The sequence below is a fragment of the Psychrobacillus sp. FSL H8-0483 genome (assembly GCF_038637725.1).
In the GTDB taxonomy this organism is placed as follows: domain Bacteria; phylum Bacillota; class Bacilli; order Bacillales_A; family Planococcaceae; genus Psychrobacillus.
The window spans coordinates 3070076-3300761 of sequence record NZ_CP152052.1 but is presented as its reverse complement, the minus strand read 5'-3'; the positions used below and the strand labels follow the sequence as shown (position 1 = coordinate 3300761).

Here is a 230686-nt window from a genome sequence, read left to right as displayed (position 1 = left end):
CAAGTTAAACAACACTCTTCAACTAACCTGCTGCGTTAGTTCAATAAGAAAAAAGAGCTACCTAAGCAACCCCATGTTCTTTAACTAAAGCACTCGTTAGTTGAATAAGAAAACTTACAATACTTAACTCCAATGAAGAAAGAATTGTCCACTTTAAAAAATAATATATTTATTTATATTTCGGATCTAAAGGTTTTACCTAACTGGTTACCAAGACCAAAATAATGACGAAAATTATATATAAGTGGGCTCCATTTATTTGGGTCAATATGATTTTCTTCAATAATGATTTCCTTATGAGCATGTACATGTACAGCTTGTGTCTCAACAATTGCAAAACCAGGAGAATGATCAGGAATTCGAATGTTTTTCACCCTTGCCTCAATTTGAATTGGACACTCCATAATTCGAGTAGGTTTTACCGATTTAGACTCAGTAGGTGTTAATCTACTAATATCATATTTTTCTTTTTCATATGTAAATCCAATCTTTTTCTTATAATCTGGAACGGGATTTTTCCCTGTATAAGGGGCTAATTGTTCAACATTCTCCCATAATGAGGGACTCGGAACATTGATTACACATTCAGGATGTCGTTCTAAGTTTTCAATCGCTTTCCCGCCAAGTCCAATTCCCAATATAATACAATCTCCTAATGCCCATGACGATGACATTGGGCTGATATTAACGGTTCCATCCTCATTTAGCGAATTTAGTAAGATCACAGGAGTTCCGTAGTATAGAATTTTTGGTTTAATAATTTCAGTGTTTGAAACCTGTTTCATTTTTTTCCTCCTACTAATATGTTCTTCCTTATTTATTGTATAATATAAATATTTCGATTATCATCGAAATATGGATTACATTAGGGAGGAATTTTAATGAATGCAAATCCAAATGTAGCAATGATTGCTACTCTTGTGAGTGAAACTTCTCGTGCAGCAATATTAACAGTCTTATTAGATGGTAGATTCCATCCTGCAAGTGAATTAGCATATATGGCAGGAATCAAACCACAAACGGCTAGTTTCCATTTGACAAAAATGATCGATGCGAATGTAGTTACAGTTGAAAAACAAGGAAGACATCGATATTATGGAATTCGAAACCAAGAAGTTGCTCAAGTTATGGAGTCATTTTTATCAATAGCTCCACCAATTGAAATTAAATCATTAAAACAGGCTTCGGAAGATAAAGCGATGCGTTTTGCAAGAACATGTTATGATCATCTTGCAGGGAATTTAGGAGTACAATTAACAGATTCTTTAATTAAAATGGGTGTTATTTATGAAGAAAAGGACGGGTTTACTGTTACTGAAAAAGGAGAATCATTCTTTACAACTTTTCTAATTGATCTTGAAATGGTTAAGAAAAAGCGTCGTTCATTCACACACAAATGTTTAGATTGGAGTGAAAGACGTCACCATCTTGCGGGAGCATTAGGAAATGCCCTTCTAGAAAGATTATTAGAATTAAATTGGGTTCAACGTTTACCTAAAACAAGAGCAATAAAAATCACTTCTGACGGGAAAAAGGGACTAAAAGAAACATTTTCTTTTGATATTACAAACAACTAAGTTTTGAATATAAAACAGCCGATTTAGCCTTAAAGGGGTTGAAGTCGGCTGTTTTGTGTTGAAATTTTGCTTAACGTGGGGTTTTTCCGAAATGTGGTTGTACGGCTTATAGAAATATTAGAAGAATAGTTTATTCTTATTTGTAGTATTATAATAAATTTTGATCAAAAATATTGTATGAGCCTAAATTTTACGGCAAATCAAAATGGATTCTTTCTTTATCATTTCATATGTGGTTTTTATAAAAATTTGATCATTTTTGTGCTTTGTTATTAAGAGGGATGCAAATAAGTGAGTTAAGCCCTCGTAAAACTAGTAAAAGTGTCCGTTCAGAGGAAGTATTAATAAAGACCTTAAAAAACCGTATAAAGGCGCTAGAAGAAGAGAACAAACAAATTAAAAGGTCAAGTTCAAAAATTACATGGCAAGTTGTTTTAGCTTTTTCGGTTTTCTTACTTTTAAATAGAAATTCAATGAATAGGTAATGTTTTTAGTATTATTTAAAAATAAATTTATTTCCATATAGAGGTGGATTCTATGGCTAAAATTGACAATGTACTAGCGATTCTATGGATGCTTAGTTCAGGTGAAAAAATTACTGCGAAACAAATTTCAGAAAAGTTAGAGATGAATATAAGGACTGTGTATCGTTATATTGATACACTTTCAATAAGCGGTGTACCTATAATTTCAGACGCAGGACATAACGGTGGATACACTTTATTGAACAATTTTATTGAAGCTCCTCTTTTTTTTGATTTTGAGGAGCAAACCTCGCTATTTCACGCTGCTATTTTTGCAGAAGAAGCCGGGTATTATGGAGGTGAAGCACTAAATAGGGCTATTTCAAAGCTAAGAAAATATTCGAATCAAGAGCAGGAAACAAAGATAAATCAACATTTAACTAGTCTTGAAGTAATAAGTCGATTAAGTTCCCTCGCTATGGAACCTTTTTTGAAGAAGTTGGAGCAGGCCGTAGCTGACGGATACTCTGTAAAAGCTCTATACCATAAAAGTGCTGAAGGGCAATCAAAGTATAGATTGGTGGATCCGTACAGAATTATTTATTGGAATAATAAGTGGTATGTGATTGGATTTTGTCATCTTAGGAATGATATCCGTAGTTTTAGAGTAGATCGAATGGAAAGTCTAATGTTAACCGAAAATAAGTTTAACCGACCAGAAAATTTTTCAGCGCGTGACTTTTTTATGAAAAACCTTGTTCCAACTATAGAAGATAAGGAAGGGATTATTTCTTTGGTTATTAATGGAGATAAAAGGGCATTGAGTGATATTTGCCAACATTGGTTTTTAGGAAATTATTTACAAGAGTGGACTTCAAATCAAGCAGTATTTCTTCTTGAGAAAGATATAATACATACATATGTACCTTATTTACTTTTACCGTACGGTAAATCTATTCGAGTTATTGAGCCAATCAGTCTTAAGAAAAGAATGATTGAAGTTTTGTCGGAATTAATAAAATTTCATCAAATTTGATAACTTCCCTGACGCTAGGTGTCAGGGAAGTTATGTTATCTTTGTCTATATTAAATGTGATTGGAGTGTTATTGAATGCAAACAAAAAAAGTTTTTCTTTATGTATTTAATACAATGTCGGACTGGGAATATGGATATTTAATTGCGGAACTAAACTCAGGAAGATATTTCAAAAAAGATTTAGCACCTTTAAAAGTAATTACAGTAGGAGCTAATAAAGAAATTATTACTACAATGGGAGGACTGAGCATAAAACCAGATATTTCCCTTGATGAGTGTACTCTTGAGAGTACGGATCTTATAATTTTACCTGGAGGGAATACTTGGGGAGAAGATATTCATCAACCTATTTTGAAAAAAATTGGCGAGGCTTTAAAGCTTGGCACTATTGTTGCTGCAATTTGTGGTGCAACTGAGGGACTAGCGAATGTTGGATACCTAGATTCTAGAAAGCATACAAGCAATGACTTAGAGTATATTAAAATGGTCTGTCCTAATTATAAAGGAGAAAAATTTTATGAGATGGAACCTGTAGTATCTGGCGAGAATTTGGTTACTGCATCAGGAGTAGCTCCTCTGGAATTTGCGATGGAAGTAATGAAAAAATTAGATGTATTTGCACCAGATACATTGCATTCATGGTATAACCTAAATAAGACTCATAAACCCGAATATTTTTTCCAGTTAATGGACTCAATAAGTAGATGAGCTAAAAAAATCAACTTAGCAGTTTAATATTAGTTCAAATAATTACCATGCTTTAGACGATGTCTAAAGCATGGTTTTTGTATATAACTTAAAATAAAGACCTTAAAAAGCAGTATAAATGCAACTTGATCTTTCATTCTTTTTACCTGTTTTTCATAAAATAAGTAATTTAATTATGCCGACTTTGAAGACACGTAGTCAAAGCAAAGAGGTTGCTGTCATAATGTTTTTTTCACTTTACTCTTGATATATGAACTGCTTCACCACAGAATATGCAAGAAAATTACGTTCTTCCATGGTAGTTTAATAAGAAAAGAGACGCTTATTAAACAGTCGCGCCCGTTTATTGAACAAGCAGGTTACAAATCGCAACTGTCATCCGTATTATTCCTCTTCTTTTTATCACCAAAATACTTCCAAAGATGGTATGTCGACCAGAATAAAGCTGTACCTATAAGTATTGAAAATGGTAAAACGTAAGTTTTTTCAAGAATATAATCAGGGGTAAAAACAGCGTACAAGACCAAAATAATTATAGCTGGAATCAAAAGAATCCAATAACGTTTGTCTTTAAAAGTGTTAAAACTCCACATACAATCCCACCCCCTGTACCAACATGTGATTTTCAAACTAAAGATATCCATTTATTAAACAAAATGGCCCGATTGTTGAACACAAGTTAAACAACACTCTTCAACTAACCTGCGGCTTTAGTTGAACAAAAAAAAGAGCTGTATTATCCAACTCTATATTTCACTAAAGCACCCGTTAGCCATCCATGCAGCACAAAATCAGTGCTGCACCACAGAGAATGAAAATGTTTAGGAAGTGTCAATACTGATACTGACCTTAATCCAGTCTACCGTAATCCATAGACTTATTTATGCTCTCCTCTTTTTTTTACGATTAAGTAGGGGTCTTCTTAAGTATTGTCATTTTTCTTTTCTTGAAGAAACTAATTTTCATGGTAGTTTAAGAAGAAAAGTGAAGCATAATCAACAAACGAGTGCAATTGTTGAATAAGCTTCACTTTTCTTCTGTTAAATGTCTTGAAAAAAATAACCATTTTTTTATTCTTCATTTTAAAAATTGGCTGCTAAAAAGCATATATTATTTTTGTTAGTATAATGAAAAAACACTATTAGTTAATGATTCTCAACCTCTTTTTATTCATTACAAGCATTAGATGGTTCGTCACCAAGTACTTTGGCAATTGTGTTCGAAATTCCCTGTGCCCCTAAACACATTTTATATGCTTCTTCATCAGATAATTCAATTTTAAGGTATATAGCTATTATAATTACGACTGATACTACTGCTAATAATATTTTCTTCATTTTCTTCACATAGATATCTCCTTCATATAAGAAATTATTTCCATAAAAAGCATAACAAAGATTTATTAAGCCGTAAATACAGTGATAGTCTTATAAAATATAAGACCTTAGCCGTAGCTCCCACGAAATTATTAGATATGTTCCATCTTCTAATTCCACACTATACTATTTTTTAGTAACCTGTCTTGTTAGTTTAAGTGTAACATTTCACAATTGATTGCCGAAATCTACTTGATGTTTTGGACGTAATAATAGACCATCGAAATGAACTGCCCCGTAAATGTTAGACACCAACTAACATTTACGGGGTGTTTTTATGTCTAAATATACAGTAGAAGTTAAATTACAAGCGGTGGAACGCTATTTAACTGGAAACGAAAGCTATCAAACTATTGCAGAAAGCATTGGCGTAGCTAAATCTCAAGTCATTACTTGGGTGAAATTATTTGAAGCACATGGTGAAAAAGGGTTTAAGAAAGGCTATACAAGCTACTCATCTGGGTTTAAACTAGACGTACTTAATTTTATGAACGAAACAGGTGCGTCTTTTCTAGAAACGGCAAGCAAATTTAATATTTCTTCTCCGAGTACTATTTATCAGTGGGAGGAGTTGCTTAAGACAAAAGGATTGGACGCGCTAAAAACAAAGAAAAAGAGGCGTCCATCCATGAAAAAGGAAACCAAATCGAATGACAAAAAAACAACTCCAGATGAAGGATCTATGGAAGCTCTACGAGCTGAAAATGAACGTTTGCGTATGGAGAATGCCTACTTAAAAAAGTTGAAAGCTTTAGTTCACGAACAAGAAAAATTACAAACAAAATCAAAGCGCAAGTAATTTTTGAACTAAAGAAACATTATGAAGTCGTGGATTTAGTTCAAGTCGCTGACATTCCACGCAGTACTTATTACTACTGGGAAAAACGATTGAATCAAGTAGATAAATATGAAACAGTAAAAGAAGCGATCAAGAACATTTATCACGAACATAAGGGTCGTTATGGCTACCGCCGCATCACGAAAGAACTGAAGAAATACGGATTTAGGTATGACCCGAAGACCATCAATCGCTTAATGAATGAAATCGGTTTAAAATGTGAGGTCCGTATAAAGAAGTATCGCTCTTATAAAGGAAACGTTGGGAAAATCGCTCCTAATGTATTACAACGTGATTTTAAGGCGGAGAAAATGAATCAAAAATGGGTAACAGACGTGACCGAATTCCATCTCTTTGGAGAAAAACGTTATCTGTCACCTGTTCTAGATTTATGTAACGGTGAAATTATCGCATATAAAGTCATGAATCGACCGGTCTATCAACTTGTAGGAGATATGTTAGACGAAGCTGTTCAGCGCCTCCAGCCAGGAGACGAAGTCATCCTTCATTCTGATCAAGGCTGGCATTATCAAATGAAAAAATATCAACAGACATTACAAGCACATCAAATTACGCAGAGTATGTCTCGTAAAGGGAACTGTTTAGATAACGCAGTCGTTGAAAATTTCTTTGGCCTATTAAAGTCTGAACTGCTTTATTTACAAGAGTTTGAGAGCATGGAGCATTTTGAAAAGGAATTAGAAGAATATATGGAGTATTATAATCACAAGCGAATGAAGGCAAAATTAAAAGACTTGAGCCCGGTAGAATACCGAACTCAGTTCTTAGAAGCAGCCTAAATTATTTGTCTAACTTTATTGGGTCAGTTCAAAATGATGGTCTTGTTTAACTAAAGCACCCGTTAGCCATCCATGCAGCACAAAATCAGTGCTGCACCACAGAGAATGAAAATGTTTAGGAAGTGTCATACTGATACTGACCTTAATCCAGTCTACCGTAATCCATAGACTTATTTATGCTCTCCTCTTTTTTTTTTTTTACGATTAAGTAGGGGTCTTCTTAAGTATTGTCATTTTTTGAAGAAACTAATTTTCATGGTAGTTGAATAAGAACCTAATTACCAATCTGGTCCATCATCAATATCAATCAGTTTAAGATTAAATGCATTAGAATCTAAATTATTCTTTTTAACTTTCTCATAGAAAATTGATTTTACCTCTTCTTGTCTGTTCAGTGGCATCTACTTTCTTCCTTTAAGAATCTAAGTTTTATTCCATAATAGTGCCCAATAGTTGAACAAGGAAATCATTTTAAAAGATATTATTCTAATAAATGTGCTTCAATTAAATCTATTCTCGTACCGCCAATTAATCTCTATTATTTATTCTTTATTTCTTTTCTGTAGTAAAAATAATGCTAGACCGATTAAGATGAGTACGATACCCATACCTTGTTGTAAAGAAATGACTTCATCCAAAATGAAATACGCGAGTATACAAGTTCCAATTGTCTCTCCTAATATACTCATTGAAATAATGGAAGTACTTAGCCATTTCAACAACCAATTGAAAATTGTTTGCCCTAAAACTGTTGCAATAAACGCTAATCCAATAAAGGACCACCATGTTTGTACAGAATAATTAAAGAAGGGTGTTTGCTGACAGAAAGCAAAAATACCTAAAAGTAATGTACTGCTCCCGTAACTAATAACTGAATATGGGATAAGAGATAGCCTTTTACGAACATGCTGACCAATGAAGAAGTAAGCTGTTATGATGCCTGCCGCAATAAGAGCAAGTATATCGCCAAATAATGCTAGTCCACTAATTTGAAAATCTTGCCATCCAATGACAATACTTCCGGCAATCGCTACGAGAAAACCCATTATAGCCCCTTTACTGAAACGCTCTTTGAATAAAAAATAGCCGCCAATCATCGAAAATAGTGGTTGTAATGTGACGATAACCGTCGAACTTGCAACAGATGTGTAATTTAATGATTCAAACCACAATACATAGTGTGCTGCTAGAAATACGCCTGATAATAATCCGAGTCCCCATTGTTTTTTGGATAACGAATGTAATTCTTGTCGGTTCTTTTTATTAACTAATAAAAATGGAAAAAGTATTACAGTTGCAAAAAGCATCCGATAAAATGCTGTAATTGTAGCAGGTGCATCAGCTAATTTCACAAAGATAGCTGAAGTTGATAATGCAAATACGCCAAAAAATAAGAGTGCGTAAGAAATATGAGGGGATTTCAATTCTGGTCCTCCTAGATAATTATTTACAATAATAAAATAAATTTATTATAATGTACAAAAGTAAGTATAAAATATTTATGTAATTGAAAAAAGTATTATTTCGCTATGTTTAATATGTCAGCACAAAATGAGTTAAACATACATTATTGTAGAAAGGGGTTTTACTATGAACGATCATCGTCTCGGGCAAACCGTATTAAATTATCGTAAAAAGAGTGGTATGACAATTCGTGAGTTCGCTGATTATGCTGGGATTAGCACTTCACTTATTAGCCAAATAGAAAGAGGACAAGCAAATCCATCGTTAAGTGTACTAAAGCTGATTGCACAGGCATTAAATGTACCACTCTTTACCCTCTTCATTAATGAAATTGATACGGATTCGCTCATTTCGAGAAAACATGAACGAAAGAAAGTATATCGTGAGAATAGTGACCATATTGTCTTTGATGTGTTAACACCAGACTTCATGAAAGCACATATTGAACTCTTATTAATGGATTTAAATGCACACGCAAGCACTACGGAAAGTCACTATTCACACGATAACCAAGAAGAAATTGCTGTCGTCATGAAAGGACAAGCGTATGTCGAACTGGAAGGCACCGAATACTTTTTAAATGAAGGAGATGTCGTACGCATTCCACCAAATGTTAAACACCGATTTTTGAACAAAAGTGATGAATCGAATCATATTTTATTCGTACTAACTCCATCATTAGTTTAAATAGCCCCTCCCCATGTAAATATTAAAGAAAGAGTGACTTCAACCACTAAAAAGGGGACCGCCCAAAAATCGATCAAATATCGACTTTTGGAACAGCCCCGTAAAACGGTTCGATTTTATTTCAAACCTATGTTCACAACCTCTTCTAAACTTTAACATAGATATTCAATTTTCTTTAAAGGCGTTATTCAACAATCTGGCCCGATTGTTGAATAACATGACCGGCGATATCACAACTAGTATCCGAATTTTACAGCATTTCTTCTTCAACTAAACTGCTCCGTTAGTTTAAGTACATTTCTTCACAATCTTTAAAGCGATGTTAACATAAATATTCAATAAAAATCATCTCACCTCTATAAGTTTCTTTTAGAGGTGAGATGATTTTAATCAAATTTTATTATAATTAATCAGACTTTTTCACAAAGCTCATTAGGTGAAATCAACTATTGGAACTGGCATGAAAAATAATAAAAGGTACATAACCAACTAATGGTTAATGCACCTTTCCTATTTACACGTGGAATAATACTAGTTTACCGGAGCTATTTACTAAACGATGTGTTGTTTCTGCTAAGCCTTTTTCTTCGACAGCAGCTTCCCCTTTTTTCTTCGCTTCGTCGTCATTTTCGAAACTCCAAGTCTCTTCCACAATCAATTTTCCAGTTGGTTCAAATGCAGTAAATTTATACATTTTCAAGAATGAACACCCCTTTATTATTCTTAAATATATATTATACACGAAAAATTTTGAAAATAATATGTGGAGTAAGCTTGACATAGTAGGTGAGTGTAAAGTACACTTTACGTAAAGTTACCTTTACAAAGATGGGGTGATTAGGTATGAAGAATTTCGTTCGAGACAGAAGAATGGCATTGGGAATGACACAGGATGAACTATCAGAGAAGCTGGATGTATCAAGGCAGACGATTATTTCATTGGAAAAAGGAAAGTACAATCCATCCATAAATTTGGCCTTTAAAATTTCTAGACTGTTCCAATGTACGATTGAACAATTGTTTATTTATGAGGAGGATGAAAAGAATGTATGAAAAATTTGATTTGCTTACATTTTTAAGCGGTTTGCCTTTAGCGATTGTCTTAATGTCTATTGTTTTCTTAATTATGTGGAAAATTGGAAAGAAAAAGAGATGGTTTGACGAGCGTTATAAAAAAGTTCATGAAAAAGCACGATCCTTTTCCTGGAAAGCGACGACTGTTGCCATCCTAATTGTGTGGATGATTGTCATAGTAATGGAAGGGCCTGGACTGACCTTTTTCTTACTAACAGGGATATGGCTAGTTCATATGGTTTCCTATTCAATAGGAGCTTTTATTGCTAATCAAGATAACTAAATAAGGAGTGTTATAAAGTGAAAAATAATACTAAATGGGCACTAATTGTTTCATTGTTTGTATTAATTGGATTTCCAATATTTTTTCTTTTACTCTCTTTGATAACGGATCAATGGAAGTACCTTCTATTTAGTATTCCTCCTTCTCTGTCCGCGGGATTAACTGGAATAATGCTAACGCTTCGGGAATTAAAAATAGAACGTAAAAGCGCATAATTATAAAGCGGGGGGCTGTACACATTTAGTTGTATACAGTCTTTTTAATATGATAAAATAAGAACAAATATTCGATTTTAATGAGGTGCATTGGATGAAAGAAATTCGTTTTCTTCATATTGCAGATTTACATTTGGATAGTCCATTTAAAGGGATATCTGCTATTCCACAAAATAGATGGAAGGATATACGAGAAAGTACCTTTCATGCTTTTACGAACATCATAGAGTACGCAATTGCTAGTAAGCCCGATTTTTTATTAATTGCCGGTGATATTTATGATGGAGAGAATAGAAGCCTACGTGCCCAGCATTTATTTCAAAAAGGCATGGAAGCTTTAGGTAAAGAAAATATTCCTGTTTTTATTTGCTATGGTAATCATGATCATTTAAGTGGGAGCTGGGTACGCTTTCAGCTACCAGAGAATGTCCATGTATTTGGAGAAGAAGTAGAAACGAAGTCTATTATGATTAAAGGAGTTACAGTGCAAATTTCAGGGTTTAGTTATAAGGACCGACATATTCGTGAAGCAATGCATGCTTTTTATCCAATCGCGAACAGTGGGGACGTTCATATAGGAATGCTGCATGGCAGTATGGATGGGAACAAGGAGCATGATGTATATGCTCCGTTTCGAAAGAGTGATCTAATTGGGAAGGGCTATCATTATTGGGCTCTGGGGCATATTCATAAGCGTCAAATTGTCCACGATGATCCTCCTATAGTATACCCAGGAAATATACAAAGCAGGCACCGAAATGAGAAAGGCGTTAAGGGGTTTTATGAAGTCACCTTAACGAAAGATAAGGCGGATCTACAATTTATTCCTTCATCTGCTTTTATTTATGATGAGATGAGTGTATCGTGTAAAGGCATCATGCATGCAAATGAATTAATCCAACATATGGAGCAAGCGCTAAATAGCTATATCGCCTTAAATGGAAATGCTATAGTGGAGCTTACACTGACGGACATTTCGGAAGAAACGGCTGAACTGCTACAAGCATCATCTAAGGAAGAATGGCTATCTTTAATTCAAGAAAGTGTTGACATGAAAAATGCCTTTGTAATTGTGAAAGAGCTAAATATCAAGCTTCCAAAAGAAGAATGGAAGGAATCTACTATGCTGATGGAAATATTAAATAACTGGGAAATTTCCGATTGGAAAAATGTCTTAAAAGATATGTATCAGCACCCAAAAGGAAGTAGATATTTACCTGCAATTGATCAGAATTTTATTGATAACACGATGAGGGAAGCAGAGCATGCGCTTTCTAAAGCTGTAACGAGGGGGGAGTAACAGGTGAAAATAGAAAAGCTCCATATTTATGGTTTTGGAAAGCATGAAAATGTTGAAATTGATTTACAAGACGGAGTAAATGTCTTTTATGGTGAGAATGAAGCAGGTAAATCTACTATTCAACAATTCATTTTGCATATTCTTTTTGGATTTCCTCAAAAGAATGCTCAACTATTACGCTATGAGCCAAAAAGTGGTGCCATGTACGGTGGAAGAATCCATGTAATAGATGAACAGGAAAACCGAGTAATAATTGAGCGTGTAAAAGGAAAGGCAAGTGGAGATGTCACGCTCTATTTTACAGATGGAACTCGTGGTGGAGAGCAGGAACTTGTAAGCTTACTTCATTCCTATAATCGTTCAGATTTTGAGGCGATTTTTTCATTCTCCTTACTTCAATTACAAGGCTTTGAAAAAATGACAGAGGAGGAATTGACAAGAACGCTTCTGTCCTCTGGAACTACTGGAATGGACACTTTATCAAATGTAGAAACACAATTTATGAAGGAAATGGGTGAGCTTTTTAAGCCAACCGGTAGGAAGCCCTTAATTAATCAAAAGATAGAAGAGTTACGTGAATTAGAAGCAACCTGGAAACAACAAATGGAGGAAGTGGAAAAATACGAACCTTCCATAAAACGAATAAAGCAGCTAGAAGTACTTATAAGTGAAACGATAGAAAAAGAGAAAAGGATTTCTACTCAATTACAACAGTATTTGCATTGGAAACAACTAAAGCCGATGAAGGAAAGGGAATTAGAATTAGTACAGGCCCTTGAAAAAATAAAGGATCAAAGCTTTCCAGCAGATGGCATTCGTCGGTATGAATTAATAAAAGATAAAGAAACAAATATAAAAGTCGCCTCGGAGCAAATAAAGGAAGAGCTGCAATCATTAAAAAGTAGCAATGATGTCCTTCCCAAAGAACAATTAGATTCGCTCCATTCATTTTTGAGTAGTGAAACCGAATGGCATCAGTTACGAGCAAAGCGAATACAAATAGAAGAAGAGCAAAGTAAAACGCTTCAAAATCAAATGCAGCAGCTCGCACTAGTTGGAGTAGATTGGGAGAAGAGCTTAGCGTATATTGTCGAAGCAGATGTATCTATTCAACAAGAAGACCAACTCGTTTCTTTACTTCATACAAAAGAAAGCTTAGAAAGAGAGTTGCAGCAAGAAAATCGTCTATTGCAGATGAAAAAACAGGATTTAGATCAGCACCAAGCACGTATTCTGGAGTCTAAACGAGCGAACAGTTCTTCTAATGAGAAAAACCATGGCAATGGAATTGCTTTTGTACTTATTGGGGCTATTCTATTAGTAGGTTTTATTTTAAGTTATCTTCAGTCTAATTGGATGATTGCCATGACTACAGTAATAATTAGTGCACTTGTATATGCAGGCTTCACATTTATGCTCAAAGGCATGCAGCAATCGAATGATGTTCAAAAGTACGAAAGCTTACTAGTGAAGGAACAACAATCCTTAAAGGAGCAAGTAACTCAATTAGAGCATACAATTACTTCATTAGAACGCGAAAAAATAGACATCACTCATCGTGTAAAGACATTTCTAAACCGTTATTCTATAAGTGATCAGCTTTCCCCTAGTTTATTGCCCGAGTTATTTAATCGACTACGCATTATTCAAGAACAGCAGATTGAGCTGGATACAATGGAAACCAAATTATATGAAGTAAGAGGCAGGTTAAAGGAAATCTTGAAACAGGCAAAAGAGATTACACACATCTCTTTCCAAGACGACATGCTTTTCCATCAGCTTCGTGAATATTATTTAGTAGAAAAGAAAAATACGGAAGAACAGCAATCTGTCACGAAAAGAATAGACCAATTGGTAGTAAAGCTAAAGGAACATCTATTACTTCTTGGGTCATATGCTGAAAACAAAGCATCTCTCTTCCAGGAAGCGAAAGTGGAATCGGAAGGAGATTACTATGCTGCATATACAGTGTACGAACAAAGAATAACGTTAGAAAAAGAATTGAAGCATATACGATTGCAGCTCGGCGGTAAAGATATAGGAATACAAGACTTTGAAGAAACCTTTGAAAAAGAAAGTAATTTAAAATTGCAAGCCTTGCAAGAACAACGTAACGATTTTGTGGAAGAAAAAGCATCTTTGCTATATAAAACAAATAAGTTAGTAGAAGACGATGAACAAAGTGAAAACTTGCAACAAATAGAACTGAAAAAAGCAGAGCTACAGGAACTAGTGAAAAAATGGGCTGCTTATAAAATTGTTGTAGAAGCGATTAAACAAACGATGGTACAGCTAAAGGAAGAACGTCTTCCAGAAGTGCTTGAAAACGCTCAGTGTTACTTTAAAATGCTTACAAGTAATTCCTATGAGTATTTAACGCTAACACCAGAAGGAAGCTTTGAAGTAGTTAAAGCAAATGCACAGCGTTTTAAAATAGCAGAACTGAGTCAGGCGACAAAAGAACAAGCTTATATTTCGCTTCGCATCGCGCTTGCAGTATCATTAATAAACAAAGCACCTTTTCCAATCATCATGGATGATCCATTTGTGCATTTCGATCGTTTCCGATTACAACAAGTGGTACAATTAATGACAGAGCTACAAAAAGAACATCAACTACTGTACTTTACATGTCATGAAAATATGCGATATGTCTGGAAAGACGCACATGTCCTACAAGTAGCGACATTATTAGCCGGAAGTGGAGGGATTGTGAAATGAAGGGTATTACACAACTACGAGTAGGGGATCCAGTAGATCATTTCTTACTAATAAAACAATCAACAAAAGGTGTTACAACTGTTGGAAAACCATTTATGTCGCTTGTATTACAAGATAAAAGCGGTGATATCGAAGCGAAACTTTGGGATACAAACGAGGATCATGAAAAGCAGTATGCTGCAAGTCAAATCGTACGAGTAGGCGGGGAGATTCAAGATTATCGTGGGAAATTTCAGCTTCGTGTAAAGAGCATTCGACCAGTAAAATCAGATGAAACCATAACAATTAATGATCTTGTTCCATCGGCAGAGAAGCCAAAAGAAGAGTTGATGGAAGAATTACTACAATTTTTCTTTGAAATGAAAAATCCTTTAATCCAACGAATTACACGACACTTACTCAAAAAGCATCAAACAGCATTCATGACATTTCCAGCGGCAACGAAAAATCATCATGATTACGCCTCTGGTTTGATTGATCATGTAGTGTCCATGCTGAAGCTTGGAAAAGCAATAAGTGAGCTATATCCAAAGTTAAATAAAGACCTATTATACGCAGGAATCATTTTGCATGACATTGGGAAGGTATTAGAGCTTTCAGGTCCTGTAGCAACAACTTATACAATTGAGGGTAATTTGCTAGGGCATATTACAATTATGGTAAATGAAATTTCAAAAGCTGCAGAGGAGCTTCAAATTGAAGGAGAAGAGGTAATGCTTCTTCAGCATATGGTGCTCTCCCATCATGGAAAGGAAGAGTGGGGAAGTCCAAAACGTCCTATGGTTCGCGAAGCCGAAATCTTGCATTATATCGATAATATAGATGCGAAGATGAATATGCTAAATAGGGCATTGGATAAAACAAATCCAGGTGAATTTACAGAGCGTTTATTCCCACTCGAAAATCGTTCATTCTACAAACCAACTTTTGAATAAAACAAATAAAAAAGCGTAAAGGCTCGTTGCCTTTACGCTTTTTTATCTCTTACTTCTCGCTATCTTCTTTAGAAGTTTTTTCTTCAGTTGTTTTATCTGCTTCAGCAGGAGGTTCAGCCGCAGCTAAAAATTGATCAAGTGCAGTTTTTAAGTCTTCATCTTGAATTTTGATATCTGCGTCTTTCATCATTTTCGCTACTTTTGTTAATAAGATAGAAGGATCAGCTTTTTCAAGCTTTAATTGTTTTTCAAGCTCAGCTTTTTTATCTTCATATGATTCTTTAATCGTACGTTTATCCGTTACTTCAATCACATGAAAACCATGTTGTGTTTTTACTGGTTCACTAATCACATTTTTTTCTAATGCAAATGCTGCTTCTTCAAATTCTGGAACCATTTTCCCTTTACCAAACCATCCTAGTTCTCCACCAGTCTGTTGAGCTGCTGGTTCTGTAGAATATTCTTTTGCAACTTCTGCAAAGTCTTTGCCAGATTCTAGCTCAGTCTTCACTTTTTTTGCTGTTGCTTCATCTGCAACTAAAACGTGACGAGCATTAATCTCATTTTTAATATTTTCATATGCTGCTTTCACGTCTTCTTCTTTCACTTCTACATCTTCTATTAGAGCTTTTTCTTGTAATAAATTAAGCTCTATATATTTTTTGTAGGATTCTTCTGTATAGCCTTGTTGAGCGATCATTGCTTCGAAGCTTTCACCATATTGCTCTTTATCTGCTTTTAATTGAGCGTCCACTTCTTCTTTTGACACATCATACTTAGAATCAAGAACTTTTTCAATCATTAGAAGTTGAAATGCTTGATCCCCAATAGATGCTTTCATTTCTTCATACAAATCTTTTTGAGTGATGTCTCCAACCTTTGATGTAGCAATCACTTCACTGCTGTCCGCAGAATCATTGCTACATGCTCCTAAAGCTAAAACCGATGCTGCTAGTGTTAATGACAATACTGTTTTTTTCATGAAAATCTCTCCTCACTTCTACTTGCTGCAGATGTAACTATAACATAAACGAAATAAAAACAAAAATGGTTCCCTTTCATGTGCCTACCGTAAGTTCAAAATAGTGCATACGATAAATGGAAAAGGGAGGTGTTCTAAATGGGTGGACATCACAATAACGGCTCTGGCTTTGCATTGCTTGTAGTTCTGTTTATTCTATTGATCATTGTTGGCGCAGCATTTATCTACTAATCGTGCCCAGGACTAAGGCCAGATAATTTCTGGTCTTGGTCCCTCTCCTCATGTATGTGCTAAAAAAAAAGAAATGACCCTAAATCATTTAGTTGATTTGGGTCAATTTTTTTCTCTTAAACTGTATAAACTAGTTCAACGTAGAAGGTCACAAGAAGAATCGTAATTAGTATATTAATTGTACGAAAAATCTTCGGATGTTTTTCTTCTGGAATTTCTTTTGACATTACTAAAGCGTATGTCATACGGTTTATTTGTAGCAAATAAAATGCTGAGAATAGAACTAACGTAAATATAATCATGTCTAAACTCCCTTCATATACTAGTAAGCATATCAAAGAAGGACAGAAACTTACAAGTGTTACATATTGCTAAGGATGTGTCGAAGCTATTAAAATTTCGTATCCAGCGTCCGTTTCCTCAATTAATGCCTTCTTTGGCGATCTACTTAAGTTTTTTACATATATTAAATCAATGAAACAAATTCCGCAGTGATAAGCAAATAACATCGTAAAATAATGAGCAAAATTAGGTATAACTAATGCTCCAATAATGAGTGTAGGATTAATAAAAATAAATGGCGATAATAAAGAAAATAAAAATCTGTTTTTATTAATCGGTTCAAAAACTCTTAAGGAAAAAATAGGGAAAAATTTAAATTGCTTTTTAATTTCGAATTTTATTTTCTCTCGATAGCGAAAAAGGGGAATGAAATGAAATAATTTATGAATTGGATACACGCTCAAAAAAGCGAGAATAAAAATCAAAAAATACTCATCGGATTTATGGGAATCGTTTATAATTCCTAGCAAAGCGTATGCGAAAGAAAAAACAGTTATAACTAAAATGGATGATAAGAGAAATAGCCTTTCTAAGCCATATTGTTTTTTCACATTAATTGTTTTCCAGCAATGCAAAGTATATGCATCTCCATCCTATATAAAATGATGAATTTGTTTCAGATACATACAATACGACTTTTACTACTAAAATGCAATACAAAAATTATTAAGATTAATAGAACGCTTTCATTGACCTAAATTCAATCATTAGGGGTAAAGGATTCATCGATATTTTTAATAGAGCGTTCAAAAATTTCCATAAAATCGTCGCCATATATATTACGAATGACTGACATTACGTCCAAAAATTCTGGGAATTTTCCATACAAATTTTTCATGGGAAGAGAACCTTCAATGACAAAATGGGGTGTTTCATGATAGTTTTCATACATTTCTTCCAGTAATACTTTACCTTTGTCAGTTACGTCAACATAAGTGTTACGTTTGTCTGTCTCTCTTTTGGAAAAGGAGAGTAGTCCTCGTTCCTCTAATTTCTTAGAAAAATTGAATGCAGTAGAAACATGCATTACACCAAACTTTGCAACATCAGATATTGTAGCTCCCTTTGAATGATAAGAAATCCATAAAATATGGTGTTCATTAATATTTAAATCATAAGGTTTTATCCAAGTTTGCCAATCTTTTTCTACTGCTTTCCAAAGAGCCTTAGAAATTTGTGCAATTCGCTGACTATAGAGCATTGCTTCCTTCATTGTATAAAACTGATCATTCATAAAGATACCCCTCTTTCTGCATTGTAATCTTTCAAATATTATAGCAACAAAGTATATAAGTTGAAATAAAATATTCGAAAATATTATTTAAATAATAATGTTCTCAAAAAAAAGTATGCCTTAATCGGAAAGATTAAAGGCATACTTTTTTAATTGACTTCACCTGTTGTAATTTTCTTTGGAAGAGTTCGTTCTAGTTCCTCAATTGCTGTTTGTAGAGATGAAATTTCTGATTGTAGCTGTTGCTGAAGAGGATCAGTTTTACTTTTCCAAAGCTGTACACTTGCTTTAATATCTTCAACAGTACTAGGAATTACTTCTTTCGATTCTTTCGCTAAGTTACTAATCGACGCCTTGAGGTCTTGTAGGTGAATTTTAACATCTGAAAGTTTGTCCCGATATTCGGATGAGGTGGACTTTAAGGATGTCCGCAAATCATTACCAGATTTCGGTGTAGTCAGAAGTACAGCTGTAGCCCCAGAAAGTGCACCTATCGCGATTCCATATAATAATTGTGATACTTTCAAATAACTCACTCCTTTACTTAAATGTATTATTCCTTTTCTTCCACCTATTAAAACATATTATTCTATACAAAAAAAGCTTTCCTTCGAAAAGGAAAGCAAGTAATTTTTAATTTGTAAGTGCTGTTTCAAATTTCGATCTTTTAATGAGCTGTCCAATGATTGGATAGATGATAAAGAATGCTACAGCATTAATCACAATTGCTGGTAGAACTACTAAAGTAAATAATTCTCCGAATGCTGCACCTGCTCCAAATACAAAAATCGCAGTTGATAAAAATACTGTTCCAGATACAAGTGTTCCTACACATGTAAGTGCTACGGCAACCGGAATTTTGTTAGCAAATCTATTCAGTAGCAGTACTAATCCAAAGAAAACGAATGCTGTGACTGATTTATCAATGATATTTGGAACAAATCCACCTGGGAATGTAGAAAACAATCCAGAAATGACACCTGTAGATATTCCAAGTAAAAATACACTTTTTACATTAGGGAATAATAATATTCCGATAAACATCATTGTTAACATAAAATCTGGTTTCATCCCACCATTAATTCCTGGGATAATAATATAAAGTACTGCTCCTACCCCTATTAATAGGGACATTAATACTAAATTTTTTGTATTCAATTCTCATCTCTCCTCAGCTTTTCTAAGCTCTAATGTTTGGGATTCCTCTAACGTATCCTCTTGATCGTTAGCAAGAAACTTATAATGATTGTAAGTCTTTAAAGCTATAAAAGCAATAGTTATTGATTTATCTTTTCTGATAGAACTTTCGCTAAGTCTTGGATCATAGCAGGTGTAAATGATTTTTCTTTTGTATTCCATGTTGCACGGAAGCCATCCGTTTGATCATAGCGAGGGATAAAGTGTAAATGGAAATGAAAAACACTTTGCCCAGCAGGAGCCCCATTATTATTTAATAGATTCATGCCTACAGGACCGAACGTTTCTTTTAATGCAGTGGCAATTTTGGGAACAACTTTAAATAAATTGCTCGCTTCTTCTTCTGATAAGTCGTACACATTTTCTTTATGATTTTTTGGAATAACCAGCGCGTGACCTTTTGTTAGGGGCATAATGTCCATAAAGGCGTATACATGCTCATCCTCATAAATCTTTGCACTTGGAATGGAACCGTCAATTATTTTGCAAAAAATACATTCACTCATATAAATACCTCCTATTCATTGTTAGGAAGAGTTTATCATATAATGGGACAGGTTTGTTTAACTTTGTAGTGTTTACAATGCAAGCTGTTAAAGTGAAAGCCTACGGCCGATGTTACAGATTTTGAAAGGAGTAAATTGCCTTCACAATTCAAAATCTGGATGCAAATATGCCAAGTAGAATTTGTTTGATAGAAGATTTTTCGTACAGGATTTGGTAAACTTATTGATAAGAAGTGAGGTGCAGGAATGACAGTATTAGAAGTAAAAGATGTAACAGGTGGATATACAAGAAAGCCGGTGTTACACGATCTTAATTTTTCCATCGGTAAAGGTGAGCTCGTTGGATTAATTGGTTTGAACGGAGCAGGGAAAAGTACAACTATTAAACATGTGATTGGAACAATGAATGCTGTAAAAGGGAAAATTCTGCTCAACGGGAAAACATTGAAAGATGACCCAGCACTTTATCGCTCTTCTTTTTCCTATATTCCAGAAACACCTGTTTTGTATGATGAGTTAACGTTAAAAGAGCATTTACAGCTTACTGCAATGGCATATAATTTAGAGGAATCGGTTTTTGAAGCTAGAAAAGAAGCTCTTTTAAAGGAGTTTCGTATGGAAAAAAGGTTGAATTGGTTCCCTGCACATTTCTCTAAGGGAATGCGTCAAAAAGTAATGATTATGTGTGCATTTTTAGTGAGTCCTTCCTTATATATAATTGATGAGCCCTTTGTTGGGTTAGATCCACTAGGAATACAATCACTACTCGATCAGATGAAAGCGAGGAAGGACGAAGGGGCATCTGTCCTAATGTCCACACATATTTTATCAACCGCGGAAAGATATTGCGATCGCATCCTTCTTTTGCATAACGGGAAAATTCGTGCACAAGGGACAATGGATGATCTTCGAGTAGCCTTTAAAATGCCACATGCAACGCTAGATGACCTATATATTGAGATGACGAAGGAACAACAAGATGAACAATTTGCGTGAAGTATGGAGTAAACGTTTTGTTTATTATATAAATGAACTGCAGAAGTACTTAAAATATATTGTGTCTGGGCATATAGCATTCGTCCTTGTTTTTGTGATTGGTGCAGCAGGATATACGTATAGTGAATGGCTGAATACAGCTCCAAAGGATTTTCCCGCTTTTATTGTGGTTGCTTTCATTTTAAGTTTACTGCTAGCAATGAGCACACCAGTCACCTTGCTCAAAAATGCAGATAGTGTTTATTTTCTGCCATTAGAAACAAAGCTAGGTGAGTATTTAAAGCTTGCTCTCAGATGGACATATTTTTCTTCTATTTTTGTTTCACTTGCAGCTTTCATCGTTTCCATTCCATTGTTAACGAAAATTGCGGGAGCTACGAAGAATGAAATAATATATTTCTTTTTGATTGTTTTAGTGTTGAAGTATTGGAGTATTCAAACTGAGTTTAATTATCGATGGGCATCAAGTGGTAGAGGGATATGGGCAGATCGTTTTGTCCGATTTCTATTACTAGTAGCGGCCTTATACTTCTTATTAAGTGCTAGCTATTTATTTTTAATAATCATTGGTATTTTACAAGGAATTTATTTGAGTGTGTGGGCAAAGAGAAAGAAGGAAGTACCATTTCCGTTCGATCATTTTATAGAGGTTGAACAGTCTCGTATGATGCGATTCTATCGATTCGCAAACTATTTTACGGATGTTCCCCATATTCGAGGGATGACGAAAAGAAGAAAATGGTTAGATGCTTTCTATAAGCTAGCCCCATATGAACAAAAGAACACACAACTGTATTTAGTAATGCGGACATTCATTCGTACAAACGATTATTTTTACTTATGGGTGAGACTGAGCTTTTTATCTGTTGTAGGGGCTATATTTATACCTTTTCCATTCGTTGCGATTATTTTCACAGGTGCACTTGCGTTTGCGACAGTTATACAGATAAAACATGCTCTACTATCTGGGCATGAATTCCGTATGGATTTATTATTTCCGATTGATCCAGAAGCTAGAAAGAGTGCAGTAAACAAGCTACTTCGCATCATTCAATTTGTACAAGCGTTATTTGTTTTACTGGGAATACTGATTAAAGGGGAATATACTTTACTCATGATACTTGTACCAGTAATCGTATTTGTAATATCCGAACTAACACTACGAATGAGTAAAAAATAGAGAAAGGGGCTGTCCCTAAAGTCATACATTGACTGGGAGATGGTCCCTTTTCCAATGTATGATTCCGTTCCATACGGACGCTTTCCGCGGGCATGTCTTCAGTCTCCTCGTCGCTTTCGCTCCTGCGGGGCCTTCAGCTCATGCTATTCCCGCTGGAGTCGCCGTCTTTCACTACAATCAATTGCCTACAAAAAATAGTAGTTTTAATAAAAAGTATACAAAAAACTGGTGTAGAAAAAGACTCGTTTTTCTACACCAGCTTCAATTTATGGGCTTATTGGACAGCCCCGTTTTTTTTCGTATAATTTTTCTAATTTGTTTGGTAGTTAATAGCGGCGTAGCCTAATGTCTTCGCAGCAATGAGCATAGCCCTTTCATCGAAGTCGAACATTGGACTATGATGAGGGAAAACTTCTCCTTCTGGCATTGCTCCAGTAAAGAAAAATGTTCCTGGAATGTTCTCTAAATAATATCCAAAATCTTCTCCAATCATATGAAGAATGGATTCTTGTACGTTTTCTACACCAGGAATTTCTTTAGCAACTGTCTCTAAAAATTCCGTTTCCGATTGATGGTTAAGGACAGGTGGATATCCTCTATCGTAAGTAAGTGAGTACGTGCAGTCCGCTGTCATACAAGTTCCTTCAAGCACTCTCTTTAGTTCACGCTCCATTAAATCACGAACCTCTGCGTTAAAAGTTCGAACAGTTCCGGCAAGTTTCACCGAATCTGCAATTATATTAAAAGCATTTTCTGCTACAAATGAACCCACAGATAAAACAGCAGCTTCTGTTGGGTTGACTCTTCTAGAAACCAGTTGTTGTAAGTTTACAACTAATTGAGATGCGATGACGATTGCATCCTTTGCTTGATGAGGATTAGCTCCGTGGCCACCTCTACCTTGAATGGTTATTTCAAATCGGTCGGCGGCTGCCATGATTGGGCCAGATTTATATTCGATTGTTCCAAGGGGAGTTAGTGACCATAAATGAGTACCGAAAATTACGTCTACCCCTTCTAAACAGCCTGCTTCAATCATTGGCTTAGCCCCACCAGGCGCATATTCCTCAGCATGCTGATGAATAAATACATATTCACCCGACAACTGTTCTTTCATTTCATTTAATGTGCGAGCTAAAATAAGTAGTGCTGCAGTATGTCCATCATGTCCACAAGCATGCATAACCCCAGCAACTGTAGACTTGTAAGAGACATCCTTTTCGTCTTGAATCGGTAGTGCATCAAAGTCTGCACGAAGAGCTACTGTTTTGCCTGGTAAATCACCTTTAACTCTTGCGACAACTCCATTTCCGCCTACATTTGCTTGAAAAGTAATTCCTAAATCTGTATAGAAGTCTTGTATATATTTTGCAGTCTTTGTTTCTTGAAAAGAAACCTCCGGATGCATATGTAAATAACGACGAATTGCTACCATGTCTTCAAAAGAACTCTCTAGTTTTTCTAATAACTCTCCAGTCATAAGTTAACCCCCATTATTTAATTTTTCACTCAATTATAACAGAAAAAAGAAGCCAGTATCTTTAGGCTTCCTCTTCTGATTGTGCATGATAGGTAGAAACGTATGGTGCGCTTGTAAAGAGCTTTTGTTTATCTGCAACGTTGGTGAAGTCCAGAGAGACTGTTTTTGCCCAGACATCGTAGCTGCTTGGTCCAGACCACTCCGTTAAAATAATATATGTGTCTGATTTAATCTGTTTTAAGACGCGCAGTGCGATAAATCCTGGTTCGTTTTCTATTGTTGGAGATAGGTTTGTATACTTAAATTCGAAAATGGGTTTCCCTTCTTCGGAGACCGGGATATGGTGCAAAACGAAATAACCTTTTTCAGAAATTTGCCCTAGTGATTCTAGTATTTCATACTTTCGTGGTACTTGGAAAACAGTTTTGTTATCTGTTTCATGAATCAGTAGGGAGTTTCCTGTTCCATGTAAGACAAATATACGATCATGGGGATGCTTCTTTTTTATGGATTGCATAAATTCAGGTGTTCCAGATGTCATATATAAATTCATACGATTACCTCCAGTTATGTTTTATGATAATACTTTTCCCATAAATGCAAATTAAAAAACCCATTGTCTAACTAAGATGTAGAAAACAGAACAAATTTATGACAATTACAGTATATAACTATACAATAAGAAAAAGAACGACTATAGTTGAAACGTATATTTGAAAACAGTACGGTTAAATAGAAGAAAGGCAGGAATTTTGAATGACTACTTTTAATGATACACTTCTTCGTGCAGCGCGTGGAGAACAAGTGGAGCATACTCCAGTATGGTACATGAGGCAAGCGGGAAGATCCCAACCTGAGTACAGAAAAATAAAAGAAAAATATTCTTTAGAGCAAATTACACATGAGCCAGAACTATGTGCGTATGTAACACGCTTACCTGTTGAAAATTATAATGTAGATGCGGCAATACTATACAAAGACATTGTTACTCCATTACCAGGTATTGGGGTTGATGTGAAAATTAAATCGGGTGTTGGTCCAGTGATTGATAATCCAATCCGTACCGTACAAGATGTAGCCAACTTAGGAGACTTATCTCCAGAGGACGATGTTCCATTTGTATTAGAAACAATAAAATTACTTACAACGGAACAATTAAATGTTCCTTTAATCGGATTTGCAGGGGCTCCATTTACACTTGCAAGTTATATGATTGAAGGCGGTCCTTCAAAGAGCTATAACAAAACGAAAGCATTTATGGTTTCTGAACCACAAGCTTGGTTAGCATTAATGGACAAGCTTGCAGATATGATTATTGTTTATATCAAAGCACAAGTAAAAGCAGGGGCGAAAGCAATTCAAATCTTCGACTCTTGGGTTGGTGCTTTAAACGTAGCAGATTATCGTATTTTCATTAAACCAGTAATGACACGTATTTTCACAGAGCTTCGTGAAACTGGGGTACCACTAATTACGTTTGGTGTTGGTGCTAGTCATTTAGCAATGGAATGGCATGACCTACCTGTTGATGTAGTCGGAATTGACTGGCGTTTATCTATCGAGGAAGCTCGAGCTAAAGGATTGACAAAACCACTTATGGGTAACTTAGACCCATCTTATTTAATTGGAGATTGGGCAGAAATTGAAAAACGTGCAAAACTAATTTTGGAGCAAGGGGTAGCGCAACCAGGTCATATCTTTAACCTTGGACATGGTGTATTCCCAGAAGTGAATCCAGATACATTAAAACGTTTAACAACTTTTGTGCATGAATATAGTAAAGAACTTATCGCAGCAAAATCTAACTAAAATTTTTTTGAGGTGAATACGATGAAAAAAACAATGGGTCTATTAGTAATGGCATATGGAACACCTTATGAAGAAGACGATATTGAACGCTATTACACGCATATACGACATGGTCGTAAGCCAAGCGATGAACAGTTAGCAGATTTGACGGGTCGTTATCAAAAAATCGGTGGTATTTCTCCACTTGCGAAAATTACGAAAAACCAAGCACAAGGTCTTTGTGATCGTTTGAATGAAGTGCAAGATGAAATTGATTTTAAGCTGTATATTGGGTTAAAACATATCGAGCCTTTCTTAGAAGACGCTGTTGCTGAAATGCATAAAGATGGCATTACAGAAGCTGTTTCTATGGTATTAGCGCCACACTTCTCAACATTCTCCATTAAATCGTATAACGGACGTATTCAAGAAGAAGCCGAAAAACTTGGTAATTTGAAAATTACTTCTGTAGAGAGTTGGTACGATGAACCAAAATTCATCCAATATTGGAGCGAAAAAGTAAGCGCTGCATTTGCGGAAATGACAGAAGAACAGCGTGAAAAAGCTTGTTTAATAGTATCCGCTCACTCTCTTCCAGAAAAGATTAAAGAGTTTGGAGATCCATATCCAGATCAGTTAGAAGAAACTGCTGATTTAATCGCAAAAGCGGCGGGTGTGAAAAATTATGCTGTGGGCTGGCAAAGTGCTGGACAAACTCCAGAACCTTGGATTGGACCAGATGTACAGGATTTAACACATGAATTACACAAAGAAAAAGGCTACACGACATTCGTTTATACTCCAGTTGGCTTCGTAGCAGAGCATTTAGAAGTTCTTTACGATAACGACTATGAGTGTAAAGTAGTTTGTGACGAAATTGGTGCTACATACTTACGCCCAGCAATGCCGAACGATCAACCCCAATTTATAGATGCGATGGCAGATGTAGTATTAAAACATTTGCGTGCTTAATCGAATTCTAGCTAGGAAGTTCCAACTTGTCAGGCTTGCCAGATTGTATTGATCAGGGCATTGCAGCAATGCAGGCTGTATTAAAAGATTTGAAATTATGATGATAAATAGTTGCTCTAAAAGTTCATTCACTTTGGCTTTTGGAGCAATTTTTTTGATAGAAAGTATTCTTTTCTGATAACATTTTCACCATGCCAGAAGATTTCAGTTTTATTATGTCTTCAAACTTTTTTCACATTTTTTCAGTAAAATGGAGCTCTAGGAGGTGGATTGTTGGGAAAGCTAAATTTGATGTTACTCCTATTTTTACTTGGAGGATGTGCGCCAACTTCTTTTGATTCAATTGATCCATCCATTCCTATTGTTGCAAGTTTGAACACAGTGGACAGAACGATTGATTTTATCTCGACAGAGCAAAAAATTATACAGACTTGGGAACTGGATGCAGCTTATACAGGGTTTACTTTAGTGACAAATGATCTTTTACTTGTTTACGGATATACGCTAGAGGAAGCAAATCTTATTCAGCTATCCACCGGAAAGCGTATTGCTACACTAAAGGTAGAAGAAGGAACCACGTATGCGTATGCTTATAATGAAAATATTTATATAGCAAATGGAAAAGAAAATACGGTAACTCTTTTTAATAAAAAAGGAAAAAAACTCGTAGAATCACCTGCAGGTAAGTATCCAATGTCGATGATCTCTGATGGGGAAAAGTTGTATGTAGTTAATTTTAAAGATGAGATTCTTTCTGTCTTTTCGTTAGATTTAACAGAGGTAGCAGAATGGGAAATTCCAAGGTCCTCTCATGGACTTCTAATAAATGATAGTGAATTGTGGCTAGGAGGTCACGGAGCCGGAAGCAGTCCTAATCGAGTAATTAGTCGATTTAACCTTGAAACCGGAGAACAAATAGGAGAAGTGGAAGCCCCAATAATGCCCATTAATATGGTGAAAGCTTTGAATGGAAATATTTTCACAGTCAGTCATGGGAACAGTTCGGTTTATGAAATTTCTAAAGAAGGAGAAATACTTTCTTCTATAAAAGTAGGAGCAAATCCATTTTCCATAGTAGCATTTGAAAATAGCGTTGTTGTAGCAGGTTACGATGATCAGGTAATTTACTTTATTGAATCTGGAAAAGTAACGAATAAAGTACAAGTGGGCAAAGGTCCATTTCAGTTAATTGTAAGGGAGGCAAGCAATTGAAAACAATTTTAGTAGTAGATGATGAACGAGATATGCGACAACTAGTTGAGTTACATTTGCTTAAATCTGGTTTTGAAGTCATGCAGGCTGAAAATGGAGAGATTGCTCTTGAGATTGTCCGAACTACGAATGTGGACTTAGTACTTCTAGATGTTATGATGCCTGGGAAAAATGGATTTGAAGTCTGCGAAGAAATGAGGAAATTCTCTTCCGTTCCAATTATATTTTTAACAGCTTTAGACGCAAAAACAGATTTAGTGAAAGGTTTAATGCTTGGTGGAGATGACTATGTTAGTAAGCCTTTTACGGCAATAGAGTTAACTGCTAGGATGGATGCTATCTTTAGAAGAATAGGTGTTATGACGAAGAATGAGACTCTTACAAAAGGAATTATAGTAAATGATCCAACTGCCAGACAAATTACAGTAGGTGGAAAGAAGCTTTCCCTAACTTTAAAGGAGTATGAACTTATTCATTTGTTTATGAGTTATGAAGGCAAGGTTTTTTCAAGGGAACAACTGCTTGAACGACTATGGGGGTTAGATTACGAAGGTGGAACTCGCACAGTAGATACACATATTAAGACGCTTCGATTAAAGCTTGGGCCAATAGCTGGGAAATATATTGAAACTGTTTGGGGCATTGGCTATCGTTTTGAGGCGAGGAAATGAAGAAGCTTTCCGTAAAAATTTGGACGTTGCTTCTAGTATTTATTACGGCGACAATTGTTTTCATAGTGATCTTTACAGATTTTTTGTATGAAGAACTTTATGTACAAGATACGGAAGCTTCCATGATGGAAATTGCAGAAAATCTTCAGCGTACATATAATGGTGGGGTTGTCACGAATGATTTTATTAAACAAACAGAGGATTATAATCGCTTTTCAGATGTGGAAGTATTTACCGTTCGAAATCCGAGAGAACTAAGTGCTTGTTTACCTTTTGATATAGACTATGAATCGTTAATTGGTGCAGATGAACGAGCGCAATTAATTGATGGAAACGCGGTAACGAAGCGGGGATATGAAAAAAGGTTTGACCGAGAAGTAGTGTCGGTTATTTATCCGCTTGTTGATGAGAATCGTTTAGAAGGAATTATTTATTTGTATGTACCCTTAACTAAAATGACGGAAATGGCTTCTCGAGATGCATTGTTTTTAATACTAATCGTGTCCTTCTTTTTGATTGTAATGGCTTTTATTAGCTTAAAAAGCTTAGAAAGAGTGTTGACTCCGTTAGCAAAATTAAAAGAAGCAGCCATCTCTATGGCTGCAGGGAAGTATGATACGCGTGTAAACGTGGAGTCTTCAGACGAAATCGGAGAGCTTGCAAAGACCTTTAACCAAATGGCAAAGTCCATTCAACAAGAGGATGAAAAAAAACGAGACTTCTTATCTATTGTTTCGCATGAGCTTCGAACACCCATCAGTTATATAAAAGGATACGGGGAGGCATTTGAGCAGCAACTAGTAACGGAAGACAAAAAAGCAGATATCTATTCGCTCATTGTTCGAGAAGCAAATCGAATGCAAAAACTAACGGATGACTTGCTCCTGGTTGCAAGATCAGAGAATACCGAAGACGTAGAAATAGCACCACTCGTGTTATCAGAAACTATCCGTGAAGTGTTACAGCTGGTTAAGCCACTTGCAGATGAAAAAGGGATAGCTTTTACTGTTAAAGTAGATGAAGAAACGATTCTATCTGCTGACGAACTTAGTTCAAAGCAGATATTTATAAATATATTAGAAAATGCAATCCGGTATTCTCCAGAGGCGTCTAACATATTAATTGCAAATAAAACAACACAAACAGAAACTACCATTCATATTACGGACGAAGGATGCGGGATTGAAGAAGAATATTTGCCGCATATTACAGAACGTTTTTACCGAGTGAATAAAGCAAGGAGTCGTTCGGACGGTGGAACTGGGCTTGGTCTCTCTATTGCATCTCAGCTGATAGATGTACAGAAGGGGAGACTCGCCTTTACAAGTGAAGTGGGAAAAGGAACAACAGTCCATATTACATTACCAATTTGGGAGGATACATTAGAATGAAAAAGACAATAGCAGCACTTGCATTAGCAACAATGACACTTGTAGGATGTCAAGAGGAAGAAGCAGCCCATACAAATCACAATGAAGGGACGCTGGAGGAAGTTGTTGTAGAAATTCAAACTCCAGAAGAGTTACCGGTTGGTGAAGTTACATTATCCGCAAAAGTAACACAAGGAGACCAGGCTGTCGATGATGCAGATTCAGTAGAATTCGAAGTGTGGGAATCAGGTAAGCGTGATGAAGGAACGAAGGTAGATGCTAATTTAACCGAAGATGGAGTATATGAAGCAAACTATGCTTTCGATCACGATGGAGTATATTATATGTTTGCTCATACTACTGCTAGAGGACTTCATGTGATGCCAAAACAAGAGTTAAAAGTTGGAAGTCCTGATATGAGTAAGGTCATCCTAGATGAGAGTGATAATTCGATGAGTGAAGGTCATCACTAAAAGCTTGCAAAATAAATAGTATAGGTGTATTATAATGACTAGTTGACCGTAATGGTTTTCTGGTCACTTTTTTTTAAGGAGGGAAACAAATGGATCGTAGGCAAGAAATACTGTTAGCTGCAACAAGGTCTTTCTCGCTTTTTGGATATAAAGCAACAACGATGGAGCAAATAGCTAAAATTGCGAATGTAGGAAAAGGAACAATCTATACATTTTTTGAAAACAAAGAAGTACTCTTTCAAGAAATTGTTCTTCGAATGATCGCGGAAATGAAACAAGAAGCACTAAATGCTATCCAAGAGGATGCTTCTTTTCAAGACAATGCACATGCTGCATTGATGAAGATGTTAGAATTCCGAGAAACCCATCAGTTATTTGCGAAAATTATTGATGAAGAACAAGAATGGAAAACCCAAGCTGTAAAACAAGTGATTGTCCAAGTAGAACAAGCGATTGTATCCTTTGTTAAAGAAAAGATTGATAAATATATAGATAAAGGTGAAATTCGACAAGTAAATAGTGAGCTCGTAGCATACTTATTACTAAAAGCATATTTCGGTTTCGTAAATGACTGGAACGTAACGCATGACCAATCATTATCTGAAGAAGAAATAGCTAACTTTTTTCAAGACACCATTTTCCGTAGTCTCTTAAATTGAGACTCATTTTTTTGAAATAAAATGACTGATTGAACAAGTTGGTCAAAAAGTATTAGGAGGGCATAAATTGATAAAATCAGAGTGGAAAAGTATTTTAACAAACCGAAAAATGTTGATTGCAATTATTGCAGTGTTATTTGTTCCGGTTATGTATGCTGGAATGTTTTTGTGGGCATTTTGGGATCCTTATGCAAATATGGAGGATCTTCCTGTTGCAGTTGTCAATTCTGATGAAGGCGTAGAAATCAATGGAACTGAGCTCATGCTTGGGAAAGAGTTATCGGACAATTTAAAGGATAGTGGAGAGTTTAAATTTGTATCTGTTTCAAAGGAAGAAGCAGATCAAGGGTTATTAGATCAAGATTATTATTTGTTGATTGAAATTCCAGAGAACTTTTCACAGCATGCAACTACTTTGTTAGATGATGAACCACAAAAAATGATTATTACTTACAAAGCAAATGAAGGGTACAACTTCCTTTCCTCACAAATTGGGGAGACTGTAATGGATCGTATTCGTGCTCAAGTAAACGAGCAAGTTACAGCTACTTATGCGGAACAATTATTTGATTCTATTACTAAATTAGGTGATGGTTTTGCAGAGGCTTCGGATGGTGCTGGCCAATTAAAGGACGGAGTATCTGAGATTAATAATGGGGCTAGTGATTTAAAAGGCTATTTAGAGCAACTAGCAAGTAGTACTATTGAATTGAGAGACGGTACAAACGCAGTTGCGGATGGAATCCAATCAGCAGCAAGTGGCTCTTCTGATTTAAATGATGGACTCTCTCAGCTAGCAAACGGCTCAACTCAGTTAACAGACGGAGTAAGCCAAACAGCTACAGGAGCGCAGGCGTTAAATAAAGGTCTAACAGAATATACAGCTGGTGTAGCCAAATTGAATGAAAGCTACCAATTACTTGGCGAAAAAGACAAAGCGTTAGTTGATGCTCTAGCTAAGTTACAAAACAACACAGCGAAATTAAATGATAGTGCTAGTCAGTTATCGCAAGGATCTGCAAGTGTAACAGCTGGTATTCAGGCTCTCTCTAAGCAACTAGAACAACTAAGTACTACTTTACCGGCAGAACAAGCCGAAGCAATAAAAACAACATTAAAACAATTAGAAACAGGTAGTTCAACGGTATCTGCTGGGTTAGAAAAACTTTCTGGTGGTACAGCAGCGTTATCTACTGGTACAGCTCAAGTAACTAGTGGAGCAGAACAACTAAGTGCGGGGTATGCCCAAGCACAACAAGGCGTTGATAAATTAAATGGATCATCAACAGCATTAATAGATGGTTCAAATGCTTTATCCACTGGTACAAATACATTAGCTTCTAAAATGAATGAATTTAACACAGGTATTCAGCAAGCTTACACAGGCTCAACAAGTCTAGTTAGTGGATTAAATCAATTAGCATCTGGTTCTTCGCAGTTAAAAGATGGAACTGGAACATTAGCAGAAAAATCTGGAGAGCTTGTGGACGGGTCTTCACAGCTAGCGGATGGAACGAAGCAGTTATTAGATGGCTCAGATACTTTACAAACAAGTTTACAAGATGCAAGTAGCCAAGCAGAAGTATCAGCAAATGATAAAACTTACAATATGGTTGCTGCACCAGTAGATGTGAAAACAGAAGAAGTGAATAAGGTCCCTAACTATGGTACAGGATTTACTCCTTATTTCTTATCACTTGGCTTATTTGTAGGAGCTTTAATGATTTCAATTGTCTTCCCATTTGTACAACCAGTGATTAAACCAACAAGTGGAGTTTCATGGTTTACAAGTAAAGTAACTGTTCTTGCTGTAGCAGGGTCTATACAGTCACTTTTAGTTGTAATCATTGCATTGTTTGCATTGAAAGTTGAAACGCAAAGTGTAGGGTTATTTATCCTATCTACGTTTATTACAAGCTTTACATTCTTAGCATTAGTACAATTTTTCGTTTCAGTCTTAGGAGATGCAGGACGATTCGTGGCAATCGTTACACTAATTCTTCAATTAACAACAAGTGCTGGAACATTCCCGTTAGAAATGATTCCAGAGCCATTGCAATTCTTTAACAAAATATTGCCGATGACATACTCCGTTCAAAGCTTTAAAGCGTCTATTTCAACTGGAGATATGGGGCAATTCTTGCATAGCAATGGAATATTGATTGGCTTTATGATGACGTTCCTTTTATTAACATTAGGATACTTCCTGTTAGTATTTAAAAAGCGTCACTCCAAACAAACAACAGAAGCATAAAAATCAAACCCATCTCTAAAAGGAGATGGGTTTTTCTTTGGAAACAGAATAAAACCGATTAAACAAGATTAAAGATGAAAATACTATTACAAAATAAACTCGAAACGCCTATCTCACAAACGGAGAAAGGCATTTTTTTTATAAATTGGCTCTGTTAAATTTAGCTGTTGTTTTTTACTAGGATATATTATTATGACGATGAGCCGCGAGACTCCTACGGAAAAACGGACTGCCAAGACCCGAGAATGAGCTAATAGGAACAAATCCTAAGTTCTCCATTTATAATCGCTAGATTAAAATGGTGTATCACTAGTACTGCGTTCACTAAGTAGCAAATAAAACAAAAAGAAGGCCAACTAGAAGGAGAAGGATCTAGTTGGCCATTTTATATTTTTTTATAGGGTGTTGCATTTGTCACATTGGTTTCCATAGCACTCATGTTGCTCTTCAATTGTTTCACCACATGTAGCACATTTCTTTTTAGGCAGGTTACGGAAAAATTCAATTACGTTTTCTAACATAGTTGTTCCACCTCCATCTGTTATATAACTGTTTAATTTTTATTAATTGTAATATAACACAATTCAATTTGTCAACATGTACTTAAATTTTTTGTTAAAATAGGTTTAAAGGAGAGATGACGATGTATTTTATTGATAATAAAGGAATAACAGATCCAAGAATTAACCTAGCAATTGAAGAGTATGCGTTAAATACAATGGACGTTGAAAAAGACTCTTTTCTTTTGTTTTACATAAATCAGCCTTCCATTATTATTGGAAGAAACCAAAATACTGTAGAAGAAATTAATACAGATTTTGTAGAGAAAAACGGTATTATTCCAGTTCGCAGACTTTCTGGTGGTGGAGCTGTCTATCATGACTTAGGAAACCTAAATTTCAGCTTTTTAACAAAAGATGATGGGGATAGCTTCCGTAATTTTAAAAAGTTCACACAACCAGTTGTAGATGCACTTGGGAAAATGGGCGTGAACGCTGAGCTTTCTGGAAGAAATGACATTTTAGCAGAAGGTAAAAAAATCTCTGGAAATGCACAATTCTCTACTCGTGGTAGAATGTTTAGTCACGGGACATTGATGTTTAATACAGAAATCGATGCAGTCGTATCTGCTTTAAAAGTGAGTAAAGAAAAAATTGAATCAAAAGGAATCAAATCGATCCGTAGTCGTGTGGCAAATGTTGCAGAACTATTGAAAGAGCCAATGACGATTGAACAATTCCGGTCAGAAATTCTTTCATCTATATTTGGTGGGGCAGAAAATATTCAATATTGGGAGCTGACAGAAGAGGATTGGGAAAATATCCACAAGCTTTCAGAACAACGCTACCAGCAATGGGATTGGAACTATGGAAAATCACCTAAATTTAACATGAAGCATACACACCGTTTCCCTTCAGGAGGCGTAGATGTTCGATTAGAAGTAAATAAAGGTATCATGGAAGAAGTAAAGATCTTTGGAGATTTCTTTGGTGTCGGTGAAATGGAAGAAGTAGAGAGACTTCTTACTGGCAAGCCATATAGCAAACAAGCAATTGAAGAAGCTCTGGAATCCGTAGATGTACCTAAGTACTTCGGTGGTATTACAAAAGAAGAATTAGTGCAACTTATTTATTAAGATGGGTGAAGAGACTGACATATGTCGGTCTCTTTTTATTATTACCTGAATCAATTTCATCATTCCAATTTACATAAAAAAACACAAATAATACTAAAGGAAACTAATGGCTTATCTGAATCACTCATCCGGCTGGGGTCGTCGCCTGCCGCTCAACGAAGTGATAAATGTTCGTATTTTAATGACAAAGTACTTTTTTGAAATTAACTCACCTTTTAATAGTATATTGTGATAGGTATTTTTGTGGCACAGCTGGAAATAAGAGATTTGGTTTTGTTAGATTTAAGTAGTCTATTTGTATAGTAACTATATTTTAGGTGAAAACTACATCAAATATTTAGACATTTGTAAAACTAATTAAGAATCATCAGATGTACTACCAAAAGAAAAACTAGTTCAACTTATTTATTAAGATGGACAAGGAGTCTGACGTATGTCGGTCTTTTTTTTGTTATGATAAGGAGAGAGAAATTTTAGGAGGAGGATTTTAGTGACGACACATCGTGTGTTAGTAGTAGAAGATGATCGGAAAATTGCATCTCTGCTTGCAGATACTTTAAGAAAATACCACTATGAAGTGCATACTATAGAAGACTTTGATCAGATAACCGAGGAGTTTACAGCGTTTGACCCTCATATTGTTTTACTAGATGTAAATTTGCCATCCTATGATGGATATTATTGGTGTCGTCAGCTTCGCCAGTTGACAACTTGTCCCATTATTTTTGTTTCGGCAAGATCAGGAGAGATGGATCAAGTGTTTGCACTAGAAAATGGTGGAGATGATTTTATAACGAAGCCTTTTCACTACGAAATCGTCCTAGCAAAAATAAGAAGCCATTTAAGAAGGACTTACGGTGAATATGCAGCGAAGCAGGAAGAACGTGTCGTAAAAGTAGGTAAGTTCCAGCTCTTTTTGGAGCGAATGGAGTTACATGTTGCGAAAGTAGAAATTCCTCTTCAAAAGAAAGAATGTACCATTTTAGAATTACTTTTAAGAAATTATCCAAAGTTAGTGACTAGAGAGCAATTATTAGAAGAGCTTTGGGACGATCAGTCATTTGTTGATGAAAATACATTGAATGTCAATATGACAAGAGTTAGAAAAAAACTAGCTGATTATGATGTTGTATCTACGATTGAAACCGTTCGAGGAGCAGGTTATCGATTAATCCTAAGCTCGGAGGAAGCTTGATATGTTTCGATTATTTATACGAGAGCATTTGATCTTTTTAGTTTTTCAATTTTTATTGGTGGCATTCGTCATGCTTATATATTGGTTAGATGGACTTCGAAATCTAGATACAGCGATTTATTCCGTAGTTATTAGTAGCATATTAACATTCACCTTTTTAGGAGCATTGTTTGTGAAAAAATATGCTTTCTATAAAAAGATTCTTTCTGTACCGACTAAAATAGAAGTTGTTCTACAACGGGGAGCGCGGTCACCAGAAATTAAACAAGTAGATTCATACTTGCAGCATATATATCGTTTATATCAAAAGGAAGTACAGCTTTTATATGCAAGACAAAATAGGCATTTGCAATTTATGAATAGTTGGGTTCATCAGATGAAAACACCTATTTCAGTAATTGAACTAATGACACAAGCCAGTGACCAAGTGGATTCTGATAGTGTGGCAGAAGAAATGGATCGACTCAAGAGAGGGTTAGAGGCCGTTCTAATGAATGCAAGACTAGACACTTTCGAAGAAGATATGCAAATAGAACAAATTGACTTAAAACAACTTGTTTCACAAGTTGTAACAGAAAATAAACGCTTATTTATAGGCCATCATGTGTTTCCAGTTATTTCAATGGTGGAAGACTGTATTATTACCTCAGACACGAAATGGCTACGATTTGTTATTGCTCAGTTTTTAACAAACGCGGTTAAGTATACGTTTGAGGAAAATAAAAAAGTGTATTTTGAATCGTCTATAGAGGAGAATCAGGTAATTTTTTCAGTAAGAGATGAGGGAATTGGGATTCCTGCTTCGGATATTAAAAGAGTAACAAAAGCATTTTTTACAGGAGAAAATGGTAGGAAAAATGGTGAGTCTACTGGAATGGGATTGTATTTAGCACAAGAGATTTGTAAACGTCTAGGACATGAACTGAGAATTAGATCGTCATTGGGACAAGGGACAATCGTCTCTATCCTATTTAAAAAAGAAGAAATGATAGAACGAGGTGAGTTAGATGCCAATACTAGCACTTGAAGATGTCACAAAAGTTTATGAAGGAAAAGTAGCGCACCTTGCAATTAACCAACTCAGTTTTGAAGTCGAAAAGGGAGAATTTCTCGCAATAATGGGACCTTCAGGTAGTGGTAAAACAACGTTACTTAATATTATTTCAACGATTGACCGACCAACTTCCGGATGTATAATGTTAAATAGCTTCAATCCATTAGAACTAGCAAATAATGATTTGTCTTTATTTAGAAGAAGACAGCTCGGATTTGTTTTTCAAGACTTTAATTTGCTTCCCGCACTAACTGTAGAAGAAAATATGGTATTGCCATTGACCTTAGACGGGCAGTCTGTAGATGTGATGAAGCAAAAGGTGAGAGAAATCGCAGAGAGACTCGACTTACTTCCCATATTAGAAAAAAGACCTTCCGAAATTTCAGGGGGACAAGCCCAACGTACTGCAATTGGCCGTGCATTGATTCATAAGCCTTCCATTATACTTGCAGATGAGCCAACAGGAAATTTAGATTCAAAAGCAGCAAGAGATGTATTAGAAATCCTTTCCCAGGTGAATAAGGAAAGTCAAACAACGATCATTATGGTGACCCATGATCCCATTGCAGCTAGCTATTGTGACCGTGTTCTTTTTATAAAGGACGGGGAATATTTTAATGAAATTTATAAAGATGATAGAAGACAAACATTTTTTCAACGGATATTAAATGTACTGTCTTTACTAGGTGGAAACGTAAATGACCTTTCGACAATTCGCTTATCATAATGTAATTCGAAATAGTCGCGTATATGCAGCGTTTTTTATGGCGAGTATTTTTTCGGTAATGGTGTTTTTCGTTTATTCCATGTTAATGTTTCATCCAAATATTGAAGACCAGTTTTTACGAGATATTGCGTTTGGTGGAATGCTAATAGCTGAAATAATACTCATCATTTTTACATTGTTCTTTTTGTTTTATTCGATGAGTGCTTTTTTACAGGCTAGATCGCAGGAATTTGGAATACTTCTAAATTTAGGGATGGAAAAGCAACAGCTTAATCGCTTAATTTTTCTAGAAACAATGATACTAGGCTTTATTTCGATTACAGTAGGAATTTTCTTTGGCTATTCTTTTTCTAAATTTTTCTTTATGGTTATCCGAGAATTGTTTTTATTGGATAGTCTCCCTCTGTACGTATCTTGGAAGCCATTTGCTTTAACTATTCTTGTTTTTTTGTCGCTATTCATCATTATTTCCATAAGTAGCGTGGTTTTCATACGCAAAAAAGAGATTATTCATCTATTAAAGGGATTTGGTAAACATAATGAACAATCCTTTAAAAAGTGGAAGGCTTTGTTAGGATTTTTCCTACTTTTTGCTGCATATAGTTTAGTTATTTTCTCTGTTTTTCACATGAATGTATTTCTTAGTTTTCTAATTGTTATATTAGCTTTTGTTGGAACTTATTTCTTTTATACGGATAGTATTTTGTATTTACTGCACATTGTTCGAAAAAGAAAAAGTCTGTATTGGCACTCCTATAGATTAATCGCATTTGCGGAAGGCTCGATAAAAATTAAAGAAAATGCACGGATGTTTTTCGTTGTTACTATTGTATCGACGATTGCGTTTTTGTCAGTTGGAATAGTAACCTCTTTCACTTCATTTACAGCACAATACCGAGAACTAAATCCAGTAAGTATTTTTTATTCTAGCAATTGGGATAATCCATTTGAAGACGAACATATTATGAAACTATCTCAGGAACTTCAAAATGAAGGCTTGTCTTATGAGTTAGTCAAATTTAATGTGAAAAAACAAACTTCCTCTAATTCACATGAACAAGTCAACTTAATAAAAGAGTCGGAAGTAAATAGTCTAGCTGTCGCATTAAAAATTCCGTTAATAGATTTGCGACAGGGAGAAGCTCTATTAGTTCCAAACACACAAGAGGATTTTGGAAGTATTCGTCAAGAGGAGGAACAAACTGTTCTAGAGGAAAGCAGTGTACCAATTCGAATCCAAGGGGTATACAATCATTTAATCTTCCCATCCCTTGCAATAGAAAAAAGAGCAATTATTATTAACGATGACGATTTTAACTTAATAACCGAGCCATTATTTGGGTTTGGAATAAAAGAGTCTAGTACGACGTTTTATGCATTTCATGTTCCAGAATGGCTGCGAACAAAAGATGTGGGGACAGATTTAGATAGAATTATGAACGAGACTTTAGGGGCTTCGGGGATAAATCCAAATTCGTTTTACTTTGTTAATCCGGGATTAAACTTTTCGATTATACGGGCTACATTTTCTTTGTTATTATTTACTGGCTTGCTTGTAGCAGCAGTACTTTTACTTGCGGCGGGAAGCTTCGTTTATTTTAAGTTGTACACAGATTTAGAACGGGATAAAAAACAGTACGATGTTTTGCGGCGAATGGGTGTTACTGAACAAGAACTTGTAAAAATCGTGAATGGGCAGTTAATACCACAATTCTTTTTACCTTGGGGACTTGCAATGGTGCATAGTACATTTTCATTTCTATTCCTGCAGGCATTTTGGGTAGATCTAGCGGCTGTTTCTATTGCAATGGAAATGTTACTTGTATTACTTGCATTTACCGTTATTCAAGTGTCCTATTTTTACTTAATTCGTTGGAGATATATTGCGCATATTCAAGATTGATTCACTAATCATGTATGAAAAGAAGGTTCGGTATTGAAGTACAAAACTCAAATTCGCAACCCATTTAACATTAGATTAGCAACAGAAAAAGCAATGGAATTGCTCTCCATTGCTTTTTCTGTTTTCATCGAAATTTCACCAAACGTTTCCCTCGAACTTGTTATTTTTTTGGAACCTTCTTTTATATTGAATAATCAAAATTTTTCATATATAATAAATACGGGGATTATGAATGACCATTCATTCAAAAAAGAGATGGGAGATGGGAATATGAGTTTAGTCACACATGTTCAGCAAAGGGCGTTGCAAAATCCAGATAAGATCGCCTATCATTTTATGGGGAAAAATACGACGTATGCAGAATTTGATCAATCTGTAGAACGTTTTGCAACGGCACTGCAATCATTGGGAATCGTAAAAGGGGATCATGTAGGGTTTTTACTTGGAAATTCTCCTCATTTTCTTATTTCTCTTTATGCAACGATGCGTATAGGGGCAACTGCCGTTCCAATTAATCCAATTTACACACCAGAGGAAATTAGCTATATCATAAAAAATAGTGATGCAAAAGCAATTATTGCACTGGATGCTTTTCTTCCTTTAGTAGAAAAAGCAGCAGGTGTTTTTTCATCGGTTGAAAATTATGTCATTTGTGAGACCGACCAAGCGACTACGGAAAAATTAGCCGCACTTCCAAATGCTTTAAAAGCAAAAGTGAAATCGTTTACGTTTTTAGTCTCTACCACCGAGCCGAATACTTCGCCAGTAGAGGTGTCACCAGATGATAATGCTGTCATTTTGTATACATCTGGTACGACTGGTCATCCAAAAGGTGCAATGCTGACATTTAATAATATTTACTCGAACGCTCGGGACATTGCAGAATATTTAACGATTAATACAGATGATCGGGTTATCGCAACGCTTCCAGTATTCCATGTGTTTGCACTGACGGTTGTTGTCAATGCGCCTTTATTAATGGGGGCAACAATTTTATTAGTTCCAAAATTTAGTCCACAAGACGTTTTTAAGATTGCGAAAGAACACAAAGCAACTATATTTGCTGGTGTACCTACCATGTACAATTTCTTATATCAATTCCCTGAAGGAAATGTGGAGGACTTCTCAACGCTTCGTTTAGCAATTTCTGGAGGTTCTTCCTTACCGGTAGCATTACTTCATAATTTTGAGGAAAAATTCCATGTACGTATCTCAGAAGGATATGGTTTATCTGAGGCATCTCCGGTAACATGCTTCAATCCAATCGATCGTGATCGTAAACCTGGTTCTATTGGAACAAACATTGTGAATGTAGAAAATAAAGTAGTGAACGAACTTGGGGAAGAAGTTCCCGTAGGGGAAGTTGGAGAGCTAATCGTTCGAGGACCTAATGTAATGAAGGGCTATTACAAAATGCCAGAAGAAACCGAAAATGCCATTCGTGATGGTTGGTTATACACAGGAGACCTTGCAAGACAAGACGAAGAAGGCTATTTCTTCATTGTTGATCGCAAGAAAGATACAATTATAGTTGGAGGATACAATGTATACCCTCGTGAAGTGGAAGAAGTTTTATTTGGACATCCAGGTGTTATAGAAGCAGCAGTTATTGGTGTTCCGGATCCTAATTTCGGAGAAGAAGTATTAGCATTCGTGGTGAAGAAGGATGCTTCCTTAACAGAGGAACAAATACAAGCCTTCTGTTCAGAAAAACTTGCAAAATTTAAGATCCCGAAACGTATAGAGTTCTTAGAGGAATTACCTAAAAATACAACAGGTAAAATATTGCGTCGTTCATTAAAAGTCCAAACAGTTTAGTAATAGTTAAAGAGGATGTCTCAATAGGTCATAGAAATTGACTCTTGATTCATCCTCTTTTTTTGCATTTTGTCGTGTTCACTTATTGTTATGTCCTGTATATCTATTTTTTGGAATTTATTTTTCTGTTATATTTTAAGAGTGAGCAGGGAAATGATTTCGAGTGTCGAAATAAATGATAGAGTGATATGGAAAGAGAGGAATTTATTTATGCCAAAGAGGAAATTAGAAACGACAGATTTATTTAAACTACATTCTATTACAAACCCGGTAATTGCACCGAACGGAAAAGAAGCTGTGTTTATTCGTACCGAAATGAATGAGAAAGATAATAAATACTATGCGTATTTACATCATGTATATTTAGAAACTGAATTAGTGACACAATGGACTTATAATAAAGATCGCGTATCTTCTCCACAGTGGTCCGCGGACGGGAAACACGTCGCATTTTTGTCGAATCGTGATAAGAAAAATCAAATCTATATTCTCCCTACAAGTGGCGGAGAAGCTAAAAAACTGACGAATGTGGAAAAAGGTATTACTAGTTTTATTTGGTCACCATGTGGCAAAAAAGTCTGGTTCGATGCTTCATTAAAAGAAGGGAAAAGTTGGACGGATAAAGTGGAAAAAGACGAAAAGAAATTACCAGAAGCGTATGTAGTTGAGAAGATGAAATACCATGCTGATGGTGCTGGTCTATTACCAAAAGATACATACAAACAAATTGGGTGGATTGATATTTCTTCGGAAGAGATCACACAATTTACAAAAGGAAATTTCGATCATAGTTTGCAAGCGATTTCTCATGATGGGGAGAAACTTGTCATTGGTGTTAATCGTGATGAAAATCAAGATTTTTCATTCCACCAACCAATGTTATTAGTAGATGTGGAAACAAAAAAAGAAAAAGTTATTATCGATGAAGATGGTTATTTTGGTGGAGCGACATTTTCAAAGGATGATCAATATATAGCATTTGGTGGAATGCCTCGAACCTTCCAAAATGCAACGCATGCAGAAGTGTATGTATATGAGGTGAATACTGGATTTACTCAAGTATTAACAGAAGGAATTGATGCACCTGTTGGAGATTACTCTGTTGGAGATGTTCAGCAAGGGGCAAGTGCGCCTGATATGGTATGGACAGAGGGCAATCATTTGTATTTCCAATTATCTTCGATGGGCGATGTTCGACTATATTTTGCATCGTTAGAAGGAGAATTGTACCCGGCAACACCAGATAATGAGCATGTGTACGGATACGATATCGATGAGTCTGGAACATTCGCTCTTGCGACAATAAGTAATGCAATATTTCCCGGGGAATTATTTAAGCTAAATTTGGCGACTGGTGAAAGAATTGCACTAACACATTTTAATGATGTGTTATTAGAAGAAGTAGAACTTGTCGAACCAACTCCGATTGTATATAAAGGTGCGGAAGACTGGGACGTTCACGGTTGGCTAATGAAGCCAGCAGGGTTTAAAGAAGGTAAGAAGTACCCGTTAATTGTGGAGGTTCATGGTGGACCACATACTATGTACGCAAATACCTTTTTCCACGAGTTGCAGTTATTAGCGGCAAAAGGATACGGCATATTATATGTAAATCCACGTGGAAGTCATTCGTATAGTCAACAATTTGTCGATGCGGTACGTGGCGATTACGGTGGAGGAGACTATGAAGACATTATGGCAGGTCTCGATTATGCGTTGGCAGAAAACGAGTGGATTGATCAAGATCGTCTTGGAGTTACGGGAGGAAGCTACGGTGGATTTATGACGAACTGGATTGTCGGTCATACCAATCGTTTTAAAGCAGCAGTAACACAGCGTTCTATTTCTAACTGGATTAGTTTTTACGGCGTTTCTGACATTGGGTATTACTTCACACCTTGGCAAATTGGAGCGGATATGACGGATATTAATAAGTTGTGGGATGCATCCCCATTAAAATATGCTTCTAATGTTGAAACACCATTGTTAATTTTGCATAGTGAAAATGACTACCGTTGTCCAATTGAACAAGGGCAACAGTTTTACATTACGCTAAAAGCAATGGGAAAAGAAACAAGCTTTGTCCGTTTCCCGCAATCTGATCATAATTTGTCTAGAGTGGGATTACCAAATTTACGTCAAACACGATTAGAACAAATCACAGGGTGGTTTGAGAAATATATGTAAAAAAACGGAAAAGCTCTTCATTTCTCAAGTGAAATGAAGAGCTTTTTTGGTGAATCGGATAATAAATAGTAATAATCGGATAATAACCTGGGTTAATCGGATAATAACTCGAGATGATCGGATAATTTCTTCGAACAATCGATTAATTACTCGAGAAAATCGGATAATTACCTCTGACAATCGATCAATCACTCCGAGTAATCGCGCTATTTTTGTCGATATTTATCTTTTATGATATCCCTTTTTATAGTATACAAACACTAAACCAATAATCCATATTGGGCCAACGATTAACGCGATTCGAGTATCAGGGAAGTACGCCATGAGCCCTAAAACTAATACTAAAAAGGCAAGTGCTATATACGATCCAAATGGATAGAATATTGCTTTATATGATAACCTTGAAATTTCTCCTTTGGACAGAGTTTTACGGAATTTTAATTGTGATAATAAAATAATTCCCCACGTCCAAACTGCACCAAATGTAGAAATACTCGTTACCCATATAAATACTTTTTCGGGAACTAGGTAATTTAATACGACGCCTATTAATAATAAAAATGCGGAGAAGACGATGGCTTTAGAAGGCACGCCTGTTCCACTTATTTTCTTAAAGGAAGCTGGGGCTTGCTTTTGTTCTGCTAAATTAAATAACATACGCCCAGTGCTAAAAATTCCACTATTACAACTAGATAGCGCTGCAGTCAATACAACGAAATTAATAATGCCAGCAGCTGGCCCAATACCAATTTTTTCAAACATTAAGACGAAAGGGCTTCCGGCATTACCGACTTCGTTCCATGGATAGATAGACATGATGACAAATAAAGCGCCAACATAAAAAAGTAAGATACGCCAAAAAACAGTATTAATCGCTCGAGGAATAACCGTTTTTGGATTTTTTGCTTCCCCTGCAGTTACCCCAATCATTTCTACACCTAAATAAGCAAACATGACCATTTGCAATGACATGAAAATTCCTGTAATCCCATTTGGTGCAAAACCACCATTTGACCAGAGATTGCTTATACCGACAGCTATTCCTCCATTACCTATTCCAAAAAGAATGACACCAAGACCCACGAAAATCATTGCCAAGATTGCGACAATTTTAATGAGAGCGAACCAAAACTCAAATTCACCATATGCTTTCACAGCGATTAAGTTTACTAATGTCATCACAACAAGTGCTGCAAATGCCCATATCCAAGGAGGTGTATCTGGATACCACATTTGCATATAAACGCCTACTGCTGTAATTTCTGCCATACAAGTAACAACCCATAAAAACCAATAATTCCATCCGGTTATATAACCGGCAAGAGGTCCTAGGTAATCTTTTGCGTATCTACTAAATGAACCAGAGACAGGATTATGTACGGCCATTTCTCCAAGCGCACGCATAATAATAAAAATAGCTAAACCGCCAACAATATATGAAATTAATATTGCAGGTCCTGCTAATTGGATGGCTGTTGCGGACCCTAAAAATAATCCAACTCCAATTGCTGCACCTAAAGACATTAAGGTGATATGCCGTTGCTCTAAACCACGTTGTAATTGCTGATTTCCACCCATTTGTGTAGCACTCCTTTTTCCGAAAATGTTTTTGTTGTATAACAACTTACCACATTATTATGTATTTAGGAACGGTAAATAGAATCAATACTGTGATAAAATTATATTATGCAAGTAGGACGGGGGTCATGAAAATGGGACAAGTAACCATAAAACCGGTAATAGAACAAGAATTAATTCGACTTTGGGAGTTAAGTGCAAAAGAAGAAGCACCTGAATGGAAAAAGTGGGATGCTCCATATTTTCCATATGAGCCAAAGACATTAGAGCAATTTTTAGAGAGAAAAGATCAATATATAAATCAAGAGGATCTCTGGGGCATCTTTGTCGAGGATAAATTGGTTGGTTCTCTTTGCTACTACTGGGAACACGAGGAATCGCTCTGGCTAGAGATGGGGATTGTCATTTATGATCCAGCCTATTGGAATGGTGGCATTGGAACGGAAGCAATTCGAATGTGGATTTCGCATTTATTCACTGAATTACCGCTTGTACGTGTAGGTTACACCACTTGGTCCGGAAATGAACGAATGATCAAGGTTGGTGAAAAATTAGGGATGACGATGGAGGCTAGGCTCCGCAAATGTCGTTTCTACAATGGTGTTTACTACGATTCTATTCGTATGGGTTTATTAAGAGAAGAATGGGAAGAAAGTATATGACTTTATTTGAATTAAAGTATGTGACAAAAAATTATTGGGATAGCCTATCTCCAATTGTGTAAGATATGGTGCTTAACTAGCAATGTTCAAGTGGAGATTCGCAACTATTACTCACATACTCCCAACATTACCATTACTGTATAGAAGCGTAACAAAAAGGGGCTGTCCCTAAAGTCATACATTGACTGAGAGATGGTCCCTTTTCTAATGTATTGATTTCCGTTCCAGACGGACGCTTTCCGCGGGCATGGCTTCAGTCTCCTCGTCACTTTCGCTCCTGCGGGGCCTTCAGCTCATGTTATTCCCGCTGGAGTCGCCGTCTTCCACTACAATCAATTGCCTATAAAAATAGTAGTTTAATAAAAAGTATACAAAAAAAAGGTGTAGAAAAAGACTCGTTTTTCTACACCTGTTTCAATTTATGAGCTTATTAGACAGACCCTTTTCAACAGCCACCGAACAGCTTCCAATAGATTTTCTGCAATATAATCAGGTTCGACGTTTTTCCAAGCATCTCGACATTGCTGTAAGGAACTTTTACCCCAACCAGTTAACACTAATATTTTCATCGCTCCAACTGCATGAGCTGCTAGCATATCAGTCGATCCAACATCTCCAATTACCACACACTTTTTTAAATCTAAGTTATGAATACGAGCAGCATCTAATAACATGCCAGGTCTAGGTTTATGACATCCACATACATCATTTTCACTATGTGGACAAATAAATGCGTCATCAAATCCATAAGATCTAAACTCCTCTAAAAACTCCTGAATGGAAGCTTCTTTTCGGCTTATTCGATGTTGATTCGTGAATGCGAAGGTTTTAATTCCATGGTCCTGCAGTAATTGAAAGGCATCTTTACTAAAGTCATAAGGTTTGAAATCCTTTGGGTGAATAAAATGCCCAGTACCACCAATTGTCCCATCTCGATCTATGAAAACTGCTTGTATGTCCTTAATATTTATCATCTTATCCATTGCTCCATAATGATTACTTCTTTGTTCGTTGCATCCAGTTTTACATTTCGTCCAATAGGCATTGTCAACATTGGGTGCGTATGGCAACAATCGAAGTCCGCAAGAATCGGAATAGCTGTTTCGCCAATAGTTTCCACTAAAATATCAGACGGCTTTCTGCCAGTTCCTTGATCATCAAATAGTTCATGTTTTCCTAAGATAATGCCAGACACACGATCGAATACACCATTTACTTTTAGTAGGTTAAAATTCTTTTCAACAACCGATGCTGTTTTCATCGTATCTTCTATAAAAAGAATGTCCCCACCCTGTATAGCAGGCATATACGGACTTCCCCAAAAACCATACATTGCATTTAGATTGCCACCAATTAATCTTCCTTGTGCAGAACCTTCATTTACACAGATCCAATCATTTGGTCTCTTTTGCTTGTCCGCTGTTTTGACTTCCCAATTGAGAGGCTCATCCGTCCAGTAAGGAGGTACGGGAACAGTAAGAGGGATCTGTTGTTCAACTATTAACATGTCACGGAAATAATCGTATGTATAATGAAGAAACGGTTCAAATTCTCCAAAAGAAGGGACTAATGCCGGTCCATAAAACGTCGGTATTCCTGTTTGTGCATAGATTGCTAATAATATCGCTGTAGCATCCGAATAGCCAATCATGATTTTTGGATCCTTTTTAAAAGCGTCATAATCAATATACGGCAGAAGTGCATTAGAATTAGTTCCCCCAATTGTAGACATAACACAACGAATATCAGGATTTCTTATAAGCTCGTTTAATTCGTTTGCGCGCTCCTGGATCGTTCCAGCACGATATAGGTCATGCTTGCCCGTTAGATTTCCTTCTACAATTTCAAAGCCTTTAGATTCTAAAAAGGACTTAGCCCTTCCGTATCGTTTCGGTGAAGAATAAGTAATAGGTGACGAAGGGGAATATATTCCGATTTTATCTCCTGGCTTTAATCGATTTAATAGTGTCATAATTAGATCCTCCTGTAACTATTCTATTTTACTTATTATTCATCGAGATAGACTGTATGATAAGGATATTATTTACAATTATAGGCTATATAAGCTACTATTAAAATAGAATTTTCAGAAATCTGTAGTAACTAAGTAATTAATTAGTTGATTTCCGCTATAGGCGGACGCTTTCCGCGGGGTGAGCGATAAGCCATCACCGCCACTACGCATCATTTGTGATGGCATATCAGTCTCACTCATCCCGATGGAGTCGCCACCTGCCGCTTCAATCAACGAAGTGACAAATGTTCGCGTTTTAATGACAAAGTTCTATTTATGAAATTAAGTCAACAGAATAAAAATTACACAGCCACTGGGGGACAAGGGAAATGTTAGGGAAAGAACAAGCTGAATTCTTTAGTAAAGATGGATTTTTCATTTGTACCGATAAAAGTTTGTTGGATGTGGAAGTCATTTATAAGTTTCTTAGTGAGGAATCTTATTGGCTTAAGGGTATTTCAAGGGAATTAGTTATAGCATCAATCGAAAATTCTATTCTTTGTTATGGTATTTTTGATGGTGATCCAACTAAAGGGACAACGAAACAAATTGGTTTTGCACGTGTTGTGTCTGACCTTGTTAGATACTCTTGGTTAGGTGATGTTTTTGTACTTCCAGATTACAGAGGACGTGGCCTTAGCAAATGGTTAATGGGTATTATAACTGAACATCCAAGATTGAAAGGAACAAATTTTCACTTAGGTACAAGAGATGCACATTCCCTTTATGCACAATACGGGTTTAAGCCTCTAGAGCGAGTTGAAAACAGTATGGCTAGACCCCTAGATTGGGATGCAATAAATGCTGTATATAAGGTTGAAAAATAGTGAAAATTTGGATATTAAATTATCTATCAATTAGCCGCTAAGAGCGCTAATCCATATACGTTTTTTTATCGCCATCGCAGTTTCTTCTAGTATGGCTTTTGCAACTCCAGTTGCATCATCGACAAATGCATTAGTAATGACAGCGGGTGGATATAAGTTTTTTGACTTTGTGAAAGCCGGTATTCCATTGCAGATTGTCATCCCTCTATTCTTTCCAATATCATGAATCATAAAGAGTTTCTCCAAAATGAGGAGAAACTCTTTTATTTATTTTCTGCCAAGACTCCTGGTGTCTTGGGTTTTTTTATTTGACAATTTTCCTCCATATGATATAACTATTAGTATTAAGCCTAAAACAAAGTAATCAACTAGGAATAATATGTTTATAAAAGGGGTTAGATGATGGGTAGAGAATTTGTCGACATTTTTGATGAATGGGCACACACTTACGATGCATCTGTTTCTGGAAAAGATCCTGAGTATCGTGATGTATTTGAAAGTTATGAAACAATTTTAAATGAAGTAGCAGAACGTGTTTCTGGTACCGTTATAGAATTTGGTACAGGTACTGGAAATTTAACAGCAAAGCTAATTGAAGCAGGTTTTTCGGTTATCGGTATCGAACCAAACACGAAGATGCGTCAGCATACTTCAAACCGATTTCCTTCTATAAAAATAATAGATGGGGATTTACTCGAATATAGTGTAGTTAGTGAAAATATAGATGCAATTGTTAGCTCATATGTTTTTCATCATCTAACGGATGAAGAAAAAGGAGAAGCGTTGAAGGCTTATGCAAAGCTGCTTCCGTCAAACGGAAAAGTTGTATTTGCGGATACGGCTTTTATTACAGAAGAAGCAAAGCAAGCACAAATTGAAAAAGAAAGAAAACGCGGTTTCCATAACGTGGCGGATGACTTAGAACGAGAGTATTATACGACAATCCCAATACTGACGAGGTTGTTTGATAATGCAGGATTTAAAGTAAAGTTTACAAAGATGAATGATTTTGTTTGGTTAATGGATGCGACTAAAAAATAAGGAGCGATACAAATGAAAAAAATGAATGTAGAAAGCTTTAACTTAGATCATACGAAAGTGGCAGCACCTTTTATTCGTTTAGCAGGAACAAAACAAGGCGTTCGTGGTGATGAAATTTACAAATATGATATTCGTTTTAAACAGCCGAACAAAGAACATATGGAAATGCCTGGACTACATTCATTAGAACATTTAATGGCAGAAAATATTCGCAATCATACAGAGCAAGTAGTAGATATTAGTCCAATGGGATGTCAAACTGGTTTCTATTTATCGGTTATCAATCATGAAAACTATGAAGAAATTTTAGAGATTGTTGAAAAGACATTACAAGATGTGTTAGAAGCAACAGAGGTTCCAGCATGTAATGAAGTGCAATGTGGGTGGGCAGCAAGCCATAGCTTAGAAGGAGCAAAGGAGATTGCTGCTGAAATGCTTGCGAAAAAAGATGAATGGCGACAAATTTATAAAGAGGAATTATAAATGAACATATTTAGTAATATACAAGAATTAATAGGGAATACACCTGTTGTGGAAATTACTCATATAAAGGTTCCTAATGATTGTCGAATTTTTGCGAAGCTTGAGTATTTAAATCCAGGTGGTAGTGTGAAGGATCGTCTAGGCTTATCATTAATCGAAGATGCTGAGGAGTCTGGAAAACTTGTACCTGGTGGAACCATTATTGAGCCAACTGCAGGAAATACAGGAATTGGGATCGCACTTGCTGCAATAGGCCGAGGATATAAAGTGATTTTTGTTGTTCCTAAAAAGTTTAGTAAAGAGAAACAAACCTTGATGCGAGCACTAGGAGCAGAAGTCGTGAATACACATACTGCACTTGGCATGCAAGGTGCCATTGAGAAAGCAAGACAACTAGTTGTTGAAATTCCAAATGCTTTTTCACCATCTCAATTTTCAAATCCAGCAAATCCTGCTACGTATACAAAAACACTTGGTCCTGAATTATGGCGTGATTTAGATGGACAAATTGATGTGTTTGTTGCTGGTGCTGGTTCGGGTGGAACATTTATGGGGACAGCTTCTTTCCTAAAAGAACAAAATGAAGATATTAAAACCGTGATAGTAGAACCAGTGGGATCCATTTTGAATGGAGGTGCTGCAGGTACACATGTGACGGAAGGGATTGGAATGGAATTCATACCAACCTTTATGGACCAATCGTATTTTGATGAAATCCATACAATAAGTGATGAAGAAGCTTTTGCTCAATTACGTGCGTTAGCAAAAGAAGAAGGTTTGCTAGTAGGAAGCTCATCAGGTGCAGCCTTTTCCGCCGCACTGAAGGAAGCGGAAACTGCGAAAAAAGGAAGTCATATTGTGACGATTTTTCCTGATTCGAGCGAACGCTATTTAAGTCAGAACCTATATGAATTATTCAACTAAATTTAGTTAAAGCCTCTGGACGCAACTACGCCAAGGCGAATTTGAAGGAGGAGAAATAAAAAATGCGTGCAAAAACGAAGCTAATTCATGCGGGAATTGTTGGTGACGAAACAACAGGTGCTGTGACGACACCCATTTACCAAGTGAGTACGTATAAACAAGAAGCGGTCGGTAAATTCAAAGGATATGAATATTCACGTACTGGAAATCCTACTCGTTATGCGTTAGAAGTATTGATTAGTGAATTAGAAGGTGGCGTGGCAGGATTTGCTTTTGCTTCCGGAATGGCAGCTACAAGCTCTATTATGATGCTATTTAGTAAAGGCGATCACGTCATTTTAACGGATGATGTATACGGTGGTACATACCGTGTCATTACAAAGGTATTAAATCGTTTCGGCATTGAAGCAACATTTGTAGATACGAGCGATGTATCTAAAGTCGAAGCTGCTATTTTAGAAAATACGATAGCAATTTTTCTAGAAACACCGACGAATCCTTTATTAAAAATTACAGATATAAAAGCTATTGCTAAGCTTGCAAAAGAAAAAGGGTTACTCTCAATTGTAGATAATACATTTATGACACCTTATTTCCAACAGCCAATTGAACTTGGTGCTGATATTGTTGTGCATAGTGCGACAAAATATATTGGAGGACATAGTGATGTGGTAGCTGGGTTAGTTGTAGTGAACTCTGAGCAACTTGCAACTGATTTACATTTTGTGCAAAACTCAGTAGGAGCAGTGCTAGGACCTCAAGATTCTTGGCTATTAATGCGTGGAATAAAAACACTTGGCCTTCGTATGGAAGAGCATCACTTAAATGCTAAACGTATTGCAGAGTTTTTAAATAATCATGCAGCTGTTGAAAAAGTATATTACCCAGGTTTAGTTGATCATCCAGGTCATGAACTGATGAAAAAACAAACGACTGGTTTTGGTGGGATGATTTCTTTTGATGTAGGCAGTGGAGAAAAAGCAGATGAACTTCTAGCGAAGCTTCGTTATTTTACTTTAGCAGAAAGTTTAGGAGCAGTGGAGAGTTTAATCTCGGTTCCAGCAAGGATGACACATGCATCCATTCCAAGAGAGCGGCGTTTGGAATTAGGCATTACAGATGGCCTTGTACGAATTTCAGTTGGTATTGAAGACGTGGAAGATTTATTAGAAGATTTAACGCAAGCATTAGCATAAATAATTTTGGCACATCACTTATATTTAGTGGTGTGTGGATGGATGTAGACAGTCTAATTGTAGCGGCGAAAGAAGTGAAAAACTACCTTGGGCATGATGGGGGTAGTTATATGCTTCAGGCAGGACCTTGTTCAGCCTGAAGTCCTAAGATAAAAGCTCAGGAAAAAGTGGAAATATAAAAAAGCCGAACTGGACTATTTTTCCGGTTCGGCTTCCCATTAGTGTGGCTCATATATATCCCAGGCAAGTTTTAATGATTCAACAATATGATCGGCTACTTCTTCGGGTGATTGATAGTTCACTGATAATGTTGAATTGTTAAGTGAATATGCTCTTTGTCGCTCGTGAAACAGTTCTTCAATCTCATCAATATTCCTACTTTGCAAAATAGGACGGCTGTCAATCAAAATATCAAGCCGCTCTTTCCACTCTTCCCATGACACATCTAGGTATAAGACGGTACAGTTTGTCAGACAAGCTTCACGTACTTCTGACTGCATATATGCGCCACCACCAATAGAAATGATTTTCAACTTCTGTTTGGTAAATGTTTGAATCAGCTCTTTTTCATAATTACGAAATACTTCTTCACCATGTATTTTAAAAATATCAGTTGTAGACATCATAAATTCTTTTTCAATTTCTTTATCAATATCGATAAAGTCACGGTATAATTTTTGGGCAACGAGTTCACCAATTGTTGTTTTTCCAACGCCCATAAAACCAATTAACACAATACTTTGTTGTCTTACACTTACTTCTCCGTAACCCAAATTAAACACACTCTCTAATGGCTATATTAATCTAAATTATATTACAATGTCAGAATCTTGTAAACTCTATTTAATTGTCTTAAAAAATTGATTCATTGACAAGACTAGTTGTTAGGGAACTGTTAATGAAAAAATTCATTTGTAAACTTGCACCAAATTTTTGCGACAGGATAATATTCCTCTACCATTAGTAACATACTTAATTGGCAAAACATTTACTACTGAGATGGAGAAATATAAGGAGATAGAAAGAGGATAAGGCATGAAAGAAAAGAAAAAGAGAGAGAAAGAAGGATTTCTCGCTGAGGTTCGTGATTCAATTATTGGAGAATTGCTTTGGAACATGTTAATTTTTGTACCAAGAATGATAATTCGATTCTTAAAATATCTATTCTAAGTGAATCATATTAGTTATAAACCTTTTGCTAGGGGGAAAGATGCTATGGATTATGTCTAGCAAATGGTTCCAAATAAAATGATGAATGACAAGTTGATATCTTTAAATAGTTTGAAAGAGATAGATGAAGAACTTTATCAAGCGTATGCAAAGAAGTATCGAACACATCCTGATCGCGAAAAACTTCTGGTGCGCAGAATTCCCAAACTAGATTGCTTGTGGAATGATGTAATCTTTTTTTTGCCACTTCATCCTCATCATGTATTTCGAGCACTGAAAACGGTTGGTGTAAATATTAAGACGAATATATTATTTTACAAAATACCAACTAAAAATCTAATGAATAATAAAAACGCAGTTTATTTATATCTAAAAGAAAATGACAAAGGTCCATCTGCAGAAATAGATAGTAACGATATTAAATTCATTGATGTAGAAAGTTTCAATGAATTAACTCATATCCCGAATGATACTGTAACATATTTTGAAGAAGAACATAAAAAGGGGAACAATTTTGGAATGTTTGTATATATACCTCATATTTTGAGTCTAGGAGAAGTCAGTATTTTGGACTCAAAAGTCATCAATTGGAGCGAGGAAAGCGGCTAATTAATTCTTAATAATAAAAAGGGAACTGAGTATCTTTGATAACCCATTCCCTTTTCAATTTATAAGTTAATGGGAAGTTCATTTTTATGGGTGTAAGGTATTTGTTCTGACATCGTGAAATTATTTTGAATGGAATATTATTTGTATTACCAAAAAAATGCTGAAGCAAGGGCGATTCCGGTAATGGCACCAAGTGCGATGCCAAATCCAAATGCAAATCCTCTAAATCCGAAGAATCCTAAACCATAACCACCAAGATTATCATCTGGTCTAATCCAGACCATATTTCTATTAATTTTAGTAATTTCCCCCACATGAACACTACCATCTCGACAAGTAATTCTCACTCGCTGCCCATGATATCTACAACATTGATTATATAATGCAGCTTGATTCATGTTCTTCCTCCTTTCAAGACTATTTACATACATGTATGTTCTATTAACATATGCGGTTGATAGTATTGCATAATAGACAATTGTCTAGAGAATAAAAGTATGGTGATAATTTCAGGTTTCAACAAACAAAGAGGAATCCAAAACATATGATAAAAGAAAATAATGAAAAAGGATGAGAAATTTGCCGGTAATTCAAACGCAGAATTGGCTTTATCAATTTGTTGAACTATGTGAGAAACAGTCGGGAAAAGGGGCATCACTCATACAACGTGAGGTAATTAGTGATCCAATCATGAAATTATTTCCTCATATAAACTCTCAAGCATGTCAATATGAACTCCTAAGACACGGATTATTTGATCCAAATGAATGGTTGACCTTAAAAGATAAAGTAAAAGAAATGGAAACACAAAATGTTTGGCAAGTTGTGAAAGAAGAATATAAAATGCTCAGAAGATTATGGGATGGCCCAAAGGTTCCCATTTATATTTTTCCTATAAAAAAAGTAAGTTCCAAATTTGGAGAGCAAATACCTAATAAAAATGGGGTAGCTTATAGAAAGGCACTATTTTTATTTTTATCAACTGAACTAGCAAGAGAAGAAATAAAGGCTTTATTAGCACATGAATATAACCATGTTTGCAGACTAAGCTATTTGGATTTATCTCCTGAAAAAATCTCTCTGAAGGATTCACTAATTATTGAGGGTCTTGGGGAATATGCGGTCAAGGACTTATATGGTGAAAAATGGTTAGGTCCATGGTCAAATCTCTATTCATTGAGAGATGCTATTGAATTATGGAAAGAACACTTTATCCCTTCGTTAGATGTAAAAGGTGTTAAAAATCATCATCATTTTTTATTCGGCAAAGACAGAAGTCCATTACCTAAATGGATTGGTTATTATATAGGTTATCAGATTGTTAATACCTTCCAGAAGAATCGAGGTCCTTTTCGTCACAACGAGCTATATTCCAAATCATCTAAAGAAATAATAGCAGGGTCTGACTTTCCAATTAATAAATAAACGGTGCGAATTATTTTACATGGCATCTAAATGCACGAAATCCAATAACATGACGATTATGAAGTATAAAACGATTATGTTCCTCCCATAAATCGAAGAGATTCCTATCAATTTTTTCTGATTGATTCATGTCATCTATTTCACTTTGAACAAGTTCAGATGGAGTATTTATTAAGTCAATCTGAGCGAATCCCGCCTGTTGTAACCGTTCTATCCACTCTTCTTCAGTTAAAATTTCATGGATGCCATATAGGCTAGATATTTTTCCTTTTAAGTCTTCTGTCAAATGTTGTTCAGCGGTCATTTCGATCATAAACAATTTCCCATCCCTTTTTAAAACTCTGGAAAGTTCATGTAATGTCTTTGAAATATCAGTAAAAACGATAACGGACTCGGCTATAATATAATCGAAGGAATGATCTACAAAATGCAAACTTTGTACGTCTCCTTCGATCGCTTTAACAGTGCTTTCATTGCTTTTAAATCTTTCCCTCGCTTTTTCTACCATTATTGGATGATTATCTATTGCAGTCACTAGACAATTAAATCTTTCAGCTAAGAATGCTGCTGTCTGTCCCGTTCCACAACCTATTTCTAGCACTGATTCAGTTGGGTGTATGTTTATATCTTTCCATATAGATTGGGTAAGATTGAATCCTCCAGGATGTGCACCTCCAATTCCAAAATTAGCTAATAAATCTAAATAAGCATTAGACATTGGATTTCCCTCCTATTTTTCATACTGCTATAGTATGCTTTCCATTCATAAAGTAGCTGGACAGGGCAGTCGATTTTACGTACTTATTAGGAGAATCAAAGTTTAGAAGTATGTAAGGTTTGGAAAAAATTTGAGTATACTTCCTTGTTGTAAGTCCAAAATATGTTTAGAACTTATTTCGACACAAGAGTGTAATTTATTTCTGAAACTTCATACAATTTAAACTTTAAAATTCATGAAATTTCCTATTGAATATTTATACATATAGGCTTATATTAAATCAATGTTATTAAATTTTTCGTAGATAGTAGATGATTTAAGCATTTACTAACTTCCATAAATAGTGTGTGTAGTCATTGTAATAACTTGTAGAAAAGTGAGTGTGAACAGCATGAGTAACTGGTTGGAATTATATGAAAATATGGGAGATTATTTAGCTCCAAGTATGGCAAAAGATCATCCAAATATTCCGATTGTGAAGGAAGAAGGCTGCTACTACTATGGAGTAGACGGTAAGACGTATTTGGATTTTACATCTGGGATTGCGGTAGCCAATACAGGACACCGTCACCCAAAGATCGTGCAAAGCATTAAGGATGCAGCAGATCAACTTGTTCATGGCCCATCAGGTGTCATTATGTACGAATCGATTTTAAAGCTAGCAAAAAATCTTGGCGAGGTTTTACCAGGGAATTTAGATTGCTTCTTCTTCGCAAATAGTGGAACGGAGGCAGTGGAAGGTGCATTGAAACTCGCGAAATTCGTGACACAACGCCCATATGTTGTGTCATTTACCGGTTGTTTTCACGGTCGTTCACTGGGTGCATTAGGTGTGACGACATCGAAAAGTAAATATCGTAAGTTTTTACAGCCCTCGCATTTGTCTTACCAAATTCCTTATGCTGACGAAAAAGGCAGTCCTGAGGGAGTGGATCCTGAAGTTTACTGTGTAGAACAGCTAGAGAAGGATTTCAAACGACTTTTCAAACACCAAGTTACTCCTGAGGAAGTGGCATGTATTATTTTAGAGCCAGTCCTAGGTGAAGGAGGGTACATTATTCCTCCAAAGGCATGGGTAAAGAAAATTCGAGAAATTTGTGATGAGCATGGTATTTTGTTAATTTTTGACGAAGTGCAAACGGGCTTTGGACGTACAGGCGAATGGTTTGCTGCACAATACTTCGACGTAACGCCAGACATTATGGCGATTGCAAAAGGTATAGCATCAGGCTTACCACTAAGTGCGACAGTTGCTTCTAAGGAATTAATGAAAAAATGGCCATTAGGAATGCATGGTACGACATTCGGGGGAAATCCTATTGCGTGTTCAGTTGCGTTAACAACTTTAGAAATACTTCAAGAGGAAAAACTTGTGGAGAACTCAAAAGTTATTGGAGCTTATGCAGCCGAGCGTTTAAAAGAGCTTCAAGCGAACTATCCTATTATTAGCGACATCCGCTCGGTTGGTTTAATGATTGGAATTGAAATTTCAAATCCTCAAACAGGTGAGTTTGATGGACAAGCCGTAATGAAAATTCTTGACTATGCATTAGAAGAAGGCGTGCTCTTTTATCTATGTGGCAATGAAGGCGAAGTCATTCGCATGATTCCACCGTTAACTATAACTAAGGAACAAATCGACGATGGTTTGGGGATGCTTGAAAAGGCAATCATTCGTTATATGAAAGAAATATAAATTACAAAGGAGTAAGATCATGAAAAATAAATTATTTATGTTGATGTTAGTGCTAGTAATTGTTGTTTTAGCAGCATGTGGTACAAAGGACAAAGAAGAAAAAACAGGTAGTGAAGGTACAAACACAGAAGATAAAAAAGTATTAGTTATGGGTACATCTGCAGACTACCCACCATTCGAATATGTTGACACTGCAGTTAGTGAAGACATTATCGGGTTTGACGTAGACCTTGCAAAATTAATCGGTGAAAAATTAGGATATGAAATTAAAATTGAAAATATCGACTTTAACAGCTTAATCCCGTCTATACAAGCCGGAAAAGTAGACTTCGTACTAGCTGGAATGAGCCCAACACCGGAGCGGGATAAAGTAGTAGACTTTTCTATTGCTTATAACGAAACAGTTCAAATGGTTGTAACTAAAAAAGATAGTGGTATTCAAACAGTTGAAGATTTAGCAGGTAAAACAGTTGGTGTACAAGTATCTTCCATCCAAGAAGATCTTGCTAATGAAGTGGCAAAAACTGTAGATATGACAATTGAAAGCCGTAACTTAATTCCAGAAGTTTTCCAAGACTTAATGACGAAACGATTTGATGCTGCAATCATTGAAGATATCGTAGCTGAAAACTATGTTAAACGTAATGACGATTTAGCTTTCTTCCCAGTTGCAATAGATGATGCTGACTATAAAGCAGCTGTATTCCCAGAGGGAAGCGAATTAAAAGCACAATTTGACGAAGCAATTCAAGAATTAATCGATAACGGCAAGATTGAAGAATTAAGACAGAAATGGTTTGTTGTAGAAGCAGAATAACATTAACTTCATACAGCAAATGTTTTTTTGCGACGAGCTTGCGCAGGAGCAGAAGTCTCTCACCTCTAAAGGTGGAGAAATGAATACAAGATTTAGGCTTTTTCATTGGGTGTCCAAACACCCGCTAAAAGAAGTGAAAGCCTCGGGACGGATATCACAGATTTTGAAAGAATTTAATCGTGGAAGCACGATTCAAAATCTGGACGTAATTATTCCGAGTCGTAATTGATTCAGCAGACGTATAAACGACGTGGCGAATTTGAACATAATAGCTTGAAAAGAAAGGAGGGCAACGATGTGTTAGATTTCACAGCAGTCGTTCCCTCTATTCCTTATATTTTAAAAGGAATAGGTGTCACGCTTCAAATAGTTATTGGAGCTACTATCATGGGTCTTGTGCTCGGTATTTTACTAGCACTTTGTAAAATTGGGAAAATAACTGTATTACGTTTACTAGCAGATTTTTATACATCTATTTTTAGAGGAACACCGCTTGTATTACAATTAATGCTTATTTTCTATGCGATTCCTCAATTATTTGATATTCAAATTGATCCAATGCCAGCTGCTATTATTGCATTTGGTTTAAACTCAGGTGCTTATATTTCTGAGGTTATTCGAGGTGGTATTAATGCGGTTGATAAAGGCCAGCAGGAGGCATCACTTGCATTAGGTATTCCATACGCAAAAATGATGAAGGATATTATTTTACCACAGGCCATGAAGAACATTATGCCTGCATTAATGAATGAATTTATTACATTAAATAAGGAATCTGCGATTGTAACGGTAATCGGGGCGCTAGATATTATGCGCCGTGCAACCGTTGTTGGTGGTTCTAATTACCATTATTTAGAGGCCTTAATAGTTGCTGGTGTGATTTATTATATTATGACGCTCATTTTAACCTTCCTTGGTAAAATGCTAGAAAAGAGGATGAGAAGAAGTGATTAAAGTAGAAGACTTGCATAAATCATTCGGACAAAATGAAGTGTTAAAAGGGATTTCAACTGAAATAAAAGAAAAAGAAGTAATCGCTATTATTGGTCCATCGGGTTCGGGAAAGTCAACGTTTTTACGTTGTATAAACTTATTAGAGGAACCAACGAAAGGCGTTATTACGATAGGAAACGATGTTGTAACAGATAAGAGCACAAATATTATGAAGGTACGTGAAAATGTCGGAATGGTGTTCCAGCATTTCTACTTGTTCCCGCATAAAACTGTGCTTGAGAACATTACGTATGCACCAAGAAATGTGCAGGGGATTTCGAAAACAGAAGCAATTGCAAAAGCAGATGAGCTTCTACGTCAGGTTGGTCTTTATGAGAAACGGGATGCATATCCAAACCGCCTATCAGGTGGACAAAAGCAACGTGTAGCGATTGCGCGTGCATTAGCGATGAATCCATCTGTTATGCTATTTGATGAACCAACGTCAGCACTTGATCCAGAGATGGTAAAGGAAGTACTTGAGGTAATGAAGTCACTTGCTGAATCAGGTATGACGATGGTCATTGTAACGCATGAAATGAACTTCGCTCGTGAAGTAGCGGATCGTATTCTATTCCTAGATGGTGGTCAGCTTGTGGAAGATACGCCACCAGCACAGTTTTTCACAGAGCCAAAATCCGTTCGTGCGAAAGAGTTTTTAGAGAAGGTTTTATAATCATAGACGAGCAAGCCCTGTTTATATGGGGTTTGCTCGTTTTTTATGGAAGATATTCCAGGTTTGATAAAAATAATTCATAAATTAAAAATAAGGCTCTGTAAACGATCAATTGCTTTAACAAAGTCCTTAATATATGAGCAAAATTTATCTTGTAAAGTATATACCGAAAAGAATGGTGTAGAATAAGTCAATTTTGACTCATTCTACACCTTTTTTTGTAATTGAAAATTAGATTGTCTATATTTAAATTAATATTATTTAGTATTTAGCTTAAATAAATTTAATTATTTAATTTTAATGTTGATTTTGTTATTTTGATGATATATGATGAATACAAATAAGAGGAGGGACTTAAAAGATATTATGGCCCATCAAGTAATTAGTCATTGTCCTGTCTGTAGTGAAACATTAAAAATCACGAAGTTACATTGCACTCACTGTCACACAACAATTGAAAATGAATTCGAATTATCCAAATTGGCTTCCCTATCAAATGAACAACTTCGATTTGTCGAAGTATTTCTAACATGTCGTGGAAATATTAAGGAAGTTGAAAAAGAACTTGGAATTTCCTATCCAACAGTTCGAGGCAAACTGAATGAGGTTGTTAGCTCCCTAGGCTTCGAAACAAAGAAGAAAAACGAAGTGGATGAGAAAAAGGTAATTGCAATGTTAGAAAACGGAGAAATAACTTCGGAAGAAGCGATTAGACTTTTAAAAGATGAATAGGGGGAATTAGAGATGAATGCAGAAATTGAAAAAGTATTAACAATGGTACAGGAAGGGAAAGTGGATGCAGCGAAGGCTTCCGAGCTTATTCAAGTATTAAAAGCACGAGAATCTGGAAGCGCATCTTCACCAAAATCACCTGTATATGCAGACAAAACATTAAAAGTACGAGTCGTATCAGCTGAAAATGATAACGTCACTGTCAATTTGCCAATTAAGCTTGTAAAAGTTGTATTGTTGGCCGGACACAATATTGCTTCAAGTATTCCCCAATCAGAAAAGTACGTAAAAGACATCGATATCAGCTTAATTCTGGATGCAATCGAAAATGAATTAGACGGACAAATTGTTGATATCAAGTCTGCAAATGGTGATACAATTTCCGTTACGATAGAATAGAGTGCTCATATGCTAAACGTAAAAGTAAAATCAAAAGCTATACGACTCTCGATTCCCGTTCCTTATATGATACTAAACATAGGCATTACTATACTTTCTTCACAATTATTGAATAAAATGATAAACAAGTGGACGGTGGAGAATAAGAAGGAAAAAGAAATGCCATTTACGATTCCGCAACTAGATAAAAAGGAACTCAAAGAAATTGTGAAAGAACTGAAAAGACATAGAGGGCTCGAAATCGTTGATGTCAAAGCAAAAGATGGTACAGAAGTTTTTATAAGGTTATAGATGTCAATTAAAGATAATAATGAAAAGACCAATTGACTGATGGTCTTTTTATTATGTATTTTTGTATGAAGCAAAGGAGGAATTGATTCATATCGCGAAGATTATATAATATCGTCCTAACACTGGATTGGAACGAAGAAAGTGAAAGTTTTATTTTAATGTAGCTTTGTAAAAAAGATTGATTATTTATAATAAAGTTTGATTAAAATCATCTCTCCTCTATAGATTTCTTAGAGGTGAGATGATTTTTTTTGTTGGATATTTATGTAAATGCCATTATAAAGATTGTGAAGAAATGTACTTAAACTACCATGGAAGAACGTAATATTCTTGCATATTCTGTGGTGAAGAAAAGCTTCATGGATGGCTAACGGGGCAGGTTAGTTGAATAAGAGATGTACTTAAAAAAGTATAAGCGAGAAAATTTTCATGAAGGTTTGGATGATGTGGCGTTTTAAGAAAATAAAGCATACGATACTTGATGTAATTTAAAAAGAACGGAAAAGTTGAAATAAGAACTTCAATCATGACCGCTATGTCACAAATTCTTATTGTCTAGCATTCAATTACGTGAATCAAGTGGACCCACATTCAACGGTTATCACTCAGGATTTCATGAGAGAGCAGATTGATGAAGAAGCTCAGGCGCAAACGATTATTTCTCGTCTCACATTGGCTCAAAAAAATCCTGCCGCCAATTTTTATTGGTTAATCAGGAATTGGGCAAAAGACAGCCTGCAGCGGCACCAGCTGGAGGTTAAGGAACGTTGTGATTTAAGGAATACCTGAGTCTAAGTACATTCCTTTAACACGTTGCATAGGATAATTTAATAAACGGTGAAGGGATTGAGAAAAATGTATTATGTTCCTTATATGTATCAATGTCAATACCCTTATTATACTAATGTGCCAATGAATAACTATGGAAGACAATCGGTTTACTGGACATATCCTAATGAGTTAGAACATGCAAACAGATTTAGTTCTTACTGCTCATCCAATGGTGATGGTAGAATATTGTTAACAGATTATGGACCGGAACCATTTGTCGTTAATATCAATGAAGCAACTAAGCAAAACAATACTTATCGTACCGCTTTATGGACAGGGACACATTTACAAGTTACTTTAATGAGTCTCCATGTTGGAGAAGATATCGGCTTGGAAATGCATCCTGACGTTGATCAATTCTTACGTATTGAACAAGGCCAGGGGATTGTTCAAATGGGCAAAAGTAAAGATAATTTAAACTTTATAAGAAATGTCTACGATGATTCTGCAATAGTGATACCTGCTGGAACATGGCATAATCTAACAAATACAGGTAATATTCCACTAAAACTTTATTCGATATATGCTCCTCCCAACCATCCGTTTGGTACTGTTCATCCTACCAAATCAGATGCAGAGGCTGCTGAAGAGGGTGATAGTCATCACAACTGAAATACCGTTATTTACTGCAAGTCTCCAGATGAATGGATACAGCACGCGTTTTTGGTAAAATAAGGATTATACGATATTAAAAAAGGAATAAATTCTACATTCTTCAAGAAGTTATTCTAATGGGAGTTCTTCTAGGTAAAGAGTATTTTCCAAAAAGAGCATATAAGACAGTGGAAGAATGGGAACATACAGAAGCATCCAAACTTCTTCATGATTCTGGGACCATCCATTAAGGGATTGGATTATTTTAATGTGTAGAAGAAATTATGAAATTTCTTCTTAAATTATAGAGGCGGTGATCCAGGACGGATTAACGCTTTTTTTTTTGAATTCTAACCCAGCAGTTTAGTGTAAGAAGGAACTTCGAACATTCATGGAGAAGTAACAACCAAAGGTGGTGGAATTATTGAAAAATGGTATGGGGGGCTGTATTAAACAGAGGCACTTTTCACTTACAAAAGATCAACGAGCTGCATAGATGGCTCTTTTTCTTGTTCAATTAAATAGCCAGTTTAGTTGAATAAGGTATTTATAGATTACATCACGCTAATGCTTTTGAATTAACAAAAGATGAATGGAACGATACATATAAACTTTTGCAAAATGCTAAGAAATATCTCGATGATAAATATGCACCAGATGGTTACACACTTGGTTGGAACGTAGGAAAAGTTTCAAATCAATCTATTTTTCATTCCACGTTATTCCAAGGTATAATGATGAACCTTTAGCTGGTAAAGGAGTTCGTTATTGGTTAAAATAACCTGAAAATCAAAGAGAAAGGCTGAAGATTATGTAATTTTTATTAAAGTAACGGGTGCGTTAGTCAAAGATCAATGAGCTACTTAGACGGCTCTTTTTTCTTATTGTGCTAACGCAGCAGGTGTGCGGCCGAGCCTAGGTCGTATCATATAGCGGGTGGGATTCCCGTCGAGTAAGAATTAGCCATTCGCTCGTAGCGAGTCTTGGAGGGCTAACGGTAACGTTAGTCTATAAGCGTAGACAGTTAGGTGGCGGGCCGAAAGCCAAATGGTTGAAGGGATTGAGCTCCATAATGTTAGTAAATCGATAGGGCTGATGCTTTACCTGCAGCAGAAAGCTACATTTTATCCTTCGTTAAAGGCAAGAAGGATAAAACCTCTCTGGAGTCAGAGACCTTGGCACGTTACACATGGTTCTGCTATCCTTAGTAGTTTTGTTTCCCATTTATACCTACCTCTGCGTGTAGTAAATGTGTCCCTAGTAAGGATGATAACTGGTAGCTAGCCTTTCCTCCATCGGCATTACCCAACTTCATTGGTACTACGCTGCTATCCGACTCCCTACAAAGGCATTTGGTTTCCTTGCTTATTATCGCTTGTACACCATACTCTTCTAAAAGGAAGATTAGCAAAAGGAAATCCTTTACTTGGGATAAATTCAATCTCTTTCTTCATAAACATCCGTTACCTTCACCAAGAGTTAAGGTGAATATATACGACTTAAGAAAAGAGATTAGCTACATTTTGTGAATGATGACTAGGAGGAGCCGTGTGCGTGAATAGCGCAAGCACGGTTCTGTGAGGGGGAGGAACACAATCTACCGTAAGTTAGAGAGGTTCCCTTCTACTCGACTAGTTGAAGAAGAGTTTTATTCCCATCTAGAATTAGTAACATTTTTAGGATAATTTAAATATACTAGTTAATCATTTAACATAAATATGGCAGTATTGGAGGATAACATGACATTTGACAAGCTACTGAATGGTGGTTATATTATCTATTTCAGACATGCTGAAGCAACAGTCGGAAATGATGACCAAACTGTAAAATTTGAAGATTGTAGGACCCAAAGGAATTTAAGTGAGACTGGTAAACAACAAGCAATGATTATTGGAAAAGTCATTAGGCAGACAGGAATACCAATCGAACCAGTTGTAATTTCAAGTCCCTTTTGTAGAGCAATTGACACTGCAAAATTAGCTTTTCCTAATAAGATTATACGTATTGTACAATCATTGGCAGAAATTGTTACTTTAAGTGAAGTGCCAACAATTACTGATGCTAAGAGAAAAATCATCATTCATGAGAATAGAAGATTATTCGAACTTCCACCCTCTACAGGACAAAACAGGATAATCATAGGCCATAGTTTTCCTAAAGAAATAGAGTTAGGGAATTTACCGTATATGACTGGAATTGTAATTCAACCAAAAGGCTGGAGAAAAGGATATGAAGTAATTGGCAAGTTGGATTTTAATGAAATAAATTAACAGCGTTGATTTTAAAAAATTGACGCTTTTTTGTATTTTACTTTTAACTTTGGTTAGTTGAATGAAATAAATAGGTGAATCTTTTTTTTTGAAAAGCACTACTAAACCTGATATATACAAGTTGATTTTTTCAGATGCAAATCTTCAGAATGTACAAAGAGTATGGGAAAAAATTATTCACTAACGAGTGCTATAGCGGAAGAACATTGAGTTGCAATGTAGCTCTTTTTTCTTGTTCAACTAAAGCAGCAGGTTAGTTTTTAACAAGGGATCTAGTTATGATAGGGTTATGTCAAACTTGTTAGAGAATTATTAGGAAGAAAAGGTTACACCAAACGGGGGAATCAAAATGAAATTATCTAGCTTTAATACGTTTACAGAGAAAGCTTTTAAAGGAAATCCTGCCGCTGTATGTTTGTTAAGTGATGAAAAAGCTAGTAGTTGGATGCAGGATGTTGCAAAAGAGGTGAATTTACCGGTTACTGCTTTTATTAATCGCAACAAAAATGAATACCATTTACGCTGGTTTACTCCTTCTACAGAAATACCTATTTGTGGACACGGAACACTGGCAAGTTCCTTTTTTTTATGGAAAAACGGGTACGTGGAAAAAGAAAAAACCATTATCTTTTATACAAAAAGTGGTATTCTCAAATCACGATTCGTAGATGAATGGGTTCAATTAGAGTTTCCTTCGATTCTTGAAGAGAAGTCAATTACTCCTGATTTATTGATTGAGGCTTTAGGTGTTGAGCCTACATACGTTGGAAAAAACCAATTAGATTATTTAGTGGAAGTAAAAACAGAAGCTATTGTAAGGGATTTAAAACCAAGGATAGACCTGATTGCCCAATTACCAGCCCGTGGAGTTATTGTTACAAGTCATTCGAGTTCAAATGAATATGACTTTGTTTCACGTTTCTTTTCCCCAGCTCAAGGCCTTAATGAGGATCATGTGACTGGTTCAGCACATTGTTGTTTAGGTCCATATTGGAAGAGGAAATTACAAAAAAGTGAGTTTATTGCTTACCAAGCTTCCGATAGAGGTGGTATTTTAAAAGTTAAAGTTTTAGATGATAAAGTTTTACTATCAGGGAAAGTAGTGACAATCTTTGAAGGTGATTTGACTATTTAATATTAATAATCCCTTCTTCTACTACCAGTGAAAGTAAGTTTTTTCAAGGAAAGAAAAATGACAACACTTAATAAGACTCTGCTCAATCGTTAAAAAAAGAGAAGAGCGTACATTAATAAGTCTATGGATAAGGGGGGAAATTATTGGATATTAAACCAAACACCATATTTAGTATTGTGGGAATAATACTGTGTTTTATCTTATTTGTCGTAGGTATGTTGTATGCTGAACAAATTCCTTTACTTATTATAGTAGGTATTTTAGGGCTGGGTGGTATGTGTTATTTAGTGTACCGTATTGTAATGAGGGCTATGAAAACTCAGAATTAATAACTATAACTTATTTAAGTTACGAGTGCTTTAATTGAACAAGACCATTTTGAACTGACCCAATAAAGTTAGACAAATATTTTAGGCAACTTCTAAGATCTGAGTTCGGTATTCTACCGGACTCAGGTCTTTTAATTTTGCCTTCATTCGCTTGTGATTGTAATATTCAAGATATTCTTCTAATTCCTTTTCAAAATGCGCCATGCTCTCAAACTCTTGTAAATAAAGCAGTTCTGATTTTAATAAGCCAAAGAAATTTTCGATGACTGCATTATCTAAGCAGTTTCCCTTACGGGACATACTTTGCGTTATCTGGTGCTCTTGTAGTGTTTTTTGATATTTTTTCATCTGATATTGCCAGCCTTGATCGGAATGAAGAATGACTTCATCTCCTGGCTGTAGGCGCAGAATAGCTTCGTCTAACATATCACCTACAAGTTGATAGACCGGTCGATTCATGACTTTATATGCGATAATTTCACCATTACACAAATCAAGAACAGGTGACAGATAACGTTTTTCTCCAAAGAGATGGAATTCGGTCACGTCTGTTACCCATTTCTGATTCATTTTCTCCGCCTTGAAATCACGTTGTAATACATTAGGAGCGATTTTTCCGACGTTTCCTTTATAAGAGCGATACTTCTTCATACGGACCTCACATTTTAAACCGATTTCATTCATCAAGCGGTTAATGGTCTTCGGGTTATACGTAAAACCGTATTTCTGCAGTTCTTTCGTGATGCGACGGTAACCATAACGCCCCTTATGTTCGTGATAAATGATATTGATTACTTCTTTAACAGGCTCATATTTATCGACTTGATTCAGTCGCTTTTCCTAGTAGTAATAAGTGCTGCGTGGAATGTCAGCGATTTGAACTAAATCCACGACCTCATATTGTTCCTTTAGTTCAAAAATTACTTGCGCTTTGATTTTGTTTGTTATTTTTTCTGCGCCTGAACTAAAGCTTTCAACTTTTTTAAATAAGCATTCTCCATTTCTAAATGCTTGATTTTTGCTTGTAGGGCTTCTATTGAGTCTTCGGCTGGGATTGATTTTTGTGCTTCAACTTTTTTCGTTTCTTTTTTCATGGATGGACGCTCCTTTTTCTTTGGTTCTAGCGCGTCCAATCCTTTTGTCTTAAGCAACTGATCCCACCGATAAATGATACTCGGAGAAGAAATATTAAATGTGCTTGCCGTTTCTAGAAAAGACGTACCTGTTTCGTTCATAAAATTAAGTACGTCTAGTTTAAACCCAGATGAGTAACTTGTATAGCCTTTCTTAAACCCTTTTTCACCCTGTGCTTCAAATAATTTCACCCAAGTAATGACTTGAGATTTAGCTGCGCCAATGCTTTCTGCAATAGTTTGATAGCTTTCGTTTCCAGTTAAATAGCGTACCACCGCTTGTAATTTAACTTCTACTGTATATTTAGACATAAAAACACCCCGTAAATGTTAGTTGGTGTCTAACATTTACGGGGCAGTTCATTTCGATGGTCTATTTTTGTCCAAAATATCAAGTAGATTTCGGCGATTCTGTGTGAAATGTTACACTTAAACTAACACAGCAGGTTAGTGAAAGAAGCATAGGAATAATACGAAAGGAGGCAAGAATACAAGAAGAGCAACCCCTTTTGGCGTTGCTTTTTATTGTCCTCATAAATCCTAATTAAAAATACTTTCGATACAGTTCGTGTTTTAAATTGCCACTTGACTGTGCATATATCCTAGTCGTCTCTTTTCAATATAGGTGCTTTTGTTGAATAGAACATTTATCAAACTGTCATAAAAATAGCCATTCCGGAAGGACGATTTAAATTTCCGGCATTGAGTTGCCCTACAGGTACAGGATCGGTTGGATTGGAAATATCATAAATTTGTACCGTGTTAGCAAGAGAGGTTGCTACATACAACGTAGAATCTGTAATTTCCAATCCAAAAACATCATTCGCATTAAACTCGCCTACACGTACTGGAGCGGTTAAATTGGTAATATCATAAATTTCTACCGTGTCATTCCCTGTATTTGATACATACAAAGTAGTACCTCTTATAGCCAATGCAAAAGGACCATCTAAATTTCCGGAATTGAATTGGCCTTCACGGACAGGAACGGTTGGATTGGAAATATTATATATTTCCACTGTGTCATCGCCTGAATTTGAAACATATAACGTTGTACCTGTAATCACCAATCCGCCAGGAACAAATATATCTCCTTCACCAAACTCGCCAACACGGACAGGAGCGTTTGGATCGGAAATATTATAAATTTCAACCGTATTATTATCTTGACTTGTTACATACAAAGTGGTACCTGTGATAGCCAATCCGGAAGGAAGCATTAGATCTGCAGCACCAAACTCGCCAACACGGACAGGAGCGGTTGGATTGGAAATATCATAAATTTCCACCGTGTTGTTATCAGCAAAATTTGTTACATACAAAGTAGTACCTGTAATTGCTGCATCGATAGGATCACTTAAATCTGCTGCACCAAACTCTCCAATACGGACAGGGGATGTTGGATTAGTGATATTATAAATTTCTACCGTGTTATCACCAAAATTTGTTACATAAAGAAGTCTTCGTCTTAATCCCAAAATATTACCTCCTTTTTTTTTGAACTGAACTATCATATGCATCGAAATGGAGGGATATGGGATAAACATCTATTTATAGAGTGCTTTTTTTTGTTAACGCCTCGAAAAAACCAACAATTAGAAAGGTCGAGTTATTTTCGGTTAGTTCAATAAGAGGAATATGACGAGGTATTATCGAAATAAGTAAGCGGTACAGGAAAATCTTTAAATAAAAAGTTATTGGAGGTACTTGTATGTTTTATCGGAGAAAATTTTACACTGTAAAAAATGATTTTGTAGAGAAATTTAATGAACATTTCAATAAAACTAATTTACCTAATCAACTAAAGCACGGAGCACGTTTGGTAGGACGTTGGATGAATGATAATAAAGATAATACTACGGAAATTTTCGCTATTTGGGAATATGACAGTTATGACGATTATATAGAAATAGAGAATAATATAAAAGCTGACGGTACTCACGTTAAACGAATTAAAGAGTGGTACGAGAAAAATGGCGGTAGGGAACATGTTTTTACTGAATATATATTGGAAGTGAAAAACGAAGCGTTAGTGTCCACTCTAAATAAAGATAACTAATAATGTTAACTACTTGTTGAACTAACGTGGTGCTGTACTTGAAAATCATTGAGCTGTTTAGACAGCTCATTTTTTTATTCAACTAAAGAAGAAGGTTAGTTCAAGAAGGACTCCCCATTAAAATGCTTTTTATACAAAAGATCAAGGAGGAAATAATGAATTACATTCAAACAATTCGCAAATTAATTGGAAATGAAATGCTCATGACTGTAGGTTGTGGAATTATTCTTGAACAAGAAAATAAGATTTTACTACAACATCGAACGGATCGCGATGTTTGGGGTATTCCAGGGGGGGTTATGGAGCCTGGAGAAACGTTCCTTGAAACAGCTGTGAGAGAAACATTCGAGGAAACAGGATTAAAAGTTGAACAATTACAGTTGTTTGGTCTTTATTCAGGTGAAGAAGGTTTTGCAGAATATCAGAATGGAGATAAAGTTTTCAGCGTTCAGGTTATTTTCCATTCAAGTTGTTTTTCAGGAGAATTACTTCATCGCACTGAAGAAAGTTACGAACACCGATTCTTTTCCCGTAATAACCTACCTCATTTGAACTCGCATCAAGAGCGATTCATTCAGGATTGGGTGAACCAGGTGCCTTTGCCAGTAATAAAATAATTTAACAGAATTTGATTACCAAAAAGGGCAGAAACAATGCCCTATTTCTTATAGAGCTAACGCAGCATGTTGGTGAAAAGAAGGAATTGAATGCTATTTTATAGAAGTTACAAGTATAAGGGGGAGAAAAAACAATGATTAAATTAGTTTTAATGAATTCCGATGAGTATCAAAAATATATTACTTCAGCGATTAAATCATATGCGGAAGAAAAAGTTTTATCTGGGAATTGGAATCAGGAAGAATCAATTAGTAAAGCGGAAGAGGAATATACAAAGCTTTTGCCAAATGGTGAGAAGACTGAGAGTAATTTCTTATACACTATTCTAAATGATGACAAGGCAATTGGAGTTATATGGCTTGCACAAAAATCTGAAAAAGAAGGATTTATTTATGATATTAATATATTAGAAAAATACCAAGGATTTGGGTATGCCAAGGAAGCAATGAAGCAAATAGAGAATGTTGGGCAAAAACTTGGAATGATTAAAATAGGTCTTCATGTTTTTGGTCATAACATGGTCGCAAGAGGATTATATGAAAAATTAGGTTATCAGACTACAAATGTTTTGATGGAAAAAGAAATTTAATGTTGCTTATATTGAATTAGTTGGGGTGTTACTTAAGAGGGGTAACGCTCTTTTCTTTTTGAACTAAAGGCGCAGTTTAGCTGAATAAGTATTATCCATTTATTTTGTATTATTAGAAGAAAGTTTCTGATTTAATAGGGGGTATAATTTGATAAACATACAAAGTAACTCAAACAAATTAATTATAGTAGTACATGAAATTTATGGAGTTAACCAGCATATGAAGAAAGTTTGCCATTCATTATCAGAAAGAGGCTTTGATGTTATTTGCCCCAACTTATTAGAAATAGAAGGACCTTTTGAATATTCATTTGAAGAAGTTGCTTATCGAAATTTTATGGAGAATATCGGGTTTATTAATGCGACAAATAAAATTAAACGTGTATTGCAAGATAATAAAGATTCATATGAAAAAGTCTTTATTGTTGGATTTAGTGTTGGGGCAACCATTGCATGGTTGTGCAGTGAAGAAAACGATATTGATGGAATTGTTGGTTACTATGGTTCGCGAATTAGAAACTATCTAGAGATTGAACCTTTATGTTCAACAATGCTTTTCTTTCCTGAAAGTGAGAAATCATTTAATGTCAACGAATTAATATCATACTTAGAAAAAAAGAATATCGAGATACATAAAATTCACGGAGAACATGGATTTAGTGACCCCAACAATTCAAAATATAATGTAAAATCTGCACAAGAATCTTTTGACATATTGGTTGATTTTTTATCGAAACATTAATTCATTAAATGAAAGTTGCTCAGATGTTGCTGATATAGCACTTAAGACAATATTTATTTGCAGTGAAGAGTTTGTGAATAAATATACTTTAACTGACAGGGGCTTTACTTAAAGATCATTGAGATGCTGACGGCTCTTTTTTTCTTATTCAACTAAAGAAGCAGGTTAGTTGAATAAGAAAATTAATCCTATAATATAGCAATTGACATTGACTTAATCATTTCTTTAGGCTAAGGTCTGGTACTTTGAACTAAAGGAAAATGCAGTGGATTGCATACAAGGTAAGGTAGAGGGATGGACCTTTTAGCTAGCAAGAATCTTTAAGAAGAGCATTTCTGCTAATTTTCTTCAACTGGTAAAGAGTATATGATCAAAAAATAGTTAGCATCTATTGTATAGAGGAGCACTAGAGCACCCAAAATTGCATTCTCTGAAGCTTTATGAGTTGGAAAGCAACTTTTCACTCATTATCCAAAAAGATCTTAACCTTATTCGTACTGTTGAAGGAGGGCGACGGACAGACAAATGCCATAAGATCACCGAGAAAAGAGAGGCTGGTCGTGACGTCAGTCACGACCAGCTTCTCTTAAAAATCAATCGATAATGATATAGTAATAAGTCTGTCCAAAGACCTCCGAAAACGGTACAAAACAGGTTTTGTACTTAAAGGGCACTATGCGCTTTTTTAATTGGTACTAAGAGATAATGGCTCTGCCGCTTCATTCTTTGTCTGTTCAATTATTTCGATAAATTTTTCGATTGTAGATGTTAGATAGGTATTGGAACGTCTAATAAAAATTGTTTTGATCTTACTATATTTTTCAGGTAGTGTATGGCACTGAATTAACCCTCTTTTTTCTAAATGGGCAACAGCAGATTTTGGTACGAATGTGATGCCTAGTCCTACAGCAACACTGCTTAGAATTGTTTCTAATGTCCCGAATTCCATCACTTTTTGAGGAATTATATTTTGATCTTTGTACCAAGATTCAAGTCTTGCACGGTACCCACAGCCATTGCTGAAACAAAGGAATGGCTCATGTATTAATTGTTCTATGGAAGTTGCTTTCATATCTGATATGAGAACAAGCTCTTCTTGAAAAACATCATGAGATATGAGGTCAGGATGTACATCTGTTTCCGTTACAAAGGCTCCATCTAAACGATGATTCAATACATCTTGTTGCAATTGGTTGGTAACACCTGTTAGTAGTGAGAGGTCCACATTTTTATACTTCTTCGTATAAACAGATAATATATTTGGTAATTTAATAACTGTTTCTACAGATCCTATCTCTAACTTACCGGATGGATTATCCCCGCTTTGTACGACTTTTTTCATTTCATCCGTTAATGATAATATTTTCTCGCAATAGACTAATAATTTTTTTCCTTCAGGTGTTAAACTGATACCGCGATTATGTCGATTAAACAGCGGTGTATTTAGCTCTGTTTCCAGCTTATGAATTCTTGAAGTAATATTCGATTGTACATAACTTAACGCTTTTGCAGCTTCTGTGATTGTTCCTTTTTGCGCAACTAGTTGAAAAATCTCTAAGTCTTTAAACTCCATATTCTCTTCTCCTATTAAAACCTTGTATCTATCATTTATGATATCACTAATAATGATAACAAACATCATTATTATTCATTTTACATGATGCCTAAGTGTGTCGTTTAATAGATAAGGCGAACATTTGAAGGAGATTGATGTGTTATGAAAGGTAATGTATTATTAGGTGCTATTTTATGTCTTGTAGCAAGTGTGTCGTGGGGAGCCATGTTTCCTGTTGCGCATAATGCTTTTCAATATATAGATCCGTTTTATTTTACTATTTTCCGTTATGGTACAGTGACAGTTATTTTAGTAATACTTCTATTATGGAGAGAAGGAAAACAGGCATTTCAATTTGAAGGAAAAGGATTATCATTATGGTTTTTCGGCACGATGGCTTTCACGGTTTATAATTTACTTATTTTCTGGGGAGAAGATTTATTGGGAGAGCCGGGTGTGATGGTTGCATCGATTATGGAATCTTTAATGCCAATGATATCTATTGTAATTGTATGGATGTTGTACAGACGTAAGCCTTATACATTCACATTAGTATGTGTTTTAATAGCATTTATTGGTGCTGCGCTCGTTATAACGAAAGGGGATTTCGGAGCGTTTTTATCTGCTACCGATAATCTTGTTCCTTCCGTACTTATTTTGATAGCGGTTATTGGATGGGTTATTTACACAATGGGTGGCAGTCAGTTTAGAGGTTGGTCTGCTTTACGGTATTCTACATTAAGTTGTCTTCTTGGAACGATTTCAGCAGCTGTTATCGTTTTGATTCTTACACTTTCTGGTTATGTGAATGTACCCACAATGGAAACAATGACGATTGTAAGTCCTCATTTATTATTTATGATTATTTTTCCTGGTGTAATTGCACTCATCGGCTGGAATGTCGGTGTTAGTATTCTTACCCCATTAAATGGTCTGTTATTTATTAACTTTGTTCCTGTTACAACACTTGTGATTTCACTTATTCAAGGAAATCAAGTAAATTATTATGAATTAATTGGAATTACGTTTATTATATTTTCATTGATTTCGAATAATATTTTTCTGCGTAGACAGCAGAAAAGTGAGCCAGTTCCGATAAATAAAATAAAAGCGTCTTCTTCTATGAAAGAAATTTTGTAGAAGCTAGCGGCTTTTTCCTTGTGTCTAACACAGGAGATGAATTCATCGGCTACAACCAATAGTTAAGAGTGTTTTCTTCTACAAATGAATATTTGTAAGAAGAAGACACTTTTTTTGTTGGAAATTATTTTTCAACGTACATGAAATTATTTTACTGATAAACTCGTTATGATAGGTGAGTGATAAAAACGAGACATGCGCATGATCGTTTTAGCAAGGAGGTCAATATGGAAGAAGAACTACAGTGGATACATGAGGTGCTATCAGGTAACAAGCAAGCATACGAACATATTATTAATAAATATAAAAATCAGCTATATGCGACGATTTTACGAATGACGAAAAATCCGCAGAATGCACAAGACTTAGTACAAGAAGCATTTATCAAAGTGTATCATCATCTAGATAAATATGATGAAAAAGGATCGTTTGCTGGTTGGATTTATCGTGTGGCGATCAATCACTGTATGGATGAGTTTCGTAAAAACAGTTACAAGATGAAGCAAGTGGAAATTAACGAAGAAAAAGTTGTAAACACTAATTATCCTGAAATCATCTTTTTGAAAAAGGAGAAAAGCAGACAACTAGAACGACTAATAGCAACCCTACCTGAAGATGAAAGAATGATTATTCTTTTGCGGTATGTAAATGAGTTAAGCTATAACGAAATAAGTGAACTGGTCGAAGTCCCTCTATCAGATGTTCGCAATAAACTGCACCGAGCAAAGAAAAAAATGAGAGATACGATAAAACGAGAAGGAGGCTATTTTTATGAACTGTCCGAAGGTAGATAAACTTTCTCAGTACGTTGATAACTTACTTACAGTACGGGAGCATGATCAAATATACGCTCATGTTAAAAGCTGTGATGATTGTATACGAGTCGTTGAGGCTTTCCAAGAGGAACAACGATTTCTAAAAGAAACATTACAAACACCAACATTACCAGATGATTTTGCTTCCATTGTCTTGGATAAGATTGAACCTTATGAACAGAAGATAGTCCGGAGAAAAAGTAAACCTTGGAAACGCATTTTACTTTCTGCAGCGGGAATTGTGCTAGCTTTGGGTTTAACTGCTGCACTGAACCCTAGTTTTGCTCAGTTGATAGGTGGCATGTTTGGAACGGAACAAGTGGATGAAGGATTAAGAATGGCTACTGAATCCGGTTTAGGAGAGAGGGTTAATCTAGAAGTAACGGATCGTGGAATTACTTTTAAAGTGGAAGATGTCGTTGCCGATTCCTCTCGAGTTGCATTATCCTTTCAAGTTTTAAATCAAAACGGAAAACCACTTGATACACATCTTAATCTTGCTGACTCTGAAAATAAGATTATTGTATTAGATCAGAATGGAAAAGAAAATAATAGACTTGGAACAGGTTGGAGTGAAGGCAGTGACTATGGGTTTATAGAATTTTCATTGCGGGAACAAGAAGCAACAGATAAGTTAACGATAAAGTTCGATTTAGTTGAGTTAAATGGAGTTAAAGGCAATTGGAAACTAGAAGTCCCAGTAGATTTAATAGAAAATAAAAAATTAACAAAGACAATCCCATTAAATGATGCTAAAAAAAGCGCTAATGGAGTAGTCGTAAATATGAAGGAAGTTCAATTTGCCCCTTCTTCCAATGACTTATCCTACGAAACGTCTTTTACGAATGAAGAACAAGCGCTTGTAAAAGAAAAGATTCAAAAGCTTGAAGAGAAGTTTGGAGAAGAAAAAGTAAACACCTCTACTAGCTATGGGACTGCAATTCAGTATCATATTGAGAATGAGGAAAAGAAGTCTATTTATTATCGTAATAATAGTTTGTTGGAAGAAAAAGGGGAACATGATAGCTTAAGAATGCTTTCAGGTGCTGGAGAAGATATGGAACAACTTGGACAAGTTGCATGGAATGAATCTTATATTCCACAAAAAGTTAACAACAAACTAACTTTTGTGTTAGATGGAGTCTTTAAAACTGTACCATCTGATTTCTCCATTACAATTAAACCGAAAGAATTGAAAAAACATCCTGTTTCATTTGAATATGAAGGGAATTTTATAACGATTAATAAAGCGACAATACAGAGTGAGTTTTCTTTACGTAAGTCACTAATACCAGTAGAAAAAGAAACAATCTTTCAAATTGAGATGAAAGGCGGCAAAGAAGCACTTTCTTCAGAACTTGGTACTTGGATTTTAGTAGATGATAAAGGAAACACATATCCTACTAATCAAAGCGGATCCATACTTAATGAAAAAGATAAAAACGCTCGCTATAAATTAAATCTAAACCTCAAAACATATGACTTAGAAGATATTCCGGAAGAATTAACGTTACACTTACTTTCAGTAACTCGTTATTATGAAGTAAAAGATAAATGGCAAGTTCCATTATATTAACTCTAAAGCATGTTCATCTACAGAAAAATTGTAGATGAACACGCTTTTTTATTTGCAGAGTTCTATTTCCAACTATTTAATACTAGATACTAGTACTAAGTGTTATAATGATGGAAAGTAGATAAAGGAGATGAAATAATGTTTGATACTCAGAAAATAAAAGATATTATTAGACATCGCTATCCATTTCTTTTAGTGGATAAGATTTTAGAACTAGAAGAAGGAAAGAGAGCAGTTGGTATCAAAAATGTGACAGCAAATGAAGAATTTTTCAAAGGACACTTCCCTAATTATCCAGTTATGCCAGGTGTATTAATTGTTGAGGCATTAGCTCAAGTAAGTGCAGTTGTAATGCTCACTAAAGAAGGAAACCAAGGTCGATTGGGGCTTTTAGCTGGTGTAGATAATTGTCGCTTTAAACAGCAAGTAAAACCAGGTGATCAACTTCGTCTCGAAATAGAAATTACCCGTTTAAAAGGGCCAATCGGAAAAGGGAAGGGAATAGCTTCTGTAGATGGGAAAATAGTTTGCGAGACAGAACTGATATTTGCATTTGGCGATTAATACAAATTGAATATCAAAATAGTTCGTCTTGTAATGACATATGATACATTTGATGTTAATAGGCAAGAGTGGATTTTGAAAATAATTAAAGAGTTAAAAATCAAGTAAGTATATTGTTTTCCCTTCCTGTTACATATACGTTCGTAGTCATAACCATTTCTACATAACTCTGGACTTGGAATCGTAGAGGTCAAAAGAAATACTAGTACAGAGGAAGATAAATATGATGAAAAGCGTTTTTCTTCTACAGATAAAATTTTGTAGTGAGAAGACTCTTTTTTGTGGAATGGATACGTTATACTAATAATATTGATTTTTCTTACTGTATGAAGTGCAATTTCGAGGTAATTAGTAAAGGTTGGTGGATTTATATGCAAAAATATATTGGTGAAATATTGCTTGTAGTAACAGCAATTATATGGGGAAGTGGTTTTGTTGCAAGTGCCGTATCACTTGAATATTATACGCCCTATCAAATTTTGGCTGGAAGATTTTTAATTGGGGCTATTATTTTAAGTGTTTTATTTCATAAAAAGCTTAGAATGGCCAAGAAGAGTACAGTGATTAAAGGTGCAGTTTTAGGAATTTTTCTATATGTAGCTTTCGCTCTTCAAACAGTGGGCTTGCAGTTTACAACGCCTTCTAAAAATGCGTTCTTAACAGCAGTAAATGTGGTCATTGTTCCTTTTTTAGGATTTCTACTATATAAGAGAAAAATGGATATGTATGAGCTGGGTGGAGCAGTTTTAGCTGTTATTGGTGTAGCTGTACTTTCATTAAAGTTATCTTCCGAGATCAATATAGGTGATTTACTGACACTATTATGTGCAGTTGGATTTGCGTTTCATATATTCTACACATCACGATTTGTTAAAGAAGAGGATCCGGTTGTCCTTACCATTGTTCAGATGGTAGTGGCGGCAGTTATTGGGTGGATTGTTGTACTGTTTAGAGGAGAAACTTCCTTTTCTATGGAAACAGAAGGGGTGTTGAACCTTCTTTATCTTGGTATTTTTTCCACAACGATTGCTTATTTAATGCAAACCGTAGCGCAGAAATACATAACAGAAACAAAAGCAGCAATCATTCTCTCGACAGAATCTTTTTGGGGAATGGCGTTCTCGGTAATTATTTTAAGTGAAGTGATGACGTTTAAAATGATTCTCGGTGCAGTACTTATACTTCTTGCGATTATCCTATCTGAAACAAAGTTTGGATTTTTGAAAAAGGATAAAATGAAATCTCTTGTATAAACCTTCGATGTAAAGCGTTTCTACGATTCGTGTAGAGACGCTTTTTATCGACGTACTCGGAAAGCGCAGCGTAGCATCCGTTATTCGCAACATTGGTTGCTTACTAGCAACATTACGGTGTATACAGGCAATATATATATAAACAGTTTAGTAAAGGAAACAGTGAAACGTTATTTAATTGCTACCCAAATTTCATTATACGTATTCGGATTAGTAGCATCAGTATCCAAATACACTTCAAAAGGTTTTATGGAAGATGGTACATATCCGCTAGATGGGAACCATTCGGAATAAATTCGTTCCCACATAGTTGCTATAGCGGAAGGGAAAGGTCCTTTTATTTCAAAAATAACCCACTTGGCAGCCGGAAAGTCGATTTTTTTTAATCCATGTGGCACGTTCCCGTTATATTCTGCAGCAACATAGTAGTCCATTCTATTTTCCTCTTTATTCACCTCTGCCCAGATGCCTAATAGTCCCTTTGTTTCTCCTTCTTTTAAATCATTTAATTGATCTACGGTTCCATTTTCATGTATTTCAGTCCAAAAATTTTGATATGCTTGAAGACCTCCATTTTCTACATCATAAGGAAATTCTCGATTAATCCCAATTACTTGAAAAGCATTTCTTTCAACAATACGATATTGCATTCGTTTTACTCCTCTCCTTCTATCATCTTTCCTCCACCATATTTAATTTAAATTAAATTATATTCTAACTTTACGATATGTTTCAATTTTTAACACATGAAAAGGAGATATCCAAAATAATGAAGAATTAGATAACAGTGAGTTAATTGCTCAACAATATAATTAAAGACTTGGTAGTAAATATAGAAAGCCTAAAATGAGAGGTGGATGTGCATGATACATATTGTGAATGGGGATGTAGTTGGAAATAAGATCCAAGGAATAGATGGAGAAATTATTGTATGGAGAGAAATGTATGACTTTGGTCCGCTGAGCTTAGAGTGGTCAAAGGCTGAGCAAATACAAAGACGTGCTGTTTTTTTTGAAGAAAGACTTGGAATACCGTCAGCTTTTTTTATCTCTAATTGTGAAAAACAAAATAACTTACTGAATAATATATCAAAGAAGGAAGAGGTTGTTCTTTGGTTTGAGCATGATAAATTTGACCAAACAATGCTCATGTATTTATTAACAGAATTATCGTCAAAAGGCTTTGGAAAGCTATCGATGATAAGTATTAATCAATATCCTGGTATTTATCCTTTCCATGGATTAGGACAGTTATCTTCCGAACAATTATTGGCTCTAATAGATCATAAAAAAGAGATTACTATGGAACAAATTCGTGAAGCGGTTTCAGGATGGAATGCATATAACTCGAAAGATGCAGAGGAAATTGAAAAATGGATTCAAACAGAACGTCATTTCCTTCCTTTTTTACTTCGAGTATTAAAGGAGCATAGAAGCTATTTTCCTTCTCCTAAAAACGGGCTAAATGAAGTGGAATACTTAACGCTTCAGCTAATCGACCAAGGTGTAGGTCATTTTAATACATTGTTCAATCGAGTATCTAAAGAAAGAGTTAATGATGGGTTAAGTGATCTACTGTTTGCAGCAATTTTAAATGAATTAATGAAAGGGAAAAATCCATTGCTGATAAGTGATCTTCCTTTACCTAGTTATAAACTCTCTCCATCAAATGCTACGTTACAATTAACGACTCATGGCTTAGACGTATTGAACGGGAAGAAAAACCGGGTGGATTTAGTGGAAATAAATTGGTGGGTTGGAGGAGTTCATTTACAAAATAAATCCTCATGTTAAGCCTAATAAAAGAAAAGTCGAATCCTTATATAGGATATCGACTTTTTTATTTATTATCCACGATATTTAAATAATTGATATTTCCTCTTAATTTGAGCATTTTTTAACTTTATTCATTTTTCAATTAAGCACAAATTGCATTGGATTGTATAAACCGAAGTTTATTGCAAAAGATAAGAACGAATCTTAGCAATTATTGAGAGGAATGTTTTTATGGAGAACGTACGAAAACTACTGGTGTTGTATTGTGTAACATAGAAACATTTCACCGTTAATTACGAGTTCGATTATTGGCTTTGGTTTATGGCCATCGATTTAATTGAACATCGTCGCTAAGAATCGAATGGGAAGGATATCTTCCTAGAGCGTTTAAAAAATAAGGAGGTGTTCATCCGTGGGAACTTTACATCGGATTGCTTTATTCCTAGTTATTATTGGTGCAATCAACTGGGGTCTAATTGGTTTCTTTAGGTATGATTTAATTTCTTCCATATTTGGTGGTGAGACTACGGCAATATCTAGAGTGATTTTTGGACTTGTAGGGTTAAGTGGATTGGTATGCATACCGCTTCTGTTTAGACCAGTAGAAGACGTCGACGTCGAAGTAGACAGAACCCGTCAGGGAAATCTCAACTATGGGACGGAATTTGGTGAGGAACCAGACTTTACAGATATAAAGGATGCTTCTAAGGGAAATTCGAAAAAAGAGAAGTAAGCTTTGTTATGGAAGTCCTTCGTCATTTGGTACGATATACTTCAATCGATCACAATATGCTTAATCGAAAAAACTGATGGCCTTTAACTAGGTTCGTCAGTTTTTTTATTATAAGTCGATGGTGCTTCCAACCATTCTAGTTAAGTGCAACCTATTGTTTTTGATTGGACAACTTGAATAGAAATTTGCATCGAAGAAGAGTGGAGATAAAAAGGAAATATCGAAACATATCACGAAGATTACTTTATGGAGTTTTTGGAAAGGAGAATATGGATGTTTATAGTAAATGTCGAAGGTGCTGTATATAAAGAGGATAAGTGGCTCTTAATCAGAAGGAGCAAAATGGAAGAACACGCAGGAGGAGAATTGTCCTTAGTTGGTGGAACAGTAGACCATGAAGGTGATTCTAACGATATTTTGGAAAGGACGTTACAACGAGAGTTGTTTGAAGAAGTGGGAGTAGAAGTGAAGAACACCATACAATATGTTCGGAGTACTTCATTTATATCAGCTAATGGAAAAGAGGTTGTGGACATTGTATTTCTTTGTGAATTTGATAAGGGAGATCCGTATGCAAAAAGCCTGGATGAAGTTGAATCTATTCATTGGCTGACAACTGCTGAAATTGTTAATCACGAGGAGATTCCATTTTATTTGCGAGACAGTATTTTAGCAGCAGAGGCTATGCGAAAAAGGATAGTTCTTAAAAAAATAGAAGAAATTTTAAATGGAAGTAAAAAATAAAGAATTTTTTAGAGAAGAATTAACTATTCAAGAAATATTCAAGAAATACCAATAGCTATGAAAGACGGAGAACAAAAGAGTTAGTGAGGTACTACCTTTACAAAAACGCAAAGTATGATCAAGATGATCCAAGAATTTACTCTATTCTTGGGATGGAGGTATAGGGGAATGAATGTTAAGACGCTAAAAACAAATAAACATAGTTGGAACGAAGCGGCAGAACGTTTTTATGGTAGAAATCCGCTTCCTGAATATGGACCAATGGCACCACTTGAAGATAATCTTAATCTATTTGGAGATATTACGAATTTAAAAGTGTTAGATATAGGTTGTGGTAGTGGCCATTCTCTACAGTATATGAATGAACGGAATGCAGCGGAGCTATGGGGATTAGACCTATCTGAAAACCAATTAAATGCAGCAAGGTCATTATTAGAGAATTGTACTACACCAGTTAAACTATTTGAATCGCCAATGGAAGAGAATCCTGGATTGCCACGTGACTATTTTGACATTGTTTATTCCATCTATGCCCTTGGATGGACAACCAATCTAGATAAAACTTTAACAAATATTAATAAATACCTGAAACAAGGGGGCGTATTTATTTTTAGTTGGGAGCATCCATTGCATAGCAGAGTAAGTAATGAAAGTGGCGTTTTAACTTTCGATAAATCCTATCATGAGGAAGGTCCTTACGATCATGAGGGATGGGGCAATCCAGCTATTATGCAACAATTTAAAGTTAGCACATATATTAATAGCTTAATAAATTGTGGATTTAAGATTGAGCAAGTGATAGAGGATGTGTATTGCTCGGAAGAAGACATTCAAAGGCATGAAAATAGATGGTACTCTTTCGAAAAAGCAAAATCTATACCCACTACAATAATTATCAAAAGTCGAAAGTTGTAATTGGAGTAAATCAGTAAAATTCTTCTTCACGGTGGACCATTAGGAGAGTAATTTAGAAATGATTTATATAGACCAAAGAGGGTGTTAGTCCTCTTTACATGACGCGAAAGACTATTCTTTGGAAAGACTAATTAATAATGAAATGGAAGAAGTACGAGAGCATCTTCAATTAATAAACTTTTACATAATGGGGAGGTGTAAAACATGTTTTTTCTTCAAATGTCGGGTTTTCCAGGGGCAGGGAAGTCCACTTTGGCGCGTTTGATAGCTAAAAATACAAATGCAGTAATTGTCGATCATGATATTGCGAAATCAGCGTTGTTAAAATCCACACAAGAACTCAATATTGAATTGGAAATGTCTGGTCCGATTTCTTATAGTATTGATTGGTCACTAATTGAATTTCATCTATCACAAGGACATGATGTCATATATGATTCTCCATGTTTATATTCAGAGATGATAGATAAAGGTACTTATTTAGCGAAAAAATATAATGCTACATACAAATATGTGGAGTGTTATCTGAAAGACATACAAGAGATTAATAATAGATTGAAAAAACGTGAACGAATGATAAGTCAGATACAAGAAGTGAGTTCTGAGGAAAGTTTTCATCATGCGGTAGATGGTAGTAAAAGACCTTCTGATGTTCCTTATTTAGTCGTTGATTCTGGGCAACCTTTAGAAAGCTACTTTAATGACGTTATTAATTATGTAACTGAATCACATGGAATAACAGGAGGACTTAACCTTGAAAATCATTGATACAGTTCCTTCCTTTCTAAACAATTATGAACCATCCGTTAGCTTTTTGCGAAGTTACTATGCGGAATATCCAGATATCTTTGAAGAGTATTTTGCTTTTCATTGTAAAGATACAGAAGAAAGGCATTGTGAATCGATTAAAAAATACCCCCAGCATTTTGCTGCGATCAAGCAAGTGCATAAAAATATTTTACCCATTATAGAAGAAATTGCAGCAGAATATGAGAAGCTGTATCAGATTTCTTTCCCTGTGGATATTAACTTGATTGTTGGTGGATATGGCTCAAATGCTTATACGTATCGGCAAATCATTCCGAACATCACGTTTGCATTAGAAAAGTTATCTCCAGACCCCGATCATTTGAGCGTAATTGTTGCGCATGAATTTGGTCATTTGGCACAAAACATTTTATCAGATCAAGCAGGAATGGATTGGGAAAAAATTCACTGGAACAGCCCGCTTTTTTGGCTTAATCAAGAAGGAGCAGCAACACATTTATCACGTAAGACAGTAATAAACGTGCATCCTTCTATCTATTTTTCCTATAACAGTGATGGCTACGAATGGCTAACTTTTGCACAAGCAAATACAAAAGAAATAATAAAAGCTTTTGCAGATGACTATTTATCTTTAACACCAGATGAACTATATCGTGAGTGGTTTTCTATTAATGGAGGAACCAAATTTGGTCACAGTCGATTAGCCTATTTTATTGGAGATATGTTTTTTCAGAATCAGATAGAGAACTATGGAGAAATGGCAGCTATTGTAGCATGGAAAAACGAGGAATTTGAAGAACAAGTGAAACATTGGTTGTATCAATATAAATAAAATTACACACTTTTCTTTTAATAAAGGAGACTAGAAAATGAATGTATTAATAAAAAAATTACCTGAATATGAAGTAGCGTTTGTTCGTCGTATAGGAAGCTATTTTGAACCTCAAGCTCATTGGGGGAAACTAATTCAATGGTCCGTAAATAATGATCTTTTTCCACCCCACCAGCATTTTATCGGCATATCTTTAGATAATCCAAGTTTAGTAGAAGGAGATAACTGTCGTCACGATGCTTGTGTCACTATTCCTAAAGATTTTGAAAAAGAAAATCATTCTGATATGCAATTTAAAAGGCTAGATGGTGGACTGTATGCTTTTTATCCATTTTATGATGCACCAGAAAAATTAAATCTATCATATGAATACATGTATAAAAACTGGTTGCCTAATACCGATTATGAGGCAGATTACGATAGATACAACTTAGAATTTAATATGAATAATCCTGCAGCTGATCCGGAAGGGAAATGCAAGATTGATTTATATGTGCCGGTAAAAGAAAGAGGATTATGATGATATGAATAGTTCGAAGGATTAAGTGAAGAAGGAGAACCTCATGACAAATAAAATGTTCACAGACAATCTAGAGGAATATGATAATCCTGTTGTATATGATATTGAAAATAATGCATACGTTGGAGAACTTCCTTTACTCTTGGAGTGGGCTTCCAAGAAAGATGGTCCAATAATTGATTTAGCTTGTGGCACAGGAAGAATTACGATTCCTTTAGCTAATAAAGGCTATAATTTAATTGGAGTAGATCTTCACGCTGGCATGCTCGAGCTTGCAAAGAAAAAAATGGAAGAGTCTAATCTACAAATTGAATGGATAACGCAAGATTGTGCTCAACTCGATTTAAATTATAAAAGTCCGTTGATCTATATGGTCGGAAACTCTATTCAACATTTCCATACGAATGAATCACAAAATCAGCTGTTAACTTCTATTCATAGACACTTAATGGAAGATGGGATTTTTATATTTGGTACAAGGTTCCCAAGTGCAGAAGAGTTACTGCAACCAAGTACTGAAGAATATTGGAAAACGTATAAAGACATAACTTGTCATAAAGAGGTAGACGTTTACACAATTAGTAACTACGATGCTTTAAGTCAAATCCAACACTACACTACTATAAGGAAGTTTAAAAATGAAGATAGCAATGTAGTGGATGAAAAAAGAACAAAAATAAGTTTACGATACACATATCCAAAGGAAATGGAAAGAACATTATTTCAAAATGGGTTTGATATTTTACATGTATACAAGGATTGGAACGGGACGCCTATTAGTAATGATAGCTATGAAATAATTTATGTTTGTGGAAAAGCAAAGTAGTGAATAAAGAGTCTTGATTGTCGGTAAAAAATACTCGTAAATATTCGCATTTTTTTATTTACAAGATACAAAAATAAGAGTAATATTAACGCCAGTTTCATATTTCTATATCGCTTAATCCAATCGGAACGGGGGACCCATTTTATGTGGCTTTGAGGAGTCATATGGGGTGAATCCTACGTATGTAGGTAGGGCTACTCTTTTAGCCCAAACCCGACAGCTAACCTCGTAAGCGTAATGAGAGAGGAGATGGAGCTGGTGAGACGAATGAAATAGAGTCCACTAGGCTATTTACTTATGCCTTGTGGGCTTTTTTGTTGTTTCTTATGGTTTAAAATAATCATTTAGGGATGGCATTATGTTGGGGAAAGCAACAATTTAAAGGAAGAAGTGGAATTATGTTATCAGTAGTAAAAAGATTTTTAATAGGTCGCCCATTGAAGTCATCTGAATTAGGTGATCAAAAACTAAATAAAACGAAAGCTTTGGCTATCCTATCTTCGGATGCTTTATCATCTGTTGCTTATGGTCCAGAACAGATATTACTTGTATTAATGACGATTGGGACAGTAGCTTTCTGGTATTCCATCCCAATTGCAGTAGGTGTACTTGTCCTATTACTGGCACTAATCTTGTCCTATAGACAAATTATTTTTGCTTATCCACGTGGTGGAGGTGCATATGTTGTCTCAAAAGAAAACTTGGGTGAAAATGCTGGTTTAATTGCAGGTGGATCTTTGTTAGTGGATTACATCTTGACTGTTGCGGTAAGTGTCTCTGCTGGAACGGACGCTATTACTTCCGCTATTCCAAGCTTACATGATCATAATGTGTTAATTGCAAGTGTACTTGTTATTTTAATCACCATTTTAAATTTACGGGGAATTACTGAGTCCGCATCAATTCTCGCGTATCCTGTATATTTATTTGTGCTTGCGTTGTTTATTTTAATTGGAGTTGGACTCTTTAATATAATAACTGGGAATGTCTCACCTGATTTACATGCACCAATTGGCACTCCAGTTGCAGGGATTACATTATTCTTGTTACTTAGAGCATTTGCTTCTGGTAGTTCTGCGTTAACAGGTGTGGAAGCAATTTCTAATGCGATACCTAACTTTAAGTATCCTAGTGCTAAAAATGCGGCTAAAACACTAGCAATAATGGGCTCTTTACTTGCTGTTTTATTGGTAGGAATAGTAGTGCTTGCCTTTTATTATGGTATTTCACCGAAAGTGGAGGAAACTGTTATTTCACAAATAGCATCTGAAACGTTTGGAAGAAATTATATGTATTATTTTATCCAAGGAACAACAGCTTTGATACTTGTTCTCGCTGCAAATACGGGGTACTCAGCCTTTCCTTTACTGGCTTTTAATCTGTCGAAGGATAAATATATTCCAAGTATGTATAAAATGAGAGGTGACCGGTTAGGTTATTCTAACGGAATTATCACACTTGGAATTACATCGATTCTGCTCATTGTTATCTTTAAAGGCGAAACGGAACAACTCATCCCACTTTATGCTGTAGGGGTATTTATTCCATTTACACTATCCCAGACAGGGATGCTAGTGAAGTGGTTCCGTGAAAAACCTAAGGGCTGGGTTGGTAAACTAACCATTAACTTTGTTGGAGCATTAATTAGTTTCACAGTTATGATGATTTTCTTTATTACTAAATTTGGTCAGGTTTGGGCAGTATTAATCTTTTTGCCCCTTCTCGTTTTAGGTTTTCACAAAGTAAAAAGACATTATGTAGCTGTTGGAGAACAGCTAAGTATATCTTCTTGTGAACCTGTTATGCCAATTGAAGGGAATATTATTCTTGTCCCTGTTGCGGGAATAACCCATGTAGTGGAGAACTCTTTGAACTATGCGAAATCACTAAATCCAGCACACATTATAGCCGTATATGTAGCTTTCGATAAAGAAGATGAAAAATCGTTCGAAGAAAAGTGGAAGAAATGGCAACCAGATATTCGGTTAGTGACCCTTTACTCACACTATAGAAGCATTATTCAACCATTATCCAAATTTATTAGCAAAGTAGAGAATAAAGCAGAAGAATCTAACTACCGAGTAACGGTATTGATACCGCAGTTTATTCCGAAAAAAGGCTGGCATAATATTCTTCATAACCAGTCTAGTTTACTTATTAAAGCAATTTTGCTTTATCGAAAAGATGTAGTAGTCACAACGGTACCTTATCATTTTAAGAAGTAACATTAGAAAAGCCCAACTATTGGTTGGGCTTTTCAGCTTGACGACAAAAGTATTTTTTTAAACGGTTATGAATAATAATAAATATTACTAAAGAGGTTGCTTTATATAATAAAAATAAAGATAGTGGATATCTCTAAGGAATTGTTTATAAGGCAAGGACCACCACGAAGACTCCTCTGGGAACAGCTTGAGCAGAAGACCCCGCAGGAACGCAGTGACGAGGAGGCTGAAGCCAAGCTCACGGAAAGCGAAGTGGTGGTCCTTGCCGAATTTACTATACAACACTGTACACCCAAAATTGAGTTTGTCTACAGTCTGAAAAGCCCAACTATTGGTTGGGTTTTTCTTTTTATTTGACGTCTATTTCCTTTTTAACCGTCAATTACATATTTAATGGTTAAAAAGGGAAATGAAAAAATTCGCATTTGATGCTTAGCTCGAAGTTTTCCTTCTTTTATTTCTTCTAGAAGAAATTGTTCTTGTAAAGGTAGTTTGAAAACATTTTTACTAAATGCTAAATAAATTCCTGCATCGGAATCGCTAGTTCCTTTACTTGTTAGGACAAGCTTTTCTTCTTGTTGATGTAGTTCTAGTATCCCAATCATCGACGACCAAGGGAGTGGCAAGGCGATATTCATATAGGGTTTATTGTTATTTTGATGGGTAGAGTAGAGAGCAACAAAAATAACTTCTTTCTCTATTTTTCGTATCCACGCTCTTGTTTTTGAGCGACCATCTTCTACTGCGATGATGTCACCAGTCATCTCCATTTGTTTATTGGAATATGGAAGGTTTAGTTGTTGTACTTTGCTACTAATTAGCCTATAAACTGACGCAAATGGTTTAAACCAAGTGTGCCAATGTACTTCAGAAAAAAGCTTGTACTGACTTGTATTTTCATAAAAATCGATGATAGTAGGGGATAGTGTTTCTCTTTCTACATACATTTCCATATGATCAACAAGGCCACTGTAACTATTGGTACCGATGTTCTCCGATAAAATCTTCTCCCCAATGAAGAACCTTCCTTTCATGTTGCTGATTGGAAAGTTCCATCCTAACTCTTTAGTAGGAGGTGTGAAAATAGACCATCCAATCATCCCGCATAAAGCGAATAATATACAATTGAAGAACCCATGAAATTTCAACATAAAGTTAATGCTTACATGAAAAACCCCAAAAACATTTCCGACAGCATACAGCAAAGAGAAAAGAATCGTGATACCTAACGCTCCAAATGATATGAGTACCAAACTTTTTTGCAAAGCACTTGGAAATGGTGCTTGAAAAGCTAAAACAATGAATCCATAGATCCCAGTAATATAGAGAACTACTGAAATAAGTTCAAGCCAAGGAGCGAATGTAATCCCTAGTGCAACAACAATAGGGGATATTAATATTATCGTACAGATTATGTTGTAGGCAGTGCTTTTCTGTAAACGACCGAGAAACCCTAAGAAAATAGGTAATAAAAATGAAGAATAATGAAAGTGTATAGCTGTTAGCCAAGTAAGAATCGGTGAAAACCCTGTATCTATTTCTGTGACAGAGGCAAAAAACCAAACACCACCGATGAACAAATACATCATCCCAGCATCAATCATAAACTCCTCTATGTGGGCAAAGCCTCGTTGGATAAAACGTCTGAGTCCATATATAGCTACAAGGAATGTGAATAGTAGATAAATAGTTGCAAATAATAGATCTAAGTTAGTATTTGTCGTCGTTTGTAAAATGAAAACTGACACGAATGCGGGTATGGCAAAATAATAATAGAGTCGATTTTCTTTTTTCAAGATTAATTGCAAAGTAAGTGGAACAAATAAAAGCTGAGCCACAGTTAACATTAAAAAGTACCAAGGGGTTACATTAAAAATGACGACAATTAGAAATAAAATAGTATGTAGTAAGACAATTTGCTTAAAAGTCATCCGCTCGAAACTCCCCTTCATATTCAAATAATATGCCGATTAATGGATTTTGGATTTGGACATGTATAGAAAAAGCATCCCTTTCTTCTATATAATGCTCTGTTACTTGAACGATTCCTTGCAAGATTTTTGGCAATGGAATTTCAATCTTGCCCATAACTAATCGTTGCTTTCTTGATTCAATTTGCATATGGCCTACTTCTGTAACAAAGAAAATCAGTTCCGAGTAAAATAAACGTGGTTCTCCTAAATAGTCCTTTACGACACCCTTCTCCATATCCATACTCATAAGCGCATTAAAATATCTTTTCTTCTTTGGAAAGTAAAACGTTCTCTTCCAGTGGACTTGTTTTTCGCCGTTTTGTCCGATTTGACTCGTATTCATGATCGTGAAAGGGATGTCCTCTCCATGTTCGGGAAATAAAAACTTCCAATGTGTTCCTAATAAAAATAGAGGGAACATCCATTTAGGGCCTCTACGTATCTTTTTCATTACTCCGCTTGCTTGAAAAGATTTTCCACTAGGCAGTGCATATCTCTTTTGGAGCATTGGCTGAAGGCTATAAAACTGATCGCCCAGTATTTGTTTATAAATAGACATGTTCATGCTCCTTATCTTGTTCGTTTGCAGCTCCTGGCAGAAGGCACTTCCTTACTGATAAAAAATCCAAAAATGGAAAGGACAAATAAAGCTATGTTAAAAGTCAAAGGGTTGAACGGATGGCTTATAGCAGCTGGTTCAGCTATAATGGCCGAAAAAGTGAGCAAAGGAAAAAGGATTAACTGTAAACCTAGTAGTCTTCTTTTATTTTTATAAAGTAACCAGATCAAACTAAAGACAATTTCCGCTATTCCAATCGTAGCGACAATAGTAGTTGCCTGGCTCGTAGTCAAAGAAAGGAGGTCTTTTGTCATGGAAATTTCTTGTGGGTGCATGGTTATTAATTTGGGCACTAAGCCTTGATACAACCATACAAAGAAGAACAAAAAGGTAATCATCCAATGCCCGAAAAATCGTCCATATTGAGAGGAAGGAGATTCTCCTTTCTCAAGCCATCTCTTTAATACATCAAAACTCAGAGCAGTCGCCCATCCCATTAGCGGTCTAAAAATTAGAAAATCAAAGAACCTACCGATAGCTCTGAAATTAGTTTGATAGTCGTATTGTGTAAGAAATTTAATGGAATCATGCTCGGGCTTATACTTCCAATAGCCTTTCCCTTCAGAAATGATGGAAATAGCTTGATCCGTTCCGAAGTGCAGGGAAGATGTTCGGGAATTATCTTCTGCTTGAAAAGTACCAACACTTTTTCCAAATCCAGCTATGCTTAAACCAAAACCAATTTTAGTTTTATATAAAAAATGCTGCGGCTGATTTTCTTGCTTTGGTAAATAAGTGATGGAAGAAAAACGGAGATCCCACTGCTCATGTAGCTTAGGATTTTGCGTTGCTTCCCATAACTTTTCCATTTCTGAATTAATCGTTATTTCAACATAAATTGGTTTACTCTTCATAAAACACACCTCCAATATATAAATGTAATATGGAAACCCTTATTAGAGGACTGAATTAATAGATATCTAAGGGTAAGCTTATCACAAGATAAAGGAGATTTCTCTTGTGTTGAAGAATAGACTAATAGGTGAAACGGAAGACAACAAACGGATTATGAAGGTTGATGGGAGAGTTTGGATATTAATTAAAAGCTTTTCAGTCATTGTAGAATGAGAAGTTTATCATGGCTAATAGATGTATGGCTATAAGAAACGGATGAATAAAATATTTTTGAATAGAGGTTATAGGATGTTTATTAATAAAAATTTAAACGATAAGTTCAACCCAGTTATATCTCATGTTCATAATACATACAGTACGGTCGACGGTTCAGGTGCAGCCATTGTTATTATAGAGAACGACCAAGTAGTTACAGAGAATTACTGGGGGAGCGGTTCAAAATCTCCGAACGCAAGAACTATTCAAGAAGATACACAATTTCATGTTGCTTCTGTGCGAAAGAGTTATATTGGATTTGCAGTTGCGTATGCTGTGCATCACGGATATATAGCGTCCATTGATGATCTAGTAACAAAATATCTACCTGAACTTGATTCTAACCTCTTAAATGGGTCGACTCTTAGGAATTTATTAACACATACGCATGGATTAAAGGAAAATGATGGAGATATTTCTCGCGAATTTGCTCCTGGACAAAGCTGGGCTTATCGTGGGATTAATATACATCTACTAACGCAAATTGTTAAAAATACAACAGGGAAAACGGTAAGTCAAATTTTATCTGAACAAGTATTTCAACCGTTAAACTTTACTGAGAGCGGCTGGTACGCGGAATCCAATGATAAACTCGCAGAGGTGATTCGAGAACCTGGTGAGCCAAATTGGCACCCTTTTAAAAGTACTGACGGTGATCAGATGAATATGTATGTGTCTGCAAGGGAATTGGCGTACTGGGGTTACATTCATTTAAAAGAGGGCTTTATAAATGAGCAGCAAATCGTGGATAAAGAAGTTTTAAAGTTGGCGACTACACTTCAAAGTCCTAAATTAATAGATGTTGATCTTCCACAAAATGGATTTCTATGGTTTGTAAAAGAGTTGCCTGCTAAAAAATCAGAAATAGGTGAACTAGTTCCGAAAGGATCCTATCAGATTCTAGGCTATACAGGAGTCGCGGTATTAGTTATACCTAAGCATAATGTAGTGGCAGTTCGAATGTTTAATAGTTTTGGTTCTCCTGGTGGATTTGATTATTTACCAGACATTAGATCCTTCGGGGATACTGTGATGAGATGTCTGTAAAACTTTTGAATGATTTCAAAGGGGAAGAATTGTAAGGAGGAGTGTAAGCCAAGGAAATAGAGAGGGGTCATATCATGATTATGATGGAAACGGAAAGGTTATTTTTGAGACAGTTCAAAGAAGATGATATTTTCACCTTGCATCCTATTTTTTCAGATGCTGAAACGATGAAATATTACCCAGCACCATTTAGCCTGGAACAAACGCAAAATTGGATTAAAATAAACCATCAAAGATACGATGAAGATGGTTTTGGATTATAGGGGATATGTCTGAAGGAAACGAAAGAATTAATAGGTGATTGCGGTCTTATTAAGCAAAAAGTAGATGATCGAGTGGAAGTTGAAATTGGCTACCATGTTAATAAAGAGTATTGGTCAAGGGGATTCGCATCTGAAGCTGCTAAAGGATGTAGGGATTATGGCTTTGATCAATTAGGTTTATTAAAATTAATAAGTATTATTGATCCCAACAATATGCCGTCAATTCGCGTGGCGGAGAAAATTGGTTTCAGAAAAGAAAAAGAATCATTCATTTTTAACAAAAATCATTCTATCTATTCAGGGTCTAAAGAATAAAAGCAAGTGGGGTGCTGGAATGGAGAACCAAAGAAAAATAATCTTATACATTGCAACAAGTTTAGACGGATACATAGCGACGGAGGATGACTCTTTAGAATGGCTATTTAAAACAGACGGTGAAGGAGACGCTGGATATTCTGAATTCTACGAAACTGTCGATACTATTCTGATGGGAAGAAGAACCTACGAATGGATAATAAATATGGAAGGTGAAAATTTTCCTTATAAAAATAAAGATTGTTATGTCTTCTCTAAAACGGTTAGTGGAGAGAATGAAAATGCTAAATTTGTACATGAAGATATAGTCAGTTTCGTAAATAAATTGAAAGAAGCTGAAGGGAAACATATTTGGATTGTTGGTGGAGGAGAGTTATTACACTTCTTTCTGAAAGAAAGATTAGTAGATGAATTTATCATTACGATAGCGCCGACTGCTATTGGCAAGGGCATCCCTTTGTTTAAAGAAGCAGAGTTTGAGTTTGAGTTGACACTAAAAGATATGAAGCGATTCAACCAGTTTGCCCAACTTCATTACGAGAGGATATAGGTGGGAAAGCATAAGTTCAACAATAGGTGAGGAAATGAATCAAGGGATTTTTAATGAATAGGACAATAAAACTCTTCCAACAGTTTGAACTTTGGAAGAGTTTCTTCATTTACTTCACTATTTCCAGCTTCATTATATAAAATCCGCTCCATGCAAAAACAATTGAAGCTAGATAAAAGATACTTCCAATGGTTAGAAAATCAATTAAATATCCCGTAGCAATAACTGCGATAGCTGCAGCAACCGATGTCCATACATGGTAACGGCCAATTTCTCTGCCCGCCGTTTCTTTTTGCACAGTGCGGGCTAGAACTGTTTTTTCCGAGTTTTTTTGAACTGCCCCTAATAAACCCATTCCAATTTGAAGGATATAAACATGCCAAATCTCAAAGGCAAGAGGAAAAATGAGTAAAATGAGTGCCATGCCCCACGAATAGATAACCAACAGAATTTTATCTCCTACTCTGTCGGCAAATTTGCCAATCAATGAATAGCTAAGGGCTGCTGTAAGAGCGAACAAACCATATGCCCACCCAAATTGCGAATAACTACTACCGACATTTTTTAACAGCAACACATAAAATGGGAAAATCATACTTGCTGCCATTCCTATAATACCTTGATAGATCATAAATCTTCTGTAATTCATTTGTGATACTCCTCATAGAAAAGATTTAAAAACCGTTTATCAGGATCATATTTTTCCTTCATTTGAAAGAATTCTTGTGCTCTAGGATATGCTACTTCTAATTGCTCTTCCGTAGGATAGTTATAGTAGGGGAGATAATAGCTTCCACCATGCGCTAAGGTTACATCAATCATTTTCCGAATGACTTCACCCGTTTCTTCAATACTTTTTTCACTAGTTCCTTGATTTATTAACATAACGAGCCCAAACATATCTTCTTTGGCATAAGACAGGACGGCTTCATCGTTTTTCTTCACATATCGAATAGTTATATTGAGCAGGCTAAAATCTTTTTCATCTTGGAGCGTTTCTCTTAAGCTATCGATATAGGGAGTGAACTGATCTACTGGCACAAAGTATTCCTGTAATACTTCTGTTTTGCTTGCACTGTCGAATTCCATAAAGGTCGATTCCGAACGCATCACGTTATTATTTCTTGAAATAAAAGTGCCATCAATTCTTTGATTGTATGCTTCTTGCGTTTTCCAAAACATATTTTTTCCCCAGTCATTTATTCGAGACAGACCGAGAAAAAGCTTTGGAATTGCAATGATTGATTCACGTTTGAGCGTAGTATAATTAGTTAAATGTGACTGATCGTCAGTCTTGTAATAATCGGTTACATACATTTCTGTTAGATAATTATCTGGGGCAACTGAAATTCTTGCTAGGTGCATTTTTACAGCATTATTTTGGAGGACATCTGTTGTAAAATAAGAACTGTATTTATCGTAAGCTAGAGATTTTGTTTGAATTTGATAGAGTTCGTCGTCCGTCAATTGCAAAGTTACATCAAGAATTACACCGAACAAACCGTAGCCACCAATGACCAGATGGAATAGTTCAGGATTTTCTTCTCGACTGACATGAATGATGTTCCCTTCTGCATCAAGCAATCTAAAAGATTCCACCGACTCTATTAATGAAGTATATTGAATGTCACGACCGTGTACATTTACACTTAATGAACCGCCAACTGTGAAAATGTTTTGAGATTGACTTACCTTTAACGCAAGTCCGTAGGGGTTAATATAAGATTGAATATCGGCCCAAGTGACACCGCTTTGTACAGTAATCAATTTTTTCTCTTCATCTAGTTTTAGTATTTTATTATAGCTTTTCATATCAAGTAAAATACCGTTTGGATAAAGTGTCTGTCCACCTTGACTATGCTGCATTCCTGCAATAGAAATGGAATCATCTCTTCTTGCTGCATCTAATATAATCTCTTTCATTTCCTCTTCATCATCGGTAGATTTTACAGTTTTCATTTTGACCGGTAATAGCCGTCCATGATCTTCTACAATTGTGTTAGATTGCTGAAACTGGAATAGCATGATAGAACCGAACAATAAGGTTATGTATACAATAATAGCAATGTAGCGAACCTGAAAGATTTCTCTCCCCTCCTTTAACATTTTGCTCTGTTAAATAGGCTGTTGTTTTTTAGAAGAATATATTTTTTGACGAAAATCCGCGAGACTCCTGCGGAAAAACGGGTTGCCAAGACCCCGGAGTGAGCTTTTAGGAACAAATCCTAAGTTCGCCACATCCATGTGACAACGGATTCGTGACCCACTTCCTGTTGCCCCGAGGAGGCTTGGCAGTTCGTCCGCGGAAAGCGAGCGGATTTTCGTCAATAACAACATGATCGTTTAATTGCGCCTAAATTTTGGATATATATAATATTTACATAACAGGTGAGTCGTGGAAAGTTAAGCCAGCCACTTCCTTCAACTTATTACTAACCTGGCTAGTAGTGTGGTAGAAATTCAGTCCAAAGCAGCAAAAGTGCTTTTCTTATTATTTCCCCTTAAATATCGGTTTTCTTTTTTCGCTGAATGCGTTTAAAGCTTCTACTCGATCCTCTGTGGGAATCGTCATTTCATAGGCTTTACGTTCGATAGCTAAACCTGTTTGTAAGTCCACATTCATACCATGCTTTACCGCAAATTTTGCTTGTTGAAGTGCTATCGGTCCATTGGCAAGCATGAGTGCAGCAAAGCTTTCTGTTTCAACTTTTAATCTATCACGAGTAGTTATTTTTGTTACTAAACCATAAGCTAATGCTTCGTCTGCTTTTAATCTTCTTGCAGTTAAGATGAGTTCAAGTGCTTTTGCTTCTCCAATAAGTCGAGGTAATCGCTGTGTACCTCCAGCTCCTGGAATTATGGCTAAACTAGTTTCTGTTAATCCCAGTTGAATATCATCTGCTGCAATACGGAAGTCACATGCAAGCGCAAGTTCTGTGCCACCTCCAAAAGCGTAGCCGTTTAACATTGCAATTGTTGGTTGTGGTAGGTTTTCAATGGTTGAAAATACTTCACCAATCTTATATATATTACGTTTTACTCGTTGTTCCGTTAATGTTTTTCTTTCTTTTAGGTCTGCACCAACGCTAAATGATTTATCCCCAGCTCCTGTAAAAATGACTACGCGAATATCTGGATTGATACGGATGGACTCTGCAATTTCTCCTAGTTCACGAAGCATATCATAGTTAAATGCATTTAATGCTTTTGGTCGGTTTAAAGTGACGTATGCAATATTCCCCTGTTGTTCGTAATGAATTGATTCCATTTATTACTCCCCCTTCAAATACAATCCTGTATACATACAAAACATATCATTTTATAAGTATTCTGTCATCTATGCGTCAAGCGGTAAAATATGTCGATTTTATTTTTTCAGTTTGGTATAATTATATTATTAGAAATTTAAGGATTCGAGGAATACAAGTGGACATTTTTGTTGCAAGACAACCGATTTTTACAAAAAATGAACATATTTTTGGATATGAATTATTATATAGAAATGGTCATGATAACACTTTTCCAACTGTAGATGGAGATGTCGCTACTTTAGATGTGCTGACCCATTCTTTTCTCACAATTGGTATTAATGAATTAGCTGGAGAAAAATTATGTTTTATTAATTTCACTGAAAATTTACTCGAAAAGGGAGTATTAAATAAATTATCCTCGGATCGAATTGTAGTAGAGATTCTGGAGAATATTACCATTACTCCGGTCATTCTTCAAAAGATTAGAGAAATAAAGTCTCTTGGTTATTTAATTGCTCTAGATGATTTTGTCCTTCAAAAGAATGTTTCTTTCTACAATGAATTGTTTAGTCTAGTGAAATTTATTAAAGTCGACTTTCTATTAAGCACATTAGCAGAACGACAAGCAATTGAACGAATCGTGAAAAAAAATTATCCACATATCGTGTTACTCGCAGAAAAAGTGGAGACGCGTGCACAGTTTTACGAAGCGAAAGCAGCTGGTTATGAGCTTTTTCAAGGTTATTTTTTTGCCAAGCCTGAAATTATTAAAGGAACGGAAATACCAACGAATATGGCGCAATATTTTCGGATTATTAGTTTACTGCGAGATAAAAAAGCCTCGATTGAGGAAATCTCGGATGAGATAGAGCGAGACGTTTCTCTTTCCTTTAAGGTGTTAAAGATGATTAACTCCCCTGCAGTTCGGACAAATTCAAAGGTTCGATCGATAAAGCAAGGAGTACTAATGCTGGGGTTAGAGGATTTGAACCATTGGCTGTATGTATTATTGCTACGTGAATCGAAAGCAAGTCAATCTGGTGATGGGATGGCCCTTATTGAAGCATCTCTATTTCGAGCGAAATTTTGTGAGCTGCTCGCAAGAAGGAAGTTTTTACCCAATGCTTCTGAATATTTCTTAATTGGAATGTTCTCTTTAATTGATACATTATTGCATCGATCAATGAGTCAATTAGTAGTAGAATTACCACTTACAGATGAAGTAGCAGAGACGCTTTTGGGTAATACTACGGAAATGACACTTTTTCTAGAGCTGGCCATTGCATGTGATGAGGTTCGTTGGGATGACATGATTGAGGGAGCAAATGCTATTGGAATTGACCATGCCAGTTTAAATGACTTCTACATTAAAGCTCGTCGTTGGGCAACGGAGATTATAAATTAAGTAGTAACTGCCATCCTAAAATAGATGGTAGTTTTTTTGTTAAAAGATAAGAAAGTGAATCGATTTCATAATTCCGAATTACATGAGGAAATACGAACAATACTAAAGGAAACGAAAGAAATTTATTTTACACAGAATAAAGTATAATTGATTTCCGCTATAGGCGGACGCTTTCCACGGGGTGAGCGATAAGCCATCACCACAGCTCACGCGTCGTTTGTGATGTCTTATCTGTCTCACTCATCCCGCTGGAGTCGCCGCCTGCCGCTTCAATCAACGAAGTGTGATAAATGTTCGCATTTTAAAGAAAAAGTACTATTTATGAAATTAACTCAAGTATTTGAAATTAGACTTCCACGAACCCAGTATTCATGGTGTTTTAAATGAAATAAGAACTCCAATACATTACCTGCAAAGCAGAGTTAATAATTTGGTAGCAAGAACTATCTTGATAAAGTGGTTGCTCCATCCAATAAATAGTAAAAGTAGTGGATATCTCTAAGGAATTGTTTATAAGGCAAGGACCACCACGAAGACTCCTGTGGGAACAGCTTGAGCAGAAGACCCCGCAGGAACGCAGTGACGAGGAGGCTGAAGCCGAGCCCACGGAAAGCGAAGTGGTGGTCCTTGCCGAATTTAGTATACAACCCTGTACACCCAAAAGTGAGTTTGTCTACAGTCGGAGAGGAGGATCGTGTCTAGCGTCACGATCCTCCTCTCCTTAAAATCTCTCGGTAATGGTGTAGCTAAAGTTCATTCCAAAGCAATGCGGAAACGTCTGCAAACAGGTATTGCACTTAAAGGGCACTTGCGCCTTTCATATTTTCCATATTGAATGTAGCAGGGTTATATGTTTCTACAATTGCTACCAAAAGATGTTATATCTAAATTGTTGCATTTTCCTCTAAAAGTTGTACAATAAAACGAGAACAAATGTTCTTTTTAGGAGGATGAAAAATGCCACTAATACCAGATGAGGCTATCCCATATTTTGAAAACATGATTTATCTCCCAATGGTATTTACTATTTTAGAGAAGGATCGGAAGATTTTTGAGCAAGGACCTTTTAAATTGAAACGCCCATATATAGCAATGGTGGAAGAAGCCGCAAAGCAAGTACAAAAAGAATTAAAAGAGACGCATATCTATATGAAGCGATATAGCATGAAAGTTCTTCGCGGAGAAGGAGATGACATGTTCACAGAATATGTGTTTTTCCATGGAGGCTATGAAGAACATCGTCGTTACTTAAATGTCCGACTCCGCAACCGTGTGGAAGAACTACTTACAATGTATTTAGCAATTGTAGAGAAATTACATTAATGCAGTAAATTTTTATTTTTTTGGGGAAGTGAGTTTCTTGTTGTAATAAATCCAGTATTCAACAGATGGCTCATACGTTTAAGGAAATGCATATTTAAAATATTTGCAAATGCAACTTGGCGGCTAATTGTATTGGAAGAAGAAGTAACTTGGATCTTTTGTCCATTTGTTAATACAATGGAACAACCATCATCAGAAGGAACAAATGATTCAATAGCTCTAAAGGAAAACCATACGTTTAGGTCCGATTTTGGGGAAAGAATAGGAATAAGAATACATGGGTTTCCATAGTCATGAGCAATAACAATAGGAAGTTTAAGATAGTTTCCAATTACCTCTCTCGATAGCCTAACAGACTGTGGAAATGAAGAACCGTAAAACGAACAAGAGTGACGAACAATATCGTATGGCTTTCTGCCTATCACTAGTGATTCACCAGAAAAATTTACAACCTTTGTGAAAACTTTGTTATTGATGACAATCGGTTGAAGTACAGCAGTTTCAAAAGAAACAAGGAAGGGTTGATCTTCTGTTTTTTTAGACATAATACTCACTCCTCAATAGTAAAATATACATTAATTATAGTTAAATATGGTAAAAATACAAGTCTAAATAACGAATATTCGGAATTCCGACCATTAACTATAAAATCAAAATTTTCTCAAAATGATTGCAAGTTACCTGGAGCTTTTATATAATGAAAAAAAGGCATCGGGGTGATGGAGATGGACAAACAATATTCATATGCAGATTTTATGAAAGCAATGGGTAAACCTAGAAAAGAAAGCTCTGCCGAAAAATTGTTGAACGAAATATATTTAGATATGTTTTTGAACATTGTCCACCGGGAACAAAGTAGTTATCGATTATTGGAGTTAATAGATGAAGCACTTGATCGAAAAGATAAAGATGCATTTGAGCAGTATACGAATGCATTGCACCAATTAAATAATTGAAAAGCCGCTTATGCAGAGCGGCTTTTTTTTTGTGGATTTAGAATTTATCATGTAAAAATGGTGCTTTACTATTTGTTTATTTCTACTCTTAAAAAACGTATGTTCGTTTTATTCGTTTTCAAAAAGAGAGTATGTTAAACTAAAAATATTCAAATAATGGGAGGCAAACATATGGAACAAATTTTTGATTTGCAAGCTCCGTATGAGCCAGCAGGGGATCAAATAGAAGCAATTAAGGAATTAGTAAAAGGGGTGAAAGAAGGAAAAAAACATCAAACATTACTTGGTGCGACTGGTACAGGTAAAACATTTACAATTTCAAATGTCATCCAACAAATAAATAAACCGACTCTTGTAATGGCACATAATAAAACACTTGCAGGACAATTGTATAGTGAGTTTAAGGAGTTCTTTCCTAATAATGCCGTAGAGTATTTCGTTAGTTATTATGATTATTTTCAACCAGAGGCGTATGTGCCACAAACAGATACGTATATAGAAAAAGATTCAAGTGTCAATGAAGAAATAGATAAGCTACGACATTCCGCAACATCTTCATTATTTGAAAGAAAAGATGTCATCATTATCGCATCCGTATCATGTATATATGGCCTTGGAAATCCAGAAGAATATCGAGATATGGTCGTGTCACTTCGAACTGGAATGGAAATTGAACGAAATCAGTTATTGCGTAAACTTGTCGACATTCAGTACGAACGCAATGATATTAATTTCACACGAGGCGCCTTTCGCGTTCGAGGGGATGTTGTGGAAATTTTCCCTGCATCGCGGGATGAGAAATGTCTTCGAGTAGAATTTTTTGGAGATGAAATTGATCGCATTCGAGAAGTAGATGCGCTCACAGGAGAAATATTAGCGGAACGTGAACATGTAGCAATATTCCCTGCATCTCACTTCGTAACACGCGAAGAAAAAATGAAAATCGCCATTGAGAACATAGAAAAAGAACTAGAGGAACAACTAAAAATTATGCGCAGTGAAGATAAATTACTAGAAGCGCAAAGACTAGAACAACGTACTCGTTATGATTTAGAAATGATGCAAGAGATGGGCTTTTGTTCAGGAATCGAAAACTATTCTCGTCATATGACACTCCGTGAAGCAGGGGCAACTCCCTATACTTTGCTTGACTATTTTCCGAAGGACTTTTTATTAGTAGTTGATGAAAGTCACGTTTCATTACCTCAGGTAAGAGGAATGTTTAATGGTGACCAAGCTAGAAAATCCGTTCTGGTGAATCATGGCTTCCGGTTACCATCAGCATTAGATAACAGACCACTTACATTCAGTGAATTTGAAGAGCATGTTCATCAAGCTGTGTTTGTCTCGGCAACTCCAGGACCATATGAGCTAGAACATACGCCAGTAATGGTGGAACAAATTATTCGTCCAACAGGACTACTGGATCCAGTCATTACATTGAAGCCGATTGAAGGACAAATTGATGATTTAATCAATGAAATACACGAACGGGCAGCTAAAGATGAGCGTGTACTTATTACGACATTGACGAAGAAAATGTCGGAAGATTTGACGGATTATTTAAAAGAAATCGGGATTAAAGTGCAGTATTTACATTCTGAAATAAAAACGTTAGAACGGATTGAGATCTTAAGAGAGCTTCGATTAGGGACATATGATGTTCTCATTGGGATTAATTTGTTGAGAGAAGGACTAGATTTGCCGGAAGTCTCTCTTGTAGCCATTTTAGATGCAGATAAAGAAGGATTCTTACGTTCAGAGCGTTCACTAATTCAAACAATTGGTCGTGCAGCTAGAAACTCGAACGGCGAAGTAATTATGTATGCAAATAAAATAACTGATTCTATGCGTAAAGCAATCGATGAAACGAAGCGTCGTCGTTCAATTCAAATGGAATACAACGAAAAGCATGGAATTACACCGAAAACAATTGAAAAGAAAATTCGAGAGGTTATTCGTGCATCACAAGTGGCGGAAGAAGAAGCGAGTTATGCACAGCAGTTAACGAGTGGAAAAACCTTAACAAAAGAAGAAAAAGGTGCACTATTAGTAAATCTTGAAAAAGAGATGAAAGATGCTGCAAAAGCACTTAATTTTGAACGTGCTGCGGAATTACGTGATGCGATTTTGGAATTGAAGCTGGAAGGATGAGAATTGTTGAAAAACCAAGAGATTATTATTCAAGGTGCTCGTGCACATAATTTAAAAGATATAAGTTTAAAAATACCAAGAGATAAGCTTGTTGTAATGACGGGCTTATCTGGTTCCGGAAAGTCTTCCTTAGCATTCGATACTATATATGCCGAGGGCCAACGCAGATACGTAGAATCATTGTCGGCATATGCAAGACAATTTTTAGGTCAAATGGATAAACCAGATGTGGATGTTATAGAGGGTCTTTCTCCAGCTATTTCAATTGATCAAAAAACGACAAGTAAAAATCCTCGTTCTACTGTAGCGACGGTAACTGAAATTTATGATTATTTACGCTTACTCTATGCGCGTGTGGGGAAACCAATTTGTCCTAAGCATGGGACGGAAATATCGTCTCAAACCATTGAGCAAATGGTAGACCTTTTGAGCGAATATCCTGAAAGAACCAAAATGCAAGTTCTTGCTCCAGTTGTATCGGGACGAAAAGGAACACATGTGAAGTTGCTCGAAGATATGAAAAAACAAGGCTTTGTACGCGTTCGAGTAGACGGAGAGTTAATTGATTTAGATGATGATATTAATGTAGATAAAAATAAAAAACACAATATTGAAGTGGTCATAGACCGAATTGTGATGAAAGAAGGAATTGCTGCAAGGTTGAGTGATTCCATTGAATCTGCATTACGCCTTGCAGACGGACGCGTTTTAATTGATGTGATGGAGCATGAAGAAATTCTATTTAGTGAACATCATGCCTGTCCGATATGCGGATTTTCTATTGGAGAGTTAGAGCCTAGAATGTTTTCTTTTAACAGTCCATTTGGTGCATGTACCGATTGTGATGGACTTGGAACAAAGCTAGAAGTAGATCCAGAACTAGTTGTGCCGGATAAAAGCTTAACCCTTGCGGAGGGAGCAATTGTTGCTTGGCAGCCGACAAGCTCACAATATTACCCGAAATTATTAGAAGCTGTCTGCAAGCATTACAAAATAAAAATGAATGTTCCAGTAGAAAAATTGCCAATAGATCAGTGGAACAAAATTATGTATGGATCAGGTAAGGAAAATATCCGTTTTCGTTATGAAAATGAGTTTGGACAAGTTCGAGATAATTTAATTCAATTTGAAGGCGTATTTTCCAATATTGAGCGTCGTTACAAAGATACTTCTTCTGACTACATTCGTGAGCAGATGGAAAAATATATGGCTCAGCATGATTGCCCAAGTTGTAAAGGCTATCGTTTAAAGGAAGAAACATTGGCGGTAAAAGTAGATTCCTTGCATATAGGTCAAGTAACGCAGTTTTCCATTGAAGAGGCAAATAGATTTTTCGACCAGCTATCGCTATCTGAAAAAGATATGCAAATTGCTCGATTAGTACTAAGAGAAATAAACGAGCGACTTGGTTTCCTAGAAAATGTTGGTCTTAATTACTTAACATTAAACCGTGCATCAGGTACGCTATCAGGCGGAGAAGCACAGCGAATCCGATTAGCAACACAAATAGGGTCAAGACTTTCAGGTGTGTTATATATTTTAGATGAGCCTTCCATTGGATTGCATCAGCGAGATAATGATCTCTTAATCGAAACACTTAAAAATATGCGCGATATTGGTAACTCACTAATTGTAGTCGAGCATGATGAAGATACAATGATGGCTGCTGATTACTTAATCGATGTAGGACCTGGAGCTGGAATTCATGGTGGAGAAATTGTTGCAGCAGGTACACCTGAACAAGTAATGAAAAACAAAAAATCCCTCACTGGTCAGTACTTAAGTGGGGAAAAATTTATCCCTCTTCCAATGGAAAGAAGAAAGTCAGATGGTCGTTATATTAAAATTAAAGGTGCATCTGAAAATAACTTAAAAAATGTAAGTGTGGACATTCCATTAGGAGTATTTACGGCAGTAACTGGAGTATCTGGTTCTGGAAAGAGTACATTGGTGAATGAAATTCTATATAAATCACTTGCCCAAAAATTGAATCGCGCAAAGGTGAAACCGGGAGCTAATAAAGGGATTGAAGGAATCGAAGTACTAGAGAAAGTAATTGATATTGACCAGGCTCCAATCGGACGTACGCCTAGATCGAATCCTGCTACGTATACAGGACTGTTTGATGATATTCGAGATCTTTTTGCGACGACAAATGAAGCAAAAGTAAGAGGATATAAAAAAGGTAGATTTAGTTTTAATGTAAAAGGTGGTCGCTGCGAAGCTTGTCGTGGGGATGGCATCATTAAAATAGAAATGCACTTCTTACCAGATGTGTATGTACCTTGTGAAGTATGCCATGGCAAACGATACAATCGTGAAACATTGGAAGTACATTACAAAGGCAAAAACATTGCGGATGTATTAAAAATGACAATAGAAGACGGACTTGTATTTTTTGAGAATCATCCGAAAATTAGTAGAAAGATACAAACGCTTTTCGATGTAGGCTTAGGCTATATGGAACTAGGACAACCAGCCACGACTCTTTCAGGAGGAGAGGCTCAGCGTGTAAAGCTAGCCTCCGAACTGCATAAACGCTCCAACGGAAAATCATTTTATATTTTAGATGAGCCAACGACGGGGTTACATGTCGATGATATCGCCCGTTTACTTGTAGTACTGCAGCGTTTAGTGGAAAGCGGAGATACTGTACTTGTGATTGAACATAATCTAGATGTCATTAAGACAGCGGATTACTTAATTGACCTAGGACCAGAAGGTGGAGATAAGGGTGGAACCATTTTGGTAGTTGGAACACCCGAAGATATAGCAGCAAGTAAAGATTCGTATACAGGTAGATATTTAAAGAAGATACTAGAGCGCGATCGAAAAAGAATGGCTGAAGTCATTACCAAAGCATCTAATAAGAAAAAGAACACCGTTACAACGTAAATGAAACTTTTTGGAAATTTTATCGTATAAGTTAGCGTAAGCAAATTGCATCATACTTTAAACTTATGAGGAGGATTTTCACTATGCAAGAAGAACGTAAACGTATTTTAGATATGGTTGAAAATGGCACGATTACTGCACAAGAAGGATTAGCACTTTTAGAAGCACTTGGCAAACAATCAATACCAGTCACTCCACAAGTAAATGAAGAACTAAAACAGGAACAAACAACAAATGGACAATCAAAATCACAGAACAAACAACAAAATGCCGATTTTATAGAAGATTTAAAACGTGATTTTACTGTAATGGGTGAGCGTTTTATGCACTTTATGCAAGGAACTGTAGATAAGATGAAAGATTTTGATTTTGAAATGCCATTTGGAGAGCCTGTTATATTTGAAGAAAAGCTTGTAAAAGAGAATATAGACTTTGATGACATTTCGATTAATATTGCGAATGGGAAAATCGAGATCCACTCTTCCGATGAACCGTATACACATGCAACAGTAAAAGTAAAATCGTTCAAAAATTCTTCAGAAGAAGAAGCAAAAGCTCGTTTTGCAAATGAATTTATCTTTACTACTGAAGGAAATAAATTGCGTGTGTACAGTGATATGAAAACAGTTTCTGTGCAAGTTGCATTATATGTTCCGAAGAAAGCCTACAACCATATTTCTGCTCGTTTGTTTAATGGAGAGTTTCTTGCAAAAAACTTGGAAGTAAACTCATTTAAAGTAAAAACGACAAACGGTAAAGTAGAGTTGGATGAATTAACATTTCATAGAGCGGATATTGAGACTGTAAATGGATCGGTTCAGGTTCAACGTGTTAATGGAGATTCTATCGAAGTAGACACGGTGAATGGTCGAATCTATGTTGATGGAAAATTGAAAGAAGTGGAAGGTTCATCTGTTAGTGGACATGTCATTTTAACGACAAAAGACAAGGATGCACGTAAAATAGAAGGAACTGCAGTTGCGGGAACCGTCGAATTATATGTACCGAAAGACGTGTCTTTAAAAGGGAAAGCGACTACACAATTTGGAAGAATAGATGTGCAGCTTTCTGATGTAACACATTTGAATCAAACAGAGCAGTTATTAAATAAAAAAGTAGGATTTACTAAAATAGTTGATTCCGAGGCAGAGCCGTTAAGGGTTTATGGAGAAGCTAAAACCGGAGCAGTTCTTGTACGATACACAGTAGAAGGCGAATAAAGTTAGAGAAGCTGATGGAAGCGCTAAACGATTCCATCAGCTTTTATTTTTCCAGCAAAGAATAGCAAAGGTAATTGCTTTAGCACAGAGGAGTCGGTATTGTTCGGTTTGCAACAATGCTGCTTCTTCTTTATTTGTCATGAAACCACATTCTACTAGTACTGAAGGCATTTTCGTATCTCGGACGACGGCAAAATCTGCTTGCTTAATTCCTCTATCCTTACGATTTAATAGGGAGCATAAGGATTCTTGAATAAGTTTAGCAAGTATTTTAGATTGGTCCAAAGCCTTTGTATACGTAAAAGTCTCAATGCCACTTACTTCATTCCAAGTTGTACCATAAGCATTTGCATGGATGGAGACAAATACTTGTACCCCCAGTTTATTTGCAAGTGCAGTCCTCTCGCTTAGGGGGATGTCAGACTCTCCTTGATGGCTTAAAATTACTACCACCCCACATCCCTCTAGTTCCTTCTTTATTAATCGTGTTACAGCTTGATTAAATTCAAACTCTTTCATCCTCCCATCCATTGTTTGCTTGCCGGGTGTTTCTGGTCCATGTCCTGCATCAAGCATGATTTTCAATAGGCTTGGCCCCCTTTCTATTAATAAATAGAAGTAGAAAAGTTAAAAGGATACTAATAATTTAAATAATCATGCTAAAATAGTAACTATGTGTAGCTAGAGCATGAAAGGAGTTTGGAAATATGCCTCATGTGACAACAAAGGATATAAAAGAGAAGTTCAATCTTTCATTAGTGAGTGGCAAAGAAGGAATTGGACGCCATATTGCAATTAGCGATATTTCTAGACCAGGGATTGAAATAGCAGGTTATTTCATGCATTACCCTTCCAACCGAATACAACTTTTGGGTAAAACAGAGATTTCCTTTTTTGATTTATTAAAGCCAAAAGAAAAAAGTGAACGAATGACAAAGCTTTGTGCACAAGATACTCCCGTTATTATCGTTGCACATGGAATGGAAGTACCAGAAGAACTAATTATTGCTTCGAATGAAAAATCCGTTCCTGTATTAACGACCAGTATGCCAACTACTAGATTTTCCAGTATGCTGACAAACTTCTTAGAAAGTAAACTTGCTCCCACGACCGCCGTTCATGGTGTGCTGGTAGATATATATGGAGTAGGGATACTGATCACTGGTAAAAGTGGGGTAGGGAAAAGTGAAACTGCACTAGAATTAGTAAAAAGAGGTCATCGTTTAGTAGCGGATGACTGTGTAGAGATTAGACAAGAAGGCGAAGAGACATTAGTTGGAAGTGCACCGAAACTAATCGAACATTTGTTGGAAATTCGTGGTTTAGGCATCATTGATATTATGACGCTATTTGGTGCAAGTGCAATCCGAAGTTATAAGCGAATTACACTCGTTATTGAATTGGAAATATGGGACGAGAAAAAGACCTATGATCGACTAGGTCTGGAAGAAGAAAAAATGGAAATTATTAATACGGCCATTACAAAGTTAACAGTTCCAGTACGTCCAGGGCGAAATTTAGCCGTAATTATTGAAGTTGCAGCAATGAATCATCGCTTAAAACGAATGGGTGTGAATGCTGCGGAAGACTTTGCAAAGCGTTTAGATGATGTTATAAGTCAAAATGAAGAAATGAATTATTAATTAATTTGCTGAAGGGAGATTTATATGAATATATTACAAGTAATTGATCCAGTAGCTTTTTCACTTGGACCGATCGAAGTCCGATGGTATGGGGTAATTATTGCATTCGGAATTATCTTAGCGTTTCTTGTGGCACAACGTGAGATGGTGAAAAGAGGTTTTCATGAAGAATATTTAACAGATCTACTAATTTGGGCAGTTCCAATCGCCATAATTAGTGCACGCATATATTATGTTATCTTTAAATGGGATTTTTACAGTCAATACCCTGAGAAAATCATCGAAATTTGGAATGGTGGAATTGCGATTCACGGAGCGTTAATTGGTTCCTTTTTAACTGCCTATTTCTTTACAAAAAAAAGAGGTACTTCTTTTTGGAAGTTGACAGATATTGTGGCCCCAAGTATTTTAATCGGACAAATGATTGGACGCTGGGGGAACTTCATAAACCAAGAGGCACATGGTGGAGAAGTAACTAGAACGTTTTTAGAAAACTTAATGCTTCCAAATTGGATTATCGAACAGATGTATATCGATGGGAAATATTATCATCCGACATTTTTATACGAATCCATATGGAACTTAATTGGTGTTATTATCTTAATCCTTCTTCGTAAAGTTAATTTACGTCGCGGGGAAATGTTCCTATTTTATTTAACTTGGTATTCTGTAGGGCGATTCTTCATAGAAGGAATGCGTACAGATAGTTTGTATTTAATAGGAGAACTTCGAACTGCACAAGTTGTATCCATAGTCACTGTGGTGATTTCCATTATTCTATTTATATATAGAAGAAAGACTATTAAACCAGTGGTACGATATCAAGATAAGTAAGTAAGATGGAGATGGGGATGGGCATGGGAACATTAAAAAGAGGGTTATTAGCTGGTTTAAAGACAACTTGGACATTAAGTAAAGTAATTTTTCCAATCACTTTAATAGTAGTAATATTGCAGTATACTCCTGTTCTACCGTGGATTATCAATCTCATATCCCCCTTTATGGGCTTACTTGGTCTTAGTGGAGAGGCTGCTATTCCGTTGGTTTTAGGAAATGCACTAAATTTATATGCCGGGATTGCAGGAATACTTTCGCTAGAATTAACGGTAAAAGAAGTGTTCATATTAGCTACGATGTTATCTTTTTCACATAATATTTTTATCGAGACAGGAGTTGCACTTCGTGTTGGAGTGAAGCTTTGGATTGTGCTAGTAGTCCGTTTTGGATTGGCTATCTTATCAGCTATCATTATTAATCTTGTCTGGCAAGGTGGTGGAGAGACTGCTAAGTACGGAGTAGTAAGTGTTTCACAACAAGTACCAGATGGCTGGGGAGAAATAATTTTACTCGGACTGCAAAAAGCGACGTTTGGTGTTTTACAGTTGGCACTTATTGTTATTCCTTTAATGGTAATCTTCCAGCTATTAAAAGATCGAAATTACTTGCAGAAGTTTTCCGAAAAGCTTGCACCTTTTACGAAAGTAATTGGTATACAACCAAATGCTTCCCCTACGCTTGTAGCTGGACTAGTCATTGGCCTTGCATATGGTGCTGGGATCATGATTCAAGCGGTACAAGAGGATGGTGTAAGTAAAAAGGATGCAACGCTTGTATTTATCTTCCTAGTTGCTTGTCACGCAGTAGTGGAAGACACATTAATTTTTGTTCCCTTAGGAATCCCGATATTGCCTTTGTTATTAATAAGATTAATAACAGCATTTGTTTTGACGATAATTGTCGCCTATATATGGCGAAAATCGGAGCAAAGAAAACATGAGGAAGTGGTAACATCATGAAGAAAAATGCATATACAGCATTATTATTTGATTTAGATGGAACTTTATTAGATACAAATGAGCTAATCATCGAATCTTTTTTACATGTTTTAGGAGAAAGATTTCCTGGGAAATATGATAGAGACGCGGTTATACCTTTTCTTGGTCCATCTTTACATGAAACGTTTGATGCAATTGATCCTTCCTTAACGGAATCACTAATAGCATCTTATCGTGCTTGGAACATTGAACAGCACGATGGAATGGTAACACCTTTTGACGGGGTTGTCGAAACATTACACAAACTAAAAGAACAAGGATATAAGTTAGCAGTCGTATCGACAAAAAGAAGAGGTATGATTGAGAGAGGTCTTCGGCTGATGAAATGTGAGACTTTATTTGACACAATTATTGGATTTGATGATGTTAAGCATACAAAACCAAATCCTGAGCCAATAGAACTTGCGCTAAATAGATTGAAAGTCGATAAAGAGAACGCACTGATGATTGGAGACAATTTTCATGATATCGTTGGTGGGCAAAGAGCAGGGGTAGATACTGCTGCTGTTGCCTGGTCAATCAAAGGAGAAGCATTTTTAGCAACCTATGAGCCTACATATATGATTCATCATATTAGTGAACTTCTATATATTGCAAGAGGTCAGCAAGTATGAGGCGAACAGAAAGGTACCCTGTGAGCGGAGCAAATTCGTTGTGGCATGTGTTTGATACAGTCCCTTTTTGGAAGGTAGTCAAAAACTTTATCTTCATTCAAGCAGCGAGATACTCCCCTTTTTTAAGCTGGAAAAACTTTTTTTATCGTTCATTTCTAAAGATGGAAGTAGGAAAAGAAACATCATTTGCGTTAATGGTGATGGTGGATGTGATGTTTCCGGAGCGTATTAAAGTAGGTGACAACTCCATTATTGGATATAATACTACGATATTAGCGCATGAATATTTAATAGATGAGTATCGAATAGGTGATGTCATAATTGGTGATCGAGTATTAATCGGCGCAAATACTACCATACTACCAGGAGTGTCAATTGGTAATGATGCAATTGTTTCTGCTGCCACACTTGTGAATGCGGACGTTCCAGAAGGCTGTTTTGTTGGAGGAAATCCAATGCGTATTATTTATACGAAAGAACAAATGATCGAACGAAATAATAAATAACAACAAATGAAAGCTATTCTTCTTAGAAAAACAGACTAAGGAAGAATAGCTTTTTGCTTTGGCTCTGATTAATTAAGCAGTTGAGTTAATTTCATAAATAGTACTTTGTCATTAATATACGAACATTTATAACTTTGTTGATTGAAGCGGCAGGCGGCGACTCCAGCGTGATGAGTGAGACAGATAAGCCATCACAAACGACGCGTGCGGCGGTGATGGCTTTTCGCTCCCCCAGCGGAAAGCGTCCGCCTATAGCGGAAATCAACTATACTTTATTCCGTGAAAATATATATTCCTTTAGTATTGCTAGTTTTTTCATTTAAATTGGAATGATGAAATGGAATCAGTTGTTTTTTATTTAAAAACTAAATATTATGTGCCGAAAATCCGCGAAAAGAGAGCCGATTTCCGGCAGGTACCAACATGATCGTTTAAAAGCCTTTACTTTAAATAGTGCAAGATTGTGTCATGTTGACGAACAGATTAAAATACGCTAAAATTGAAATAATTTATCATACTAGTTCTCTAGTGAAGTGAAGTAATTTTAGGGGTGATGAAATGAGTAAAATTCAAATGTTCGAGAAACCTCTAGGAATGAGAGATTCATTTCCGGAAGCAAATGAACAAAAAGAATATATCCGTTCAACAGCAAGAGATTTTATACGAAACAAAGGGTATGACTTTATTAAAACGCCATCCGTGGAGTATTTTGAAACGATCGGGAAAGCATCGGCAATTGATGAGTCTTCATTGTTTAAATTAGTAGATAATCAAGGTGAAATGCTCGTCCTACGTCCAGATATGACGACTCCTATTGCAAGAATTGCAGCTTCAAAATTATTGAAAGAAAAAAATCCATTGCGTTTAGCGTATTATGCAAATGTTTTCCGTGCACAACAGCGAGAAGGCGGGAGACCAGCAGAGTTTGAGCAACTAGGTCTTGAGCTAATCGGCGACTTTAGTGCTTATGGAGACAGTGAAATTATTTATACAGCCGTAGAGCTTTTAAAGGCTCTAGGGATAGAGAACTTTAAAATTACTATTGGACATGCAGGAATGCTGACAGCGTTTTTAGCTAATCATACAAATTCAGCCGAACAGGTGGATATTCTAAGACAACTTCTAGTGGAGAAAAACATGGTAGGATTTACGCAAAAACTAGAGGACTTGGGACTAGACGTAGAGCAAAAAGAAACACTTACAAAGTTAGTGAATTATACGATAGATTCTAAGGCGGTAGAAGATTTTCGACAGTTTTTAACGGCGGAGCAGCAAAATTTAATGGAGCAGGTGGAACAGCTTCAGCATTTATTGGAATTACAATTAAGTGATTCCTCCATCGTTTCTTTCGACTTTTCGTTGGCAAGTCATATGAGCTATTACACGGGAATGTTATTTGAAATTCATGCAGCCGGAAGTGGGTTTCCTATTGGAAACGGCGGTAGATACGATGAGTTATTTAAACATTTTGATGAAAAAGTGGGAGCAACTGGCTTTGGGATTCGAGTGGACAGAATTTTAGAAGTGTTACCTAAAAATGAAGTAGAAGAAAAACATACGCTGATTTTATTCGATGAAGGATCTTACTCAAAGGCAAACGTGTTAGCTGAAGCGAGAAGAAAAAATGCAGAACGTATTACGCTTCAATATATGGATAGCGTCAATGACTTAGATACCTTTAAACAAAGCTTTGATGAAGTGATAATTGTCTCAGAAGGTGGTTCTTTACGTGAATGAGTTAACAATTGCGATGCCGAAAGGGCGTATTTTCGAAGAAGCATATAAATTATTTGTAGAATCAGGATTTGATTTACCTAAAGAAATTAGCGATTCTAGAAAGTTAATCGTGGAAGCTCCTGAAGAGCGTATTCAATTTATTTTAGCGAAGCCAATGGATGTACCCGTATATGTGGAGCACGGGGTTGCGGATATTGGAATTGCTGGGAAAGATGTATTATTAGAACAGAATCGAGACGTACACGAGTTAATCGATTTACGTATTAGTAAGTGTTATATTGCAACTGCAGGACTCCCTAATACGACAATGAATGAGATAGCACCACGAGTTGCGACAAAATATCCGACTATTGCTACGAACTTTTATAAAGAAAAGGGAGAGCAAGTGGAAATCATCGAGCTAAATGGTTCTATTGAGTTAGCTCCGATGATAGGACTTGCTGATCGAATTGTCGATATTGTTTCAACAGGGCAAACGCTAAAAGAAAATGGGTTAGTGGAATATGAAAAGATTGTAGATATTTCCTCTCGATTAATTGTAAATCCTGTTAGCTATCGAGTGAAAAGTGAACGAATTCAAGCATTTGTCGCACAATTAAAAAATGAACTGAATAAAAGGTAGGGAACGCTATGAGAATAGAAAAGCTTACGGATATAGTTTCATTACAACGCTCTGTGGAACAAGCAAATGTCGATCACTTAACAACGGTTCGTCAAGTAATTGAGGATGTCCAAAAGAATGGAGACGAAGCGCTCTTTAATTATACGGAGAAATGGGACGGGGTAAAACTTTCATCTCTACAAGTAACGAAAAAAGAAGTAGAAGAAGCTTTTGCTAGCTTTGACCCACAGTTGATCCAGGACTTGGAGGAAGCTGCAGCAAATATCCGTGCCTTTCATGCCCAACAAGCGCGTCAAGATATAGACTTTCCTTTAGCTAAAAATTCTTATATTCAATATAAAATATCTCCTTTAGATGCTGTAGGATTATATGTCCCTGGGGGCACTGCAGCCTATCCGTCTTCCGTATTAATGAATGCGATACCAGCGCTTGTAGCAGGTGTAAATCGAGTAGTAATCGTTTCACCTCCATCAAAAGATGGAAAGCTACCTGCCTCTGTACTAGTAGCAGCTCGAATTGCTGGCATTACAGAAATATATAAGGTAGGGGGAGCGCAAGCTATTGCGGCTCTTGCCTATGGTACGGAAACAATAAAATCGGTAGATAAAATTACTGGCCCTGGTAACAGTTATGTTGCACTTGCCAAAAGAGAAGTGTTTGGTCAAGTAGCAATTGATATGATCGCTGGCCCAAGTGAAATAACGATTATTGCAGATCATACGGCTTTTGCGGATGAAGTAGCAGCCGATTTATTAGCGCAAGCAGAGCATGACCGATTTGCTAGTTCTGTATTAATTACTACAAGTGAGCGTCTCGCAGAACAAGTCGCAGCTGAAGTAGAAAAGCAATTACTGCTACTTCCAAGGGAAGAAATTGCGAGAGCTTCTATTGAGAACTTTGGTCGCATTTATATTGCAGAATCATTAGAGCAAGCTGTAGAAGCTGTAAATGATCTAGCTCCTGAACATTTAGAGATTATTACGGAGCAGCCAGAAGAGCTAAGTAAAAAAATAAGACATGCAGGTGCCATATTTATCGGCAGATTTAGTAGCGAGCCCGTAGGAGATTATTTTGCTGGTACGAACCATGTGCTTCCGACAAATAGCACAGCGCGGTTTTCTAGTGGATTATGTGTAGATGATTTCGTCAAGAAAACAAGTATTGTGTATTATTCAGAAGAAATGTGGCAAGAGCAATATCCTAAAATTGCACGTTTAGCAAGACTAGAACAATTAGAAGGACATGCTCGATCAGTGGAGTCAAGAAGCTGGGTTAAAGGGGATTCAAAAAATGACTAATAAAAGAACGGCCAAAATAGAAAGAATGACAAATGAAACAAAAGTATGGGTAGAAATTGATTTAGATGGGGAAGGCAAAGCAGAAATCGATACAGGCGTACCATTTATGGACCATATGCTTGATCTTTTTACAAAGCATGGTTTGTTTAATGCGACGATAAAAGCAAATGGAGACACGCATATTGATGATCACCATACGACAGAGGACATTGGAATTGTACTAGGGCAAGCGGTGAAAGAAGCGTTAGGCGATAAAAAGAGCATTAAACGTTACGGAAATGCATTTGTTCCAATGGATGATGCCCTTGCACAAGTCGTCATTGATATTTCGAATCGTCCTCATTTAGAATTTCGTGCACAGTTTCCGACGCAAAAAGTTGGAAACTTCGATACCGAGCTTGTACATGAATTTTTGTGGAAGTTCGCACTGGAAGCCCGAATGAACGTGCATGTCATCGTTCATTATGGTGCAAACACGCATCATATGATCGAAGCCATTTTCAAAGCACTAGCACGTGCCATTGATGACGCTATTACGAAAGACGAACGAGTGAAAGGTGTTCCTTCCACTAAAGGTTTGCTTACATAAGAAAAGCGCAAGGCGCATGTAGGATAGACTGACATTAACTAGAAAAGAGATACTTTGTTATTGGGAGAAAAGGGAGAGAATAAACATGACGTCCATTCAAGTATACCCAGCGATTGATATGAAAGGCGGAAAATGTGTCCGACTATATCAAGGGGATTATGAGCAAGAAACCGTTTATGGAGATTCTCCATTTGAAATGGCAAAAAAGTTTGCAGATGAAGGCGCAACATGGATTCATTTAGTAGATTTAGACGGTGCAAAAGATGGCGAAAAGATTCATGCCAATGAAGTCATTCGTATAGCAAAAGAGCTTCCAGTGCGTGTGCAAATTGGTGGAGGTATTCGTTCAAAAGAAGACGTAAGCTATTATTTAACTAATGGTGTTACGCGTGTCATCATTGGAAGTCTGGCAATTTCACAGCCTGAGCTTGTGGCTGAGTTACTAGAAGAGTTCGGAGGAGACCGAATTGTCATTGGATTAGACGCAAAGGACGGTATGGTAGCAACACATGGCTGGTTAGAAACTTCCACACAATCAGCGATTGAGGTGGGACAATATTTTGCTTCTAAAGGGGCTAGGCATGTTATTTTTACCGATATTGCAACAGATGGCACACTACAAGGCCCTAATTTAGCAGCAAACAAAGAGTTGGCAGAAGCAACTGGTCTTTCTATCATTGTTTCAGGAGGCATAAGCTCCTTAGAAGATCTTGGAGAAGTAGCGAAACTATCGAAAGAGACAACGGTCGGTGGAGTAATTACTGGCAAAGCACTCTATAATAACCGCTTTACGTTAAAGGAAGCTTTGCAGGAGGTTACTAAATGGTAAAGAAAATTATTCCGTGTCTAGATGTAAAAGATGGACGAGTTGTAAAAGGAATTCAATTTGTCGGGCTAAGAGACGCGGGAGATCCTGCTGAGCTAGCTGCATTTTATAATAAAGAAGGCGCTGACGAACTAGTGTTTTTAGATATTTCGGCATCTATTGAAGGGCGAGATACTATGCTTGAAGTGGTGAAAAAAACAGCTTCTCAAATTTCGATTCCTTTAATCGTAGGAGGCGGAATTCGTACAACGGAAAATATGAAGCAACTACTAGATGCTGGAGCAAGTAAAGTGTCCATTAACAGTGCAGCAATTGACAATCCGACTGTCATTACGGAAGGTGCAAAAACATTTGGTTCCAATAAAATCATTGTCGCAATTGATGTCAAATGGTCTGTAAAAGAGGAAGATTGGATCGTATACACACATGGCGGCCAAAAGAAAACAGATTGGAAAGCTGTAGACTGGGCAAAAGAAGTTGAAAAGCTTGGTGCAGGAGAAATATTACTTACAAGTATGGACCGTGATGGAGAAAAAGATGGCTATGATCTCGCCATTACCAAACAAGTGAAGGATGCTGTTTCGATCCCTGTCACTGCTAGCGGTGGTGCTGGAAGTGTAGAACATATATTAGCTGCATTCACAGAGGCAAACGCGGATGCTGCACTTGCAGCTTCCATTTTTCATTTTAAAGAAACAAGTGTGCGTGAAGTGAAAAACTACGTTCGAGAAAAAGGAGTGGAAGTAAAGTGACCAACTTACAATTCGATGATAAAGGGCTTATTCCTGTAATCGTTCAACATGCTCTTACAAGAGAAGTTTTAACACTTGCATATATGAATGAAGAAGCTTATACAAAAACAGTAGAAACGAAAGAAACGTGGTTTTTCAGTCGCAGCAGACAAGAACTTTGGCATAAAGGAGAAACATCTGGCAACACGCAGCAGGTAGTTTCTATACGTACCGATTGTGATTCCGATGCGCTAATAGTAGAAGTGTTACCAAAAGGTCCAGCATGTCATACCGGTGAAGAAACTTGCTTCCATACTAATCTGGAGAAATTTGATGAAACGGTAGGATATAATGTAGTCACTTCATTGATTAACATTATTGAAGAAAGACAAAAAAACATGCCAGAAGGCGCGTATACTACTTACCTATTTGAAAAAGGCGTAGATAAAATTTGTAAAAAGGTTGGAGAAGAATCTGCGGAAGTGATTATCGCTTCTAAAAATAATGATGGAGAAGAATTGAAGTGGGAAGCAGCTGATCTTCTGTATCACTTGCTCGTTCTTCTACAAAACCAACAAGTCAGCTTCTATGATCTGTTACAAGTATTAAAAAAAAGACATGAAACGAAAGCAGATAAAAAATAATACTTTATGATATACTGAAGAATATACTGATAAGGGACGTTTATAGAACGTTCCTTATTATTTTTCGGAGGACTAACTTGAATAAAAAAAGTAAAAAGATATTAAAGGAAAACATCATTTCGTTTTTGCCTACTGGCGAATATTACTATAAAAAAGCACTAGATGAACTACAAAAAGAACAATATGAAAAAGCACATAAGTATTTAAAACGAGCTGCAGATTTAAGTCCAGATGACCCACTAATCCTAATGCAATATGCTATTTTGCAAATGGAATTAGACAAATTTGACTTTGCACATGAGCTGTTAAGAAGTGCTCATGCCATTGATCCAAATGAATCAGAAATTATTTTCTTTTTAGCAGAAGTGAACGCTCATTTAGGAAATTTTATGGATGCAAACCGATTTGCAAAAATGTATTTAGAGAAGGATACTCGTGGCGAGTATACAGAAGAAGCAATAGAAATTGTAGACTTCACGGAGCAAGAGGATATCGCATCACTTCAAGTGGATACACCTTCCAGTGAAGCTCTTTTTTTACAGGAAAAATCTCGCCGTTTAATGGAACAAGGGAAATTTCCAGAAGCTGTAGAATTGTTAGAATCCCTCATTACGGATCACCCTGATTTTTGGGCTGCGTTTAATAATTTAGCACTTGCTTATTTTTACATTGGAGAAGAAGAGCAAGCAAAAGCCTTACTCCATGAGGTATTAAGAGAAAATCGTGGAAATATCCATGCACTCTGCAATTTAGCAGTCATTCATTATTATGAAAAAAATACCGAAGAGTTAGAAGAAATAACCGATTTTCTAACAAAAATTAATCCTTACTTTATCGAACATCGATATAAATTAGGGGCTACGTTTGCGTTAATTGGAAAATATGAGCAGGCATATAAGTGGTTGCGAAGCTTACAGCGTAAAGGGTTTGAAGGAGATCCAGGTTTTTATTTCTGGCTTTCTCATTCTGCTTATTTCTCTGGCCACGAAGAGGCTGCGCGAAATGCATGGAAGGCCTTATTAAAACTGGATCCAGAAAAAGCGGGCTTTGAACCATGGCTTCCTCAAATGAAAGACTTGATTGAACCTGCAACGGACCAGCAAAAAGAGCTCATTCTGGAAAAACTGGAAAATAAACATGTCAGTGAGCGTATATTCGGCTTTTACTTACTAGGGAAGTCAAAGCATCGAAATGAAATTATTGCTCATCCCAAATGGATTGTCGTGGAAGAATTAACGACAATGGAAAAGTTATTTTTAGCTAATTCGTTAGGGCATCCTTTTGAAAAAAAATCTGTAGCGGAAAAAGCATTTTTAAGAGCAATTGCCACTACTGATTTACTATACGATAAATATAAACCTTTAGAGCAATCAGCTACCTATTTATTTCAAATGTGGTTTGTATTAGTCGAGCGTGCATTAGAAAAGGGTTATGGGTTTAAGAATCCTCGAGCACTTGCAGCTGCTACTGAATATATGTTTGAATCTTCACGCTCCAAAAATGTGACGAAAAAACAATATGCAGATCAATACGGAATTACTACTTCAACGCTTACGAAATACGTCAATGAACTAATGCATTTTTTGCCACTTTTCGACGCGTAGGCAAATAAGTTGAAGAGGACATAAAAATTAGTTAGATTGATGTTAGTAGTATTGTAGGAGGAATTAGAGATGACAGAAGAAAAAATATATGATGTGATAATAATCGGAGCAGGACCTGCAGGAATGACTGCTGCAGTGTATACTTCTCGTGCAAATCTATCTACTTTAATGATTGAACGTGGGATTCCAGGTGGTCAAATGGCGAACACAGAAGAAGTAGAAAACTATCCTGGCTTTGAAACAATTTTAGGGCCTGAACTTTCGACAAAAATGTTTGATCATGCCAAAAAATTTGGCGCAGAATATGCTTACGGAGACGTAGCGGAAATTGTTGATGGTGAAGATTATAAGACCGTAAAAGTAAGTGGGAAAGAATATAAAGCGTTAGCAGTTATTATTTCCTCTGGTGCGGAGTATAAGAAAATGGGCATTCCAGGAGAAAGCGAGCTTGGCGGACGCGGAGTAAGCTATTGTGCAGTTTGTGATGGTGCATTCTTTAAAGGGAAAAACCTTGTAGTTGTCGGCGGAGGAGATTCTGCTGTTGAAGAAGGAGCCTTTTTAACTAAATTTGCCAATAAAGTAACAATTGTACACCGTCGCGATCAGCTTCGTGCTCAAAAAATCTTACAAAACCGAGCATTTGCAAACGAAAAGATTGATTTTATTTGGAACACAACTTTAAAAGAAATCAATGGAACTGATGGTAAAGTGAGCAGTGTTACTTTAGTTTCAACTGTTGATGGTTCTGAAAAAGAATTCGAAGCAGATGGGGTTTTCGTATATGTGGGCATGTTGCCATTAACTAAACCATTTGCAAACTTAGGAATTTTAAACGAAAATGGCTATATCGTGACGAATGAAAAAATGGAAACTTCTGTACCTGGTATATTCGGTGCTGGGGATGTGCGTGACAAAACACTTCGCCAAATTGTTACTGCAACTGGTGATGGAAGTATTGCAGCACAAGAAGCGGCGCACTTTATTGAAAAGTTAAAAGATAAAGCAACTACAAACGCTTAAGATGACATTTTTTCTTAATCCATTTGTAATCGTCTTGAAATAAATAAAGTGTATAGTAAATTATATAAATTGACCCCCTTTTTATATAGAAAATATTTGAACAGGCTGTTTCTCGATTTTAATCGTGAAGCAGCCTCTTTTTGTGAAAATTAATGTATAATAAAAAGTATTAACAGATGGAAGATGCGGAGTGACAATTCGTGCAAAGAATCGCTAATTTACTTGTATGTAAAGATGATCAAGTACTTTTATTAAAAAAACCAAGAAGAAACTGGTATGTGGCACCAGGTGGCAAGATGGAAGCAGGAGAGTCCATTTTAGTTTCTGCTATAAGAGAGTTTACAGAAGAAACGAATGCCATTCCTATTCAACCTCATTTAAAAGGTATTTATACAATGGTTATCGAAGAGAATGGTGAACGCAAAGATGAGTGGATGCTATTCACATTCATTGCAAAAGATTTAGAAGGCACACCATTTCATGAAACAAGAGAAGGCGTTTTAGAATGGCATCCAGTAGAAGCGTTACATCACCTGCCAATGGCAGAAGGGGATCGAACAAATTTATTATTTGCTGTTCAACAAAAAGGAATGCAATATGGAACGTTTGTTTACACAACTGATTTTTCATTGATAAAAGAAACAATTCAGCAGTCTTCGGAGGGAGAGGTAAACAATGGATAGTCTACAAAAGCTTGAAACTGAAGTCGTCATCATCACGGGTATGTCGGGAGCAGGTAAAACTGTAGTAATTCAAAGTTTTGAAGATCTTGGCTATTATTGTATCGATAACTTACCGCCGGAACTTTTAAGCACATTTATAAAGCTAATGATTGATTCAAATAAACAACCACGGAATATTGCAGCCGTAATGGATTTACGCGGGGGAGATATGTTTCATTCCTTAGTCGAATCAGTCAATCAGCTTCAAGAAGCAACAGCTGTGACACCAAAGGTTTTATTTTTAGATGCACAAGATGAAGTGTTAGTAAGAAGATATAAAGAAACAAGACGTTCTCATCCACTAGCTAATTCTGGTTTACCGTTAGATGGTATAAAAATGGAACGAGAGTTATTATCTGATTTAAAAGGAAGAGCGCAATTTATTTACAATACGTCTAAAATGAAGCCGCGTGAATTACGGGAAAAAATCCAAGATGAATTTTCAGCAAATGGTAGCAAGGTGTTTACAGTCAATGTAATGTCTTTTGGATTTAAGCATGGAATTCCTATTGATGCCGATCTAGTTTTTGATGTCCGATTTCTTCCTAATCCATACTATATAGAAGAGTTGCAACTGAAATCAGGGTTAGATGAAGAGGTTTCTAGCTATGTATTAAAATGGGCTGATACTAAAACGTTAATTGACAAGCTAACCGATTTGTTTATATTCATGATTCCCCAATATAAAAGAGAAGGTAAAACGCAGTTAGTTATAGCATTCGGATGCACTGGTGGACAGCATCGATCCGTTACGTTAGCAGAGTATTTCGGTAAATTGTTAAAAACGGATGATAAAACTGTTATTACGCATCGAGATGTTACAATTAGAAAGGATTGACTTAATGGATCGTCCAACACACCGAAAGAAAATAGTCATTATCGGTGGTGGTACGGGATTATCAACCTTACTTCGTGGCTTAAAGAAGTTTCCAGTGGACATTACAGCGATTGTTACGGTTGCAGATGACGGAGGAAGTTCTGGTCGCTTACGGGATGATTACGATATTCCACCACCCGGTGATATTCGAAATGTCCTGGCTGCTCTATCAGAGGTAGAGCCGCTAGTAGAAGAAATGTTCCAGTTTCGTTTTTCTAATTCGGATGAATTGGAAGGACATTCTTTAGGGAATTTAATGATAACGGCGTTAACTTCTATTACAGGAGATTTTGCCCACGCCATTCGAGAGATGAGTCGTGTATTAAATATACATGGGAAAGTTCTACCCGCCGCTAATCAATTAGTAACGCTTCATGCACAGTTTGAGGATAAAACAATTATTAGTGGGGAATCTAAAATACCGGACTATGGAAAGAAAATAGAGAAAGTGTTTATTTCTCCAGCAGATGTAAAACCTTTACCAGAGACGATAAATATCATTCGACAAGCCGATATCATCGCAATTGGTCCAGGAAGTCTATATACTAGTATTTTGCCAAACTTATTAGTAGAAGATATCAAGAAAGCAATTATTCGTTCTAAGGCAAAGAAAGTATATATATGTAATCTGATGACCCAGGCTGGAGAAACGAGTAATTATACTGCATATGACCATGTAGAAGCGTTAATCAGCCATGTGGGAGAGAATTTCTTGGATACGCTGTTAATTAGTAATGAAGAAATTCCAGAAAACGTGCAGTTTTTGTACAAACAAGAGAAAGCATCACCTGTCAAAATAGATGTAGAACGATTAGAAACATTAGACATAGAAATCGTTAAAAAAGACATTTCAGTCGTGTATGATGGAGCAGTTCGTCATGATGCGATGGAAATAGCGAAATGGCTTGTAGAATATGCAGGGTGAATTACAATTAGATACATAGTTGGAAATTGTAATCGCTAGCAAGAAAGGGGGAAACGGATTATGTCGTTTGCTTCTGAAACAAAAAAAGAAATGACTCAAGAAGAGTCAAAGCCTTGTTGTGCAAAAGCAGAACTATCAGCACTTATTCGAATGAATGGGTCTCTGTCGTTTAGCAATAAAATGTTAAGCTTAGACGTGCAGACTGAAAATGCAGCAATTGCTCGTAGACTGTATACGCTTATTAAATCTTTATACCCTTATCAAGTAGAATTGCTCGTTCGAAAAAAAATGAGATTAAAGAAAAATAATATCTATATTTGCCGTGTTCGAGATGGAGCAAAGCATCTATTAGAGGATTTAAAAATATTGAAAGAGAGTTTTCAATTTGAATACTCCATTTCACAAGAGCTTGTCAAAAAGAATTGTTGCAAGCGTGCGTATCTGAGAGGAGCTTTCTTAGCGGGAGGATCTGTCAATAATCCAGAAACGTCTTCTTATCATTTGGAAATTTACTCTTTGTATAAAACGCATAGTGACGCTCTAGTAGAATTGATGAACGGATTCGAATTAAATGCGAAAACAATTGAACGTAAAAAGGGATATGTGGCATATTTAAAGGAAGCAGAAAAAATTTCTGATTTCCTAAGTATCGCAGGAGCACATCGTGCGTTGCTGAAATTTGAAGATGTCCGTATAATTCGAGATATGCGTAATAGTGTAAATCGTTTAGTCAATTGTGAAACAGCTAATCTAAATAAAACGATTAGTGCTGCTATTCGACAAGTAGACAATATACGATTTATCGAAAATACGGTTGGATTAGACCAATTACCAGAAAAATTAAGAGAAATTGCTCGCTTGCGGGTGGAATATCAAGATGTAACATTAAAAGAACTAGGTGAAATGGTTTCCACTGGGAACGTTAGTAAATCTGGTATAAATCATCGTTTACGAAAGATAGACGAAATTGCAGACGCACTTCGTAGAGGCGAGACAATTTAGTGAAATGGAGCGTAGGACAATGACAGAAAAACAAGTGGAAGTGAAATTACCATCAGGATTACAGGCGAGACAAGCTGCGTTATTTGTACAAGAGGCTAATCGTTATATTGCAGATGTATATTTGGAAAAAGACAATAAAAAAGTGAACGCAAAAAGTATTATGGGTATTATGAGCTTGGCTATTAGCAAAGGGATTACTGTAAACCTAAGTGCAGATGGGTCAGATGAAGAAGAAGCAGTAGTAGCACTAGCAAAATTTATTTCAAATGAAGAATAATAAAGGGCGGCCTTACTAGTCAGTATAGACGAAAAGGCGGTCTTTTTTTTCGTAGTTAGTTAAAAAGTATGGACTATTGAATTTAGCGTACATAGAATTTGAAAAAACGTCCGTCACTTCCTTTGGTTTCTTCATCTTAGAAATGAAATGGTCTCGGTTGAGCATCATTTGGTCTCGGATACAAGGCAAATGGTTGCGGAACCGCATTAATTGGTCTCGTTTATATAGGAATGGTCTCGCTAAGCCATTTAATTCCATTTGTTGAATCGATTTCATCATTCCAATTTACATGAAAAAACACGAACAATACTAAAGGAATATATATTTTATACGGATAAAGTATAGTTGATTTCCGCTATAGGCGGACGCTTTCCGTGGGGTGAGCGATAACCCATCACCGACGCTCACGCTCGTTTGTGATGGCTTATCTGTCTCACTCATCCCGCAGGAGTCGCCGCCTGCCGCTTCCATCAACGAAGTGGTAAATATTTAAGGCATTTTCCGCAAAAATACCCAAGGAAAGGTAAATTTCCTTGGGTACAATTATTATTATGATTTTTTCATTTCGCTACGGTCAATAATATGATCGATTAAACCATATTCTTTTGCACGTTCAGCAGTCATAAAGTTATCGCGATCTGTGTCTCTTGAAACGACTTCAATCGGTTGACCAGTACGATCAGCCATAATATTATTTAATTTATCACGTAAGAATAAAATACGTTTAGCAGCAATTTCGATTTCTGTTGCTTGCCCTTGTGCTCCACCAAGTGGTTGGTGAATCATTACTTCTGCGTTTGGAAGTGCGTAGCGTTTTCCTTTTGTACCTGCAGTAAGTAAGAATGCTCCCATAGAAGCAGCCATACCGATACAAATTGTTTGCACATCTGGTTTGATGAATTGCATCGTATCGTAAATTGCCATACCTGCTGTAATGCTTCCACCTGGACTATTGATATAGATTGAAATATCTTTTTCTGGATCTTCAGCTTCTAAAAATAGTAGTTGGGCAACGATGGAGTTTGAAACGTTGTCATCAATTCCACTTCCAAGCATGATAATACGGTCTTTTAATAATCGTGAGTAAATGTCATATGCACGTTCCCCACGATTTGTTTGTTCAATAACAGTAGGAATTAAATTCATCCTGATTTGCCTCCTTCAAAGGTGGTTTATTAATTTTATTTCTGAGAAATACTACCTCAGTTGTAACTTTATCATACACATTATGGTCAAGGAAGGTCAAATATTAAGCATTGAAATGTTCGCTTGAATTATTTGCTAATGATTTGTATAATAGATAAGTCGCTTGCCCTCGTAGTTTAATGGATATGACACAAGATTCCGGTTCTTGGGATAGGGGTTCGATTCCCTTCGAGGGCGTATTTAGATTAAATAGGATATTTTCTTTCAAGCACTCCAAACATGGATCCTTCGATGTTCGGAGTGCTTTTTTGTATAATGTATGTTGATATTTTTACTATTTATTACTTGTATTCGTTCAAGTGAATCGATTGCTTCGATAGACAGATGGTTAGGATCACCAGGACACATATTCCTCACCTCATAAATTATTTAATTATCCGGTCTATTCATCCTTACCACAGAATTTTAATATTAAACAAAATGAATGTTTAATTAATTATTGATCAATGGAAAGTACCGTGTAGTGTATGCGAAAAAAGCAATAGCTGCGACTAACTTTCTATGCCAGAATGTCCATTTTTTACAATACAACTTGTATTAAATACCTTATAATAAAATGAAACAGAGCAGAGAGAGAACGATCAAAAATAGAATGGATAGAAGGGGAGAATGAAATGGATTTTCAGCAATCATTTGAGACGATTAATTTTTTTGCAGTTATAGCAGCAGGATTATCCGCTTTCGTTATTGGAGGTCTATGGTATTCAGTTTTATTTGCAAAGGCTTGGATGAAGGAAAACGGTTTTGATGAAGAAAAATTAAAGAATGCTAATATGGCGAAGATCTTTGGAGGTTCATTTATATTTTCCTTAATCATTTCCTTTGTGCTTGCTCTATTCTTAGGGCCAGAAAGAAACGCGATGATGGGTGCAACAGCAGGCTTCATGGCCGGGCTCTTTTGGGTCGCAACAACGATGGGAATAACATATTTGTTTGAAAGAAAATCATTGAAATTGTTTTTGATTAATGCTGGATATCATGTAGTTACTTTTATGATAATGGGATTAATTTTAGGATTGTGGAAATAATAGTATTTCAAATGTAAAACACGTAGAGAGATGGCTGTATTCATATTCCTATGTGTTTTTTTGTTTATCTTGTTTAACCCATTAGAAAACATCTAATGTTGGAATTTAGGAAAGCTCAACTTGTTTATTAATCGTATTCATATGAAACCGATTAATAACTTTTTCGTATACCTTAGTAGGTTTTACATTTTACAATTAAAGGAACATGCATACTATACTTAATCAGGGGTGAATAAGATGAAAAAGTTATTAGGGCCGATTGTTATAATCGTGGTTATTATTGCAATTTTTGCTGTTATATTAATACCGAGCTATAACGGTTTTGTAGATGGGGAAGAAAATGTGAATAATGCATATGCACAAGTAGAAAACCAATTACAGCGCAGATTGGACTTGATTCCGAACTTAGTTAACACCGTAAAAGGATTTGCATCCCATGAAGAAGAAGTGCTGGGCAATATAGCAGATGCTCGTTCTAGACTAGCGGGAGCAAGTACACCGGAAGAACAAGCAGTAGCAAATGATGAATTAACTGGTGCTTTAAGTCGATTATTAGTGGTTGTAGAGAACTATCCAGATTTAAAGGCGGATGCAAGCTTCCGACAATTAATGGATGAGCTAGCAGGTACTGAAAATAGATTAACGGTCGCTAGACAAGATTATAATAACATTGTTTCTGATTACAATAAAAAAGTAAAACGATTACCAGGCAGTATTGTTGCATCCATTTTCGGGTTTGATGAAAAAGAATATTTTAAAGCAGATGCAGCTGCAAAAGAAGCTCCAAAAGTTGATTTTGAAGGAGATGGAGAGTAATGATGAAGGTTGCGCGAATGCTTATAGTTGCGCTACTTTTATTTCTTTCTCTTCCATTAATGACTGTTGCTGTATCTGATATACCAATGCCTATTCCAGGTGAGTCTTATGTACAAGATTATGAAGGGTATTTATCACAGTCAACTAAAAAACAAATAGAGGAGCTAGGTCTCCAGTTAGATAATGCTACGGGAGCAGAAATTGTCGTAATGATTATTAACTCCTTGAATGGGCAAGATGTGAATCAATTTAGTGTAGATGTCATTCGAGAATTTGGTATTGGGGACGCGGAAAAGAATAATGGTGTTCTTTTTGTTATTGAAACGGATCCTACAAAAGAAGGGAATCGTGATATAGCAATTACAGTTGGATACGGTTTAGAAGGTGCATTGCCTGATGGAAAAATTGGTCGAATTCTTGATGACTATACGCGTCCGTATTTGGACCAAGGATCTTTCGATGATGCGGTTCTTTCCACATACCAGGTGTTATACAATGAAGTTGCCACAGAATATGGCTGGGACGGAGAGTTAGTGGAACCGAATGAGCCTGCTTCATCGGATGAAGGTTTTTCGTTTACTACTATCATTGTGATTATCGTTGTGATTTACCTTATTTATACGGTAATGTCTGGCGGAGGTGGCGGTAGTGGTTCTGGTAGAGGAAGACGCTCTAGTACAAGAATGTTTGGACCAGGTAGTTTCGGAGGTGGCTTTGGCGGCTTCGGAGGCGGAGGCGGAAAAGGTTCTGGAGGTGGTTTCGGAGGCTTCGGTGGCGGTAGCTCCGGAGGCGGCGGAGCAGGACGCAAATGGTAAATCAAAAATGGAAAACGCCCTTAATAGGGCTCAGACTATCGACAAGGTCGAATACCTGACAATAATTGTTTAAAAAGGTTTTCCTAAGCTTACCGCTCGCTTTCCCGCAGGAGTTGAGCGGTCGCTTCTCCAAACCAAAATACTATCCCACAATCACTTGATTTTTTTGAATATTAATTTTCAGCAAATTCATCTAGCGTCAGCTTGATCATTTCATAAATCATAACATTCGGTTCTATAGTCGTATCGCCAAGAATTCCTAAATCAGAACCAGGAGCGAACATCACCACTCCATCCTTGTATACTGTAATAGTATATAATGTAGTTCCTTTATCTATCTCATTTGTTAAATAAATTTGATAATTATCCATTTGAGGAAGAGCTCCTGCCCTCTCTCCGCTTTCTTGCTCTGTTGCCTCTTTGATTGGTAGATAGTCAAAAGTTTTCAAAATGTAATTTATTTGATTTTTATTGGATGTGCAACCATTGCTATTTTTCTGTGTATTATCATTTTCGTAAATCTTACCAGTGTAGCAAAGCGTGTCGAACGAAACGGTTTCTCGAATAGTTGGTGTTTTTACACCTTCAACAAATACGCTGAAATTCTCTATTTTCTCGCTTAGTTCAATGCCTTCAGGATCTCTTATTCCATTATATCTCCCTATTTTTCCGGGCTCTGATTTAGAAAAGATAAATTCTTCTCTAAATGTATGAAAAATTTTCTGTCCCTGGCTATTCGTTAAGGAAACCTCTATTACTGGGCGATAAATATTCGGATGATCTTTCTCCTGTTTAATGTCCACGTTCTCTAAATGCATCTCTATATCTGTATCCTCTAGGTAATAGTGATATTTGAACACCAAAACTGAATTAATCGCTTTTGTCAGCATGTTCTCAGTAAAGTATTCACCAAAAGTGGTTTGATAATAATTCATATAGTCTTTGTATTCCTTTGATTCTAGAAGTTGATCATACTCCTCTTGGTTCTTCGCTTCCGTTCTGCTTTGAAGGTTCATCCAATCGTTTATTAAGCCCAAAAATTCCATATCTGGCCCATTGTATTCTCTCTCTAATACTGCTCTTATCACCTCTTCATTAGAAAGTGGCTCAGCTGTTTGCTCTGTCTCAGAGGGATTAGAAAAAGTAATGAATAGAAAGGAGGCAATTGCTACTATTGCCAATGAAATAAACGCAGGAAATATGTTGCGTTTTCTCTTTGTTTCCATTCTCCCCTTTAAGGCTAACCAAGTATTACGCCTTGCTTCATCTGAACGCTCCACATCTTTCATTTCCTCAAAAAGCTCATCAAATTCTTTTGATGGTTCCATTTGCATGACCTCCTTCCTGATGAAACTCTTTTTTAAGCGCCTCAAGTGCACGTGTCATTTTCATCTTTACTTTTGCCTCGGTCCAGGCCAGTATATAGGCTGTTTCTTGAATCGAACACTCTTGTACCTTGCGTAGGAGCAGGACCTCCTGGTAGTCTTTTTTTAGCTTACTTAAGGATTCATACATCCTAGCAAGCTGCTCTTTTTGTTCAAATCGGCTCTCTGGTGATAGTGCGTTTGTTTCTACATCATGCTCTTTATCAAAGGAGAAAAATTGGATGACTCTTTTTCTTCGAAAATAGTCGTAGGTCACATTACGTGCTATTTTTAATAGCCAGGTGGCAGTTGAAGCCTGCTTATGAAAGGATTCTAGCCCTTTATATGCTTTATAAAATGTTTCTTGTGTAAGATCCTCGGCACATTCTCTATGACGGACAAGAAAGTATATATAGCTGTAAACTCTATCACTGTGCTCTTTATATAGCTGTTCCATTTCCATCTTCTGACCTCCCCTTATTGCTATAGACGAAGGAATAAATAAAAAGTATCGCTTTTATTTTACCTTTTTAGGGAAAAATTTGTATAATAGGTTACTCTTAATATGTCTATGTGCAAAATAACACACGATTTTATTCTTCAATAAGACTATAATAAAAACGTATCAAATGATTTTTGGGAGGGATAATATGATTGTCCATTTCTACACTAGACCAGGCTGTCATTTATGTGAGGATGCCAGACTGATGCTAAAGCTTGTACAAGAAGATATTTCATTTGAAATAAATGAAGTGAATATAGAAGAAGATGATGAGCTTCATGAAAAATATATGCTAATGATTCCTGTCGTCGAATTCGAAAATGAAATCATTCAATACGGTCAAATAGATTACGTAACACTTCTGGACGCATTGCTCAAATAATGCTCCAGATTTTTTGGTTTTTATAAATTTTCAGCGAATCGCAAGTTAGTGAAGCGTAATCGCAAGATAGGAGCGCTTAATCGCAAGATAGGAGCACTTAATCGCAAGATAGGAGCACTGACTCGCAAGATAGGCACTCCAAATCGCAAGATACACTTCAAGTTTTCAATACTTCCTAAAATAATGCTCCAGGTTGTGTCATCAGCAATTTTCCTTGCTTCGCAGATGGATAAAAAGTACACAAATATTGCTATTCGGAATATTATACTGTATGCTTGTTTTAGAAATTTTATTTTTTTTGAGCAGATGGGACAAATTAGTTCGATGTGGGACAAAAACGTCATAATGAGATAGGAAGTGAAATATGGATTCTTTTCTCCATGCTCAAGTCAAGCTTATGCCTGAAATGAGTGAGTTGTTGCAAAAAAGGTATCACATACTCCAAACCATTCAATTGACGAAGGGGATTGGACGTCGAGTTCTTGGGGAACAATTAGGTTTGTCTGAAAGAGAATCTCGAAAAGAATTAGATGCTTTGCGAAATCAAGGATTAATTGAGATTTCAAGAGATGGAGCATCCATCACATCTGAAGGTAATTCTGTCCTACTGGAACTAAAAGAAGTAGTTCGAGAATGGTCTGGAAGATTACAACTCGAACAAACCCTTTCAAAGCATTTAAATATAAAAGCAGTGATAATTGTACCTGGAAATGTAGATACTAACTCTAACGCTTCTATGCTCTTATCTCAAGAGGCGGCAAAATATCTGGAAAGTATCTTATCAGATGACAAAATTATTGCTGTAACAGGCGGATCCACTATCGCATCCATTTCTAACTATGTGCCTGAATCAACGAAATGGAAGAATCTATTGTTTATTGCCGCTAGAGGTGGTGTAGGCAAAGATGTCCAGTTACAAGCTAATACAATTGCATCTTCGTTTGCCAATAAAATGAATGGCTCTTATCGAACATTGTATATACCGGATAGTTTGAGTGAAGAAGCACATAGAACAATGAAAAAAGAGCCATTTATTCAAGAAATGATGGACTTATATAATCGAACAAATATTGTGATTCACGGCATCGGAGACGCTCTCCAGATGGCTAAAAGAAGAAATTCAAACGAAGAAGAGATAGAGAGATTAAATGAAATAGGTTCTGTTAGCGAATCCTTTGGGTATTATTTTAACGGTCAGGGAGAAGCTGTTCACCATATAAGAACAATAGGTGTCCAGTTAGAGCAACTAAAAAATATAGATCACCTCCTTGCAGTAGCAGGTGGTGCAAAAAAAGCAAAAGCACTAATTTCTTACTTTAAACAAGCACCAGAACAAACCGTTTTAGTAACGGATGAGGGTGCGGCAAATAAAATGATAAACCTATTATTACAAACCAATTAGGAGGAAATTAAAATGACAGTAAAAATAGCGATTAATGGATTTGGACGTATTGGACGTAAAGTATTTAGAGAAGCTCTAGAACAAACAGATTTAGAAGTAGTAGCAATCAACGACTTAACAGATGCTGCAATGCTTGCTCATTTATTAAAATATGATTCAGTTCATGGCATATTAAAAGCAGACGTTTCATCTGAAGGTGAATATTTAGTCGTAAACGGGAAAAACATTCGTGTATTCGCAGAAAAAGACCCTTCTGCACTTCCATGGAAAGAGCTAGAAATAGATATCGTCATTGAATCTACTGGAATTTTCAGCACAACTGAAAAAGCTAGTAAGCATATTGAGGCTGGAGCTAAAAAAGTAATTCTATCTCAACCTGCTAAAGATGATATGCCTACTTTTGTTATGGGTGTAAATGCGGACAATTATGATCCAGAAACAAATCATGTTATATCAAATGCTTCTTGTACAACGAACTGTTTATCTCCTGTAGCGAAAGTATTACAAGATAACTTTGGTATTAAACGTGGAATGATGACTACAATCCACTCATACACAAATGATCAACGTATTTTAGACTTACCACATAGTGACTACCGTCGAGCTCGTGCAGCAGCGGAATCTATGATTCCAACGTCTACTGGAGCAGCATCGGCTGTAGCAAAAGTACTTCCAGAATTAAAAGGAAAATTAGATGGTATGGCTGTTCGCGTTCCAACACCAAATGTGTCCATTGTAGACTTTGTTGCTGAGTTAGAAAAAGACGTAACCGTAGAAGATTTAAATGCTGTGTTAAAACAAGCTTCTGAGAATGAATTAAAAGGAATCTTAGATTATAATGAAATTCCTCTTGTTTCAATCGACTATAATGGAAACACTGCATCTTCCACTGTTGATGGACTTTCCACAATGGTTTTAGGAGACAACATGGTAAAAGTATTAGCATGGTATGACAATGAATCAGGATACTCTGCACGCTGTATCGACCTTGCGCTACTTATGATGAAAAAAGGACTGTAATTTTACCGGTGTATCAAGAAATGTATTTGATTTTATAATAGCGTGAAAGTTAAATAACCTCTATAATAGGAGAGGGTAAAAGGAGCAAGGGTTTACCCCCTTTGCTCCTTATTTTTTTAGTACATAAGGAGGCTTATCTCATGAAGGTAAAACAAACAATGAAAGATGTTACTTTACAAGGGAAACGCGTGTTTTGTCGTGTAGACTTTAACGTGCCAATGGAAGACGGGGGAATCACGGATGATACACGAATTCGTGCAGCGCTACCGACGATTAACTATTTAATCGAACAAGGTGCTAAAGTGATCCTAGCTAGCCATATGGGACGTCCAAAAGGTGAAGTAAAAGAAGAACTACGTTTGACACAAGTGGGAGAACATTTAGCAAAACTTTTGAATAAGCCTGTAACAAAATTAGATGAATCAATTGGGGAAGCAGTGGAACAAACTGTATCTGAAATGAAAGATGGCGATATTCTTTTACTAGAAAATGTTCGCTTCCATGCTGGAGAAGAGAAAAATGATGCGGAGCTTGCTAAAGCATTTGCTCGCTTAGCAGAAGTATATGTGAATGATGCATTTGGTGCCGCACATCGCGCTCATGCGACGACGGAAGGGATTGCGAAATTATTGCCTGCTGTTTCTGGATTATTAATGGAGAAAGAACTAGATGTTTTAGGAAAAGCTTTATCCAATCCAGAACGACCATTCACTGCAATTATTGGTGGGGCAAAAGTAAAAGATAAAATCGGCGTTATTGATCATTTATTAGACAAAGTGGATAATATTTTAATCGGTGGAGGCCTCTCTTACACTTTCACTAAAGCACAAGGACATACCATTGGGAACTCTCTTGTAGAAGAGGATAAAATCGAGCTAGCTCAATCTTTTATTGAAAAAGCGAAAGCAAAAGGCGTTTCTTTCTATTTACCTGTAGATGCAGTTGTAGCGGATGAGTTTTCAAAAGATGCGAACACAAAAGTGGTAGATATCGATCAAATTCCTTCTGACTGGATGGGACTAGATATTGGACCGAAAACAGCTGCTTTATATGCGGATGTGATTAAAAACAGCAAACTTATTATTTGGAACGGTCCAATGGGCGTGTTTGAAATGGATGCATTTGCAAACGGTACAAAGGGTGTAGCGAATGCAATGGCAGAGACTACTGGATATACAATTATCGGTGGCGGGGATTCGGCAGCTGCTGTTGAAAAATTTGAAGTTGCGGATAAAATGGATCATATATCCACTGGTGGAGGAGCTTCTTTAGAGTTTATGGAAGGGAAGGACCTACCAGGCGTATCGGCATTAAACGATAAGTAATGGAGGAGATTTTATATGCGTAAACCAGTAATTGCAGGAAATTGGAAAATGTATAAAACACTTGCAGAGGCAAAAGATTTTGCGCTTCAATTAAAAGAAAAACAAGTAGATAGCAGCAAGGTGGAAGCAGTAATTTGTGCACCTGCTCTATTTTTAGACCAACTAGTTCATGTTACAAAAGATTCTTTTATTTCCATCGGAGCTCAAACGATGCACGAGGAAAAAGAAGGAGCATTTACAGGTGAAGTTAGTGGTCATCAATTAAAAGACTTAGGTGTTAGTTATGTAGTAATTGGTCACTCTGAACGACGTCAATATTTCAATGAAACAGATGCTTCTGTGAATAATAAAGTAAAAGCTGCATTTGAATATAATTTAACTCCAATTATTTGTGTAGGTGAGACATTAGAAGAGCGCGAACAAAATGAAACAGAAAACATCGTATCTGCGCAAGTAATGGCTGCTTTAGAAGGACTTTCCGAAGAACAAGTGATAAATTCTATTGTCGCTTATGAGCCAATTTGGGCAATCGGTACTGGTAAAACAGCAACTGCGGACGATGCAAATGATGTATGCCAGGCTATCCGCGAAACCATTCTAGATGGCTTTGGGGAGGAAGTAGCGAGCAGTGTTCGTATTCAGTATGGCGGAAGTGTCAAACCGGAAAATATTGAAGAATTGCTTTCAAAAGAACATATCGATGGTGCGTTAGTAGGTGGAGCAAGCTTACAAGTTGACTCCTTTTTAAAATTGTTGGAGGCTGGAGAGAATGCCTAAAACTCCAGTAGCTTTAATCATTTTAGACGGATTTGGATTGCGTCATGAATCATATGGAAATGCTGTGGCTCTTGCACATAAGCCGAATTTTGATCGATATTGGAGAGACTTCCCTAATGCATCACTTACTGCTTCAGGAGAAGCGGTAGGCTTACCAGAGGGACAAATGGGTAACTCGGAAGTTGGTCATTTAAATATTGGTGCTGGAAGAGTCGTTTATCAAAATTTAACACGTATTCATAAGTCCATTCGCGAAGAGAAATTCTTTTTGGAGCCTAAGCTTCTTTCTGCTATTGAACATGTGAAGCAAACGGGTGGAAAGCTTCACTTAATGGGATTACTCTCTGATGGAGGGGTTCATAGTCACTATTCTCATTTATTTGCACTTTTAAAGCTAGCGAAAGCTCAAGGACTAGCAGACGTATTTGTCCATGGTTTCTTGGACGGACGTGACGTTGGACCGCGTACAGCAATTGGGTATGTGGAAGAAACAGAAATGCAGATGAAAGAAATCGGTGTAGGAAGATTTGCTACGATTAGTGGACGGTATTATGCAATGGACCGAGATCGTCGTTGGGAACGCGTAAATCTTACGTATCGAGCACTTGTTGATGGAATTGGTAAAACTGCAGAATCAGCTACTGCTGGGATTTTACAATCATATGCAGAAGATGTTGTAGACGAATTTGTTTTACCAATCGTTATGGAAGAAAATGCAAAGCCAATTGCAACGATTGACTCGGGTGATGCAGTCATCTTCTTTAACTTCCGTCCAGACCGTGCCATTCAATTGTCGATGGCATTAAACACACCAACATTTGATAGTCTTCCACTAAGTGATAAGCATCCAACGAATTTGAAATTCGTTACGTTTACTCACTATAGTGATGATGTTGTATCTGATGTGGTATTTGAAAAAAATGATCTATACAACACACTTGGAGAAGTGCTAGCAAAAAATGATAAAACACAGCTTCGCATTGCGGAAACAGAAAAGTATCCACATGTAACGTTTTTCATGAGCGGTGGAAGGGAAGAAAAGTTCCCTGGAGAAGAAAGAATACTTATAAATTCTCCAAAGGTAGCAACATATGATTTACAGCCTGAAATGAGTGCATATGAAGTAACGGATGCACTACTAGCTGAAATTGCAAATGATCATTTCGATGCCATTATTTTAAACTTCGCTAATCCAGATATGGTAGGGCATAGTGGGATGCTTGAACCAACTGTGAAAGCAATAGAAGCAGTAGATAAGTGCTTAGGAAGAGTAGTCGATGCTATTTTAGCAAAAGGTGGTCATTCCATTATTACGGCGGACCACGGTAACTCAGATGAAGTGACAACACTCGAAGGCCAGCCAATGACGGCACATACGACAAATCCTGTTCCAGTTATCGTAACGAAGAAAGATGTTTCTCTACGAAGTGACGGAATTTTAGCCGATTTGGCTCCAACCATGTTACACTTATTAGGGATAGAAACACCGCCTGAAATGACAGGTAAAACACTAATCGAAACGGAGAGTTAAAAATGCCAATTATTACACAAATTCAAGCTCGTGAAGTATTAGATTCACGTGGAAACCCGACAGTAGAAGTAGAGGTATTTACAGAAAGCGGTGCATTTGGTCGTGCAATCGTTCCATCTGGTGCATCTACTGGTGAATATGAAGCAGTAGAACTCCGTGATGGTGACAAAGCAAGATACCTAGGTAAAGGTGTTTTAAAAGCAGTAGAAAACGTAAATAACATTATCGCAGCAGAATTAGAAGAAAACTTTTCAGTATTAGATCAAGTTGAAATTGATCATGCAATGATTGAATTAGATGGAACAGAAAACAAAGGAAATCTTGGGGCAAATGCAATTCTAGGTGTATCTATGGCAGTTGCTCATGCAGCAGCAGACTATTTAGATGTTCCTCTCTATCAATATTTAGGTGGATTTAATGCGAAGCAACTACCAGTACCTATGATGAACATTTTAAATGGTGGAGAACATGCGGATAACAATGTAGATATCCAAGAGTTCATGGTTATGCCAGTTGGAGCAGAATCTTTCCGTCATGCATTACGTATGGGAGCAGAGATTTTCCATAGCTTGAAAGCAGTATTAAAAGAAGCAGGTTTAAACACAGCTGTTGGAGATGAAGGTGGATTCGCACCAAACTTAAAATCTAACGAAGAAGCGCTTTCTACGATTATGACAGCAATTGAAAAAGCTGGCTACAAACCAGGGGAAGAAGTACTTTTAGCAATGGACTGTGCTGCTTCTGAATTCTTTAATAAAGAAGATGGAAAATACCATTTATCTGGTGAGGGTGTAGTAAAAACTTCAGAGGAAATGGTTGCTTGGTATGAAGAACTTTGCTCGAAATACCCAATTATCTCTATCGAAGACGGCTTAGATGAAAATGACTGGGTTGGTCATAAATTACTTACTGAAAAAGTTGGAGATAAAGTTCAGTTAGTTGGAGACGATTTATTCGTTACAAACACGAAAAAACTTGCACAAGGAATTGAGCAAGGTGTTGGAAACTCTATTCTTGTTAAAGTAAACCAAATTGGTACATTAACAGAAACTTTTGATGCGATTGAAATGGCAAAACGCGCTGGTTACACAGCAGTCATCTCTCACCGTTCTGGTGAATCAGAAGACGTGACAATTGCAGACATCGCAGTTGCAACAAACGCTGGCCAAATCAAAACAGGTGCACCTTCTCGTTCAGACCGTGTAGCGAAATACAACCAATTACTTCGTATTGAAGACCAATTATATGGAACTGCTCAATACCTAGGCAAAAAAACATTCTATAACTTAAAATAATAATGAAAGCAGGGGTTATCCGTAATTGGATAGCCCCTGCATTTTTTTAGACTCTGTTAACCGATAGTGTTGTTATCTGCTGAAAATCCGCTTTCCGCGGACGAACTTCCAAGCCTATTAAAATAGATAAGGTCCAACTAAGAAAAATAGAACAGCTGTATTCATACAGGTTGTATACAATACAATGACGTTAAAAGTATCTTCGTTCACCGTATATCGGGCAAGGAGTAAAGGGATAGTAGAAAGAATACTTGCAATAAATAACAAAATAACAAAGTGCCATGTCTCCGTTATAAAAGGAATATTATAAACTAGATTTTCAATAGTAGTGAATTGATAGATGAAATACGTTTGGATGCCAAATAAAGCAATGATATGCATAAGAAATGCTGTCTTATGTGAATGAGCAAATCGCCTTCTTTCCATTAACACTAACAGTCCATACGTAATGCCTAACGAAAGGACGATCCATACAAATGAGAAAAGAACAAGAAGAAAACCATTAAACAACATACTGAGTAAAGTATAACTTGCCTCTTCATAATCACCTTCCATAATTCCATTACTTTCTTCCTTTATTACCTCATCAGAAGATGAATAGAGAAGAGAACGATTAGCACCATCCATTTTTAAATAGGCAACTGTTTGTTCATTTAAAAGAGTAGAGCGTTCATAACGATCTCCAGCTTTCGTAACTGCACTAGCGTGAATGGTATTATCTAAAAAAATACCGACAAAGATTTTATTCACACGTTCACCAGTAGGTGTTCGTACAGTAGCTGAAAACGTGAGAAGTGCTTCTTCTTTTGTTTGATAGACACTTGGAAAACGAATTTCCGTTAGTTGCATCCCCGTATCTTCTTCCAAAAATTTAAGGTTAGAGAAAGTAGGGGACTGATTGGTGGATAGATTGAATGGTGCCGCAAGAATTGTCTTCGTACGTTTCCCTCCAGATAAAATTTCTGTATCTAGTAAGAAAGAGTAACTATTATTTGGCGTCTGAATGATATGCATGGACGACAGAATTTCCGATCCATTCACATGGAATTCAAATAGTTTAGATAGTTGGTTAGTATTGCTGTAAACAGTGAATAGATGCTCCTTTTTATTTTCCGTCACAATAAACATTTGGTCTTCCAAAATGGTGACAAAATTAACGGGTTCATCCATAGTAAATTGCTGTTTTACTGTTGTAAAAGGACTATTGGAAACGATGACATTTTGATCCTCTGTCCAATATACAAGTGTATCCTCGTCCTTTGAAAAATTAACAACGTCTTGAGCAATTTCAGTGTCTCCATTTGAAATAGTTGAATGAATGAGTGTATTGTCCTTTATGTAGAAAGAGTTGGATTGATCGCTCCAAGTATTTGTAAAGGAATCTAGCGAATCAATCGTACGTTTTTTTTCGCAGCTCATATCCATATCGCAAGATAAGATAATTAATTTTTTTAAATCTCGTAGACTAACGCTATAGCCATCTTCTTCTTTAACACTTTGGAGGTTGTTGTAATTACTTACTGGGGTTTTTACTTGGAAAGACCTACTCCATTGATCAGAAGGGAGTGTAGATTGTACTTGAAGTATCGTCCAATATTGAAACGATGTTAAACTTAAAATGATTAGTAGACTTATGACTATAAGTTTGTTTTTCAAAATAGATCTTCCTTTTGCTTATGTATTTTTTTCCAACTTATTCATTTCGATATAAAACTATAAAACTCCTCTTTTTCATCCAAACCTATGAAATAATCATCCTCTATTTTGTTGAAACCTATTATATTCTTGTTAGACTGTTGTAACTTCTAGTTGTTTTTGGTAAAATTAATATTGTTGTGAAAGTTCTTTTCAGGAGGTGGAACAAATGAATACGTTGTTAATGACTTTACTAGTCATCGTCTCATTAGCATTAATCGTTGTTGTGTTATTACAATCGGGGAAAAGTGCTGGTCTTTCAGGAGCCATCTCTGGCGGTGCTGAACAACTTTTTGGAAAACAAAAAGCACGAGGTATGGACCTTATATTACATAGAGTAACAATCGTCCTTGCAGTGTTGTTTTTCATTTTAACTATTGCTGTCACAAAATTTTAATCTTATTCAACAGAAGAATTGACTTCTGCTGAATAAGGTTAAAGCCTTCGGCGGATACAACAGATTTTGTAAAAGAATCATCGAGCAAGCTCGTTGCATTGTTTTCTGCGAAGAGAAATCGTAGAAGTAAAATCTGGACACAAATACGCCGAGGCGAATTTGATAATAGATACGAACCGCCTGACCGACTTCTGATTGGTCAGGCGTTTTCTTTTCATTTATACTTATACATACAATATAAAGGAACAATGTCTAGCTGAATTCCTACCTTACAGGTAAAATTCTGCTTTGCTAGATTGGAGGTATTTTAACATGCGATTAGCGGCGCCAAAACCTTTCTTCTTTGAGGCTGGTAAACGTGCAGTATTGCTGCTTCATGGTTTTACTGGCAATTCATCAGATGTTCGGATGCTTGGAAGATTTCTAGAGAAAAATGGGTATACTTCTTTAGCGCCACATTATAAAGGTCATGGAGTTCCACCAGAGGAACTTTTAGAAACAGGTCCATCTGATTGGTGGAAAGATGTGATGGATGGGTATACTCGTTTAAAGGACGAAGGGTATGAGGAAATAGCAGTAGCTGGCCTTTCACTTGGAGGCGTATTTTCATTGAAATTAGGGTATACAGTTCCTGTGAAGGGAATAGTCACGATGTGTTCTCCAATGACAATGAAAACGACGGATGTCATGTTCGAAGGTGTATTAAAGTATGCTAGAGAATATAAAAAGTATGAAGGAAAAACAGCGCAACAAATCGAAGAAGAAATAGAAGCTATTCGACAAACCCCAATGGAGACGTTGGCAGAACTAAGGGAATTTGTCTATCAGGTACGGGATCATGTCGATCATATTTATGCTCCGCTGTTAGTTACCCAAGGAAAAAAAGATAGCGTCATTGATATAAATTCTGCTCCTTATATTTATGAGCATGCAGAATCATTAGAGAAGAAATTAAATTGGTATGAAAACTCTGGCCACGTCATTACACTTGGTTCTGAAAAAGAACAATTACAGGAAGATATATTAAATTTTTTAGAGTCGCTCGATTGGAATGTGTAAAACAGGCCAAATGCGCACACGCTGAAAAAGGAGGGATGTTTGATGGAAAACATGAAAGAAAAATTACTTGATTTAATGAATACAGATGAGTATAAACCATTAACAACGAAAGAACTGGAAAATCATTTTGGGTTAGTGGATGCAGAAGACTTTAAAGGACTAGTAAAAACACTTGTCCAAATGGAGGAAAGTGGATCAGTCGTACGTTCTCGATCCGATCGGTATGGTATTCCTTCACGAATGAATTTAATTGTTGGGAAATTTATAGGACACGCAAAAGGCTTTGGGTTTGTTACACCAGAAGAAGATGGAATGGACGATATTTTTATTCCTCCTACGGAAGTGAATGGGGCAGTAAATGGAGACAAAGTGCTTGTTCGAGTTTCCCGTGAGACTTCTGGTGACAGAAGAGAAGGATCCATTATTAAGATTACGCAACGAGGTATAACTAAAGTAGTTGGAACATTCCAAGATAATAAAGGCTTCGGATTTGTTATCCCTGATGACAAAAAAGTACCTATGGATGTTTTTATTGCTAAAGGAGATACGCTTGGTGCAATTGAAGGGCATAAAGTAGTTGTAGAAATCACGGATTGGCCGAATGAAAGAAAATCTGCAACAGGAATTGTTTCTCAAATTCTTGGGCATAAAAATGATCCTGGTGTCGATATTTTATCGATCATTTATAAGCACGGTATTACCATTGATTTCCCTGAAGAAGTAATTAATCAAGCAGAAGCTGTACCCGCTGAAATTGATGAAAAGGATTTAGAAGGTCGTAGAGATTTACGAGAAGAAGTCATTGTAACGATTGATGGTGCGGACGCAAAGGATTTAGATGATGCTGTTACTGTTACTAAATTCCCAGATGGTACGTTTAAGCTTGGCGTACATATTGCGGACGTAAGCCACTATGTAACGGAAAACTCACCACTTGACCGCGAAGCATATGATCGTGGAACAAGTGTATATTTAGCCGATCGTGTTATACCAATGATTCCACATCGTTTATCAAATGGTATTTGTTCATTGAATCCACAAGTTGATCGTTTGACTTTATCTTGTGAAATGATTTTTGATGGTTCAGGTATGGTAACCTCACATGAAATTTTCCAAAGTGTTATTCGAACAACAGAGAGAATGACTTACTCTGATGTGTATAAAATATTGGAAGAAAAAGATGCTGCGTTAATAGAGCGTTATGAACCTCTTGTACCAATGTTCGAAACGATGGCAGAATTAGCAGCCGTTCTTCGCGAAAAACGTAAAAATCGTGGAGCAATCGATTTTGATTTCCCAGAAGCAAAAATTATAGTTGATGAAAATGGCTGGCCAACGGACGTTGTGAATCGTGAACGCACAGTTGCAGAGCGTCTAATCGAAGAATTTATGTTAGCTGCCAATGAAACAGTAGCGGAGCATTTCAAGTGGATGGATGTACCTTTTATTTACCGAATTCACGAAGATCCAAAACCAGAAAAGCTACAACGCTTTTTCGGATTCTTAACTAACTTTGGTCTAGTTGTTAAAGGAACTGGAAATGATATTCACCCAAAAGCGTTGCAAGAGATTATTGAAAATATCGAGGGTATGCCAGAAGAACCTGTTATTTCTACGATGCTTCTAAGATCCCTTCAACAAGCAAAATATTATTCAGAGTGCTTAGGGCATTTTGGTTTATCAACGGAATTTTATACGCATTTTACTTCTCCAATTCGTCGTTATCCAGATTTAATCGTTCATCGATTAATCCGTACGTACCTAGTAAATGAAGATGTATCGTCAGCTACTATTAATCATTGGGGTGCAATGATTGATGATATTGCCGAGCATACGTCCAAACGTGAACGCCGTGCAGTAGATGCGGAACGTGATACAGATTCGCTGAAAAAAGCACAGTATATGGCAGATAAAATCGGTGAGGAATTCGAAGGAATCATTAGTTCTGTTACGAACTTTGGGATGTTTATTGAGCTTCCGAATACCATTGAGGGTCTTGTACATGTAACGAATATGACAGATGATTATTATCGTTTTGACGATCGTCAAATGATGATGATTGGTGAACGCGGAGGCAAGCAGTTCCGTATTGGGGATGAAGTAACCATTCGCGTATCAGCGGTGAAGCCGGAAGAATCGGCCATTGACTTTGAAATCGTAGGAATGAAAAAAGCATTCCACCGAACTAGAAAAGAAGCACCAAAAGTGATTCATGCTTCGAAAAAGGACGGCTCTGGCTCTAATCGATCAAAGTCTCAGCCAGCACCTAAAAAAGAAGTAAAACAGAAAAAGAAATTTTACGAATCCGTTGCCAAAAAATCGCAACGTCGTAAACGTCCGAAGAAAAAATAAAGGGGCGAGTAATCGCTCCTCTTTAGTTTTTGAGAGGTGAATATGATGGCGAAAAAACCAGATGATAGAATACTTGCGCAAAACAAAAAAGCGAATCACGATTATTATATCGAAGAAACAATTGAAGCAGGAATTGTGTTGCAAGGTACAGAAATTAAATCTATTCGAAATGCGAAAGTACAATTAAAGGATGCTTTTGTTCGTATTCGTAATAACGAAGCATGGATCTCTAATATGCATATTAGTCCATACGAACAAGGAAACCGTTTCAATCATGAGCCTTTACGATCTAGAAAATTACTTTTACACAAAAAGCAGATTAGTACATTAATTGGGGAAACAAAGCGTGATGGTTACTCCATTGTTCCGCTCAAAATGTATCTAAAAAACGGCTATGCAAAAGTATTAATCGGCGTCGGAAAAGGGAAGAAAGATTACGATAAACGGGATGTCTTGAAGAAAAAAGAAGCAAAACGAGATATTGAAAGAGCGTTTAAAGAACGGAATCAATAATCTACTGAACATTACTGGTAGAATGTCTCACTTGAAAATTGACCATTTTTGATGTATAGTGAGTAGGTAACGAAGCTTACACTATACCATAAACGGGGACGTTATGGATTCGACAGGGATAGTCTGAGCTTGAGTTGCGCGTCGGAGGCTCGGCTCCGTAAAAACGGATCTTATAATAACAGGCAAAACAAACAACAACTTAGCATTCGCAGCGTAAGCTCGGATCTGCTCTATTTATCCATCGCCCATGTGGCTAGGTAGAGCTCAACTTTAGTGGGATACGGTTGGCAGTGCCACTTGAGCTGTCAGCAAGAGATTTCCAAGTTAGCGTACATGACGCCCGCTTGTCGGCATAGTGCTACGCGAAACCTAAATAGGCAAGATACACGCGTAGAAGCTTAAGTGTTAGAGTTTCTGGACGCGGGTTCAAATCCCGCCGTCTCCATATTTAAAACTACTACAAACGTAGTGGTATCAACGGTTTAGCAACGCAAGGGATATTAGACGGGATATGAACTTGATTCAAATACCCCCACTTTTATCCCTAGTAATCAACCTTCTAATCATTCGATTGGAGGTTTTTTTTTATGGGAAGAAAAAGAGGAATATTTGCAGTACAGGTAGATGAAGTAGAAGTATCAAAGAAATCTGTAATAACCAAAAAGGATACGATAACCATTCCTAAGGCACTCACAACCATTTATCAACAAATGAGGATTGCAGGAAATCGAGAAAGGACTATTGATAGTTATAATTACATCCTTAATCAGTTTGTAGTGTTTAACAAACTGGAATATGTAGAGGATATTAATTCAGATTCAATTTATAACTATTTGGAATCCTTAAATGTATCTAATCAAACAAAACTAATACGATTAAAATCAATCAAAGCAGTATTAGGTAAATTTCATAACAATGGTTGGATTAAAGAAAAATTTTGGAGTTATATTCAAATTAGAATTGATAAGCAAGTAAAAAAAGGTGCTAAAGCAAATGACATTGAAGTTCTATTATCATTAATAGATAACAATACATTTATCGGTTTTAGAGATAGAGTGGCGATTTTAACGCTATTTAGAACAGGTATCAGAATAAGAACATTGGGAGAACTAAAAGAACGTCACATTGACTTTGAAAATCTTTATCTTAATTTAGATGGTGCTATTGTGAAGAACCATAAGTTTCTCAGATTACCTCTTGATGAAGAACTAGCAGAGTTATTAAAAGTCCTCATTAATCAAAATAAACTTATTCGAGAGTATTACAATCTTGAAAATACAAACATATTTATTACACAAAATGGATTGCCGATCAATGATAGTAAATCATCTAACAATGCTATCTCTAAGCAACTACACAAATATTCTGTTCGTTATGGATTAGAGAATATTAATCCACACTCAATACGTAGAGGTTATGCAAAATCACTTTTAGATAAAGGAGCAAATATCGCTCTAATTTCTAAAGCACTTGGACATTCTGACTTGGGAGTGACAACCCAGTATTTAGATATTGATACCGATGAAGTCGCAAGCAGTTTGAGGGAATTTCTATGAAGATGAAGAAAAATATCCAGTTAAATTTTGAAGAGTACGTATTTCTGTAAAATATTTTTAATAAAGAAGGATATTTTATTGAATATATAGAATTATAGAAATGGAATTAAAATGTTAATTAAGGGGGAGTAAGTATGGTTCATAAAAATGAAATAAATACACCTGCAAAATTCACTAAACATAATATCGAAATGAAAACAAAGGTTCATTTGAGTTTGGAAATACTTTCAGGACTTTCTCCAACAAAGTTTAAAAAGATGTATAGTGATTTCTCTCCAGTCGAAGGGGAAATAGTGTTGAAGAATAAAGATGGGCAAATAGCAGTTTTTGATTTTAATAAAAATTGGGTTACTAAGGTGGAAACGTTAGAAGAAGAGAATCAATGATATGAGGAGGAAATATATTGATTATAAATAAAGAAAATTATAGTGAGTTTATAAAAGATGAATATGAATTATCATTTGTTCTAGCACTTGAAGATGATGAACTATTATTTGATACAAATTTAACTACACTTAAAAATCATCTTTCATCTCTAAAGAATAAAGGGTTTATAGAAAAGTTCTCTCATGAGGATAATCGCTTTCATGTCATAACAGAAAAGTATTTAATAAATCTGAAGGTATTACACAATGGTGACGTCTGTCAGTATACCATTAATAAAAAAACGCAGAACAAAGGGAACTATAGTAGAAGAATGTTTCCAGAAGCAATAATAAATACATTCAACAAATTTGTTCTTTAAAACTAGGGAAGCATATTGCTTCCTTTTTTTTGTGGAAACTAGGTGTGCAAATATTTGAATATCGTATAAAAGGACGTTTTTATTCGATATTGGTCACCTCGAAAACGTAGGAAAACAAGGCGTTTTGAGAATCGAATAAAACCAAATTTACAGTATAAAATAAATATTTTTCCGTTTGGTTGATAAAAGTGTTTTTCGTTCCTATAGTAAGAAGTGTAGGGATGTTTTTCCAATAAAACGAATTTTAACAGTCCTCTCTATGAATGTAGAGTAGGTAACTTATAAATATAAAGGAGAATCATAAATGGAATTTATAGAGAAAATCAAAGCACATCAAGAAGGTAAATATGATTTGGCAGCGGAACTTTTAAAAGTTGCTCAATCAGACATGGTAGATGTTCAAATGGTATGTACCAAACATCAAGTAAAATTTTATGATGTAGAGTACGAGGATGAACGTACAGAGGTCTTTAGACGTTGGAGAGCAAAGTATACACCAAAGCAAACTACAACCTTATATCGCATTGCATACAATCTAAAAGTTTTAATAGTTCGTCATAGTAAAAAAGCAAAGAATATGAAATGGGCATTAGATACAGGATCACAAATAGAGAAAGCAATTTTTGATGGTGAGGACTTTGTTTATACTGTTTTAACAACTCTAGGACACCATTATCATGTTGATGATTTTTATAAAATTCCTAAAAGTGTGCTTAAAGAAGTTGAAACCTATCTGAATTATGACAGTTGGTATGATTTCAAAAAGATTTATAGCGACCATCTAAATATCTCTCCTTCTGTTAATCGCTCCATTAAGAAACTTCAAGATGAAATATCACCCTTAATTTTGGATTCACTATATGAGGTACTTCCTAAAGTAGACCTAACAAAAACAGATGAACAAATAATAGGTTTTATATCAAAATCAGTTAGAAATAGAACGTATCGAAAATTAACGAAGTTATTGGGAACTAAAGTTCATCAGATAAACGGTGAAAAATATATTGTAAGAACAGATAAGATGAAAATGAAGCAAACGATTATAGATAAAATGCTAGGAATAAATGAAGGTAAGTTGACCAACAATCAAGTGAACTTTTATCGCCAGTTGAAAAAATTTATACAAGTTGAAATAGATGCTCGAAATACTTCACCATTCACGTTTAGTAAAGAGGATGAAATTATTAACATCAACAAACGCTACTTTGCAGAAAAGATGGAAATGAAAGAATCTGCATTTAAGCATAGATTGATACGATTACAAGATAAGAAGGATAAAGATTTCTTTGCTCAAATAGGATGATTAAAACATCACACTTTTAGGTATATATTAGGTTCTATGTAGGAGTAAATAAAAGTCAATAATTTTTTAATCGTCATTCAATTATTTTAGTATAGGGGGAGTAGTTACCCCCTATCGTTCATTATAGTTTCAACCTGAGAATATTTATTTGTCATTTTTATTCTCTCCATGTGGGATTCCGATTATTTCGGAGTCCTTTTTTTATTGTCAAAATTCAAATTTAATATAAGAGGTGGTCATTAAATGGCTCAAATTAATAATTACGGTTATGAAAAGTTACGAGAATACATCCTTTCTAATTGGAAGTATTTAGAAATACAAACACCAACAAGCGAAGTTTTAAAGCGTTACTCTACTTCAAACGGATTGGTAATCACAGGAACGTCTACAAGCACAGAATTGGAATATAAGTTAGTTATCACAGGTGACGCTACATTTTTAAGTAAGACAGTAGGTAAGTCAGTTTTATTCAATGTGGCTACAAATGGTTCTCCAATAGCGACTGAAGTATTTAATCCATTTACTTTTGAAACAGTAGACGACCAATTGACGATTATCCACAAACTACAAGTTCCTCAGATTGTCTAGGAGTTGATTAAATGGCTACATTAATTAGCACACCTGCTCAACTCCAAGCAATTAACAACAACCTTACTGCATCATATGAGTTAGTAAATGATATTGATTTAACAGGAATTAATTTTACAGTTCTTGGTGATGGAACAACATCAGCCAAACGATTCAAAGGAACATTTGAGGGCAAAGGATACAAGATAAAAAACTTAAATATTAATAGGACTACTGCAAATGTTGGTTTATTTGGATTTACAGAAGGTGCAACAATAAAAAATGTTGGACTTGAAAACGTTAATATATCGACAACGCAAAATTATTGCGGTGGACTAGTTGGCTACTCGATAAACACAAATATTGACCAATGTTATACGACAGGTGAAGTTTTTGGTCAGTATGGGGTTGGTGGTCTAATAGGTTGGCTCGCTGCAACTACAAGTTCTACTATTTCAAATTGTTTTTCGAGTGCCAATACAACTGGAAAAGGTCGAGTTGGTGGATTTGTTGGAAACTTACTTGATACTAAAAGTTTTATTTCTAATTCATATGCATATGGGCTTCCGACTACTTTAGAAACTTCCTACCCTGCAAGTGGATTGGTCGGTGATATAAACGCACTAGCAAAAAGCAATGTAACGAATTCATATTACAACTCAGATTTGAATAATTTTCATATTGTAGGAATTGGATTAACTACTTCACAATTTGCAGATTCATCTAATTTCTCTAATTGGGATTCTAATATTTGGGGCTTTGCTTCATATCCATATTTAAAAATCTTCGGTGTTCCTCCCATCCCCTCTAAGAAAGTAACAATCAATCTCAATAGCCATTTAAACGTCATTTACAGTTCACTAGGTCGTTCTAAACGTAAGGTGAGTATTAGTTTATCTCACACTGGAAACGTAACAGGTGAAACGTATAGGTCAAGACAATTGATAAAAAACATCACGTCACATATTGATGAGATTGTTTCAAATGTTACGACTTTGCAAAATGCGAATGTGAAAAATTATGAGGTTTTATCTTATATAAAAGGTATTGGATCAAATGCTAGTCGAATTGTACGGACTGTGAGAACAGTAGAATCAGATGTACAACCTATTCAGATTATTACAGATATACAGATTCCATTTAAGATTGGAAAACCTGTTTATGCGACTGTATATGTAGTTGAGAATCCAACGAATCTAAATAAATTAGTAAATCAATCAAATACACATGTAAAAGAAAACGCAACGGAAATGAGCGTGATATAAATGTTCGCTAAAGATACAATCTTGCTTGTAGTACAATTCAGAGATTATAACGGAAATAAGGTAACTCCTAATGATGTTAAATTGACGATATACGACAAACAGGAAACTCCTATAGAAGAAATTACATTTGGTCTAGCAACAGATGGACTAGGTAAATTTGAATATGAATACACAGATACCACTGGCTCAGATTTTATTTTTGAGTTTAGTGGTGTTTTTAATGAAAAACCGATTTTAGCAAGACAAGAAGTAAACGTAAAATTTAACTAAGAATAGGAGAATCACAAATGGAAAATGAACAAGTAGAACAAGTAGAGGTATCACCTGATATTCAAGAACTTGAAAAACAGGTTTTAGAAAACGGTGAGCAACTAGAACAAAGTAAAAAATTAGCAGAAGAAATTCTACAGGAACGACAAGAATTTTTGGAATCACTCGAAAAAGATTTATTTGATAAAGAGTTAAAACTTACGTTAAAGGAAAATGGACTTGAAGCATTTGCAGAAGTTATTAATGTCGATAACTCAGATGATTTGGGAAAAGTGGTTTCTAAATTAATTTCAATCGTAAATAACATAAAAGTATCTAATGGTTATGTTCCAAAAGAATCGAACGGAACACAGGATGCTTATTCACAAGCAATACAAAATGGTGACGTTAAAAACGCTATCGGTTTTAAATTTGCCAACTTGTTTAAAAGATAAGGTGTCCAAAATTGGACATCAAATAAAACTAAAAATTAAAGGGGAAATATAAATTATGATTACATCAAACAACGGATTTACAGCGACAGAAAGCATTTCACTATCACAAGAACTAGCACTTTTGGGAGTACAATCAACTCCATTTGCATCTTTACTATTATCTAAAGGTGTAGAGAAAGCACTTGCAACAGTATATACCTTTAAAGAAAAAACTATCTCAAATGATGATGATATTTCAGCAGTTGAGGGAGCAGATACAACAGAATTCCAACAATCCGCAAAGCGTGAATTAACTGCAATTCTTCAAATTTTCAAGAAAGCAGTATCAATCTCAGGTACGGCAGATGCAATGCAATCAACTAAGTTTTCAGAAGAAGTTGCAGACCGTCTATTAGAATTAAAAATTAATCTTGAAAAAGTATTAATTAACGGAACTAAAGCAGATGGATCAATAACTCCATTTATCCGTAAAATGTCAGGTATTGTTGAGAGTGCTGATTCTTCAAATGCAGAAACAGGTGCTGATGTAGAGGAACTAATCAAAACTACTATGCAGAATTTATGGAACAATGATTTATCAGAGGGAGCATATTACTTATTTGTAAATGCAGATGTGAAAGAAAAAATTGATGCAGTATACAAAGATTCTTATTCATATGTTCACCAAACAAATAATTTTGGTCTAGTTGTTGATACAATCAATACTAATTTTGGTACTGTAAACGTAGTTTTATCTAAACACGTTCCTGCTACTAAAGGGATTTTATTTAATGATGCTTATGTAAATATGGTTGCTTTACGTGAAGCACACTTTGAGCCACTTGCTAAAACAGGTGATAGCACAAAAGGACAAATTGTTGGTGAATACTCACTTAAAGTAGGTTCTCCAAAAGCAGTAGCAGTAATTACAGTAGCATAATCACGAAAAGCACTCTCTTAAATGAGGGTGCTTTTTTAATATAAGAAATTCAATTAATTGAATGAGAAGGGAGAATCAATATGACAGAAACAGAATTATTTGTTATGAGGAAAAGGAAGCGTATTAAACTTTCACAGGTAGCGAAATTTGTGGATTGCTCAATTAGTTTATTAAGCAGATTTGAAAATCAACAGGTAGCAATGGATAAAGAAAAGATAAAAAAATATCGAGAATATATCGAACAATATTAGAACAAACATACTTAAAGAAAATCCCATAATAGAAGGAGTGAATAAATGAATTACTCAACTTAGTTTCCTTTTTCGTAGATGTACTCAGTCGATTCAATCGGCTTTTTTTACTTGGTTTTGTGAAACCACTTGCGAAAAAGGGAGCAACAAATCATAGGAAACTGTATTGATATTCATTCAATATGAACAAACAACTAAAAGAATTATTTCCCCAATGGGTAACTAAAAAACAAGATAGAAATTTAACTCTAACTAACGATCTTGATTCATTACTGAGTTGCACTTTATTAAATATGATTCAAGGATACGAGATTAATTACTACTACACATTCAGAGGTATTCATGTATTAAATCCTAATGACACAAGACATTCAATAGGAATAGATATGGCAATTAAAAACGGTATGACATGGGATAACCATGTAGTAAAGATAAACAAAGATGATTATGTTAATCCACTCTCAGCAAATATAAATGCTCTAATAGGAATTAACCAATCCAATTATTTTGAAAAGTTTTGTGGTTCTACTGCATTACAAGTTTATTCGTATTATGATATTCCGCTGCCAAAAACAGATGAAGGTAAATTATTTATGTTATCAATTGATTCCTCTCATTTAGGACATTATGATGATAGGTTCAAAGAAATACACCATAAGTATTTAGAACTTCTAGGATACACAGAACTCATTGACTTGTTGAATAAAACATCTTTATGGGAAGTCGAATGGCTTAAACAGAATGAAAACTTATCTTTTAAAAATGGTGAAGTTTCTTATAGAAGAGGCGATAAAGAACACGCAGAAAAATTACTGGGGTTGGAGTTAATGATTCCACAAGGCGAGTTTCAGTTAATGCAAGAATTTAATAGTGGTAAAGGAAAGATTAGTCATACTAATAATCCTATCTACTATGACAATATTTTTTCCTATGCACTCACTGGAAGGAATTTCATTAATTATTCAACGTATATGAGAGGAGAAACAGCATGAATGAAATGACTAAAGAATATTTCTTTTGCTATACAAAAAGCATGAGCAATCATTTAAAAGAATGTGGAATCAACTATATAATGAAATCTCGTTCAATAAAAAATAATCAGATATTCACTCTCTATGCAAAGTCACCTGAGTTACAAAAAGCATTAGATGAATATAAAAATCTTTAGAAAATACATTGTCACTAAATTAGCATTTTTAAATAATTATACTTATAATTAAGTGTGAAATAACCGTATCATTTATCATACACATATTTCACATCAATAATGAGGTATGTGTATTGTTTTATATACACTTTGTTCATAGTTTACAGAAATACACTAATAAAGAAATAAACAGTATACCTCTATTATAGAATTTAACTAAGAGAAGGAGCAACATATATGAGAAGAGAAGATAATTTTATTATGATATACAATGATTTAATTACAGAGGATGAAGATAAACATTTATCAATTGAGGAATTGTATCTGTATGGTCTATTGAGAAAAAAAGAAACCTTAGAAGGGTTTTCAGAAACAAGTATTTCGTTCTTAGGTCAAACTTCACCAATCCCATTTGCATCAGATACACAAAGAACAAACAAAAAAGTTAAGGGACTTCTATTAACATTGAAATCAAAAGGGTGCGTTAATATATCAGATGCAGATGGAACAGTGTTAGAGGATTTCAAACCGTCTGATTTTATAAAAGTAACCTTCCCTTTACTAGAAGGGGGATTTGCTCAAATCCCAGTTGTTAATTTTAATAATTATAAATCCATGAGTGACTTCTATATTTATTGCGGTGTTGTTAGATGGAAGAATAGCGGTAAAGGTTATTTTAATTCATCTTATGGCAGGTGGGGAAAGATACTACAACTATCAGAACGACATGCAATTGATCTGGTAAATCAAGCAGTTGAAAATAAAATTATTTATAAAAATATTGGTGATTATGTAGATAGTGAAAGTGGAGGACAAAAGCAACAAAAGTTAAATCAGTATTCTACAACACCATTCAATAATAATGAGAAATCTATACAGACAAAGAAAAAAGAATCTGATATAGCAAATGAAGAATTTCATTCTAATAGAATAAACAGTGATAATGAAATAATTCAAATGGTTACAGTAGGACAAGTATTTAAAACATACAAAGATGATAAAAAAAGAAATATTTATCCGTCAGTTGATGATTATGTGTTCTACTTGTTACTACTAAAGAAACTTGAAGGTCAACAACCGACTAAGAGTGAACAGAGTTTTATTGATATTGTAAATAAACGCATGGAGCGTATGAAAAACAATAAGAAGTTTATTTCCACTTTTGAGCAGGCGAAAAGAATGGTAGACAGACAGATTCATAATTCAAAGGGAAATTCATTCCTTGATGAATTAACTATGAACGGAAAAAGCGTTGAAGATATTTTTTAATAAATATATTAACACTAGACGATTGTTCACTGGAGCAGTCGTCTTTTTATATTGCATGAAAATCTATAGGAGGAATGAACATGGAATTAAATCAAGCGTTAAAAGAATTAACATATAAGAAACAATTGTATTTCAAATGGAAAAATGATTATGGCATGAGGAATCCACGAACTGAGGAATCAATCTTAAAGGAAATTAATGCAAAAGATTTCTTCACCTATGAAAAGTGGGAATTGAGCGAGGAATATCAGTTTCTAATGAATCTACTCTTGCAGTCGAAAATTGGACAAGACATGCAAATTATCTATGAAGCAACTTCTGAAAAAGCAAAATCAGGAGATGAAAAGGCGACTAAACTTTTATTTGAAATTCAAAAGCAAATTGTAGCCATGAATAAAGAATACAAGAGCAAAAAGCCAACTAAAAAGAGTTCTGAAAATGTATATGACGATTTGGAGTTGTGATGAATGACTAACGCAACTACCAAAAAACCTGAGAATAAACTTCAAAAGGTATTAGATGATTTTGAGTTATTTGCAAAGAACTTTATTTTCATAACAGACAATGAGAACCAACTTGTAAAATTTGAAATCAATGATGCTCAAAAGGAAATAAACGACCTCATGAGTAAGAATCGTTTCATCATTATTGGTAAAGCAAGGCAAAGTGGCATCTCTACTTTTGTATTAGGTAAAGCATTATGGAGAGCATTGACGAAACCTAATGAAAACATTCTTATAGTTAGTTACAAAGGGGATTCTGCTAAGGCACTCTTTGATAAATTAAAGATGATGAATGATTCTATACCTAGAGAGAAGTTTCCTAATGTATTTCCTACAACTAAACGTGATAACAGGGGAGAATTATTCTTTTCAAATGGGAGCAGAATTTCAAGTGTAACGGCTGGATCAAAAAGTATTGGTCGAGGAAGTACGTACACATATATTCATCTATCTGAGTTTGCTTTTTATCAAGCACAAGAAACACAATTATTATCAGTTGAGCAATCACTTGCAAAAGGGGAACAATCGCAACTTACAATAGAAACAACCTCCAACGGTACTGGCAACCACTTCTATAAACTCTACACACAAGCCATGAAAGGTAAATCAAAATATGTAGATTATTTTGTTCCTTTCTTCCACAAACTTTATTCCAAACAATTCAAATATGATTATGCAGAAGCAGAAATATGGTACAAAGCAACCAACAAGGGAAAGCGTTTATCACTTGATGATTTAGAAGATGATGAAATTGTTTTACACAAAGCAGGAGCAAAATTGAAACAGTTAATGTGGCGAAGATGGAAGATACAAGATATGGAGGATGAAACTCAATTCATGCAAGAGTTTCCTTCTAATCCTATTGAATCGTTTATATCCACTGGGCGGTCTGTATTCGATCAAGCGAAAGTATTAAAACGTATGAGCAACACAATTGAGCCATTATCTAAAAATGATGTGTCTGAGATTGTACCTGAGAGCGTTTTAAAATACGTTAATCGGGGACTTGCTTTATTCGAGTTACCTGAGAGGTCTAAAAAATACTACTTTGGTGTAGATACTGCAAGTGGCAGCGGTCAAGATTTCAGTACAATTTCAGTATTTGATATAGATGGACAACAAGTTTTAAGTTTCTATCACAATAAAATAACAATTTACGAATTTGCTCAGGTCATATATGACTTGGGTATTTTTTATAACTATGCTTTTTTAACAGTTGAATCTAATTCATATGGTTTAGCAGTTATTGAGCGTTTACGTAAAGAGAAACAATATCTCAATATGTACAAGATGAAAACATTTGACGAACGTGGGAAGAAGAAACTTAAAGTTGGATTCTTAACATCTCAAAAAACAAAACCTATCATGATTTCAGATTTCAAAGAACAATTTGAATTAGGACTAATCAATATTGAATGTAAAGTCACTTTAAATCAGATGCAAATGTTTATTGAAACAAATGGACGTATGGGAAATAAAAAAGGAAACAGCGACCTACATCATGATGATAGTGTAATTTCTTCTGCTCTTGCAATACAGGGCATGAAAGCAAATAAGTGGTATGTGGATTGATAAGATTAAAGTTTTGCAAAAAACTTTTTATTGTTTACAATAATTTTATAGGGGGTGAAATTTATGGAAAAACTAGAAGAATATATTTTGGATGACATAAGGAAGTGGAAGGAAGAAATTTCTGCTGAGATTAAAAGAATTGATATGGAAATTGAAGAGAAAAAGAAGAAAATTGAAATCAACGAAATAAAAATGAACATAGTAGAACATTCTGCTGACAAACTAGGTTATGCGAAAGTAGTAAGAGACACGCATTGGGAGACATATGGTAAACCTCTTTTAGAAGAAAATGAAAATTTAAGTAATGAAATTAATTTATCAGTTAATACTGATCTTTTTTACCAGAAACGTTCATTAACTTCTTTAGATGCTTCATTAACTGAGTTTTTTAAAAGAAACGAATAAATAAACGAATGAAAGTCGTATCCACTGAGATACGGCTTTTTTTATTGAAAAAAATTAAGGAGTTGTAACAATTGAATTTAAAACAATACGTCAAGGTTAAATATAAAAATATTGGTACATGGTTTGTGGAAGAAGTAGAGGCATTTCATAATACATCAAGAGTACTAGATATACAGAATAAGAGGGATTATTTAGAAGGACACCACAATATATTAAATCGACCTAACTATCAATATAACGGACAATTGGTAGAACCACGTAAAATTGTATTGAACATGGCAAAAACAATCTTGTCATTCCAAACACAATTCCTTTTAAAGAATCCTGTACAAATTACAGGTAAGGAAAAGATGGTAGAGGAATTTCAAGTGGTAAATAAGTTAGGCAAATTTAATGAAAAGAACATTGCTCTCCTTGATAAACTTTTAAAGTTTGGAAATGTATATGAATATATCTATATAGATAAGAAAGGTTATATCACATCTAAGATTATCAATAGAGATGAAGGTTTCCCTGTTTATAATCAGCATAATGAGATGATTGGATTCATTGAACAGTACGTATTTGATGGTATCTCATATTACGTTGTCTATGATGATGAAAAGGTTCAGGAGTGGAATAACGAGGATGGATCATTAATCATGACTTCTCAGTTTGCTAATCTGAGTGGATTGCCAGTTGCTTATGTATCTACTAATGAACACAGTGAAACAGAGGGAAGAAGTCAGTTAGATGATTTCATAGGCATACTAGACAACATGGAGGATTTAATATCGAAAACAGTAGACGGATTATATAAGATGATTAATCCTGTTCCTGTTATCTCAGGTCAACAGTTGAAAGGTTCAGTTCCTCAACATATTGTGGGTGGAGGTATCCAGTTAGATGATGGAGGAACGTTTAGTTTTGAATCGGCTACTATTGATGCAAAAGCATTTGATATTCTGTATACGCAATTGTATCAATCATTATTAGATATAAGTATGACACCTTCTGTATCAATGGGGAGAGCAGAAATTAGTAATGTATCTGAGCAATCTGTACGCTTACTGTTCTCATTGGCTAGTGTTAAGGGTGGAATGAATGAGCAATGCTTACGTAAAGGATTCTATGAGAGATGGGATAAGATACGTTCATTACTAACATACAAAGGGATTAACATTAATGATAAAGCATGGTCAACGTTTGATGTTCTGTTTACTTATGACTTACCTTCTAACAATGCAGAGGTCATTGGCAACCTAAGAGCATTGAGAGAAATGGGAGCGTTAAGCATGGAGAGTATGCTTGAGTTAAGTCCTATGACAAGTGATGTTGGACAAGAGATGGAACGATTGAGTAGCGAAGGTAAGAGTAGAGATCAGGTTCAGGATGAACTAGACGTAAATAGTTGAGTGAATAAGTATTATGAATAATGAGATAATTGTGTATAACTTGTTGATAACATAGAATAACTATTCAGTATATTTGAATAGTTTTGGTAAGTGAAAGTTTAATGGAAATGTAGACGTATCAAGGGGATAGAGTGAGAGTGTATATATCAAAAATTTTTCACTGTTATATAAGAATGAATGTTCGTAATAGTTATTGAAAAAATGAATCCACTTTATGACTGAGATTTTTTTGGGTTTACCATTTAATTAACAATACGATATTTGTAATAATTACAGTGGATTCAGGAACAACTAATAAACAATTATCTATCCATTATCTAATAAAAATTTGGTTTTAATTGAATATCTGTACGGTATTATAATAGTCATTATAGAACAATGGTGTTAAATCAACGTTTAGATGAGAGTAGAACCGTAGTTCTAATCCCCTGTTGTATTTATTAACCAAATTGTTAGTTGGATACCCCTAAATTTTAAAAAGTTCCCCTACCATATCAGTTTTTTCACGCACATAAAATTTTATATTCTCTCCCTCTATCTATCTATTAAAGTTGAATGGTAAAATATTCATATGCAGTTAGTACTTAATGTAAATGGTAGAGGAGAGATTTGAAATTTTAAAATCAATCAGATATAAAATACAACATATAATATCTATTAAGAAATATCTTAACTATATAGATAATGAAGTAACTGATAATACTGAATCAGAAAAACCAGACAGTAACCAACGTATTTGGGATGTAACCATATATGATGTATTAACAAACAAAGATATGAATAAGTTAGTCAAATCCTTATACAAATTAAATGATAAGGAATACACAAAGAGGATCGGTCTTAGAAAAAAGAAATCAAAAAATTTACATTATCTACGGCTAGAAATTAATCATACTGGAAGCGGTGTTCTAGCATATATAGAATTTAAAAATCATGATTACTTTAAGAAAATTTCATTATCATATACACAAGTTACAAATCAAACAATTGCAATCGAGTATAAAATTAGTTTTAAAAAAGCAATATTGTTTACCGAAATAAGAAACTTCATAAGAAACAATATAAAGAGTACATATTTTACAGGTTTCACTTCAATTTTTGATAATGAAAGTTTAAAAGAAAAGAATGGTGATTTTATCCATCAAAGAGAAATGCAATATATAAGGGATATTTTCCAATCCTTTATAGTAAAAAAACTGTTTTCAAATTACGGTAAAAAATATCAATTACCTATAGGTTATACAATTAATTATGAAAAAAATGTGGAGTTTGAGAATGAACTAAAAAACCCTTTTCTAATGCTATCTTTATATAATAAACCGGAAGATTATTATATTCTTATTGATGAACTGAATAATAGTCCTATTTATTATTTATATTTTAGCGGAAATACTATTCCTAAGTTTCCTTTTTTGACTAACTTTCAGTATCTCGGAAATGAATTTTATTACAATATGTTCAATCATATCGAAAATATGGAATTAACCACGAAAGTAACTAGATATCTTTTAGGTAACTATAAAATTGTGAAGAAAAAAGATTACTTATGGTTAGTAAACAAACTTAGAGCGTTAAAAGATAGTGATTTTAAACCAAATAACTATAATGAAAGTATAAAAAAAGATGATTGGGAAATACGATATGACGAAGAACCAAGTGAGGATAATTTTTTTACAGGAAACAATTTAACATTAAAATATACGAGGATTTATAATGAATATCATGATTATATGAAAACCTTACTAACCACTCAAAATGATACCATTGTTTTAGTTGTAGGATCATTAACATTGATATTTACTATTCTTGGTATTTTAGTGACGTTGATATTATCTTGAAATTCGCAAAAGGGAGGTGAGCATTTTGGAAAACTTTAAATTTATGGGGATTGATAATGAACCATACAAATCTAATGGTTCCTATAATAAAGAGGAATCCTTATTACTGATAACTTTTGATTCAGTTCACTTTACTAGAAGGTTTACCGATTTTAAAGAAGAGAACAAAATAATTGAACAAATTTCTTTTTTCGGTGATGAACGCAGTTCTTCATATTATGGACCTTATAAGGTTAGTAAAATCAAAGATAATGAAGTAACTTTAAAGATAATATCAAATTGAAAAATATGGAGTAGATTTAATGGATTTTAACGGGATTTATGAGACACTATTCAACTTTAGACATACTTTAAGTGGGTATACATTAAAAGAATTAAAAAAAGAATTCGACAATTATGAGTCGCTTGAAGTAGGTTATGCTTTTCATAAGTTGGTAAAAGAAGAATACATTGAAATTGAAAAAATTAGTGCGAATGATTATAAAATCATAAAAGTTTTAAAATAAAAGGGGCATCTCATTTGAGATGTTTTTTTTATTGTCCAAAATTCACACCATAGGAGGTGTTTATCATAGAAAAATTATTATTCGGCTTAACCTTTTTAGGAACATTCTTTGCGTTTCTAATAGGTGGATGGCACATATCATTAACAATCCTTGTAGCATTTATGGTTATTGATATTGTTACAGGATTAATTAAAGCAGCGATACAGAAAAAATTAAATTCAAAAGTGTCCTATAGAGGATTCCTAAAGAAAACGTCAATCATGTTAGTTATCATCATTGCTAACTTATTAGACGTTCTAACTGCTTCTGGTGTACCTGTATTTAGAACAATGGCTGTGTTCTTTTATATAGGTATGGAAGGATTGAGCATAGTAGAAAATTTAGGTCACATAGGTATTCCTTTACCTAGTGGTATTACTAAATACATTGAACAACTATCTAAAGAAGAAATACCAACCAACGGAAAGGAATGATTTATATGAATAACATACAACGATTAGAAATGGAAACTAAGGGGATTGAATTAGACCAACAAGAATTAATCATCTACTTAGAGGAGAATGGATTAAAGCCACATGATGAATACAACGCTACTTCATTAAATAACAAGAAAGCCATTTATCAAACTGCATTATCTGTATTGGAATCAGTAGCCAATAATCCTGAGTTAATGAAGAACATTAAAATGGATGATATGAGTGTCTCACAGTTCCATGAAAACTTAACCCAGCGTATTGACCAACTGTATAAAACTATAAGACAAATGAAAACGGATCAATCCTCAAATTCTGATATTTTCATGTTGTATTTGTGAGGTGAGAGATGATGAATTATTTAACTAATCCTAAATTGCTCAATGATAGTATGAATCATATTTCAGAAACCGTATTAATAAATGGAGTTCCTCAACAAGCAGTAATTACAACTGCATATCTAGGAATGGAAGAAAATCGTCATATATCATCTTTACAACCATTTAAGCGTGGTGATTTAGTTGAACACAGAAAGCATACTTATTTAGTCAATGAGGAAGTTAAAAATAAAAGACATAATAAGTATCGTGCTACTATGACAAGTTGTAATTATTATTTCACTGTAAGGGATTTAATAGAAAGGATTGATACGGGGGAAAAAGATACTTATGGTAGACCGATTTATAAATATATATACGGAGAGCCATATAATATTCATGGGGTAATGAAAGAGTGGGATAGAAAGTTAGACCAAGCATTTGCAATCAATATGATGCAAGTAACATTCTTTATTGATGTACAGGATAATGCAATAAATCGAGAGCAGTTTAAAGTTAATAATATTTACGATATTAAAGGTGTAAACATGGAGGTTAAATTACAGGAGTTATCCAATGAAGGAATAATAGGAGTATTGTTTATTAAAACAGGTTCATCTGCACCTTATTAATAGTAACTGCAAATTAATTGACAAGGGGAATTCTTCCATTATAATTGGTTGTAGCAGGTTGATTACGAACTACGTTTGTAAAATGTAGTAATCGCACGTTGCCAAAACCGTTGATATAACTGAGATTAGAAAACATCTCATTTTTTCTGGACGCGGGTTCAAATCCCGCCGTCTCCATATATTGAAATCATATGATTTCATACAGTGTCAAAACCCTTGTATATCAAGGGTTTTTTCTTTTTGTCTATATCATCTAGTTTCAATGAGTATCAATCGAACTTAGTCAAAATTGTAGTCAAAAACATTATATGTTCACATAGCTAGAGAACTTTAAAACTGCTTCTTCTTTTGCTTTTTGTGTAACATGTGTGTATATGTCCATTGTTGTTTTTACATCAGAATGACCTAAGCGAACTTGAACTTCTTTTAAACTAGCACCTGCTTCAAATAGCAAAGAACAATGTGTATGACGTAAACCATGTGTTGTAATTGTGCCAAGCTTATATTTGTCTTGAACATGTATGATCCACTTACGTGTTTTTGTAGGCTGCAAGTATTCATTATGTTCATTGCTAAATACAAGCTGTTTAGGCTGCATCGTATTAAAGCCTAGTATGAGATAATCTTGCTTCTGCTTTTTCTTCCAATCTTTTAATATCGCCATTGTTTTATCATCCATTTTGATTGTACGAACAGTACCAGTTTTTGTAGACTTTTCATATAACCTATTATCTTTACCTCTTGCAATGGCCTTATAAATGCGAATTTCGTTTGTCGTGAAGTTAAGATCGTTCCAGGTAAGTGCAAGTGCTTCACCTTTACGCATACCACTGAAAGCAAGTAAACGGAATAAGGTGTATGCTTTGGTGTTATTTTCTTTTTCTAAGCAAGATAGAAATTCGATTAGTTGCTCACGAGTATAAAAGTTTTCCGCTTCTTCCTCATTTACAATAGCCTTTCTATTAGCTTTAGTTGGCATATCTACAAGTGCAAATGGATTTGTTTGTAAGTACCCTCTTTTAATCGCAAAGTCCAACACTTTAGCAGCATATGCTTTTACCATTCGGAACTTCTTTAATTTTGTTGCCCATTCGTCAATATTCTTTTGGCATACATCGACATTGATTTTCTCAATCTTATAAGCACCCATTGCAGGTAGTATGTGGTTTTTGAAAATACCTGTAGTTTTAACGAATGTACTTTCTTCAACGGTCTTTTCATATTGTTTTACCCATAGGTCATATATTTCCAGGTATGTTTCCACCCGCTTCTGATGATAAGTGCCATTTGCTACAGCTAGCTTTAAACGAGCTAATTCTAATTCCGCTTCTTTGATTGTTTTATAGCCACGTCTCGTTGTGTGCTTCGGTTTACCGGTTAGCGGATCAATACCTAAATACACGGGAAACTCGTATCTTTTACCTTTATTATTTTTTAGCATATAGCTTCTAATAGGCGATACTTTTTTCTTTGTCATGATAATTCCTCCTGAATCAGTTGCGGGGGCAAATGATTAAAGAGAGGATTTACCTCTAGTGATATTATAATCGAACCTAAAGGAAAATCCTCATAAATTATTATTAATAGCTATGATCTTCTAAAAAACGATCAATCTCTTTACGTGACACACGTTTTATTCCTTCTATTTCACACACTTGTAAACCCATTGCACGGAACTTGATAAACGTGTTGTTGGAGACACCAGCGTACTTGGCTCCGTCTTTTAAGGATAGCCACCCGCTATCTATAAATTGGTGCTGTGTAGCTAATAATGCCTTCTTAACAGCCTTCATTACTACTTCTTCTATATTTGTATTCATTAACTCTACATTCATTGAAATTGCTCCTCTTCATTTTGATCCCCGCAATGTTTTAATTGCTTCTGTTGATTTATACGAGGAAGGAGGAGAGGAGTTAAGCGGAAATAGAGAAGATTAATTAAAGGCATAGGAAAATAACACATAAAAATGAGCTAGGAAATGTATTTCCAAGCTCATCGTATTTTGCTATTCGTTTTTTACTAAAGCACTCTTTAGTTTAAGTACAATCTCTCCTAAAACGCACAGTTTGTCAAATAGATAACATAAATTTAGTGAATTATTTAAGTTTCATCTAGTAATGTACCTTCCCTACAATTGAGCGATTGGTAATCCAGCACGATTGAATAACCATTGAGAAAGATCATCTGAAACATTAGATATGCTTGTTAATTCCTTTGTCATTTTTGTATTTTTGTTTAACTCTATTCTTCCAGCATTTTTATCGTTATGGTCAATACAAAACTAATAAATTACAACATTATCATCTTCAAATTCCTTGTATAAATAAACTGGATATGCCATTTAAAATTCACCCTACTTGCCCCTTTTTAGACATAAATCCCCGATAGTACAATAAGAAAAGTATAATTTAAAGAAATTCCTGTTTAATTCGGAATATCTCGTTATCGAACACTATGAGTTTAGTAATGTTAAAATTACTATATTTGGTCAAAATATGATAGACAAACACAATATATATTGTTACTCTATTAGTGGGTATATTTACCATGGAAATTTAAAAGTTAAAATAAACCATCTGAAACGGAGGAATCACCATGCAGGAAGAAAAAAATGAAAAACAAGTCCAAATCATTATCAATGCCAGGCCTTTTAGTGTAAAAAGGGGAAAACTATCTTTCCAAGAAGTCGTCCGATTATACTATGGTACGTTTGATGAAAATCCAAACGTCGTCTATACGGTTTCATATAAACGCAACATACACACCCCTTCTATTTCCATGGTGTTGGGTGATGACGTACAGGTTATAGAGGAGATGATGTTCAGTGTCTCAAAAACTGATAAATCATAGTCCCGATTTAAAGCAACTTAAAGATGAAGGGTATTCAATCGAAGAAAAGCATGGATTTTTGTTGGTTCATGATGTTCCATACTTGAACTCAAATAAAGAGATAAGTTTCGGGACATTAGTCTCGGAACTTAATCTTGCTGGGGATGTAACAACACCCCCTAACACTCACGTAATCTTCTTTATTGGTCAACAACCATGCAACAAAGATGGTAGTATTATAGCGGGAATTATACATGAAACATCAATTAACCGAAAACTGGCTGACGGTATTGTTGTCAATCATTCTTTTTCAAATAGACCACAAGACGGCTATACCAATTATTATCATAAGATTACACGTTACATTGAAATCATCATGGCCCCTGCTCAATCGATGGACCATTCTCTTGACGCTAGAACGCATAAAGTCTATGAATCTCTAGATCACCCAAGCTTTCATTATGTGGATACTAATTCAAGCAGAGCGAAGATCGCATCAATTACAGAAAAATTAAGTGCTCAAAAGATTGCAATCATCGGTCTCGGCGGTACAGGAGCGTACATTTTAGACTTTGTGGCTAAAACACCCGTGGCAGAGATCCACCTATATGATGGCGATGTTTTTTTACAACATAATGCATTTCGAACACCTGGAGCTGTATCCATCGAACAATTAAAAGAAAGATTCAGCAAGGTTGATTATCTCCTTCAGATTTACCAGAATATGCGCAAAAATATATTTGCTCATAATGAATACTTAGATGTTACGAATATCGATAGTATCCTCGGCATGGATTTTGTCTTTATTTCCATAGATGAAGGTGCAATAAAAAGAATAATCATTAACAAACTTAATGAACATAAAATTTCTTTTAATGATGTGGGCATTGGCATTGAGGTAGAAGGTGATTTGTTAATTGGAGATGCCCGAGTTACAACTGGCAGTCCCGAAAAACAAGACCACCTATTGGAGCGTATTTCCCTTGCTGATAGAGTGGACGAAGCCTACTCTACCAATATTCAAATTGCCGAACTAAATGCTCTGAATGCAGCAATGGCTGTAATTAAGTGGAAAAAACTTTTTGGTTACTATTTCGACCCTATAAAAGCAAACCACAATGTTTATAATCTAGCAACTGGGGATATGATGTATGGCGACCACTCTTAAACCTAAACTTCAATTTCAACATGTTTTTACGACTACTATACCAAGTAAGCTTGAAAACAATACACTTTATATTAGCATTCCTTATAATACTGTTTTACATAAATGTGCTTGTGGATGTGGTGAAGAAGTTTCAACACCCTTGTCACCTACCGATTGGAAATTGACGTATAATGGTGAATCCGTTACTCTCTATCCGTCTATTGGTAACTGGTCGTATAAATGTCGATCGCATTACTGGATCAGAGAAGACCGAATCGAATGGGCTGATGACTGGTCGGAAAAACAAATTATCGAATCACGAAAACTTGATGAACAAATAAAGAAACAGCATAGAGCTGATGCTGAAAATAAAATTACCATTGAAAAAAACCAGAAGAAAAAAGGACTTAAACAATTTCTCAAAGACCTATTTAAATAAGTAGACATTGGTAATCTAAATCTCTTTTAATCTAAAGGCTCAGTAAAATAATATTGTTTATATTTGATTAAAAAGGACCTCAAATAAGGTCCTTTTTTTTATTCTTTATCCAATCTATTTAGTCTTTCCAGAGCGATTTTATTATGCTTCTCCTCTTTTTTAATGATTGAGTGGGGTCTTCTTTACTGTTGTCTTTTTTCAATACCATAGTTCCTTCTTCAACTAAACTGCTGCGTTAATATTTAAGTGCATTCCTTCACAATCTTATTCGTATATTAACACAAATATCCAGTTTAGGGTAAAAATATTATATTGGGTGGGGGCAGGTGTAATCAGCCCATTTTACGATAAATCAACCTTTTCCTTTAACATAGCCTAAAGATAAAATCAAAGGATAGGGAAGTTTTATATTTTGTACAGTAGCATGCCATTTAACATACCCGCCCAGTTTGACATGAAAAGCGCTCAAAATAGCATGTATCTAGAAATTACTTATTAAAAATAAATTGAATACAACCATAAAAAGCAGTTGTTAACAGGTCACTTGTTAATAGCTGCTTTCTTGTTGTTCTAAATAACAATGTTCCGTTACATGAATGTGAGAGACGAAGTAGGAAAGAAAAAATATTTAACTCTCCTAAACGGGGGGCGTATATAGCAAATGAAGGAGGTAGAAAGGTTTATAACCGCCACATATTAGAGCAGTAAATAATCAACAGGCTGCTATCAAAACTATAACCTTCGAACACAGATTCATACGTTATAGCTAGTCAATCTCGCATCTAGCACATCACGAATAAAAATCAAAGGTTGGTCAGGAATATTTCAATTACCCCCCCAGTACCTAGGAAATTGCTTGTTGAATCGGCATTGGGCGGGAGCTACGTGATACCTATGGGAAATTTTTCGTGAAAAGTGGTGCGGATTTATTTTGTAATTTCCAAATGAACCAATTTTTTTTATTTAACAACTAAGTAATCTTCTCGTATAAGTATGTCGTAGGCATTTGAAAGTGGTAATGCCAGAAAAGGGAAGCTTTTTATAAGCTATAAACCCAGAAAAAATTATTCGGAGGTTTTATTATGAAATTAGTCGACTATTTGAAAAAGATAAATGAAGGGGGAAGCATTAAAACTGCTGCCAATTTGGGGTACGTATATACTCCGAATAGTATTCGACGCTGCCTAAGGGTTAGTCAGGAGGAAAAGCTCTTACTCTTTGAAATATTTAGCTTATATAACGAAGAAAAGGGATATGCTTTTCCTACGCAACAAACTTTGGCTATGTATTCAGGAGTTAGTTCCTCCTCGGTTAGTAAGGTACTAACAACACTTGAAGAAAAAGGTTTTATTAAAGCCTATGGAAAGAAGGGAAAGAAAAAAAGGTACGTCCCTCTAATGAGTGTTCATAGCAATCCCTATCTAATATTAAGTGAAACTTTCCATTTTGCTACAAAAGTAATTCATAAGGAAATTCCTGAAGATATTAGTGGTGATTGGGGTAATAAACTATTACAGTTTGTGAATGTGAATAAAAAAGATGAGTTTACAGAAAGAGATCCATACGGCCTTTTATTAATTAATTTTGATAAAGAGTCGTCCAGTGAACAGCTTCTCATTTTAATAACAGACTATATTAGTCAATTATTTTCAACTGAACTTAAGATTAATTGGAAGGAAGAAATAGAACGGAATAAAAAAAGAAATATAAGTAAAAAAGAAGCAAATAAAAAAGAAGTAAGAATAAATTCAGACTTTAATAATGGGGTTAAAAAGAAGCGGGATAATTTTTCTGAAGATGAAGCTGGTCAACTCCAGGAATGGATGATACAAATGGGGATTGAAGATTAAATTATTATGAAGTTGTCTATAATGACAGCTTCTTTTTCTTTCTTTTTTTACATACATCAATTCATATTTGATTTATAGTTGTGCATTTTTGAAAGAGGTAGTGAATAATTGAAAACCTAACTTTCCAATATTCAAACATACTAATATCATCTATAAATATCATTTTAATAATAAGATAATCATTTTCTAATACTACAACCTTTTACACAAAATGAAGGAAGATAAGAAAAACTAACAACTAGTAGTTAAATCTGTATTTAATCTCCCTTATATTCCCAAAAGTATGAAATATAGTTGACAGTGTAGTTAGTGAATAATGTATTTACCCTGAACTTTCGATAACTTTTAAAATTACATAGCTTCGTTACCACTGCTGATCAAAAATTCATGGTGCATGGTGCAGATTTGGCATTGAATTGCAACATACCACAACAATTACCCCCCTGGTGCGCCTAATACAGAAAAATAAGAGCTGTGTTTACTCCACATGTGAGTACACACAGCTTTTATATAATAAATTAACAAGATTAATCAATCAAGCTCTTCGAATTTGATTAGTAGTTCGAGTAACCCTAGAATCAAACGTTGGTGCCTACTTGGACTATCTTCCAGTAAAGTGATAATTTGAGTAATTTCTATACTATTTGCTTTTGGACCAGTCTGAGTATTGCGAAACAATTCTTCCAAAGTAATTTCTAGTGCATTAGTAATTTTAAACAGACTCTCAATCGTTGCGTTTTTCTCCCCACGTTCTAATTGACCAATGTATGTGTTATGTAAGGATGCTTGATGTGCTAACTCTTCTTGACTTAAACCACGTTCTTTCCGAAAACTTCGGATTCTATCACCTACAATGCTAACAATATCCTCCATTACTATCACCTCATAAATCAACAATATATAGGCATAATAAAATTACCACAAACTATAAGTATTAATATTTAAAAATATATACTATTGATATCATTTGAAAAGAATTATATAATATGTAGTAAGTTTATTATTCTTTATCGTAAAGGGCAAAGGGTTAACAAGACAGTATTACTATTAGGTAGTCCATTTTGAAATTTAATATAGGAGGTAAAAATATAATGCCTTGGTGTTTAAACACTTTAAAAGTAATTGGAAAAGGACAAGCGGAGATTTCGAGTTTATGTAGTTTCGAATTTGACATGGCTTCTGAAGAAGAAGAATTTCTAGTGGTAAATAAGGATCAAAATGAAGTTATAAATACTTTAACATTCAAACAAACCAGTCTTGATAAAGAGTTATTTGACAAAAAAGATACGGTACACTTCATTAAAGTTAGAGATGGTATTTTGGACCATCTAAGACCTGAAGATTTCAAACTTATTTCAGATAAATACTTTAATAAAACAAAACAAAAATTAACAATATTACAAGATTATAAATAATTATTTTTAGCATTAAGATTATATATTAAGAGTATGAACGCTCTTTTTTTATTTGCACAAAGGATTTATTAAAGCTCTGTGGAATATTAAACTAATACAATACTAGGAGTGAGATAATTTGAAATTTGTGTATTTTAATGACACTGGTAGAGAGATAGAAATCCATCCAGCAACCAGGGAACATGGCACAAAATGTGATATGTCAACAATTCATCATTTAGAAGAACGTACTTTCATTCTACCTGAGAATACATATCCTTGGGTGAAAATGTGGGATTACGGAGAAAAACATGGTCTTAGTATTCTAGTTTCTCCTCAACAGGAAAATGAATAGGCTATTAAGTGATTGATGACCAGCTAATAGTTCGTCAAAAATTTTCAATTAAAACATTAATAGCATTAGGCTATATTAAAAAAGCATGCCAAAAAACCTTCCTAATTAATATTGGAAGGTTTTGTTTTTGTGTAATTTTGATACTGTTTATAAAAAACATACAAACTAAAAGAGTAAAATCATTTGGTAGTTTACTCTAACTAGGATGTTACCCTATTCGTTAAACGTTGTTTGTTTAATAGCAATCAGATATAAAAAATCTAGTTCTTGCTAAGTCTCTCTAAGGTCTTACCATGTGTTCTAACTGCTTTTTCAAATATTTGTTGAATGTCTTTTTTAGTAGCTGTTTGTGTAGCTTTTGGTGGTATTTTGTTTATACCCCCTCCATCTTGTTTCTTCTTTTCCATATATCATTAACCTCCAATGAAATTAAGTTGCCCTAGTGTACAGCTTTACAGATTTACCGCATATTTTACCATACCCGGATAGCAGTTAGAGAAGTTTTTTACTTGCTTACACTTTAGCCGATGTTAAAAGATCTGCTAGAAAGCAACCGCCCATAACATCGATTATGAGTGGTATTTTTAGACTATGATAATGCATCTGTAATTATCGATTTTTTTTTCGAGGCTCAAACTTAGGAACAAATCTATAGAGACATTCATTTCAAATTGAAATAGGTAACCGATTGATATTCAAGGTATTGATAATTGTCCTCCAAAAAAACTCTAGTTAATTTTTATGAGAAACTTCCTGATATCGATAGTAGTAGTTTAACTTGATCATAAACACTACTTTGCAAAGGGATTAGATGTATTTCTTAACACTTTAAATGTATAATGAAGGTGAAAAGTATAAGATTATAAGAACCTTTGAAGGAGTTAAATGTGGATACTAGAGATATCAATGAACAGAATATTGAAGAACGAAGTCCTGCTTTGTTGAATCTCCTTTTAAAAGATAAGACGACAGAGCACAACATCAGATGGGCGACTGACAATTATAAACAGTATGGTTTTGATTATGCTGCGGAATGTGAGATCAAACCAGATTTGATTATCGGTTCACATACGAACATCATTCAGCCGAGAGTATCAAAGGATCAGGCTGAGCAGTCTAAACGTACAAGAGACAAAGCTGAGGTATTCACTCCGTCATGGATTTGCAATGAGCAGAACAATCTTGTTGATGAAGCATGGTTTGGCAGAAAAGATGTATTTAATCATATTGTAGATAACGGATGGATTACTAACGAAGAACCAATTGCATTTCCTGAAGGCAAGACATGGGAGCATTATGTTGATTCCAGACGGCTTGAAGTGAGCTGCGGTGAGGCTCCGTATCTGGTAAGCAGATATGACACGGTATCTGGAAAATCCATCCCTGTAAAAGACAGAATAGGGCTTCTGGATCGGAAACTCAGAGTTGTCAACGAGAATACTGACTACGAGGCTGACTGGTATAAATGGATAATTAGGGCTTACCAAAGCACTTATGGTTATGAGTATCAGGGAGATAACATATTACTAGCAAGAGAGAATCTGTTATATACGTTTATAGATAACATGCTATACAAATTCGGCCATGAACCTACGTTAGAGCAGCTAAAGAAGATAGCAATTATTATCTCGTGGAACATATGGCAGATGGATGGGCTGACATTAACAGCACCGTATAGTGAGGCAAAACCTGCTTTTGTACAGATGTCACTGTTCGATATGGAAGAAGAAAAAGGTTGTCCTATTCATTGTAAAATATTTGACTGGCGTTCAAATTACAGTTTAGAGTTTCAATCCATGGTAAACGGAGGCTGAAAATTATGGATAATAGTTTTAAGAATGCTTTTGAGTATAAAGTCATCTATGTTTTTACGATTGATGATGGTGCCCACAAAGACTTGGTAAAAATCGGTGATGCCACACTGCATACGGACACACAGATTGACATGTTGACACCAAATAGCCGTGAACTGAATCAGGCTGCGTTAAAACGTATCAAATCATATACCAATACGGCTGGATTTACCCCTCATTTACTTCATACAGAGGTTGCTATAAGAACTATACGTGAAAAGGATGGCACAATAAAATTAAAAGCTTTCCGTGATCACAATGTGCATGATGTCTTGAAGAACTCGGGCATAAACAATGTTGCAATCGGTGAATCAACCGGGCTAGAATGGTTTAAAGTTGATTTAGAGACAGCAAAGAAAGCAATTGATGCTGTAAAGAAGAACGTTGCGAATTTAAGCAATTCAGACGTTGTAATGCACACCCCTATCATCTTTAGACCAGAACAGGTTGAAGCCATTGCAAAGACTGTTAAGCAATTTAAAAAGGCAGATAGAATGCTTTGGAATGCAAAAATGAGGTTTGGTAAGACAGTCTGTGCACTGGAAGTCGTTAAGCAATGTAAATTTGAAAAGACTATAATAATTACACATCGACCAGTAGTTAATGCTGGATGGTACGAGGACTTTACTAAGATTTTTCATGGTGAAAAAGACTATATTTACGGTTCTAAGGTCAATGGATATAATGTTGGACAATTACTCCAGTCTGGAAAAAAATTCGTTTATTTTGCTTCTGTACAGGATTTGAGAGGTTCTTTTGAAGTCGGTGGAAAGTTTAATAAGAACAGTGAAGTATTCAAGACACAATGGGATTGCGTAATAGTAGATGAGGCTCATGAGGGAACTACTACTGCCCTAGGTGAGGATACAGTTAAGGCAGTAGTAAAAGTAGGTTCCGGAACTAAGTTCCTTGCATTATCTGGAACCCCATTCAATATTTTGACGGATTTTGATGAGGAATCCATCTATACATGGGATTATATCATGGAGCAGGAAAGTAAATCCGAATGGGATAAACTCCATTTTGGTGATTCCAATCCTTATGATGAACTGCCAGAAATAAAAATCTATACATACAGTCTGGGAGACATCCTCGCCAGCAAGAATTACCTCACGTTTGAAGATAAGGCATTCAACTTCCATGAATTTTTCCGTACATGGACTGGCGATTTTAGCCAGGATTATGCTGGTATGCCTGCTACAGCACAGCAAGGCGATTTTGTACATGAAGCAGATATATGGAGTTTTATGAATCTTATGACCAAAGAAGATATTAAGAGTTGCTATCCATATGCAAATGAAGGGTACAGAGCTCTGTTCAAACACTCTTTGTGGATGGTTCCCGGTGTAAAAGAGGCTCGTGCTTTAAAGAAACTGATGCTCAAGCATCCAATCTTCGGAAATGGAATGTTTGATATCGTAAATGTCGCAGGCTCTGGAGACGAAGAAGAGAAATATGAGGAAGCATTATCTAAGGTTCGCAAAGCCATCAAAGATGCAGGAAAAGACAATTATACAATCACTCTGTCCTGCGGAAAATTGACTACCGGAGTTACGGTAAAGGAATGGACCGCAGTATTTATGCTGTCAGGTTCTTATTCAACTTCAGCAGCAAACTACCTACAAACTATATTCCGAGTCCAATCACCATGCAATGACGATGGAAAAATCAAAGATACAGCATATGTATTTGATTTTGCACCAGATCGGACTCTGAAAATGATCGCCAGTGCTGTTTCTATTTCTGCAAAGGCAGGAAAGACTAAGATTGCTGATAAGCAGATTATGGGCAAATTTTTGAATTACTGTCCTGTCATCTCCGTATCTGGCTCTGAAATGCAGGAATACAGTGCACAGAAGCTCCTCCAACAGTTAAAAAGAGCATATGCAGATAAAGTTGTTCGAAATGGATTTGATGATACAAATCTGTACAATGACGAGCTATTTAAACTGCAGGACGTTGATATCAAGAAATTTGATGAGCTGAAAGGAATTATTGGAAAATCAAAGGCGGCTTCAAAGCAGAAAGAAATAACGGTAAATAGCCAGGGGCTCACAAACGAGGAATATGAGGAAACCGAAAAGCTTAAGAAAAAACCTAAGAAAGAACTTACTCCTGAGGAAAAGGCTCGTCTAGAAGAATTAAAGAAGATGAAAAATCTTCGTAACGACGCTATATCCATTCTCCGTGGCATTTCTATCCGTATGCCGTTGCTGATTTATGGTGCAGATATTCCTTACGACGAAGAGATTTCCCTTGATAAATTCGTGGATGTAGTAGATGACTCGTCTTGGGACCTGTTTATGCCGGACGGAGTAACAAAAGTGAAGTTTCGTGAATTTCAGAAATACTATGATGAGGAAATCTTTATTGCTGCCGGACGCAGAATCCGTAATATTGCTAAGGAAGCAGATACATTGGAACCGACTGAGCGTGTAAAGAAGATTGCAAGCCTGTTTAGTAATTTCAAGAATCCTGACAAAGAGACTGTTCTGACTCCGTGGCGTGTCGTGAATATGCATATGTCCGACTGTCTTGGCGGATGGAACTTCTGGGATGAAGATTATAGGGAAACGCTTGATAGTCCTCGTTTTGTAGACCGTGGGCAGGTAACAAAAGATGTCTTTGGTAAAGAGGATTGCCATGTTTTGGAAATTAATTCCAAGACAGGCCTGTATCCGCTCTATGCTACCTATAGTGTTTATAGGGAAAAATGTAATAAGTTTTTAGATGATGAGCTGACACTTGAAAAGAAAAGAGAAATATGGACGGAGACAGTGATGAAAAATATCTTCGTTGTATGTATGACACCAATGGCAAAAGCTATAACCAAAAGAACTCTTGTCGGGTATTATGATGAAAAAGTAAATGCTCACTATTTTGATGATTTGATTAATACGATTACTAATAAGCCTAAACTATTCACTAACAAAATCATTAAAGGTTCTTACTGGAAGAAAGGAAACGATATGAAATTTGACGCAATAATTGGAAACCCACCATATAATATTATGGATGGGGGTGGCAAAGGCTATAGTTCAAAACCTATTTACCATTTATTCATTGAACAAGCCAAAGAACTCAATCCCCACTATATATCAATGATAACTCCTTCTCGATGGTTTGCTGGAGGCAAAGGACTTGACGATTTTAGAAACTCAATGCTACATGATACAAGATTATGTAAAATAATTGACTACGCAGATAATGATGTCTTATTCAAAGGTGTAGCTGTAGTAGGTGGAATTAATTATTTTCTTTGGGATAACGAATACAGTGGGAAATGTAATGTCACATCAATACGTGGAGATGATGTCACTACACTCATACGAGATTTATCAGAGTATGATATTTTCATACGTAATAATAATGCAATTCAACTCATTAAGCGCATAGAAAAAAGTGCGGATGTTAAAATGGATTCTATTGTTTATGCAAGGAATGTATTTGGAATTTCATCTGATTGCCGAGGAAATGAAAAATCTGATAATAAGCATAATGTTGCCCTATTCAGTAGTCAAAAAAGTAATAGCATGGGAATAACATACATTAACAAAACTCAAGTTATTAAAGGACAAGATTTGATTTCAAAGTATAAAGTTATGATTGGAAAAGTTGTTCCACGTGGTGGAGAGGTTGGGGTTGATCCAAAAGTCGGATATAGGGTTACATCAACTATACAGGTATTATACCCAGGCTCTGTATTTACAGATTCCTATCTTTTATTATCTGCTTTTGATACAGAAGTGGAAGCTATCAATTTTGCAAAGTATATGACATTGAGATTTACGAGATTCTTATTACATGAAACATATTCTTCAATGAATATTTCAAAAAACAACTTCCGTTTTGTTCCATATTTAGATTATACGATTACATGGACAGATGAAGAACTTTATGAAAGATATAAATGTACAGAGGCTGAAATCAATATGATTGAAAGCATAATACGTCCAATGGAATATGTTGTTCACAAAATTAATTAATTCATCCATCCAAAAGAAATATAATTTCAAAGAAAAAAATCTAATCAATTTAATTTCTTCTCTGTGTCAGAAACAAATATTAAATTCAAAATATTCACGTTCGTTTGAATTAACGTGAATGTTTCTAACACAGGGACACGATTAAGGTATTACAAAAAATGTGTCCAACTCAACAATTGATAAATTCCGTAGGAAGAAGGACTTATATATGAATCTAATTGACAACGGTTTACATTCATTCAAAAAAGCAATAGAAAATTTAAAAACGTTAGATTCTCTTCATGATATCGAAAGAGAATATGTAGCAAAAGAAATAGTATTGAGTTTACATCATTCAACTGAAACGCTCTTTAAATATATGATTGGGCAACAAAACGATTTACTAATATATGATGACCTAAAAGAGTATTTTACTGTTCAAATGAATATTATTAAAAATAAAGGTAAGCAAGACTTTAAAGGAAATACTATTACTTTTATGGAAGCTATTCAAAGAGCTGTAGTTTTGAATAACTTAAAGTTGAGTGAAAGTGAGTATGGGAGTTTTGAACACCTAAATAGCGTTAGAAATGCTATAACTCACCATGAATATGATCTGACAGGAAAACAAATAAATTATCTAATTACACAAGTTGTAACAGTCGTCTTCCCAATATATAAAGAACTAATACCACACTTTTCTTCCTTTATAAGGGAGAATAATTTAAACCTAATAGGTAGCACTCAGGTGAAAGAATTACATATTTGGAAATTCATTAGATTCTTTACACTGTACAAAAAGTTTGTTGAAGGAAAAGCAAGATTTAAAAGTATTTTGACATCAGGAGACTTTCAAAGCAAACAACAACAAATAAAAAAAGAAGCATATATTACCTACCACAAATGTCCTTGTTGTGAAAAACCTTTTTTTGTTAAAGAAAATATCATATTGGATAATCTGGACGAAAAGGGTTACACAGGGGAATGCCTAATGTGTGAAATTGTACTTGATAAAGAGGATTCCTACTTTTCATACCTTACATTACAAGATTATAATTCTATAAATGAATTTAGATTTGGTTATGGAATAGTTCGTGAACTATTAAATGATACTGCATTAAATCTTAAAATAACAGACCAAGAGTTAAATGATATAAAAGAGGTATATAGCTTCCCAGAAAATGCTAAATACCTTGCTAAACTCACAAATAATTATTTGATTTCAATATTAACCTCTCTGCTTGACAAGTATGCCGAAGAAATTGTGGATGGTTTTGATTCCGCTAAATTGGACGAAGGTTTATGGGGAAATAAAATAGAGGAATCAGAGGTAATAGACGAACTTTTTGATGATGATCTTGGACTGTTAAAAAAGACTATAGATAATTTTATAGCTCTTGAATTAACGGATGAATTTTATCATGCGCTTATGGAAGAATATGATTTTTATTTATTTAGGAGTCATCCTAATCCACACCAGGATAATGAGGAGGAAGATATCGAAATAATTGTTACTTTATCAATAACAGATGACCGCATTTTGGAAAATTGAATAGTGATAGTTAAATAGATAATAAAGACGATTTATAAAGAAATGTACTTTGAGTAACAGGTGCTTTAGTTAATAAGGGATAAACGTAACTATTTGAGTAATGTTAGTAATAAACTTGTATCGATGGTAAATAATGACTTTAAACACATAGGAACATCGCAAGCACTTGGTATAAAATAATTACTGCTCCCCGCAACTGATTTTTTATTAAACGTAGTCAAAAGCGTAGTCAAACATTTTTAACAGCAGCTATAAACCCTCATAAACACTGGTATTATAGCATTTTATGAGAGGGCTGGTTCGACTCCCGCCGTCTCCATAAATGAATTTCATAGAATTTCAATGAACGTCAAAATCCTTGATATATAAGGGTTTTGGCGTTTTTGCATTATCAAAGAATGTCATCTAATATCACTCATTCGTAGTTAAAATCGTAGTTAAATTCTTGTGTATCCCTATTAGTAGTTTTAATATTAGTTATAAATTGAATTACGTTAAAAGTAGAGGTGATTGTTATAATTTATCGAATTATGGAAGAAAACAATCCGATTTGGGATAAAGTAAAAGAAAAGATTTTTAACCAAGTAGATTTAGGAACATTTGATTTTGAGAATATTACTTTAAATGCTCCCTTAGGTGATCATTGGTGGAAAACGATAAATGAAAATGGTGAGACCTGTGGTTTTGCTTGGGGGGATTACACTTCAAATGGTTTTGAAATTTCACTAGTAGTTGGAGAAGAGTATCGGCGGGATGGCTTAGGTTCACAGATTATTGAAGAATTAGAGCATATCGTCAAGTGCCAGGGCGTTTATAATATGGTAGCAATCATACAATCTACCAATCCCAATGCTGTTAAAATGATAGATTGGTTATATAGTAAGGGATATAAATTGATTTTTACAAATACATTAAAAACTAAAGAATTTGCTACTAATTTAGCTAAAAGACAAATGGTTGATTTAGAGCTAGTTAAGGAACTTTCTTGAGATAAAGTAAAGGGAGATGAAGAAATATCATCCCCTCTTTATTTTAATTGGAATTTATTCTTCTAATACCCTAAAATCCATTCCTCTTATTAGAAGAGCGAGTTCTTGAATAGTTAAAGAATTTTTTAGAACTACCCATAGCCAATCAAGATGGTAATTAACTCCAACACATTCTAGAATTAAACGTGCACCATATTTTGTTCCGTCGGCATATTCGTATTCGTTTTCAATAAAGTCATATTCACACAAATTATCGAAAGGACCAAGAAGATTATATTCAACAATTCGAATTCCCATACCTTGAGTAAGCAAGAGGTATTCATTGTCGATATTTTTAGCTTGGATTAAGCATTCGAATAATAAATTACGATCAATAGATGATAGTAATTTAAGATTTGTAGCAAGATATTTTATTGCAGTTATAATATCCTTTTTCAACGGAAGATCTACTTCATAATCTGCTTGTTCAAGAAACTGATATAATTTTCCTAAGTTGTTAGCAGAAATTGGCTCAGTATTTGATAAGATACTTCTAGTATATCTATCCTCTAAAATACTAAAGTTGTTCTCCATATAATTTATAATCTTAACTTGAGTACTTAAATCTTCAAGGGCCTTAAAATTATTTAAAAAATTTATAGGAGTTAATACCTGATAAGGAACAGTAGAAGTAATGCCTGTAGGTGCTTTATCTAATGTCCATATCCAGATAATTACACCCTTCGAATAAGGTTTATCTAATTTTAACTTTTTGAAATTATCTAAGGTAGATTGAACTTTTTGTTTTGTGTTTTGGGAAGTAACCTGTACAGCTAATTTCCCTTTTTTATCTCCTAAATCGATACTAGGATAATTTTGTTTCTCAGTTTCTAGTAGTTTTAAATTTAATCCATATAAATTATTTAATAAATCTCTAGTAATAATTTCTAAATCTTTACTGAAATCAAATTGCCCTAATTTATTTTGAATTTTTGTGTAGGTTATAACTTGAGTAAAGTATTCAGTTAGTCTATCTGTATTTTTTTTACTGCTAATTTTCATGGTTATTCCTCCTAAGATTATGAATGGCATTATCATATAATAAAGGAGGTAGCTTTATCGACGAAAAAAAGTAAGAGATTTTTTCGTGAGCTTAATTTGATTTGTTATTCTTCTTTTTTCTGTTTATCGAAATCTTCACGTATTTTTTCAGCGGTTACTTCAGGGAAGTGTTGAAGTAAAGATTCTAAAATAATATTCTGGGTAGTCATTAGAAAAACTTCTTCGAAAGTATTTACAGCTTTTTGAAGTTGATTTACTTGTTCATAATACGGTAAATCGTTGGTGTTTAATAATAATACTTCTACTAAATCAGTTAGCCTAATGTTTAATTTCATTAAATTATATCCTATTAACTGATCTAAATAATAAAGATTTATATCTCTTTCATCATCAGATTTTGAATATCTAGAAATTATAAGTTCACCAAATGAGAAGGCCTCTTCTACATCCTCAGAACTAATGACATTTTCAGAAGGAATGCTTTTATAATTAAGCTCCCTTGCGATTTTATCTTTATTATAAAAAGTTAAATTAAGAGCTAAACTCAGCAACAATGCCTTAAAAAATGGCACTTTATCTAAAGGGATGGCATACGAGCCTGTAATATCTTTGAATAAACTTTTTGAGAATTCTTTTTCCTCATCAGAAGAATCGTATCTAGTTATGAAATCAAGGAATTTAGATTCATATGTTCTATAAGAAAATGTTACTTTCTTTTTTGTACGCTCTGAATTATAAAAAAAGTTTGTTAAAAAAGCCTCTAATTCATATTCACCCTCTAGCTCTTTGCTAATTGCTGAAATGGAAATAGTTTCTTTATTTTCTTTGTTTCGGTTAAAATTACTCATTATTAGGAACACATCCATATTAATTATTTTTTTTGTTAAAATAGAAGTTATCTAACATCTACGGGAATTCTAAAAGTCATAGCTTTATATAGTGGGAGAATAGCTTCAAATGTCTCATAAACTTCATTTATAATATTTCGTTCGGTTTTAATACGTTCATCATCAACATCATAATGTCTCATACAAAAACTTTCGAAACCGTCCATATCATATTTTCTATAGAAATCTATAAATTCTTGAGCTGTTCCACTATCTATAGCGAAATAGGCATGAAGTCGATTTTCTCGATTGCTATAAATATGCCAAACAAATTCATAACCGGTAATATCATTGTATATATTTTCAATTTTTTGTTTCACTTCGTACCAATGATCATCTACATGACCTCTATCTACACCATCACTTGCTGTACTATGAAACATACCCACATTAAGACCTTCTGACCCAATAGATAGCTGTAAACAGGCATGTTTATGAAATTGTTGATAAGGTGAAGATTTTTCACCGAATCCTTTTTGGCCAAAAAAGTCGAGTTCAGACTTATCTTTACCATATCGCATCCAGATACCTGTGACACGATAAAAATTAAATGGTGAAGGATCGATGCCACTTGTTAGATGTTCTGGTCTATAGTGTGGGTACAGGTCAAGTTTTTTGGCAAACGGTTCAATTTCTTCGTTTAAAGTAAATAGTTTTTTTTGTGTATCTTTTCGTTGAAGTCGAATTGCTGATGATCCATCTTCCCAGTATTTTTCTGCCAATATAGAGTAGTCAGCGACATTAAAATAAAAATCCTTTAAATCTGGATAATAACTCTGTGTGCATTGCTTCTCGTAGACAGTATTCAATTGCTTCTTTATACTTGCTATTTTCTTTTGCGTGATTTCATCAAGAACTTCTTTAGGGTATTGCTGATATAGTGCAATAACTTCTTCATTTACCTCAATACAAAGTTGCCATAAGTCATCCCAAAATTCTTCAAGCTGGTTTTTAGTACTTTCACTTTTTACTGTTAACTCGAAGTTATTAAATAGACCACCTTCAGTTAAATTAGCTGAACCACTATAAGTAACAATAAGATCTTCAGTATGAATTTCGTATACTTTAGTATGTAAAAATGGTTCATTTACAATGTAGACAGTTGAAAAAGTAGAAAGCAACTTTAATATTTTTTCTGGCTCATGTTCATTAAAACTAGAGCTACAATATATTTCAATATTTTCAGCTGTTAAATTTAGGGCCTCTATTGTCTCTTTTAAATATTGTGCACCTTTGATAGAAATGTAAGCTGATGCAATTTTGATAGACTGGATTGTATTACTTGTTAATTCTTTCTTAAAATCATCAAAGAAGGTGGAAGTTTTCCAAAAATAAGAAACCATTTAAATATCCTCGCTTTCTATATATTTACAAATTAATTGTAAATGAAAAAGTATTTATTAAGATGTAGTATAGCTCATCTAAGTTATCGTCATTATCACTACGAATTCGATAACGCACAATGGAATCAAATAATATATACAGTTTTAAAAGTAATCGAAGAACTATATATTAAATTTTGACATAGGTTAGATGAAATAAAATAAAACTGCAACATATATTTTTAATTATACGTAGTCAAATACGTAGTTAATCATTTTCTACAGTAGCTATAAATCCTTGAAAACACTAGTGTTATAGCATTTCTCGAGACGGTTGGTTCGACTCCCGCCGCTCCATACTCAACATTTTAAAAACCTTCTAATTCAAATGGTGAATTAGAAGGTTATTTCTATTAAAGCCTATACTAAATCTGGTTTAGGATAAAATTAGAAATATAAAAGTAAATGAAATGCTCAACAAGAATACTAAAAAACTATTCCCTTCGTTTCTAATATTTCAGTTAAATAGTCGGAATTAGCGCACCTTTTCACCTTAATTTTTGCTTTCTCATCCATTGCGTTGCGATCCACTTTTCACCAGTTATAACTGGTGCTCCACCATGTAAAGTTAAATCGTTTAAATTTTGATCGTTATAGAAATACTCGAAATAGACTGCCATACCTTTTTTGGGCGATACTGAAAAATTCAGTTTAGGAAAAAAAGTTTCTCCACCTTGTTCTACATCATTTAAGTACATAACGAGTGTACTGATTCTATTATTGTTTGCTACTTTACTTGTTGATGAAAAAAAATCATAATGAGCTTTATACTCTTGACCAGGAGTATACTGAAGGATTTGAATGCCTTCTCCATGTTCAATTGGTATATTCATAATAGATGAGATCCTTTTTTCGACTCTAGCAACAATTACGTTTTCACTTTCTTCAATAAACATACTACTACTTGTTCTCAGTTCATTTACTTCGCGTGTCGTGCTAATTTTTGAACGTTTCATTTTGTCCTTAGACAATCTGATTAGTTCCTCGCACTCTTCGTTACTTAAAACATTTCCTAACATCACTATCAATGGCTCCTCTAATCTAGTGATTATGTCAATCTCTCTATCTGTAATTATTTTATTTCCAAGGTGATCAAATATAGTTTGCTCTTTATTCTCCGTTATCAACTTCAAACCACCTCTTAAACTATTTAATTTTCAAAGCGAGTACGTTTTTGGGTAATGACTATACGTGTTAACGGTCTTCTTTTACTTCAAATACTTGAATATCAGAGTATGCTATCTTCTGGAATTAATTTCATTTTATTTTATCATAATATTTTTACATATCGCAAATTTGTGAAAATTTTAACAAAAGGATTTTTTCGCAAATATCGTTGCTATTTGAGGAAGAAAATAATGATAAATAACTTCTGCTCAATGGTTCCAATTAAATATTTTGTGAAAAAATACTTTAGCTAACGGGTAGCGTTGATCTAGGATGGATTATCGATTCATTTTATTTAATTTATTGTGCTAACAAAGCAGAAAAGATAATGGAAGAATGTAATTTAATTACGTAAATTAACTCGAGGATATATTCTTAATAAATAGGGTGTCTTCTGTTGAAACATGACTTATATAATTCAGTGATTGTGGCTTTTTTGTTGTTTTCATGATGTCCTTGCCCTGTCCATATGCTCCCAAAATTGCAGCTAACACAAGGATGGTATTCATAAGATATCCCAAAAGATAACAAAAAAATTCAATACAACATTCTAAAAATTTGTGTTAGAATAAAATATCAGTCTACTTAAAGTTAAAATAAGTATAAATTATTTTAACGGGGAGAAGTGATTGTGCTTTTTTTATCATGGGGGTTTTAATAAAATTTTGGGGGATAGTAGAATGAAAAATTTATTTGTTAAATGGAATCAAGTGAGTCTAGTAAAAAGGATTTTTATCGGTATTATTGTGGGCCTTATCTTAGCTTTAACCGTTCCTAATGGCGCAAGTTGGGTCTCTATTTTCGGTTCTTTATTTGTCGGTGCATTAAAGGCAGTTGCACCAATATTAGTATTATTCATAGTGATGCACGCGATTGCCGTACATAAAAGTGGTAAGAAAACGAATATGAAATCGATTCTTGGTCTTTATGCTATTGGTACATTCCTAGCAGGGGCTGTCGCTGTAGTTGCAAGCTTTATGTTCCCAGTTACATTAACACTGACAACAGGAGCAGAAGACCTTTCTCCACCAGAAGGTATTGCGGAAGTTATTCAAACATTACTATTTAACATAGTTGCCAATCCAATTGATGCAATTATAAATGCTAACTATCTAGGTATATTAATGTGGGCAATCGTTCTTGGGATTGCATTAAAAAATGCAAATCAAAACACGAAAGACATGATCGGTAGTTTTTCGGATGCAATCACTAAAATAGTACAATGGGTGATTAATTTAGCACCGCTTGGTATTATGGGGCTTGTTTTTAGTGCAATTGTAACAAGTGGTCTTTCTGCTTTACTTGATTATGGTAGATTAATATTGATTTTAGTTGGATGTATGTTGTTTATCGCGCTTGTAGTGAATCCGTTAATCGTATTCATCTATACGCGAAAAAATCCTTATCCACTTGTTTTTATGGTTTTAAGAGAAAGTGGTATTTATGCATTCTTTACACGTAGTTCAGCTGCAAATATTCCGGTAAATATGAAATTATGTGAAAAACTTGGCTTAGATGAGGATACTTATGCAGTGTCAATCCCTCTAGGTGCTACTATTAATATGGCTGGTGCAGCCGTTACAATTGCTGTGCTAACTCTTGCAGCCGTAAATACGCTTGGTATTGAAGTGGATTTTGTGACTGCACTTATGCTAGTTGTTGTTGCAGCTGTCTCTGCAGCGGGTGCATCAGGTGTCGCAGGCGGATCACTTTTACTTATCCCGTTAGCATGTAATTTATTTGGAGTTCCAAATGATATTGCAATGCAAGTTGTTGGTGTTGGTTTTATCATCGGTGTTATTCAAGATTCTTGTGAAACTGCACTGAATTCATCTTCTGACGTACTGTTCACGGCTACAGCGGAGCACGCTAAAGATCGTAAAGAAGGTAAAGTAGGTAAAGTAGTTACTAATTCTTAGAAACTACGACAATAGTAAAAAGAATAAATAGACTGCGATTAATGAAGGTTTAAAAGCCACGATTACCGAAGATGATTCGGTGATTGTGGCTTTTTTTGCTATCTATATCGTGAAAAAAAGACAAGAGGGAATAGTTTCCTTGGACATGATAAGTAATAAATGTATACTTATTAAGTGAGTTGAATGGTCAGACGTTCGACCTTCTATTAATACAACTTTGTGGAGGCATAAAATGAATTATTTAATCTCAATCGTAGGCTTAATTGTTGTTCTGGGTCTTGCGTGGGTTGCAAGTAACAATCGGAAAGAAATAAAAATCAGACCAATTATCCAGATGCTCATTATTCAAGTAATTTTAACTTTTTTATTACTGAATACCAAATTTGGATTGATTATTATTGAGGGAATCGCAGCTGGGTTTGAAAAATTACTCGAATTCGCTAATGAAGGAATTAATTTTGTATTCGGTGGCCTTGCGAATGAAGGACAAGCTCCTTTCTTCTTAACTGCTCTACTTCCGATCGTATTCATTTCGGCTCTGATTGGAATTCTGCAGCATATTAAAGTGCTTCCTTTCATTATGAAATGGCTTGGATGGGCAATCAGTAAAGTAAATGGCATGGGTAAATTGGAATCTTACAACGGAGTAGCATCCGCTATTGTTGGACAATCTGAAGTATTTATTACCGTGAAAAAACAGCTTGGACAATTATCCCCTCAACGTCTATATACACTAAGTGCGTCAGCGATGTCTACTGTATCGATGTCTATTGTCGGAGCTTATATGACGATGATTGAACCGAGATATGTCGTAACTGCAATCGTGGTTAATTTATTTGGAGGATTCATCATTGCTTCCATCATTAATCCATACAGTGTCAGCGAAGAAGAGGATATCCTAGTGGTGCAAGAAGAAAAACAGAGTTTCTTCGAAATGCTGGGCGAGTATATTTTAGATGGATTCAAGGTTGTAGTCATAGTTGCGGCGATGTTAATTGGATTCGTTGCATTAATGGCAGGAGTAAATACCTTATTTGATATGATATTTGGAGTCTCGTTCCAAGAAATTATTGGATATGTCTTTGCCCCAATTGCGATTTTAATGGGTATTCCTGTTTCAGAATCAGTAACAGCTGGCGGTATTATGGCTACCAAATTAGTTACAAACGAATTTGTAGCGATGCTCTCATTAAATGATTTAGCGTCAAATTTGAGTGAACGATCAATCGGAATCATATCCGTTTTCCTTGTTTCATTTGCAAACTTCTCTTCCATTGGAATTATTTCAGGTGCTGTAAAAGGTCTTCATGAAAAACAAGGAAACGTTGTAGCACGAATGGGCTTGAAACTTTTATACGGTGCAACATTAGTAAGCGTATTAACAGCAATTATTGTAAGTATTGTCCTATAATCAGAAAAAGAAGATCCGCTAGAAGTTTAAGGAGTTCAGGTAATATGGAGAAAATCTTAAACGACAACTAGTGAAAAAAACAGACCAAAGCATTTAAGCTAAGGTCTGTTTTTATTTGAATGTGATTATGGAAGTAAAGTCTCCTGCTCAACATTGCGTAAAAAGGGGCTTGGTTCGCCGACGCTGAATAGCTGCAAGTAATGCATAGCCCTGGTGCAGGCGGTGTAGAATAATCTGCGAAGACTCTCATCGCCGTATACTTGTGCAGATGCGTCATAAATGATAACGGCGTCGAATTCGATACCTTTTGCCAAATACGCCGGTATGACGACAACCCCCTGTTCATATTCAATGGAGCCTCTGTTTACGAGTTTAATTTCATCAATGCTATTCAGTGCTTCATATGCGATGGTGCTTTCCACAGCGGATTTGCATATTATCGCAATTGTATTATATCGCTGATTCCGAAATTCTGCGATTTTGGAAGCAATGCAGCGGTGCAATTCGGCATGGTCAGACAATTGTGTCATTACAGGTGGCTCTCCGTCGCGTTCAAAAGCACTAATCTTTTCACCATTGGGCACGAGTTGGCGAGTAAATTCAGCGATCGGTTTGGTGGATCTGTAGCTACGGGTCAAAGTTATTGTATCTGTTTCATCCGGACCGTATAAATCGGTTAGCGTGTGGAAATCACCTGTTTCGCTAGCATGGGCGAATATCGCTTGGTTAAAGTCGCCAAGCACAGTCATTTTTGCTGCAGGAAATAAACGCTTTAAAAACTCGAATTGAAACGGAGAATAATCTTGGGCTTCGTCAACAATCACGTGTTTGATCGAGCTGTTCATCTGGAAGCCTTGAATTAGCTCTTTTAAAAGTAAAAACGGTGTAGCATCTTCGTAATAGAGTTTCCCTTCGTCAAGCATTTTCACTGACGATAGACAAATATCAGCCCACTCCTCGGGTGTTTTTCCTTCTATCCACAGTTTAATCCGCGTTGGATCAGTGAAAAGCTGCTTGTATATTCCTTTCATATGAACGAAATGAAGCGACTGGATCTGTTTGCGCAGGGACTTCAACTTTTTGCGAACGATCAAGCGGCTGAGTGCTTCGATCTCACTTTCATAATTGTCAAACGTCTCTTCCGTAAAGCCTTGTTTTTTTCGTAAATGAGTACGAGCCTTTTGGTAATCTCCGTTGCTAAGCAGCTCAATTTCTTCCTGTACCCATGGTTCGGTCAGCTCGCGCTTCTCCGCTTCATTCACCTGCTTGTTAAGCCATTCCACTAATTTCTCAATCCTATTATAAAAGCGAAGCGAGGTGTCACTACTATAAAACCTATTCGTGATTTGTTCAGCTGTAACGATTGGTTTTCCTCTAAATTTAATTCCTTTGAAGATCATGCCGGATAATTCCAGTGACTGCCTGTAAGCTTTAATCGCCTCGAAAAAATGAGGGGATGCCTTGAATCGGATGCTTGCAGTCCTAGTTTGGTAGGAAGGGGTATCCGATGCAGTCAATACAAATTCCAATTGCTCGTAACTATTCTCCAGATGAAATGTGTCGCTTAGCCGATGGTTCAAGTAATCTTGGAATGTGACCTGCTGCATATTCTCTTCTCCGAGCTCAGGCAATACAGTAGATACGTAGCTGTTAAACATCGCATTTGGAGAAAATAGAATAATTTGATCTGCTTTCAGGCTATTCCGATACTTGTATAGCAAATAAGCAATCCGTTGCATGGCGGCAGATGTCTTGCCGCTCCCAGCGGCACCTTGCACGATGAGCAACCGCTTATGGTCGTGCCGGATGATCCGATTTTGTTCTTGTTGAATGGTGGCTACAATGCTGTGTAAATGTTTATCTGTGCCTTTGCCGAGCACTTGTTGTAAAATCTCGTCACCGATGGTGAGGCTAGTATCGAACATCGATTCGATAACGCCGGCATGAATAATATATTGCCACTTTTGTTCCAGCATGCCGTGGATCATTCCTTCAGGCGTGTTGTATTTGGCAGGACCAGGTGGGGAATCGTAGTAGAGGCTTGAAATTGGTGCTCGCCAATCGTAGACTAGGAAATTTTCTCCGCTAGCATCCCTAAGTGTGGAGACGCCAATATAGATACGTTCTGCCTTAGAAGTTCCTTCTTCGGTGAAATCGATTCGACCGAAATAAGGGACCTCTTGCATGCGCTTCAGTGCGGATAACCTCTTGAAGGCTTGGTTGTGAGTGCTTTGAGTTATGGAAAGATTCTGAGCCTGTTGTCGCAAGCTGATAATCGTCTCCAGATAATCGTCGAAAGTATCTGTGTTTACCTTGACGTCATCCCAAAAGTGTTTGCGGAAATCGACTACTTCTTTACGACGTCGAGTGGTTTCGCCTTCTACCTTGCTGATTTGTTCCGTAATTGTCTCCATTACGCTGTTCACGCGTTCTTGCTCTTGTCGAAATTCGGTATCCATATCAAGCGCTCCTTTAAAAAATGAATTAGTAGTTGACCGAAGGGGAATTTTGATATATAATGATAATAGGGATATTATGTTCATTGTAAGAAAAAGTGTTTTCCTTTACTAATTTATCACAAATTCTCGATTCTTTCAATATATTTAAAACGATTGCCATTGATCGTTTATAAAGCAAAAAGCTACAATCACCAAGTCTTGTCGGTGATTGTAGCTTTTTTAGTCTTCAATTGTTAGGTACCTTCGCTTAAGATGTTCTTTTGGGAAGGTGATTTTTAAAAGTTCATTGTGAAAAGAGACTTTTGCTTCTTTTTCAGGAATGGTATAGGGTAGGGAGACAATGTGCTCTCGTCGTTGAAAAAATTGTTTTCTACCGGTATGGGTCGGATAATTAATTTCTTCATGAAAAGAGTCCTCCACACCGATCCTTAACCTGTTCCCGATAATCTCTAATTGAATCTGGTTTCGATTGCAACCTGGTAACTTTACTTCCACAATCATCTTTGAGTTGGCTTCATACGTGTCCACCGAGAGGGAATTAGGGATGAGATGAGTGTTCATTTGCTGAAAGAACTGTTGGAAATAAGCGTCCATCTGATGAATTAAATTCCAAAGTGGTTTAGGACCAAAGTTAGATGTCTCGATGAAGTGATCGATTTTCCCTTGTGGAAGATTGTCGTTTTCAAATGTCATTTATATCCCTCCTTCTATTATTGATATCATGAATAAATTATGTAGGAGTGGAAGAATGGTAGTGGGCGACACGCATGTAACTGAGTTGGTATTTTAGAGAGTTTCTCATGGAGCCAAAATGGACTGAAAAAGTGGAAGGCAAGCAAGGAAAACCAAATCCGCACAACTCTATCGAAAAAAGATCGGCTGGAATTAGTAATTCCGGACCCGTTATGGCAGCGTCTAATAAACGTAAAAGGTTGGTTGCCTGTAGAAGAGTAAAACGAAATTTAGGCTTTGTTTAATATTGATTGAAATGATGCTATAATAGGGAACTCAGGTAGATTAGGAACTCATGAGCCTAATTGAAAGGAAGATATCCGAACTTTTCCTGGTTAAATTCGGAATCACTTCGGAGGTGTATGGATATGAATAAAAAATGGACAATTGAAGAAATACGCGAGTATGTTAAGAAGAATTCAGAGAGTGAATTACTTTCTAATGAATATATAGGTTACTCGCAGAAACTACAGTTTAAATGTTCATGTGGAAATACTTTTGAAAAAACGTTTACCAAATTTAAAGGTAACAATCAGAAAAAGTGTTCAAATTGTCAAGAAGCTAGACCTTCGCGTTAATAAGAAACACATGAAAACCAGATCATAGCGTTTAAGCTATGGTCTGGTTTCTTTTTGTTCACATTAAATAGCTTCCTGCTCAGCTGCTTGAGCCATACGCTGTTTCTTAGATTTTCTGAAATAAAGTAATTCATATATACATGGAATCACAATTAGAGTTAGAAGAGTAGCCATAGCTAACCCGCCAATAACAACAATCGCAAGACTTTGTGATACTAAGCTTCCTGTTTCAGCTTGCTTCATTAATAGTGGAAGCATCGCACAGATGGTTGCAATCGCAGTCATGAAGATTGGTCTCATCCTTGTAGCGGTTGCCTCGACAAGTGCATCACGAATAATCATTTTTTGTTCATTTTGTTTCACTCGGTCTAAAAGTACAATTGCATTTGTCACGACGATACCAATGAGCATTAATGCCCCTAAAAGTGCTGTGATATCAACTGAAATTTGGCTGACGACAATTCCTAAAATGGCACCAATTGCAGCAAGTGGCAATGAGCAAAGAATAGCGATTGGTGCTTTGATTGACTTAAATGTGATGACCATAATTAAAAATACAATACCGATGGAAACAAGCATAATAAGGAATAAATCTGTAAAATCTTCTGCTTGTTGACTACTTGAACCACCGATTAGAACGTCGACATTCTCTGGAATATCCATGCCTTCATTGTCCTTTTTATCACCGAAGATCTCTAGATTTATTTTACTTGAGATTTCTGATAGCTTTGCAGGATCCACTGATGCAGTTACTCGAAGGTAGGCATCCCCGTCTTTATGGAACTGATTAGTTGAGCGCTCTTCACTTTGTAACGTAGCAATGGATGATACAGGGACAAGACCTGTATCGGTCATCACTTGTATCTTTTTCAAGTCTTCTGGTGTTTTCGTATCTAGGAGTGGCTCCAGGTATACAGTTTTTTGCTTATCATTTAAACTAATTGTTCCAATTGGTGTTTTATTTAACATCACACCTAACTGTTGTGCAACTTGTTCTGTATTTCCTTTTGTAGGGTCAACTACAAGAGAGTGTACAGTTTTCTTTTCATCTTGATTGGTCGTAACTTCCTCTACGCCTTCAATGTCCTGCACTTTTTCTTTAATAGTAGTTGCTACTTCTTCCAAATCCGCTAAGTTTTCACCAACTACATCGATTGTGATATTAGTACTTGCTCCTCCCATCATAAAGGAAGATGCACTAACTTCTAAAATGGCATCAGGATATTGTTCCTTTTTCTTTTCCATTTCTTTCACGATGTGTTCTGTATCTTTTTTATCATTCAATAAAATACTGAAGGTTGCTTCAGTCGACGATCCAACCCAGCCATATTGAGCTGCTTCCGCTGGAGAACCTACTTGTGAAAACACATGTTGCACTTCATCCAAAGCTAGAATAGATGATTCCACTTCCAATGTCTTTTCCTTTACTTCTTCTATTGGTGTATCATTCGGGTAAGTGAGGGTTGCCATGACATAGTCAGCAGAAGAATTGTCAACTGCTCCTTTTGGGATGACAAAATAAGTACCGATTGATCCGAAGAATAGAAAGATGGAAATCGTAAACACAATCCATTTATGGTTTAAGGACCATGTAACTATTTTTGGAAAACGAACAGCTGGTTTATGTTCAGGCATCTTTGCATTCTTCAATAATCCTGCACTCATAACTGGAACAACAGTTAACGCGACAATTAATGAAGCAAGCAAGGAATACGTAACCGTTAATGCAAATGGTAATAGGAATTCTTGCAGTCCTCCATTTAATAAACTCATAGGTAAGAAAACGGCAACTGTTGTTAATGTAGAAGCAGTAATAGCGACTCCCACTTGTTTAGTTGCGTCAATAATCATTTTTACAGAGAGTTTCTCTGTTTGCATTTTACGGAAAATATTTTCGATTACAACAATACTATCGTCCACTAAGCGTCCAACCGCAACAGCGACACCGCCAAGCGTTAAAATATTCAATGTCACACCAGACAATGACAGTAGGAATAGTGTGAAGCAAAGTGATAAAGGAATCGAGACGATCGTAATAAAAGTAGAACGGATATTTCGTAAAAAGAGCATAATGACAATCGTTGCAAATAGTGCACCAAGAAGAACTTCTTTTATCATCGTATGAACGGAATTTTCGACTAAATCAGCAGAGGATATGTAAACAACAGATTCCTGCTGTTTATACGCTTCGTTGATTTCCTTTGTTACTTTTTCTACTTCTTTACTAATAGTAACGGCATTAGATTGACTGTCCTTTGTAATGCTAATGTCTAAGCTGTCCTTTCCATTGAAACGGCTAATAAAATTCGAATCTATCGTTTCTTCAACCGTTGCAATTTCGCCTAGCGTTACTCCAGGTACTACCGTTAATCCTTTCAATTTTTCTATGCTAGTTAAATCACCGATTACTTTGATATTACTTGTTTTTCCATCCATATTCTTTTCGCCGACAGAAACAGCAGTATTTTGTCCTTGAAGAATACCCATAACTGCTTGAAGAGAAATTTGATTTTCAGCCAATTTTTCATCATCTATTTGGACGGAAATGACGGAATCTGTAACCCCATAAACATCTACACTGGAAACACCTTTGATTTCTTGATATCTAGAACGAAGCTCTTCACGAGCAAATTCCATATTTTCTGTCGTCTTACCTTCTTCAAAGGTAACAGCAATGTTCACAATTGGAATCATCGAAGTATTAAGCTGTGAAATGGTTGGCTTAGATATATAGGAAGGTAAAGCTACGTTGCTCAATGCATCTTGCACGTCCTGTTTGGCTTGCTTCATATCATATCCAGCCTCGAAGAACAGGTCTACTTTAGAAAATCCGTCTCCGGTTGTAGAATAAACAGATGTTTTTCCGTTTAATCCTGTAACGGATCTTTCAATCGGAATGGTTACTTCTGATTCCATTGTTTTAGAGTCAGTACCATGGCCCATGGAAATAATGGTTACTTGCGGATTATCCGCTGAGGGTAAAAATTCCATCGGGAGTCTAAAATAGCTGACAACACCTATCGTTAATATTAAAACGGTTAATACAGCGACAGCGGCTCTGTTACCAAAAGCCCACTTTGTAAAAATCGACATAAAAAGTTTCCTCCTAAAAATGACAAATTTAATACCAATTAACATATTACAATAAATGCAAACTAAAAAAATAGACTATTATTAAATTTAAAAAAATTTACATAAATTTAATTCAATTCAAACTATGTGCTCCCTTCTTTCCATTGTTTCAATTGCAACTTTATTATAAAAAATAGAAATATATTCCACAGTGACCCTTAGAATTATATTTTTCTAAGACCTGAGACTTAGAAGATAATGGTATTTATTCCACTGAAGAAAATTGATGGCTAATTATTGGAGTAACATTTAAAAAGGATTTAGTTATTTATTAGCGAAATAAAGAAAGAACATATAATAGGAGGACAAAAAAATGAGCTTAATTGAAAGAATAGATACGGTCTGTATAAAAGTTAGGGACATGGAGGAAGCTAGTTCTTGGTACCAGGATGTATTGGGTTTGCAGGAATATTATAAGGAAGACCATTATGTCATTTTGAATATCGGAGAAGGTAGTATACCTTTAACACTTGAAAAGGGACAGCCAGTTACGAATGAAAATTCTACATATCCGATTTTCTTTTCATCCAATCTAGAAGACACTTTCAAGGGACTTACTGAAAAGGGAGTCAAAGTGTCTGATATTCAAAAGGATGGATTAAATACTTTTTTTACTTTTTATGATCTCGATGGGAACAAACTTCAAGTTTGTTTTTGGGAATAAGCCTTATCTGATAGGAAAATGCTGATATAATTAGGTAAACTTTTTAAGGGAGTAATGCATATGGACTTTTTTACATCATTATTTAATTCACATTATGACCTGTATATTAGATTAGTGGTAGCGACGATTATTGGCTTGCTGATTGGTTTAGAAAGAGCCATCAAGCATAAGCCGGCAGGTATTAGAACGCATATTTTAGTTTGTTTAGGTTCTACATTGGCGATGTGTTTGTCCACTTTAAACCAGGGGCCGTATATGGATCCAATGCGCTTAGCTGCTCAAGTTATTAGTGGTATCGGTTTTCTCGGAGCCGGTGTTATTTGGCTAGGCAAGGATAATGTAAAACGTGGTTTGACCACTGCGGCAAATCTATGGATCACCGCTTGTGTCGGCTTAACGATTGGTTACGGTGCTTACGATTTAGCCATCATTACTGTAGTACTGATGTTCATCGCGATGAACTTGCCTAAGGTTTTTGAAAAAATGGGGATTTTACCGCAAAGAGGAAAAGATCATGACGAACATGACGATAGTGATAGCGATGGGGAGTAGCCATGAAGGGAAGTAAATAGTCAATACTCATTTTTAAAAGGCTGGTTTCTTATATTGGAAACCAGCTTTTTTTCTAGCAATCAGTGCTGGTATAGAAAAAGGTTTGATAAAGGCAGGATTTACGAAAACTCTTATTTTTGAAACTTTTTCCATGAATAAACGTATGGTAGTTAGTTTGTTAAATATTTGGAAAAAAGGGTGCGATTTGTATGAAAAAATGGATAACCATGTTCGCAACAATTTTTAGTCTAGCACTTATTCATTGGCTTATTTCTTACGGATTTGAGTGGAGCTTTTTTGACAGCATTATTCCTTTTGGCTTTATTGCTTTGCTAATCATTTTTTTATTTACGAACAAGAGCGGTGCAATTGGTCGGCAGATCGATTTGCAAATTCAAAGGTCGACTCTAATTAAGGTGGAAAATTCCAAGCGAGTAAATGAAGTATCATTTGTAATGGTCGGATCCGTAGTTTACTTTGTAATGGCGCTTCTTGTTTCCTTTTATGTATATAAAGATTACTTTATTAATTAACTTGGCATAACACCGGGGAACTGGTGTTATTTTTTATTTGGCTCTGTTAAATGCTTGGATTTCCTACGCAAAGTTCGTATCAGACAATAGTTTAAGAGGTTCTCTTGTTTTATCTGATCTATTTAGAAAAGGAAAGTGTATCGAAAGTAATCATTTGACTTGAAAATTCTAATTCTTTAATAACAATCATATTTACTGGCTGTCCTAACATATTGCTTAGGATGGCTTGTTTTGTATTTTCTTACCAAGCTTTAATAACTGGTACTTTTTTAGTAGGGTATGAATATATTGTATAAAAGCATTATTTTCCAAATATTAAGGGGACAGTAATTTGGAAAATATCAAAGATGACATGTTACATCAATCCAACCATTATCTATATCACAGCCTTGGAAAGAGGGCGGAAGACATTATTGCGAGTACTTTACTCCATATTTGGGCGTTCAGAAATAAGTCATGGCAAAAAAATGGAGCTCGAACAGTATTGTGTAGGTAATTAATCATTCGCGTTAGATGTGAAGATTATTGCCTCTACAATTTTTATAGTCATTCGAGGTAAAGGGGCTCATTGACAGCACTACTTTGAGTAACAAATTATTTGTGAATGAAAGGGAGCGGTAATTTGATTGTTGATATACATAATCACATTTTACCTGGACTGGATGACGGACCACAATCTATTGAAGAGGCTATACTACTTGTTGCAAATGCAGTTTCGAATGGAGTTACACATATTATTGCTACTCCTCATCATCGTAATGGGAAATATATGAACTCTTCTTCAGTAGTAAAAGAGGCTGTTGTTAATTTAAACAGACAGCTTTCAAAAAAAAATATTCCTGTGAAAATTCTTCCTGGACAAGAAATTTATATTTATAGTAACATTCTTGAAGATTTAGAAGGTGATCTTTTAACGCTAGCTAACAGTGGAAAGTACTTATTAATAGAGCTACCTAGAAATCATATACCACTGAATACTTTTGAGGTCCTTTATAAAATTCAACTAAAAGGATATATCCCAATCATAGTGCATCCAGAAAGAAATACTGTCCTCAGAAAGGAAAAGCAAAAGCTTTATGAGTTAGTAAGTAAAGGGGCTCTCATACAAATAACAGCAGCAAGTTTGGTAGGTACCGATGGTAGAAGTTTAAAAAGGTACACAGTGGATTTAATAAAACATAATTTAGTACACTTCATATCATCGGATGCACATCATTACCAAAAGCGACCTTTTTTATTGAATGATGCTTATCAGTATGTGCGAAAAAAGTTTTCGGAGAGTCTTGTAACTTATTATAGTGAAAATGCAAAACATGTAGTATTCGGTAAGGATATTCAAGCAATACAACCAATTAGTTTTAAATAAATTCGTCATTAATGAATGTACAATTGATGCTTTTTAAATGGAAGAGTAAAAGGGGGCATGACTACTCTTATGGAAGAAACAATTAGTCTACAAGAACTATTTAAAGTAATAAAGAAACGTCTTCTACTCATTATAAGTACATTTGTTTTAGCGGTAACAATTGCAGGCATAATCAGCTACTTTTTTCTGACACCAATCTACCAAGCATCAACACAAATTCTTATAAATCAGAAGGAATTTGATCAAAATCAATTTAACAGTCAAGACATCGATACAAATCTTCAATTAATCAACACATACAATGTCATTATAAAAAGTCCAGTTATTCTATCAAAAGTAATAGATAATCTGGATTTAAATATGACGCCAGATTTACTCAATAAAAAAATAACCGTTAATAGTGAACAAAACTCGCAAGTTATTAACGTTAGTGTAGAAGATACAGATTCGCAAAAGGCAGTCGATATCGCGAATATGACTGCCGATGTGTTTCAAGAAGAAATTCAATCATTGATGAATGTAGACAATGTCAACGTTCTCTCACCGGCTATTAACGTAAATGACATGTCTCCTGTTAAACCAAAACCAATACTTAATATGGCGATAGGTGCAGTAATCGGATTAATGCTTGGATTCGGATTGACCTTTCTCTTAGAGTATTTAGACACGACAGTAAAAACGGAGCAAGATATTGAAGAATTGCTTGAGTTACCGATACTGGGACTCATTAGCCCAATTTCTTACAAGAAAATAAAAAAAACAAAAAAATCGATTAGTCCCAATAGAAAGAGGGGATCAAAGGTTGTTTAAAAAACGTAAAAAAATGAAACAAAGAGCTGCACGAAAGCTTGTGACGAGCGTTAGCCCTAAATCGATTGTGTCTGAACAATTCCGAACCGTTCGAACAAACATTAACTTCTCGATGCAGGATAGCGGACTCAAGACTCTCCTTTTTACTTCGTCATCTATAGGGGAAGGAAAGTCAACGACCGCAGCTAATGTTGCAATTGTTTTTGCAAAAGAAGGGAAAAAAGTACTGCTAATCGATACTGATTTGAGAAAGCCGACAATGCATTATACGTTTCACAAGTCAATTTCGCCAGGAATAACTAACTTACTGTCAGGTCATGTGATTCTCGAACAAATAGTTAAAAGTACTGGAGTTAGTGGATTATACCTGATTACTTGTGGACCAATACCTTCCAATCCAGCAGAACTTCTTGGGTCTAGTTCAATGGATGCCTTTATAAAGGAAGCAAAAGAAAAATACGACATGATCATATTTGATGCTCCTCCAGCCCTTTCCGTTTCAGACGCACAAATCCTTTCAAATAAATGTGACGGCACTATTCTTGTCATCAGCTCAGGCACATCAGAGAAAGCAAACGTTGTAAAAACAAAGGAAGTGCTACAAGCTTCGAATGCAAATATTATAGGGGTGATTCTTAATAATTTTAAACTTGGAAAGGATCATTACTATTACCAATATTACGGGGAAGTAGAATGATAAAATGTGTACTTCAGCTTTGCGGCTGTTTTATTTAAAAGAGGTGTGAAATTGAATTACCCTTTGAGATACGCGATATTTTTAATCTTTGACTCATGTCTAGTTCTAATTGCAATTTGTATTAGTTATTGGTTAATGAGAGCCTCATCCAATTTAGTGCTGGATGCATTGGTCCTGGTCATTAGCTATCAGATTATGTCTTATTTTTTTCAATTGGATAGTCGCATTTGGAGAGCCGCTTCCATTCGAGAGTTGTTGGCGATCACTTACGGGGTAACCTTTGCTGTCACGTTAAAAAGTGTGATTCATTTTATTATCATCGGTGAAGTGTATTTTCGTGAACATGTCATTACTTGGCTATTACTGATGATATTAATCGGTGGATCGCGTTTTTGTTTGCGCCTTATCAATGATCGAACTTCTTTTAAACATAGAGGACAATTAAAGAGGGTACTAATTGTCGGTGCGGGAGAAGCGGGAATGATGCTTATTCGCAATATGAAGAGAAAGCAATCCCATGAATATGATGTGGTTGCGATCGTTGACGATAATCCATACAAACAAAAACTACGGGTGATGGACGTAAAGGTATATGGGACCACTAAAGACATTTCGCGTATTGTCCAAGAAAAACAAATTGATGTCATCATCTTAGCGATTCCCTCACTAGGTAAATTAGGGATTCAGGATATTTATAATCGCTGTGTCAATTTGAATGTAAAAATCAAAACGATGCCGAAAATTGAAGATGTGATGTTAGGTAAAGTAGCAGTCAATGATGTTCGACCGATTAAAATTGAAGATTTACTTGGTCGAGAAGAAGTGACACTTGACCTGCCAACGCTCTCGGATAAGTTATCAAAGAAAATAATCCTTGTGACAGGCGCAGGTGGCTCAATCGGGTCTGAAATTTGTCGACAAGTCGCGCAGTTTCATCCCAAACAAATCCTTTTATTAGGACACGGAGAAAACTCCATTTATACCATACACATGGAGTTGTCGGAAAAAGCGGAATATGGTGCGATTGAATTTATTCCGATTATTGCGGATGTTCAAGATCGAGAGCGGATTTTTGAAATTGTCGAACACTATCGGCCAGATGTCATTTATCATGCTGCTGCACATAAACACGTTCCCTTAATGGAATTCAATCCGAGAGAAGCAGTTAAGAACAATATTTTTGGGACTATGAATGTCGCACACGCTGCAAGTAGATATGGAGTATCGAACTTTGTCTTTATTTCGACCGATAAAGCCGTTAATCCAACGAATGTCATGGGGTCAACCAAACGAATTGCCGAAATGCTTATTCAAAATTTAGCAAGAACGAGTCAAACAAACTTAGCAGCAGTTCGTTTTGGGAATGTCCTTGGTTCACGTGGGAGCGTTATACCAAGATTTAGAGCGCAAATTGCTGCAGGTGGGCCTGTCACCGTAACACATCCTGAGATGACGCGTTATTTTATGACGATTCCAGAAGCATCTCGACTTGTGTTACAGGCGGGTGTCCTAGCGCGGGGCGGCGAAGTGTTTGTGTTAGATATGGGAGAACCAATTAAGATCGTGGATATCGCAAAGAACTTAATTCGATTATCGGGATTCAAAGAAGAGGAAATCGCCATTGAATTTACGGGCATTCGTCCCGGTGAAAAAATGTTTGAAGAATTGTTGAATGCCGAAGAAATTCAGGAAGAACATGTCTATCCCAATATTCATGTAGGGAAAGCGTATTCGCCAGAAGAAAACTTGTTGATGGCATTTTTGGCCGAAATTCAGGGACTTGAGATTGCTGAGCTAAAGCGACGAGTGATTGAAATGGCGAATGGGAAGTGGCAAGATGGTTGAGTTAAAGCGTTAGTCGAGTGGTCGAAGGATTTTTGGAAGTCTCTGTTTCTTTTAACATGGTTATTTTATCGGAAAAATTTACTTTTACATGGGATGAAGGACCAAATTCGGTCAGATCACAAGTGGGATGGTCCTCATTTGAGGTAATGAATACCAATTCCTGGTGAGTGCACAAGCAAAATGGTTCATCGAGATTATGAAGAACAAAACTCTGTTAGATTACAAGCGAAATGGTCTTCATCGATGGTATGAAGACCATTCCGCAGCCCAAAGCAAAAAGCCGTTCATCTCATGAATGTTCATCATGTTCGCGCCTAGCAACTTCACCCAACGCGAAAACACAAAAAATGCAATACCTATAACGATTAGAAAGAAGGAATATTTTGTCAGATCTCCTGAATGAAAAATGGAAGATTGATGGGAATTCTCAACCAAATCCAAAGGCAGAGAAAATCTACCTTTCATCGCCCCATATGAGTGATGAGGGGTTTGAGATGGCATTTATTCAAGAGGCTTTTGATACGAATTGGATTTCACCTCTCGGGGCAAATGTAGATCAGTTTGAGAAAGAGCTGGCAGAAAAAGTGGGAAGTACATCTGCAGCGGCCCTTTCATCAGGAACTGCAGCTCTTCATTTAGCTCTAAAAGCAGCTGGCGTCGAGCAAGGAGATATTGTTTTCTGTCAGTCGTTAACTTTTTCGGCGACGGCCAATCCCATCATTTATCAAAATGCCACTCCAATTTTTATTGATAGTGATGCTGAAACGTGGAATATGAGTCCTACCGCATTAGAAGAAGCGTTCCAGAAATATCCGAAGGTGAAAGCCGTCATAGTCGTACATTTATATGGGCTATCGGCGAATATGGACCCGATCGCCCGGCTTTGCAAAAAACATCAGGTTGCGTTGATAGAAGATGCGGCTGAATCGCTTGGAACATACTACAAAGGTACGCATACTGGGACTTTTGGAGACTATGGTGTTTTTTCTTTTAATGGGAACAAAATTATTACTTCTTCAGGCGGCGGGATGATAGTTTCGGACAATACAGAGAGGATTGCCAAGGTTCGATTCTGGGCTACACAAAGTCGAGATCCAGCAAGGCACTATCAGCATAGCGAAATAGGATTTAATTACCGGATGAGTAATGTCGTTGCCGGGATTGGTCGAGGTCAGCTGAGAGTGCTAGAACAACGAGTGGCCAAGAAAAAATACATTTTTGAATTTTATCAAAAAGAGTTAAGCGGCCTGGATGGTGTGGAGTTTATGCCCATTCACGATTGGAATGAACCGAACTATTGGTTAACTGCCTTGACCCTAAACGGAAAAGTTCGTCCACTAGACATTATGAAAGCTCTTGAAAAAGAAAACATTGAATCAAGGCCAATTTGGAAGCCGATGCACTTGCAACCATACTTCGCGAAATACGATTTTATAGGAGCCAATGTATCAGAAAAGTTATTTGAAAATGGTGTCTGTTTGCCATCTGATACAAAAATGACCGATGAGGACTTGGGAAGAGTCGCGGACGAAATCAAAAAATTGTGGGGAGCTTCAAAAAATTGAAAAAGAACATTTGGATCTTCAACCATTATGCCACCGATACGTTTAAAGACCTAGGGGGACGGCATTTTTGGTTTGCTGAAAACTTAATCCGCCAAGGACATCAAGCTACCATTTTTTGTGCAAGCACTCTTCATAATACAGACGAGAATATTGATACAGGAAGTAAAAAATACAAAACAAATGAAGTAAATGGCATTCCCTATGTTTTTATCAAAACACCTAGTTACGTTGGAAATGGCAAACAACGAATTAAAAACATGATCGTATTCTATCGAAATCTGTTCCCCGTCGCAAAAGAGGTTGCAAAAATTCACGGGAAGCCTGATGTGATCCTCGCTTCAAGTGTTCATCCGCTAACTTTAATAGCGGGCATTAAACTCGCGAAAAAGTTTGGCATTCCTTGTGTTTGTGAAGTGCGGGATCTATGGCCTGAGTCCTTAATCGAATATGGCTCGATAAAAAGAAATAGCTTAGTCGTCAATCTGCTATATCGTGGGGAAAGATGGATTTATAAAAAATGTGACAAATTGATTTTTACGATGGAGGGTGGGAAAGATTACATAATTGAACGAGGGTGGAACAAAGAACGCGGCGGACCGATTGATTTAACGAAAGTGCATCACATTAATAATGGTGTTGATTTAGAGCGTTTCACTGAAAATCTAAAGCGTTATATAGTAGTGGATCCTGATTTAAACAACCCCAAACTGTTTAAGGTTGTGTACACAGGATCGATTCGGAAGGCAAACAATGTAGATCGAGTTGTAGAAATTGCAGACATCATCCAGCAAAAAGGTGTTAATCATATAAAGTTTTTAGTTTATGGGCGAGGAACAGAGAAAGAGAATTTAGAAAAATATTGTGTCGAACATGGAATTAAAAACATTCAATTTAAAGGGTTTGTCGATAAAAATCATATCCCGTATGTTCTCAGTAAGTCCGATTTAAATATTGTTCAGCTTTTTTCAAAAAACGGGCTCAAACGGTTTGGTACGAGTGTGAATAAAATGTTTGAATACTTTGCAAGTGGGAAACCAACGCTTTCAGGTTGTGAATATGGGTACGATCTCATTCAAAAATATCAATGTGGCATTGTGATCGATAATGCTAGTACGAATCAGCTTGCGGAAGCCATTATTAACCTGTCTAATATGCCTCAGGATGAAGTTGCAATTTATAGTCAAAATGCATTAAAAGCCGCACAAGACTATGATTTTAAAGTGTTAACTAGAAAGCTTGAACAGTTACTATAATTTTATAGATTGGTGGTCAGGATGGGCTCTATAAAGGAAAAATGGATAAGAATTCTGGAAGGATTACTTCATCAATGATTTTACATCACCAAAATTTTTAGGTGGAGAATTTTCCTTAAATACAGATCTATGTGAGGATGTGATCTGTCTATTATTAATATTACATTTAAAAAAAAATATCTATATACACTATTCGTGATAATCGTTTTTAAAATGCTATTGGAATACGGTTACTTTTTATTTGTAAATCCAGTATTTGAATATGAAGGGTTTACTATTAAGATATCAAGCTTTAAATTATTCGAATCTTACCTAGTAGTTTTCATCTTAAGTATTTTTATAATTAAATTAGAAAATCTAAGTTATCCAAGCAAAATTGTAGTATATGTACTGTTTATCAATTTATTTTTACCTATTTCATCACTTTATTGGTTACAGGATCATTCACGAGAATTTTTTCTAACCATTTCACTGTCATTTTTATTACTTTTTTATATTCTAGTAAAAACCCCAATGCTAAAACTTCCTACTTTAAAAGAGGGAAAAAATTTATCATTTTTAATATTATTTTTCTTAACCATGATTGTTTATGTTTTTTTAATCGTTACTGGTGGTCTACAAAGAATAAATTTTAATCTTTCAGATGTTTATTCAACTAGAGAAGAATTTAACGCTAGTAGTGATAATTGGTTAATGGTTTATTTATTGCCTTGGCAAACGCATATAACAAATTTGTTCTTGTTGATTTATGGATTGATCAGGAAAAATAGAATATTAGTCGTTATTTCGTTAATATTACAAATTTCAATTTTTGCGATGACAGGACATAAGAGTTATCTTTTTGCGCCTATTCTTATTTTTGGAATTTATTATTTCTTTAAAAAAGGTTATCAGAACAATATATTATTTTTTATCACATCTGCCTTAATATTTTCACTAAGTATTTTATATATTTTGTACAGTATTTCTAATAACCCAAATATATTATCGCTCTTTTTAAGAAGGTTATTTTATGTTCCTGCACAGTTACATTTTTTATATTTTGATTTTTATGAGAACATGACGAAATTTAAGTTGTCCGCATCTTTCCTTTCTTTTATCATTGATAATCCATTTGGTACTAATCCAGTTTATTTAGTAGCACAAAAAGTATTTGGTAGAGACTTTAGCCCTAACGTAGGTATATTCGGGGATGCTTATTTGAATTTCGGAATAATTGGAATTCCACTTTTTATGTTGATCTTAGGGGGAGTATTAAAAATATTAGATAGTGTGTCAAAAAATACTCCATTAGTTTTATCAACTGGAATTATTATCATTCCTGGAACTGCACTAGTTGATGCAGCCCTATTTACTAGTCTTTTAACTCATGGAATATTATTTGCAATTTTTGTTATATGGCTAACTAATTCCGTGGTTAACGGACACGAAAAGACTTGATGGCAAGCTCAAAAAAAAAATGATGGGTGGAAAAATGGAGACTATAAAGGAAAAATTACTTAATAAGACAGCAACACTGGGGGTCATAGGGTTAGGTTATGTTGGTCTTCCTCTTGCTGTGGAGAAGGCAAAAGCAGGGTACCGGACAATCGGATTCGATATACAAGATTCTAAAGTAGTAATGGTAAATTCCGGTATCAACTACATTGGAGATGTTGTGAACGAAGACCTTGAACAAATCGTACAATCCGGCTACCTTACCGCCACCTCAGATTTTGCACAGGTTGCACAGGCCGATTGTGTCTGTATTTGTGTGCCGACACCGTTAGACCTCTATAAGCAACCGGATATTAGTTATGTGAAAGCTTCGGCAGAAAGTATTGTTCCATATATGCATAAAGGAATGTTAATCGTTTTAGAATCTACAACCTATCCCGGTACTACAGAAGAACTCCTGAAGCCGATTTTTGAATCAACGGGTCTGAAATGTGGGGTTGATTTCTATCTTGCGTTTTCGCCTGAACGAGTTGATCCGGGGAATTTACGCTATAAAACGAAAAATACCCCAAAAGTGGTAGGGGGAATCACTGTAAAATGTACGGAAATCGCAGCGAGTTTATATGAGAGCATTTTAGAAGCACCGATTTATCGGGTTTCATCACCTGCGATTGCAGAAATGGAAAAAATCTTAGAGAACATCTACAGAAATATCAATATTGGCCTCGTCAATGAATTAGCCATTCTTTGTAACAGAATGGGTATTAATTTCTGGGAAGTGGTCGATGCTGCTGCAACGAAACCCTATGGATTTCAGGCCTTTTACCCAGGGCCCGGTTTAGGGGGCCATTGTATTCCACTAGATCCCTATTATTTATCATGGAAAGCGCGTGAATATGGGTTTCACACATCCATGATTGAGTCTTCCATGATGATCAATGACCGAATGCCGGAATACTGTGTGGAACGAGCAAGTAAAATTTTAAACAAATCGAAAAAGGCGTTAAGTGCATCACGCATTTTAGTCCTTGGTGTCGCGTATAAACAGGATATTGAAGATTATCGAGAAAGCCCAGCGATTCGAGTTATCGAAGTATTAGAAAAAAACGCTGCTGATGTGATCTATTATGATCCTTATATTTCAGAATATCGTGATGAACACGGTGTGATCAAAAAAGGTGAATCAAAATTAACTGCGGAGCTTATTGAAAGTGCTGATTTAGTAATGATCACAACTGCCCATACAAAGGTAGATTATGATTTCGTTCAGCAACATGCGAAGGCAATCTTTGATACGAAAAATGCCATGCAGAATGTTTTGAATCGAGAAAAAATCGAATTGTTGTAAGGGGAGACGAAATGGAGTTTACAATAAAAGCCTACATCAAGCTGCTGGATTTATTAAGGCACAAGGGGTATTACTTTTGCTTGTATCGCGAAAGTGAAACTGTCAAAAAATCGGTCATCATCAGGCACGATGTTGATTTCTCACTTGATAAAGCTCTTGAAATGGCCAGAATCGAACAGGACTTAGCCGTGAAATCAACTTATTTCATCCTATTATCGACAAATTTTTATAACGTCTTTTCAAAAGAATCCTTCGAAAAGCTAAAACAAATCGAGTCGTTAGGACACGAAATCGGACTTCATTTCGATGAAAAACGATATAAGATTCACACCATTGAAGATATGCAGAAATCTGTTGAATTGGAAGCAGAAGTTCTCGGTAAGTTACTTAATACTGACATAAACGTCGTTTCCATGCATCGACCTTCTAAACTCGTACTAGAAAATGATATACAATTCCACAAACTGATTAACTCCTATTCCTCCAAATATTTTAAAAGTATGAAGTATGTTTCAGATTCAAGAATGAATTGGCGGGAAGACCCGATTGAAACAATTGAATCTGGAAAATATGAAAAGCTGCACATTCTGACCCATCCTTTCTGGTATTCTACTGAAATTGAAACAATGGAAGTTAAGTTAAAGGACTTCCTCAAACAATCGATTAGTGAACGATATGATTTTATGTATGACAATTTCACCGCATTAGATCAAGTGATTGATTGGAAGGAGATAACAGGGTGATTCGTATAAAAGATATCACAGACTTTTTAGACACTAAAGAATTGCCCTACACATTTATCGGTGATTCAGAACTCACGATTCATCGCTATGTTTCCATTGAAAATATTGCTGCCAATTTAATTTCATGGATTAAAGACGAGAAAAAAATGCAAGCCATTATGGGAAAAGACATTACAAATTCGCTCATTGTCTCACTAAAATTTGATACAAGTTCTTTTGAGAAGGCAAACTTTATTTTTTGTGACAATCCAAAAGCCGTGTACTTTACGATACTCAATCAATTTTTTCATGAAGAGACGAAGGTTGAATTTATTAGTGCAACATCGGTTGTTGAAGCGAGGAGTATCGGTAAACAGGTTTACATTGGTCACCATTGTTATATTGGGCCAGAAGTTGTGATTTCAGATAATGTACGAATCGAAAATAATGTTTCGATTCAAGGAAAGGTCACGATTGGGACAGATACAATCATTCGTTCAGGTGTGGTAATCGGTACAGATGGGTTTGGCTATTTTGAAAATAAGGATGGAATCAATGTAAGAGTTCCCCATTTTGGTGGTGTGATTATTGGTGAAGATGTTGAAATTGGGGCGAATACATGTATTGACCGAGGAACCTTAGGGGACGTGGTAATCGGGAATCATGTCAAAATTAACAACCTTTGTCATATCGCCCATAATGTCATCATTGGAGATCATGCAATGATCGCCGCGTTAGTCAATATCTCTGGAAGTGTGCTGATCAAGAAAAACGTCTTTATCTCTCCTGCAGCAACGGTTCGAAATCAAGTGACTATCGGCGAGAATAGTTTAATCGGATTAGGTGCGGTTGTTGTCAAAGATGTGGAGGACAATGCGGTGATTGTCGGAGTGCCTGGAAAAAACATTAGAAAACAAGAGGGTGGAAAATGACGAGCTTACGTTTTGCCATCATAGGTTGCGGGAGAATTTCACCAAATCATATCGCCGCGGCCATTCAAAACAAGCTAGAGATTGTTGCCATTTGTGATCTTGAGGAAGCGAAAATGGAGCATACCATTTCAACATTTCATCTATTAAATGGAGTAAAAAAATATAAAGATTATAGAGAAATGCTCGCAATCGAGAAACCTGATTTAGTGGCGATTTGTACAGAAAGCGGGAAACATGGGCAAATTGCATTGGATTGTATCGATGTGGGAAGCCATTTGATTATCGAAAAACCCATCGCGCTTTCTTTAGAAGAAGCCGATCAAATCATTGAAAAGGCAAAGGCGAAAAATGTAAAGGTCAGCGCGTGCCATCAAAATCGGTTTAATAAATCGGTTCAAAAATTAAGAGAAGCAGTAGAGGCAAGTCGTTTTGGTAGACTACTTCACGGTACCGCTCATATTCGTTGGAACCGTGGGAAGGATTACTACATCCAAGCGCCTTGGCGTGGAACGTGGCAGCAAGACGGTGGCGCGCTCATGAATCAATGTATTCATAATATTGATCTTTTGCGTTGGATGATGGGTGACGACATCATAGAAGTTGTCGGAATGACGGATAATTTAAAGCATCCATTTATCGAGGCAGAAGATCTCGGGATTGCGTTAGTTCGATTTGCAAACGGTAGTTTTGGTGTCATCGAAGGAACAACAAACATCTATCCTCAAAATTTTGAGGAAACACTCTATGTGTTCGGGGATCAAGGTACCGTCAAAATTGGTGGGAAATCGGTGAATATTATTGAAGAATGGCTGTTTGCGGATCAATTGGATGATTCAGAGGAAGTAAAAGCCAAGTATCACGAAAATCCCCCAACCGTTTATGGCTTCGGTCATACGCCACTCTATGCAGACGTTATTGAGGCGATTGAGCAGGACCGTGAACCGTATGTGACGGCTGAGGATGGCAGAAGAGCATTGGAACTCGTTCTTGCCATTTATAAGTCAGCAGCTGAAAAGAAAAGTGTCCAACTACCGCTTCAAAAGGCAAGTACATTGGATTTTATTAATTTGTTTCATCGAGTCAGTGAAAGTGGGCAGGGCCATGACTGACTTGGAAAAATATCGGCAATTCAGCGAGCAGGAAACAACCATTCCGTTATTTTCAAAAGGCTGGTGGATGGATGCGGTTTGTCCAAATGATTGGGATGTCATCTTAATTGAAGAAAACGGCGAAATCCGTGCGTCCTTGCCATACTATCTCCAACAGTCCAGTAATGTGAAAGAAATTCGAAAAGCAACATTAACCCAAACGAATGGTATTTGGATGCGTTATCCTCCAGATCAAAAATACGAAAGAAAACTGACGTATGAAAAAAACATGATGACTACCATCATAGATGAAATCGAGAAACTGGGGTTAACAAAATACCAACAATACTTTCATTATTCTGTGACGAACTGGTTACCTTTTTTCTGGCGTGGGTACTCGCAAACAACAAGGTATACGTATGTCATACACCATACTTCTAATCTTGATGAAGTCTATCAAAATTTCAATTCCAATATACGAAAGAATATAAGAAAAGCCGAGAAAACTTTGCAGGTTTATGAAGGTCTTGGAATCCATGAATTCTATCATTTAAATAAACTGACGTTTGAGAGGCAAAACATAGAGATCCCGTATTCATTTGAAACGGTTTCGAGAATTGATGAAGCATGTGAACAAAGAAATGCTAGGAGAATATATTATTGTTCGGATGAACAACATCAAATTCATGCCGCAGCTTATTTTGTTTGGGATGACGAGACGGTTTATTATTTATTGTCCGGTTCAAATCCTGACTATCGAAACAATCAATCATTAACTTTGCTCATTTATGAGGGAATTAAATTAGCGAGTCGGTTGAATCGGAAGTTTGATTTTGAAGGAAGCATGAAGAAAAATATTGAGCAGTTTTTCAGACAATTTGGTGCTGAGCAAATGCCTTACCATAATATTTATAAAGTCTTCTAGGGTTACGGACGTATTGGGTTTTCCGGGTGGATTATGTGTAGATTGGAGAGTGGCTATGCAATTTCGAGATTTACAGGCTCAATATCAGACCTATAAACATGAAATCGATTCAGCGATTCAAAGTGTTCTGTTTCATTCCAATTATATCGAAGGAAGAGAGGTAAAGGAACTCGAAAAAAGATTAGCTAATTATGTAGGTGTTAAGCATTGCATCACGTGTGCGAATGGAACAGAAGCGATGACTCTCGTGCTGATGGCGTGGGGAATTGGGGAAGGCGATGCAATATTTGTTCCGGATTTAACTTTCTTCTCAACTGGAGAAGTCGTTTCGTACTGTGGTGCAACACCAGTGTTTGTCGATGTATGTAAAGATACCTTTAACATGGATCCAACGCAACTAGAGAAGGCCATTGTTAAAACGTTGAAAGAAGGGAAAGTCACACCAAAAGTGATTATTCCCGTTGATTTATTTGGATTACCTGCAGATCATCTTGAAATTGAACGGATCGCAAAGAAGTATAATTTATTAGTTTTAGAAGACGCTGCCCAAGGCTTTGGGGGCAATATTCATGGGAAACGAGCATGCAGTTTTGGTGATGCCGCAACAACTTCTTTCTTCCCAGCGAAGCCTTTAGGTTGTTATGGAGATGGTGGGGCAATTTTTACGGATGATGATGAATTAGCAGAGTTGTTAAAGTCTTTGAAGGTTCATGGAAAAGGCGAAAGTAAGTACGACAATATTCGCATTGGGTTGAATTCGCGACTTGATACGATCCAAGCAGCCATTTTACAAGTCAAGCTTGACGCGCTCATCCAGCATGAATTGGATGACGTAAACCGAATTTATCAACTTTATAATGAAAAATTGAGCGGAATGGTTGATACACCTGCCATCCCCGATGGATTTTTTTCTAGCTTTGCCCAGTATACTATTAAGCTTAAGAGTAGGGAACAACGGGATCAGTTACAACAACATCTCAATAAGAACGGGATTCCAAGTATCGTGTATTACGTGAATCCAATGCATAAACAGAAAGCATTTGTACATTTACAATTTAATGAAGAAGATTTTCAAGTTACTAACGAGCTTTGTGATTGTGTTTTGTCGTTACCAATGCATCCATATTTGAAGGAAACGGATGTAGAACTTGTAGCAAAAGTGGTTTCAGACTATATCAAGAAGAGCAACTTATAGACGAGACAAATAGTGGAATATGAATGAACGGATATTGGAGGGACCATCATCAAAAAAGTATGTCATATGACGAGTGCTCATGAACGTTATGATATTCGCATATTTGAAAAGGAATGTAAATCATTAGCAAGTCATGGCTATGATGTCTCCTTAATTGTAAATGATCAATTACCTAATGAAACAGTGGATCAGGTAAAGATCATCTCGACCAATTTTAAGCCAAAGAGCCGACTTGATCGGATGTTGAACTCCAAGAAAAAGATATTTAAAAAAGCGGTGGAAGTAGATGCCGATATCTATCATTATCATGATCCTGAATTAATGCCAATCGGGAATAAGTTAAAAAAACGAGGAAAGAAAGTTATCTTTGATTCCCACGAAAATTATCCGATGCAAATTAAAGAAAAAGAATATATTCCAAAGTTTTTACGGAAGGTCATCGCAAAAATATATTTCATGTATGAAACCTATTCGATTAACCGAATTGATGCGGTCGTCTTTCCATGTACGTATAGTTTGAAAAATCCTTTTGAAAACCGGGCGAAAAAAACGGCATTTATCGATAATTTTCCCATGTTACACGAATTGTACGATCGTTTTAATGAAAAGGAAGAAAAACTAAAGAATACGATTTGTCATATTGGCACGCTAACCCATGATCGAGGTATCACGTATAACATTCAAGCTGCCTATAAAGCGAAGGTTAACTTGATATTGGGGGGCGTCTTATCCCCTGATCGTTATCTTCAAGACGTTCGTGGAATGAAAGAGTTTGCGTGTGTGGATTATAGAAGGCATGTAAATCGAGAAGAAGTAACGGATATTTTGCGAAAAAGTAGGATTGGTCTATGTACAGTTTTAAATGTTGGCCAATATAACAAAGGCGATCATTTTGCAACAAAAGTCTATGAATATATGGCGATGGGATTGCCCGTCATTATAACCGATTATCCATATGCCAGGGAAGAATTGAAAAGATACAAATTTGGCATCCCAGTTGACCCCGAAAATGTTGATGAAATCGCAGAGGCTATTTTGTATTTATTGAAAAATCCTGACATTGCAAAAGAAATGGGGAAAAATGGCCGTTTAGCAGTTAAAGAAAAATACAATTGGAGTATCGAAGAACAAAAATTAATTCGTTTATATGAGAGTCTATAATACGTAAACCATCTGCCATCGAACACGTTAGTCTTGTGTGTACACACAAAAAAGGTTAAGTGGGGCATTGACTTCGTGGCGACAAGCTAGAAAGCCGTTTTGGTACATCAATATTTAGTAGGGAGTACACCATTTGAGTAAGAAAAAGTTTCTGATTGATTCACTATTAAATATTGTCGCGACAGCCATACCAATCATTATTCTTCAATTAGTTACACTACCGATTATTGGGAAGCAATTAGGTGAAGACCAATACGGTTTGGTCGTTACATTAATCAGTCTCTTTACTGTATTGAGTTTTCCGTTCGGCAATGTGTTAAACAATATCCGATTATTAGTAGATAAAGAATATAGTAAAAAGCGAATTTCCGGTGATTTCAATATTTTATTAATCAGCAGTATCGTGTTAAGCACGATCATGATGATCATTGGAACGATCTATTATGAAGGTAAATTTTCATTCATCAGTATCGGTTTAATCATCCTCATCTCCTGTTTAAATTTATTAAGAGAATATTTAGGCGTCAGTTTTCGGCTACAGTTAAATTATAAAAAGATTGTGATCAATAATGTAATCTTAACCATTGGCTATATTTTGGGCACTCTTTTATTTAATTGGATGGGATACTGGCAATTCATCTTTATTTTTGGATACGGATTTAGTGTTCTCTATATCATTAAAAATTCAACCCTGTTGAAAGAACCAGTTGTGCTCACAGATCTATTTAACTCCACTACTTATAAAAGCATCGTCCTCCTAGGCTCTTCTCTATTAACAAACATATTAAATTATGCAGATAAACTATTAATTTTTCCCTTACTTGGCCCAGGTGCGGTATCGATTTATTATACGGCGACCATCATCGGTAAAATCATGTCCATGGCCATCACGCCGATTAATGGGGTGATTTTGAGTTATATAGCGAGACTAGAAAAATTTAATCACAAAACATTTGGTTCGATTTTGCTACTGACAGGGATTGTTGGCATCATTGGATATGTTTTGACGATTTGGGTCAGTCCGTTTGTTCTCGGTTTTTTATATCCTGATTGGGCAAATGAGTCGTTAAAATATATTTATATTACAACCGCAACGGCTATTGTCGGTGTGATTAGTTCGGTCATCCAACCTTTTATTCTGAAATTTAACCATATTAATTGGCAGTTGATTATTAATGGATCAAATGTGATTGTCTATACTGTTTGTGCGTTTGTCTTGTATCAATTTTATGGGTTAATGGGCTTTTGTATAGGGATTTTCATTTCAAGTGTGTATCAATTAATCCTCATGATTTGTATTTTTATCGTAAGTAATCGTCGAAATCACGAAGAACATGTAATAGGTGAATAACATCAAAGGGTGGAAACTGGTGAAAAATCAAAGGTTGACGCATGATCACTTAGAAACACCATATTTTTTAATCGATGAAAACGAATTAGATTCAAACCTCAATCAGCTGAAAGACGCACTTCGGAAACATTGGGATCACTCAATCATCGGTTATTCATTCAAAACGAACGGCTTACCTTGGTTATTGAATTACTTTAAAGAGCGCGGAATCTATGCAGAAGTAGTTTCAGACGATGAATATGAATTAGCGAAGAAGCTGGGGTATGAAAAAGATAAAATCATTTATAACGGAGTCGCCAAATCAAAAGAAACGTTTATCGAAGCCATCAGAAATGGATGTATTGTGAATGTTGATTCGCTAAGGGAGCTAGATTGGCTTAGGGAGTTGGATCAATCTAGTGGGGAAATTTTTGAGGTTGGCATTCGCGTGAACTTTGATTTGGAGCGTGCCTGTCCGAATGAAACCGTTATGGGAGTAGAGGGTGGACGATTCGGGTTTTGTTATGAAAATGGGGATTTAAAGAAAGCGATTGATACTGTCAATGCGCTAACAACGATCAGCTTAACAGGCCTGCATCTACATTGCAGCACAAAGACGAGAAGTTTAAATATCTATCGAGCGATTTCGAAAATAGCTTGTGAAATCACACAAAAATATTCACTCTTCGGGCTAAAATACATTGATGTTGGTGGGGGGTTCTTTGGAGGGCTGAAAGATAAACCCCAGTTTGATGAATATATCGAAGTCATTTCTTCTGAATTAAGCAAAGTGTTTAACAAAGAGGAAGTGGTATTAATCGTAGAACCAGGAACGTCGATTGTTTCCTCTCCATTTAGTTTTGTCACAAGTGTCGTTGATGTGAAACAAACGAGTGCGAATCATTTTGTCACAACGGATGGTAGTCACATTAATATCAATCCACTGAAAAATAAGGGGATCAAGTTTTTTAGGGTTCAGTATAAGAATAGTGAGGATAGAAAGCTTATCGACAAACAAGTCATCTCTGGATTTACCTGCATGGAGGATGACCGAATCATGGTGCTAGAAGACGCTCCTCAAGTTTTGGTTGGGGATCAAATCATTTATGAAAAAGTTGGCGCGTATTCCATGAGTCTATCTCCGTTATTTATTAAGTTCTTTCCTGCTGTCTATGTCGAGAAAGATGGCGTGATGATGGAAGCTCGTGAAAAATGGACAGCTGATCATTATTTGTGAAGATATTTCTTTGGCAATTTGGAGGAGGAAGGCGCGCTCATAACGGGGGGAAAGTTCACATAGATACGTGCGACGTGCTCATAACCGAGGAAAAGGCGCTCATAAACCGGAAATTGGCGCTCAAAAGAAATGAGAGGAGCTTTTCAAATGAACATATTGATTCTTAGTTGTGGAACTAGGAATAAAATCGTTCAATACTTCAAAAAAGAGCTTGAAGGAATCGGCAAGGTCTACGCGACAGATTTTAGTCCTCTCGCACCAGCACTTTATGATGCGGACCAGTACTTTATCGTTCCAAGGATTGATCATCAAGATTATTTAAGTACGATTCTAGCAATATGTAAAAATAATGATGTCAAGGCTGTGTTTACGTTAATCGACCCGGAAATCAGTTTGTTATCGAAACATCGAGAAGAATTTTTAAACGTAGGCACCATCCCGATTGTGTCTGATTTAGAAATCGTTGAGATGTGCTTTGATAAGTTTTCGCTGAATACATTTCTAGTAAAAAACGGTTTTCATTCAATCAAAAGCTATATTAATAAAGAAGAATTTTATCGAAATGTGGATGCTGGGGTTGTAGACTTTCCCGTATTTGTTAAACCAGTAAAGGGCAGCGCAAGTATCAATATCAATAAAGTGACATCAAAAGAGGAAGTTGAATTATTATTTAAAAACTATAAGAATATGATGATTCAGGAATTTATAGATGGGGTTGAAATCGGCGCGGATGTGTATATAGATCTCCATTCAGGTGAACCCGTCGCCATTTTTACAAAAGAAAAGCTTGCGATGAGAGCAGGAGAAACGGATAAATCCATTTCTATCAAAGATGAAAAACTGTTTGATCTCATTAAAGATTTTGTGAAAGTGGTTGGTTTTAGAGGAATCATTGACATCGACATTTTTAAAGTAAATGGGGAATATATCATTTCGGAAGTGAATCCACGTTTTGGTGGAGGTTACCCGCATGCCTATGAAAGTGGTGTCAACATACCGAAGATGATCGTCCATAATTTACACAATCAAGTGAATGAAAATGTCATTGGTCGGTACGAAGAACGTATTCGGATGATGAAATACAACGAAATCAAGATTATTAGTAACTAGATGTTGAGAATTCAGTGGTTTGGAACGAAGATGAAGGAGCTGTGGAATATGTACACAGTCAGTAATCTGAACCTGTTTTTTAAAAGACTGATCGATCTAGTTGGTAGTGGTTTAGGATTGCTATTGTTATCACCATTGATTGTTGTGATTGTCTTGCTTATGAAAATCACGATGCCTGGTCCCGTTTTTTTTAAGCAAGAAAGGGTGGGGAAAAGCGGGGTAGACTTCCATATATTTAAATTCCGAACGATGAAGGTTGACGTGGAAGCAGAGAGAAATTTAGATTTTTCAAAGGATGAAAATCGAATTACTGCATTAGGAAAATTTTTAAGAAGGACAAAAATAGACGAACTTCCGCAGCTTGTCAATGTTTTGGTAGGAGAGATGAGTTTAGTAGGACCTAGACCAACAGTTCAAATACAAGTGGAGGAATATACACCGATTCAGATGCAACGCCTTCAGATGAAACCAGGAATGACAGGTCTTGCCCAAGTGAACGGAAACAATTCTATATCGTGGGAACAACGAATTAAATATGATCTTTCATATATTCAAAATTATTCCATTTTACTCGATGTTAAAATCATCTGTAAAACGGTCGCGATTGTTTTATTTGGTGAAGAGAAATATAAAAGAGGTTAATTCTAGGAGCGCAATTCGACGATTAAATTGTTTTATAACGGTAAGGAGATGGAAATGAAGTCAATCCTAATTGGCTCTGTTGATTCAAGTAAAGTGGTACTTGAAGAAATGATTAGACTGAACTTTCCGGTGGATCTCGTATTTTCACTGGATGAAAAATATTCAAAAAATGTTTCTGGATATGAGCCAATTCATGAGTTGGCCGAAGCTCATCACATTCCATTTCGGAAGTTTAAAAATATAAACGAAGATCTCTATGTGAAAGAGATTACTGATCACCATCCAGATTATATTTTTGTGGTCGGATTGTCTCAACTCATAAAACCAGAAATTATTCATGCTGCAAGAATTGGTACAATCGGATTTCATCCCACTCCCCTTCCAAAATTCAGAGGAAGAGCCGCTTTAGTTTGGCAAGTCTTATTAGGCGTACGAGAAACAAAATGCTCTCTATTTTTTATAGATGAAGGCATGGACTCTGGCGATATTGTGGCACAGGAAGCGTATGTAATTGAAGATTCTGATTATGCAATCGATGTTCAAGATAAGAGTAATGAAGCGCTTCAACGCATGATGCATCGGGTGCTACCTCAGATGTTGGATGGAACCGTTACATCGGTTAAACAGAATGAGGAAGAAGCGACCTATCTACTAAAGAGAACACCTGAAGATGGACGAATCGATTGGCAAGAACCTGTAGAGGCAATTCAACGATTAATAAGGGCGGTTTCAAAACCATACCCAGGTGCTTTTTCTCATTATAATGGACAGCATAAATTGATCTTTTGGCGAGCGGATTATTTGGAAAATAAAAAATATGTCGGGATACCGGGGCAAATTGCACAAATTACGAACGACTATATCGATATTGTTTGTAAAGGTGGGTTACTTCGAGTTACCGAGTTTGAGAATATTGATGATGTGCAAATGAGAGCGGGCTATAAATTTAAGTGATATTTCCCTTGGAAAGTTAAGAAACAATCAGAGGTGAATAGATGAAGGTGTTGGTATTTGCACCACACAATGATGATGAGGTATTAGGTGTTGGCGGTACGATTGCGAAGTATGCAGCACAAGGTCATGAAGTGTTTATTTGTGAGGTCACTAAAAGTAATACAGATGAAGAGGTCAAAGAAGAACGTTCAGAAGCATTAGCTGCTCATCAACTATTAGGTGTTAAGGAAACGATCTTTTTAGATTTTCCCATTGTGACTTTAAGAGAAACTCCTTTAGTGAAAATTAATGCTGAATTTTTAAAAGTTGTGGAAGATATTCGACCAAACATTGCATTTATTCCTCATAAAGGTGATATGCATATGGACCATACTGTTGTCTCTCACAGTGCAATGGTGGCATTAAGACCAATTAATGGCATTAAGGTGGAGAATATTTATGCATATGAAACCCTTTCAGAAACAGAATGGAATCTTCCCACAGTAGACAATGCCTATATGCCAAATGTATGGAGTGATATCTCGAAATTTATCGACTTAAAGAAAGAAGCAATGAACTGTTATCAATCACAACTAAAACATCCCCCTCATCCTCGAACACTTGAAATCATTGAAGCATTGGCAAAGCTTAGAGGCTCAACAGTTGGTGTACCATTTGCGGAAAGTTTTATGTTAGTTAGAAGATTAATTTAGTTTTTTTTCTTAAACGGCTAAACCAGCGTAATCACTATGGTTTATGATAAATTAGAGATATAAAATCATAAAATGATGCGTTCAAAAAATCGTTTAGTTGCTGATGAAGTTAAATATTTTGACCTAAGTTTATAAACTGTCCATCTTGCCAGTCTAAGTTGGAATATCGTCATACAGTTTCAAAGAAAACTATTTCCACCCTTGATGGTGTAATGACAATAGTTAATATGGGATACAGTTGCACAAACCCTGAATGCAAAAATACTTCTACCGTATTTAGATCAGCTCAAGCTGAGCACCTAGATAAAGAAACGAAGCTCACCCCTCTTTCTTTTTATGCTTTGTCCAAGCTGTCAGGGCTAGAGGAGACTATTTAATATTATGCGCATATCAAACAAACCTGACTTGAATGGAGGATTATTTGGAGCTCATTGTAATTAGCACGTATAAACATCTGGGAGTATATGAGAAAGAATGGACGGATATTTTGGAAGATAATCAAAATACGAACCCATTTATAGAGTTTGAATTTGTTTATAACTGGTGGCGTTTCCAAAGTGAAAATGAAGAAGTGGAAATATATGCAGTAAGAGAGCATAAACGTATTATTGCATTTTTTCCGATTCAATTGAAAAAAACTTGGTTTGGCTATATAGTGCAGTTTTTAGCTCTTGATAATGCTAATTATATGGATATAATTGCTCGAAAAAGAGACATGGATCGGGTCATTATGTTTGTTTTTGATGCAATTATTAAGCAAAAGAAGAGTGCCGTTTTTTATTTACATGGTTTAGTAGAGAATAGGGGTACTCCTGTTAAACTATCCAACTATTTGCAAGCAAGAAATATGAAGGAGCAATCTAAACGAATTGTAATTTCTTATGATGATTCGGGTGATTACACAAGAAAAACTATCTTTTCTACAAATACATTAAGAGCAAAAACGTATCGGAATTTTTTATGGGTAAAAGAAACGATTACTTCTAAAGGAATTGAGAGAATAAAAAATTAAACTTAAAATAGTTGGGTTTCATTTCACTGAAAAGCTTCTTCGTTAAAGAATTTACAAAAAGAACCAAGCATCAATCTACAGGCTTTTAAGACCATACAGTAAACTACTTGCAGTTTTAGAGAATTTACGTTTACGACGAATTAAAATGGATTAACGAAAGCTGCTAAAGACAATGAGTTTTATCATTTATGGTGGCGTCCACATAATTTCGGAAAGAATATCGAAGAGAATCTATAATTTCTAAAAGAAATATTAAAGCATGTAGATCATTTAAAAGGCAAATATAATTTTCAAAGTATGCATATGAGAGATGTCACAGATGTGATGAAAAAATACGAAGGGAGAAATAGATCCCTTCGTATTATTATTTAGCTCCGTATTTCCGGTTTAGTTGAACGATCGTTGCATCATCGTTTTTTTTCCTATAATTAAATCTCTTAAAAAATGTGATCCAAGCATCCTATTAACAGTTCCGTTCCCACCGTACCCTAACAAATAGTAATGGTTGGCTTTTGTTGGATGTTCTACGATGAACGGGAGATTATCAATCGACTCTCCGAAACTCGCAGCATTTACACGCTGCATGTTAAATTCGTCCGATTGAGGTGGCTTCCAGGTTGGCTTCATCTAAACCACCAGCGATTATTCTACCTTCTACGGTTGATCTAATATAAAGAATAAGCGCCTGTTCATACCAATCTGAGAAATTTATAATAGGATTACTTACAAATACATAGGATCGATTAATGACTGCTCCGATACGTTTACCAACAGGTAGTGTTTCATAATCATTGGTATGTAAACCCCCCAAGACAATATTCCAAGTTATAATACCCAAATTCTCTTTATTCAATCCATGCTATACTATTTAGTAGTTTATTATAAAAAAGGATGTTGAATATGAATAAAGATAAACCACATGTACTAGTAATAGATGGAATGGCTTTATTGTTTCGCTCGTTTTTCGCAACGGCAATGTCAGGTAATTTTTTTAAAAATGACAAAGGGATTCCGACAAATGCCGTACAAGGATTTGCTCGGCATGTATTAGCTGCACAGCAATTAATGCAGCCGACCCATTTGGCTATTTGTTGGGATAAAGGGATGAATACATTTCGGAATGATCTATATGATGGCTACAAAGCCAACCGACCAAAGCCAGCAGAAGAACTTGTACCTCAATTTGATATGGCACAAGATCTATCGGAACATTTAGGTTGGATGAATTTTGGCATTGTGGGGATGGAAGCAGATGATACAATAGCTTCCATTACACATAAATGGCAAGATGATGCGAGGTTTACGATTGTTAGTGGGGATAAGGATTTACTTCAGCTTCTGCATCCTTCCACAGAAATTGCCTTTACGAAAAAAGGATTCACTATTTACGACGTATATAACGAAGCTAGATTTCTAGAGGAATACGGGATATCACCACTTCTATTCCCAGATGTCAAAGCATTTATGGGGGATTCCAGTGATGGGTACGCAGGAGTAAAAGGGATTGGACCGAAAACAGCTTTACAATTAGTACAAACCTATGGAACAGTTGAAAAAGTGATAGATTCACTTCATTTGTTAAAAGCCGGGCAACGAACAAAAATTGAAACAGACTTACAAATGCTTCATTTATCTAAACAGCTTGCAACCATTCGACGAGATGTTCCAATAGAAGCAGAACTGGATCAGCTTGTTGTACAAAACATCGATTCTACTAAATTGGACTATTTATATGATCATGGGTACACGATTTTAGCTAGACAGCTAAAAAATTAACGAGTTGAACAGGGTGCGACTTTTACAAAAGTAAGTATGGAGGCATTGTCTGCATAGCGTATTTTACGAATGCTACTTTCACGATTTCGACCCCCGTTGTCGTGAACGATTAGAAAAAGCTCACCCTCATCTAATTCGTATCCAATAAGTGGTACCCAATGATAGGAAAAAGTAAATTTTTTATTCCATTTAAACGTAAAATACTTATCGAATTTTAACGCGAGCGGTCGATCATTTTTTAGTTCGTCTAATGCACTCTTCAACGAGCATTTTTCTATTAACCAATCAGGTCCTAGAAGTTTGCGCATATTACGCACCAAACGATAAGTAAATAACCCAATCCGAGTACCACCTAATTTGCTGTATAGTTCATTTGGATGATAAGCATTTGTGTATGGAAATAAAAAATTTAGTAGCACGTATGCAGTGACAGGACCACAAGCGGAAGCTTGATAATTAGATAGAATCGAAGCATTATATTGAGAGTAGCCTTGAACAGGCAATTGAATTTTCATTAGTGACCTCCAATTCAAAAAGAGTTTTTCCTATTTAAAAAGGAAGAGCTCTTTTTTAGATTTTACTTTAAATATACTTGAATAAAATTGCAACAAATACATATCGTATAATATTTGTATTGTCTAAAGTATCAGAATATTTTATAGTGAAATTAGATGAACTGAGTATAAAAAGGGGTTAATGACTTGATTCGACTATTACAAACGCAAGATTATAAAGAGGCATCAAATATCGCTTCGCTCGCTTATCCAGGTATGAACTTGCAAACAGAAGAGAAAAGAATGGAATTAGTAGAGCGTTTGACACGAGAGCAAAAGGAACAAAACGGTATACACTATTTCGGCTATTTTAATAAGAAAGAAGAACTTCTAGGAATTTATCGTCTGAATGATTTTGAATGTAATATAAACGGAAAATTTCAACGTACTTTCGGAATCGGTATGGTGGCTGTACATCTTCTTCACAAAAAAGAGAAGATTGCGTTTCAACTTCTCTCCCATTTTCATGCATTTGCTAGACAGGAAAATGTAGCCCTCGTATCCCTGTATCCCTTTAATCCAAGTTTTTACCGGAAAATGGGGTATGGATTTGGGCCAATGAAATATGAATTTAAAATTAAGCCAAGTGCACTTATTGCAGATGGAGAAAAAGGATTGGTGAGGTTCTTATCTCCAGATGATGAGGAAGAGATAGTCTCGCTATATAATGATTACGCTCAAAGCAATCACGGGATGATTAAAAGAACATGGAGTGAAAGGCAACATATTAAAAATGCAACAACCAATTACGTTGGTGTAGTAGAGGACGAACGATTAATTGGTGCAATAGCATTTACATTACAGCCAGTAAAAGATAGTCATTTTCTACACCAACATATGATTGTACACGAATGGATTTGGACAGAACCTCTAGCTTATAAACAGTTAGCTTCTTGGTTACATTCCCAACAGGATCAAGTGGATCGAATTATTTTTCGTACGAATGATCCATCCTTTTTATATGGACTTACGAATCCAATGAATGATTCCAACCATCTTATACCAAGCGCATATCATGAGGTTGCAACAACTGGAGCAGGCTTAATGTATCGTATTACTAATATTCTATCTTTTGTACACGAAACCGAATTTCATAACCTTAGAAGACCAGAAGAAAATACAAGAATATTACTAGAAATAGAAGATACATTCATAAATGAGCAACAAGGGTTATATGAAATTACTTACAATGGTGATTATTGGAATGCAACAAAATTATCAGATTCCAATGAAAAAGCAAATGTACAAATTGGTATTCATAATTTAAGCGCTTGGTGGATGGGCTGCGTTTCCGTTGAAGCTCTTCAAAATTACGGCGAAGTGACATTGAATAATATAGATGTAAAAAAGTTGGATGAGTGGTTTAAATCTAAACGTACTCCTATTTGTTTTACATCGTTTTAAAAGGAAGTAAAAAAGGGGGGTTAGGGAATGATTTCGTTTAAGACAATCGAACATCTAACGTTTAAGGAAGCACATAAACTTTTTACTCGTGGGTTTGAAGGGTATTTTATTCCGATGCAGATGTCATTGGATGCTTTTGTTGCACGTTTAGGCAATGAAGGGCTTTCGACAGAGTTGTCAGTTGTCATGTTTGATGAGGAGATTCCTATTGGAATTGTGTTGCAGGGCATACGAGAAGTGGATGGACAGAAAATAGCATGGAATGGTGGAACAGGAATCATTCCAGAGTACCGTGGGAAAAAGCTTGGTACTATTCTGATGGAAAAAGCGCTCGAACTATTGAAACAACAAAGTGCATCTGTTGCTACTTTAGAAGCTTTGTCTGTGAATCATCCAGCTATTAAATTATATGAAAAGATTGGCTATGAAGTAATCGACACATTACATTTTTGGGAAGCGGATGGAGTACTTCCCTTTGATGAGGATTTGGCAAGTGAATTTAGCTTAAAAAGAATCCCAGCATTACAAGCAGCTAATGCAGGTATTTTTCCAACTTTAGTGCCGTGGCAAGTGGATCCTTCCGTTATCCCGAAGGTTGGAGGGGAAGCGGTTATTGCAACGAAGAATGAGGAAGTGCTTGCTGCTTGTTTAGTAAGAACAAAGCAACAATACGGTTCTGAAGTGGAAGGTGTCACATTATTTCAAGCAGTTATTAATAAGGAAGATGAGGAAGGCGAGCGTGCGCTTCATGCTGTATTACAGGAAGGACTGTACTTTCAACATTCACTCAAAAGAACCACTTATAATTTAGTGGATTATAAGCAAAAGACACTTTCATTTTTACAAAATCAAGGATTTAAAAGTACAGAGCTTTCGCAAGTGTTTATGGTTAAGAAATCTTTAACATAAAAACGTGTATTTCATTTTTTGGACTGTTAAATTATGCATCGTTTTTTGAAGCATATATTTTGTGACGAAAATCCGCGAGACTCCTGCGGAAAAACGGGCTGCCAAGACCCCCAAGCGGGCTTATAGGAACAAATCCTAAATACGCCACATCCATGTGGCAACGGATTCGTGACAAACATCCTGTTGGCCCGAGGAGACTTGGCAGTTCGTACGCGGAAAGCGAGTGGATTTTGTCACTTAACAACATGATCATTTTACAGAGCCTTTTATAAAGAAAAGGCTGCTCCGAAATGGAACAGCCTTTTTGATATTTACTTTTGTGCATCCAGGAATTCAGTTACCTGTTCTGGAGATTTTGCGTTTGCACTATGTAAGTGTGCTTTTTTTCCTCCATTTTTATAAATAAGTAGACTAGGAATACCCATTACTTCATATTTATCTGCGATTTCTGGAAGTTCGTCACGGTTCACTTCGTACCAAGTATATTGGTTATATTTTTCAATGATAGGATCAATGAACATTTCCATTCGACGGCAATCTGGGCACCAGCCAGCTTCGAATTTTACTAGTACTTCTTTGTCACCAGAAATGATTTCATTAAATTGTTCTGTTGTTGTAATTTTTTGCATATCATATACCTCCATCTCTTTTGATTTCAGTTTACACTGTTTTCAATAGCCGAGAAAGAAATATGCATTTTTTTACTCATTTTATTATTGCGAAAATTCAAATAGTGTTCTAAAATGATAGATATAGAAATTGATTTTATTTTTTTTGATCAGAAAATGAATGAGTGTTCATTCAAGTTGAAGGGGAGGCTTTGCACGTGACATATCAAATTAAAAAAGCAGCTGTACTTGGTTCAGGGGTAATGGGTTCCGGAATCGCAGCTCACTTAGCAAATATAGGCATACCAACTTTGTTATTAGATATCGTTCCGAGAGAAGTTAGTAAAGAGGAAGAAGCAAAAGGATTTACATTGGAGCACCCATCCGTTCGTAATCGCTTTGCTCAAACAGCTCTCCAAAAACTGTTGAAGCAAAAGCCAGCACCACTTACTTCTATTAAGAACTTGCAACAAATTACTGCAGGCAATTTAGAAGATGACTTGGAAAAGTTAAAAGATGTGGACTGGATCATAGAAGTAGTAGTAGAAAATTTAGAGGTTAAAAAGAGTTTATATGAAAAAATAGATGCAGTACGTAAACCGAGAACTATTATTAGTTCTAATACTTCAGGTATTAGCATTCAGGCAATGGTGGAAGGTCGCTCAGAAGACTTTGGCACTCACTTTCTTGGAACGCATTTCTTCAATCCACCACGTTATTTAAAACTATTAGAAGTAATTCCAGCAAAAACAACTTCTCCGGAAGTAGTAGAGTTTATGAAAAAATTTGGAGAAGACGTTTTAGGCAAAGGGGTTGTACTTGCAAAAGATACTCCAAACTTTATTGCAAACCGAATTGGCACATATGGCTTACTTGTAACACTTCGCGAAATGCAAGCAAGAGGATATTCAGTTGGAGAAGTAGATTCTGTCACTGGTCCACTAATCGGACGTCCAAAATCCGCTACGTTCCGAACGCTAGATGTTGTGGGTTTAGATACATTTGCACATGTTGCGAAAAATGTATATGACCAAACAACTGGTGAAGAGCAAAAAGTATTTGAAGTACCTGGATTTATGCAAAAAATGCTTGAAAATAAATGGCTTGGTGCAAAAACAGGTCAAGGTTTTTTCTTAAAGGAAGGAAAAGAAATTAAAGAATTGAACATAGAAACACTTGTATACGAGCCAGTGAAAAAACTTAAAACACCTTCCATAGAAATGGCGAAGCAACAAAAAGGTCTAGCTGCAAAAGTGAGAACGTTAACATATGCAAAAGACCGAACTGGAGAGCTTTTATGGAATATTTTAAACCCAACGCTTCGATACTCAGCAGAGCTTCACGGAGAAATTGCAGACGATATCGTATCCATCGACCAAGCAATGAAATGGGGATTTGGGTGGGAGCAAGGCCCGTTTGAAATTTGGGATGCAATAGGTGTAAAAGATTCCGTGGAAAAAATGAAAGCAGAAGGTCATGAAATACCAACCTTCGTTCAATCTTTGCTAGATAAAGGTTTTGAATGCTTCTATAAAGAAGAAAATGGAGATCTCTATTTCTTTGACGGAGATGACTACAAAACCGTTCCAGTAAATGAAAAAGTAATAGACTTGAAAAGATATAAGAAAAAACATGGTGTCATCAAGGCAAATTCTGGTGCAAGTTTAATAGATTTAGGTGACGGGATTGCTTTATTAGAATTTCACTCCAAATCAAACGCAATTGGCATAGACATTGTGCAAATGATTAACTTTGCAGTAGACGAAGTGGAAAAGAACTTTAAAGGGCTTGTGATTGGAAACCAAGGAAAAAACTTTAGTGTAGGAGCTAACCTTGGAATGATTTTAATGGAAGCGCAAGACGATAACATTTTTGAATTAGACTTTGTGATTCGCCAATTCCAAAATGCGATGATGAAAATTAAATATTCTGCAAAACCAGTTGTAGTTGCTCCATTCGGAATGACACTTGGCGGAGGAGCGGAGGCTACTTTACCAGCAGCTCACATTCAAGCATCTTCGGAGACTTATATGGGCCTTGTAGAAGCAGGAGTTGGTCTGATTCCTGGCGGTGGGGGAAATAAAGAGCTTTATATGAAACACTTAAAAGGTCTTCCAAACGGTGTCCAAGTGGACTATCAATATGTTGCAAATAAAGTATTTGAAACGATTGCAATGGCGAATGTATCGACTTCTGGAGAAGAAGCACGTGAAACTAACTTTTTAACCTTTGCGGACGGCATTAGTGTAAATCCAGACCATTTAATTTATGATGCAAAACAAGCTGCGTTAGCACTTGTAGAAGCTGGATATAAAGCTCCTATTCGTGAAAAAGTTCCTGTCACAGGATCACCTGGTTATGCGACGTTACTTTTAGGAGCGGAAGGTATGTTCTTATCTGGATACATTAGTGAGCATGATCTGAAAATCGCGAAAAAACTTGCATATGTTATTGCAGGTGGGGAAGTTCCATATGGCACGCTAGTAGATGAGCAATATTTACTTAATTTAGAGCGTGAAGCTTTCTTAAGTTTAGTTGCAGAACCAAAATCACAAGCAAGAATGCAGCACATGTTAGTGAAAGGTAAGCCATTGCGCAACTAAACATGTGTTAGGTAAAAGGAGGAGAACTCATGCGTGAAGCAGTAATCGTAGCAGGTGCTAGAACACCAGTTGGTAAAGCGAAGAAAGGATCTTTAGCAACTGTTCGCCCAGATGATTTTGGGGCTTTGGTTGTAAGAGAAACTTTAAAAAGAGCCGGTGGATATGATGGCCCGATAGATGACTTAATTTTAGGATGTGCAATGCCAGAAGCAGAGCAAGGGATGAACGTTGCTCGTATTATCGGTGCATTAGCAGGTCTTCCAGATAGTACACCAGCTATTACAGTAAACCGTTTTTGTTCATCAGGTCTGCAATCAATTGCCTATGCAGCAGAGCGTATTATGCTTGGACATTCCGAAGCAATTATTGCAGGTGGTGTGGAATCAATGAGTATGATCCCAATGATGGGAAATACAATTCGACCAAATGCGCATCTTGCTCAAACGGCACCACAATATTATATGGGAATGGGTCATACAGCAGAGCAGGTGGCGAATAAATATGGTGTAAGTCGTGCAGATCAAGATGCTTTTGCCGTTCGTTCACATGAACTTGCCGCAGCTGCAATTGCCGCTGGAAAGTTCAATGACCATATTGTTCCTGTTGAAGTAGTGAAGCATTTTGTAGATGGAAATAACAAAGCTCAAGAGAAAAAGTTTTTATTTGAAATGGATGAGGGCGTTCGTGTTGGTACGACAGTTGAAACACTTGCAAAATTACGTCCTGCATTTAACGTTCGTGGATCTGTCACAGCAGGAAACTCTTCGCAAACCTCAGACGGAGCAGGAGCAGTACTTGTGATGGACCGTGAAGTAGCTGAAACTCAGGGATTAAAACCAATGGCTAAATTCCGTTCATTCGCAGTTGGCGGTGTGGCACCAGACCTAATGGGTATTGGACCAATCGTAGCGGTACCAAAAGCATTGAAACTTGCAGGATTATCGATAGAGGATATCGATATTTGGGAAATTAACGAGGCATTTGCTTCTCAATCGATTCAAGTAGTTCGTCATTTAGGAATCGACATCGATAAAGTAAATGTTAATGGTGGTGCAATCGCTCTAGGACACCCGCTTGGAGCAACGGGAACTATTTTAACATTAAAAATGATGAGCGAGCTGAAGCGTCAAGGTAAGCAGTTTGGGGTAGTAACAATGTGTATCGGAGGCGGCATGGGGGCAGCCGGCGTATTTGAGCTTTTATAAGACAAACAGAATAACTATCACATAGGGGGATAAGGGATATGACAAAAGTTCAAGATGTAGTTAAAGGTGGAAGCTTTTTAGTAGAGGATATTGATGCAAACCGTGTATTCACACCAGAGGACTTCACGGATGAGCAAATAATGATAGCAAAAACAACAGAAGACTACGTGATAAACGAAGTATTACCTGTTGTTGAAAACTTAGAACATCATGAGTTTGAACACTCCGTACGTTTATTAAAATCTGCTGGAGACCTTGGTTTACTTGCAGCTGATATTCCAGAAGCATACGGTGGTTTAGGTTTAGACAAAATTTCTTCTGCATTAATTGCAGAAAAATTATCCGTAGCTGGTGGTTTCTCTATTACACACGGAGCACATGTTGGAATTGGTACTTTACCAATTGTTCTTTTTGGAAACGAAGAACAAAAACAAAAGTACTTACCAAACTCCGCTTCTGGAGACAAAATCTCTGCATATGCATTAACGGAGCCAGGTTCAGGTTCTGATGCACTTGGAGCAAAAACGATTGCAAAATTAAATCCAGAAGGCACGCACTACATTTTAAACGGTGAAAAGCAATGGATCACAAACGCAGGTTTTGCAGATGTATTTGTAGTGTACGCAAAAGTAGATGGAGATAAATTCACGGCATTTATCGTGGAACGTGAATTTCCTGGTGTTTCCGTTGGAGCAGAAGAGAAGAAAATGGGAATCAAATCATCTTCTACTCGTACGCTAATTCTACAAGATGCAGAAGTTCCAGTAGAAAATTTACTAGGTGAAATCGGTCGTGGACACATAATCGCCTTTAACATTTTAAATATTGGTCGGTACAAATTAGGAGTAGGTACTGTAGGTGGTGCTAAGCGTGCATTAGAATTAGCGATTTCATACTCCAATCAACGTCAACAATTTAAAACACCTATTTCTTCATTTAATTTAACTAAGCAAAAATTAGCTACTATGGCATCTAAATTATATGCGACAGAAAGCTTAATCTATCGTACTGTTGGATATTTTGAAGACCGCATGGGCCAATTAAGTGAAGAAGAACAAAAGGACGGAAAAGCAATTGCAGCTTCTATCGCGGAATATGCAATTGAATGTTCTATTAATAAAGTTGTTGGTTCGGAAGTGTTAGACTATATTGCAGATGAAGCTGTACAGTTACATGGTGGATATGGCTTCATGCAAGAATACGAAGTAGAGCGTATTTATCGTGACTCACGTATTAACCGTATTTTCGAAGGAACAAACGAAATTAACCGTCTAATCGTGCCGGGTACGTTCTTGAAAAAAGCATTGAAGGGTGAATTACCACTGCTTCAAAAAGCGCAAAGCTTACAAGAAGAGCTATTAATGATGATGCCAGAGGAAGTTGGAGACGAGGCATTAGCTCAAGAGAAAGTATTAGTAGCGAATGCGAAGAAGATTGGTATTTTAGCTGCTGGCCTTGCTGCACAACGTTTTGGTACGAAATTAGAAGCAGAACAAGAAGTACTTGTGAATATTGCAAACATCGCCAACAACTTATTCGCAATGGAATCTGCCGTTCTTCGTACAGAAAAAGCAATTGGCCGTAGTGGTGAAGAAAAAGCAAACCAAAAACTTCTTTATACACAAATTTTCTGCCAAGAAGCTTTTGATGACATCGAAAAAGCAGCAAAAGAAACGTTAATTGCATCTGCGGATGGCGATAATTTACGCATCATGCTTTCTGCTCTTCGTAAACTAACACGCAATACACCTTATAACTTGATTCAGAAAAAGCGTGAAGCATCTGTTAATCTAATCGACGCTGAAAAATACATCGTTTAATCTAGAAGAGCCGATTCTATATGAATCGGCTTTTTGTTTTAAGATGGGGCTGTCCCTAAAGTCATATCGTGACTGAGAGATGGTCCCTTTTCCAATGTATTGATTTCCGTTCCAGACGGACGCTTTCCGCGGGCATGGCTTCAGTCTCCTCAGGCCAACACGATGTTGGTCACGAAGGCGTTGCCACACGAGGTGGCGTTCTTAGCCTTCGTTCCTTTGTTCGCTCCTGCGGGGCCTTCAGCGCACGCTATTCCCGCTGGAGTCGCCGTCTTTCACTACAATCAATTGCCTACAAAAATTAGTAGTTTTAATAAAAAGTATACAAAAAACAGGTGTAGGAAAAGACTCTAAAGATAGAAAAAATAGATAGCATTCATCTTTTAAAACAGCAACAGAGCTCCCAACTCGTGCAGGAACTCGTGTGCTCCTACGCAAAGCTCGTCGCAGAAGACCATGTGCTCCTGCGCAAGCTCGTCGCAGACAACCACTGCTTTTGGCAGTGGTTGTGTGCTATGATAAAGGAAAAAAGGTGAGATTTTATGACAATTCAATTTTTTGGATATCCAAAGTGTAGTACATGTAATATGGCTAGTAAATTGTTAAGAGACAGTGGAGTAGAGTTTGTTTATCACCATATAGTAGAAGATCCTCCTTCTAAAGAACTTTTAAAGGAAATGCTTGATACAAGTAATGGCGATTTAAAGACATTTTTTAATACAAGTGGTATGAAATACCGTGAGCTTCAATTAAAGGACAAGCTTCCTACCATGTCGGAAGAAGAGCAACTGGCACTTCTTGCAACAGATGGAATGCTTATTAAACGTCCACTTGTTTTTGATGGAAAACAGCTTACGTTCGGTTTTAAGGAAGAGCATTTTACGAATAGTTGGATAAGCAAATAAAGCACCTTTCAGACTGTTGATAAACGCTCGCATTCTTCGTTGCTCCTGCGCAAAGCTCGTCGCAGTCAAAAGCGTTGCTCCTGCGCAAAGCTCGTCGCGGTCAAAGGCGTTGCTCCTGCGCCATTTCATTTGCTCGTCGTAGAAAAAGATTTGCAACCGTTGCGAAATGGATGTCGCGAACTTAGGTTGCCTTCCTAGACAAGAGTTTTCAAGATAGTCTAAGCTGAACCTTTAGAAATCAGACGTCTGACGCCTTAATACTACTTGTTTTTCCTAATAAAATATGTGACTATAATAAGTGGATGTATAACAATTTTGAGAGGGGTATATTTATGAGCGCACCTAAAGATTTAAAGTATTCAGCAGAGCATGAATGGGTAAAAACAGAAGGCGAGAACGTTCGCATCGGTATTACTCATTTTGCACAATCAGAACTAGGAGATATCGTGTTTGTAGAGCTTCCACAAGTGGGAGACGAGATTAAAGCAGGAGATCCTTTTGGAAGTGTAGAATCTGTAAAAACTGTTTCAGAACTTTATGCACCTATTAGTGGGAAAGTTGTGGAAGTTAATAGCGAATTAGAAGATAGCCCTGAATTTGTAAACGAGTCTCCATATGAAAATGCATGGATGATAGTAGTAGAGCCAACTGATGTAACTGAAGTGGATGCATTATTATCTTCAGAAAAATACGAAGAATTAATTTCATAGTAATAATGAAAACGCCGGTTAATTGTCGGCGTTTTTTTCATATAATGATTGAAAGACAGTAGTAGGGAGAGAAGCTAAATGGCTAATGTATTTAGTGAAAAAGTAATTCTCGTCGAAGGCAGATCAGATAAGCTACATCTTTTAACACTTCTGGATGAATCCCCAGAAATCATTTGTACAAATGGAACTATTTCTAATGTAAAGCTAGAGGAGATTCTGAATCCCTATGTAGGTTTACCAATTTATGCTTTTTTGGACTCAGATAAATCAGGTGAGCAAATTCGTTCGATTGTAAGAAAAGAATATCC

The 230686-nt window shown here is 35.8% G+C and carries 232 protein-coding genes, 1 tRNA gene, 1 other RNA gene, 4 pseudogenes and 1 riboswitch (1 of these 239 only partly in view); of the genes and pseudogenes, 184 read left to right on the top strand and 54 right to left on the bottom strand.

The genetic code is table 11. The features are described from left to right. Positions 1-173 precede the first annotated feature (173 nt). Positions 174-785, bottom strand: coding sequence for a flavin reductase family protein (locus MHB48_RS16010; RefSeq protein ID WP_342598929.1), 612 nt, complete (start codon positions 783-785; stop codon positions 174-176). A gap of 96 nt (positions 786-881) precedes the next feature. On the opposite strand from MHB48_RS16010, the gene MHB48_RS16005 reads away from it, so the two are divergent. The 4 genes and pseudogenes from MHB48_RS16005 to MHB48_RS15990 all read left to right on the top strand — a co-directional run bounded on the left by MHB48_RS16005 (position 882) and on the right by MHB48_RS15990 (position 3785). Next, entirely contained in the window at positions 882-1577 is a 696-nt protein-coding gene (locus MHB48_RS16005; RefSeq protein ID WP_342598928.1) for a helix-turn-helix domain-containing protein, read from the top strand. 317 nt (positions 1578-1894) lie between these two features. Beyond that, positions 1895-2015: pseudogene (locus MHB48_RS16000) on the top strand (DUF6262 family protein); the annotation flags it as partial. 99 nt (positions 2016-2114) lie between these two features. Beyond that, complete coding sequence (locus MHB48_RS15995; protein ID WP_342598927.1) at positions 2115-3077, top strand: YafY family protein; 963 nt, start codon at positions 2115-2117, stop codon at positions 3075-3077. Between the two features lie 75 nt (positions 3078-3152). Continuing rightward, the gene (locus MHB48_RS15990; RefSeq protein WP_211893775.1) at positions 3153-3785 is read left to right on the top strand and encodes a type 1 glutamine amidotransferase family protein; all 633 of its coding nucleotides are present in this window, start codon (positions 3153-3155) and stop codon (positions 3783-3785) included. A gap of 359 nt (positions 3786-4144) precedes the next feature. On the opposite strand, the gene MHB48_RS15985 is transcribed toward MHB48_RS15990, so the two are convergent. Together MHB48_RS15985 and MHB48_RS15980 are read right to left on the bottom strand one after the other, a co-directional pair. After that, the gene (locus MHB48_RS15985) at positions 4145-4378 is read right to left on the bottom strand and encodes a permease (RefSeq protein WP_342598926.1); all 234 of its coding nucleotides are present in this window, start codon (positions 4376-4378) and stop codon (positions 4145-4147) included. Between the two features lie 573 nt (positions 4379-4951). Further along, entirely contained in the window at positions 4952-5131 is a 180-nt protein-coding gene (locus MHB48_RS15980; RefSeq protein WP_342598925.1) for a hypothetical protein, read from the bottom strand. Between the two features lie 307 nt (positions 5132-5438). Here MHB48_RS15980 and MHB48_RS15975 point away from each other — a divergent pair. Next, positions 5439-6799, top strand: a protein-coding gene (locus MHB48_RS15975) for an IS3 family transposase (RefSeq protein ID WP_342598924.1) whose coding sequence is annotated in 2 segments (ribosomal slippage) — positions 5439-5895 and positions 5895-6799 — 1362 coding nt in all. Because the reading frame shifts where the segments join, the coding sequence is not laid out codon by codon here. Positions 6800-7077: 278 nt separating this feature from the next. Here the strand turns inward: MHB48_RS15975 and MHB48_RS15970 are convergent. Together MHB48_RS15970 and MHB48_RS15965 are read right to left on the bottom strand one after the other, a co-directional pair. After that, positions 7078-7200, bottom strand: coding sequence for a hypothetical protein (locus MHB48_RS15970; protein ID WP_342598923.1), 123 nt, complete (start codon positions 7198-7200; stop codon positions 7078-7080). Positions 7201-7341: 141 nt separating this feature from the next. Next, positions 7342-8223 (bottom strand): DMT family transporter, encoded by an 882-nt coding sequence (locus MHB48_RS15965; RefSeq protein ID WP_342598922.1) that lies wholly within the window; start codon positions 8221-8223, stop codon positions 7342-7344. 166 nt (positions 8224-8389) lie between these two features. Here MHB48_RS15965 and MHB48_RS15960 point away from each other — a divergent pair, with 166 nt between their 5' ends. Then, the gene (locus tag MHB48_RS15960) at positions 8390-8950 is read left to right on the top strand and encodes an XRE family transcriptional regulator (RefSeq protein ID WP_342598921.1); all 561 of its coding nucleotides are present in this window, start codon (positions 8390-8392) and stop codon (positions 8948-8950) included. Positions 8951-9464: 514 nt separating this feature from the next. Here the strand turns inward: MHB48_RS15960 and MHB48_RS15955 are convergent. Further along, entirely contained in the window at positions 9465-9650 is a 186-nt protein-coding gene (locus tag MHB48_RS15955; protein WP_340923098.1) for a YhzD family protein, read from the bottom strand. 143 nt (positions 9651-9793) lie between these two features. On the opposite strand from MHB48_RS15955, the gene MHB48_RS15950 reads away from it, so the two are divergent. The 6 genes from MHB48_RS15950 to yhaM all read left to right on the top strand — a co-directional run bounded on the left by MHB48_RS15950 (position 9794) and on the right by yhaM (position 15478). Next, positions 9794-10003 carry a helix-turn-helix transcriptional regulator gene (locus MHB48_RS15950; RefSeq protein WP_340923096.1) on the top strand — a complete coding sequence of 70 codons (210 nt, stop codon included), beginning with the start codon at positions 9794-9796 and terminating at the stop codon, positions 10001-10003. Continuing rightward, positions 9996-10307, top strand: a complete 312-nt coding sequence (locus tag MHB48_RS15945) for a hypothetical protein (protein WP_342598920.1) — start codon at positions 9996-9998, stop codon at positions 10305-10307. The genes MHB48_RS15950 and MHB48_RS15945 overlap by 8 nt, the downstream gene beginning before the upstream one ends. A gap of 17 nt (positions 10308-10324) precedes the next feature. Further along, a complete protein-coding gene (locus MHB48_RS15940; protein ID WP_342598919.1) occupies positions 10325-10522 on the top strand; it encodes a hypothetical protein in 198 nt (65 codons plus the stop codon). Between the two features lie 94 nt (positions 10523-10616). Continuing rightward, positions 10617-11822: a DNA repair exonuclease gene (locus MHB48_RS15935; RefSeq protein ID WP_342598918.1), complete on the top strand. Its 1206-nt coding sequence runs from the start codon at positions 10617-10619 to the stop codon at positions 11820-11822. Between the two features lie 3 nt (positions 11823-11825). Continuing rightward, positions 11826-14543 carry an AAA family ATPase gene (locus MHB48_RS15930; RefSeq protein WP_342598917.1) on the top strand — a complete coding sequence of 906 codons (2718 nt, stop codon included), beginning with the start codon at positions 11826-11828 and terminating at the stop codon, positions 14541-14543. Continuing rightward, positions 14540-15478: a 3'-5' exoribonuclease YhaM gene (yhaM, locus tag MHB48_RS15925; RefSeq protein WP_342598916.1), complete on the top strand. Its 939-nt coding sequence runs from the start codon at positions 14540-14542 to the stop codon at positions 15476-15478. Before MHB48_RS15930 ends, yhaM begins: the two co-directional genes overlap by 4 nt. 49 nt (positions 15479-15527) lie before the next feature. Here yhaM and MHB48_RS15920 read toward each other — a convergent pair whose 3' ends face one another. Beyond that, positions 15528-16460 carry a peptidylprolyl isomerase gene (locus MHB48_RS15920; RefSeq protein WP_342598915.1) on the bottom strand — a complete coding sequence of 311 codons (933 nt, stop codon included), beginning with the start codon at positions 16458-16460 and terminating at the stop codon, positions 15528-15530. Between the two features lie 138 nt (positions 16461-16598). Here MHB48_RS15920 and MHB48_RS15915 point away from each other — a divergent pair, with 138 nt between their 5' ends. Next, complete coding sequence (locus MHB48_RS15915) at positions 16599-16691, top strand: YjcZ family sporulation protein (RefSeq protein ID WP_342598914.1); 93 nt, start codon at positions 16599-16601, stop codon at positions 16689-16691. A gap of 116 nt (positions 16692-16807) precedes the next feature. Here MHB48_RS15915 and MHB48_RS15910 read toward each other — a convergent pair whose 3' ends face one another. The 6 genes from MHB48_RS15910 to MHB48_RS15885 all read right to left on the bottom strand — a co-directional run bounded on the left by MHB48_RS15910 (position 16808) and on the right by MHB48_RS15885 (position 19970). Further along, complete coding sequence (locus MHB48_RS15910) at positions 16808-16993, bottom strand: hypothetical protein (RefSeq protein WP_340923078.1); 186 nt, start codon at positions 16991-16993, stop codon at positions 16808-16810. Positions 16994-17062: 69 nt separating this feature from the next. Then, complete coding sequence (locus MHB48_RS15905; RefSeq protein ID WP_342598913.1) at positions 17063-17584, bottom strand: DUF3267 domain-containing protein; 522 nt, start codon at positions 17582-17584, stop codon at positions 17063-17065. Between the two features lie 149 nt (positions 17585-17733). Beyond that, positions 17734-18273: an HTH-type transcriptional regulator Hpr gene (locus MHB48_RS15900; RefSeq protein WP_342601408.1), complete on the bottom strand. Its 540-nt coding sequence runs from the start codon at positions 18271-18273 to the stop codon at positions 17734-17736. 143 nt (positions 18274-18416) lie between these two features. Next, a complete protein-coding gene (locus tag MHB48_RS15895) occupies positions 18417-18794 on the bottom strand; it encodes a YtxH domain-containing protein (protein ID WP_342598912.1) in 378 nt (125 codons plus the stop codon). A gap of 106 nt (positions 18795-18900) precedes the next feature. Further along, the gene (locus MHB48_RS15890) at positions 18901-19425 is read right to left on the bottom strand and encodes a tryptophan transporter (protein ID WP_342598911.1); all 525 of its coding nucleotides are present in this window, start codon (positions 19423-19425) and stop codon (positions 18901-18903) included. A gap of 119 nt (positions 19426-19544) precedes the next feature. Beyond that, a complete protein-coding gene (locus tag MHB48_RS15885; protein ID WP_340923069.1) occupies positions 19545-19970 on the bottom strand; it encodes an HIT family protein in 426 nt (141 codons plus the stop codon). Positions 19971-20216: 246 nt separating this feature from the next. Between MHB48_RS15885 and MHB48_RS15880 the strand changes: the two genes are divergently transcribed. Then, a complete protein-coding gene (locus tag MHB48_RS15880; RefSeq protein ID WP_342598910.1) occupies positions 20217-20966 on the top strand; it encodes an ABC transporter ATP-binding protein in 750 nt (249 codons plus the stop codon). Continuing rightward, positions 20950-22146, top strand: coding sequence for an ABC transporter permease (locus MHB48_RS15875; RefSeq protein ID WP_342598909.1), 1197 nt, complete (start codon positions 20950-20952; stop codon positions 22144-22146). Before MHB48_RS15880 ends, MHB48_RS15875 begins: the two co-directional genes overlap by 17 nt. Positions 22147-22456: 310 nt before the next feature. Here MHB48_RS15875 and MHB48_RS15870 read toward each other — a convergent pair whose 3' ends face one another. After that, positions 22457-23626, bottom strand: a complete 1170-nt coding sequence (locus MHB48_RS15870) for an amidohydrolase (RefSeq protein ID WP_342598908.1) — start codon at positions 23624-23626, stop codon at positions 22457-22459. A 61-nt stretch (positions 23627-23687) separates the two neighbouring features. Then, the gene (locus tag MHB48_RS15865; protein WP_342598907.1) at positions 23688-24179 is read right to left on the bottom strand and encodes an antibiotic biosynthesis monooxygenase; all 492 of its coding nucleotides are present in this window, start codon (positions 24177-24179) and stop codon (positions 23688-23690) included. 203 nt (positions 24180-24382) lie between these two features. On the opposite strand from MHB48_RS15865, the gene hemE reads away from it, so the two are divergent. From hemE to MHB48_RS15825, 8 genes are all read left to right on the top strand, one after another. Then, positions 24383-25435, top strand: a complete 1053-nt coding sequence (hemE, locus tag MHB48_RS15860; RefSeq protein ID WP_340923058.1) for a uroporphyrinogen decarboxylase — start codon at positions 24383-24385, stop codon at positions 25433-25435. 21 nt (positions 25436-25456) lie between these two features. Beyond that, complete coding sequence (hemH, locus tag MHB48_RS15855; RefSeq protein ID WP_342598906.1) at positions 25457-26386, top strand: ferrochelatase; 930 nt, start codon at positions 25457-25459, stop codon at positions 26384-26386. A 273-nt stretch (positions 26387-26659) separates the two neighbouring features. Beyond that, positions 26660-27598, top strand: a complete 939-nt coding sequence (locus tag MHB48_RS15850; protein WP_342598905.1) for a hypothetical protein — start codon at positions 26660-26662, stop codon at positions 27596-27598. Between the two features lie 5 nt (positions 27599-27603). Then, entirely contained in the window at positions 27604-28269 is a 666-nt protein-coding gene (locus tag MHB48_RS15845; protein WP_342601407.1) for a response regulator transcription factor, read from the top strand. Next, positions 28266-29660, top strand: coding sequence for a HAMP domain-containing sensor histidine kinase (locus tag MHB48_RS15840; RefSeq protein ID WP_342598904.1), 1395 nt, complete (start codon positions 28266-28268; stop codon positions 29658-29660). Before MHB48_RS15845 ends, MHB48_RS15840 begins: the two co-directional genes overlap by 4 nt. Further along, a complete protein-coding gene (locus MHB48_RS15835; protein ID WP_342598903.1) occupies positions 29657-30112 on the top strand; it encodes a FixH family protein in 456 nt (151 codons plus the stop codon). The genes MHB48_RS15840 and MHB48_RS15835 overlap by 4 nt, the downstream gene beginning before the upstream one ends. A gap of 89 nt (positions 30113-30201) precedes the next feature. Then, on the top strand, positions 30202-30771 hold the full coding sequence (locus MHB48_RS15830) for a TetR/AcrR family transcriptional regulator (RefSeq protein WP_342598902.1): 570 nt from the start codon (positions 30202-30204) through the stop codon (positions 30769-30771). Positions 30772-30838: 67 nt separating this feature from the next. Beyond that, positions 30839-33025, top strand: coding sequence for a YhgE/Pip domain-containing protein (locus MHB48_RS15825; protein WP_342598901.1), 2187 nt, complete (start codon positions 30839-30841; stop codon positions 33023-33025). 395 nt (positions 33026-33420) lie between these two features. Here MHB48_RS15825 and yhfH read toward each other — a convergent pair whose 3' ends face one another. After that, on the bottom strand, positions 33421-33546 hold the full coding sequence (gene yhfH, locus MHB48_RS15820) for a protein YhfH (RefSeq protein WP_340923039.1): 126 nt from the start codon (positions 33544-33546) through the stop codon (positions 33421-33423). Between the two features lie 122 nt (positions 33547-33668). On the opposite strand from yhfH, the gene MHB48_RS15815 reads away from it, so the two are divergent. The 7 genes from MHB48_RS15815 (at position 33669) to MHB48_RS15785 (ending at position 43545) form a co-directional block, all read left to right on the top strand. Continuing rightward, on the top strand, positions 33669-34661 hold the full coding sequence (locus MHB48_RS15815; protein ID WP_340923037.1) for a lipoate--protein ligase: 993 nt from the start codon (positions 33669-33671) through the stop codon (positions 34659-34661). A gap of 490 nt (positions 34662-35151) precedes the next feature. After that, positions 35152-35856 (top strand): response regulator transcription factor, encoded by a 705-nt coding sequence (locus MHB48_RS15810; RefSeq protein ID WP_342598900.1) that lies wholly within the window; start codon positions 35152-35154, stop codon positions 35854-35856. 1 nt (position 35857) lies between these two features. Beyond that, positions 35858-36883 (top strand): sensor histidine kinase, encoded by a 1026-nt coding sequence (locus MHB48_RS15805; RefSeq protein ID WP_342598899.1) that lies wholly within the window; start codon positions 35858-35860, stop codon positions 36881-36883. Next, the gene (locus tag MHB48_RS15800) at positions 36864-37637 is read left to right on the top strand and encodes an ABC transporter ATP-binding protein (RefSeq protein WP_342598898.1); all 774 of its coding nucleotides are present in this window, start codon (positions 36864-36866) and stop codon (positions 37635-37637) included. Before MHB48_RS15805 ends, MHB48_RS15800 begins: the two co-directional genes overlap by 20 nt. Next, positions 37609-39540 (top strand): ABC transporter permease, encoded by a 1932-nt coding sequence (locus MHB48_RS15795; RefSeq protein WP_342598897.1) that lies wholly within the window; start codon positions 37609-37611, stop codon positions 39538-39540. The genes MHB48_RS15800 and MHB48_RS15795 overlap by 29 nt, the downstream gene beginning before the upstream one ends. A gap of 270 nt (positions 39541-39810) precedes the next feature. Next, a complete protein-coding gene (locus MHB48_RS15790; protein WP_342601406.1) occupies positions 39811-41358 on the top strand; it encodes a fatty acid--CoA ligase family protein in 1548 nt (515 codons plus the stop codon). Between the two features lie 210 nt (positions 41359-41568). Further along, the gene (locus tag MHB48_RS15785) at positions 41569-43545 is read left to right on the top strand and encodes a S9 family peptidase (RefSeq protein ID WP_342598896.1); all 1977 of its coding nucleotides are present in this window, start codon (positions 41569-41571) and stop codon (positions 43543-43545) included. A 222-nt stretch (positions 43546-43767) separates the two neighbouring features. On the opposite strand, the gene MHB48_RS15780 is transcribed toward MHB48_RS15785, so the two are convergent. Beyond that, entirely contained in the window at positions 43768-45123 is a 1356-nt protein-coding gene (locus MHB48_RS15780) for an amino acid permease (RefSeq protein ID WP_342598895.1), read from the bottom strand. A gap of 128 nt (positions 45124-45251) precedes the next feature. Between MHB48_RS15780 and MHB48_RS15775 the strand changes: the two genes are divergently transcribed. Next, positions 45252-45785, top strand: a complete 534-nt coding sequence (locus tag MHB48_RS15775) for a GNAT family protein (RefSeq protein WP_342598894.1) — start codon at positions 45252-45254, stop codon at positions 45783-45785. A gap of 419 nt (positions 45786-46204) precedes the next feature. On the opposite strand, the gene MHB48_RS15770 is transcribed toward MHB48_RS15775, so the two are convergent. Next, complete coding sequence (locus MHB48_RS15770; RefSeq protein WP_342598893.1) at positions 46205-46759, bottom strand: HAD-IIIA family hydrolase; 555 nt, start codon at positions 46757-46759, stop codon at positions 46205-46207. Then, positions 46756-47757: a S66 peptidase family protein gene (locus MHB48_RS15765; RefSeq protein ID WP_342598892.1), complete on the bottom strand. Its 1002-nt coding sequence runs from the start codon at positions 47755-47757 to the stop codon at positions 46756-46758. The genes MHB48_RS15770 and MHB48_RS15765 overlap by 4 nt, the downstream gene beginning before the upstream one ends. Positions 47758-48128: 371 nt before the next feature. Between MHB48_RS15765 and MHB48_RS15760 the strand changes: the two genes are divergently transcribed. Beyond that, on the top strand, positions 48129-48626 hold the full coding sequence (locus MHB48_RS15760) for a GNAT family N-acetyltransferase (protein WP_342598891.1): 498 nt from the start codon (positions 48129-48131) through the stop codon (positions 48624-48626). A 30-nt stretch (positions 48627-48656) separates the two neighbouring features. Here the strand turns inward: MHB48_RS15760 and MHB48_RS15755 are convergent, their stop codons facing one another. Then, positions 48657-48857 (bottom strand): hypothetical protein, encoded by a 201-nt coding sequence (locus tag MHB48_RS15755; protein WP_342598890.1) that lies wholly within the window; start codon positions 48855-48857, stop codon positions 48657-48659. A gap of 171 nt (positions 48858-49028) precedes the next feature. Between MHB48_RS15755 and MHB48_RS15750 the strand changes: the two genes are divergently transcribed. From MHB48_RS15750 to MHB48_RS15735, 4 genes are all read left to right on the top strand, one after another. Continuing rightward, complete coding sequence (locus tag MHB48_RS15750) at positions 49029-49667, top strand: class I SAM-dependent methyltransferase (protein ID WP_342601405.1); 639 nt, start codon at positions 49029-49031, stop codon at positions 49665-49667. 12 nt (positions 49668-49679) lie between these two features. Then, positions 49680-50150, top strand: coding sequence for an S-ribosylhomocysteine lyase (locus tag MHB48_RS15745; protein WP_342598889.1), 471 nt, complete (start codon positions 49680-49682; stop codon positions 50148-50150). Then, a complete protein-coding gene (gene cysK, locus MHB48_RS15740) occupies positions 50151-51074 on the top strand; it encodes a cysteine synthase A (protein WP_342598888.1) in 924 nt (307 codons plus the stop codon). A 62-nt stretch (positions 51075-51136) separates the two neighbouring features. After that, on the top strand, positions 51137-52270 hold the full coding sequence (locus tag MHB48_RS15735) for a bifunctional cystathionine gamma-lyase/homocysteine desulfhydrase (protein ID WP_342598887.1): 1134 nt from the start codon (positions 51137-51139) through the stop codon (positions 52268-52270). Positions 52271-52488: 218 nt separating this feature from the next. Here the strand turns inward: MHB48_RS15735 and MHB48_RS15730 are convergent, their stop codons facing one another. Then, positions 52489-52989: a shikimate kinase gene (locus tag MHB48_RS15730; protein WP_342601404.1), complete on the bottom strand. Its 501-nt coding sequence runs from the start codon at positions 52987-52989 to the stop codon at positions 52489-52491. Positions 52990-53305: 316 nt separating this feature from the next. On the opposite strand from MHB48_RS15730, the gene MHB48_RS15725 reads away from it, so the two are divergent. Beyond that, positions 53306-53440 (top strand): hypothetical protein, encoded by a 135-nt coding sequence (locus tag MHB48_RS15725; protein WP_342598886.1) that lies wholly within the window; start codon positions 53306-53308, stop codon positions 53438-53440. Between the two features lie 63 nt (positions 53441-53503). After that, the gene (locus MHB48_RS15720) at positions 53504-54049 is read left to right on the top strand and encodes a group-specific protein (RefSeq protein ID WP_342598885.1); all 546 of its coding nucleotides are present in this window, start codon (positions 53504-53506) and stop codon (positions 54047-54049) included. Between the two features lie 146 nt (positions 54050-54195). Here the strand turns inward: MHB48_RS15720 and MHB48_RS15715 are convergent, their stop codons facing one another. Beyond that, a complete protein-coding gene (locus MHB48_RS15715) occupies positions 54196-54447 on the bottom strand; it encodes a hypothetical protein (protein ID WP_342598884.1) in 252 nt (83 codons plus the stop codon). A 181-nt stretch (positions 54448-54628) separates the two neighbouring features. On the opposite strand from MHB48_RS15715, the gene MHB48_RS15710 reads away from it, so the two are divergent. Further along, entirely contained in the window at positions 54629-55474 is an 846-nt protein-coding gene (locus MHB48_RS15710; RefSeq protein ID WP_342598883.1) for a DUF2268 domain-containing putative Zn-dependent protease, read from the top strand. 10 nt (positions 55475-55484) lie between these two features. On the opposite strand, the gene MHB48_RS15705 is transcribed toward MHB48_RS15710, so the two are convergent. Then, positions 55485-56192, bottom strand: coding sequence for a methyltransferase domain-containing protein (locus tag MHB48_RS15705; RefSeq protein ID WP_342598882.1), 708 nt, complete (start codon positions 56190-56192; stop codon positions 55485-55487). A 391-nt stretch (positions 56193-56583) separates the two neighbouring features. Here MHB48_RS15705 and MHB48_RS15700 point away from each other — a divergent pair, with 391 nt between their 5' ends. From MHB48_RS15700 to MHB48_RS15640, 13 genes and pseudogenes are all read left to right on the top strand, one after another. Next, positions 56584-57888 carry an aspartate aminotransferase family protein gene (locus MHB48_RS15700; protein ID WP_342598881.1) on the top strand — a complete coding sequence of 435 codons (1305 nt, stop codon included), beginning with the start codon at positions 56584-56586 and terminating at the stop codon, positions 57886-57888. 19 nt (positions 57889-57907) lie between these two features. Next, positions 57908-58705, top strand: a complete 798-nt coding sequence (locus MHB48_RS15695) for a transporter substrate-binding domain-containing protein (RefSeq protein ID WP_342598880.1) — start codon at positions 57908-57910, stop codon at positions 58703-58705. A 297-nt stretch (positions 58706-59002) separates the two neighbouring features. Beyond that, positions 59003-59659 (top strand): amino acid ABC transporter permease, encoded by a 657-nt coding sequence (locus MHB48_RS15690; RefSeq protein ID WP_340922989.1) that lies wholly within the window; start codon positions 59003-59005, stop codon positions 59657-59659. After that, on the top strand, positions 59652-60374 hold the full coding sequence (locus MHB48_RS15685; RefSeq protein ID WP_340922986.1) for an amino acid ABC transporter ATP-binding protein: 723 nt from the start codon (positions 59652-59654) through the stop codon (positions 60372-60374). Before MHB48_RS15690 ends, MHB48_RS15685 begins: the two co-directional genes overlap by 8 nt. A gap of 366 nt (positions 60375-60740) precedes the next feature. After that, complete coding sequence (locus tag MHB48_RS15680) at positions 60741-61106, top strand: DUF2089 domain-containing protein (protein ID WP_342601403.1); 366 nt, start codon at positions 60741-60743, stop codon at positions 61104-61106. A 12-nt stretch (positions 61107-61118) separates the two neighbouring features. Continuing rightward, complete coding sequence (locus MHB48_RS15675; protein ID WP_342598879.1) at positions 61119-61505, top strand: hypothetical protein; 387 nt, start codon at positions 61119-61121, stop codon at positions 61503-61505. A gap of 9 nt (positions 61506-61514) precedes the next feature. Continuing rightward, complete coding sequence (locus tag MHB48_RS15670; protein ID WP_342598878.1) at positions 61515-61796, top strand: hypothetical protein; 282 nt, start codon at positions 61515-61517, stop codon at positions 61794-61796. 615 nt (positions 61797-62411) lie between these two features. After that, positions 62412-62585 (top strand): hypothetical protein, encoded by a 174-nt coding sequence (locus tag MHB48_RS15665; protein ID WP_342598877.1) that lies wholly within the window; start codon positions 62412-62414, stop codon positions 62583-62585. Between the two features lie 66 nt (positions 62586-62651). Further along, positions 62652-63239: a cupin domain-containing protein gene (locus MHB48_RS15660; protein WP_342601402.1), complete on the top strand. Its 588-nt coding sequence runs from the start codon at positions 62652-62654 to the stop codon at positions 63237-63239. A gap of 551 nt (positions 63240-63790) precedes the next feature. Beyond that, positions 63791-64002, top strand: a pseudogene (locus MHB48_RS15655) (HIT family protein); the annotation flags it as partial. A gap of 958 nt (positions 64003-64960) precedes the next feature. Further along, entirely contained in the window at positions 64961-65491 is a 531-nt protein-coding gene (locus MHB48_RS15650) for a histidine phosphatase family protein (RefSeq protein ID WP_342598876.1), read from the top strand. Positions 65492-65840: 349 nt separating this feature from the next. Further along, the gene (locus MHB48_RS15645) at positions 65841-66626 is read left to right on the top strand and encodes a PhzF family phenazine biosynthesis protein (RefSeq protein WP_342598875.1); all 786 of its coding nucleotides are present in this window, start codon (positions 65841-65843) and stop codon (positions 66624-66626) included. Positions 66627-66769: 143 nt separating this feature from the next. Further along, positions 66770-66955, top strand: a complete 186-nt coding sequence (locus MHB48_RS15640; protein WP_342598874.1) for a hypothetical protein — start codon at positions 66770-66772, stop codon at positions 66953-66955. 81 nt (positions 66956-67036) lie between these two features. Here the strand turns inward: MHB48_RS15640 and MHB48_RS15635 are convergent. Together MHB48_RS15635 and MHB48_RS15630 are read right to left on the bottom strand one after the other, a co-directional pair. Further along, positions 67037-68400, bottom strand: a pseudogene (locus MHB48_RS15635) (IS3 family transposase). A gap of 338 nt (positions 68401-68738) precedes the next feature. After that, complete coding sequence (locus MHB48_RS15630) at positions 68739-69566, bottom strand: hypothetical protein (RefSeq protein WP_342598873.1); 828 nt, start codon at positions 69564-69566, stop codon at positions 68739-68741. 233 nt (positions 69567-69799) lie between these two features. Between MHB48_RS15630 and MHB48_RS15625 the strand changes: the two genes are divergently transcribed. The 4 genes from MHB48_RS15625 (at position 69800) to MHB48_RS15610 (ending at position 72096) form a co-directional block, all read left to right on the top strand. After that, on the top strand, positions 69800-70147 hold the full coding sequence (locus MHB48_RS15625; protein WP_342598872.1) for an NIPSNAP family protein: 348 nt from the start codon (positions 69800-69802) through the stop codon (positions 70145-70147). Between the two features lie 155 nt (positions 70148-70302). Further along, positions 70303-70764: an NUDIX domain-containing protein gene (locus tag MHB48_RS15620; RefSeq protein ID WP_342598871.1), complete on the top strand. Its 462-nt coding sequence runs from the start codon at positions 70303-70305 to the stop codon at positions 70762-70764. A gap of 134 nt (positions 70765-70898) precedes the next feature. After that, a complete protein-coding gene (locus MHB48_RS15615) occupies positions 70899-71354 on the top strand; it encodes a GNAT family N-acetyltransferase (RefSeq protein ID WP_342598870.1) in 456 nt (151 codons plus the stop codon). A 148-nt stretch (positions 71355-71502) separates the two neighbouring features. Then, entirely contained in the window at positions 71503-72096 is a 594-nt protein-coding gene (locus tag MHB48_RS15610) for a dienelactone hydrolase family protein (protein ID WP_342598869.1), read from the top strand. Between the two features lie 685 nt (positions 72097-72781). Here the strand turns inward: MHB48_RS15610 and MHB48_RS15605 are convergent. Further along, on the bottom strand, positions 72782-73669 hold the full coding sequence (locus tag MHB48_RS15605) for a LysR family transcriptional regulator (protein ID WP_342598868.1): 888 nt from the start codon (positions 73667-73669) through the stop codon (positions 72782-72784). A 144-nt stretch (positions 73670-73813) separates the two neighbouring features. Between MHB48_RS15605 and MHB48_RS15600 the strand changes: the two genes are divergently transcribed. The 5 genes from MHB48_RS15600 to MHB48_RS15580 all read left to right on the top strand — a co-directional run bounded on the left by MHB48_RS15600 (position 73814) and on the right by MHB48_RS15580 (position 78999). Next, positions 73814-74791, top strand: coding sequence for a DMT family transporter (locus MHB48_RS15600; protein WP_342598867.1), 978 nt, complete (start codon positions 73814-73816; stop codon positions 74789-74791). A 227-nt stretch (positions 74792-75018) separates the two neighbouring features. After that, positions 75019-75585: an RNA polymerase sigma factor gene (locus tag MHB48_RS15595; protein ID WP_342598866.1), complete on the top strand. Its 567-nt coding sequence runs from the start codon at positions 75019-75021 to the stop codon at positions 75583-75585. Continuing rightward, positions 75563-77182, top strand: coding sequence for a DUF4179 domain-containing protein (locus MHB48_RS15590; RefSeq protein ID WP_342598865.1), 1620 nt, complete (start codon positions 75563-75565; stop codon positions 77180-77182). The genes MHB48_RS15595 and MHB48_RS15590 overlap by 23 nt, the downstream gene beginning before the upstream one ends. A 138-nt stretch (positions 77183-77320) precedes the next feature. Next, the gene (fabZ, locus tag MHB48_RS15585) at positions 77321-77746 is read left to right on the top strand and encodes a 3-hydroxyacyl-ACP dehydratase FabZ (protein ID WP_340922925.1); all 426 of its coding nucleotides are present in this window, start codon (positions 77321-77323) and stop codon (positions 77744-77746) included. Positions 77747-78117: 371 nt separating this feature from the next. Further along, positions 78118-78999: a DMT family transporter gene (locus tag MHB48_RS15580; protein ID WP_342598864.1), complete on the top strand. Its 882-nt coding sequence runs from the start codon at positions 78118-78120 to the stop codon at positions 78997-78999. Positions 79000-79169: 170 nt separating this feature from the next. Here the strand turns inward: MHB48_RS15580 and MHB48_RS15575 are convergent, their stop codons facing one another. Continuing rightward, entirely contained in the window at positions 79170-79649 is a 480-nt protein-coding gene (locus tag MHB48_RS15575; protein WP_342598863.1) for a GyrI-like domain-containing protein, read from the bottom strand. 213 nt (positions 79650-79862) lie between these two features. Between MHB48_RS15575 and MHB48_RS15570 the strand changes: the two genes are divergently transcribed. From MHB48_RS15570 to MHB48_RS15530, 9 genes are all read left to right on the top strand, one after another. Beyond that, positions 79863-80792 (top strand): DUF1835 domain-containing protein, encoded by a 930-nt coding sequence (locus MHB48_RS15570; RefSeq protein ID WP_342598862.1) that lies wholly within the window; start codon positions 79863-79865, stop codon positions 80790-80792. A 394-nt stretch (positions 80793-81186) separates the two neighbouring features. After that, positions 81187-81507, top strand: a complete 321-nt coding sequence (locus MHB48_RS15565) for a DUF378 domain-containing protein (protein WP_342598861.1) — start codon at positions 81187-81189, stop codon at positions 81505-81507. A gap of 273 nt (positions 81508-81780) precedes the next feature. Then, positions 81781-82251: an NUDIX domain-containing protein gene (locus MHB48_RS15560; RefSeq protein ID WP_342598860.1), complete on the top strand. Its 471-nt coding sequence runs from the start codon at positions 81781-81783 to the stop codon at positions 82249-82251. Positions 82252-82419: 168 nt separating this feature from the next. After that, positions 82420-83166, top strand: a complete 747-nt coding sequence (locus MHB48_RS15555; protein ID WP_342598859.1) for a class I SAM-dependent methyltransferase — start codon at positions 82420-82422, stop codon at positions 83164-83166. A gap of 204 nt (positions 83167-83370) precedes the next feature. After that, entirely contained in the window at positions 83371-83934 is a 564-nt protein-coding gene (locus MHB48_RS15550; protein ID WP_342598858.1) for an AAA family ATPase, read from the top strand. Beyond that, positions 83921-84766, top strand: a complete 846-nt coding sequence (locus MHB48_RS15545; RefSeq protein WP_342598857.1) for a hypothetical protein — start codon at positions 83921-83923, stop codon at positions 84764-84766. The genes MHB48_RS15550 and MHB48_RS15545 overlap by 14 nt, the downstream gene beginning before the upstream one ends. A 37-nt stretch (positions 84767-84803) precedes the next feature. Beyond that, complete coding sequence (locus MHB48_RS15540; protein ID WP_342598856.1) at positions 84804-85286, top strand: GyrI-like domain-containing protein; 483 nt, start codon at positions 84804-84806, stop codon at positions 85284-85286. A 43-nt stretch (positions 85287-85329) separates the two neighbouring features. After that, entirely contained in the window at positions 85330-86112 is a 783-nt protein-coding gene (locus MHB48_RS15535) for a methyltransferase domain-containing protein (protein WP_342598855.1), read from the top strand. A 101-nt stretch (positions 86113-86213) separates the two neighbouring features. After that, a riboswitch (cyclic di-AMP (ydaO/yuaA leader) is annotated at positions 86214-86363 on the top strand. Positions 86364-86510: 147 nt separating this feature from the next. Beyond that, a complete protein-coding gene (locus MHB48_RS15530) occupies positions 86511-88337 on the top strand; it encodes an APC family permease (RefSeq protein WP_342598854.1) in 1827 nt (608 codons plus the stop codon). A gap of 371 nt (positions 88338-88708) precedes the next feature. Here MHB48_RS15530 and MHB48_RS15525 read toward each other — a convergent pair whose 3' ends face one another. From MHB48_RS15525 to MHB48_RS15515, 3 genes are read right to left on the bottom strand one after another with little or no spacing between them, the layout of a single operon-like run. Then, entirely contained in the window at positions 88709-90268 is a 1560-nt protein-coding gene (locus MHB48_RS15525) for a YndJ family protein (RefSeq protein WP_342598853.1), read from the bottom strand. Next, complete coding sequence (locus MHB48_RS15520) at positions 90258-90869, bottom strand: DUF4166 domain-containing protein (RefSeq protein WP_342598852.1); 612 nt, start codon at positions 90867-90869, stop codon at positions 90258-90260. The genes MHB48_RS15525 and MHB48_RS15520 overlap by 11 nt, the downstream gene beginning before the upstream one ends. A gap of 11 nt (positions 90870-90880) precedes the next feature. Further along, a complete protein-coding gene (locus MHB48_RS15515) occupies positions 90881-91783 on the bottom strand; it encodes a DoxX-like family protein (RefSeq protein ID WP_342598851.1) in 903 nt (300 codons plus the stop codon). A gap of 289 nt (positions 91784-92072) precedes the next feature. Between MHB48_RS15515 and MHB48_RS15510 the strand changes: the two genes are divergently transcribed. The 3 genes and pseudogenes from MHB48_RS15510 (at position 92073) to MHB48_RS15500 (ending at position 94214) form a co-directional block, all read left to right on the top strand. Beyond that, a complete protein-coding gene (locus tag MHB48_RS15510; RefSeq protein WP_342598850.1) occupies positions 92073-93086 on the top strand; it encodes a serine hydrolase domain-containing protein in 1014 nt (337 codons plus the stop codon). Between the two features lie 74 nt (positions 93087-93160). Continuing rightward, positions 93161-93664, top strand: a pseudogene (locus tag MHB48_RS15505) (GNAT family N-acetyltransferase). Between the two features lie 19 nt (positions 93665-93683). Continuing rightward, positions 93684-94214: a dihydrofolate reductase family protein gene (locus MHB48_RS15500; protein WP_342598849.1), complete on the top strand. Its 531-nt coding sequence runs from the start codon at positions 93684-93686 to the stop codon at positions 94212-94214. Between the two features lie 109 nt (positions 94215-94323). Here the strand turns inward: MHB48_RS15500 and MHB48_RS15495 are convergent, their stop codons facing one another. From MHB48_RS15495 to MHB48_RS15485, 3 genes are all read right to left on the bottom strand, one after another. Continuing rightward, a complete protein-coding gene (locus MHB48_RS15495) occupies positions 94324-94863 on the bottom strand; it encodes an MFS transporter (protein WP_342598848.1) in 540 nt (179 codons plus the stop codon). Beyond that, positions 94860-96320: an FAD-binding oxidoreductase gene (locus tag MHB48_RS15490; RefSeq protein WP_342598847.1), complete on the bottom strand. Its 1461-nt coding sequence runs from the start codon at positions 96318-96320 to the stop codon at positions 94860-94862. The genes MHB48_RS15495 and MHB48_RS15490 overlap by 4 nt, the downstream gene beginning before the upstream one ends. 385 nt (positions 96321-96705) lie before the next feature. After that, positions 96706-97482, bottom strand: coding sequence for an enoyl-CoA hydratase-related protein (locus MHB48_RS15485; RefSeq protein WP_342598846.1), 777 nt, complete (start codon positions 97480-97482; stop codon positions 96706-96708). A 158-nt stretch (positions 97483-97640) separates the two neighbouring features. Between MHB48_RS15485 and MHB48_RS15480 the strand changes: the two genes are divergently transcribed. Continuing rightward, positions 97641-98870, top strand: a complete 1230-nt coding sequence (locus MHB48_RS15480) for an HDOD domain-containing protein (protein WP_342598845.1) — start codon at positions 97641-97643, stop codon at positions 98868-98870. Between the two features lie 957 nt (positions 98871-99827). Continuing rightward, complete coding sequence (locus MHB48_RS15475; protein ID WP_342598844.1) at positions 99828-100193, top strand: hypothetical protein; 366 nt, start codon at positions 99828-99830, stop codon at positions 100191-100193. Here MHB48_RS15475 and MHB48_RS15470 read toward each other — a convergent pair. After that, entirely contained in the window at positions 100190-100738 is a 549-nt protein-coding gene (locus MHB48_RS15470) for a competence protein ComK (RefSeq protein ID WP_342598843.1), read from the bottom strand. The genes MHB48_RS15475 and MHB48_RS15470 overlap by 4 nt on opposite strands. Positions 100739-100918: 180 nt before the next feature. Between MHB48_RS15470 and MHB48_RS15465 the strand changes: the two genes are divergently transcribed. The 4 genes from MHB48_RS15465 to MHB48_RS15450 all read left to right on the top strand — a co-directional run bounded on the left by MHB48_RS15465 (position 100919) and on the right by MHB48_RS15450 (position 107418). Next, positions 100919-101149 carry an IDEAL domain-containing protein gene (locus MHB48_RS15465; RefSeq protein ID WP_340922866.1) on the top strand — a complete coding sequence of 77 codons (231 nt, stop codon included), beginning with the start codon at positions 100919-100921 and terminating at the stop codon, positions 101147-101149. A gap of 171 nt (positions 101150-101320) precedes the next feature. Next, a complete protein-coding gene (gene uvrB / locus MHB48_RS15460; RefSeq protein ID WP_342598842.1) occupies positions 101321-103303 on the top strand; it encodes an excinuclease ABC subunit UvrB in 1983 nt (660 codons plus the stop codon). Between the two features lie 6 nt (positions 103304-103309). Next, positions 103310-106198 carry an excinuclease ABC subunit UvrA gene (gene uvrA, locus MHB48_RS15455; protein WP_342598841.1) on the top strand — a complete coding sequence of 963 codons (2889 nt, stop codon included), beginning with the start codon at positions 103310-103312 and terminating at the stop codon, positions 106196-106198. Between the two features lie 83 nt (positions 106199-106281). Beyond that, positions 106282-107418 carry a DUF4097 family beta strand repeat-containing protein gene (locus MHB48_RS15450; RefSeq protein WP_342598840.1) on the top strand — a complete coding sequence of 379 codons (1137 nt, stop codon included), beginning with the start codon at positions 106282-106284 and terminating at the stop codon, positions 107416-107418. 36 nt (positions 107419-107454) lie between these two features. On the opposite strand, the gene MHB48_RS15445 is transcribed toward MHB48_RS15450, so the two are convergent. Beyond that, positions 107455-107994 carry an N-acetylmuramoyl-L-alanine amidase gene (locus tag MHB48_RS15445; RefSeq protein ID WP_342601401.1) on the bottom strand — a complete coding sequence of 180 codons (540 nt, stop codon included), beginning with the start codon at positions 107992-107994 and terminating at the stop codon, positions 107455-107457. A 131-nt stretch (positions 107995-108125) separates the two neighbouring features. On the opposite strand from MHB48_RS15445, the gene hprK reads away from it, so the two are divergent. The 19 genes from hprK (at position 108126) to MHB48_RS15350 (ending at position 124890) form a co-directional block, all read left to right on the top strand. Continuing rightward, positions 108126-109061, top strand: coding sequence for an HPr(Ser) kinase/phosphatase (gene hprK, locus MHB48_RS15440; protein ID WP_340922856.1), 936 nt, complete (start codon positions 108126-108128; stop codon positions 109059-109061). A 24-nt stretch (positions 109062-109085) separates the two neighbouring features. Further along, positions 109086-109895 (top strand): prolipoprotein diacylglyceryl transferase, encoded by an 810-nt coding sequence (lgt, locus tag MHB48_RS15435; protein WP_342598839.1) that lies wholly within the window; start codon positions 109086-109088, stop codon positions 109893-109895. Positions 109896-109918: 23 nt separating this feature from the next. Further along, complete coding sequence (locus tag MHB48_RS15430; RefSeq protein ID WP_342598838.1) at positions 109919-110857, top strand: nucleoside recognition domain-containing protein; 939 nt, start codon at positions 109919-109921, stop codon at positions 110855-110857. Next, positions 110854-111510, top strand: a complete 657-nt coding sequence (ppaX, locus tag MHB48_RS15425; protein ID WP_342598837.1) for a pyrophosphatase PpaX — start codon at positions 110854-110856, stop codon at positions 111508-111510. The genes MHB48_RS15430 and ppaX overlap by 4 nt, the downstream gene beginning before the upstream one ends. After that, positions 111507-112016 carry an acyltransferase gene (locus MHB48_RS15420; protein WP_340922850.1) on the top strand — a complete coding sequence of 170 codons (510 nt, stop codon included), beginning with the start codon at positions 111507-111509 and terminating at the stop codon, positions 112014-112016. Before ppaX ends, MHB48_RS15420 begins: the two co-directional genes overlap by 4 nt. A 558-nt stretch (positions 112017-112574) precedes the next feature. Beyond that, complete coding sequence (locus tag MHB48_RS15415) at positions 112575-113753, top strand: ATP phosphoribosyltransferase regulatory subunit (RefSeq protein WP_342598836.1); 1179 nt, start codon at positions 112575-112577, stop codon at positions 113751-113753. Continuing rightward, positions 113746-114375 (top strand): ATP phosphoribosyltransferase, encoded by a 630-nt coding sequence (hisG, locus tag MHB48_RS15410; RefSeq protein WP_342598835.1) that lies wholly within the window; start codon positions 113746-113748, stop codon positions 114373-114375. The genes MHB48_RS15415 and hisG overlap by 8 nt, the downstream gene beginning before the upstream one ends. An 8-nt stretch (positions 114376-114383) precedes the next feature. Next, positions 114384-115673 carry a histidinol dehydrogenase gene (hisD, locus tag MHB48_RS15405; RefSeq protein WP_342598834.1) on the top strand — a complete coding sequence of 430 codons (1290 nt, stop codon included), beginning with the start codon at positions 114384-114386 and terminating at the stop codon, positions 115671-115673. After that, the gene (gene hisB / locus MHB48_RS15400; RefSeq protein ID WP_340922843.1) at positions 115666-116262 is read left to right on the top strand and encodes an imidazoleglycerol-phosphate dehydratase HisB; all 597 of its coding nucleotides are present in this window, start codon (positions 115666-115668) and stop codon (positions 116260-116262) included. The genes hisD and hisB overlap by 8 nt, the downstream gene beginning before the upstream one ends. Before the next feature lie 85 nt (positions 116263-116347). Then, positions 116348-117091, top strand: a complete 744-nt coding sequence (gene hisA, locus MHB48_RS15395; protein WP_342598833.1) for a 1-(5-phosphoribosyl)-5-[(5-phosphoribosylamino)methylideneamino]imidazole-4-carboxamide isomerase — start codon at positions 116348-116350, stop codon at positions 117089-117091. Beyond that, positions 117085-117840, top strand: coding sequence for an imidazole glycerol phosphate synthase subunit HisF (gene hisF / locus MHB48_RS15390; protein ID WP_342598832.1), 756 nt, complete (start codon positions 117085-117087; stop codon positions 117838-117840). Before hisA ends, hisF begins: the two co-directional genes overlap by 7 nt. Then, on the top strand, positions 117837-118463 hold the full coding sequence (gene hisIE / locus MHB48_RS15385; protein ID WP_342598831.1) for a bifunctional phosphoribosyl-AMP cyclohydrolase/phosphoribosyl-ATP diphosphatase HisIE: 627 nt from the start codon (positions 117837-117839) through the stop codon (positions 118461-118463). Before hisF ends, hisIE begins: the two co-directional genes overlap by 4 nt. A gap of 77 nt (positions 118464-118540) precedes the next feature. Beyond that, positions 118541-120067 carry a tetratricopeptide repeat protein gene (locus tag MHB48_RS15380; protein ID WP_342598830.1) on the top strand — a complete coding sequence of 509 codons (1527 nt, stop codon included), beginning with the start codon at positions 118541-118543 and terminating at the stop codon, positions 120065-120067. A 69-nt stretch (positions 120068-120136) separates the two neighbouring features. Further along, positions 120137-121087 carry a thioredoxin-disulfide reductase gene (trxB, locus tag MHB48_RS15375; protein ID WP_342598829.1) on the top strand — a complete coding sequence of 317 codons (951 nt, stop codon included), beginning with the start codon at positions 120137-120139 and terminating at the stop codon, positions 121085-121087. Positions 121088-121287: 200 nt separating this feature from the next. After that, positions 121288-121770 (top strand): 8-oxo-dGTP diphosphatase, encoded by a 483-nt coding sequence (locus tag MHB48_RS15370; RefSeq protein WP_342598828.1) that lies wholly within the window; start codon positions 121288-121290, stop codon positions 121768-121770. After that, on the top strand, positions 121763-122647 hold the full coding sequence (gene rapZ / locus MHB48_RS15365) for an RNase adapter RapZ (protein ID WP_342598827.1): 885 nt from the start codon (positions 121763-121765) through the stop codon (positions 122645-122647). The genes MHB48_RS15370 and rapZ overlap by 8 nt, the downstream gene beginning before the upstream one ends. Positions 122648-122651: 4 nt before the next feature. Then, on the top strand, positions 122652-123611 hold the full coding sequence (locus MHB48_RS15360; RefSeq protein ID WP_342598826.1) for a YvcK family protein: 960 nt from the start codon (positions 122652-122654) through the stop codon (positions 123609-123611). Positions 123612-123671: 60 nt separating this feature from the next. After that, positions 123672-124613 carry a DNA-binding protein WhiA gene (whiA, locus tag MHB48_RS15355; RefSeq protein ID WP_340922819.1) on the top strand — a complete coding sequence of 314 codons (942 nt, stop codon included), beginning with the start codon at positions 123672-123674 and terminating at the stop codon, positions 124611-124613. Between the two features lie 19 nt (positions 124614-124632). Continuing rightward, complete coding sequence (locus tag MHB48_RS15350) at positions 124633-124890, top strand: HPr family phosphocarrier protein (protein WP_340922816.1); 258 nt, start codon at positions 124633-124635, stop codon at positions 124888-124890. Between the two features lie 549 nt (positions 124891-125439). Here the strand turns inward: MHB48_RS15350 and clpP are convergent. Continuing rightward, a complete protein-coding gene (gene clpP, locus MHB48_RS15345) occupies positions 125440-126036 on the bottom strand; it encodes an ATP-dependent Clp endopeptidase proteolytic subunit ClpP (RefSeq protein ID WP_340922813.1) in 597 nt (198 codons plus the stop codon). A 165-nt stretch (positions 126037-126201) separates the two neighbouring features. Between clpP and MHB48_RS15340 the strand changes: the two genes are divergently transcribed. From MHB48_RS15340 to MHB48_RS15325, 4 genes are all read left to right on the top strand, one after another. Continuing rightward, positions 126202-126273 (top strand) — tRNA-Arg (locus MHB48_RS15340). Positions 126274-126710: 437 nt separating this feature from the next. Then, positions 126711-127124, top strand: a complete 414-nt coding sequence (locus MHB48_RS15335; protein ID WP_342598825.1) for a DUF1761 domain-containing protein — start codon at positions 126711-126713, stop codon at positions 127122-127124. 237 nt (positions 127125-127361) lie between these two features. Next, on the top strand, positions 127362-127940 hold the full coding sequence (locus MHB48_RS15330) for a LemA family protein (protein WP_342598824.1): 579 nt from the start codon (positions 127362-127364) through the stop codon (positions 127938-127940). After that, positions 127940-128755 (top strand): TPM domain-containing protein, encoded by an 816-nt coding sequence (locus MHB48_RS15325; protein ID WP_342598823.1) that lies wholly within the window; start codon positions 127940-127942, stop codon positions 128753-128755. The genes MHB48_RS15330 and MHB48_RS15325 overlap by 1 nt, the downstream gene beginning before the upstream one ends. Positions 128756-128928: 173 nt before the next feature. Here the strand turns inward: MHB48_RS15325 and MHB48_RS15320 are convergent, their stop codons facing one another. Together MHB48_RS15320 and MHB48_RS15315 are read right to left on the bottom strand one after the other, a co-directional pair. Next, entirely contained in the window at positions 128929-130083 is a 1155-nt protein-coding gene (locus tag MHB48_RS15320; RefSeq protein WP_342598822.1) for a hypothetical protein, read from the bottom strand. Next, positions 130061-130582 carry a sigma-70 family RNA polymerase sigma factor gene (locus tag MHB48_RS15315; RefSeq protein ID WP_342598821.1) on the bottom strand — a complete coding sequence of 174 codons (522 nt, stop codon included), beginning with the start codon at positions 130580-130582 and terminating at the stop codon, positions 130061-130063. The genes MHB48_RS15320 and MHB48_RS15315 overlap by 23 nt, the downstream gene beginning before the upstream one ends. A gap of 187 nt (positions 130583-130769) precedes the next feature. Between MHB48_RS15315 and MHB48_RS15310 the strand changes: the two genes are divergently transcribed. The 7 genes from MHB48_RS15310 (at position 130770) to eno (ending at position 138353) form a co-directional block, all read left to right on the top strand. Next, positions 130770-131003, top strand: a complete 234-nt coding sequence (locus tag MHB48_RS15310) for a glutaredoxin family protein (RefSeq protein ID WP_342598820.1) — start codon at positions 130770-130772, stop codon at positions 131001-131003. A 364-nt stretch (positions 131004-131367) separates the two neighbouring features. After that, positions 131368-132405, top strand: a complete 1038-nt coding sequence (locus tag MHB48_RS15305) for a sugar-binding domain-containing protein (RefSeq protein ID WP_342598819.1) — start codon at positions 131368-131370, stop codon at positions 132403-132405. Between the two features lie 12 nt (positions 132406-132417). Beyond that, entirely contained in the window at positions 132418-133425 is a 1008-nt protein-coding gene (gap, locus tag MHB48_RS15300) for a type I glyceraldehyde-3-phosphate dehydrogenase (protein WP_342598818.1), read from the top strand. A 140-nt stretch (positions 133426-133565) separates the two neighbouring features. Next, entirely contained in the window at positions 133566-134750 is a 1185-nt protein-coding gene (locus tag MHB48_RS15295) for a phosphoglycerate kinase (protein ID WP_340922796.1), read from the top strand. A gap of 15 nt (positions 134751-134765) precedes the next feature. Further along, the gene (gene tpiA, locus MHB48_RS15290; protein ID WP_342598817.1) at positions 134766-135527 is read left to right on the top strand and encodes a triose-phosphate isomerase; all 762 of its coding nucleotides are present in this window, start codon (positions 134766-134768) and stop codon (positions 135525-135527) included. Next, entirely contained in the window at positions 135520-137058 is a 1539-nt protein-coding gene (gene gpmI, locus MHB48_RS15285) for a 2,3-bisphosphoglycerate-independent phosphoglycerate mutase (RefSeq protein ID WP_342598816.1), read from the top strand. The genes tpiA and gpmI overlap by 8 nt, the downstream gene beginning before the upstream one ends. Positions 137059-137060: 2 nt before the next feature. Then, positions 137061-138353: a phosphopyruvate hydratase gene (gene eno / locus MHB48_RS15280; protein ID WP_342598815.1), complete on the top strand. Its 1293-nt coding sequence runs from the start codon at positions 137061-137063 to the stop codon at positions 138351-138353. Between the two features lie 117 nt (positions 138354-138470). Here eno and MHB48_RS15275 read toward each other — a convergent pair whose 3' ends face one another. After that, entirely contained in the window at positions 138471-140009 is a 1539-nt protein-coding gene (locus tag MHB48_RS15275) for a hypothetical protein (protein WP_342598814.1), read from the bottom strand. A gap of 208 nt (positions 140010-140217) precedes the next feature. Here MHB48_RS15275 and secG point away from each other — a divergent pair, with 208 nt between their 5' ends. The 28 genes from secG (at position 140218) to MHB48_RS15135 (ending at position 161735) form a co-directional block, all read left to right on the top strand. Next, positions 140218-140445, top strand: coding sequence for a preprotein translocase subunit SecG (gene secG, locus MHB48_RS15270; RefSeq protein WP_340922784.1), 228 nt, complete (start codon positions 140218-140220; stop codon positions 140443-140445). A gap of 312 nt (positions 140446-140757) precedes the next feature. Beyond that, the gene (locus MHB48_RS15265) at positions 140758-141504 is read left to right on the top strand and encodes a carboxylesterase (RefSeq protein WP_342598813.1); all 747 of its coding nucleotides are present in this window, start codon (positions 140758-140760) and stop codon (positions 141502-141504) included. A 42-nt stretch (positions 141505-141546) separates the two neighbouring features. Beyond that, the gene (gene rnr / locus MHB48_RS15260; protein WP_342598812.1) at positions 141547-143856 is read left to right on the top strand and encodes a ribonuclease R; all 2310 of its coding nucleotides are present in this window, start codon (positions 141547-141549) and stop codon (positions 143854-143856) included. A gap of 45 nt (positions 143857-143901) precedes the next feature. Further along, on the top strand, positions 143902-144369 hold the full coding sequence (gene smpB, locus MHB48_RS15255) for an SsrA-binding protein SmpB (RefSeq protein WP_340925278.1): 468 nt from the start codon (positions 143902-143904) through the stop codon (positions 144367-144369). Positions 144370-144463: 94 nt separating this feature from the next. Beyond that, positions 144464-144817: a transfer-messenger RNA gene (ssrA, locus tag MHB48_RS15250) on the top strand. Positions 144818-144956: 139 nt separating this feature from the next. Next, positions 144957-145925, top strand: coding sequence for a site-specific integrase (locus tag MHB48_RS15245; RefSeq protein WP_342598811.1), 969 nt, complete (start codon positions 144957-144959; stop codon positions 145923-145925). Positions 145926-146059: 134 nt separating this feature from the next. Then, positions 146060-146311 carry a hypothetical protein gene (locus tag MHB48_RS15240; protein ID WP_342598810.1) on the top strand — a complete coding sequence of 84 codons (252 nt, stop codon included), beginning with the start codon at positions 146060-146062 and terminating at the stop codon, positions 146309-146311. Between the two features lie 17 nt (positions 146312-146328). Beyond that, positions 146329-146670, top strand: coding sequence for a hypothetical protein (locus MHB48_RS15235; RefSeq protein WP_342598809.1), 342 nt, complete (start codon positions 146329-146331; stop codon positions 146668-146670). Positions 146671-146974: 304 nt separating this feature from the next. Continuing rightward, positions 146975-147973: a hypothetical protein gene (locus MHB48_RS15230; protein ID WP_342598808.1), complete on the top strand. Its 999-nt coding sequence runs from the start codon at positions 146975-146977 to the stop codon at positions 147971-147973. 243 nt (positions 147974-148216) lie between these two features. Continuing rightward, a complete protein-coding gene (locus MHB48_RS15225) occupies positions 148217-148561 on the top strand; it encodes a hypothetical protein (RefSeq protein WP_342598807.1) in 345 nt (114 codons plus the stop codon). Between the two features lie 11 nt (positions 148562-148572). Continuing rightward, positions 148573-149805 carry a hypothetical protein gene (locus MHB48_RS15220; RefSeq protein WP_342598806.1) on the top strand — a complete coding sequence of 411 codons (1233 nt, stop codon included), beginning with the start codon at positions 148573-148575 and terminating at the stop codon, positions 149803-149805. Then, complete coding sequence (locus tag MHB48_RS15215; protein ID WP_342598805.1) at positions 149806-150075, top strand: hypothetical protein; 270 nt, start codon at positions 149806-149808, stop codon at positions 150073-150075. It begins immediately after the preceding gene. A 17-nt stretch (positions 150076-150092) separates the two neighbouring features. After that, entirely contained in the window at positions 150093-150509 is a 417-nt protein-coding gene (locus tag MHB48_RS15210) for a hypothetical protein (RefSeq protein ID WP_342598804.1), read from the top strand. Between the two features lie 55 nt (positions 150510-150564). Next, a complete protein-coding gene (locus tag MHB48_RS15205; protein ID WP_342598803.1) occupies positions 150565-151428 on the top strand; it encodes a DUF5309 family protein in 864 nt (287 codons plus the stop codon). Between the two features lie 80 nt (positions 151429-151508). Then, positions 151509-151679 (top strand): XRE family transcriptional regulator, encoded by a 171-nt coding sequence (locus MHB48_RS15200; protein WP_342598802.1) that lies wholly within the window; start codon positions 151509-151511, stop codon positions 151677-151679. Positions 151680-151861: 182 nt separating this feature from the next. Beyond that, positions 151862-152671, top strand: coding sequence for a hypothetical protein (locus MHB48_RS15195; RefSeq protein WP_342598801.1), 810 nt, complete (start codon positions 151862-151864; stop codon positions 152669-152671). Next, the gene (locus MHB48_RS15190) at positions 152668-152847 is read left to right on the top strand and encodes a hypothetical protein (RefSeq protein ID WP_342598800.1); all 180 of its coding nucleotides are present in this window, start codon (positions 152668-152670) and stop codon (positions 152845-152847) included. Before MHB48_RS15195 ends, MHB48_RS15190 begins: the two co-directional genes overlap by 4 nt. Before the next feature lie 216 nt (positions 152848-153063). Beyond that, positions 153064-154095: a hypothetical protein gene (locus tag MHB48_RS15185; RefSeq protein ID WP_342598799.1), complete on the top strand. Its 1032-nt coding sequence runs from the start codon at positions 153064-153066 to the stop codon at positions 154093-154095. Between the two features lie 80 nt (positions 154096-154175). Continuing rightward, positions 154176-154559 (top strand): hypothetical protein, encoded by a 384-nt coding sequence (locus MHB48_RS15180; RefSeq protein ID WP_342598798.1) that lies wholly within the window; start codon positions 154176-154178, stop codon positions 154557-154559. A gap of 3 nt (positions 154560-154562) precedes the next feature. After that, positions 154563-156170 carry a terminase family protein gene (locus MHB48_RS15175; RefSeq protein WP_342598797.1) on the top strand — a complete coding sequence of 536 codons (1608 nt, stop codon included), beginning with the start codon at positions 154563-154565 and terminating at the stop codon, positions 156168-156170. A 63-nt stretch (positions 156171-156233) separates the two neighbouring features. Beyond that, the gene (locus MHB48_RS15170) at positions 156234-156575 is read left to right on the top strand and encodes a hypothetical protein (protein WP_342598796.1); all 342 of its coding nucleotides are present in this window, start codon (positions 156234-156236) and stop codon (positions 156573-156575) included. Between the two features lie 71 nt (positions 156576-156646). Continuing rightward, positions 156647-157969: a phage portal protein gene (locus MHB48_RS15165; RefSeq protein ID WP_342598795.1), complete on the top strand. Its 1323-nt coding sequence runs from the start codon at positions 156647-156649 to the stop codon at positions 157967-157969. Positions 157970-158562: 593 nt separating this feature from the next. After that, positions 158563-159807 (top strand): hypothetical protein, encoded by a 1245-nt coding sequence (locus MHB48_RS15160; RefSeq protein ID WP_342598794.1) that lies wholly within the window; start codon positions 158563-158565, stop codon positions 159805-159807. Between the two features lie 25 nt (positions 159808-159832). Next, positions 159833-160090: a hypothetical protein gene (locus MHB48_RS15155; RefSeq protein ID WP_342598793.1), complete on the top strand. Its 258-nt coding sequence runs from the start codon at positions 159833-159835 to the stop codon at positions 160088-160090. Positions 160091-160109: 19 nt separating this feature from the next. Further along, positions 160110-160313: a hypothetical protein gene (locus MHB48_RS15150; RefSeq protein WP_342598792.1), complete on the top strand. Its 204-nt coding sequence runs from the start codon at positions 160110-160112 to the stop codon at positions 160311-160313. 56 nt (positions 160314-160369) lie between these two features. Continuing rightward, positions 160370-160786: a phage holin family protein gene (locus MHB48_RS15145; protein WP_342598791.1), complete on the top strand. Its 417-nt coding sequence runs from the start codon at positions 160370-160372 to the stop codon at positions 160784-160786. A gap of 5 nt (positions 160787-160791) precedes the next feature. Continuing rightward, the gene (locus tag MHB48_RS15140) at positions 160792-161127 is read left to right on the top strand and encodes a hypothetical protein (RefSeq protein WP_342598790.1); all 336 of its coding nucleotides are present in this window, start codon (positions 160792-160794) and stop codon (positions 161125-161127) included. Between the two features lie 8 nt (positions 161128-161135). Further along, the gene (locus MHB48_RS15135; protein WP_342598789.1) at positions 161136-161735 is read left to right on the top strand and encodes a hypothetical protein; all 600 of its coding nucleotides are present in this window, start codon (positions 161136-161138) and stop codon (positions 161733-161735) included. Between the two features lie 304 nt (positions 161736-162039). On the opposite strand, the gene MHB48_RS15130 is transcribed toward MHB48_RS15135, so the two are convergent. Further along, positions 162040-163212, bottom strand: coding sequence for a site-specific integrase (locus tag MHB48_RS15130; protein WP_342598788.1), 1173 nt, complete (start codon positions 163210-163212; stop codon positions 162040-162042). Positions 163213-163315: 103 nt separating this feature from the next. Further along, a complete protein-coding gene (locus tag MHB48_RS15125) occupies positions 163316-163570 on the bottom strand; it encodes a DNA-binding protein (RefSeq protein WP_342598787.1) in 255 nt (84 codons plus the stop codon). A gap of 761 nt (positions 163571-164331) precedes the next feature. On the opposite strand from MHB48_RS15125, the gene MHB48_RS15120 reads away from it, so the two are divergent. From MHB48_RS15120 to MHB48_RS15105, 4 genes are all read left to right on the top strand, one after another. Then, on the top strand, positions 164332-164586 hold the full coding sequence (locus tag MHB48_RS15120; RefSeq protein WP_340922769.1) for a multiubiquitin domain-containing protein: 255 nt from the start codon (positions 164332-164334) through the stop codon (positions 164584-164586). Beyond that, positions 164561-165733: a ThiF family adenylyltransferase gene (locus tag MHB48_RS15115; protein WP_340922766.1), complete on the top strand. Its 1173-nt coding sequence runs from the start codon at positions 164561-164563 to the stop codon at positions 165731-165733. The genes MHB48_RS15120 and MHB48_RS15115 overlap by 26 nt, the downstream gene beginning before the upstream one ends. Beyond that, positions 165717-166151 (top strand): DUF6527 family protein, encoded by a 435-nt coding sequence (locus MHB48_RS15110; protein WP_340922763.1) that lies wholly within the window; start codon positions 165717-165719, stop codon positions 166149-166151. The genes MHB48_RS15115 and MHB48_RS15110 overlap by 17 nt, the downstream gene beginning before the upstream one ends. 1100 nt (positions 166152-167251) lie before the next feature. Beyond that, on the top strand, positions 167252-168001 hold the full coding sequence (locus MHB48_RS15105; protein WP_340922761.1) for a helix-turn-helix domain-containing protein: 750 nt from the start codon (positions 167252-167254) through the stop codon (positions 167999-168001). A 531-nt stretch (positions 168002-168532) separates the two neighbouring features. Here the strand turns inward: MHB48_RS15105 and MHB48_RS15100 are convergent. Next, positions 168533-168874, bottom strand: a complete 342-nt coding sequence (locus MHB48_RS15100) for a helix-turn-helix transcriptional regulator (protein WP_340922758.1) — start codon at positions 168872-168874, stop codon at positions 168533-168535. A gap of 218 nt (positions 168875-169092) precedes the next feature. Here MHB48_RS15100 and MHB48_RS15095 point away from each other — a divergent pair, with 218 nt between their 5' ends. Continuing rightward, a complete protein-coding gene (locus tag MHB48_RS15095; RefSeq protein WP_340922756.1) occupies positions 169093-169416 on the top strand; it encodes a hypothetical protein in 324 nt (107 codons plus the stop codon). Between the two features lie 127 nt (positions 169417-169543). Then, on the top strand, positions 169544-169750 hold the full coding sequence (locus MHB48_RS15090) for a hypothetical protein (RefSeq protein WP_340925276.1): 207 nt from the start codon (positions 169544-169546) through the stop codon (positions 169748-169750). 260 nt (positions 169751-170010) lie between these two features. Here MHB48_RS15090 and MHB48_RS15085 read toward each other — a convergent pair whose 3' ends face one another. Then, positions 170011-170157: a hypothetical protein gene (locus tag MHB48_RS15085; protein WP_340922753.1), complete on the bottom strand. Its 147-nt coding sequence runs from the start codon at positions 170155-170157 to the stop codon at positions 170011-170013. 480 nt (positions 170158-170637) lie between these two features. On the opposite strand from MHB48_RS15085, the gene MHB48_RS15080 reads away from it, so the two are divergent. The 4 genes from MHB48_RS15080 to MHB48_RS15065 all read left to right on the top strand — a co-directional run bounded on the left by MHB48_RS15080 (position 170638) and on the right by MHB48_RS15065 (position 178109). Beyond that, positions 170638-171564: a hypothetical protein gene (locus MHB48_RS15080; RefSeq protein WP_342598786.1), complete on the top strand. Its 927-nt coding sequence runs from the start codon at positions 170638-170640 to the stop codon at positions 171562-171564. A 5-nt stretch (positions 171565-171569) separates the two neighbouring features. Further along, entirely contained in the window at positions 171570-175589 is a 4020-nt protein-coding gene (locus tag MHB48_RS15075; RefSeq protein ID WP_342598785.1) for an Eco57I restriction-modification methylase domain-containing protein, read from the top strand. A 208-nt stretch (positions 175590-175797) separates the two neighbouring features. Further along, positions 175798-177120 (top strand): hypothetical protein, encoded by a 1323-nt coding sequence (locus MHB48_RS15070; protein ID WP_342598784.1) that lies wholly within the window; start codon positions 175798-175800, stop codon positions 177118-177120. A gap of 506 nt (positions 177121-177626) precedes the next feature. Beyond that, positions 177627-178109: a GNAT family N-acetyltransferase gene (locus MHB48_RS15065; RefSeq protein ID WP_342598783.1), complete on the top strand. Its 483-nt coding sequence runs from the start codon at positions 177627-177629 to the stop codon at positions 178107-178109. Between the two features lie 54 nt (positions 178110-178163). Here MHB48_RS15065 and MHB48_RS15060 read toward each other — a convergent pair whose 3' ends face one another. The 4 genes from MHB48_RS15060 to MHB48_RS15045 form a co-directional block, all read right to left on the bottom strand. Beyond that, positions 178164-179150 carry an SMEK domain-containing protein gene (locus MHB48_RS15060; protein WP_342598782.1) on the bottom strand — a complete coding sequence of 329 codons (987 nt, stop codon included), beginning with the start codon at positions 179148-179150 and terminating at the stop codon, positions 178164-178166. Positions 179151-179254: 104 nt separating this feature from the next. Then, positions 179255-179998 (bottom strand): hypothetical protein, encoded by a 744-nt coding sequence (locus MHB48_RS15055; protein ID WP_342598781.1) that lies wholly within the window; start codon positions 179996-179998, stop codon positions 179255-179257. A gap of 47 nt (positions 179999-180045) precedes the next feature. Next, on the bottom strand, positions 180046-181380 hold the full coding sequence (locus MHB48_RS15050) for a phospholipase D family protein (RefSeq protein WP_342598780.1): 1335 nt from the start codon (positions 181378-181380) through the stop codon (positions 180046-180048). A gap of 527 nt (positions 181381-181907) precedes the next feature. Beyond that, positions 181908-182546: a 2OG-Fe(II) oxygenase gene (locus tag MHB48_RS15045; RefSeq protein WP_342598779.1), complete on the bottom strand. Its 639-nt coding sequence runs from the start codon at positions 182544-182546 to the stop codon at positions 181908-181910. A 720-nt stretch (positions 182547-183266) separates the two neighbouring features. On the opposite strand from MHB48_RS15045, the gene sstT reads away from it, so the two are divergent. Beyond that, positions 183267-184505: a serine/threonine transporter SstT gene (sstT, locus tag MHB48_RS15040; RefSeq protein ID WP_342598778.1), complete on the top strand. Its 1239-nt coding sequence runs from the start codon at positions 183267-183269 to the stop codon at positions 184503-184505. Positions 184506-184737: 232 nt separating this feature from the next. Further along, positions 184738-185916: a NupC/NupG family nucleoside CNT transporter gene (locus MHB48_RS15035; RefSeq protein WP_342598777.1), complete on the top strand. Its 1179-nt coding sequence runs from the start codon at positions 184738-184740 to the stop codon at positions 185914-185916. Positions 185917-186041: 125 nt separating this feature from the next. Here MHB48_RS15035 and helD read toward each other — a convergent pair whose 3' ends face one another. Both helD and MHB48_RS15025 read right to left on the bottom strand, forming a co-directional pair. Beyond that, on the bottom strand, positions 186042-188375 hold the full coding sequence (helD, locus tag MHB48_RS15030; RefSeq protein WP_342598776.1) for an RNA polymerase recycling motor HelD: 2334 nt from the start codon (positions 188373-188375) through the stop codon (positions 186042-186044). Between the two features lie 219 nt (positions 188376-188594). After that, the gene (locus MHB48_RS15025; protein WP_342598775.1) at positions 188595-189068 is read right to left on the bottom strand and encodes an Hsp20/alpha crystallin family protein; all 474 of its coding nucleotides are present in this window, start codon (positions 189066-189068) and stop codon (positions 188595-188597) included. A 107-nt stretch (positions 189069-189175) separates the two neighbouring features. Here MHB48_RS15025 and MHB48_RS15020 point away from each other — a divergent pair, with 107 nt between their 5' ends. Together MHB48_RS15020 and MHB48_RS15015 are read left to right on the top strand one after the other, a co-directional pair. After that, positions 189176-189352: a hypothetical protein gene (locus tag MHB48_RS15020; RefSeq protein ID WP_342598774.1), complete on the top strand. Its 177-nt coding sequence runs from the start codon at positions 189176-189178 to the stop codon at positions 189350-189352. Positions 189353-189475: 123 nt separating this feature from the next. Continuing rightward, positions 189476-189685: a hypothetical protein gene (locus tag MHB48_RS15015; RefSeq protein WP_342598773.1), complete on the top strand. Its 210-nt coding sequence runs from the start codon at positions 189476-189478 to the stop codon at positions 189683-189685. A gap of 63 nt (positions 189686-189748) precedes the next feature. On the opposite strand, the gene MHB48_RS15010 is transcribed toward MHB48_RS15015, so the two are convergent. After that, on the bottom strand, positions 189749-192778 hold the full coding sequence (locus MHB48_RS15010; RefSeq protein ID WP_342598772.1) for an efflux RND transporter permease subunit: 3030 nt from the start codon (positions 192776-192778) through the stop codon (positions 189749-189751). A gap of 352 nt (positions 192779-193130) precedes the next feature. Between MHB48_RS15010 and MHB48_RS15005 the strand changes: the two genes are divergently transcribed. The 24 genes from MHB48_RS15005 (at position 193131) to MHB48_RS14890 (ending at position 217887) form a co-directional block, all read left to right on the top strand. Beyond that, positions 193131-193481, top strand: coding sequence for a VOC family protein (locus tag MHB48_RS15005; protein WP_342598771.1), 351 nt, complete (start codon positions 193131-193133; stop codon positions 193479-193481). Between the two features lie 60 nt (positions 193482-193541). Further along, complete coding sequence (locus MHB48_RS15000; protein ID WP_342598770.1) at positions 193542-194033, top strand: MgtC/SapB family protein; 492 nt, start codon at positions 193542-193544, stop codon at positions 194031-194033. Positions 194034-194242: 209 nt separating this feature from the next. Beyond that, complete coding sequence (locus tag MHB48_RS14995) at positions 194243-194566, top strand: hypothetical protein (RefSeq protein ID WP_342598769.1); 324 nt, start codon at positions 194243-194245, stop codon at positions 194564-194566. Positions 194567-195188: 622 nt separating this feature from the next. Beyond that, on the top strand, positions 195189-195932 hold the full coding sequence (locus tag MHB48_RS14990; RefSeq protein ID WP_342598768.1) for a CpsB/CapC family capsule biosynthesis tyrosine phosphatase: 744 nt from the start codon (positions 195189-195191) through the stop codon (positions 195930-195932). A 69-nt stretch (positions 195933-196001) separates the two neighbouring features. Beyond that, positions 196002-196742, top strand: a complete 741-nt coding sequence (locus MHB48_RS14985) for a Wzz/FepE/Etk N-terminal domain-containing protein (RefSeq protein ID WP_342601400.1) — start codon at positions 196002-196004, stop codon at positions 196740-196742. Then, positions 196735-197439: a CpsD/CapB family tyrosine-protein kinase gene (locus MHB48_RS14980; protein WP_342598767.1), complete on the top strand. Its 705-nt coding sequence runs from the start codon at positions 196735-196737 to the stop codon at positions 197437-197439. The genes MHB48_RS14985 and MHB48_RS14980 overlap by 8 nt, the downstream gene beginning before the upstream one ends. Before the next feature lie 51 nt (positions 197440-197490). After that, positions 197491-199284, top strand: a complete 1794-nt coding sequence (locus MHB48_RS14975; RefSeq protein WP_342598766.1) for a nucleoside-diphosphate sugar epimerase/dehydratase — start codon at positions 197491-197493, stop codon at positions 199282-199284. A gap of 473 nt (positions 199285-199757) precedes the next feature. Continuing rightward, positions 199758-200849 (top strand): DegT/DnrJ/EryC1/StrS family aminotransferase, encoded by a 1092-nt coding sequence (locus tag MHB48_RS14970; protein ID WP_342601399.1) that lies wholly within the window; start codon positions 199758-199760, stop codon positions 200847-200849. Further along, the gene (locus MHB48_RS14965; protein ID WP_342598765.1) at positions 200846-202102 is read left to right on the top strand and encodes a glycosyltransferase family 4 protein; all 1257 of its coding nucleotides are present in this window, start codon (positions 200846-200848) and stop codon (positions 202100-202102) included. Before MHB48_RS14970 ends, MHB48_RS14965 begins: the two co-directional genes overlap by 4 nt. A gap of 213 nt (positions 202103-202315) precedes the next feature. Further along, a complete protein-coding gene (locus MHB48_RS14960; protein ID WP_342598764.1) occupies positions 202316-203542 on the top strand; it encodes an O-antigen polymerase in 1227 nt (408 codons plus the stop codon). A 34-nt stretch (positions 203543-203576) separates the two neighbouring features. Further along, positions 203577-204887 carry a nucleotide sugar dehydrogenase gene (locus MHB48_RS14955; protein WP_342598763.1) on the top strand — a complete coding sequence of 437 codons (1311 nt, stop codon included), beginning with the start codon at positions 203577-203579 and terminating at the stop codon, positions 204885-204887. Positions 204888-204898: 11 nt separating this feature from the next. Beyond that, complete coding sequence (locus MHB48_RS14950; RefSeq protein WP_342598762.1) at positions 204899-205630, top strand: hypothetical protein; 732 nt, start codon at positions 204899-204901, stop codon at positions 205628-205630. Then, complete coding sequence (locus MHB48_RS14945; protein ID WP_342598761.1) at positions 205627-206541, top strand: UDP-3-O-(3-hydroxymyristoyl)glucosamine N-acyltransferase; 915 nt, start codon at positions 205627-205629, stop codon at positions 206539-206541. The genes MHB48_RS14950 and MHB48_RS14945 overlap by 4 nt, the downstream gene beginning before the upstream one ends. Further along, the gene (locus tag MHB48_RS14940) at positions 206538-207650 is read left to right on the top strand and encodes a Gfo/Idh/MocA family oxidoreductase (protein ID WP_342598760.1); all 1113 of its coding nucleotides are present in this window, start codon (positions 206538-206540) and stop codon (positions 207648-207650) included. Before MHB48_RS14945 ends, MHB48_RS14940 begins: the two co-directional genes overlap by 4 nt. Further along, positions 207643-208554, top strand: coding sequence for a GNAT family N-acetyltransferase (locus tag MHB48_RS14935; protein WP_342598759.1), 912 nt, complete (start codon positions 207643-207645; stop codon positions 208552-208554). Before MHB48_RS14940 ends, MHB48_RS14935 begins: the two co-directional genes overlap by 8 nt. Positions 208555-208609: 55 nt before the next feature. After that, entirely contained in the window at positions 208610-209749 is a 1140-nt protein-coding gene (locus tag MHB48_RS14930) for a DegT/DnrJ/EryC1/StrS family aminotransferase (RefSeq protein WP_342598758.1), read from the top strand. A 66-nt stretch (positions 209750-209815) separates the two neighbouring features. Next, entirely contained in the window at positions 209816-210910 is a 1095-nt protein-coding gene (locus MHB48_RS14925) for a glycosyltransferase family 4 protein (RefSeq protein ID WP_342598757.1), read from the top strand. 133 nt (positions 210911-211043) lie between these two features. Then, positions 211044-212261 (top strand): hypothetical protein, encoded by a 1218-nt coding sequence (locus tag MHB48_RS14920; protein WP_342598756.1) that lies wholly within the window; start codon positions 211044-211046, stop codon positions 212259-212261. A gap of 19 nt (positions 212262-212280) precedes the next feature. Beyond that, complete coding sequence (locus tag MHB48_RS14915; RefSeq protein ID WP_342598755.1) at positions 212281-213477, top strand: pyridoxal-dependent decarboxylase; 1197 nt, start codon at positions 212281-212283, stop codon at positions 213475-213477. 147 nt (positions 213478-213624) lie between these two features. Then, entirely contained in the window at positions 213625-214587 is a 963-nt protein-coding gene (locus MHB48_RS14910; RefSeq protein WP_342598754.1) for an ATP-grasp domain-containing protein, read from the top strand. 48 nt (positions 214588-214635) lie between these two features. Then, on the top strand, positions 214636-215229 hold the full coding sequence (locus MHB48_RS14905; RefSeq protein WP_342598753.1) for a sugar transferase: 594 nt from the start codon (positions 214636-214638) through the stop codon (positions 215227-215229). Positions 215230-215283: 54 nt separating this feature from the next. Then, positions 215284-216183 (top strand): methionyl-tRNA formyltransferase, encoded by a 900-nt coding sequence (locus tag MHB48_RS14900; RefSeq protein ID WP_342598752.1) that lies wholly within the window; start codon positions 215284-215286, stop codon positions 216181-216183. 41 nt (positions 216184-216224) lie between these two features. Continuing rightward, positions 216225-216875: a PIG-L deacetylase family protein gene (locus tag MHB48_RS14895; RefSeq protein ID WP_342598751.1), complete on the top strand. Its 651-nt coding sequence runs from the start codon at positions 216225-216227 to the stop codon at positions 216873-216875. 421 nt (positions 216876-217296) lie between these two features. Continuing rightward, on the top strand, positions 217297-217887 hold the full coding sequence (locus MHB48_RS14890; RefSeq protein ID WP_342598750.1) for a hypothetical protein: 591 nt from the start codon (positions 217297-217299) through the stop codon (positions 217885-217887). A gap of 387 nt (positions 217888-218274) precedes the next feature. Here the strand turns inward: MHB48_RS14890 and MHB48_RS14885 are convergent, their stop codons facing one another. Together MHB48_RS14885 and MHB48_RS14880 are read right to left on the bottom strand one after the other, a co-directional pair. Further along, on the bottom strand, positions 218275-218514 hold the full coding sequence (locus tag MHB48_RS14885) for a hypothetical protein (RefSeq protein WP_342598749.1): 240 nt from the start codon (positions 218512-218514) through the stop codon (positions 218275-218277). Then, positions 218474-218698: a hypothetical protein gene (locus MHB48_RS14880; protein ID WP_342598748.1), complete on the bottom strand. Its 225-nt coding sequence runs from the start codon at positions 218696-218698 to the stop codon at positions 218474-218476. The genes MHB48_RS14885 and MHB48_RS14880 overlap by 41 nt, the downstream gene beginning before the upstream one ends. Before the next feature lie 89 nt (positions 218699-218787). Here MHB48_RS14880 and MHB48_RS14875 point away from each other — a divergent pair, with 89 nt between their 5' ends. Continuing rightward, positions 218788-219663, top strand: a complete 876-nt coding sequence (locus MHB48_RS14875; RefSeq protein ID WP_342598747.1) for a 5'-3' exonuclease — start codon at positions 218788-218790, stop codon at positions 219661-219663. On the opposite strand, the gene MHB48_RS14870 is transcribed toward MHB48_RS14875, so the two are convergent. Beyond that, positions 219660-220178: a C39 family peptidase gene (locus tag MHB48_RS14870; protein WP_342598746.1), complete on the bottom strand. Its 519-nt coding sequence runs from the start codon at positions 220176-220178 to the stop codon at positions 219660-219662. The two genes, MHB48_RS14875 and MHB48_RS14870, sit on opposite strands and share 4 nt — an antisense overlap. A gap of 186 nt (positions 220179-220364) precedes the next feature. Between MHB48_RS14870 and MHB48_RS14865 the strand changes: the two genes are divergently transcribed. After that, positions 220365-221621: a GNAT family N-acetyltransferase gene (locus MHB48_RS14865; RefSeq protein ID WP_342598745.1), complete on the top strand. Its 1257-nt coding sequence runs from the start codon at positions 220365-220367 to the stop codon at positions 221619-221621. 27 nt (positions 221622-221648) lie between these two features. Further along, positions 221649-222530 (top strand): GNAT family N-acetyltransferase, encoded by an 882-nt coding sequence (locus MHB48_RS14860; protein ID WP_342598744.1) that lies wholly within the window; start codon positions 221649-221651, stop codon positions 222528-222530. 311 nt (positions 222531-222841) lie between these two features. On the opposite strand, the gene MHB48_RS14855 is transcribed toward MHB48_RS14860, so the two are convergent. Beyond that, positions 222842-223159: a thioredoxin family protein gene (locus tag MHB48_RS14855; protein WP_342598743.1), complete on the bottom strand. Its 318-nt coding sequence runs from the start codon at positions 223157-223159 to the stop codon at positions 222842-222844. Positions 223160-223401: 242 nt separating this feature from the next. Here MHB48_RS14855 and MHB48_RS14850 point away from each other — a divergent pair, with 242 nt between their 5' ends. From MHB48_RS14850 to MHB48_RS14825, 6 genes are all read left to right on the top strand, one after another. After that, positions 223402-225741, top strand: a complete 2340-nt coding sequence (locus tag MHB48_RS14850) for a 3-hydroxyacyl-CoA dehydrogenase/enoyl-CoA hydratase family protein (protein ID WP_342601398.1) — start codon at positions 223402-223404, stop codon at positions 225739-225741. Between the two features lie 29 nt (positions 225742-225770). Continuing rightward, positions 225771-226946 (top strand): acetyl-CoA C-acetyltransferase, encoded by a 1176-nt coding sequence (locus MHB48_RS14845; protein ID WP_342598742.1) that lies wholly within the window; start codon positions 225771-225773, stop codon positions 226944-226946. A 38-nt stretch (positions 226947-226984) separates the two neighbouring features. Continuing rightward, positions 226985-228766, top strand: a complete 1782-nt coding sequence (locus tag MHB48_RS14840; RefSeq protein ID WP_342598741.1) for an acyl-CoA dehydrogenase family protein — start codon at positions 226985-226987, stop codon at positions 228764-228766. A gap of 539 nt (positions 228767-229305) precedes the next feature. Further along, on the top strand, positions 229306-229668 hold the full coding sequence (locus MHB48_RS14835; RefSeq protein ID WP_342598740.1) for an arsenate reductase family protein: 363 nt from the start codon (positions 229306-229308) through the stop codon (positions 229666-229668). A gap of 332 nt (positions 229669-230000) precedes the next feature. Then, complete coding sequence (gcvH, locus tag MHB48_RS14830; RefSeq protein ID WP_340922630.1) at positions 230001-230378, top strand: glycine cleavage system protein GcvH; 378 nt, start codon at positions 230001-230003, stop codon at positions 230376-230378. A gap of 78 nt (positions 230379-230456) precedes the next feature. Continuing rightward, on the top strand, positions 230457-230686 hold the 5' portion of the coding sequence (locus MHB48_RS14825; RefSeq protein ID WP_342598739.1) for a hypothetical protein. Its footprint extends 121 nt past the window's final position; only the first 230 of its 351 coding nucleotides appear in the window; it begins with the start codon at positions 230457-230459; the stop codon falls past the right edge of the window.

Coding starts and splice junctions, on each gene's coding strand:
- MHB48_RS15205 (WP_342598803.1), top strand. CDS start 150,565: ATGATTACATCAAACAACGGATTTACAGCGACAGAAAGCATTTCACTA.
- MHB48_RS15605 (WP_342598868.1), bottom strand. CDS start 73,669: ATGGAGTTTAAAGACTTAGAGATTTTTCAACTAGTTGCGCAAAAAGGA.
- MHB48_RS15935 (WP_342598918.1), top strand. CDS start 10,617: ATGAAAGAAATTCGTTTTCTTCATATTGCAGATTTACATTTGGATAGT.
- MHB48_RS15550 (WP_342598858.1), top strand. CDS start 83,371: ATGTTTTTTCTTCAAATGTCGGGTTTTCCAGGGGCAGGGAAGTCCACT.
- MHB48_RS15490 (WP_342598847.1), bottom strand. CDS start 96,320: ATGTTAAAGGAGGGGAGAGAAATCTTTCAGGTTCGCTACATTGCTATT.
- trxB (WP_342598829.1), top strand. CDS start 120,137: ATGACAGAAGAAAAAATATATGATGTGATAATAATCGGAGCAGGACCT.
- MHB48_RS14935 (WP_342598759.1), top strand. CDS start 207,643: ATGACTGACTTGGAAAAATATCGGCAATTCAGCGAGCAGGAAACAACC.
- MHB48_RS15700 (WP_342598881.1), top strand. CDS start 56,584: ATGAGTAACTGGTTGGAATTATATGAAAATATGGGAGATTATTTAGCT.
- MHB48_RS15170 (WP_342598796.1), top strand. CDS start 156,234: ATGGAAAAACTAGAAGAATATATTTTGGATGACATAAGGAAGTGGAAG.
- MHB48_RS15265 (WP_342598813.1), top strand. CDS start 140,758: ATGCGATTAGCGGCGCCAAAACCTTTCTTCTTTGAGGCTGGTAAACGT.
- MHB48_RS14885 (WP_342598749.1), bottom strand. CDS start 218,514: ATGAAGCCAACCTGGAAGCCACCTCAATCGGACGAATTTAACATGCAG.
- whiA (WP_340922819.1), top strand. CDS start 123,672: ATGTCGTTTGCTTCTGAAACAAAAAAAGAAATGACTCAAGAAGAGTCA.
- cysK (WP_342598888.1), top strand. CDS start 50,151: ATGAACATATTTAGTAATATACAAGAATTAATAGGGAATACACCTGTT.
- MHB48_RS15025 (WP_342598775.1), bottom strand. CDS start 189,068: ATGACATTTGAAAACGACAATCTTCCACAAGGGAAAATCGATCACTTC.
- MHB48_RS15595 (WP_342598866.1), top strand. CDS start 75,019: ATGGAAGAAGAACTACAGTGGATACATGAGGTGCTATCAGGTAACAAG.
- MHB48_RS15750 (WP_342601405.1), top strand. CDS start 49,029: ATGGGTAGAGAATTTGTCGACATTTTTGATGAATGGGCACACACTTAC.
- MHB48_RS15770 (WP_342598893.1), bottom strand. CDS start 46,759: ATGATAAATATTAAGGACATACAAGCAGTTTTCATAGATCGAGATGGG.
- MHB48_RS15020 (WP_342598774.1), top strand. CDS start 189,176: ATGGAGCCAAAATGGACTGAAAAAGTGGAAGGCAAGCAAGGAAAACCA.
- MHB48_RS15445 (WP_342601401.1), bottom strand. CDS start 107,994: ATGCTTGATGCAGGACATGGACCAGAAACACCCGGCAAGCAAACAATG.
- MHB48_RS15580 (WP_342598864.1), top strand. CDS start 78,118: ATGCAAAAATATATTGGTGAAATATTGCTTGTAGTAACAGCAATTATA.
- MHB48_RS14985 (WP_342601400.1), top strand. CDS start 196,002: ATGGAAGAAACAATTAGTCTACAAGAACTATTTAAAGTAATAAAGAAA.
- MHB48_RS15185 (WP_342598799.1), top strand. CDS start 153,064: ATGAGAAGAGAAGATAATTTTATTATGATATACAATGATTTAATTACA.
- MHB48_RS15670 (WP_342598878.1), top strand. CDS start 61,515: ATGCTAAACGTAAAAGTAAAATCAAAAGCTATACGACTCTCGATTCCC.
- MHB48_RS14925 (WP_342598757.1), top strand. CDS start 209,816: ATGACGAGTGCTCATGAACGTTATGATATTCGCATATTTGAAAAGGAA.
- MHB48_RS15720 (WP_342598885.1), top strand. CDS start 53,504: ATGGTTCCAAATAAAATGATGAATGACAAGTTGATATCTTTAAATAGT.
- MHB48_RS15950 (WP_340923096.1), top strand. CDS start 9,794: ATGAAGAATTTCGTTCGAGACAGAAGAATGGCATTGGGAATGACACAG.
- hemH (WP_342598906.1), top strand. CDS start 25,457: ATGAAAAAAACAATGGGTCTATTAGTAATGGCATATGGAACACCTTAT.
- rnr (WP_342598812.1), top strand. CDS start 141,547: ATGGAAAACATGAAAGAAAAATTACTTGATTTAATGAATACAGATGAG.
- MHB48_RS15330 (WP_342598824.1), top strand. CDS start 127,362: ATGAAAAAGTTATTAGGGCCGATTGTTATAATCGTGGTTATTATTGCA.
- MHB48_RS15125 (WP_342598787.1), bottom strand. CDS start 163,570: ATGAATGTAGAGTTAATGAATACAAATATAGAAGAAGTAGTAATGAAG.
- MHB48_RS15310 (WP_342598820.1), top strand. CDS start 130,770: ATGATTGTCCATTTCTACACTAGACCAGGCTGTCATTTATGTGAGGAT.
- MHB48_RS15915 (WP_342598914.1), top strand. CDS start 16,599: ATGGGTGGACATCACAATAACGGCTCTGGCTTTGCATTGCTTGTAGTT.
- MHB48_RS15160 (WP_342598794.1), top strand. CDS start 158,563: ATGGTAGAGGAGAGATTTGAAATTTTAAAATCAATCAGATATAAAATA.
- MHB48_RS14930 (WP_342598758.1), top strand. CDS start 208,610: ATGCAATTTCGAGATTTACAGGCTCAATATCAGACCTATAAACATGAA.
- MHB48_RS15215 (WP_342598805.1), top strand. CDS start 149,806: ATGTTCGCTAAAGATACAATCTTGCTTGTAGTACAATTCAGAGATTAT.
- MHB48_RS15320 (WP_342598822.1), bottom strand. CDS start 130,083: ATGGAACCATCAAAAGAATTTGATGAGCTTTTTGAGGAAATGAAAGAT.
- rapZ (WP_342598827.1), top strand. CDS start 121,763: ATGGATAGTCTACAAAAGCTTGAAACTGAAGTCGTCATCATCACGGGT.
- MHB48_RS14910 (WP_342598754.1), top strand. CDS start 213,625: ATGAACATATTGATTCTTAGTTGTGGAACTAGGAATAAAATCGTTCAA.
- MHB48_RS15790 (WP_342601406.1), top strand. CDS start 39,811: ATGAGTTTAGTCACACATGTTCAGCAAAGGGCGTTGCAAAATCCAGAT.
- MHB48_RS14960 (WP_342598764.1), top strand. CDS start 202,316: ATGCTATTGGAATACGGTTACTTTTTATTTGTAAATCCAGTATTTGAA.
- MHB48_RS14870 (WP_342598746.1), bottom strand. CDS start 220,178: ATGAAAATTCAATTGCCTGTTCAAGGCTACTCTCAATATAATGCTTCG.
- clpP (WP_340922813.1), bottom strand. CDS start 126,036: ATGAATTTAATTCCTACTGTTATTGAACAAACAAATCGTGGGGAACGT.
- MHB48_RS15830 (WP_342598902.1), top strand. CDS start 30,202: ATGGATCGTAGGCAAGAAATACTGTTAGCTGCAACAAGGTCTTTCTCG.
- MHB48_RS15870 (WP_342598908.1), bottom strand. CDS start 23,626: ATGACTGGAGAGTTATTAGAAAAACTAGAGAGTTCTTTTGAAGACATG.
- MHB48_RS15295 (WP_340922796.1), top strand. CDS start 133,566: ATGAAGGTAAAACAAACAATGAAAGATGTTACTTTACAAGGGAAACGC.
- MHB48_RS15945 (WP_342598920.1), top strand. CDS start 9,996: ATGTATGAAAAATTTGATTTGCTTACATTTTTAAGCGGTTTGCCTTTA.
- MHB48_RS14995 (WP_342598769.1), top strand. CDS start 194,243: ATGAAAAAATGGATAACCATGTTCGCAACAATTTTTAGTCTAGCACTT.
- MHB48_RS15525 (WP_342598853.1), bottom strand. CDS start 90,268: ATGACTTTTAAGCAAATTGTCTTACTACATACTATTTTATTTCTAATT.
- MHB48_RS15195 (WP_342598801.1), top strand. CDS start 151,862: ATGAACAAACAACTAAAAGAATTATTTCCCCAATGGGTAACTAAAAAA.
- MHB48_RS15665 (WP_342598877.1), top strand. CDS start 62,412: ATGAGAGAGCAGATTGATGAAGAAGCTCAGGCGCAAACGATTATTTCT.
- eno (WP_342598815.1), top strand. CDS start 137,061: ATGCCAATTATTACACAAATTCAAGCTCGTGAAGTATTAGATTCACGT.
- MHB48_RS15230 (WP_342598808.1), top strand. CDS start 146,975: ATGGAATTTATAGAGAAAATCAAAGCACATCAAGAAGGTAAATATGAT.
- MHB48_RS15180 (WP_342598798.1), top strand. CDS start 154,176: ATGGAATTAAATCAAGCGTTAAAAGAATTAACATATAAGAAACAATTG.
- MHB48_RS15540 (WP_342598856.1), top strand. CDS start 84,804: ATGAATGTATTAATAAAAAAATTACCTGAATATGAAGTAGCGTTTGTT.
- MHB48_RS15760 (WP_342598891.1), top strand. CDS start 48,129: ATGTTAGGGAAAGAACAAGCTGAATTCTTTAGTAAAGATGGATTTTTC.
- MHB48_RS15510 (WP_342598850.1), top strand. CDS start 92,073: ATGTTTATTAATAAAAATTTAAACGATAAGTTCAACCCAGTTATATCT.
- MHB48_RS14875 (WP_342598747.1), top strand. CDS start 218,788: ATGAATAAAGATAAACCACATGTACTAGTAATAGATGGAATGGCTTTA.
- MHB48_RS15475 (WP_342598844.1), top strand. CDS start 99,828: ATGCCACTAATACCAGATGAGGCTATCCCATATTTTGAAAACATGATT.
- MHB48_RS14835 (WP_342598740.1), top strand. CDS start 229,306: ATGACAATTCAATTTTTTGGATATCCAAAGTGTAGTACATGTAATATG.
- MHB48_RS15130 (WP_342598788.1), bottom strand. CDS start 163,212: ATGACAAAGAAAAAAGTATCGCCTATTAGAAGCTATATGCTAAAAAAT.
- MHB48_RS15120 (WP_340922769.1), top strand. CDS start 164,332: ATGCAGGAAGAAAAAAATGAAAAACAAGTCCAAATCATTATCAATGCC.
- MHB48_RS14900 (WP_342598752.1), top strand. CDS start 215,284: ATGAAGTCAATCCTAATTGGCTCTGTTGATTCAAGTAAAGTGGTACTT.
- MHB48_RS15060 (WP_342598782.1), bottom strand. CDS start 179,150: ATGAAAATTAGCAGTAAAAAAAATACAGATAGACTAACTGAATACTTT.
- MHB48_RS16005 (WP_342598928.1), top strand. CDS start 882: ATGAATGCAAATCCAAATGTAGCAATGATTGCTACTCTTGTGAGTGAA.
- MHB48_RS15050 (WP_342598780.1), bottom strand. CDS start 181,380: ATGGTTTCTTATTTTTGGAAAACTTCCACCTTCTTTGATGATTTTAAG.
- MHB48_RS15055 (WP_342598781.1), bottom strand. CDS start 179,998: ATGAGTAATTTTAACCGAAACAAAGAAAATAAAGAAACTATTTCCATT.
- MHB48_RS14955 (WP_342598763.1), top strand. CDS start 203,577: ATGGAGACTATAAAGGAAAAATTACTTAATAAGACAGCAACACTGGGG.
- sstT (WP_342598778.1), top strand. CDS start 183,267: ATGAAAAATTTATTTGTTAAATGGAATCAAGTGAGTCTAGTAAAAAGG.
- MHB48_RS15735 (WP_342598887.1), top strand. CDS start 51,137: ATGCGTGCAAAAACGAAGCTAATTCATGCGGGAATTGTTGGTGACGAA.
- hisA (WP_342598833.1), top strand. CDS start 116,348: ATGACGTCCATTCAAGTATACCCAGCGATTGATATGAAAGGCGGAAAA.
- hisD (WP_342598834.1), top strand. CDS start 114,384: ATGAGAATAGAAAAGCTTACGGATATAGTTTCATTACAACGCTCTGTG.
- MHB48_RS14860 (WP_342598744.1), top strand. CDS start 221,649: ATGATTTCGTTTAAGACAATCGAACATCTAACGTTTAAGGAAGCACAT.
- MHB48_RS15725 (WP_342598886.1), top strand. CDS start 53,306: ATGAAAGAAAAGAAAAAGAGAGAGAAAGAAGGATTTCTCGCTGAGGTT.
- MHB48_RS15015 (WP_342598773.1), top strand. CDS start 189,476: ATGAATAAAAAATGGACAATTGAAGAAATACGCGAGTATGTTAAGAAG.
- MHB48_RS15325 (WP_342598823.1), top strand. CDS start 127,940: ATGATGAAGGTTGCGCGAATGCTTATAGTTGCGCTACTTTTATTTCTT.
- MHB48_RS15360 (WP_342598826.1), top strand. CDS start 122,652: ATGGATCGTCCAACACACCGAAAGAAAATAGTCATTATCGGTGGTGGT.
- fabZ (WP_340922925.1), top strand. CDS start 77,321: ATGTTTGATACTCAGAAAATAAAAGATATTATTAGACATCGCTATCCA.
- MHB48_RS15350 (WP_340922816.1), top strand. CDS start 124,633: ATGACAGAAAAACAAGTGGAAGTGAAATTACCATCAGGATTACAGGCG.
- MHB48_RS15035 (WP_342598777.1), top strand. CDS start 184,738: ATGAATTATTTAATCTCAATCGTAGGCTTAATTGTTGTTCTGGGTCTT.
- MHB48_RS15650 (WP_342598876.1), top strand. CDS start 64,961: ATGACATTTGACAAGCTACTGAATGGTGGTTATATTATCTATTTCAGA.
- MHB48_RS14850 (WP_342601398.1), top strand. CDS start 223,402: ATGGGTTCCGGAATCGCAGCTCACTTAGCAAATATAGGCATACCAACT.
- MHB48_RS15985 (WP_342598926.1), bottom strand. CDS start 4,378: ATGTGGAGTTTTAACACTTTTAAAGACAAACGTTATTGGATTCTTTTG.
- gpmI (WP_342598816.1), top strand. CDS start 135,520: ATGCCTAAAACTCCAGTAGCTTTAATCATTTTAGACGGATTTGGATTG.
- MHB48_RS15780 (WP_342598895.1), bottom strand. CDS start 45,123: ATGGGTGGAAATCAGCAATTACAACGTGGTTTAGAGCAACGGCATATC.
- MHB48_RS15575 (WP_342598863.1), bottom strand. CDS start 79,649: ATGCAATATCGTATTGTTGAAAGAAATGCTTTTCAAGTAATTGGGATT.
- MHB48_RS14970 (WP_342601399.1), top strand. CDS start 199,758: ATGAGTGATGAGGGGTTTGAGATGGCATTTATTCAAGAGGCTTTTGAT.
- gcvH (WP_340922630.1), top strand. CDS start 230,001: ATGAGCGCACCTAAAGATTTAAAGTATTCAGCAGAGCATGAATGGGTA.
- MHB48_RS15095 (WP_340922756.1), top strand. CDS start 169,093: ATGCCTTGGTGTTTAAACACTTTAAAAGTAATTGGAAAAGGACAAGCG.
- MHB48_RS14845 (WP_342598742.1), top strand. CDS start 225,771: ATGCGTGAAGCAGTAATCGTAGCAGGTGCTAGAACACCAGTTGGTAAA.
- MHB48_RS15885 (WP_340923069.1), bottom strand. CDS start 19,970: ATGAGTGAATGTATTTTTTGCAAAATAATTGACGGTTCCATTCCAAGT.
- MHB48_RS15875 (WP_342598909.1), top strand. CDS start 20,950: ATGAACAATTTGCGTGAAGTATGGAGTAAACGTTTTGTTTATTATATA.
- ppaX (WP_342598837.1), top strand. CDS start 110,854: ATGAAGAAAAATGCATATACAGCATTATTATTTGATTTAGATGGAACT.
- MHB48_RS15140 (WP_342598790.1), top strand. CDS start 160,792: ATGAATAACATACAACGATTAGAAATGGAAACTAAGGGGATTGAATTA.
- MHB48_RS15705 (WP_342598882.1), bottom strand. CDS start 56,192: ATGTCTAATGCTTATTTAGATTTATTAGCTAATTTTGGAATTGGAGGT.
- MHB48_RS15520 (WP_342598852.1), bottom strand. CDS start 90,869: ATGTCTATTTATAAACAAATACTGGGCGATCAGTTTTATAGCCTTCAG.
- MHB48_RS15010 (WP_342598772.1), bottom strand. CDS start 192,778: ATGTCGATTTTTACAAAGTGGGCTTTTGGTAACAGAGCCGCTGTCGCT.
- MHB48_RS15150 (WP_342598792.1), top strand. CDS start 160,110: ATGGATTTTAACGGGATTTATGAGACACTATTCAACTTTAGACATACT.
- MHB48_RS15175 (WP_342598797.1), top strand. CDS start 154,563: ATGACTAACGCAACTACCAAAAAACCTGAGAATAAACTTCAAAAGGTA.
- lgt (WP_342598839.1), top strand. CDS start 109,086: ATGAATATATTACAAGTAATTGATCCAGTAGCTTTTTCACTTGGACCG.
- MHB48_RS15075 (WP_342598785.1), top strand. CDS start 171,570: ATGGATAATAGTTTTAAGAATGCTTTTGAGTATAAAGTCATCTATGTT.
- MHB48_RS15625 (WP_342598872.1), top strand. CDS start 69,800: ATGTTTTATCGGAGAAAATTTTACACTGTAAAAAATGATTTTGTAGAG.
- MHB48_RS15675 (WP_342598879.1), top strand. CDS start 61,119: ATGAATGCAGAAATTGAAAAAGTATTAACAATGGTACAGGAAGGGAAA.
- MHB48_RS14840 (WP_342598741.1), top strand. CDS start 226,985: ATGACAAAAGTTCAAGATGTAGTTAAAGGTGGAAGCTTTTTAGTAGAG.
- MHB48_RS15920 (WP_342598915.1), bottom strand. CDS start 16,460: ATGAAAAAAACAGTATTGTCATTAACACTAGCAGCATCGGTTTTAGCT.
- MHB48_RS15190 (WP_342598800.1), top strand. CDS start 152,668: ATGAATGAAATGACTAAAGAATATTTCTTTTGCTATACAAAAAGCATG.
- MHB48_RS15680 (WP_342601403.1), top strand. CDS start 60,741: ATGGCCCATCAAGTAATTAGTCATTGTCCTGTCTGTAGTGAAACATTA.
- MHB48_RS15815 (WP_340923037.1), top strand. CDS start 33,669: ATGTATTTTATTGATAATAAAGGAATAACAGATCCAAGAATTAACCTA.
- MHB48_RS15560 (WP_342598860.1), top strand. CDS start 81,781: ATGTTTATAGTAAATGTCGAAGGTGCTGTATATAAAGAGGATAAGTGG.
- MHB48_RS15840 (WP_342598904.1), top strand. CDS start 28,266: ATGAAGAAGCTTTCCGTAAAAATTTGGACGTTGCTTCTAGTATTTATT.
- MHB48_RS15245 (WP_342598811.1), top strand. CDS start 144,957: ATGGGAAGAAAAAGAGGAATATTTGCAGTACAGGTAGATGAAGTAGAA.
- MHB48_RS15555 (WP_342598859.1), top strand. CDS start 82,420: ATGAATGTTAAGACGCTAAAAACAAATAAACATAGTTGGAACGAAGCG.
- MHB48_RS15135 (WP_342598789.1), top strand. CDS start 161,136: ATGATGAATTATTTAACTAATCCTAAATTGCTCAATGATAGTATGAAT.
- MHB48_RS15100 (WP_340922758.1), bottom strand. CDS start 168,874: ATGGAGGATATTGTTAGCATTGTAGGTGATAGAATCCGAAGTTTTCGG.
- MHB48_RS15415 (WP_342598836.1), top strand. CDS start 112,575: ATGAGTAAAATTCAAATGTTCGAGAAACCTCTAGGAATGAGAGATTCA.
- MHB48_RS15960 (WP_342598921.1), top strand. CDS start 8,390: ATGAACGATCATCGTCTCGGGCAAACCGTATTAAATTATCGTAAAAAG.
- uvrB (WP_342598842.1), top strand. CDS start 101,321: ATGGAACAAATTTTTGATTTGCAAGCTCCGTATGAGCCAGCAGGGGAT.
- MHB48_RS15910 (WP_340923078.1), bottom strand. CDS start 16,993: ATGATTATATTTACGTTAGTTCTATTCTCAGCATTTTATTTGCTACAA.
- yhaM (WP_342598916.1), top strand. CDS start 14,540: ATGAAGGGTATTACACAACTACGAGTAGGGGATCCAGTAGATCATTTC.
- MHB48_RS15730 (WP_342601404.1), bottom strand. CDS start 52,989: ATGGGCGTTGGAAAAACAACAATTGGTGAACTCGTTGCCCAAAAATTA.
- MHB48_RS15970 (WP_342598923.1), bottom strand. CDS start 7,200: ATGCCACTGAACAGACAAGAAGAGGTAAAATCAATTTTCTATGAGAAA.
- MHB48_RS14940 (WP_342598760.1), top strand. CDS start 206,538: ATGACGAGCTTACGTTTTGCCATCATAGGTTGCGGGAGAATTTCACCA.
- MHB48_RS15765 (WP_342598892.1), bottom strand. CDS start 47,757: ATGACACTATTAAATCGATTAAAGCCAGGAGATAAAATCGGAATATAT.
- MHB48_RS15420 (WP_340922850.1), top strand. CDS start 111,507: ATGAGGCGAACAGAAAGGTACCCTGTGAGCGGAGCAAATTCGTTGTGG.
- MHB48_RS15745 (WP_342598889.1), top strand. CDS start 49,680: ATGAAAAAAATGAATGTAGAAAGCTTTAACTTAGATCATACGAAAGTG.
- MHB48_RS15450 (WP_342598840.1), top strand. CDS start 106,282: ATGCAAGAAGAACGTAAACGTATTTTAGATATGGTTGAAAATGGCACG.
- hisB (WP_340922843.1), top strand. CDS start 115,666: ATGACTAATAAAAGAACGGCCAAAATAGAAAGAATGACAAATGAAACA.
- MHB48_RS15200 (WP_342598802.1), top strand. CDS start 151,509: ATGACAGAAACAGAATTATTTGTTATGAGGAAAAGGAAGCGTATTAAA.
- hisF (WP_342598832.1), top strand. CDS start 117,085: ATGGTAAAGAAAATTATTCCGTGTCTAGATGTAAAAGATGGACGAGTT.
- MHB48_RS15835 (WP_342598903.1), top strand. CDS start 29,657: ATGAAAAAGACAATAGCAGCACTTGCATTAGCAACAATGACACTTGTA.
- MHB48_RS15715 (WP_342598884.1), bottom strand. CDS start 54,447: ATGAATCAAGCTGCATTATATAATCAATGTTGTAGATATCATGGGCAG.
- MHB48_RS15570 (WP_342598862.1), top strand. CDS start 79,863: ATGATACATATTGTGAATGGGGATGTAGTTGGAAATAAGATCCAAGGA.
- MHB48_RS15495 (WP_342598848.1), bottom strand. CDS start 94,863: ATGAATTACAGAAGATTTATGATCTATCAAGGTATTATAGGAATGGCA.
- MHB48_RS15805 (WP_342598899.1), top strand. CDS start 35,858: ATGTTTCGATTATTTATACGAGAGCATTTGATCTTTTTAGTTTTTCAA.
- MHB48_RS16010 (WP_342598929.1), bottom strand. CDS start 785: ATGAAACAGGTTTCAAACACTGAAATTATTAAACCAAAAATTCTATAC.
- MHB48_RS15085 (WP_340922753.1), bottom strand. CDS start 170,157: ATGGAAAAGAAGAAACAAGATGGAGGGGGTATAAACAAAATACCACCA.
- MHB48_RS14855 (WP_342598743.1), bottom strand. CDS start 223,159: ATGCAAAAAATTACAACAACAGAACAATTTAATGAAATCATTTCTGGT.
- MHB48_RS15620 (WP_342598871.1), top strand. CDS start 70,303: ATGAATTACATTCAAACAATTCGCAAATTAATTGGAAATGAAATGCTC.
- MHB48_RS15800 (WP_342598898.1), top strand. CDS start 36,864: ATGCCAATACTAGCACTTGAAGATGTCACAAAAGTTTATGAAGGAAAA.
- MHB48_RS15315 (WP_342598821.1), bottom strand. CDS start 130,582: ATGGAAATGGAACAGCTATATAAAGAGCACAGTGATAGAGTTTACAGC.
- MHB48_RS15240 (WP_342598810.1), top strand. CDS start 146,060: ATGGTTCATAAAAATGAAATAAATACACCTGCAAAATTCACTAAACAT.
- MHB48_RS14950 (WP_342598762.1), top strand. CDS start 204,899: ATGGAGTTTACAATAAAAGCCTACATCAAGCTGCTGGATTTATTAAGG.
- MHB48_RS15660 (WP_342601402.1), top strand. CDS start 62,652: ATGTATTATGTTCCTTATATGTATCAATGTCAATACCCTTATTATACT.
- MHB48_RS15615 (WP_342598870.1), top strand. CDS start 70,899: ATGATTAAATTAGTTTTAATGAATTCCGATGAGTATCAAAAATATATT.
- MHB48_RS15590 (WP_342598865.1), top strand. CDS start 75,563: ATGAACTGTCCGAAGGTAGATAAACTTTCTCAGTACGTTGATAACTTA.
- MHB48_RS15225 (WP_342598807.1), top strand. CDS start 148,217: ATGGCTCAAATTAATAATTACGGTTATGAAAAGTTACGAGAATACATC.
- MHB48_RS15210 (WP_342598804.1), top strand. CDS start 150,093: ATGGAAAATGAACAAGTAGAACAAGTAGAGGTATCACCTGATATTCAA.
- MHB48_RS15005 (WP_342598771.1), top strand. CDS start 193,131: ATGAGCTTAATTGAAAGAATAGATACGGTCTGTATAAAAGTTAGGGAC.
- MHB48_RS15995 (WP_342598927.1), top strand. CDS start 2,115: ATGGCTAAAATTGACAATGTACTAGCGATTCTATGGATGCTTAGTTCA.
- MHB48_RS15470 (WP_342598843.1), bottom strand. CDS start 100,738: ATGTCTAAAAAAACAGAAGATCAACCCTTCCTTGTTTCTTTTGAAACT.
- helD (WP_342598776.1), bottom strand. CDS start 188,375: ATGGATACCGAATTTCGACAAGAGCAAGAACGCGTGAACAGCGTAATG.
- hemE (WP_340923058.1), top strand. CDS start 24,383: ATGACTACTTTTAATGATACACTTCTTCGTGCAGCGCGTGGAGAACAA.
- MHB48_RS15500 (WP_342598849.1), top strand. CDS start 93,684: ATGGAGAACCAAAGAAAAATAATCTTATACATTGCAACAAGTTTAGAC.
- MHB48_RS15785 (WP_342598896.1), top strand. CDS start 41,569: ATGCCAAAGAGGAAATTAGAAACGACAGATTTATTTAAACTACATTCT.
- MHB48_RS15535 (WP_342598855.1), top strand. CDS start 85,330: ATGACAAATAAAATGTTCACAGACAATCTAGAGGAATATGATAATCCT.
- hprK (WP_340922856.1), top strand. CDS start 108,126: ATGCCTCATGTGACAACAAAGGATATAAAAGAGAAGTTCAATCTTTCA.
- MHB48_RS15695 (WP_342598880.1), top strand. CDS start 57,908: ATGAAAAATAAATTATTTATGTTGATGTTAGTGCTAGTAATTGTTGTT.
- MHB48_RS15465 (WP_340922866.1), top strand. CDS start 100,919: ATGGACAAACAATATTCATATGCAGATTTTATGAAAGCAATGGGTAAA.
- MHB48_RS14905 (WP_342598753.1), top strand. CDS start 214,636: ATGTACACAGTCAGTAATCTGAACCTGTTTTTTAAAAGACTGATCGAT.
- MHB48_RS15755 (WP_342598890.1), bottom strand. CDS start 48,857: ATGATTCATGATATTGGAAAGAATAGAGGGATGACAATCTGCAATGGA.
- MHB48_RS15645 (WP_342598875.1), top strand. CDS start 65,841: ATGAAATTATCTAGCTTTAATACGTTTACAGAGAAAGCTTTTAAAGGA.
- gap (WP_342598818.1), top strand. CDS start 132,418: ATGACAGTAAAAATAGCGATTAATGGATTTGGACGTATTGGACGTAAA.
- MHB48_RS15220 (WP_342598806.1), top strand. CDS start 148,573: ATGGCTACATTAATTAGCACACCTGCTCAACTCCAAGCAATTAACAAC.
- MHB48_RS15485 (WP_342598846.1), bottom strand. CDS start 97,482: ATGGAATCAATTCATTACGAACAACAGGGGAATATTGCATACGTCACT.
- MHB48_RS15430 (WP_342598838.1), top strand. CDS start 109,919: ATGGGAACATTAAAAAGAGGGTTATTAGCTGGTTTAAAGACAACTTGG.
- MHB48_RS15335 (WP_342598825.1), top strand. CDS start 126,711: ATGGATTTTCAGCAATCATTTGAGACGATTAATTTTTTTGCAGTTATA.
- MHB48_RS15515 (WP_342598851.1), bottom strand. CDS start 91,783: ATGAAGAGTAAACCAATTTATGTTGAAATAACGATTAATTCAGAAATG.
- tpiA (WP_342598817.1), top strand. CDS start 134,766: ATGCGTAAACCAGTAATTGCAGGAAATTGGAAAATGTATAAAACACTT.
- MHB48_RS15070 (WP_342598784.1), top strand. CDS start 175,798: ATGAATCTAATTGACAACGGTTTACATTCATTCAAAAAAGCAATAGAA.
- smpB (WP_340925278.1), top strand. CDS start 143,902: ATGGCGAAAAAACCAGATGATAGAATACTTGCGCAAAACAAAAAAGCG.
- MHB48_RS15775 (WP_342598894.1), top strand. CDS start 45,252: ATGAAAATGGGACAAGTAACCATAAAACCGGTAATAGAACAAGAATTA.
- MHB48_RS14895 (WP_342598751.1), top strand. CDS start 216,225: ATGAAGGTGTTGGTATTTGCACCACACAATGATGATGAGGTATTAGGT.
- MHB48_RS15110 (WP_340922763.1), top strand. CDS start 165,717: ATGGCGACCACTCTTAAACCTAAACTTCAATTTCAACATGTTTTTACG.
- MHB48_RS15795 (WP_342598897.1), top strand. CDS start 37,609: ATGACCTTTCGACAATTCGCTTATCATAATGTAATTCGAAATAGTCGC.
- MHB48_RS15530 (WP_342598854.1), top strand. CDS start 86,511: ATGTTATCAGTAGTAAAAAGATTTTTAATAGGTCGCCCATTGAAGTCA.
- MHB48_RS15880 (WP_342598910.1), top strand. CDS start 20,217: ATGACAGTATTAGAAGTAAAAGATGTAACAGGTGGATATACAAGAAAG.
- yhfH (WP_340923039.1), bottom strand. CDS start 33,546: ATGTTAGAAAACGTAATTGAATTTTTCCGTAACCTGCCTAAAAAGAAA.
- MHB48_RS15000 (WP_342598770.1), top strand. CDS start 193,542: ATGGACTTTTTTACATCATTATTTAATTCACATTATGACCTGTATATT.
- MHB48_RS15990 (WP_211893775.1), top strand. CDS start 3,153: ATGCAAACAAAAAAAGTTTTTCTTTATGTATTTAATACAATGTCGGAC.
- MHB48_RS15600 (WP_342598867.1), top strand. CDS start 73,814: ATGAAAGGTAATGTATTATTAGGTGCTATTTTATGTCTTGTAGCAAGT.
- secG (WP_340922784.1), top strand. CDS start 140,218: ATGAATACGTTGTTAATGACTTTACTAGTCATCGTCTCATTAGCATTA.
- MHB48_RS15305 (WP_342598819.1), top strand. CDS start 131,368: ATGGATTCTTTTCTCCATGCTCAAGTCAAGCTTATGCCTGAAATGAGT.
- MHB48_RS15865 (WP_342598907.1), bottom strand. CDS start 24,179: ATGAATTTATATATGACATCTGGAACACCTGAATTTATGCAATCCATA.